Origin of the sequence: Butyrivibrio sp. FC2001, from assembly GCF_000424125.1 — a bacterium.
Classification (GTDB): domain Bacteria; phylum Bacillota; class Clostridia; order Lachnospirales; family Lachnospiraceae; genus Butyrivibrio.
On sequence record NZ_KE384132.1, the window covers coordinates 67,291 to 297,976 of the forward strand.

At 41.3% G+C, this 230,686-nt stretch carries 180 protein-coding genes, 1 pseudogene and 1 riboswitch (2 of these 182 running past the window's edge); of the genes and pseudogenes, 164 read left to right on the forward strand and 17 right to left on the reverse strand.

Annotated features, from left to right (window positions below; genetic code table 11):
- The 27 genes and pseudogenes from G601_RS25185 to G601_RS27365 all read left to right on the forward strand — a co-directional run.
- On the forward strand, positions 1 to 562 hold the 3' portion of the coding sequence (locus G601_RS25185; protein ID WP_026665741.1) for a glycosyltransferase family 2 protein. Its footprint begins 428 nt before the window's first position; 562 of the gene's 990 nt are visible here — the last part of the coding sequence; its start codon lies beyond the left edge, outside the window; the stop codon is at positions 560 to 562.
- A gap of 22 nt (positions 563 to 584) precedes the next feature.
- Positions 585 to 1,553 carry a glycosyltransferase family 2 protein gene (locus G601_RS23380; RefSeq protein ID WP_051205864.1) on the forward strand — a complete coding sequence of 323 codons (969 nt, stop codon included), beginning with the start codon at positions 585 to 587 and terminating at the stop codon, positions 1,551 to 1,553.
- Positions 1,554 to 1,594: 41 nt separating this feature from the next.
- A complete protein-coding gene (locus G601_RS0114075) occupies positions 1,595 to 3,145 on the forward strand; it encodes a lipopolysaccharide biosynthesis protein (protein ID WP_026665742.1) in 1,551 nt (516 codons plus the stop codon).
- Between the two features lies 1 nt (position 3,146).
- Positions 3,147 to 4,139, forward strand: a complete 993-nt coding sequence (locus G601_RS0114080; protein WP_026665743.1) for a glycosyltransferase family 2 protein — start codon at positions 3,147 to 3,149, stop codon at positions 4,137 to 4,139.
- 2 nt (positions 4,140 to 4,141) lie between these two features.
- The gene (locus tag G601_RS25190) at positions 4,142 to 5,092 is read left to right on the forward strand and encodes a glycosyltransferase family 2 protein (protein WP_051205866.1); all 951 of its coding nucleotides are present in this window, start codon (positions 4,142 to 4,144) and stop codon (positions 5,090 to 5,092) included.
- Between the two features lie 8 nt (positions 5,093 to 5,100).
- The gene (locus G601_RS23390) at positions 5,101 to 6,111 is read left to right on the forward strand and encodes a glycosyltransferase family 2 protein (RefSeq protein ID WP_051205867.1); all 1,011 of its coding nucleotides are present in this window, start codon (positions 5,101 to 5,103) and stop codon (positions 6,109 to 6,111) included.
- A gap of 31 nt (positions 6,112 to 6,142) precedes the next feature.
- Positions 6,143 to 7,087, forward strand: coding sequence for a glycosyltransferase family 2 protein (locus tag G601_RS23395; RefSeq protein ID WP_051205869.1), 945 nt, complete (start codon positions 6,143 to 6,145; stop codon positions 7,085 to 7,087).
- 156 nt (positions 7,088 to 7,243) lie between these two features.
- Positions 7,244 to 7,972: a CpsD/CapB family tyrosine-protein kinase gene (locus tag G601_RS0114100; RefSeq protein WP_026665744.1), complete on the forward strand. Its 729-nt coding sequence runs from the start codon at positions 7,244 to 7,246 to the stop codon at positions 7,970 to 7,972.
- 4 nt (positions 7,973 to 7,976) lie between these two features.
- On the forward strand, positions 7,977 to 9,176 hold the full coding sequence (locus G601_RS0114105; RefSeq protein WP_026665745.1) for a hypothetical protein: 1,200 nt from the start codon (positions 7,977 to 7,979) through the stop codon (positions 9,174 to 9,176).
- Entirely contained in the window at positions 9,173 to 9,865 is a 693-nt protein-coding gene (locus G601_RS0114110) for a YveK family protein (RefSeq protein ID WP_026665746.1), read from the forward strand. Before G601_RS0114105 ends, G601_RS0114110 begins: the two co-directional genes overlap by 4 nt.
- Positions 9,855 to 10,829 (forward strand): glycosyltransferase family 2 protein, encoded by a 975-nt coding sequence (locus G601_RS0114115; protein ID WP_026665747.1) that lies wholly within the window; start codon positions 9,855 to 9,857, stop codon positions 10,827 to 10,829. The genes G601_RS0114110 and G601_RS0114115 overlap by 11 nt, the downstream gene beginning before the upstream one ends.
- A gap of 24 nt (positions 10,830 to 10,853) precedes the next feature.
- On the forward strand, positions 10,854 to 12,398 hold the full coding sequence (locus G601_RS0114120; RefSeq protein WP_026665748.1) for a glycoside hydrolase family 5 protein: 1,545 nt from the start codon (positions 10,854 to 10,856) through the stop codon (positions 12,396 to 12,398).
- 8 nt (positions 12,399 to 12,406) lie between these two features.
- A complete protein-coding gene (locus tag G601_RS0114125; protein ID WP_026665749.1) occupies positions 12,407 to 13,618 on the forward strand; it encodes a hypothetical protein in 1,212 nt (403 codons plus the stop codon).
- A complete protein-coding gene (locus G601_RS0114130; RefSeq protein ID WP_026665750.1) occupies positions 13,615 to 15,117 on the forward strand; it encodes a hypothetical protein in 1,503 nt (500 codons plus the stop codon). The genes G601_RS0114125 and G601_RS0114130 overlap by 4 nt, the downstream gene beginning before the upstream one ends.
- Positions 15,118 to 15,145: 28 nt before the next feature.
- Positions 15,146 to 16,252, forward strand: a complete 1,107-nt coding sequence (locus G601_RS0114135; protein ID WP_026665751.1) for a glycoside hydrolase family 5 protein — start codon at positions 15,146 to 15,148, stop codon at positions 16,250 to 16,252.
- A 28-nt stretch (positions 16,253 to 16,280) separates the two neighbouring features.
- Positions 16,281 to 16,709: a lasso peptide biosynthesis B2 protein gene (locus tag G601_RS0114140; protein WP_026665752.1), complete on the forward strand. Its 429-nt coding sequence runs from the start codon at positions 16,281 to 16,283 to the stop codon at positions 16,707 to 16,709.
- Between the two features lie 169 nt (positions 16,710 to 16,878).
- Complete coding sequence (locus G601_RS0114145) at positions 16,879 to 19,062, forward strand: transglutaminase domain-containing protein (protein ID WP_026665753.1); 2,184 nt, start codon at positions 16,879 to 16,881, stop codon at positions 19,060 to 19,062.
- A gap of 93 nt (positions 19,063 to 19,155) precedes the next feature.
- Positions 19,156 to 21,093 carry an asparagine synthase-related protein gene (locus G601_RS0114150; protein WP_026665754.1) on the forward strand — a complete coding sequence of 646 codons (1,938 nt, stop codon included), beginning with the start codon at positions 19,156 to 19,158 and terminating at the stop codon, positions 21,091 to 21,093.
- A gap of 95 nt (positions 21,094 to 21,188) precedes the next feature.
- Positions 21,189 to 21,362: a hypothetical protein gene (locus tag G601_RS26265; protein WP_155834554.1), complete on the forward strand. Its 174-nt coding sequence runs from the start codon at positions 21,189 to 21,191 to the stop codon at positions 21,360 to 21,362.
- Between the two features lie 54 nt (positions 21,363 to 21,416).
- The gene (locus G601_RS0114160) at positions 21,417 to 22,325 is read left to right on the forward strand and encodes a hypothetical protein (protein WP_026665755.1); all 909 of its coding nucleotides are present in this window, start codon (positions 21,417 to 21,419) and stop codon (positions 22,323 to 22,325) included.
- Between the two features lie 117 nt (positions 22,326 to 22,442).
- Entirely contained in the window at positions 22,443 to 23,693 is a 1,251-nt protein-coding gene (locus tag G601_RS0114165; protein ID WP_026665756.1) for a nucleotidyltransferase domain-containing protein, read from the forward strand.
- A gap of 72 nt (positions 23,694 to 23,765) precedes the next feature.
- A complete protein-coding gene (locus G601_RS0114170) occupies positions 23,766 to 24,824 on the forward strand; it encodes an acyltransferase (protein ID WP_026665757.1) in 1,059 nt (352 codons plus the stop codon).
- 1 nt (position 24,825) lies between these two features.
- Positions 24,826 to 25,842: a sugar-transfer associated ATP-grasp domain-containing protein gene (locus tag G601_RS0114175; protein WP_026665758.1), complete on the forward strand. Its 1,017-nt coding sequence runs from the start codon at positions 24,826 to 24,828 to the stop codon at positions 25,840 to 25,842.
- A 146-nt stretch (positions 25,843 to 25,988) separates the two neighbouring features.
- Positions 25,989 to 26,393 carry an IS66 family insertion sequence element accessory protein TnpA gene (gene tnpA, locus G601_RS23400; RefSeq protein WP_051205871.1) on the forward strand — a complete coding sequence of 135 codons (405 nt, stop codon included), beginning with the start codon at positions 25,989 to 25,991 and terminating at the stop codon, positions 26,391 to 26,393.
- Positions 26,390 to 26,734 (forward strand): IS66 family insertion sequence element accessory protein TnpB, encoded by a 345-nt coding sequence (gene tnpB, locus G601_RS0114185; RefSeq protein ID WP_026665759.1) that lies wholly within the window; start codon positions 26,390 to 26,392, stop codon positions 26,732 to 26,734. Before tnpA ends, tnpB begins: the two co-directional genes overlap by 4 nt.
- A gap of 149 nt (positions 26,735 to 26,883) precedes the next feature.
- Positions 26,884 to 28,314 (forward strand): annotated as a pseudogene (gene tnpC / locus G601_RS23405) (IS66 family transposase); the annotation flags it as partial.
- Between the two features lie 33 nt (positions 28,315 to 28,347).
- Positions 28,348 to 28,536 carry a transposase domain-containing protein gene (locus G601_RS27365; protein WP_242834445.1) on the forward strand — a complete coding sequence of 63 codons (189 nt, stop codon included), beginning with the start codon at positions 28,348 to 28,350 and terminating at the stop codon, positions 28,534 to 28,536.
- Between the two features lie 203 nt (positions 28,537 to 28,739).
- Here the strand turns inward: G601_RS27365 and G601_RS0114195 are convergent, their stop codons facing one another.
- The 4 genes from G601_RS0114195 to G601_RS0114210 form a co-directional block, all read right to left on the reverse strand.
- On the reverse strand, positions 28,740 to 30,146 hold the full coding sequence (locus G601_RS0114195; protein WP_207638059.1) for a hypothetical protein: 1,407 nt from the start codon (positions 30,144 to 30,146) through the stop codon (positions 28,740 to 28,742).
- A 142-nt stretch (positions 30,147 to 30,288) separates the two neighbouring features.
- Entirely contained in the window at positions 30,289 to 31,296 is a 1,008-nt protein-coding gene (locus tag G601_RS0114200; RefSeq protein ID WP_026665761.1) for an acyltransferase family protein, read from the reverse strand.
- Between the two features lie 47 nt (positions 31,297 to 31,343).
- Positions 31,344 to 32,309, reverse strand: coding sequence for a glycosyltransferase (locus G601_RS0114205; protein WP_035790803.1), 966 nt, complete (start codon positions 32,307 to 32,309; stop codon positions 31,344 to 31,346).
- Between the two features lie 14 nt (positions 32,310 to 32,323).
- Positions 32,324 to 32,596, reverse strand: coding sequence for a PqqD family protein (locus tag G601_RS0114210; RefSeq protein WP_026493693.1), 273 nt, complete (start codon positions 32,594 to 32,596; stop codon positions 32,324 to 32,326).
- 136 nt (positions 32,597 to 32,732) lie between these two features.
- On the opposite strand from G601_RS0114210, the gene G601_RS0114215 reads away from it, so the two are divergent.
- Together G601_RS0114215 and G601_RS25195 are read left to right on the forward strand one after the other, a co-directional pair.
- Positions 32,733 to 33,977: a nucleotidyltransferase family protein gene (locus tag G601_RS0114215; protein ID WP_026665763.1), complete on the forward strand. Its 1,245-nt coding sequence runs from the start codon at positions 32,733 to 32,735 to the stop codon at positions 33,975 to 33,977.
- A 14-nt stretch (positions 33,978 to 33,991) separates the two neighbouring features.
- Entirely contained in the window at positions 33,992 to 35,005 is a 1,014-nt protein-coding gene (locus G601_RS25195; protein ID WP_026665764.1) for a glycosyltransferase family 2 protein, read from the forward strand.
- On the opposite strand, the gene G601_RS0114225 is transcribed toward G601_RS25195, so the two are convergent.
- Together G601_RS0114225 and G601_RS0114230 are read right to left on the reverse strand one after the other, a co-directional pair.
- A complete protein-coding gene (locus tag G601_RS0114225; protein ID WP_026665765.1) occupies positions 35,002 to 35,811 on the reverse strand; it encodes a sensor histidine kinase in 810 nt (269 codons plus the stop codon). The two genes, G601_RS25195 and G601_RS0114225, sit on opposite strands and share 4 nt — an antisense overlap.
- 14 nt (positions 35,812 to 35,825) lie before the next feature.
- Positions 35,826 to 36,509 (reverse strand): response regulator transcription factor, encoded by a 684-nt coding sequence (locus G601_RS0114230; RefSeq protein WP_026665766.1) that lies wholly within the window; start codon positions 36,507 to 36,509, stop codon positions 35,826 to 35,828.
- A gap of 112 nt (positions 36,510 to 36,621) precedes the next feature.
- Here G601_RS0114230 and G601_RS0114235 point away from each other — a divergent pair, with 112 nt between their 5' ends.
- The 26 genes from G601_RS0114235 to G601_RS25210 all read left to right on the forward strand — a co-directional run bounded on the left by G601_RS0114235 (position 36,622) and on the right by G601_RS25210 (position 78,994).
- The gene (locus G601_RS0114235) at positions 36,622 to 38,313 is read left to right on the forward strand and encodes an ABC transporter ATP-binding protein (RefSeq protein WP_026665767.1); all 1,692 of its coding nucleotides are present in this window, start codon (positions 36,622 to 36,624) and stop codon (positions 38,311 to 38,313) included.
- Positions 38,314 to 38,417: 104 nt separating this feature from the next.
- Complete coding sequence (locus G601_RS0114240) at positions 38,418 to 39,317, forward strand: hypothetical protein (protein ID WP_026665768.1); 900 nt, start codon at positions 38,418 to 38,420, stop codon at positions 39,315 to 39,317.
- Between the two features lie 87 nt (positions 39,318 to 39,404).
- Positions 39,405 to 39,641: a hypothetical protein gene (locus tag G601_RS0114245; protein WP_026493700.1), complete on the forward strand. Its 237-nt coding sequence runs from the start codon at positions 39,405 to 39,407 to the stop codon at positions 39,639 to 39,641.
- Positions 39,642 to 39,705: 64 nt separating this feature from the next.
- On the forward strand, positions 39,706 to 39,975 hold the full coding sequence (locus tag G601_RS0114250) for a PqqD family protein (RefSeq protein ID WP_026493701.1): 270 nt from the start codon (positions 39,706 to 39,708) through the stop codon (positions 39,973 to 39,975).
- Positions 39,972 to 40,439, forward strand: coding sequence for a S24/S26 family peptidase (locus tag G601_RS23415; protein ID WP_051205873.1), 468 nt, complete (start codon positions 39,972 to 39,974; stop codon positions 40,437 to 40,439). Before G601_RS0114250 ends, G601_RS23415 begins: the two co-directional genes overlap by 4 nt.
- 35 nt (positions 40,440 to 40,474) lie before the next feature.
- Positions 40,475 to 40,804: a hypothetical protein gene (locus G601_RS23420; RefSeq protein ID WP_242834428.1), complete on the forward strand. Its 330-nt coding sequence runs from the start codon at positions 40,475 to 40,477 to the stop codon at positions 40,802 to 40,804.
- Complete coding sequence (locus G601_RS27455) at positions 40,800 to 40,937, forward strand: UDP-N-acetylglucosamine transferase subunit ALG14 (RefSeq protein WP_242834446.1); 138 nt, start codon at positions 40,800 to 40,802, stop codon at positions 40,935 to 40,937. Before G601_RS23420 ends, G601_RS27455 begins: the two co-directional genes overlap by 5 nt.
- A complete protein-coding gene (locus G601_RS25200; RefSeq protein ID WP_051205875.1) occupies positions 40,934 to 41,518 on the forward strand; it encodes a glycosyltransferase in 585 nt (194 codons plus the stop codon). The genes G601_RS27455 and G601_RS25200 overlap by 4 nt, the downstream gene beginning before the upstream one ends.
- 97 nt (positions 41,519 to 41,615) lie before the next feature.
- Positions 41,616 to 43,043 (forward strand): sugar transferase, encoded by a 1,428-nt coding sequence (locus G601_RS0114270; protein ID WP_026665769.1) that lies wholly within the window; start codon positions 41,616 to 41,618, stop codon positions 43,041 to 43,043.
- A gap of 19 nt (positions 43,044 to 43,062) precedes the next feature.
- The gene (locus tag G601_RS0114275) at positions 43,063 to 43,758 is read left to right on the forward strand and encodes a polyphosphate polymerase domain-containing protein (protein WP_026493704.1); all 696 of its coding nucleotides are present in this window, start codon (positions 43,063 to 43,065) and stop codon (positions 43,756 to 43,758) included.
- Between the two features lie 19 nt (positions 43,759 to 43,777).
- Entirely contained in the window at positions 43,778 to 44,449 is a 672-nt protein-coding gene (locus G601_RS0114280; protein ID WP_026493705.1) for a DUF4956 domain-containing protein, read from the forward strand.
- 26 nt (positions 44,450 to 44,475) lie between these two features.
- Positions 44,476 to 45,480: a glycosyltransferase family 2 protein gene (locus G601_RS0114285; RefSeq protein ID WP_026665770.1), complete on the forward strand. Its 1,005-nt coding sequence runs from the start codon at positions 44,476 to 44,478 to the stop codon at positions 45,478 to 45,480.
- 38 nt (positions 45,481 to 45,518) lie between these two features.
- On the forward strand, positions 45,519 to 47,762 hold the full coding sequence (locus G601_RS0114290) for a CotH kinase family protein (protein WP_026665771.1): 2,244 nt from the start codon (positions 45,519 to 45,521) through the stop codon (positions 47,760 to 47,762).
- On the forward strand, positions 47,734 to 48,675 hold the full coding sequence (locus tag G601_RS0114295) for a helix-turn-helix domain-containing protein (protein WP_026665772.1): 942 nt from the start codon (positions 47,734 to 47,736) through the stop codon (positions 48,673 to 48,675). Before G601_RS0114290 ends, G601_RS0114295 begins: the two co-directional genes overlap by 29 nt.
- A gap of 250 nt (positions 48,676 to 48,925) precedes the next feature.
- Positions 48,926 to 50,365 (forward strand): ABC transporter substrate-binding protein, encoded by a 1,440-nt coding sequence (locus G601_RS0114300; protein WP_026665773.1) that lies wholly within the window; start codon positions 48,926 to 48,928, stop codon positions 50,363 to 50,365.
- 194 nt (positions 50,366 to 50,559) lie between these two features.
- Positions 50,560 to 51,459 carry a carbohydrate ABC transporter permease gene (locus tag G601_RS0114305; protein ID WP_026493710.1) on the forward strand — a complete coding sequence of 300 codons (900 nt, stop codon included), beginning with the start codon at positions 50,560 to 50,562 and terminating at the stop codon, positions 51,457 to 51,459.
- Positions 51,452 to 52,282, forward strand: a complete 831-nt coding sequence (locus tag G601_RS0114310) for a carbohydrate ABC transporter permease (RefSeq protein ID WP_026493711.1) — start codon at positions 51,452 to 51,454, stop codon at positions 52,280 to 52,282. The genes G601_RS0114305 and G601_RS0114310 overlap by 8 nt, the downstream gene beginning before the upstream one ends.
- Before the next feature lie 144 nt (positions 52,283 to 52,426).
- Positions 52,427 to 55,495, forward strand: a complete 3,069-nt coding sequence (locus G601_RS0114315; RefSeq protein ID WP_026665774.1) for a glycoside hydrolase family 2 TIM barrel-domain containing protein — start codon at positions 52,427 to 52,429, stop codon at positions 55,493 to 55,495.
- Positions 55,496 to 55,618: 123 nt separating this feature from the next.
- On the forward strand, positions 55,619 to 58,453 hold the full coding sequence (locus tag G601_RS23430) for an FAD-dependent oxidoreductase (RefSeq protein WP_155834562.1): 2,835 nt from the start codon (positions 55,619 to 55,621) through the stop codon (positions 58,451 to 58,453).
- Positions 58,454 to 58,658: 205 nt separating this feature from the next.
- On the forward strand, positions 58,659 to 59,402 hold the full coding sequence (locus G601_RS0114325; RefSeq protein WP_026493713.1) for a Stp1/IreP family PP2C-type Ser/Thr phosphatase: 744 nt from the start codon (positions 58,659 to 58,661) through the stop codon (positions 59,400 to 59,402).
- Complete coding sequence (gene pknB, locus G601_RS0114330) at positions 59,399 to 61,405, forward strand: Stk1 family PASTA domain-containing Ser/Thr kinase (RefSeq protein WP_026493714.1); 2,007 nt, start codon at positions 59,399 to 59,401, stop codon at positions 61,403 to 61,405. Before G601_RS0114325 ends, pknB begins: the two co-directional genes overlap by 4 nt.
- A gap of 15 nt (positions 61,406 to 61,420) precedes the next feature.
- A complete protein-coding gene (gene rsgA, locus G601_RS0114335; protein WP_026665775.1) occupies positions 61,421 to 62,323 on the forward strand; it encodes a ribosome small subunit-dependent GTPase A in 903 nt (300 codons plus the stop codon).
- A 502-nt stretch (positions 62,324 to 62,825) separates the two neighbouring features.
- Entirely contained in the window at positions 62,826 to 66,869 is a 4,044-nt protein-coding gene (locus G601_RS26945; RefSeq protein ID WP_242834429.1) for an endo-1,4-beta-xylanase, read from the forward strand.
- Between the two features lie 203 nt (positions 66,870 to 67,072).
- Positions 67,073 to 68,131: a LacI family DNA-binding transcriptional regulator gene (locus G601_RS0114350; RefSeq protein WP_026665776.1), complete on the forward strand. Its 1,059-nt coding sequence runs from the start codon at positions 67,073 to 67,075 to the stop codon at positions 68,129 to 68,131.
- A gap of 163 nt (positions 68,132 to 68,294) precedes the next feature.
- Complete coding sequence (locus G601_RS25205; protein ID WP_051205876.1) at positions 68,295 to 74,099, forward strand: glycoside hydrolase; 5,805 nt, start codon at positions 68,295 to 68,297, stop codon at positions 74,097 to 74,099.
- Between the two features lie 23 nt (positions 74,100 to 74,122).
- Positions 74,123 to 78,994, forward strand: a complete 4,872-nt coding sequence (locus G601_RS25210; protein WP_051205878.1) for a family 43 glycosylhydrolase — start codon at positions 74,123 to 74,125, stop codon at positions 78,992 to 78,994.
- A 47-nt stretch (positions 78,995 to 79,041) separates the two neighbouring features.
- Here G601_RS25210 and G601_RS0114365 read toward each other — a convergent pair whose 3' ends face one another.
- On the reverse strand, positions 79,042 to 79,950 hold the full coding sequence (locus G601_RS0114365) for a LysR family transcriptional regulator (protein ID WP_026665777.1): 909 nt from the start codon (positions 79,948 to 79,950) through the stop codon (positions 79,042 to 79,044).
- A 244-nt stretch (positions 79,951 to 80,194) separates the two neighbouring features.
- Between G601_RS0114365 and G601_RS0114370 the strand changes: the two genes are divergently transcribed.
- The 6 genes from G601_RS0114370 (at position 80,195) to G601_RS23465 (ending at position 87,823) form a co-directional block, all read left to right on the forward strand.
- A complete protein-coding gene (locus G601_RS0114370; protein WP_026493721.1) occupies positions 80,195 to 80,644 on the forward strand; it encodes an Hsp20/alpha crystallin family protein in 450 nt (149 codons plus the stop codon).
- A 219-nt stretch (positions 80,645 to 80,863) separates the two neighbouring features.
- Positions 80,864 to 81,421, forward strand: coding sequence for an ECF-type riboflavin transporter substrate-binding protein (locus G601_RS0114375; protein WP_026665778.1), 558 nt, complete (start codon positions 80,864 to 80,866; stop codon positions 81,419 to 81,421).
- Between the two features lie 7 nt (positions 81,422 to 81,428).
- Positions 81,429 to 83,165, forward strand: a complete 1,737-nt coding sequence (locus G601_RS0114380) for an ABC transporter ATP-binding protein (RefSeq protein WP_026665779.1) — start codon at positions 81,429 to 81,431, stop codon at positions 83,163 to 83,165.
- The gene (locus G601_RS0114385) at positions 83,143 to 83,970 is read left to right on the forward strand and encodes an energy-coupling factor transporter transmembrane component T family protein (RefSeq protein ID WP_026492672.1); all 828 of its coding nucleotides are present in this window, start codon (positions 83,143 to 83,145) and stop codon (positions 83,968 to 83,970) included. The genes G601_RS0114380 and G601_RS0114385 overlap by 23 nt, the downstream gene beginning before the upstream one ends.
- 78 nt (positions 83,971 to 84,048) lie before the next feature.
- A complete protein-coding gene (locus G601_RS25215; protein ID WP_081673540.1) occupies positions 84,049 to 86,559 on the forward strand; it encodes an EAL domain-containing protein in 2,511 nt (836 codons plus the stop codon).
- Positions 86,560 to 86,611: 52 nt separating this feature from the next.
- Positions 86,612 to 87,823: an ion transporter gene (locus G601_RS23465; RefSeq protein WP_026492670.1), complete on the forward strand. Its 1,212-nt coding sequence runs from the start codon at positions 86,612 to 86,614 to the stop codon at positions 87,821 to 87,823.
- A 54-nt stretch (positions 87,824 to 87,877) separates the two neighbouring features.
- On the opposite strand, the gene G601_RS0114400 is transcribed toward G601_RS23465, so the two are convergent.
- Both G601_RS0114400 and G601_RS0114405 read right to left on the reverse strand, forming a co-directional pair.
- A complete protein-coding gene (locus G601_RS0114400; RefSeq protein ID WP_026665780.1) occupies positions 87,878 to 88,570 on the reverse strand; it encodes an anaerobic ribonucleoside-triphosphate reductase activating protein in 693 nt (230 codons plus the stop codon).
- Complete coding sequence (locus G601_RS0114405; RefSeq protein WP_051201036.1) at positions 88,567 to 89,172, reverse strand: ECF transporter S component; 606 nt, start codon at positions 89,170 to 89,172, stop codon at positions 88,567 to 88,569. Before G601_RS0114405 ends, G601_RS0114400 begins: the two co-directional genes overlap by 4 nt.
- 156 nt (positions 89,173 to 89,328) lie before the next feature.
- On the opposite strand from G601_RS0114405, the gene pdxR reads away from it, so the two are divergent.
- Together pdxR and feoB are read left to right on the forward strand one after the other, a co-directional pair.
- A complete protein-coding gene (pdxR, locus tag G601_RS0114410; protein WP_035790808.1) occupies positions 89,329 to 90,480 on the forward strand; it encodes a MocR-like pyridoxine biosynthesis transcription factor PdxR in 1,152 nt (383 codons plus the stop codon).
- A gap of 55 nt (positions 90,481 to 90,535) precedes the next feature.
- Positions 90,536 to 92,875, forward strand: coding sequence for a ferrous iron transport protein B (gene feoB, locus G601_RS0114415; RefSeq protein ID WP_026665782.1), 2,340 nt, complete (start codon positions 90,536 to 90,538; stop codon positions 92,873 to 92,875).
- Between the two features lie 20 nt (positions 92,876 to 92,895).
- On the opposite strand, the gene G601_RS0114420 is transcribed toward feoB, so the two are convergent.
- Positions 92,896 to 93,774: a helix-turn-helix domain-containing protein gene (locus G601_RS0114420; RefSeq protein WP_026665783.1), complete on the reverse strand. Its 879-nt coding sequence runs from the start codon at positions 93,772 to 93,774 to the stop codon at positions 92,896 to 92,898.
- Between the two features lie 159 nt (positions 93,775 to 93,933).
- Between G601_RS0114420 and G601_RS0114425 the strand changes: the two genes are divergently transcribed.
- From G601_RS0114425 to G601_RS0114450, 6 genes are all read left to right on the forward strand, one after another.
- Positions 93,934 to 94,575 carry a bifunctional 4-hydroxy-2-oxoglutarate aldolase/2-dehydro-3-deoxy-phosphogluconate aldolase gene (locus G601_RS0114425; RefSeq protein WP_026665784.1) on the forward strand — a complete coding sequence of 214 codons (642 nt, stop codon included), beginning with the start codon at positions 93,934 to 93,936 and terminating at the stop codon, positions 94,573 to 94,575.
- Positions 94,576 to 94,582: 7 nt separating this feature from the next.
- Complete coding sequence (locus G601_RS0114430) at positions 94,583 to 96,079, forward strand: mannitol dehydrogenase family protein (RefSeq protein ID WP_026665785.1); 1,497 nt, start codon at positions 94,583 to 94,585, stop codon at positions 96,077 to 96,079.
- Complete coding sequence (gene uxaC, locus G601_RS0114435; RefSeq protein ID WP_026665786.1) at positions 96,076 to 97,479, forward strand: glucuronate isomerase; 1,404 nt, start codon at positions 96,076 to 96,078, stop codon at positions 97,477 to 97,479. Before G601_RS0114430 ends, uxaC begins: the two co-directional genes overlap by 4 nt.
- Positions 97,480 to 97,544: 65 nt before the next feature.
- Entirely contained in the window at positions 97,545 to 98,642 is a 1,098-nt protein-coding gene (locus tag G601_RS0114440; RefSeq protein WP_026665787.1) for a sugar kinase, read from the forward strand.
- A gap of 138 nt (positions 98,643 to 98,780) precedes the next feature.
- Positions 98,781 to 99,020, forward strand: a complete 240-nt coding sequence (locus G601_RS0114445) for a hypothetical protein (protein WP_026492660.1) — start codon at positions 98,781 to 98,783, stop codon at positions 99,018 to 99,020.
- Positions 99,021 to 99,059: 39 nt separating this feature from the next.
- Positions 99,060 to 100,337, forward strand: a complete 1,278-nt coding sequence (locus tag G601_RS0114450; protein WP_026665788.1) for an O-acetylhomoserine aminocarboxypropyltransferase/cysteine synthase family protein — start codon at positions 99,060 to 99,062, stop codon at positions 100,335 to 100,337.
- Here G601_RS0114450 and G601_RS0114455 read toward each other — a convergent pair.
- Positions 100,334 to 101,560, reverse strand: a complete 1,227-nt coding sequence (locus tag G601_RS0114455) for a ribonuclease H-like domain-containing protein (protein ID WP_035790810.1) — start codon at positions 101,558 to 101,560, stop codon at positions 100,334 to 100,336. The two genes, G601_RS0114450 and G601_RS0114455, sit on opposite strands and share 4 nt — an antisense overlap.
- Positions 101,561 to 101,828: 268 nt before the next feature.
- On the opposite strand from G601_RS0114455, the gene rsxC reads away from it, so the two are divergent.
- The 13 genes from rsxC to G601_RS0114520 all read left to right on the forward strand — a co-directional run bounded on the left by rsxC (position 101,829) and on the right by G601_RS0114520 (position 115,103).
- Complete coding sequence (gene rsxC / locus G601_RS0114460) at positions 101,829 to 103,145, forward strand: electron transport complex subunit RsxC (RefSeq protein ID WP_026492657.1); 1,317 nt, start codon at positions 101,829 to 101,831, stop codon at positions 103,143 to 103,145.
- A 16-nt stretch (positions 103,146 to 103,161) separates the two neighbouring features.
- Positions 103,162 to 104,112 (forward strand): RnfABCDGE type electron transport complex subunit D, encoded by a 951-nt coding sequence (locus G601_RS0114465; RefSeq protein ID WP_026665790.1) that lies wholly within the window; start codon positions 103,162 to 103,164, stop codon positions 104,110 to 104,112.
- Positions 104,109 to 104,711, forward strand: coding sequence for an RnfABCDGE type electron transport complex subunit G (locus tag G601_RS0114470; protein WP_026665791.1), 603 nt, complete (start codon positions 104,109 to 104,111; stop codon positions 104,709 to 104,711). Before G601_RS0114465 ends, G601_RS0114470 begins: the two co-directional genes overlap by 4 nt.
- Positions 104,712 to 104,723: 12 nt before the next feature.
- Positions 104,724 to 105,602 carry an electron transport complex subunit E gene (locus G601_RS23470; RefSeq protein WP_330368853.1) on the forward strand — a complete coding sequence of 293 codons (879 nt, stop codon included), beginning with the start codon at positions 104,724 to 104,726 and terminating at the stop codon, positions 105,600 to 105,602.
- Complete coding sequence (locus G601_RS0114480; protein ID WP_026492654.1) at positions 105,599 to 106,186, forward strand: RnfABCDGE type electron transport complex subunit A; 588 nt, start codon at positions 105,599 to 105,601, stop codon at positions 106,184 to 106,186. Before G601_RS23470 ends, G601_RS0114480 begins: the two co-directional genes overlap by 4 nt.
- Positions 106,187 to 106,197: 11 nt before the next feature.
- Positions 106,198 to 106,992, forward strand: a complete 795-nt coding sequence (locus G601_RS0114485) for an RnfABCDGE type electron transport complex subunit B (protein ID WP_330368854.1) — start codon at positions 106,198 to 106,200, stop codon at positions 106,990 to 106,992.
- A gap of 102 nt (positions 106,993 to 107,094) precedes the next feature.
- Complete coding sequence (locus G601_RS0114490) at positions 107,095 to 107,862, forward strand: heparan-alpha-glucosaminide N-acetyltransferase (RefSeq protein WP_035790914.1); 768 nt, start codon at positions 107,095 to 107,097, stop codon at positions 107,860 to 107,862.
- A 113-nt stretch (positions 107,863 to 107,975) separates the two neighbouring features.
- Positions 107,976 to 108,458, forward strand: a complete 483-nt coding sequence (locus tag G601_RS0114495) for a hypothetical protein (RefSeq protein WP_026665794.1) — start codon at positions 107,976 to 107,978, stop codon at positions 108,456 to 108,458.
- A 56-nt stretch (positions 108,459 to 108,514) separates the two neighbouring features.
- The gene (gene pyk, locus G601_RS0114500) at positions 108,515 to 109,930 is read left to right on the forward strand and encodes a pyruvate kinase (protein ID WP_026665795.1); all 1,416 of its coding nucleotides are present in this window, start codon (positions 108,515 to 108,517) and stop codon (positions 109,928 to 109,930) included.
- A 33-nt stretch (positions 109,931 to 109,963) separates the two neighbouring features.
- On the forward strand, positions 109,964 to 111,682 hold the full coding sequence (locus G601_RS26950) for an N-acetylmuramoyl-L-alanine amidase family protein (RefSeq protein ID WP_051205879.1): 1,719 nt from the start codon (positions 109,964 to 109,966) through the stop codon (positions 111,680 to 111,682).
- A 216-nt stretch (positions 111,683 to 111,898) separates the two neighbouring features.
- Positions 111,899 to 113,284, forward strand: coding sequence for a condensation domain-containing protein (locus G601_RS0114510; protein ID WP_026665796.1), 1,386 nt, complete (start codon positions 111,899 to 111,901; stop codon positions 113,282 to 113,284).
- Positions 113,285 to 113,345: 61 nt separating this feature from the next.
- Positions 113,346 to 113,582, forward strand: coding sequence for an acyl carrier protein (locus tag G601_RS0114515; protein ID WP_026492648.1), 237 nt, complete (start codon positions 113,346 to 113,348; stop codon positions 113,580 to 113,582).
- A gap of 27 nt (positions 113,583 to 113,609) precedes the next feature.
- On the forward strand, positions 113,610 to 115,103 hold the full coding sequence (locus G601_RS0114520) for an AMP-binding protein (protein ID WP_035790813.1): 1,494 nt from the start codon (positions 113,610 to 113,612) through the stop codon (positions 115,101 to 115,103).
- Between the two features lies 1 nt (position 115,104).
- On the opposite strand, the gene G601_RS0114525 is transcribed toward G601_RS0114520, so the two are convergent.
- On the reverse strand, positions 115,105 to 115,677 hold the full coding sequence (locus G601_RS0114525; protein ID WP_026665798.1) for a TetR/AcrR family transcriptional regulator: 573 nt from the start codon (positions 115,675 to 115,677) through the stop codon (positions 115,105 to 115,107).
- A gap of 82 nt (positions 115,678 to 115,759) precedes the next feature.
- On the opposite strand from G601_RS0114525, the gene G601_RS25225 reads away from it, so the two are divergent.
- The 30 genes from G601_RS25225 (at position 115,760) to G601_RS0114685 (ending at position 153,705) form a co-directional block, all read left to right on the forward strand.
- Positions 115,760 to 116,206, forward strand: a complete 447-nt coding sequence (locus G601_RS25225; RefSeq protein ID WP_051201034.1) for a DUF2752 domain-containing protein — start codon at positions 115,760 to 115,762, stop codon at positions 116,204 to 116,206.
- A gap of 74 nt (positions 116,207 to 116,280) precedes the next feature.
- Positions 116,281 to 117,357, forward strand: a complete 1,077-nt coding sequence (locus tag G601_RS25230) for an alpha/beta hydrolase (protein WP_026665799.1) — start codon at positions 116,281 to 116,283, stop codon at positions 117,355 to 117,357.
- 431 nt (positions 117,358 to 117,788) lie between these two features.
- Complete coding sequence (locus tag G601_RS0114540) at positions 117,789 to 119,645, forward strand: hybrid sensor histidine kinase/response regulator (protein ID WP_207638061.1); 1,857 nt, start codon at positions 117,789 to 117,791, stop codon at positions 119,643 to 119,645.
- The gene (locus tag G601_RS23490) at positions 119,642 to 123,127 is read left to right on the forward strand and encodes a DegV family protein (protein WP_051205881.1); all 3,486 of its coding nucleotides are present in this window, start codon (positions 119,642 to 119,644) and stop codon (positions 123,125 to 123,127) included. Before G601_RS0114540 ends, G601_RS23490 begins: the two co-directional genes overlap by 4 nt.
- Before the next feature lie 16 nt (positions 123,128 to 123,143).
- Positions 123,144 to 123,941: a response regulator gene (locus G601_RS0114550; RefSeq protein ID WP_026492643.1), complete on the forward strand. Its 798-nt coding sequence runs from the start codon at positions 123,144 to 123,146 to the stop codon at positions 123,939 to 123,941.
- Entirely contained in the window at positions 123,938 to 125,083 is a 1,146-nt protein-coding gene (locus G601_RS0114555) for a diguanylate cyclase domain-containing protein (protein WP_026665801.1), read from the forward strand. The genes G601_RS0114550 and G601_RS0114555 overlap by 4 nt, the downstream gene beginning before the upstream one ends.
- A gap of 28 nt (positions 125,084 to 125,111) precedes the next feature.
- A riboswitch (cobalamin riboswitch) is annotated at positions 125,112 to 125,320 on the forward strand.
- Positions 125,321 to 125,491: 171 nt separating this feature from the next.
- Positions 125,492 to 127,195 carry a sirohydrochlorin cobaltochelatase gene (locus tag G601_RS26955; RefSeq protein ID WP_242834430.1) on the forward strand — a complete coding sequence of 568 codons (1,704 nt, stop codon included), beginning with the start codon at positions 125,492 to 125,494 and terminating at the stop codon, positions 127,193 to 127,195.
- A gap of 5 nt (positions 127,196 to 127,200) precedes the next feature.
- Positions 127,201 to 128,724, forward strand: a complete 1,524-nt coding sequence (locus G601_RS23505) for an ABC transporter substrate-binding protein (protein ID WP_051205883.1) — start codon at positions 127,201 to 127,203, stop codon at positions 128,722 to 128,724.
- 10 nt (positions 128,725 to 128,734) lie between these two features.
- Positions 128,735 to 130,204, forward strand: a complete 1,470-nt coding sequence (locus tag G601_RS0114575; RefSeq protein ID WP_026665802.1) for a cobyric acid synthase — start codon at positions 128,735 to 128,737, stop codon at positions 130,202 to 130,204.
- Between the two features lie 5 nt (positions 130,205 to 130,209).
- The gene (locus tag G601_RS0114580) at positions 130,210 to 130,836 is read left to right on the forward strand and encodes a precorrin-8X methylmutase (protein ID WP_026665803.1); all 627 of its coding nucleotides are present in this window, start codon (positions 130,210 to 130,212) and stop codon (positions 130,834 to 130,836) included.
- Between the two features lie 5 nt (positions 130,837 to 130,841).
- Positions 130,842 to 131,984: a cobalt-precorrin-5B (C(1))-methyltransferase CbiD gene (gene cbiD / locus G601_RS0114585; RefSeq protein WP_051205884.1), complete on the forward strand. Its 1,143-nt coding sequence runs from the start codon at positions 130,842 to 130,844 to the stop codon at positions 131,982 to 131,984.
- Between the two features lie 28 nt (positions 131,985 to 132,012).
- Positions 132,013 to 132,771 carry a precorrin-4 C(11)-methyltransferase gene (gene cobM / locus G601_RS0114590; RefSeq protein ID WP_026492638.1) on the forward strand — a complete coding sequence of 253 codons (759 nt, stop codon included), beginning with the start codon at positions 132,013 to 132,015 and terminating at the stop codon, positions 132,769 to 132,771.
- Between the two features lie 36 nt (positions 132,772 to 132,807).
- Positions 132,808 to 133,833, forward strand: coding sequence for a FecCD family ABC transporter permease (locus G601_RS0114595; protein ID WP_026665805.1), 1,026 nt, complete (start codon positions 132,808 to 132,810; stop codon positions 133,831 to 133,833).
- The gene (locus G601_RS23510) at positions 133,820 to 134,881 is read left to right on the forward strand and encodes an ATP-binding cassette domain-containing protein (protein ID WP_051205886.1); all 1,062 of its coding nucleotides are present in this window, start codon (positions 133,820 to 133,822) and stop codon (positions 134,879 to 134,881) included. The genes G601_RS0114595 and G601_RS23510 overlap by 14 nt, the downstream gene beginning before the upstream one ends.
- On the forward strand, positions 134,868 to 135,893 hold the full coding sequence (locus tag G601_RS0114605; protein ID WP_051205888.1) for a cobalt-precorrin 5A hydrolase: 1,026 nt from the start codon (positions 134,868 to 134,870) through the stop codon (positions 135,891 to 135,893). The genes G601_RS23510 and G601_RS0114605 overlap by 14 nt, the downstream gene beginning before the upstream one ends.
- A complete protein-coding gene (gene cobJ / locus G601_RS0114610) occupies positions 135,886 to 136,626 on the forward strand; it encodes a precorrin-3B C(17)-methyltransferase (protein ID WP_026665807.1) in 741 nt (246 codons plus the stop codon). Before G601_RS0114605 ends, cobJ begins: the two co-directional genes overlap by 8 nt.
- On the forward strand, positions 136,616 to 138,628 hold the full coding sequence (gene cobK / locus G601_RS0114615) for a precorrin-6A reductase (RefSeq protein ID WP_026665808.1): 2,013 nt from the start codon (positions 136,616 to 136,618) through the stop codon (positions 138,626 to 138,628). The genes cobJ and cobK overlap by 11 nt, the downstream gene beginning before the upstream one ends.
- Positions 138,629 to 138,674: 46 nt before the next feature.
- On the forward strand, positions 138,675 to 140,063 hold the full coding sequence (locus G601_RS0114620; RefSeq protein ID WP_026665809.1) for a cobyrinate a,c-diamide synthase: 1,389 nt from the start codon (positions 138,675 to 138,677) through the stop codon (positions 140,061 to 140,063).
- Positions 140,064 to 140,070: 7 nt separating this feature from the next.
- Positions 140,071 to 141,156: a nicotinate-nucleotide--dimethylbenzimidazole phosphoribosyltransferase gene (gene cobT / locus G601_RS0114625; RefSeq protein ID WP_026665810.1), complete on the forward strand. Its 1,086-nt coding sequence runs from the start codon at positions 140,071 to 140,073 to the stop codon at positions 141,154 to 141,156.
- Complete coding sequence (locus G601_RS0114630) at positions 141,156 to 141,698, forward strand: bifunctional adenosylcobinamide kinase/adenosylcobinamide-phosphate guanylyltransferase (RefSeq protein ID WP_026665811.1); 543 nt, start codon at positions 141,156 to 141,158, stop codon at positions 141,696 to 141,698. The genes cobT and G601_RS0114630 overlap by 1 nt, the downstream gene beginning before the upstream one ends.
- A complete protein-coding gene (locus tag G601_RS0114635) occupies positions 141,685 to 142,467 on the forward strand; it encodes an adenosylcobinamide-GDP ribazoletransferase (RefSeq protein ID WP_026665812.1) in 783 nt (260 codons plus the stop codon). The genes G601_RS0114630 and G601_RS0114635 overlap by 14 nt, the downstream gene beginning before the upstream one ends.
- A gap of 13 nt (positions 142,468 to 142,480) precedes the next feature.
- Complete coding sequence (gene cbiB, locus G601_RS0114640; protein ID WP_026665813.1) at positions 142,481 to 143,464, forward strand: adenosylcobinamide-phosphate synthase CbiB; 984 nt, start codon at positions 142,481 to 142,483, stop codon at positions 143,462 to 143,464.
- A complete protein-coding gene (locus tag G601_RS0114645; protein ID WP_026665814.1) occupies positions 143,448 to 144,473 on the forward strand; it encodes a pyridoxal phosphate-dependent aminotransferase in 1,026 nt (341 codons plus the stop codon). Before cbiB ends, G601_RS0114645 begins: the two co-directional genes overlap by 17 nt.
- A gap of 367 nt (positions 144,474 to 144,840) precedes the next feature.
- Positions 144,841 to 147,234: an Ig-like domain-containing protein gene (locus G601_RS25235; protein ID WP_026665815.1), complete on the forward strand. Its 2,394-nt coding sequence runs from the start codon at positions 144,841 to 144,843 to the stop codon at positions 147,232 to 147,234.
- A 23-nt stretch (positions 147,235 to 147,257) separates the two neighbouring features.
- A complete protein-coding gene (locus tag G601_RS0114660; RefSeq protein WP_026665816.1) occupies positions 147,258 to 147,575 on the forward strand; it encodes a hypothetical protein in 318 nt (105 codons plus the stop codon).
- Between the two features lie 197 nt (positions 147,576 to 147,772).
- Complete coding sequence (speD, locus tag G601_RS23520) at positions 147,773 to 148,138, forward strand: adenosylmethionine decarboxylase (protein ID WP_035790816.1); 366 nt, start codon at positions 147,773 to 147,775, stop codon at positions 148,136 to 148,138.
- On the forward strand, positions 148,135 to 149,217 hold the full coding sequence (locus G601_RS25240) for a DUF4178 domain-containing protein (protein ID WP_026665817.1): 1,083 nt from the start codon (positions 148,135 to 148,137) through the stop codon (positions 149,215 to 149,217). Before speD ends, G601_RS25240 begins: the two co-directional genes overlap by 4 nt.
- A 31-nt stretch (positions 149,218 to 149,248) precedes the next feature.
- Entirely contained in the window at positions 149,249 to 149,665 is a 417-nt protein-coding gene (locus G601_RS0114675; protein ID WP_026492624.1) for a DUF350 domain-containing protein, read from the forward strand.
- 19 nt (positions 149,666 to 149,684) lie between these two features.
- Positions 149,685 to 151,190, forward strand: coding sequence for a polyamine aminopropyltransferase (locus G601_RS0114680; protein WP_026665818.1), 1,506 nt, complete (start codon positions 149,685 to 149,687; stop codon positions 151,188 to 151,190).
- A 157-nt stretch (positions 151,191 to 151,347) separates the two neighbouring features.
- Positions 151,348 to 153,705, forward strand: coding sequence for an EAL domain-containing protein (locus tag G601_RS0114685; RefSeq protein WP_026665819.1), 2,358 nt, complete (start codon positions 151,348 to 151,350; stop codon positions 153,703 to 153,705).
- 60 nt (positions 153,706 to 153,765) lie between these two features.
- Here the strand turns inward: G601_RS0114685 and G601_RS0114690 are convergent, their stop codons facing one another.
- Entirely contained in the window at positions 153,766 to 155,121 is a 1,356-nt protein-coding gene (locus G601_RS0114690; protein WP_026665820.1) for an MATE family efflux transporter, read from the reverse strand.
- A gap of 393 nt (positions 155,122 to 155,514) precedes the next feature.
- On the opposite strand from G601_RS0114690, the gene pheS reads away from it, so the two are divergent.
- From pheS to G601_RS0114720, 6 genes are all read left to right on the forward strand, one after another.
- On the forward strand, positions 155,515 to 156,534 hold the full coding sequence (gene pheS, locus G601_RS0114695) for a phenylalanine--tRNA ligase subunit alpha (RefSeq protein ID WP_026490539.1): 1,020 nt from the start codon (positions 155,515 to 155,517) through the stop codon (positions 156,532 to 156,534).
- A gap of 46 nt (positions 156,535 to 156,580) precedes the next feature.
- A complete protein-coding gene (gene pheT, locus G601_RS0114700) occupies positions 156,581 to 159,001 on the forward strand; it encodes a phenylalanine--tRNA ligase subunit beta (protein WP_026665821.1) in 2,421 nt (806 codons plus the stop codon).
- 11 nt (positions 159,002 to 159,012) lie between these two features.
- Positions 159,013 to 160,509, forward strand: coding sequence for an aminopeptidase (locus G601_RS0114705; RefSeq protein WP_026665822.1), 1,497 nt, complete (start codon positions 159,013 to 159,015; stop codon positions 160,507 to 160,509).
- 100 nt (positions 160,510 to 160,609) lie between these two features.
- The gene (gene queA / locus G601_RS0114710) at positions 160,610 to 161,689 is read left to right on the forward strand and encodes a tRNA preQ1(34) S-adenosylmethionine ribosyltransferase-isomerase QueA (RefSeq protein ID WP_304412513.1); all 1,080 of its coding nucleotides are present in this window, start codon (positions 160,610 to 160,612) and stop codon (positions 161,687 to 161,689) included.
- Between the two features lie 48 nt (positions 161,690 to 161,737).
- Positions 161,738 to 162,082, forward strand: coding sequence for a PilZ domain-containing protein (locus G601_RS0114715; protein ID WP_026490543.1), 345 nt, complete (start codon positions 161,738 to 161,740; stop codon positions 162,080 to 162,082).
- A gap of 11 nt (positions 162,083 to 162,093) precedes the next feature.
- On the forward strand, positions 162,094 to 163,344 hold the full coding sequence (locus tag G601_RS0114720; protein ID WP_026665824.1) for a nucleotide sugar dehydrogenase: 1,251 nt from the start codon (positions 162,094 to 162,096) through the stop codon (positions 163,342 to 163,344).
- A gap of 56 nt (positions 163,345 to 163,400) precedes the next feature.
- Here G601_RS0114720 and aroA read toward each other — a convergent pair whose 3' ends face one another.
- Together aroA and G601_RS0114730 are read right to left on the reverse strand one after the other, a co-directional pair.
- Positions 163,401 to 164,732 (reverse strand): 3-phosphoshikimate 1-carboxyvinyltransferase, encoded by a 1,332-nt coding sequence (gene aroA / locus G601_RS0114725; RefSeq protein ID WP_026665825.1) that lies wholly within the window; start codon positions 164,730 to 164,732, stop codon positions 163,401 to 163,403.
- 47 nt (positions 164,733 to 164,779) lie between these two features.
- Positions 164,780 to 165,880 carry a prephenate dehydrogenase/arogenate dehydrogenase family protein gene (locus G601_RS0114730; RefSeq protein WP_026665826.1) on the reverse strand — a complete coding sequence of 367 codons (1,101 nt, stop codon included), beginning with the start codon at positions 165,878 to 165,880 and terminating at the stop codon, positions 164,780 to 164,782.
- Positions 165,881 to 166,144: 264 nt separating this feature from the next.
- Here G601_RS0114730 and G601_RS0114735 point away from each other — a divergent pair, with 264 nt between their 5' ends.
- The 17 genes from G601_RS0114735 to abc-f all read left to right on the forward strand — a co-directional run bounded on the left by G601_RS0114735 (position 166,145) and on the right by abc-f (position 193,914).
- Entirely contained in the window at positions 166,145 to 168,235 is a 2,091-nt protein-coding gene (locus G601_RS0114735; RefSeq protein WP_026665827.1) for an elongation factor G, read from the forward strand.
- Positions 168,236 to 168,387: 152 nt separating this feature from the next.
- Positions 168,388 to 170,352 (forward strand): EAL domain-containing protein, encoded by a 1,965-nt coding sequence (locus tag G601_RS0114740; RefSeq protein WP_026665828.1) that lies wholly within the window; start codon positions 168,388 to 168,390, stop codon positions 170,350 to 170,352.
- Positions 170,353 to 170,432: 80 nt separating this feature from the next.
- Positions 170,433 to 172,850, forward strand: coding sequence for a leucine--tRNA ligase (gene leuS / locus G601_RS0114745; RefSeq protein ID WP_026490549.1), 2,418 nt, complete (start codon positions 170,433 to 170,435; stop codon positions 172,848 to 172,850).
- A 267-nt stretch (positions 172,851 to 173,117) separates the two neighbouring features.
- A complete protein-coding gene (locus G601_RS0114750; RefSeq protein WP_026665829.1) occupies positions 173,118 to 174,104 on the forward strand; it encodes an Ig-like domain-containing protein in 987 nt (328 codons plus the stop codon).
- 345 nt (positions 174,105 to 174,449) lie between these two features.
- Complete coding sequence (locus G601_RS25245; RefSeq protein ID WP_051205890.1) at positions 174,450 to 176,162, forward strand: methyl-accepting chemotaxis protein; 1,713 nt, start codon at positions 174,450 to 174,452, stop codon at positions 176,160 to 176,162.
- Positions 176,163 to 176,407: 245 nt separating this feature from the next.
- Positions 176,408 to 177,841, forward strand: a complete 1,434-nt coding sequence (locus G601_RS0114760) for a 2-isopropylmalate synthase (RefSeq protein ID WP_026490551.1) — start codon at positions 176,408 to 176,410, stop codon at positions 177,839 to 177,841.
- 46 nt (positions 177,842 to 177,887) lie between these two features.
- Entirely contained in the window at positions 177,888 to 178,574 is a 687-nt protein-coding gene (locus G601_RS0114765; RefSeq protein ID WP_026665830.1) for a GntR family transcriptional regulator, read from the forward strand.
- Between the two features lie 29 nt (positions 178,575 to 178,603).
- Positions 178,604 to 179,815 carry an NADP-dependent isocitrate dehydrogenase gene (locus G601_RS0114770; RefSeq protein ID WP_026490553.1) on the forward strand — a complete coding sequence of 404 codons (1,212 nt, stop codon included), beginning with the start codon at positions 178,604 to 178,606 and terminating at the stop codon, positions 179,813 to 179,815.
- A complete protein-coding gene (locus tag G601_RS0114775) occupies positions 179,812 to 180,885 on the forward strand; it encodes a hypothetical protein (RefSeq protein WP_026665831.1) in 1,074 nt (357 codons plus the stop codon). Before G601_RS0114770 ends, G601_RS0114775 begins: the two co-directional genes overlap by 4 nt.
- Positions 180,882 to 181,706 (forward strand): hypothetical protein, encoded by an 825-nt coding sequence (locus G601_RS0114780; protein WP_155834555.1) that lies wholly within the window; start codon positions 180,882 to 180,884, stop codon positions 181,704 to 181,706. Before G601_RS0114775 ends, G601_RS0114780 begins: the two co-directional genes overlap by 4 nt.
- On the forward strand, positions 181,691 to 183,148 hold the full coding sequence (locus G601_RS0114785; RefSeq protein ID WP_026665833.1) for an MBOAT family O-acyltransferase: 1,458 nt from the start codon (positions 181,691 to 181,693) through the stop codon (positions 183,146 to 183,148). Before G601_RS0114780 ends, G601_RS0114785 begins: the two co-directional genes overlap by 16 nt.
- Before the next feature lie 47 nt (positions 183,149 to 183,195).
- Positions 183,196 to 184,278, forward strand: coding sequence for a hypothetical protein (locus G601_RS0114790; protein ID WP_026665834.1), 1,083 nt, complete (start codon positions 183,196 to 183,198; stop codon positions 184,276 to 184,278).
- Between the two features lie 107 nt (positions 184,279 to 184,385).
- Positions 184,386 to 186,209 carry a hypothetical protein gene (locus G601_RS0114795; RefSeq protein ID WP_026665835.1) on the forward strand — a complete coding sequence of 608 codons (1,824 nt, stop codon included), beginning with the start codon at positions 184,386 to 184,388 and terminating at the stop codon, positions 186,207 to 186,209.
- 137 nt (positions 186,210 to 186,346) lie between these two features.
- Positions 186,347 to 188,545, forward strand: a complete 2,199-nt coding sequence (locus tag G601_RS0114800) for a glycoside hydrolase family 3 protein (protein ID WP_026665836.1) — start codon at positions 186,347 to 186,349, stop codon at positions 188,543 to 188,545.
- 29 nt (positions 188,546 to 188,574) lie between these two features.
- Positions 188,575 to 189,537, forward strand: coding sequence for a zinc ribbon domain-containing protein (locus G601_RS0114805; protein WP_026665837.1), 963 nt, complete (start codon positions 188,575 to 188,577; stop codon positions 189,535 to 189,537).
- 24 nt (positions 189,538 to 189,561) lie between these two features.
- Positions 189,562 to 191,820 carry a beta-glucosidase BglX gene (gene bglX, locus G601_RS0114810; protein ID WP_026665838.1) on the forward strand — a complete coding sequence of 753 codons (2,259 nt, stop codon included), beginning with the start codon at positions 189,562 to 189,564 and terminating at the stop codon, positions 191,818 to 191,820.
- A 99-nt stretch (positions 191,821 to 191,919) separates the two neighbouring features.
- Positions 191,920 to 193,914 carry a ribosomal protection-like ABC-F family protein gene (abc-f, locus tag G601_RS0114815; protein ID WP_026665839.1) on the forward strand — a complete coding sequence of 665 codons (1,995 nt, stop codon included), beginning with the start codon at positions 191,920 to 191,922 and terminating at the stop codon, positions 193,912 to 193,914.
- 40 nt (positions 193,915 to 193,954) lie between these two features.
- On the opposite strand, the gene G601_RS0114820 is transcribed toward abc-f, so the two are convergent.
- Positions 193,955 to 194,290 carry a hypothetical protein gene (locus tag G601_RS0114820; RefSeq protein ID WP_026490563.1) on the reverse strand — a complete coding sequence of 112 codons (336 nt, stop codon included), beginning with the start codon at positions 194,288 to 194,290 and terminating at the stop codon, positions 193,955 to 193,957.
- A 311-nt stretch (positions 194,291 to 194,601) separates the two neighbouring features.
- Here G601_RS0114820 and G601_RS0114825 point away from each other — a divergent pair, with 311 nt between their 5' ends.
- Genes G601_RS0114825 through alr form a run of 4 tightly spaced genes read left to right on the forward strand, consistent with a single transcriptional unit; the run spans position 194,602 to position 198,804 of the window.
- Positions 194,602 to 195,249, forward strand: a complete 648-nt coding sequence (locus tag G601_RS0114825) for a redox-sensing transcriptional repressor Rex (protein WP_026490564.1) — start codon at positions 194,602 to 194,604, stop codon at positions 195,247 to 195,249.
- A 23-nt stretch (positions 195,250 to 195,272) separates the two neighbouring features.
- Positions 195,273 to 195,962 (forward strand): hypothetical protein, encoded by a 690-nt coding sequence (locus G601_RS23535; RefSeq protein WP_051200441.1) that lies wholly within the window; start codon positions 195,273 to 195,275, stop codon positions 195,960 to 195,962.
- Positions 195,940 to 197,580, forward strand: coding sequence for a bifunctional ADP-dependent NAD(P)H-hydrate dehydratase/NAD(P)H-hydrate epimerase (locus tag G601_RS0114835; protein WP_026665840.1), 1,641 nt, complete (start codon positions 195,940 to 195,942; stop codon positions 197,578 to 197,580). The genes G601_RS23535 and G601_RS0114835 overlap by 23 nt, the downstream gene beginning before the upstream one ends.
- Positions 197,581 to 197,598: 18 nt before the next feature.
- The gene (gene alr / locus G601_RS0114840) at positions 197,599 to 198,804 is read left to right on the forward strand and encodes an alanine racemase (RefSeq protein ID WP_035785216.1); all 1,206 of its coding nucleotides are present in this window, start codon (positions 197,599 to 197,601) and stop codon (positions 198,802 to 198,804) included.
- Between the two features lie 28 nt (positions 198,805 to 198,832).
- Here the strand turns inward: alr and G601_RS0114845 are convergent, their stop codons facing one another.
- Entirely contained in the window at positions 198,833 to 199,789 is a 957-nt protein-coding gene (locus G601_RS0114845) for a J domain-containing protein (protein WP_026665841.1), read from the reverse strand.
- Positions 199,790 to 199,977: 188 nt separating this feature from the next.
- Here G601_RS0114845 and G601_RS23540 point away from each other — a divergent pair, with 188 nt between their 5' ends.
- The 25 genes from G601_RS23540 to G601_RS0114970 form a co-directional block, all read left to right on the forward strand.
- On the forward strand, positions 199,978 to 201,384 hold the full coding sequence (locus G601_RS23540; protein WP_035790819.1) for a hemolysin family protein: 1,407 nt from the start codon (positions 199,978 to 199,980) through the stop codon (positions 201,382 to 201,384).
- 22 nt (positions 201,385 to 201,406) lie between these two features.
- On the forward strand, positions 201,407 to 202,147 hold the full coding sequence (locus G601_RS0114855; RefSeq protein ID WP_026490567.1) for a YebC/PmpR family DNA-binding transcriptional regulator: 741 nt from the start codon (positions 201,407 to 201,409) through the stop codon (positions 202,145 to 202,147).
- A 32-nt stretch (positions 202,148 to 202,179) separates the two neighbouring features.
- Positions 202,180 to 203,802 carry a hypothetical protein gene (locus G601_RS0114860; protein WP_026665842.1) on the forward strand — a complete coding sequence of 541 codons (1,623 nt, stop codon included), beginning with the start codon at positions 202,180 to 202,182 and terminating at the stop codon, positions 203,800 to 203,802.
- A gap of 36 nt (positions 203,803 to 203,838) precedes the next feature.
- Complete coding sequence (locus tag G601_RS0114865) at positions 203,839 to 206,787, forward strand: insulinase family protein (protein WP_026665843.1); 2,949 nt, start codon at positions 203,839 to 203,841, stop codon at positions 206,785 to 206,787.
- On the forward strand, positions 206,765 to 207,850 hold the full coding sequence (gene era, locus G601_RS26960; protein WP_026665844.1) for a GTPase Era: 1,086 nt from the start codon (positions 206,765 to 206,767) through the stop codon (positions 207,848 to 207,850). Before G601_RS0114865 ends, era begins: the two co-directional genes overlap by 23 nt.
- A 59-nt stretch (positions 207,851 to 207,909) precedes the next feature.
- Positions 207,910 to 208,566, forward strand: a complete 657-nt coding sequence (gene recO / locus G601_RS0114875; protein WP_026490571.1) for a DNA repair protein RecO — start codon at positions 207,910 to 207,912, stop codon at positions 208,564 to 208,566.
- Positions 208,567 to 208,650: 84 nt separating this feature from the next.
- The gene (locus G601_RS0114880) at positions 208,651 to 209,265 is read left to right on the forward strand and encodes a hypothetical protein (protein ID WP_026490572.1); all 615 of its coding nucleotides are present in this window, start codon (positions 208,651 to 208,653) and stop codon (positions 209,263 to 209,265) included.
- Between the two features lie 66 nt (positions 209,266 to 209,331).
- Entirely contained in the window at positions 209,332 to 210,741 is a 1,410-nt protein-coding gene (locus tag G601_RS0114885; protein WP_026665845.1) for a glycine--tRNA ligase, read from the forward strand.
- Positions 210,742 to 210,823: 82 nt separating this feature from the next.
- Positions 210,824 to 213,478 carry an alanine--tRNA ligase gene (alaS, locus tag G601_RS0114890; RefSeq protein WP_026490574.1) on the forward strand — a complete coding sequence of 885 codons (2,655 nt, stop codon included), beginning with the start codon at positions 210,824 to 210,826 and terminating at the stop codon, positions 213,476 to 213,478.
- 173 nt (positions 213,479 to 213,651) lie between these two features.
- The gene (gene rpsU, locus G601_RS0114895; RefSeq protein WP_022755619.1) at positions 213,652 to 213,828 is read left to right on the forward strand and encodes a 30S ribosomal protein S21; all 177 of its coding nucleotides are present in this window, start codon (positions 213,652 to 213,654) and stop codon (positions 213,826 to 213,828) included.
- 93 nt (positions 213,829 to 213,921) lie between these two features.
- A complete protein-coding gene (locus G601_RS0114900) occupies positions 213,922 to 214,761 on the forward strand; it encodes a metallophosphoesterase (RefSeq protein ID WP_242830005.1) in 840 nt (279 codons plus the stop codon).
- A 17-nt stretch (positions 214,762 to 214,778) separates the two neighbouring features.
- On the forward strand, positions 214,779 to 215,531 hold the full coding sequence (locus G601_RS0114905; protein ID WP_026490576.1) for a segregation and condensation protein A: 753 nt from the start codon (positions 214,779 to 214,781) through the stop codon (positions 215,529 to 215,531).
- Between the two features lie 7 nt (positions 215,532 to 215,538).
- Entirely contained in the window at positions 215,539 to 216,108 is a 570-nt protein-coding gene (scpB, locus tag G601_RS0114910; protein WP_026490577.1) for an SMC-Scp complex subunit ScpB, read from the forward strand.
- Positions 216,109 to 216,275: 167 nt separating this feature from the next.
- Positions 216,276 to 217,706 carry an acyl-CoA carboxylase subunit beta gene (locus tag G601_RS0114915; RefSeq protein WP_026490578.1) on the forward strand — a complete coding sequence of 477 codons (1,431 nt, stop codon included), beginning with the start codon at positions 216,276 to 216,278 and terminating at the stop codon, positions 217,704 to 217,706.
- 14 nt (positions 217,707 to 217,720) lie between these two features.
- Complete coding sequence (locus G601_RS25250) at positions 217,721 to 218,560, forward strand: OadG family protein (protein WP_051200444.1); 840 nt, start codon at positions 217,721 to 217,723, stop codon at positions 218,558 to 218,560.
- A 32-nt stretch (positions 218,561 to 218,592) separates the two neighbouring features.
- A complete protein-coding gene (locus G601_RS0114925) occupies positions 218,593 to 218,955 on the forward strand; it encodes a biotin/lipoyl-containing protein (protein WP_026665846.1) in 363 nt (120 codons plus the stop codon).
- A gap of 32 nt (positions 218,956 to 218,987) precedes the next feature.
- On the forward strand, positions 218,988 to 220,139 hold the full coding sequence (locus G601_RS0114930; RefSeq protein WP_026490580.1) for a sodium ion-translocating decarboxylase subunit beta: 1,152 nt from the start codon (positions 218,988 to 218,990) through the stop codon (positions 220,137 to 220,139).
- 107 nt (positions 220,140 to 220,246) lie between these two features.
- Complete coding sequence (locus G601_RS0114935; protein WP_026490581.1) at positions 220,247 to 221,647, forward strand: oxaloacetate decarboxylase subunit alpha; 1,401 nt, start codon at positions 220,247 to 220,249, stop codon at positions 221,645 to 221,647.
- A gap of 189 nt (positions 221,648 to 221,836) precedes the next feature.
- Entirely contained in the window at positions 221,837 to 224,005 is a 2,169-nt protein-coding gene (glgX, locus tag G601_RS23550) for a glycogen debranching protein GlgX (RefSeq protein ID WP_051200447.1), read from the forward strand.
- Positions 223,995 to 224,657, forward strand: coding sequence for a hypothetical protein (locus tag G601_RS0114945; RefSeq protein WP_026490582.1), 663 nt, complete (start codon positions 223,995 to 223,997; stop codon positions 224,655 to 224,657). The genes glgX and G601_RS0114945 overlap by 11 nt, the downstream gene beginning before the upstream one ends.
- A 65-nt stretch (positions 224,658 to 224,722) precedes the next feature.
- On the forward strand, positions 224,723 to 225,397 hold the full coding sequence (locus tag G601_RS0114950) for a response regulator transcription factor (RefSeq protein ID WP_026490583.1): 675 nt from the start codon (positions 224,723 to 224,725) through the stop codon (positions 225,395 to 225,397).
- Between the two features lie 126 nt (positions 225,398 to 225,523).
- Entirely contained in the window at positions 225,524 to 226,924 is a 1,401-nt protein-coding gene (locus G601_RS0114955) for a sensor histidine kinase (protein WP_330368856.1), read from the forward strand.
- 19 nt (positions 226,925 to 226,943) lie between these two features.
- Positions 226,944 to 228,002, forward strand: a complete 1,059-nt coding sequence (locus G601_RS0114960; protein WP_026490585.1) for a hypothetical protein — start codon at positions 226,944 to 226,946, stop codon at positions 228,000 to 228,002.
- A gap of 214 nt (positions 228,003 to 228,216) precedes the next feature.
- Entirely contained in the window at positions 228,217 to 228,741 is a 525-nt protein-coding gene (locus tag G601_RS0114965) for an adenine phosphoribosyltransferase (RefSeq protein WP_026490586.1), read from the forward strand.
- 25 nt (positions 228,742 to 228,766) lie between these two features.
- Positions 228,767 to 230,686 carry the 5' portion of a RelA/SpoT family protein gene (locus G601_RS0114970; protein WP_026490587.1) on the forward strand. The gene runs 360 nt beyond the window's last position, so only the first 1,920 of its 2,280 coding nucleotides appear in the window; the start codon lies at positions 228,767 to 228,769; its stop codon lies beyond the right edge, outside the window.

Below are 230,686 nucleotides of genomic sequence, written 5' to 3' on the forward strand. Positions count from 1 at the left end.
AGGAAATGACAGATATAATTTTTTTGTCAAGGTGTTCTTACCATATAGGTGTGGGTTTGAAGTTTGGAATAGAATCTATGATGCGAGCATTATCAAAAATAATAATCTAAGATTTCCAATATTTAAACCGGTAGTAGGAGAAGATTTATGCTTCAATTTCCTATATTTTTTATGTGCTGGGAAAATATATGTGTCTAACGACAGATATTATTACTATGTACATAACGAAGGATCTACTATGGACCTTAATAAAGGGGATATTCAGCTTAACAGGTATAACGAGATTAGTAAGATTGGCTATGAGTTTATTGAGCAGAGAGATTCACTTGGTTATCTGAAAAATAATTATGCATATATAAATATTCTCCTTGCATACCATGAACTAATGCATTATGGATTAAAAGAATCTAAAGAACAACTCAGGTGCATCAAGGACAAAAGCCATTTCAAACGCATGTTAAGAATAAATCCTGGGAGTATTAGAGCAATTATAAAGGCAATCGGAATTGGTAGAGGTATAAAGTATACGCTACTTGGAATGTTTTATAAGACAGCTATGTAGTATTTTTAATGAGGTTTTTTGTATGAAAAAAGATGCACTTATAAGTGTTATTGTACCTATTTACATGGTGCAGGATTATTTGGGTAAATGTGTAAAAAGCATAAGAAATCAGACATACGACAATCTGGAGATCATACTTGTGGATGATGGCTCCAAGGATGATTGTGGCAAAATGTGTGATGAATTTGCCAAGGAGGATGAGAGAATCCGTGTAATTCATAAAGTAAACGGAGGCCTCTCAGATGCCAGAAATGCAGGAATTGAAGTCGCAAAGGGTAAGTACTTTGTCTTTATTGATTCAGATGATTATATTCATCCTCAGATGATAGAGTGCCTGGTGAAACCGGTTGAAGAGGGACAGGCAGATATGAGTGTATGTGAATACACAAATGTCAGAGATGATGATGAACCTGTTATGGATGAGATCAGTGATCCGGAAACAATAATAATAGAGAGTACTGCTGATAAGAGACAGTACTTTTTATGTGAGACCTATGTAAAATTTACCGTGGCCTGGAATAAGCTCTATCCCAGGGAATATTTTGAGAATGTAAGATATCCCAAGGGCAAAATCCATGAGGATGAGTTTACAACATATAAGCTACTTGAGAAAGCAGATAAGGTGGCATATATAACAGCTCCTCTTTATTACTACGTGCAAAGAGGCAGCAGCATAATGGGTGAGGGCTTTAGCAAGAAAAGTCTTGACCGCTTTGAGGCCCTGGATCAGAGAATAAATTATTACATGAAGCAGGGGAACTATGATTGGGCCGAGAAGGTTCATTCAATTTACAGAATGATGTTCATTCATGACGCCAGAAAGGTCAACATGAGTGATGACTTTGATTATTCCGTTTTGGACAGTTCGCTGAAACGTTTTAAGGATACGACACTTAAAAATGTCTTTAAATATCCTATTTCCTTTAAGCATAAGTTGGGATATTTATTTATGGCTATGTTTCCCAAGAAGTATTTGGGAAAGAGAATTTGAAAAAAGTATTTGTTGAGTTTTGATTGAAAGATAGGTTAGAAATGGGAAATAAGAAAAAAATTGCAATAAACATGGTGGCACAGTTCCTCTCATTTATCTTGAGTTTAGGTATTAACTTCTTTCTGGCACCATTTATCACCAAGAGTGTAGGTAAGGAGGTATATGGATTCGTTAATCTGGCTTTCCAGATGACAGGATATATCAGTATTTTCACAACTGCACTGAATGCGATGCTCGGCCGTTACATTACAGTCAGTATAGGTAAAAAGGATTATGAATCAGCCAGGTCATATTTTTCATCTGCAATGATCGCTAATGCAATACTCACGGCAGTCTGCTTTGTTCCGGTTACTGTAGGTATTCTTTACCTTAACAATTGGCTTGATGTACCTGCACAGAATCTATTGGATGTTCAGCTTTTGTGGGCGTTTATATTCTTTGATTTCTTTGCAAGACTTATTGCAAACGGCTATGCGGTATCAACATATGCAGTAAATCGTCTGGATCTTTCCTCCAGAAGAGCAATGGAGTCTTCAATATTAAGAGCAGCTGTTCTTGTTGCTATGTTTGTATTTATGCCTGCAAGAGTATGGTATGTCGGATTCACTAAGGTTATTACCGGTGCATATGTAATAATTACAAATATATATTTTACTAAGAAATTGACGCCAAACTTATATTATGAGAAGAGTTTGGTAAGGATGGCTTCAATAAAGAAACTTGTGAAGACTGGGATATGGAATACAGTCCAACAGATTACTGGGATACTGGTAAATGGTTGTGATACGCTTATTACCAATATATATATAAATGCTGCTTCAATGACACTAATGACATTTGCTAAGACTATACCTAATTACGTAATGTCAATTATTGGTATAGTATGTAGCTCATTTTCTCCTCAGATGACTTTGTTGTATGCAGAAGGGGATATGGACAAATTTGTTAAATATGTAAAAAGTGCAATTAAAGTATGTGGTTTTATTTGCTCTATTCCAATTCTTGGCTTTATTGCATTTGGTACAAAATTCTTTGCATTGTGGCTTCCTGTACTTAGCGGGGGAGAGATTAGAACGATACAGATATTATCAGTCATGATATTGGCCCAGACTGTTTTTGATGTATATATTTATCCGCTTTATACGGTAAGTCAGATTACTACAAAACTTAAGATTCCGGTGTTGGTTTCTTTAGGAATAGGTGTTTGTAACATCATAGGCTCAATATTATTGTGCGTGAATACAGATTTGGGAGTTTATGCTATTCAGATAGTTAGTTCTGTACTATTAACAGCAAGAGTGTTTTTCTTTGCACCTATTTATGCGGCGCACATTCTTGAACAAAAATGGTGGACTTTTTATTTACCGCTATTAAGAGGTGCATTATCTTCTGCGGTGGTTCTTACAGTATTTGGATGTATATCATATTTTGTAACCGTGAATTCCTGGGTAATGCTTGGTGTTGTTGCTGTCATATGTGGTGCAATAGGATATGCAATTAACTACATAATTGTGCTCAATAAGGAAGAAAGAATAATGGTTAAAGATATGGTTATTAAGAGAATTAAGAAAAAGAACAAAAAGGAATCATAAAATGAACGAACTTATTAGCATTATCATTCCTGTGTATAATGCAGAATATTTTTTGGATAGATGTCTGGAGAGCATAGTAAACCAGGAATACAAAAACTTAAGAATAATTCTTGTGGAGGACTGTTCTAAGGATAATTCTCGCAAGGTGTGTGAAAAGTGGACCACAAAGGACAACAGGATTGAACTGGTAGCTCTTGATAAAAATGGCGGTGCTGCAAATGCAAGAAACCAGGGTCTTGAAAGAGTGAATTTTGATGATGGTTTCGTGGCATTCGTAGATGTAGATGATTACCTTCATCCAACATATTTTACATATTTATATGAACTTCTTAAAGAGAACAATGCCGATTTTTCATGGTGTGGGGTTCACAATACCTTTGAAAAGGTAAAGATGGAGTTTGATCCGCTTACGGACCCTGATAATATATACACACTTACAGGAAAAGAGCTCTTACTGAGAGAAGACCTCAGAGTTATGTACCTGATGGTTTGGGGAAAGCTCTTTAAGGGATTTCTTTGGAAGGACATCCGCTTTGATACCAAGTATTCATATTATGAGGATGGCGGAACCACTTTCAAGGTTATCTACAAGGCTGATAAAGTGGTTATCTCACAGAGAAAGCTATATAACTATTATTTCTCAGACAATTCTGCTACTCGTAGTGAGGTGAACACTACAAAATTGTTAGATGGTATTGAGACTGAGCTTGATAAGATAAAGTTCTACGGAGAGCGTAATGAACAGGCTCTTTTGGATATGGCGTATGTGGCATATCTCAACACACTTTTGAAATGCTGCCGTGAGATTGATTCTTCTTTGGGTGATAAAGAATTATATAAGAAGATATTTAAAGACTATAAAGCAAATTACATGAAGGCGGTGAAAAATAAATCACTGCCCACATCACAGAGGGTAAAGTACATAGTTTACCGCTTTGCGCCACATATTCAGCAGTATTATATAAATCTTAAAATGAGGGTTAAGGGGTACTAAAAATGAATCCGAAGATTAGTGTTATTGTTCCTGTATATAAGGTGGAACAATACTTGGAAAAGTGCATAACAAGTATTCTTAATCAGACATTTAAGGATTTTGAACTGCTTTTGATAGATGATGGTTCGCCAGACAGGTGCGGTGCAATATGTGATGAGTTCGCTGCTAAGGATGAGCGAATCAGAGTATTTCACCGTGAGAATCAGGGAATAGCAAGAGTAAGAAGCTTTGGTGTTAGTCAGGTTAAGGGCGAGTATATCTGTTTTGTTGATTCCGATGATTATATATTTGAGAACTATCTGGAGCGCCTTTATACAGCGATAACAACTACGGATGCCAAGATTGCTGTTTGTGGACATATCAATTTCCAGGATGGGGATAGAGAGCCACAGCTTTCTGATTATCCTTCATCAGGTGCTATTGAAGTTAAGAGGAACGCGATAGACGAATATATCGCAGACCTTGAGCATACAGAGCGATATGTCTGTGTATGGGATAAGATATATGAGAGAAATGTCTGGGAAAATGTGGATTTCCCCGCAGATAAGATATATGAAGATATGTATGTCTGGTATAAGCTTCTTGATAATGCTGGAAGCGTGGCTTTTCTTGATGACATATTATATGCGAGAAGACTTAATGATGGCTCAATAACCCATCAGCCCTATTCGCTGGAGCAGTGGTATATGGTTGACTCCAAGATGGAGCAGCTTGAGTACTTTAAAAATCAGGGGAAGCAGAGACTTGTTGAAATATCCTTTGATTCCATAATGCATTTCTTCTGGACCAACATAAATGGGATGAAGGAGAAAGACATTAAGGATGACAATATTATAAACGAGTACAGAAGCCGTATGAAAAAGTATGTGAAGTGCATTAAACCCTCAGATACCTACCCGCTGAAGGACATACTTAAGCAATATTACATTGTGTATTTAAAAAAGATAAGCTAAGGAGCATTATGGCAAGCGTATCAATAATTGTGCCTGTGTATAATCAGGAGAAATATTTGAATAAATGTCTGGATAGTATACTGGAACAGACCTATAGCGATTATGAATGCATCCTGGTAGACGATGGTGCAACGGACAAAAGTCCTCAAATCTGTGATGAATATGCAGGTAAGGATGAGCGAATCAGAGTTATTCATAAGCCTAATGGTGGCCTTACAAGTGCAAGAAAAGCAGGCTTTGACGTTTGTGTTTCAGATTATGTGTGCTTTTTGGACAGCGATGATTATCTTCATCCTGATTTTCTTAAAAGGACAATGGTGACCATAAAAGAGTCTGATGCAGATGTCTGTACCTGTGGCCATTATCAGGATGCAGACGGAACAATTATCACCAATACCTTTAACTTTGAGAATAAGACTATAGAAAAAGAGCTAATTGAGGATGAATATGTTATGCCTATTATTGGCAAGATATATTCTGAAGGCTTTACTAATCTTCCGGGTTATGTCTGGGGAAGAGTATATAAAAGATCATGTTTGTCAGAGCAGTGCTTTGTTTCCGAAAGAGAAGTGTACACGGAAGATGATATTTTTCAGATGTACTTAAGCAAGCAAATTGAGAAAGCGGTATTTATTCCGGATAAGCTTGTATATTACAGAGTTAATTCCGCATCACTTACGCATGCATACAGAAAAAACATGTGGAAAATGTTAAAGAACAGACATTTAAGAGTGCTGGAGTTTTTTAAAGACAGTAGATCATCACAGAAACAGCAAAGATTATGGGCTTCAGGATTCTATGCTATATATGTGACACTAAGAAATGCATATGAGCAGAACGACTACAGGGCATTTAAAGCTGAGATGAAGGAGATGCTAAGTGATGAGCTTTCAAAAGATATCCTCAGCAATCTTCCAGATAATCTCTTAAAGCCCAGACAGAAGATGATGGTGCTCCTCATGAAGCTGCATTCTTATCGTGGGCTATTTACTGCCAAGAAACTTTTGTTTAAAAACTAAGATTAGGAAAATGACTCAGCAGACGACAAATATGGATAAAAAAGTATCGGTTATTGTACCGGTTTATAAAGCAGAAAAATTTATAGATCGCTGCATCAGATCAATAATAGGGCAGACCTATGAGAACCTCGAGATACTACTGGTCGATGATGGCTCTCCTGACAGGAGCGGCGAGATATGTGATTCATACGCACAAAAAGACGAAAGAGTAAAAGTTCTTCATCAGGAAAATATGGGACAGTCTGAGGCCAGGAACAACGCTATTAAAATAGCAACCGGTGACTATTATGTTTTCATGGATGCAGATGATATGGCGCCTGCTTTTATGGTCGCCAATCTGCTTAAGTATTGTGAAAAAGATAGCTCGCAGATCTGTATTGGTGATTTTCGGGTTTTTAAAGATGAGTTTACCTGTGAAGATGCAGAATGTATAAATAATAATGCTCAGGTGTATAAGGGATCAGATATTATCCCGCTAATGCATACTGTTCCCGGAGAAAAATATGTAGTAATGTGGGGAAAAATCTTCAAGGCGGAATTGTTTGAAGGCATAGAGTTCCCTAAGGGCAGAATATGTGAGGATCTGGCTGTACTGTACAAGCTTTATGACAGAGCTGAAAAAGTAGCACTTATAGATCATGTGGTTTACGGATATTACAGAGGAAATGAGGATAGTTCAACCTTTAGCCTCTCTGACAGGTTCTACCGGGATGTATATGTTGCGCTTGATGAAGAGCTTGCGTATGTTGCAGAACATCACCCGGACATGATATGTTACCCTGCAAAGACTTACATGTATTGGCTTTTTGATGAATATAGGAAGCTGTTTAATAAAAAGAGTGATAAGGCACGAAGGAAAGACCTGTTTAATAGGTATTGTCAGATGTATAAAAAAGTTGCGCCTTTAAAAATAGATAAATTTTATCATTTCTTTCGTTATGCACCCGGCGTGTATTGCATGATCAAGAATGGCTGAGTGATGCTTTGGAAACATAGTGTAAGTTTATAACTAATAATGCGGTTTGTTTTTGTAATGTAATGTATGTTAGTATAAATCCTATTGTGGTTATTACATCATGGATAATGATTAAGAGAGTCATACATATATATTTTTTTTAGTAAGGAGATAATAATGAAAGAAAGGCTAGACCTGTACCCGGTAAATAATTCAATTCTTAATGATGCGATAGACAGAATTGTAGTTAAGCTTCATGGTCTTAATAAGAAAAATGGAGCTAAGACATTTCTTTGTACCGGAGCAGGTGCAAATGGTGGAACTACTACAGTCGCACTTAATATTGCTATTTCACTTGCGGAGGCAGGTTGGAAAACAGTATTCCTTGATTGTGATCTAAGAAAAGATCAGAGATTTAAGAGAATCGGAACAGAAGCAAAAACATCACTTACAGGTTTTTTGACGGGTGAGGTTTCAGATTATAATAATATAATTTATAACACCAGCGTTGATAATCTGGATTATGTTTTTTCAGGAGAAAAGAATGAGAATCCTGTAAGGCTTTTATGTAATGCAAAAATGGAGACATTACTTTCAAGGTTAAAGAAAAGTTATGACTTTGTTATTATAGACACTCCGCCAGTAAGTATTACGAACGATGCTGAGATATTGATTCCGGTTGTTGACAAGTATCTGATAGTTGTTTGCATGAATGAGACTACTAAGAAGCAGCTTGTTGATTCCAGAATTCAGCTTGGGGATTATGAGAAGAAATTTGCTGGAATAGTAGCAAATAAGCTTGGCATTATGCAGTATAAAGGTGCTGTTAAGGATTTTGACTATTTCTCCAAGAAGAATTTATTAAAGAAGCAGAATGATGCCATAGAAAGAAAGAAGGGAAAATAAGCAAATGAATAAGCTGTTTAAGAATAAAGTTGCAATGCTGATGCTTTTAGCTTCGATTATTGCTATGACACCATTAGATGCAAATGCAATGCAATCAGTAACTGTTCCCAATATATTCAAGGAAAAGAATGTAAATACAGGGAATTCAAATAATACTTACACTAATCCTGCCGCTAATGTACCTCAGGATGAGACTGCCACGAGTGAGCAGGCAGGACCTGAGACTACTCCTGAAGAGACTGCTGTAGATGCAGAAACTGAGCAGACGGAGGAGACACCGGAGTTTGGTATTCCTCAGCAACAGACTACTTCTGGGCAGATGTATGTTAACGAGCCTCTTGATAATTCAGTTCCGGTTATATATAAGTATGAAGTTGAGGGGGATGGATACATAACCCCTGGCGAAGAGTTTAAACTTAAGTTCATGGTGTATAACCCTGCAGTAGTATCAAAGCTTGGTAATATCAGTGTTGTAGTTACTCAGGATGAAAACTTGGTATATCCCACATATAAGGGAACTAATTCAGTATATTTAGGCTATCTTACGACTTTGTCTTATGCTGAAGGCGAATTAAAGCTTATGGCGTCTAAAGATATATCTGAAGATGAGATAGTGGTAAATCTTACTCTTAAATATTCAGATAATTATGCGAGAGATAATACACAGAAGTTTACAGCCGTACTTCCTGTTTCATCAAGCGGTAAACTCAAGATAGATAATGTTGAGATGCCGACATCTCCTCACGTAGGAGGTAATAATCGTATTAAGGTAGCATACAGCAATAATAGCTTGTCTGTTATAAATGATCTGACTCTTCATCTTGAAGCGGCAGATATGGAAGAACAGACAGTTAATCTTGGAACTATAGGAAGCGGCTCTTCTCTTACATCAGATGTATATGCTGAATTTGCAACTGTTGGAGAGCAGAATGCTAATCTGAAATTCACATATACTGATCAGAGTGGTCAGGAATATGAAACGGATGTGATGAGTTACACGCTGAATGTAGAAGATTATGATGATTCAGATCAGCAGGCTGAGATGGCGTATAATGCCAGACGTAACATTATGAACAGGGTTGTTACAGTGATAGTTCTTATTGGCTGCCTTATGGTACTGGGCGTAAATGGCAAGAAATATCTCAATAAGAAGAATACTGGTAACAAGCGTAAGAGTGTAAATAAAAAGGTGAAAGTAAAATGAAATACACGAAAGTAGTTGGTTTCGAGGATATTAAAGTCAGCTTAATTATGGTATGGAAAAATATTTCCAAGTGCTTTTATGCTGCGTTAGCTTTTTTTGCAATTGGTATTATTCTTACATTGAATCAGGGAATAGATAATACCTATACAGCAACAACTAATCTGTATTGCACAATTAGTGGAGACATGACTGAAGCTTCCAATAATGTTCAGATATTCAGTGCCTACGCATCACTTATAAAAAGCAATAGAGTTGCAGAGCGAGCTGTTTCAATTATGGGCAACACCAATATATCAGCAAGATATGTTCAGAGTATGATTACATACACTCCATCTGCCAATGGGATTAATCTTGAGCTTAGAGCAACATCCACGAACTCCAAGGAAGCTGTAGAAGTTGTGAATGCTGTTGCAAGTGCATTTGTAGAAGAAATGCGAATGATGACAAATTCAGATGCAGTACGTGTTCTCAATGTGGCAACTGATGCATATATGTCAGGTAATGGTGTGACAAGTCTTTGGAAAAGGAGAATCGTACTCTTTGTACTTGGTTTTGCTTTTATGGCAGTGTTTATTTTTACCAAGGAGCTGTTTTCAGATAAGCTTCGCAGCATTGATCAGTGCTTATTAACTGATGATGATATTATTCTTGGAATTATTCCGAAAATAGAAGAACCAAATGAGAAATAAAAAATTATCCATTATTATTCCGGCATATAATGCTGAAACATATATAGAAGAATGTCTTGGTTCCATGACAGATTTTATGGCAGATGATCTTGAGATTCTTGTTATAAACGATGGAAGTAAAGATAAGACGGAAGACATAGTTAATAGGTGTATCCAAAAGGATTCACGGATTATTCTTGTTACCATAGAAAATGGCGGTGTATCAAGAGCAAGAAATACAGGGCTGGAAAAGGCATCTGGAGAATATATATTGTTTTTGGATGCAGATGACTACCTTTTAAAGCCTGCTTTTGAAAAGCTTACAACTATTATAGAAGGCGGTAACTATGATTTTGCTGCTTTTTCTAGAATGATACTTGAAGCGGATGGCAGAACCTGGCTCAATGCATTCCCGCAAATCCAAGAGCAATCAGAGGACAAAGCGGTTATAGACAGTATAATGTATACTGATTCGCTGTTTAATGAATGTTGGGGAAAATTATATCGGAAAACAATAATAGATGAGCATAGCCTTAGATTTCCGGAGGGGGTACCGATAGGCGAGGATCTTATGTTCGTTATGCAGTATTATTCACACTGCCAAAAAGTATATGCTGATAATACTGCATTAGTTGCATACAGGCAGCATGGCGGAAGTGCTATGCGAAAATACTCTATTGAAGACAGAATGAGGCTTACAGAAGATATATATAGTTTTTCAAAAGCCTTTATTCCGGAGGAGCTTAAATTTCAGAATATATTTTATAACTTTAAAATACTAACTAATCTTTGCAGAGAATATTCTAAAGACTGTGCTGATTACAGCGCAATAGCTAAGATTTATTCTTCGAAAATGAAGGAAGAAGTAATTGGAAATCTAAATGGAAGCTTAGTGCCATTATACAGAAAACATGAGTATTTCTTTATGAAGAGAAATATGAAGAAAATATCGGCGTTATATTATCATTTAAAGGCAAGAGCATAAAGTTTTGTGGGGAAGGGATTTTTTATGAAAAAGACATACATTGTAGCAATTATGATGATGGTAATAATAGTTTCATATGTTGTGTCTGATTATATGGTGTCTTTGGGGCATGATAATAATGAATTATCAAGTATTGAGACTGTGCAAGACGAGATAATGGAAGAAAATACTACCACCCCTTCAGATGAAGTTGAAGAAGCGGAAAGTGTTTATGCAGCGCTTGGCAGAGGCTTTAATTTGGGTAATGATCTTGATGTATGCGACTGGACTTATTTTGGATCAAACAATGATGCTGGATTTCAGGCATCTGTAGTTTACAACAGCTATCCTTGGACATCATGGGATGCGTCTTCTTATCCCTATTTCGACAGCAGTGGTAAAGTTACGATTAACTGGGAACTGTCAAAACTTACTTCTAAAGCTGATGCATTTGCAAGTAATTTTGGTATTCAGCTTGTTAACCATAATGAGGCATATCAGGGAACAGAGGTAACATGTACAGTTAAATCCGCTACTCTTTCATATCCTGATGGAACAACAGTAGAACTGGTTTCTAAGAATGGAATGAGCGTTGATCTTGTGGTTAATGATGGTGTTACCGGATATATTTCACTGGATCTTATGAAATATGGTATTAAAACCTCTGATCTTAAGGATGCTTCAATCAGAGTGTCTTTGGAAATATCCAACTATTATAGTGATGTGGCCGGTAAAATTGCTTCACTTGAAAAGTCTTGGGGCAATCCATTGGCTACAGAAGAAATGATAAAGTCGATTAAGGGGGCCGGATTTAAGACGGTAAGAGTTCCTGTTACGTATTTTAACCATTTGGATCATGATGGAAATATTGATGAGGAATTTTTGGACAGAGTAGAAGAGGTCGTTGATTGGGTGCTGAAAAATGATATGTATTGTATCATAGATGTTCATCATGATACGGGAAATGATGGATGGATAAAAGCATCTAAGTCAAACTATGAAATGACTAGTTCTATCATTGCTTCAATTTTTACTCAGATAGCTGAGAGATTTAAGGATAAAGATGAACACCTTATTCTTGAAGGGTTAAATGAAACCGTAAATGATGATAATAAGTGGGGCGGTATTCCCAGGGAAGATCTCGAGATAATGAACGACTGGAACCAGCTTTTTGTAAATGCTGTAAGAGCAACAGGTGGTAAGAATTCTAATAGAATCCTAATTGTCAATACTTATGCTGCTCTTGCCACAGAAGAGTGTCTTAGCGCGTTTAAGCTTCCTTTAGATACTGCAAATGACAGGATACTTGTAGGAATACACTGTTATTTTACGGGCGATAATATGGATTCAGGATTTGGAACAATCCAGGATTATGCTTCTGACTATCACTTTGTTATTGGTGAATGGGCTTTTTGGAAAGGCGCTAATGACAGAGTTGAGAATGTTAGAAGATATTGTGAGCATGCAGATAAGTTTGGTATACCAATTATATGGTGGGACAATGGAAATACTGAGGAAATGGCATTACTAGACAGAAAAACGCTTAGCTGGACTTATCAGGACATAGTTAATGTATTAGTAGGAAAGTAAGATTTTATATGTCTTCATTAAGGGAAAAGATAAATCAAAAAAATATAGATTATGCTGAATCAATTTACAATTTGGCTTTTTTGTGTGGAGTGTTAAAGGCAATGTTCGCATTTAGTGAGCTGATCACGAACAAAGGATTCTTTAATGTGGTATTTAATGTTGCTTTTTTTGCAATAATGACATATAAACTTTTCTTTTTACAAAAATACTCTGTTGCACAAATTATTACACTTATTATAACCGGATTGGCATGTATATATACTGATTTTGCTATTTATCGTTTGGTATATATACCTGCGTTTTTGATGATTGCGGCAACGCAGGGCATAGACTTTAAGAAAAGTATGAAGTTTATGTGGAAGGTTCAAGCGTTTATTCTGGCTATACATGTAATGATTTATCCGATTATGTACAATTTCTTTGGAGACAGAGTCGGAATTACTGTCAGAGGATTTAATGAAGATAATAAAATAAGACATCAGTTTCTCTTTTCACATGCTAACGTTTTTTCAATGTTGTTGCTGTGGACTATCTTCGGATATATCTATGCGAATTTTGAGAAATTGAATAAAAAGCGCATTTTTGCTTGCTGGGGAATAAATGCATTTTTCTACCTTTATACAAACTCCAACTCCGGAATGATTATCTTATCGATTGTTTCAGTCCTGCTAATTATTCGAGATTTGGTTGGCGAGAAATTTAATGTTGTATTATTATTTTTGTCCAAATATTTGTTTATTATTCTTGCTGTATTTTTCAATATAATGATGGTGAGCTATCCCCAACTCACTGGTAATCTTAGGGAAAAATGGAAGGAAATAGACTCTTTCTTTACCGGAAGACTGAAATATGGTGCTTATGTTTATGCTAAGAAAGGATTCACTATAATTGGAAGAAATCTTAACATAAGTTCAAAAATTAAAGAATATTGGGAAGGTTTTTGGATAGAAGGACTACCGGCTGATAATATGTATATGTTTTTTTCAGTTTGGTATGGCTTATTCTTTACTTTCTTAATTGCGTTTTTATTTTGGCGATATTCACAATATGCAACTACCGCTGAAATAATTATCATTATCGCATATTCGCTATATACCATGATGGAATCATATATAGTTTATACTCAATTCTGTTTTGCTCTTTTGCTGGTAATGCGATATGTATGGAAGGATCATACGATAATACTACCAAAAGATAAGGGCAAGAAGGCGGTTGTATGAAGACTAAAAATATATTTGCTGTCTTTGTGATTACAATTTTTTCGCTGATGCTTGTTATATATTATGGTTCATGTAAAACAGGATATTATTCAGATGAAGTGTGGACATATGGTCTTGCAAATAATTTGTCAGGTATTTATCCCAAGGTAGAAACCGGGATAAAATACAGTGGATACGGGCCTTTCAACAGCTTTGTAAAAGCTAAGGATGGGGCAAGGTTTAATATTACTAATGTATGGAAAAATCAAGCAGATGATGTTCATCCGCCATTTTATTATATTCTTATAAATGTTGTTTGCTCGTTGTTTCCGGATACATATAGTAAATGGTATGGTATAGCGGTCAATATATTATGGATGATATTGATCATTCCATTGCTATATAAACTTTCAGATAAAATAACTGCAAGCACTATTGCTTCTACTGGAATAACAATAGCTTATGCCTTTTCTGTAATATTTATGGATACTCTTGTGTTTATCAGGATGTATACACAGCTTACTTTTTTTACAATAGCTATCTCTTATTTGATCAAGCTGTATTGGAATAAAAGATTAGACAAGAAATTTCATGCTTTGCTGTCTATTATTTTAATATTGGGGATGCTGACTCATTACTATTTCCTTATTTTTACATTTTTTGTATGTATATTGTTCGCGATACATTTATATAGACAAAAAAGAAATGATGAATTAAAAAAAGCAGCCTTGGTTACACTCTTTACAAGTATTGGTTATAGCATTATATGGCATCAGTTTTGGATACATCTATTTTTTAGACACCGTGGAAGACAGGCCATTTACCATGCGATTGTTCCCAAAAACATTGTAATGGGACCTCTTATAATGCTGTCTGACTTGAATTATGAAGCATTTGCCGGGGGGATGGGTATCTTTATTATTTTGGGAATTGTTTTAGCAGTAATCAAGAAAAAGAAGCAAGAAATATTCTTTGGATATAATGCCTTTTTATTACTGTCAGCTTTTCTTTATCTATTTGTTGTTGGAACCATAGCTCCATTTATGGATGTTAGATATGTGATGAGTATTGCGTGGATATTTATTATGTCTGCGTATATCATTTTAAGAAAACTGCTCATCCGAATATCGGATAAGAAAGTAATGGAATTTGTTGTGCTTATAGTGTTTATCATGATTAACATATATAACCATAATTTGTATGGGTGGAGAGTTCCAAATGATTATTATTATCCTGAGCAGATGGATGTAATGGCTTCTATGAAGAATTATGATACGGTTGTTTATTTGGATGAAGAATGGAAACCAATAATTTTTTTTGAAGAATTGCAACATGCAAAGAGTTATACCTTCATAGATGATAGTAATGCTGAAAGTGTTTTGAATAGTATGGATGGAGATTATTTTTTGCTTACTTGTGTCGAGGAGGAAGCTGAAGAAAACATAGCTAACAAACTTGACGCGGAATTGAAATATTATCGAGCCGGAAGAGGCTATTATTTTGTGAAAAACAAGAAGTGATAAGTAGAAATAGTGGGAACATAAGTGGATGAAAAGAATAACGAAGACAAAAATTTCATTTATAATAATCGGACTTGTGCTTATGAGCCTGATAACAGGCTTTGCTTCCGGACTAATTAGAATTCATGCCTATAGCAAGACCTCGGATGAAAGTGATTTATTCATAAAAGAGCTTGGAAGTGGCTATAACATAGGTAATTCTCTTGATGCCTGTGATTGGTCTAAGATGTTTACAAATACTAATGGAAATAGCACAGAGACCTCATGGGGGACACCGGCTATATCCGAGGAATTTATTAAAGTATTGGAAGAGCAGGGCTTTGGAACAATCCGTGTTCCTGTAACATATATGAATCATATTGATAAAGACGGTAATATTGATGCGAAGTGGCTTGATCGTGTTGCAGAAGTAGTAGACATGGTGATCGCGCATAATATGTACTGCATTATTGATATTCATCATGACACCGGTAATGATGGTTGGATTCGGGCATCTCGTAAAAGTTATTCAGACGACAAAAATCGGGTAGAAAATTTAATTCATCAGATAGCTGACAGGTTTAAAGATTATGACAATCATCTTATTCTTGAAGGCTTTAACGAGATGGTGGATGAAGACTGTCATTGGGAGAATGCACCTATTTCTTCGCTTGTGGCAATGAATAAGTGGAATCAGCTTTTCGTTGACACTGTCAGGGCTACCGGTGGTGGAAACAGTGACAGATATCTTCTTGTAAATACATATGCAGCCACTGTGAATGCAAAGAATATTTATTTCTTTGATATGCCAAAGGATTCAGCTAAAGACAGAATAATCGTAGGTGTACATAATTACGCAGGTCCTAAGAATCTGAAAAAAAGTTTTAGCATTATAAATAGCCTTAGGAAACGTGGTTATCCTGTAATTATAGGGGAATATGGTAATACTGCTAATGCTGATTATGACAGAGCTGACTTTGTGAAGTCATATATTGAGCAGTGTAAAGAGTATGGCTGCTGTCCTATCTGGTGGGATAACGGGCAGGATCCGGAAAAAAAGGCGGATACCAGCTTTGCGCTTTATAAAAGATCCTCAGGAGAGGCTTATTTCCAGGATATTTTGGATGCTATTACAAATAAAATTGCAGAAGATTAGATAGTGTTTTTGAAGAGTTTATAAAAAAATGATAAATTTTAAGTCTTTTATTTTAGAAAATGGAGAGAAAAAGGTAACACTGAAGGCATATATTTATTCCTTCTATTACAGGTTAATGATAAAGAATATTCCCATGAAAAAGCTCGAACCCAGACTTGGTAAGAGAGGGAAAGAAACAATAGCTGAAGAAAGCATAGAGCATTTAAGAACAGCAAAGCTCTATGCTTTTCATGTTAACCGAATTACAGAGAGGCTTCCCTGGGAGGAAAAGTGTTTTGTAAGGGCCTTGACCTTAAGAAAACTGTTGGGAGAAGTAGGGATTCCTTGCACGATTTATTTAGGGGTACATCTTGTGGATGGCCAAATGAAGGCACATGCGTGGCTTAGATGTGGCCAACTCTATGCTACAGGCGGAAATGGAGAAGGAATGACCGTTGTAGCAAAATTTTCAAACTGAAAAAATAATTTAAAAATCCTAAACTTGATAAAGTGCTTATGAAATAAAAGTTAAAAGAGCTCGAATCATATTGTAATAAAATTTTGTTTTTGTATAATGAAATTATGATTGATAGCAACGGTAACAACGTCAACCATTTTTCTTTGCAAAACAAGGAGGTTATTGCTTTATGCGAGTTCTTTTTTCCTTTAAAACTGTTTCCAAGCGTGTTGTTTCTTTTACATTAGCATTTTTTATTATCATTAGTTCAATTTCATTTGAGTCAAAGGCCAGCAATAATGTTAAGATCATTGAGGCCATTCAGGTTAAAGGGGCAACCTTTAATACCGGAATAATTCCAAATGAGCATTATACAATTGAAATTAGTTTTTCATTAAAAAATCCCCAGAATCAATATGTGAATGTCTATGAAGCAGGCAAAATGGCTATTAGAAATGAGGCATCATTAGGTATTTTTGCAAGATTTGGCATGTATAATGAGAAATTTTACAAGCCGGAAGCTGATTTAGAATATTATGTTTGCCAGAAAGAAAATGTTTTTACTGTAAATAATGATACTGTACGTAAACCGGTTATGAGAAGTCTTAACAATACATCATTAACATTTGGAAATTTTGTAGGCACAGTTAATTACTTCTGTGTAAAGAATGAGAATTCTCAGAGCCTTATGGAACTGTATCCTGCTATTGACGATAGTGGAAAGGCTTGCATGTATGATACCATTAATAAGAAGTATTTATATGGAAAAGGAACAGTAAAGGCGATTGAAGGAGAGAATAAGTATTATAAATATACTGAGACTTCAAATGAAAACTCCGAGCAGAAAAAAGATGAAATTATTGAAGAGACGAAGCCTGAAAAGGAAAATGATCAGAAAGAAGACAATAATACAATAAAAGATAACGAAGGTGAGAAAGAACAGGAAGCTAATGCAAATGATGATAAGGCAGAAGCAAAATTCGTTAAAGTTAAGGCGTTGAAGATAGATAATGGAACATTCAATACTAAAATAAAGATTGACCAGAATAATTCATATGAGATGATCTTTTCAATGAATAATCTTGGAATATATAAGAATATAATAACTTCATCTCCTTATGAATTAAGAAACGAGGCAAAGAGTGGTTTGTTTTTCAGACATGGATGGTACAAAGAAAAAGTATGTGCACCTGAAGTCGATGTTATGGTTGATTATTTGCAGAAAAAAAATGTTGCATATGTAAATGGTGTAAAGAAGCGTACTGCTGTTATGCAGACTGCAGCAGCTACAAAAAATCTTATCTTTGGCGGATTCAAAGGTATTATTGAAGCATTTAAAGTATGGGATCAAAGTGATAAACTTATTGCAGATTACATTCCTGTAATAGATGAGGAAGGAGTTGCCTGCCTTTATGACAATATTAGTGGTAGTTTCTTATATTGCTCAAATAAATGTACAGCGGTTCAGAATGTAAGTCATGCAAATTCCGCTCCTGAAAATACTTCAAGTGCTTCTGAAGAACAGACAAACCAGAACGATCAGAGCAGTCAGGTAGTAAAAGAGGTATCAGTGAACACAAATCTGACAAAAGAAGAAGCTTTTAGAAAAGAAGTAATTACTATGATAGAAAACGGTGATACATCAGTTCACGATATTTCCGGCTATGGATTTAAATCATATAAAGAGGTTTCAGCTATATATAATGATGTAATTAGTAATGAAGAGAGAATAGCATTTAATAGTGCATTTAATATGTACTATAGGCAGAACACTAATAATGGTCGGGTTTGTGAGTTTTGGATATGCATGATGGATAAGGATTATTTATCCAGATATAATAAAATGAAGAAGATAGTGCAGGAAGTAAAAAACACTACTGCTGGAATGACAGATATTCAAAAAATTGTTTATATACATGATTATGTTGCGGACAAAACGGTATACTCATTGAGTAACGACTTTAGCTATACTGCAGCAGGTGCACTTGTTAATGGAAAAGCTATCTGTACAGGATATGCTCGTGCTATGGTGCTTCTTCTGACTGAGTGTGGAATTGAAAGTGATATAGTATCTTGTTCTCAAATGAATCATACATGGACAAAGGTTAAATTGAACGGAAAGTGGTATTTTGTTGACGTTACTTGGGACGATACAGTAAGAACAGCAGAAGCTGATATTTCACATAAGTATCTTCTTAGAAATGACAAGGAATTCAAGACATATGGCTACTATGGATGGGAAGGAACAATATCAACATCCAGTGAGTACTCAAATTGGAAGATTCATGATATTATAGGCAAAATAAATTATAACAATAATAAATGGAGTTATATTGATAAAAATACTAATATGCCTGTTCAGATAACATTCTGATGTTTGAGATTGTATAATATTAGAATATTGTTATAATAGATAAGGTTTGCAAATTATTGTAAACCTTATCTTTTTGATTAAAGGAGAATGACTATGTCAGCAATTTGGGGATACATAGATTTTAATAATGGTGGCAATTTGTTAATAACACAGGAAATAGAGCGCTCATTAAAAGAAGGGTATGAGAAATGTTTGATTGATAAATATGGAGAGTATGTTGCAGATAGCTTTTGTATGGGGTGTGGAATACAATACTTTACTAAAGAAGCTGAGAATGAGGTTTTGCCTATAATAGATGCTGCTAGAGATATATATTTTACAGCAGATGCTATTATTGATAATAGGCAGGAACTATTATCAAAGTTGGGATATGGTGTTGATGACAAAAACATTCCGGATGCCAGAATTATATTTGAGATGTTTGACAGATTCGGAGAGGATTGTCTCAATGATATGCTTGGAATATATACTTTTGTCTATTACGATAAAAGGAATGGTATATGTTATATAGCTAATGATATTATTGGCAACAGAGCTTTACAATATAGTTTTGAAGATGGAAAATTGTTTTTTTCAACCTTGACTCAGCCCATTTGTAAAGCGCAGAAGAAAAGTAAGTCAAATATGCAGTGGTTCGCAGATTTTCTGGGGTTTAATACTTTGGCTTACTGTTTGGATTATGAGAGTACTCCGTATGAAGGTATAAAAAGGCTTTCAGCGGCAATGATTTATAAATTTGATAAGAAAAAGGTAGATAAGAGACGATACTGGTTACCTAAACCATCAACTTTAAAATTAAAAAACGATGAGGAATACAAAAAGCTATTTATTAGAACCTATTCAGAAGCTGTTGACAGGTTGGTAAGAAACGATAAATTAGCTATGCTTTTGAGTGGAGGTCTTGACTCAACTTCGATTGTTTGTATGTTGGCAAATTCTGACAAAGCTAAGAATATTAAGTTGAGGTCGTATACAGCTATCCCGGGAAAAGCATTTACAAAAGAAAATGGAAAATATGGTCTTGCAAATGAATATGGAGAAGTTCTAAGAACTAAAGAATTTCTCAATGCAAGAGGATATGATTTTGAGACTGAATTAATAGACTTAGAAGGAATAAATCCCTGGGAAGAACGAATTGAGGGAGAAGAAATTTTTGAAATGCCCTATAAAAGCATTCTGAATTTGCTATGGATGAGAAAATCTTTAGAACAGTCATATAACTATGGCGCAAGAGTGGTTTTATATGGATCATTTGGAAATTCTACCATTTCATTAGGTGTTGGTGCAAAATATCTATATGATTATCTTGATCGACGTAAATATTTTAGCTTTATCAAGGAATGCTGGCAGGTTGGACGCGCCTCTAATTCTTCATTAAAATCTGTATTTATGATTATGAAGAATCTTATAAAGTCATATCATACACAAGATGTTATTGATGAACCCAATATGGAATGTGTTCCTTTGACAAAAGAAGCTATAGAAAAATATGATATCTATGAACGTATAAAAAAGGAAAAAGAAAAGTTCAATGATTATAAAAAATTTAATGTTATGAAAAGCTTTATGTTTAATGAAAATGCATTCTATAATACTACAGAATTATCAACCAGGAATTCATTAAGAACAGGAGCAGTTTTTCGTGATCCTACAATTGATAAAAGGGTTGTCGAGCTTTGCATGAGCTTGCCAAGTGAATGTTACGGTAAAGGAGATATTCCAAGAAGACTTGTTAGAGAGTATTTAAAAGAATATATGCCACCCAATACTCAAAATTTAGAATATCATGGTGAACAAAGCGCGGATCTTGTGCAAAGATTTATGATTGATGGTGGAAAAAATTTTGATGAATTAAAGGCAGTGATAGAGAATTGTGAAGACAATAATTTTATTGATAAAGAAAAAGCAATTGAAGAAATAGAACGGGTTAGAAATTTGAGGGATGAGGCAATTTCATTTGATATATGTAAGGTATCATATACAGCTATGGCAATAGAGATGATAAAGAAGATTGATAATTATGCAGAATAAGAATCTTACATTTTTGTTAGAATACTTGTAAGAATGGTTACGATGTTATAGTATTTCATTTGTAATTAAAAAATATATTTTTGGAGGAAAAACAAATGAAAAAAGTATGGAATGATGCAACTTTAGAAGCTCTTGATATTACAGCTACAGCTGGTGGTATCTACGATACAGAAGAGCTTGATTCAGAGAAGTGGTTTGATGAAGAGCATAAGCAGTGGTGGGGCTCTTTTGGTAACAACAACTTATCAAAGGCTAAGAAAGAAGACTAATTTATCAACGATTTGGGGTCAGTCCTTAATGGATTGACCCTTTTTTAGAGGATTATGAATAAATATAGTATTTATGGATTAAATATTTTATCAGATTATGAATTTGAAGAAGCTTTTCCGATTGACAATGTGGATGAGGCTGATGTGATAATTCAAGAGGCAGAAAAGGAAGAAAAATTCCGGATTCCTGAACTAGAAGACAGAGAAAAAGGATATTATTATTGCCATGATAGACTGTATAGTTGGATAAAATATCCAAAGTTTGGAGAGTTTGTTATTTTAGAAGGAAAACTTATAAAATATAAGCTTTATGATGGCTATAATCGAATGTATGTTAATGAAATTTTTCTATGCCTTGTAATCCCAATTTTACTTGTTCAAAGGAATCAGATTATGCTACATGGTAGTGGGCTGGTTTATGATGATAAATGTTTTGTGGTATCCGGACGTAGCGGGGCAGGCAAGTCTACAATAACTAATGCATTTATTAAAGCTGGGGCAAAATTTTTGGCAGATGATACAGTAGCACTTACAATAGAGGAAGCAATTTATGCTAATTCAGCTTATCCACAGCAGAAATTGTGCTTTGACCAGATAAGTGAAGATATTAAGAAGGAATGCGAACTTGTTCTTTTACCGGAGGATGATGGTGAACCTAAATATGCTGTTAGAAGTAAAGAAAGATTTTATTTCGGACAAAAGAGATTGGACGCATTTATTGTTCTGAATCCATCAGATAAAGTGGAAGAACCAATTATAGAAGAAGTAAACGGAGCAGAGAAGATTTCTTTATTAATGGATAATTTTTACTCATATGATGCATATAAAGATATGGGATTGCCGGCTGAAATATTCAAAGCTTGTTTATATGCGGTTTCGAAAATTAAAATTTATAGACTTTCAAGACCTAAAAAAGGAATGACAACTGAGAAGCAGTTAGAACTTATAAAAAACGTATTATAAATTATTATTATAAAAAATGGGGTCAGAAAATGTATTTTTATTACATTTTCTGATTTTTTTTTGTGTGCTATTGTAGTAGAATTAAGTTTGTTTTTGGAAAATGTTTGGGGTAATGAGATGAATAATAATTTAGATAATATATTTTTGCTTTGTAGAGAGCGTTTATATGAGAGGGAAATCCATAGTGACACATTTCTTAATTCTGAGATAGACTATGTTGCTGTTAAAGAGATAATGGCTATGAATTCATTATCAGCTTTTTTGTATAAACCATTAAAAGCATATAATGATAATAAGAAAATAATAGATGATGATGAACTAGTTGGATACGGACAATATACGCAGATGGTTATGCTTCATGAAATCAAGAAAAACCATGCAATTCGAATGATATGCAATGAAGCTGAAAGAAGAGGCCTTTATTTTGTGTTTTTTAAAGGGATTCTTATTGCGGATTTGTATCCGCAGTATGCAGAGCGTACAAGTTCGGATAGTGATATTCTTGTTAATGATGTAGAAAAAAATGATGCAGAGCAGCTTTTAAATGATTGCGGATATGTAAAAGATGAAGAAAGCTCCAAGAATCATGTGCAGGTTTATTATAATTCAAAGTTCGATCATACTGTTGAGCTTCATACGAGATTGTGGGAGGATTATGAAGGACCCAGGATTAATGCTTTAAAAAAAATGAAATTGAGCTGTCCTGAGACTAATATAAGGACTACAGCCTGTGGAATAGAAGTTAATACGCTCGGTTATGAGAAGCACCTTGTATTCCAGCTTTTTCATATTATTAAACATTTTAGTCTTAATGGAGTAGGAATCAGGTACCTTATAGATATTGCTTTATTTGTTAATAAGTATTTTGATGAGATAGATTTCGATGTATTCTGGAATCATATGGATGAACTGGGATATACCAAGTTTGTTGAGGCTTTCTTTAGGCTCTGTATTACAGAGCTTAAGATGACAGATAAGGTATTTGCTAATCATAATGCATCCTTCGATTATAGTGTGGAGGATCTTAAAATCGATCTGCTTAAGGTGGGCAATATCAATGACAAGGAGGCTGGATGGCAGATTATGGGGGCTATGGAGGCATATTTTACAGGCGAAGCTGATGTTCCCAGATCAAAGCTTTCAAAGCAGTTAAGTATGATGTTCCCCTCTGCAAAAGCAATGCCTAAAACCTATGAATATGCGAGAAAATACCCGATTCTTTTGCCATTTGCATGGATGCATAGAGATATAAAGTACTTGATAAGGAAGTCTGCGCAGAAGGACGAGATGTATAGTGTAACAGAAAAGATAGAAGTAGCTGAAAAAAGACTTCGGCTTATTGAAGAACTTGGGCTTACAGAAAAATGATTTTATCCCACATTCAAGCAGCGAAATAATTGCTTTGTATGTGGGATATTATTTGAGTTAGGGAATAGTGATATGGGAAAAAGAGTAGTAAATCATAATATTAATTTATTAAAAGTTATTTCATGCATTGCGGTGATCATTCTGCATACTTCTGCAGAGCATTTGTTTGAGGTAGAGTATGGTAGTTATTCAAGCATTGTTATGAACGCCGGACATGGTTTAACACGCTTTGCAGTGACAACATTTTTTTTGATCACGGGGTGTTTGTATTTAGACGAAGAATATCATATCAAGGACTATAAGCGATATTTTGCTAAGATAGGACATTTTGTTTTTCTGTATTTTTTCTATGCTTTGGCTTATAGTGCATGTGCTATGGTTTTCTCCAGGCAAATGGAAGCTAATGTTCTGAGAACTGCATATAAAATAGTAGAGCATGCGCTGACAAGTCCAAAGTATCATTTATGGTATTTGCCTGCATATGTAGGAGTATTGATTGGAATTCCGGTTCTGAAACGTTTTGTAGGATCAGAGAATCAAGATAAAAGAGAAATAATAAGATATGCTATAATTCTTATTTTTATAACCATGTTCATCAATAGCCTGGGTGCATTTAATGACTTGGGTATGAGCAAATTAACAGATATGGTATCAATGTTTCTATCAAAGCCTTTTGCGGGCTGGCTCGGAGTATGTCTTATTGGATTCTATATAAAAAAATATTCTTTAAAAAATTATTTTTTTATTTATATCGCAGGAATCATCTTATTCATATGCTCTATGGTGGCCTCATATAGCTTTTTTGGAAGGATTGAAACAGCCTTTTATGATAATCTGACATTCCAGACCACAGTTTTTGCATGTGTGATATTCGATTATTTTGTTAATCGCTTTCAAATTAAATGCATGGATAGAATAGTGTATTTTATTGATAAATTATCAGAACTGACTTTGGGCATATATTTGATTCATCCATTATTATTAAACGTATTTGGTGCTGTTGGATTTGATTCTATGATGTGTAATAGCTTAATTGCTATTCCTGTAGTATCTTTGGTGGCATTTGGTCTTTCGGTTATTGTTGTGGCAATTATAAAGAAGATTCCGTTTGTTGGGAAATTGGTGGTTTGATATGAGGTGGCGCAAGAATTATACAAAATTTAAATTACAGCAGATAAAATGGGGGATAGATAACCAGATAAAGGGTTATAAGAAAAAGGCTGATGAGTCCGAAGAATGTAGATACTCTACCTTTGGAAAAACGGATTTTCTTCTATCTTATCTGTTATATGGAGCTGAATCTGAGGACTATTTTAGCTTTCAATTTTATAAGGTGAAGAATCCTTTCTTAAGGAATCATCATGTTAGCAGAATAAGACTTAATTTTCTGAAGAGTAAGGCAAATACAGATGAGGCAGTCAAGTTCTTTAATTCTAAGGTTTCCTTTAACGAGTATTATAAAGATTTCCTTGGTAGGAAATGGTGTAATCCTCTAGAGATGACTGAAGATGAATTTGTTGGCAGGATGAAGTCTGATACTAACGATATTTTTGTTAAGGTTCTGGATGGCTTTGGGGGAAGAGGAGACTATAAAGCAAAAGCAGATGAGAATTCATTAAAAGAAGTATATAAGAATATTACGGAGAGCAAAGCAAAATATATAGTTGAGGAATACTTCTATCAGGATGGATTTTTCCATGATGTTAATCCGTCATCTCTGAATACGATAAGGGTAACTACTGCAAAAAACAAAAGGGGTATACAGGTATTTTTTGCTTATTTCAGAGCTGGCGGCGCCGGATCTCAGGTAGATAATCTGCACTCCGGAGGAGTCAGCTATCCTATAGATATTACTAACGGGCAGTTATGTATGGGACATACTTATAAAACGAGTAATATTGAATATCATCCTTCTACCAATACTAAGGTTGCAGGTTATGTTATTCCGAACTGGGATGAGATAATTAAGTTTGCCAAAAAACTCCATGGGATGGCTCCTGAAGGTGCTAACCTAATTGGATGGGATTTCTGTGTTAATAAGGACAAAATTATCGTGATAGAGGGTAATGCAGGTCCGGGATTTCCGCAGGAAATAAACTTTAAACAGAATACCTGGAAGAAGGTAAGAAAATATCTTGATGAGTTATAGTTATAAAGTAAGCGCTAAATATTTAGGCGGATAGCGATCATCACTAGACAAGTTCATAATGGATTTAGCAATGAACATTTTACTACGATGACGAATTGAACATCATCGTACATCGTACATTTCACTACGATGAGAAAGGAAATCATATGTCGAATCCAAGGAACAAGCCAAAATCTGATGCTGAATGGTACGATCTTATCATGGATTGCCGCAAGTGTGGTCTTTCTGACGCCCAATGGTGTAAAGCCCATGATATTGCTACCAGCACCTTTAGTTACGCTATCAAACGTCTTCGTGAGAAATCCTATGGGATTCCAGAACGCATAGACGATGATATACATGACCTTACCCTGCCAAAGCAGGATGTGGTCAAAGTGGACATCGTTCCCGATGTCCAGTCACCTGTGGAATACATTCCTGAGGTGGCACCGCACATTGACAATTCACATATGATAGAGATCGAAATAGGTCGTGCTAAGATATCACTTTGTAACGGAGCGAATCCGGAGCTTGTATCAAAGACCATTATGGCTTTGAGGAGGTTCGCATGATCGGCGATATAACAGCTGCGGATGAGATTTACATTGTCTGCGGCTATACCGACATGAGGAAGTCCATAGATGGTCTGTGTGCAATAGTAGAGGATAAACTCCACATGGATCCAAGAAACCGTGCTCTGTATCTTTTCTGCGGAAGAAGATCCGACAGGTTCAAGATGCTCCTCTGGGAGCCGGATGGCTTTATTCTGTTCTACAAAAGGTTATCAGCAGAGCAGGGACGGTATCGCTGGCCCAGAAACAAGGACGAAGTACGCAACCTTACCTGGCGTGAGTTTGACTGGCTTCTCTCAGGTATCGATATAGAGCAGCCTAAGGCCATCAGGGCGTCTTAAGGAATTTATGCCAGATTTTGTGCATGTTTACCCAAAGCCCCTTTAATGGATTAATACAGAACCGTTCTTTCCGCCTTTTTGTCACTTTGCCGATATTAATTGCCAGCAGCATCTGATAAAATCTATATGTCAGAGACAGGAGGCAGCAAGTGGCTAAGGATTCAAGAGACCAGCAGCTTATCGAGCTGAAGGACACGATCAAAGAACTGAATAGCACGATCAGGAATCTCAATGCACTTATCGACGCTGCCAACAAGCGTGAGGAGGAGCATGTCCAGAAGGAACAGGCACTCCAGGAACAGATCGAGTATCTCACCAAAAAACTCTTTGGAAAATCCAGCGAGAAAAGGCATGACGATTTCGAAGGACAGATGAGTCTCTTCAACGAAGCCGAGGCTGAAAAGACAGCCCATGACCCGGAAGAGGAAGAATTCGTCACAGTCGAGAAGCATACCCGTAAGAAAAAGTCATCCTTTAAGGATAAGTTTGCAGGCTTTCCGGTACAGAAGGTATATCTTGATGTGCCGGAAGACAAACGTATCTGTGATGAGTGTGGAACGCCTCTTGAAAAGATCGATGAGGAGTATGTCCGCAGGGAAATCGAGATAATAAAGCCTTCTGTCAAGATCATCGAATACTACAGCATCAACTATGGATGTCCAAAGTGCAAGAAAGAAGCTGAACATCCTTTTATCCTGAAAGGGAGCGTTGAACACCCTCATCTGCTTCACGGAATGGCATCAGCCGGAACACTCGCATGGGTAATGTATCAGAAGTATGCAAACTCTATGCCCCTGTACCGGCAGGAACGTGATTTCAAGAGCCTCTTTGGTATAGAGATATGCAGAGGAACCCTTGCAAACTGGATAATAGATAATTCCGAAGAGTTCTTCACCCCACTCTGTGACTACATGAAGCGCAAGCTTATATCAGGAAGATACGCCATGGCGGATGAAACTCCCGTACAGGTTCTTAAAGAACCCGGCCGCAGACCTGAATCCAAGTCCTACATGTGGGTTTTTAGATTCGGGGAGTTCGATGAACAGCAGATAGTGCTGTTTCACTATTCCGAGACCAGGGCGGGTGATAATGCCAAAGACTTCCTGGACGGGTTCCACGGATACCTGATGACTGACGGGTACAGCGGATACAACAAACTTAAGGACTGTACCAGAACGTCCTGCTGGGCACACATCAGAAGGTATCTGATAGATGCGATCCCTAATGGAAAGCAGTACGACCATACGCAGCCTGCAGTACAGGGACTGGTCTATGTCGATAAGCTCTTTGCCATGGAGAAAAAGATCCATGAGAAAAAGGGCGTTACTTTTGATGCAGTCAGGAAATACCGCGTTGAAAAAGAGGCTCCTGTGCTTGAAGGATTCTGGAAGTGGCTTGATGCGCAACACGCAGCCAAAGGAACCAGAATGTATAAAGCACTCACTTATACCCAGAACAGAAGGCCATTCCTCGATACATATCTCTAAGACGGCGGTTGCAGTTTCAATAACAACACAAGCGAAAGAAGCTGCAAAGCTTTTGTCATCGGACGTAAGAACTTCCTTTTTGCTGATACGCCTGACGGAGCCACTGCAAGTGCACTTGTTTACTCGCTGGTTGAAACAGCCAAAGCAAATGGTGCTGATGTTTATTACTACCTCAAATATCTGCTCACAAAGACTCCGACGAATCTGATCAGCGATGAAGAACTTGAAAAACTGTGTCCATGGGATCCTGAATGTAAGGACGCTTTGGAACAGCTCCATCATGCAGATCAGAAAGCAATCTTCGATGCGATGTGATCTAAATCATATGTGAATTGTCAAGGTGCTCCAGTCTCACAAGAGGCTGGGGTATATTTTATGGGCAAAAGCCCTTGTACCTAAAGTTGGTTTGTGGCGGTCATGCGCTACCGCCTGAAAATTTAGTGCTTACGTTATAAAAGGATAAAAAACCACATTGAGGAAGTTATCTCAATGTGGTTATTTATAATGTTTATTGCGGGTTATCTATATTCTATGTTGTATTTTTGATTCATTTGGAGATCTGGGTTTATCGTAATGGGAAAGGTATGATCTATAATATTCAATTCAAATAGAGAGTTACAAATTCGTTCCCCTATGTAATTTGAATGAGGCCAATTATCATTTTTTTCGCTTTGTGTTACTGTCAGGGTCATACTGGTTGCCTCACTCTGTATGTTGCTAATTATTTGATTCATGATATCGTTATCTACTTGTTTTGCGCTTGATGGATTTATGTTATACATTATAGATTCTTTGAATGTTTTATCTTTTGAATAAGTTAAACTTATTAATGCTAAACAAAACAAAAGCAGAATATAAACTGATTTATTGAAATACTCAATAATAATGGCCAAACTGATCAAAGAAATAATAAATGAATAAAATACAATACCATACAAAACACCAATTCTTTTAATGTATGAAGTACCAGTCTTTGCGCATAACAATATAATAAATAAAGAATCGGCAATGGCACATAATGCACAAATGATAAGAGTTTTGTTAATTTGTGAATCCTTTTCTTTTAAATTATTTTTTGAATATAATAAAAGTGCACCAATAATCGATAAAAGAATGATTAATCCTGTAGGAACATTTAATATGTGAAAGTTGCTTGTAAATGTTGAAATGGATTCGGATAGATTAAATGTAGTTCCTACATCATGAGCACGAGAACCAGTACCTTCTAATAAAACCAATAGACTCCAAAAAAGAAAAATGACTATTGAGTACCACTTTGAATGAATATAATTAGTTGGACTTGTTTTTGCTTTTAAAGTACGAATGAAACCATAAACAAATTCAAGAGATATTATTATAATGGATATACCGGTTGAAAATAGATTTGAAAAAATACTGAAATACCCTAATACCATCAAAAGGCAAAGTTCAACTTTTGATGATTTGATTTTGAAATTATGGCGAATAAGATACATTATTAATATGCAGTTTAAGATATTTGGGACAGTATAGTTATAAACGTAATTAGGGTCAATTTCATAAAACATAAATCGATTGTTTGTGTTTTCTACTTTGAAAATAGAGAAATGAAAAATGATAAACAATGATGTTAATAGAAAAAGAGCAGCAAAGGAGATGTTTGGGAAAAGATATTTTATTAATTTATAGAATTCATAAAAATATAAAAGGACAAAAATAGATAGTACAACGCCATAGACAATAGATATACTATAAATAAAATCTTTTGTTGCAGGATATACGAAGTGAGTGGATATTCTTGCCATTATGGGCTGAATCACTTCAGGAAATACTTTTCCTGGGTTATATTCGTTAGGTGAAGGAATGGGTTTGCGCAGATGACCAATGTATGTCCAATCATCTGCGGCGTAAATAATTAAAGGATGAATTTTAGTAAAGAATATCACGAGAAAAATAAATGTGATAAGGAAGAAAAAGAATACGGCTTTTTCTTTAATTTGGTTTTGCTAAACATATGGTGCCTCCTAAATAATGTTACTTCTGCAACTGTATAAGATACAGGATTCATTATTTTTATAAATTGTTCGTTTATTTTTTTAAGAAAAGAAAACGTATCCGGTTATTACATGTAAGATCAATGATTTTTTCATAAACAATAGCAAGAATAAGAGCTACTATCAATACAACGATCGGAGCAATCCATAAATAATAATTGCTTTCAAGGTTCAAGGATTTTGCTATCTTTTCAACTATACTTATGATAAATGGATGTAATATATATATCATTAGTGAGTATCGCTCTCCAATAACATTAAATGGTTTTAAGTAAATATTGGGATGGGATAATGCCAATATAAAAAGACTTATAGACCATAATGTGATAGCTATTTGAAGAAATGGAATTGGTTCGCTAAGTGCTGTTATTGTAAAAATAATAATAGCAAAAAAGGACATACATGCAGTGGCGATAATAATACTGTTATGTATTGTTTGTGTCACGTCTTTATCCTTCAGATAAATTCCAATAAGAAAATATGGTAACGCAGTAAACCAAATATTATTATAATAGTCCCATCCAAGATCCGTAGTGTGAATATAATATTTTGCTATTAATAAAAGAGGAATCAGTAAGTAAATATATCTCCATCTTGGAATCTTGTATATAATCCAAAAAAATATGTATGAGAGAAGAAGTGCATACAAAAACCAATATGGACTACGACCACCAAAGATATCAGTGTTTTGTATCAAAATAAATTTTATAAGATTATTAAATGTAAAATGGCGAGAGATAAAATCTGGAATGCTAAGTTTTCCGTTTCCAAAATGCGAAATTATGATATTCCAAATGCAATATATTATGGATATAACAAAACATAGTTTAAACATTCTATGAATTTTTTTGATAAGTGATTTATTTGTATTTTCGACAGAGTTTTTGCATAAGAAGTAGCCGGAAATCATGAAGAAAACAGGAACTGCGTAACCGCCAAGAGAAATAATGAGTTTTCCGAACATATCAGGAAAACATATATGCATGAAAACTACAAAGAAACATCCTGTCCCTTTAAGTGCATTTAAACAATCGTATTTCATACTAGAAATTCAACTCCCAAAATTATGATTCTCTGAATATCATATAATTATAAATAATGAAGAAGCATTCCTGCAATTGAATAAGTTACAGGATTCATCATTTTCATAAACGTCGCATTTTTACCATTATAAGCTTTGAGGTACTTTCCGTTTTTCCAATTTGGGAAAGTGGTAACAAGCTTGTCCCAATTGGCTGCAAGAGCCTTCTTTCTATCATACTTATCATCAATGTGCGCCATTCTCTTAAGTGAACTGCACAGAAGAATTCTGGTGTAGAGAAATTCAAGAGCATCTTTGTACTCTTCAAGAAATCCCTTTTCCTGATAAAATGTATAAATGTCATCAAGTATCTGAAGAATTTGCATGGTTCTAAGTGTCTGATGATTATTGATTGATGTTGAACGCTGCACATAATGAACAAATGGCTGTTCCACATAGCAGATCTTGTTTATAAAGGGCACAAGCTTGCAGTAGAAGTTAACGTCCTCATAAATAAGTCCCTTGGGGAACTGCACGCCTGTTGAGAGCAGCCATTCTGTTTTGTAGATCTTATTCCATACTACAGAGCGACCATTCATTATCATTTCTTTTTTATCTGTGATATGCTCACCAATCTCAGTATCTTCGCTATTATCAAAGGTATGATGAAGATTACATTCAACGATATCGGCAGATTCTTTAATAGCCTCGTTATACATAACTTCATACATATCGGCATCAACGTAATCGTCAGAGTCAATAAAACCTACATATTCACCTTTTATATGTGAAAATGCATAATTTCTGGCATCAGAAAGACCACCGTTTTCTTTGTTGAGAATAACGATGCGGCTGTCCTTTTCTGCGTATTGCTGAAGTATTGATAGTGAACCATCTGTAGAACCATCATTAACAGCAAGAATCTCGATATTCTTAAGGGTCTGGCCGGTAAGAGTATCGAGACATTTTGCTAAGTACTTTTCCACGTTATAGATTGGTACGATTATGCTGATTTTTGGACTGTTTGAACTCAAAATATATCCCCTGTTTAAGAAAGAGTGATGAACTTTGCATCCTCAAGCTGTTTTAAAAATTTCTCAATGCCGGCAAGACATGTGGCTTCGTCGACCTCATACATTTCAAGCATCTTATTAAGAATCTCGCCAACAGTTGTCTCTGTCTGTATATTATCCCAAATGTCTACGGCAGTACCACGAAGCATGAAGTATTTTCCTGTTTCAAAGTCGATCATGACCTTGTCCCCTGCCATATCTGTGACATCAATGTGTTTGATTAATGTTACTTTAGTTCCCTTATCCATAAAATATTACTCCGTTAAAAATGTAATTGTTGTTTTTTCAGCCGTAATTATATATTATGTAATCTGTCTCAAAAATAATGACATAATACATCTGTGTATTTTATCACAAATTGCTAAAACTAAAAAGATATTAATTATGAACGAAAAAGAAAAACTAATCTATCAATTTATAGAACTTCAAGAGATGGCAGCCGGATGCGGTCCCAAGGAAACGGTTTTTGACAATCCTAATTGGGATATGCTCATCTGGCTTAGCAAGAGAAACAAGTGCGGACTACTGTTTAATAATGTTGTCAATAAAAATCCTGTGGTATTTCATATAGATGATGAGGCTCTGGATAAGTGGAATTCTGACTCGAAAAAGGAGTTTGTTGAGGCTTACAACATGTTTAATGAGTTTAAACGTGTTATGGCAGCCTTTGATGAGAATAACATAGACGTGGTTATACTTAAGGGATATGTTATTGCAGCTTTGTATCCAAGTATTTTTCAGAGATACAGTAGTGATCTTGATATTAAACTGGAACCTGAGGATAAGATGAAGGTGAGAAAAGTTCTCACAAGAGACCTTGGATTTGTATGGGATGAGGCTGACAGCAAAGAAAATGTTGATATTTACTACAACAATGACCTTAAGATAGAGGCTCATTATACCCTTTGGGAGGATTACGAAGGAGAGAATATCGAGATTCTTAAGGCTGAGAGGATGGATGATCCTGCTACGCTGATTGACGTGGATGTTGCAGAAGGGGTAAAGGTTAAGGCACTGGGGATCACAGAGCATCTCATTCTGCAGATGTTTCACATAGTAAAGCACTATATCCTTGAGGGAATAGAGAGCAGATATTTTTGCGATATTGCTTATTTTGTAAATAAGTATCAGGATGAGATAGATTACAACAGATTCTGGACTGCTTTTGAAAAAATGCATTTTGATGAGTTTTGTGTGATATATTTTACAGAGTGTATAAAGCATTTCGGAATGACTGATAAAGCTTTGGCTGGAAGGAAGCAGCAATTACCAGAAGATGAATTGGCTTTTTTGAATGATATCATATTCCTTGGCAAGAGGGATATTAATGATACTGCGGATTACAGCCTTTTGGGAATATTGTCTCCCTATGTTAATGGAGGTAAGAAATCTGCAGAAAGTAGGAAGGGAAGGGCATTACAGGCGCTTTTTCCCTCAGTGAAGGATATCGATAAGAAATATTCTTATTGCAAAAAGTATCCGATACTCCTTCCGATAGCATGGGTACACAGAGCCTTTAGGACAATTTTCTTTAAGCTGACTAAGGGCGGTAAGGTTTACGGTGCAGGGCGAAAGCTTAAGGAGTCTGAGTACAGAATTCAGATGATGAAAAATGCAGGAATAAAGTAATTAAGGATAGCAACATGAAACTGGTTTCGGTCGTAGTACCTGCTTACAACTGCATATTGTCTATAGATCGTTGCATAAATTCACTGCTGGCACAGACCTACGAAAACATTGAGATCATTATAGTTGATGATGAATCAACTGATGGCACATGTGATAAGTGTCTTGCATTTGCCAAAGATAATTCCAGGATTAAATTCCATTCTGTTAAACACTGTGGTGTTTCTCAGGTGAGGAATGAAGGCCTTACGTATGCATCGGGTGACTATATTATGTTTGCTGATGCAGACGATTATGTTAAGGACAGCTTTGTTGCAAAAATGGTTGCTGCGATTGAGGCGGATCCTGATTGTGACATGGCTATTTGCAGTTATAACAGGGTGGTTTATGGTGGCTTATATCCCATAAGATCCCTGACTGATGCCGGAATCATTACAAAGGAAGAGTATCTAATAAATACTCTTAAGGATCCGGGACATCATTATTTTGGGGTTCTTTGGAATAAGATTTTTAAAAGAAATATTATATGCGAAATGGAACTGTCCTTTAAAAAGGACATTACTCTCGGGGAGGATTTTGTTTTCTCCCTTAACTATCTTGAGAGAACAGGCAAAATCAACATCATAGACGACAGGCTGTATTTTTACTGCTATCAGAAAAATGATACTCTGTCCAGGATAATTCACAAGTCGTTGCAGGACTGCGAATGTGAGATGGATAACCGCGATAAGATATTCGAAAACTATATCGAGGCTATGGAGAAGGCAGGCCTGTATGACAGGATGAAAAAGAGGATATATCACTATTGGGTAGTGTTCCTCGTACGTCAAAGATATTCCCTCAGAACGGAATACAAGTGGGACAGAGAAGATAAGCGTCTGTGGAAAAAAGAAATACATCAGAATTCAAACATAAAGTCAGCACTTTGCATCTATTCAAGAAAAGAGGTACAAATGGAATATGTTGCCTTTGCAGGAGTTCAGACTGCCAAAAATGTTATGAAAAAGGTTATAAAAAAGGTAAGGGCTTAGCAAATGGGAAGCGTTATGGTGAAGGTAGTGCCATGGTCGCTTCCTGTTTTTGAAGTACATTCAATATAACCGCCCGAAAGCTCGATTATCATTTTGCAGATGGAAAGGCCGAGACCGGCTCCCTGCATACTTCCGGGATTTCTTGAGCTGTCAGACATAAAAGTCCTTTCGAAGATTCTTGGAAGATTCTCTTTCTCAATGCCTTCGCCGTTGTCACTTACTGAGATGATGACATGCTTCTCATCAACGGAAAGCCTGGCACCGAGAGTGATTCTGCCATTTCCGAAGGTGTGTCTCCAGGCATTTTCAAAAAGGTTATCTAATGCACGATTCATGTAATTCGTGTCTATTTCTATATTCCACGCAAATTCCAGTGGAACATCCAGTATTAACTGCATATTTTCATAACGGGGATTTAATTCCGTCATGAAGAAAAAGTCCTCAAGATAGTTGCCACAGGGGACAACAGAGGGTTTTAACAGATTATCGCTGGTGCTTAGCTTGGTGAGAACAAAGATCTCGTTTATCATATATTCCAAAGAGAGCGCCTTGGAGTTTATAAGGGTATAGAGCTCCGAGCGCTTTTTGTTATCTATATCATCTGAGCTCTGAAGATATTCTATTGCGCTTCTGATAGCAGCGATAGGAGATCTGAGATCATGTGATATATTTGAAAAAAACTCATTTTGTTCGGTGATAAGTCCACTTAGCTTATTGTTTGATTCGTATAGTGCTTTGGACAGATCCTCAACAGACAAAAAGGGTTCATTATAGGTTTGTTTTTTATTCTTTGTATTTTCAGACATTTTCTTTTCCTGCTTTATTTTGGAATTACAAATTTATAGCCTTTGCCATAGGAGGTTTCAAGGCAGTTTTCAAGACCGTTGTAGCCCTCAAGTTTTTTTCTTAAACGGCTCGCCATGACCATGATGGAGCGGCGGTCGCTTTCCTGATAGACACCCCAAATATGCAATCCGATTTTTTCAAATGAGATCACTTCTCCGGGAGAAGACACAAGCATGAAAAGTAGCTCATATTCACGGTTTGAGAGGGCTATCTCTGACTCATCATTGTAGAATACCTTGTGATCAAGCGGCTTGATTTGAAGCGGTGGATATGATATTGTATTTGCTGTTTTAGTATGAGTTTTTTTTCTTATCTGGAGTTTGATTCTGGCGGAGAGCTCCTTCAGACTATAGGGCTTTACCATGTAATCATCAGCTCCTGATAACAGACCGTCTACGCGGTCATCCTCAGAACCACGACCTGACAGAAGGATTATTGGTGCAGATGTCATTTTTTTCAATATGGGAACAGCGGTCAGACCGTCAGTTCCTGGCATCATGATATCAAGAAGGATACAGTCAGGCTTATGTGTGGATAGTGCTGAGATGGCATCGTCAGCGGTGTAGAATATATCAACCTGATAACCTTCACTGGTCAGATAATCACTGTTTATTTTTATTACATCTTTGTCATCGTCAATGAGCATTATGCTGTACATTAAAAAACTCCTTAGGTTAAAAAATCATGTTGGAATATCTCCTTCATACTAATAAATTATTATAGCTCAAAAATGATAGTTGATGATACCTATGTTTTGAAAAGGGGAAGTTATGAAGTTAAAAAAGTATTACAAAAAATATAAAGAAGATAAGGCCAGGGGGAAGGATTATTTTAAATGGCTTTATAAATATACCAGACCATATATGTGGAAGATTGGGATTTTGATGTTAGTGAGTATTTCTATGACCTATGTATCCATTGAATACGCTATTGCATCTCAGAAGCTTATTGATATGGCTGGTGGAGGTAAGATTACAGCCTCTGCAATAGCTGTATTTGTGACGCTTATGTTAGTGAATATGATTGTGAGCATGATAGTGGATATGTTTACGACCATGATGAATGAGAAGTACACATTCGGAATACGTAAACAAGTATTTGATAAGTTGCTATTTTCAGAATGGCTAGGAACACAGCACTTTCATACCGGAGATATGATGACCAGAATGACATCTGATGCAGGAAATGTTGCAAACGGTATGGTCAATGTTGTTCCTGAAATTATTGTGCTTATAATTCAGCTTATAGCTGTGTTTTTTACACTTTATGTTAATTCACCTTTTTTGGCTATTTTTGCTCTGTTTCTTACACCAGGTGGTGTGATTCTTGCTTTTATCATTGGTAGAAAATTAAAGCGGCTCCAAATCAAGGTTCAGGAATCAGAAACGGCATACAGATCATTTATTCAGGAGAGTCTTGCAAACATTCTTGTGGTAAAGGCGTTTTCCAATGAAGATATTTTTTCGGATAAGCTTGTTGGACTTAGGGAGAATAGATTTTTTTGGGTATGGAAAAAAACGAAGTTGTCTATCGGATCTAATGTTGTTCTGAATGGAACATTTCAACTTGGATATATGATAGCTTTTGTTTATGCGGCTGGACAGATTGCAAGAGGTGAAATAACGTTTGGTACAATGACGCTTTTTCTTACGTTGTTTGGAAGAGTACAGGCACCTATAGCAGCTTTGGCGCGGCAACTTCCTGGAGTGGTTTCGATTTTTGCTGCAGCCGGACGTATCATGGATATTCAGGACATTCCGCTTGAGAACAGATTAGAGTCTGTTGAGATGAAGGGGGCTGTAGGAGTTGAAGTTTCTGATGTTTCCTTTGCCTACGCTAAGGAAGAGATACTTCATGATGTATCCTTTGATATCAAGCCTGGAGAATTTGTTGCAATCATTGGTAAGTCAGGTATTGGTAAGACAACGCTTATTCGTGTGCTCATGAACTTTATAAATGCAAAGAAAGGTACGATTGAGTACTTTGATGAACATGGCACAAGAACCGAGGCAAGCGCTTCCGTGCGTGAATTTGTGTCCTATGTGCCTCAGGGAAATACTCTGTTTTCCGGAACTATTAGGGATAATGTCCTCATGGGTAAGCTTGACGCCACCGAGGAAGAAATGTGGGAAGCATTGGATATGGCTGTATGCCGCGAATTTATAGAAAAGCTTCCTGATGGAATTGATACTGTAATCGGGGAGAAAGGTGTTGGTATTTCAGAAGGCCAGGCTCAGAGAATTGCTCTTGCCAGAGCCCTCATCAGAAAATCCCCCTTTGTTATCCTTGATGAAGCCACATCTGCCCTTGATGAGCAGACTGAGTTTGAACTCCTGCAGAGACTTGGAGAGCTTTCACCTAAGCCCACATGTCTTCTCATAACTCACAGAACCAGTGTCCTTAAGTACTGCTCCAGAGAGCTTATGATCGATAACGGATATGTGACTATGCAGGATCTGTAAAAAGTTGATGTAATTTAATGTCAGTGCAGATAATCAGGATATGAAACTGATTGTTTGCACTGTGTTTTTGTAAAAGATTTTTAATAAAAAGGAGAAAGCTGTCAGTGGAAGTAACCAAGTATAAGATTGCTGATTTCGTAATAGAATTAAGGGGCGATTCTATCTATATGGATGAAAGCTTTGATCTGTTTTTGTGTAACAATTCTGAAAAAACAGACATGATTATTAATATAGAAGAAAAACGTCCATTTTTTCCAGAATATTTATGGAATAAGGGAACTAAAATTGGAATTTTTCATGTGTATAAGAAAAAAGATTCAATTATTCAATTTTTTCCCTATCAGACACATAAAGGTGTAAAGCTTGTAGAGTTAAAAAATGATTTCCATGAGGTTACGTATTACCTCTGCGATAAGATGGATAGCCCTTTCGTCAAGAGTATCGGACATGATGTTTATGTTGAAAGCATGCAGGGAGTTATTTTTAATCTTTTCAGAGAGACATTTTTTAACATGATTCTGTTCGAGAACGCTATGTCAATTCATTCTGCAAGTGTTATTGATGAGGATAAGGCGGTCGTTTTCTCGGCCTCCTCCGGAACAGGGAAAAGTACTCAGGCGAATATGTGGAACAGGGTTCTGGGCTGTGAGGTTCTGGATGGCGATGTTACAGTGTGCCGAGAAATAGACAATAAGCTCTATGTCTACGGATTACCCTGGTGTGGCAGTTCGGGCCAGTTTGTGAACAAAAAGGTTGAACTTGGCGCTATCGTGTTCTTGAAGCAGGCAAAGGAAAATAACGCAAGAATACCATCGCTAAAAGAAAAAATTGGCTACGTTTTTTCGTCAACCTTTAGTGAGACCTGGGATGAAGAGATGGCAAACAGGCGAGCTAAAATAACTGAAAATATAATTAAAAAGGCAAAAATTATTGAATATTCATGCAACATGGATGAAAGTGCAGTTGCCATTTTGAAAGAATTCTTAAGAAATTCTGAATATTAACTATTGCCTTGAAAGTTTATTTCATTTTTGCTATATTCTTTTACTGAAGTTTATAAAAAATTAATATTTATTTTTAGGAGTGGAATGATGAAAAAAAGTTATGTTAAACCGGTTCTTAACTCATCAATGGAGGGAACTCTGGAGGGAGTATACGCTTACGGTCAGGCAGGTTGCTTTGGCTTTGGTTGGAAACCTTGCAATCCTAGACCTTGTCAGCCTGAGAAGAGGTGCTCAAACAATGGTTCTGAAACACCTCAGTCTCGAAACAAAGGCATTTCTATAAGCATTGAACTTATTATTGGCTGGTTTTGCGGCCGCCGCTAATTTTTGATTAGTTTTGTGGCGTTGGTAATACGCCTTCGCCACAATTTTTTAAAGGTAACACACGATGAAGTACAACAATGAGTTTTCAGTTTGTGAGGTTGCCGGGCAGTCGTTTCTTGTCCCTACGGGGTCCAAGGTTATGGATGTGGACAAGATGACAGATCTCAACGAAACAGCGTTATTTATCATCAATACTCTCAAGGGGAGAGAGATGACTAAGGAGGAACTCCTGGACAAGATGCTTGATGAATACGATGTTGACAGAGAAACTGCTGAGGCCGATCTTACAGAGTTTATAACAATGGCTGAAAAGCTTGGGGTTATTCAGTCATGATGGAACAGTCCGGGGATCGCGAGAAGATGATACCTACTGATGCATGGATTCCGATTTATCTGGAACGACTTGCAATGGGGCAGAAGGTCAAGATAGGACCTTTTGGATTTAGTATGTATCCTCTGTTAGTGGGGAATCGCGATAGTCTGATTCTTACAAAGATTGACAGACCTCTTAAGCGCGGAGACATATGTCTCTACAGGCGTGACGATGCAATATATGTTACGCATACAATTCATCATATTGATGATTCGGGGATTTATTTTTTAGGTGAGAGCCAACAGGAGATAGAGGGACCGCTCAGGGGAGAGCAAGTACTCGCTGTGGCAGAGAGTTTCATTAGAAACGGACGTGAATATTCTTGTAATTGGGGAATATACAGATTTTTTCACGAACTATGGTTGCTGATGCGACCTTTTAGGATAAAACTTATAAGGATTTATAGGTTTGTCAGAGGTGTATGAATTAAAATAGTTGGATGAATTTTGGGGAGGCTATTTTGAAAAAAGTTTTGATGGTAGCGTCTTCCGGGGGACATATGGAAGAACTCACGAGATTAAAGAAAGTCATTTCTAAGTATGATTGCTGCTGGGTAACTGAAAAAAATGATTTTCAGACCTATGGTAAGGAACATGAAGTTAATTACTACGTAATGCAGATTAACAGAAGAGAACTTTTATTTCCGATAAAACTATTGATTCTGTTTGTAAAGGCATTTATTATCGTTTTGAGAGAAAAGCCTGACTGTGTTATTTCTACCGGAGCACTTATATCTTATCCTTTTTGCAGGATAGCCAAGTGGATGGGCAAAAAAAGTAATATTTATTGAGTCATTCGCAAGAGTAAATGAGTTATCGCTAACCGGCAGATTATTATACAATCATGTAAACCGTTTTATAGTTCAGTGGCCAGAGCTGTCAAGGGAATATGACAAGGCAGTAGTTGGAGGCGGTATATTTTGATTTTTGTTTCGGTTGGTACGCAGAAATTTCAAATGGACAGACTTATGAAACAGGTTGAGATTCTTGCTGCCAAAATGCTGGATAAGAAGTTTGTTGTTCAATATGGTAATTCAACTTTTGTCCCAAAGAATTGTGAATGCCATCAATTCATGGACAGGGAACTTTTTTCCAAATGTATTGATGAGAGTGAGCTACTTATCTTACATGGTGGGGTTGGAACTATAATGCAAGGGCTTAAGCACAATAAGCCGATTATTGTTGTTCCAAGGTTAAAGGAATTTCACGAACATGTTGATGATCATCAGATGGAGGCGGCATGGGCACTTAAGCATTTCAGATGTGTGCTCATTTGCATGAATGTCGAATATCTTGAGTATATGATAGGACATGCCAGTGATTATCACTTTCAAAAGTTTATTGAGCCTCAGCATAAGGTAGAGGAGCTTGTAATGGAATGTATTGAAGAAGATACAGTTCCGGTAAAGCACACATGGCCATTGCCAAAGAGAATTAGGAATTTCTTTTCACTTGGTCCTAAGAACTTAAGCGACAAAGAAATTGATAATCATAAAGGAATTTAACGCAGCGTCTTTTAAGATAAATGACTATCTTTGTAGTTTTAAGGAATGGTCTGATAGATCTTGAGACGCTGTTGTAGCGTTTAAAAAGAGGAGTATTATGAATCAGAAACAGAAGGGAATACAGACCTACGGTCTGTGGCTGCTTGATATAGCTTGTATATCGGTTACTTATCAGATAGCTACATGGGTGCGTTTCTCAAATAGGAATGACTGGGGAAGTAAGCATCTGCACTATGCTACACTCGTCATTTTTATATTGATCAGTACTCTCTACAGTTTCTTCAGAGACTGGAATGGGAACTTTATGCAGAGAGGCTATCGCAAGGAATTCTTTGCAGTAGCTAAGTACATTGCCGTAATGTTTGTGACTTCACTGACCTTTGCTTTCTTTTTGCAGTGGTCATATATTCTGTCCAGAACAGTAATATTTAACTTTGCATGGATGAGCTTTTTGCTTACTTATGCAGTACACATTGCTTATAGAAAGTTTCTGCTTAAGATTTATAATAACGGAACCTATGCTTCTCAGGTTGTTATAATTGCGGAGAAACATCAGATGAAGGGCATTATTGAGAATCTTCAGAGTCAGATGTGGAGTATGGATTACAACATCGTTGGCGCGGCATATGCTGATGTTAAGGATATCGATGCTGATGCTGAACCTGAGATGATCTGTGGAGTACCTGTTTTTGCAGGATATAAGAACCTCACAGAGAAAATGGTTACGCTTACTTTTGATGAAGTATTTATATGTGCTCCTAACCTTCCAAGGGATTACATTAAGCCTATGGTCGAGGGCTTTAAGGAAATGGGTGTTACAACCCACTACAGTCTTGATATTCCTGAGTTTGGCGCATCTGGCAATACCGGTAAGTTCTGTAACCATAATGTAATTACCTACAGTGGTCCTGATTACAGCTATAAGAAGATGTTCATAAAGCGTGCAATTGATATCTGCGGTGCAATAGTAGGGCTTATTCTGACAGCAATTATTACTGTTTTCGTTGCACCTGCAATATGGCTTGAGGATCATGGCCCTGTGTTCTTCTCACAGATCAGAATCGGTAAAAACGGTAGAAGATTTAAAATCTACAAATTCCGTTCCATGTATATGGATGCTGAGGAGAGACTTAAGGACCTTCAGGTTAATAACGAGATGAAGGGACTTATGTTCAAGATGGAGAATGATCCCAGAGTTACAAAGGTGGGTAAATTCATCAGAAAGACAAGTCTTGATGAATTCCCTCAGTTCTGGAACATCCTTAAGGGCGATATGAGCCTTGTGGGAACAAGACCTCCGACGGAGAAGGAATTTGAGCAGTACAATGAGTACTACAGGCGTCGTATCAGCATGACTCCCGGTCTTACAGGTATGTGGCAGGTGAGCGGACGAAGCGATATAGATGACTTTGACGAGGTTGTTAAGCTTGATCTTGAAGCTATTGATAACTGGAGCCTTGCTCTTGATTTTAAGATTTTGCTAATGACTATTGGCGCTGTATTTGCATCTAAGGGAGCTAAGTAACAGTTACCGGGGATTACCAATGAAAGATGATATACAGATAGTAAAAAGGCATGAGCATAAGTATTACATCAATTATGCAGAATACTATTATCTGAAGCAGTTATTGCAAACGATAATGGAACCTGATTTATATGCCAAAGAAAATGGGGAATACTACATAAGAAGTCTATATTTTGATTCTGTCGATAATACTGACTATTACACAAAATTGGCTGGTATTGAGAATAGAAAAAAAGTTAGATTACGAATTTATGATTTAGATACCGATAAGGTGAAGCTGGAAGTCAAAAATCGATTTAATACATCTATGAGTAAGGAATCTCTGACAATCAGTAGAGATGAAGCGTTAAAAATGATCGGCACAGATGCGTCTTTTTTAGATAAATATAGTGAAAAGCCTGCTATAAGAGTAAAGAACTATATGATTAATCATCTTTATTCGCCAAAAGTTATAGTAGATTATGAAAGGGAGGCTTTTGTCGATAACGGACTTGGTGTAAGAGTGACCTTTGATAAAAACATTCGCTGTGCATATTCTGACAATATGTTTGATAAAACACTTGGGCTCATTCCTGTTTTCAGAGATCCGGTTATGATTCTGGAAATCAAATTTAATAGGGTGTTACCTGATTATATTAGGGATGTTATATGTACAGGGAGAGCTCTTAATTCTTCAATAAGCAAATATTGTATGGCAAGAGGACTTGTTGGCTGAGAAAGAGACAAAATAATTTATGAATAAGAGAGAACTTTTATATTATCTGCTTGAGAATAATACAAATATTTCGATAGAAGAGATTGTCATTGGACTATGTATATCTGTATTTTTGGCTTTTTTTATTCACTTTGTGTATAGGAAAACATATACAGGCGTTTTGTATAGCAAAAATTTCAATGTTACATTATTACTTGTTACAGTTATAACAACGATGGTAATGATGATTATTGGTAGTAATCTGGCACTGTCACTTGGTATGGTCGGTGCGCTTTCAATTATCAGATTCAGGACTGCAGTAAAGGACGCAAAGGACAGTGCTTTCATTTTCTGGTCAATAGCTGTTGGTATCGCTTGCGGTTCTGGGATATATTCTATTGCTTTCCTGGGGAGTATTATAATTGCAATCATACTGTTTTTTATGAGCAAGGGAGTTATGGATGATACAACCTACCTTGTGATAATACATGCTTTGGCGCAAGCGGATGAAGAAAAGATTTCTGATATTGTGGAAAAGCATTGTGCCAAAGTGAATCTAAAAATGAAAAATACAAATACTTCTGCTGTTGACTTAACATATGAAGTATCCTTTAAAAAGGGAAAAGAAAAAAATATTACAAATGATATTATGGCTATTGGTGGAATAAATGCTATAAATATTGTTACTTATAATGGAGAAGTAGCAGGCTGATTAGTCATTGAAACTGAGGGGATTTGGTGAAGGATAATCTAATTTCGGTAATACTTACCGTTTATAACAGAGAAAAATGCTTAAATCGATGCATTGATAGTGTACTATCACAAAAAGATGTAAACCTTGAACTTGTCATAATTGATGATGGAAGTAGTGATAGTTCTCCGCAAATATGTGACAGATATGCAGCGACGAATGAAAATGTCAGAGTTATTCATAAAAAGAATGAAGGAATCAGTATAGCAAGAAATATGGGTCTTGATAATGCAAAAGGTGACTATATTTTTTTTATAGATGATGATGACTTTCTTCCCGAAGATGCACTTTATACCTTGTTGTCTTTGGCACAAAAACATGACACTGACTTGGTAATAGGGAATTATGCGGAATATAATGATGATATCAGTTTAAAACGAATCATAGAAATCCCTGAGAAATATAGTAATAAAATGATCTCTAATCGTGAAGCATGTGAATTTCTTCAACTGATTTATGAAACATATATTATTATCGTTAATTGGGCAAAATTATATAAAAAGAATGTATGGGATGGAATAAGATTTCCGGATGAAGTTATAAAAAGTGAAGATCAATTTGTTTTTCCTAAAATAATGGAACGATGTGAGAAAATTTATGTGACTGATAAGGTGGTTTACAATCAGGTAATGTCAGAGCATAGTATTACAAGGAGCAGTTATGATAGGCGATTTCTTTATCATCCTGAAGGGAATGCTGAGATTTTAAAATATTTACTGCAAAAAAAGTACTATGATTTGGCTCTGTTCAATTTTAGGGATGGAGCAAACAAATTGATGCGCTGCAATGATGTATTGGCGGATGAAGAGTGTGTGAATGAGATTCAAAGGTTGTATATGATATATCATGACTTTGCAGTATATTTATTACCGTATGCAAAATATCAAGATAAGTTCAGATTACAATTATTTATAAAGAGTTTTGGTTTTTATGCATCAGCTAGAAACATAAAGAAAAAATTGAAGTTTAAAAAGAATCGGGAGAGCAATTGAAACACCATTTTTTTTATAAAATATTAGCAGTATTATTTATGATACTGTTAATCTTTTTTTTGATTTTATGTATTGAAACGGAATATAAGAACGTAAAAAAATATGATGGAAATGATACGGAAGATACTCTGCTCATTAATGAAATAATGTATACCAATTTGGGGTTACAAAAGGATGCAGATGGCGATAGTAGTGGATGGATGGAAATATACAACTATGGACAGAAATCCGTAAATCTTTATGGTAAATGTCTTTACATCGGTGAAGATGGAATGACAAAATGGAAATTTCCGAATTATAAACTTGGGGCTGGAGAATATCTTATTGTTTGGACATCTGGGAAAGATAAAGTTACATCGAATGGAGAATTGCATTCTAATTTCCTGATAGATGCTAATGATAAAATATCTCTTTATGATGATTGTAATAATTTAATTGATGAATGGGATACTGACTTTAATGTACCGATTGGGTTATCTGTTGGGCGGCTTGCAAGAGACCCGCAGAAATTGGCGGTTTTTTCGAAGAGTTCACCAGGAGCTGCTAACAGGGCAAGAACAATCTACTCTATTTCTAAAATGGATGCTTCTCTGGAAGCTCCATCTTTTTCGCATGAATCAGGCATATATAATGACAAATTTGAACTAAGTCTTTATGCAGATGACTATGATTCAGTAATACTCTATACGTTAGACGGATCAGAACCTACTGAAAATTCATATATATATAAGGCTCCTATTGTTATCAAAGAAAGAAGTGATGAGCCTAATAAGTTGAGCGATGTCATTACTACAAATGACTATATAATGAAGTATAAGTGGGAAAACACATATAATTATAAATGCACCGTTGTAAGAGCCAGGACGATGAAAAATGGCGCACTATCTGATGAAATTGTAACCAAATCTTATTTTATTTCACCACAAACAACTTTTAATATAGTCTCACTTTCAGTAAATCAGGAGGATATGTTTGGCGATAAGTATGGAATATATGTTCCGGGAAATACTTATCAGTTATGGAAAAAGTATAATAAAGGTGTAACCAGTGACTTTTCTTCTCCCGCAAATTATTATGGCAATAAGAAAATAAAGGGATATGTTCAAATATTTGATAAAGACGGTGATATCTGCGCTGACGATGATGTAAAGGTTAAAGTAACAGGTGCAGCTTCGAGAAGTAATGCTGCAAAAAGTCTTAAGCTTATATCCGATGAAGATGGATTTGAGGGAGATATTTTTGAGGTATTGCCTATTTCTGATTTTTATAAAGGTGCAGATAAATGCGACGCTGTTACTTTAAGGGCAAGCGGTTCCGATTTTAATAAAACTATGTTTTGCGATTCTCTTGCTATATCAATTATTGCTGGAGAGATGAATGCGTCGTTTTTGGCTTCTCAACCCTCTGTACTTTTTATCAATGGAGAATATTGGGGGATACATAATATCAGAGAAGTTTGTGATGCGAATTATTTTTACAGACATTATGGGATAATAAGTGAAAATTTAAAGCTGATAGAGCTAAACAATGGTGCTGTTGGTGAGAAACGAGTAGAAGCAGGAACAGAAGAGGATATCAATGAATACTATGATCTGGTTGATTATGTTATAAAAAATGATCTGACAGATGAAGATTGTTATAAATATGTCAGCTCTAAGGTAGATATTGATAATCTGATAGATTATTGCATTTGTCAGATATATTTTGGTAATTATGATTGGCCGGGGAATAATTATCGTATTTGGAGAGCGGATCAATCTGACTCGGAATATGGTGATAATAAGTGGAGATTTGTATTATACGACTTAGATAGAGCTTTTTCGTATGCTGACTTTAATTCTATTGAATATGTTTTTAACGAGAACTATGGTGAAGAGATTTTAAATGGTATCTCACATTATCACGATGAAAATCGTGAATTATTCTACAGCCTTATAAAAAACAAAAGCTTCGAAGAGAAATTCTTTAACAGACTCGAAGCGTGTCTTGATACAACGTTTTCCTCTGAAAATGTCGTATCACAGATTGAAACCATGAGGGCGTTATATGCACCTGAAATGGAAGCACATTTTTCCAGATGGCATATTACTGATGGATGGTTAACAAAATTACGTAATATGATAAAATATAACTATTCTTACAATTACACATACACTTATGAAAACTGGGAAAAAAATGTTGAAGATATGAAGGCCTTTGCCAGGAAAAGGCCTGAGATGCTTAAGGAATATATAAAGCAGTACAGAGAACAACATGGGAAGAAAAAAGAGACCGACAATTGAATTTAGATTTTATGAGATTCCTCAGGGCCAGAGCTGTCTGGCTCTTCTTGGTGAGAAATGGATCAGGATATATGGGGAAGGGGAGAATTCCCTGCACTTCCATAATCTTTTTGAGGTTGGATATTGCAGATATGGCAATGGCGAAATAGTTCTGGATGAGAGAATCTGCCAGTATGAGACAAATATGTTCTCGCTTATCCCACCTAATTATCCTCACACCACTACAAGTAAGGAAGAGAATTTCTGGGAGTATTTCTTTTTTGATCCGGAAATAGTAGTTCAGCAGATTTATCCTGACAACACTCCAAAGCAGCGTGAAGCCATCCAGATTATAAATAAAAGGGCGGATCTTCTGTATGCTGATGAGGATCAGGAGATGGCTGAATTAATAAAGCGTATCATGGAGGAAATGAGGGATAAGAGGTCTTATTACAAAGAGACTACGCAGAATCTGATAAAGGCCCTGGTGTTCCTTATGATGAGAAAACATAAGCCCATGGACGCAGAAAAGCCTGTTATAACCGAGATGGAGAGTAGTGGCGACATGATGACCATTAAGCCTGCCATTGAGTACATCGAGGAGAAATACGCTGAAGAGATAAGGGCGCTTGATCTTGCCAATGCCTGCAATATGAGTGAAACACACTTTAGGCGCACCTTTGCTGAGATAATCAATATGGCTCCCATGGATTACCTCAATCTGGTCAGGGTACAAAAGGCCTGCGATACTATGAAGAAGACAGATCACTCTATGGAAATTGTTGCGGTGGAATGTGGTTTCGGCAATGTGTCGACTTTTAATAGGAATTTTAAAAAATACCTGGGCACTTCGCCATATCAGTGGAAGAAAAATAAGGATAATTATGCCAATAAGCTCCTTGACTACAATATTCACGCCTTAAAGGGCTGGTAAGGCTTAAATAAGCCAACTTAATCATTTAAGTTTATTAATATTCTGTTCAAAATTTATTCATAATTGGTCGATAATGCACATTTTAGTCTTTAAAATGTGCATTATTTTTTATGGTCATTGGTATAATATACATAGATTTGATTCGAAAAGAGATTATTTCAGTCAAAATGCCTAAAACTCATCTGACATAATCTTAAGAAATGAATCAGGTACGAATAATAATTTATTTTCATTAGGGAGGACATTAATAATGAAAAGAAAAGCATTATCAATGGTACTTGCATCTGCTATGACACTTTCAATGATCGCAGGCTGCGGCGGAAGCGGAGCAGATACAGCTACTACAACAAACGAGACAACAGAAGCTACAGAGACAACTGAGACAACTGAGACAACAGAGAGCACAGATGCTGCTGAGACAACAGAGGAGTCTACAGATGCAGCTGCTGAGGAGACAGAGGCACCTACAGCTGATGTTTCTTCTGAGGGTGAGCATGAGCTTTCAGTTTATGCTTGGGATAAGAACTTCAACATCCCTGCACTTGAGGCTGCTGAGAAGGCTTATCAGACAGTTGATCCTGACTTCAAGCTCAACATCATCGAGCAGTCAGCTTCATCAGACGTTGAGAACGCTGTAACACTTGCAGCTAACTCTGGCGATTACTCACAGCTCCCTGACATCGTTCTTTTCCAGGATCACTACATTCAGAACTACGTTACAAACTATCCGGATGCATGGATCGATCTTGAGGATGCAGGTATTGACTGGAGCAACCTCGGTGCTGAGAAGATTTCTTACTCAACAATCGATGGCAAGCACTACGGCGCACCTGTAGACAACGGCACATCAATCTTCGCATATCGTACAGATATCCTTGAGGAGTGTGGCTACACAATTGACGATGTAACAGGAATCACATGGGACAGATGGCTTGAGATCGGCCGTGAAGTTAAGGAGAAGACAGGTAAATATCTTCTTTCCATGGACCACAACGGAGACGATCTTCCTTACATGATGATGCAGGCTGAAGGCCTTTCACAGTGGAAAGATGGACAGCCTTACTTCGTAGGCAATGAAGACCTTAAGAAGATCCTTCAGGTTATCATCACAGGCGCACAGGACGGCGTTATCTACCTTTGCAATGACTGGTCAGAGTACACAGATACTTCAATCATTGGCGATCAGGTAGCAGGCGTATTCAACGGTAACTGGATTATTCCTACAATGGAGCAGAACGCTGAGGCAAGTGGAAAGTGGCAGATCACAACTATTCCTACACTTTCCGGTAAAGAGGGTTACGCAGCAAACGGTGGTTCTTCACTTTACATCACAGCTAACTGCACAAAGCCTGAGCTTGCTAAGAGCTTCCTCGCTTACACATTCGGCGGTGGAGACGGCGCTATTGCTACATATGATGACGCTCTTCGTAACGGTGGTGTTATCGGAACTTGCATCTCAGCTTCTAAGTCTGATGTATATCAGGAAGGCGTAGACTTCTTCAACGGTCAGTCAATCTATGCTGACATCGTTGCAATGGGTGCTAACGTTCCTGTAGTAGAGCAGAGTGATTATCACTACAACGCTCGTACATACATCCAGGCAGCTATCACAAACGTAATCAACGGATCTGACCTCGACACAGAGCTTCAGAACGCTGAGGATCAGGTTAAGTTTGAGATGGGACAGTGATAACTTGGCGAGGTTCTTTCGAGCCTAGTTAGAATTGTTGTTCTGGCGAGCGATAGCGAGAGCAGAACTACCTTATGATATTGGGATTTTTAAATTAGGGTTATTAGAGAAGGATTTTTATACGGGGAATCGGCTTCCGGTTCCCCGTATTCTTAAAAATGAAGTAAACGAAAGTTTTTTAGAGGAGAACAAAAATGGAAAAGAAAAAGAAAATGAGCCTCTTAGCTAAACAGAGAGCAGCCGGTTGGCTCTTCCTTGTTCTTGCATCCGCGATGATCATAGTGATGAGTTTCTACCCTATGGTACAGGCACTTATAACTTCTTTTAAGACAGGAACGGGTAAGAACTTTAAATGGGCTGATCCATGGAACTACAACTATATAAGAATGTTCCAGGACAAAATGTTCATGAAATCTGTAGGAAACACATTCCTGTATCTGATTATTCAGGTACCGATCATGCTTATACTTGCGATCCTTTTAGCACAGCTTCTTAACAATAAGGATCTTAAGTTCCGCGGACTTTTCCGTACATGTGTATTCCTTCCTTGTGCAGTATCTCTTGTATCATACGCACTTATTTTCAGATCTATATTTGCTACACAGGGTCTTGTAAATATTATTCTTACAAACCTTGGTATCATTCATGAAAACATTAACTGGCTGGGCCAGACCAATACGGCGAGATTCGTAATCATCATAGCGCTGATATGGCGCTGGACAGGATACAACATGGTATTCTATCTTGCCGGACTACAAAATATCGAATATTCAGTGTATGAGGCAGCAAAGATCGACGGAGCTAATGCATGGAAAACATTCTGGTACATGACAGTTCCGCTTCTTAAGCCGGTAATTATCATGACATTCATCATGTCAATCAACGGTACATTGCAGCTCTTCGATGAGTCAGTCAACCTCACAAACGGTGGACCTGCAAATACCACAATTACAATGTCTCATTACATTTACAATAACTCATTTGGACAGGGTGTTGCTAACTTCGGTTATGCATCCGCAATGTCATTCTTCGTACTTATACTTGTTGCTATCTTAGCTGCAATCAATTTGAAAGTAGGTGATACACGTGACTGAGAAAAAGAATAGAAGCGCGATTCAGCGAAGACTGATTCCTACATACATATTTTTGATAATTGTATCAATCTTTTCCGTGTTCCCTCTGTTTTGGATGGTTACAGCGGCTACAAACCCCAGTGTTGAGGTATCAAGAGGTAAGATATGGTTCGGTAACTATATCGCTACTAACTTCAACAACCTGGTGAAGAGTTCAAACCTTTGGGAATCCTTTGGTAACTCAATGCTTTATGCAACAGTACAGACACTTTTATGTATTTTTATCTGCTCACTTGCAGGATATGGTTTTGAGCTTTATCATGACAAGGCTAAGGATATTCTCTTTGCAATACTCCTTATGGCTATGATGATCCCCGGAGTTGCTACAATGATTCCGTTGTTCACCATGATGAGTAAGTTCAAGCTCCTTAATACAGTATGGGGCTTCGCACTTCCGGCAATCTCCACACCGTTTATGATCATGATGTTCAGACAGAATTCCAGAAACTTCCCTGTGGATATCATGGAAGCTGCAAGAATTGACGGCCTTTCAGAGTTTGCTATTTTCTTCCGCATGTATATGCCGGTTATGAAGTCAACTTATGCAGCAGCAGCTGTTATTACCTTCATGAATTCATGGAATGCATATCTGTGGCCCAGAGTAGTAATGACAGATAACAGAGCTCAGACAATGCCTATGCTTATAGCTAACCTTGCAGGAGGTTATACAATTGATTACGGTATGCTTATGATGGGTGTATTGTTCTGTTCACTTCCTACAATGATAGTATTCTTTGTTCTGCAGAAGCAATTCACAGAAGGTATTACAGGATCAGTTAAGTAAAACCTTTATGGCGCAGAAGAGAGTTATCTTTTCTGCGCTAATTTTAGGTTAATCACTTGGCGAGGTGTTATCGAGCCTAGTGAGTAAGCTAGCCATATCGAGCGTAGCGAGATATAGCTTCAATTTTATTGTAGAGGTCATTTTATGAAAGAGTTTAACTATGAAATAGTAAAAAATCCCGAGATTTTCATGGAAAACAGGCTTCCGGCACATTCTGATCATGTGGCTTTTAAGTCAATGGCGGAGCTTATGACGGGGGAGACAAGCTATAGGCTTAGCCTTGATGGAATCTGGCATTTTCATTATGCGAAAAATGTAAATGCTGCTCCTTTGAACTTCTGGGAAAAGGAATATGATACCTCCACCTGGGACAGGATAAATGTTCCTGCTCATATTCAGATGGAAGGCTATGATAAGCCGCAGTATGTAAATATACAGTATCCGTGGGATGGATCAGAGGATTTAAGACCGGGAGAGATTCCGGAGAGATTCAACCCGGTAGCTGATTATGTGAAGCTTTTCACGCTTCCTAAGGATTTTAAAGGGGAGAAAATCTATATATCCTTCCAGGGAGTTGAGAGCGGATTTGCGCTCTGGCTCAATGGGAAATACATAGGCTACAGTGAAGACAGCTTTGATCCTGCTGAGTTTGACCTCACAGATGCACTTGTAAAGGGTGAGAATAAGCTTGCTGTAAGAGTGTTTAAGTGGACCTCAAGCAGCTGGTGTGAGGATCAGGACTTCTTCAGATTCTCCGGAATTTTCAGAAGTGTATATCTTCTTGCAGTGCCAAAGGTACATGTATCTGATATCAGGATTGAGACAGGACTGACTGATGACTACAAGTCAGCACATCTTGAGATCAGTGCAGCTACTTCAGGAAGCGGTATGATGGGATTAAAGCTCCTGTACAAGGGAGAGAAGGTATTAGAGGGCAAGATTCCGCTGTCAGCATCCGGCAAGACAACAGGAAGCTGTAACTTTGAGAAAATATATCTTTGGAGTGCAGAGGAGCCTAATCTTTACGAGCTTTATCTGACAATAACTGATGCCAGAGGCGCTGTTTACGAGGTTATCCGCCAGTATGTGGGACTTCGCAGATTCGAGATGAAAGACGGCATCATGCACCTCAATGGCAAGCGAATTGTATTCAAGGGTGTAAACCGTCACGAGTTCAGCCATGCAAACGGCCGTGTACCCAGCAGGGAAGAGGTTATTCAGGATATTGTGACCATGAAGAGGCACAATATAAATGCCATCAGAACAAGTCATTATCCCGATGACAGCACACTTTATGAGCTCTGCGACATATATGGTTTATACATGATTGCTGAGAATAATCTTGAGACTCACGGAACCTGGGAGCCCTTCGAGAGAGGAATTGAGACCGAGGACTTCGTGCTTCCCAAGGATAAGGAAGAATGGCAGCCCATGCTTCTTGACAGGATAGATTCCTGCTACCACAGAAACAAGAATCATCCTTCAATCCTTATCTGGTCAGTTGGTAATGAGGCCTTTGGCGGAACTGTTCCCTATGCTATGAGTAAACGCTTTAAAGAGCACGACAGCACAAGACTTGTTCACTATGAGGGACTTTTCCACGACAGAAGATACAATGATACTTCCGATATGGAAAGCCAGATGTATCCTTCAGTTGAGATGATAAAGGAGCACCTTAAGAAGGATAAAAAGAAGCCTTTTATCTGCTGCGAATACACACATGCAATGGGTAATTCATGCGGCGGAATGCATCTTTATACTGATCTTACGGATACTGAGCCCAGATATCAGGGCGGATTTATCTGGGATTACATTGACCAGAGTATCCTGAAAAAGGACAGATACGGCAAGTATTTCGAAGCCTATGGCGGAGATTTCGGAGACAGACCTACTGACTATAACTTTAGCGGAAACGGTATAGCTTACGGCGACAGAACACCTTCTCCCAAGATGCAGGAGGTTAAGTTCAATTACCAGAATATTTCTGTTGTATTTGAAAAGAGCAAGTTCAAGGTTATTAATAAAAACTTGTTTGTTAATACAGATTCCTTTGATGCTACGGTTACACTTTTAGCTAACGGAATAGAAATATGTGAGACAAAGATGGATATCGCGGTTAAGCCGCTGTCCAATAAGTCCTTCAATATTCCTAAGGTGATAACAGAAGCCATGATGGAATATGAGAGTGGTTACAATCTCACATCAGGTACACTTGAATTTGTGCTTACTGTATCCTTCAGCTTAAAGGAGAACACTCTCTGGGCAAAGAGCGGCTACGAGGTTGCCTTTGGACAGACTGTTCTTAAAAAGATATCTAAGGCTTACAAGTGCAGCAGCAAGCTTAGGGTTGTACATGGAAAAAATAATATCGGCGTTCATGGTGACGAATTCTCTGCATTGTTCTCAGTTATGGGTGCGGGACTTTGCTCATACGTGTATGCCGGAAGAGAGATGATCGAGAAGGCACCTGCTCCCAACTTCTGGAGAGCGCCTAACGATAATGACAACGGAAGCATGATGCAGCAGAGATATGCTCAGTGGAAGATTGCAAGTATGTATCCTTCTATCAAGGGTAAGCCTGATCATGACATGGTATTCCCTGAGGTTACAGAAGGAAAGGATACTGTAAAGATTAAATATACTTATTATCTTCCTACTACGCCGGAGTCAGAATGCACAGTGACATACGAAGTATTTGGTGATGGAACTATCAGAACCGATATGAATTATATAGCTGTGAAGGGACTTCCTGATATGCCTGAGTTTGGTATGTTATTTAAGCTTAATGCTGACTATGACAACCTTACCTGGTATGGACTTGGGGCGGAAGAAACCTACGAAGACAGAAAGCGCGGTGGAAAGATTGGAATTTATTCCAATAAGGTTGCTGATAATATGGCAAAATACCTTGTTCCTCAGGAATGCGGTAATAAATGCGATGTAAGATGGGCTAAGGTTACTAATCTTAGAGGACGAGGAATGAAGTTCTTCGGTGATAATATTTGCTTTAGTGCACTGCCGTTCACACCCCATGAGGTTGAGAATGCGATGCACGATTACGAACTACCTAATGTTCACTACACAGTTGTAAGAGTGGCTATGCAGCAGATGGGTATAGCAGGTGACGACAGCTGGGGAGCAAGACCTCATCCGGAATACAGACTTCCGGAGGGAAAGAATTTGAGCTTTACATTCTGGTTTAAAGGCATATGATTAGCAGACATAAACCCCTCTTTTTAGAGAGGTTTATGTTTATTAATTCAGAAAAAAATAATAGAAAAGTTTGGAGTATTTTTTATGAGAATGAACATGAAAGACTGGAAAATCGGCGATCCGATGATCAATGAAAATGATTATTGGCAGGATCCGAATTATGTTGCAGAGGATCCCGAAAAAGAAAAGCTGATACTTAAGCTTGCGACGATGATTACAGACAGATACGCAAAGAAGATAAGGAGAAAGATCAATAACAGAGATCCTGAGTACTGGATGCTTGATATGATCCTTACAAAGGAGCAGGCAAGATTCCTTACAAAATTCAAAAAGACAAGAGTGCCCTACAGCATCGAAGAGCTTGCTAAGATGAACAACATGAGCGTTGAAGAGGCCAAAGTAATTGTAGATAAGCTCGTATGGATGGGCGTTCTTGAGATGAACCGCGCAAAGACTCCTGACAGACATAAGCAGTATGAGCTGCCGATTTACGTGCCCGGTTCTGCTGAGTTTATGATGATGCAGGATAAGCTTACGGATGAGTTTCCGCAGCTTGCAACCTTTTTTAACCTTATGACACAGCTTCCGCTTGGCGGAATAACTCAGATGGTTCCTCCCGGAGGAGCAGGAGTTGGAATGCATGTCATTCCCGTTGAGAAGGCTATCAGCATTGAAAATCAGTCAGTGCCTGTTGAGCATCTGTCTCGTTGGATTGATATGTATGACAAATTTGGCGTATCAGAGTGTTCATGCAGAAAGCAGCAGACAATGAGAGGCGAGGGTTCAGGTGAGATCCGTGGTGAGTACTGCATTGGAATGGGCGATATGGCTGAGTACATGGACAGCCGCGGAATCGGTCATTATATAACAAAAGAGGAAGTGTATGAGATTCTGGAGAGAGCAGAGCGTCATGGCTATGTTCACCAGATCACCAACATAGACGGCGAGGGTAAAATTGTAGCTATCTGTAACTGCGCTCCCGGTGTATGTAATGCGCTTCGTACATCACAGCTCTATAACACACCTAATCTTTCAGCTTCAGCCTATAGAGCACATGTAGATAAGAGTAAGTGCGTAGCCTGCGGAAAATGCGTTGAGGTATGTCCTGCAGGTGCTGCCAAGCTAGGACAGAAGCTTTGCAGGAAGGACGGCACAGAGGTTCAGTATCCCAAGGTTGAGCTTCCCGATGCAAAGAGATGGGGACCTGATAAGTGGAACTACAACTTCCGTGATGATAACAAGATAAACTGCTATGAGACGGGTACTGCACCCTGTAAGACTGCCTGCCCCGTACACCTTTCAGTTCAGGGCTATATTAAAATGGCTGCTGAGGGCAGATACGAGGATGCTCTAAAGCTCATAAAGCAGGATAATCCACTTCCCATGATCTGTGGTGCTGTATGTAACAGACGCTGTGAGGACGCATGTACAAGAGGAACAATTGATGAGCCTCTTGCAATTGACGAGATCAAAAAATTCATTGCATCTCTTGATCTTAGCAAGGATAAAAGATACGTACCTCTTTGCGAAAAGCATGATGGAGGAATGTGGTCCGATAAGTATAAGGTTGCTATCATAGGTGGTGGTCCTTCAGGACTTTCTGCTGCATACTTCCTTAGAAGAGACGGCTATCCTGTAACAATATTTGAGAAGGAAAATCGCCCCGGCGGAATGCTCATGAATGGTATTCCCAGCTACAGACTTGAAAAGAATATCATCGAGGCTGAAATTGATGTCATGAAGCAGATGGGCATTGAGTTTAAGTGCGGTGTTGAAGTAGGAAAAGACGTAACTATAGAAGAACTCAGAAAGCAGGGCTACAGAGCATTTTTCCTTGCAATCGGATGTCAGGGCGGACGCTATGCAGGTGTGCCCGGTGAAAATGCTGAAGGAGTCCGGACAGGTGTGGACTTCCTTAGAAAGGTGAACCTTGACCGCAATGAGAAGGTTAATGGCGATACAGTAGTAGTCGGCGGCGGAAATGTTGCTATCGACGTTGCAAGAAGTGCTGTAAGAGCCGGCTCCTCCAAGGTTACCATGCTTTGTCTTGAGAGCGAAAAGGAGATGCCTGCTGCGAAGGATGAAGTTGCAGAAGCAAAGGAAGAAGGCATCGAAGTATTAAACGGATGGGGACCGAAGGAAATCCTCACTGAGAATGGCAGGGTTACTGGAATAGTATTCAAGAAGTGTACCTCAGTAAAGGATGCCGATGGCAGATTTAATCCCAAGTATGATGAGAAGGATACCATCACTATCAAGTGTGAGAACGTCCTTTTATCAATTGGTCAGTCAATCGTTTGGGGAGACCTTCTTAAGGGAACAAAGGTTGAGCTTCGTCCTAACGGAGGCGTAATTGCTGATCCTCTTACACTTCAGACTGCAGAGCCCGATATCTTTGCAGGCGGAGATGTTTTCACAGGTCCCAGATTCGCTATAGATGCAATTGCCGGTGGACGTGAGGCAGCTGTTTCAATAAACAGATATGTTCATCCCGGAAACAGACTCGATCTTGCAAGAGACAGAAGAGAGTTTATTGAACTGGACAAGGATGATATAAGGATTGAGAGCTTTGACAATGCACCTCGTCAGATTCCTGGCAAAAAGGCAGGCATAGCAAAGGATACATTTGAGGACTTAAGACTTACACTTACTGAGGAGCAGGTTAAGAAGGAGGCGAACAGATGCCTTGGCTGCGGCGCAACAACCGTTGATGAGCACAAGTGTATCGGCTGCGGACTTTGCACAACCAAGTGTGAGTTTGACGCCATCCATCTTAGCAGGGATATTCCTGAAGCGAGTGTCATGGTACGCGCAGAGGACAAGTTTAAGAAGGTAGGTCCTTATGCTGTAAAGCGTGCAGGTAAGATACTGATTAAGAAGGTGTCGGGAAAGAAGTCATCCGACAAGAAAAAATCCGGTAAAAAGGCATCCGGTAAGAAGACATCCGGAAAGAAGTAATCTGATTAATTGAATGAATGGGACAAAGTGTGTCAGAATCTGGACTGGTGGTTTTATAAACACCGGGCAGAGGACGATATACTTTGTCCCTAAATTATTGTCAAAGCGCCTATTTTGTGGTATATTTTTATATTGGCAAAGGTTCATTATGAACGATATAATGAGCATCTATAAGCCAAAAATAATTTATTGATCGGAGACATCCTTGCTTAAGACATTTTCCATTACTGACGTTGGTCAGAAAAGAAAACTGAATCAGGATTATGTATTTTCCTCCGAAAGACGAATTGGTAATTTGTCTAACGTATTCATTGTGGCTGACGGAATGGGCGGACACAATGCAGGGGATTATGCTTCTAAATTCACCGTTAATACCATGGTGGAGGAAATCGAGAGATCCTTCGAGCAGAATCCGGTGAGAATACTTGAGAATGCAATTAAGATTGCGAATCAGAAACTGCGTGCCAAGGCTGCAGAGGATGAACACCTCTACGGTATGGGTACGACTGTTGTTGCTGCAACAGTTATGGGACGCTACCTTCAGGTTGCGAATGTTGGAGACAGCAGACTTTATGTCATTGGTGATGACATAAGGCAGATTACTCGTGATCATTCACTTGTTCAGGAGATGGTACGCGCAGGCGGCCTTGATCCTGAGGAAGCCCGTACGCATAAAGAGAAGAATATCATTACTCGTGCGATCGGCGCTGATGATACTGTTGATGTTGATTTCTTTAACGTTGAGCTCGAAAAGGGGGACATCGTGCTCATGTGTTCCGACGGCCTTACCAATATGCTGGAGGATCAGGAAATCCGCATGATTGTCAGTGGACAGAGAGATATTATAGAGAAGGCACAGAAGTTAGTGGATATGGCAAACCAGCATGGCGGTAAGGACAATATCGCTGTTATCCTGATTGAGCCTTTTGCTGACGGAGGAGCTGAATGATTAAGATAGGAATGATGATCGGAGACCGATACGAGATCCTTGAAAAAATAGGAACCGGCGGTATGTCTGATGTTTACAGGGCAAAAGATCATAAGTTAAATAGACCCGTTGCTGTAAAAGTCCTAAAACAGGAATTTTCAGAGAATGATAACTTTGTCTCTAAATTCCGTGTCGAGGCCCAGGCTGCCGCAGGACTTATGCATCCCAATATCGTCAATGTTTATGACGTTGGTGATGAGAACGGTATCCATTACATTGTAATGGAGCTTGTGGACGGTATTACCCTTAAGAGATATATAGAAAAGAAATCAAGGCTTTCGGTGAAGGAGGCAGTAAGTATTGCAATCCAGGTTGCAATGGGACTTGAAGCTGCTCACAATAACCACATTATTCACCGAGACATAAAGCCTCAAAATATAATTATTTCCAAGGAAGGTAAGGTAAAGGTTACAGACTTCGGTATTGCCAAGGCTGCCACCAGTAATACCATCACCTCCAATGTTATGGGATCTGTTCATTACACATCCCCTGAGCAGGCAAGAGGCGGCTATTCAGACGCCAAGAGTGATGTATATTCACTTGGTATCACTCTGTTTGAGATGCTCACAGGAAGACTTCCCTTTAACGGAGATACTACAGTCGCAATAGCTATTAAGCATATACAGGAGGATTTACCTTCTCCTGCAGAGTTTAGCGATGAGATTCCGATAAGTGTTGAGAAGATAGTAATGAAGTGCTGTCAGAAGAGTCCTGACAGAAGATATCAGAGCGCAGCTGAGCTCATAACAGACCTTAAGAGATCACTCATAACACCTGATGAGGATTTTGTTAATCTCGTTGATCCTGATGAAGAGGGTGCTACCAGAGTTGCGACCGAAGAGGAAGCAAAGAGCATCGGCGGCATGAGCGAAACAGAGCGGATGAGACTTAATGAAGAGAGCATCCGTGAGTACGAGAATCAGAAGAGACGTGAGAAGGAATATATCAGACGCCATGATGATAACTACGAGGATGATGAGGATGATTATGCTCCCCATTCATTCGGAGACAGTAACCGTATTGAGAGACTGACTGTTGCTCTTGCTATTATAGGTGCGGTTCTTGTCGGAATCATAGTTATTATCCTTGTGGGGAGATCCCTTGGAATCCTTGGCGGTTCTACAGAGGAGGAGATTTTCTCTGAGGCTTCAGGAGATGTTTCTTCTTTTGAAAATGGAATACAGATTCCAAATGTTACAGGCCTCTCATATGTTGAAGCTGTAACAGCACTTAAGGATAAGAACTTTAAATTTGAAAAGATAGAAGATGATGAGAGCACTCTTGCCAAGAATACAGTAGTTTCACAGACTCCTGAGGCTAATACCTACGCAGAGAGCGGATCAACAGTTACGATTGTTGTAAGTACAGGTAAGGGAGCTGAAGCACAGGCTCAGACATCTGCCGAGGCTTCTACAGAGGCCAGCAGCGCAGAAGCTTCTACTGCAGAGGCTGATAATAAGGTTGCAGTACCTAATCTTGTAGGTATTTCTATCGAAGAGGCTATAGCAGCACTTTCAGAGGCAGGCCTCGTTCAGGGACAGGTCGTTGATGTTAATAGTGACACCTATGGTGTAGATGTTGTAACAGCTCAGAGCCAGCCTGTTGGAACAATGGTTGAGCCCGGAACTGCCATCAATCTTGAAAAGTCTATAGGACCTGCAAGTATAACCTACAGCTTTTCAGGAGACATAGCTGCTCCCACAGAGGGACAGAACTATACAGACGGAGTATCCGTTCACGTTTCATTTGTTACCGCTGATGGCACATCACTTCTTGATACCACAACAGCTTCTTTCCCGATTACAGGAGTTGTTCGTACCGGACTTACATCAGCAACAGGAGTAATAACATTTACTTATACAGCTACAAGCCCTGCAACTACTGATGAGTATGGTAACATTATCGGAGGTACTTCCGAGGAATATACAGTTACAAGAGCTGTTACTTTTAATCAGGGAAATTAGTTTTTTGGAGTGTCTATGAAGGGAAGGATTGTTAAAGGAATCGCCGGATTTTACTATGTGAACATCGGTAGTGAAAAGGTTTATGAATGTAAAGCCAAGGGCATTTTCCGAAAAGACAATATAAAGCCTCTTGTAGGTGATGATGTAGATATTGAAATAATTGATGATGACGCCGGAACAGGCAATATCACAAAGATATTGCCTCGGCGTAATGAGCTTATAAGACCGCCGGTCGCTAATGTCGATCAGGCGGTTATTCTGTTTGCAATTGTTAAGCCGGATCCCAACTACAACGTGCTTGATAAATTCCTGATACAGATGAGAAGAAACGGGCTTCCGGTCATCATATGCTTCAACAAGCAGGATATAGCATCGGAGGAAGAGCAGCAGGAGCTTATGGATGCCTATGAAAAATGCGGATATGAGGTTATTTTCATAAGCGTTCACGAGGGTGTTGGAATTGACAGGCTCTGTGAGAAGCTAAAGGGTAAGACCTCTGTTGTGGCCGGACCAAGCGGAGTTGGTAAGTCATCGCTTCTTAATAAGCTTCATCCTGAGGCTGCAATGGAGACAGGTGAGCTCAGTCGTAAGATTTCGAGAGGCCGCAATACCACCAGACATTCAGAGATGTTTTATATTTCAGCTCTTTCTGATGAAAATGAGGCTACCTACCTATTCGATACACCGGGCTTTACATCTCTTGCGCTAAAAGATATTACAGCGGAGGAATTGCCGCTTTATTACCCCGAATTTGAACCGTATGAGCCCTCCTGCAGGTTTGGTGGCTGCAGCCATATTGCAGAGCCGGATTGCGGCGTTAAGGCTGCTCTGGATGCAGGAGAGATATCTAAGGTGCGTTATGACAACTATAAGATCATCTATCAGGAGCTAAAAAACATGAAACCGGTATACAGATAACTGGTTTTTGAAAATAATTTGAAAAAATATTTGAAAACATATTGACAATTATTACATAAATGTTACAATTGTTTATGTTGTATATGAATAAACAACTTATACAACAATATCATTATTCCAAACTTTTTTATTATATTTTTCAAAAATCGGTGTGATAGCCCCCAAGTCTGTCGCATCGGTTTTTGAATGTAGAAAAATATATTCTCATGGCCGCTAAGTGCCTGCTTTCCCCATATAAATCTTAATAAAACATTAATATTTGAAACGGAAAACACATAAAATAGTCAAACATGCACATAAAGACTGGGAGCGAGGTCATGGAAACTAAAAATGTGCACAAAGAAATTACAGTAAAAACGCAATATATGGCTATTTGCCTGCAATATGTGATAAGTATAAAGATTTTTTTGTTGCTAGAATGAGTTAGCTCGAATGCGAAAAAGCGTGTAAATACGGGATTGCACGCGGGAGAAAAAGTTTTGAAAAAAGGAAAGGGGAAGCAATGAAAAGACATTTAACGTTTTTATTGTCTCTTATGATGGTTGGGGAGCTTGTCATAGGAAACGGAACAAATTCGTTAGCTGCCAGTGTGGTAAATGGTTCCTACGTTAAGGGTGATAATGAGAACAACCCTGTAGTAACTCAGAACTACGGCGCAGATCCAGGAGTTATGGTGTATAACGATGAGGTTTTCATCTATGCAACCAATGACTCTCAGGAGCTTGCAGGTAACAACGAAAACACTTATGCGAAGATTGACACATTGAATTGTTATTCTTCCAAGGATCTGGTTAACTGGACAGATCACGGCAGCTTCAAGATCGCAGGAAGCGGCGGAGCAGCAAAGTGGGCCAGGAATTCATGGGCACCTTGTATTACAAGTAAGAAGATAAACGGTAAGGATAAATTCTTCCTTTATTTTGCAAATAACGGAAGCGGAATCGGCGTTCTTACAGCAGATTCACCGACAGGACCATGGAAGGATCCTATCGGAAAGGCACTTATCACAGGTGCTACACCCGGATGCAGTGGAGTAACATGGATGTTTGATCCTGCAGTTCTTGTGGATTCTGATGGAACAGGATACCTCTACTTCGGTGGCGGAATACCTAACAATCAGTTCGAGCATCCCAAGACAGCAAGAGTTATCAAGCTTGGCGCTGACATGACAAGCGTTTCAGGCTCAGCAGCTACAATTGATGCACCTTATCTCTTCGAGGACTCAGGCATCAATAAGATCGGTAATAAGTATTACTATTCATATTGCTCTAACTGGAACTGCAAGAATGGATTCAATAATGCAGCAATTGAGTATATGACAAGTAACAGTCCTATGGGACCTTTTACCTATCAGGGCGAAGTTATGAAGAATCCCGGTATCTTCTTTAACGGCTCAACAGGTAATAACCATCACCAGATTTTCGAATTTGGCGGAAACTACTACCTTGCTTATCACACAAGATCAGTTGAATCCAAGCTTATAGGTAAGAGCCTTGGCTACAGAACAACTCAGATTGATAAGCTTACAGTTTCAAATGGTAAGATCAGTTCACTTACACCTTCAATGACAGGTGTTTCACAGACTTCATATGTTGATCCTTATTCTGCTGTTCAGGCTGAGACAATGTTTACTCAGAGCGGAATCGGCGTTTCAGGTAACGGCGACGGAACAGCATGGGTTGACAGTATCTCTAACGGCGACTACACAAAGGTTAAGGGAGTTAATTTCTCCAAGGGACTTAGCTCCATAACAGTAAGCGTTAACAGCAGAGGTACAGGTACTATCCAGGTAAGAGACGGAAGTCCCAGCGGAAGTCTCCTTGGAACAATCAATCTTTCTAACACAAACAACAAGAATACAGAGTTTACCGGCACTATGAAAAATGTATCCGGTATAAAGAACATCTGCTTTGTATTTAACGGAAGCTTTGAGTTTGATTACTGGAAGGCTGCAGGCACAGGTGAGACAGCAGGCGGCGGAAACCAGGGCGGAAATGAAGGCCAGGGTCAGGATAATAATCAGGGTCAGAACCAGGACAGCCAGACTAACAACAGCAAGTTCGAGTGTGAGAACATGACCAAGAGCGGTCAGTACACAGGTACTATTACAAGTCCTTTCAACGGCGTTGCTCTTTATGCTAACAAGGACACTGTAAGCTTTGACCAGTACTTTGCTTATGGTACTCACAACTTTACACTTCGCGGATGCTCCAACAACAGCAACATGGCTAAGGTAGAGCTTAAGATTGGCGGAGAGTCCAAGGGAACCTTCTACTACGGCGATGAGTATCCTGCTGAGTACACTATCGAGAACGTAAGCCATGCAACTGGTGCTACAACTGTTGAGCTTACAGTTACATCCGATGACGGAACATGGGATGCATATCTTGATTACCTTTCATGGGATAACGGTTCAGGTTCATCCTCTGATAACCAGGGTGGCAACCAGTCCGGTAACCAGGGTGGCAACCAGGGTCAGGGCGGACAGGCTCTTAATCCTTCCGACTTAACTCTCCTTAATACCTATGGTCAGACCTTCGGATATTCAGGAACCTGCATCAACCTTTATCAGCTTAGAGATGCAAACACTCTTGATCTTATCAAGAAGAACTACAACAGTATTACACTTGAAAATGAGATGAAGCCCGACGCACTTCTTGGTGGCTCAGCTAAGCTCATTTCAGTAAGCGAAGCAAAGAACCGTGGATACTATATCCCGGACAATTATAAGGAATCAACAGTTCCTCAGATCAACTTCAATACAGTTGATGAAGTAATGAAGATCTGCTACAACAACGGTCTTAGAATGAGAGCTCATACACTGGTATGGCATTCACAGACTCCTTCATGGTTCTTCAGAAACGGATATGCAGGAAATGGTGGCTTTGTAAATCAGAGCACAATGGATGCACGTCTTGAGATGTACGTAAAGACAGTTATGAACCATGTATACCTTAGCGAGTACGGCAGTGTAGTTTATGCATGGGATATTGCAAACGAGATCCTTCATGCAAGTAACTCCGGCTGGGAAGCTGTATACGGCAACAATAAGGTAAATGCTCCCTATGTTAAGAAGGCATTTACATACGCTTATCAGACACTTGATTACTTTAAGCTTACAGATTCAGTTTCACTTTTCTACAACGATTACAACACATACATGGAGGTTAATGATGTAATCAAGCTTGTGAACTATATCAATTCTGACCAGAAGATTTGCTCAGGTGTGGGAATGCAGTCTCACCTTGGAACAAATTATCCTTCTGTTGATTACTACACAACTGCACTTAAGTCATTCCTGAATGCAGGCTTTGAAGTTCAGATCACAGAGATGGATATCACAAACAGCGGAGATAATGATCTTTCAAATTATGCTTATAATCTGTACAAGAACATTAACTCACTTAAGAAGAATGGTGGGAAGATCACAAGTATTACATGGTGGGGACTTTCAGATCAGGTAACATGGATAAATAATGCTAAGCCGTTACTTTTCAGCACACCTACATCCAAGAAGCCCGCTTATGACAAGGTAATCCAGGCTTACACAGAGACCTTTGGAACACCTACATCAGGCTATACACCTCAGCCTCTTCCGACACCTACACCTTCAGATGATCCTCAGAACGAAGAACCTCAGGAGGATCCTCAGACAGAAGAGCCTGAGAACGCAGGTGATACACATGATGCAGCTTACATCGCTGATGGCTGGTATTACCTCAAGAATACACTTTCACAGAAGTACCTTACTGTAGAAGGCAACAATGCAGATGGATGGGTAAATGTATACATCAGCACAGGAACAGGCGTAGACGGACAGAAGTGGTATGTAACCAATACTGATGACGGATTTATCACACTTACAAGTAAGCTCGGAAGCGTAATGCTCGACGTTGCCAACGGTGAGGACGAGGATGGAGCAAACATCGGTATCTACCAGGGCTACGGCGGAGATGCTCAGAAGTTTGTAGTTAGAAAAACAGACAAGGATGGCATTTACACAATTGCTACCAAGGCTTCAAACGGTACAAAGAATGTAGATGTATACGAGCATAAGACAGCTGATGGCACAAACGTATGCCAGTGGACATACTATGGTAATCCTAACCAGCAGTGGCAGTTTGAGAAGATCGAAGGTGAGCAGGGTGGAAGTCAGCAGCCCGCTGAAGATCCTCAGAGCACAGAGCCTGAGCAGCCTACAGAAGATCCTCAGCCTGAAACTCCTGCAGAGGACCCTCAGCCTGAGACACCTGCTTCAGATGGCCTTGCACTTGATTACTCAATCAATAGCTGGGGAAGTGGATATCAGGTAAGTTTCAAGATTTCCAACAACACTGGAGCTGATGTGAACACATGGACACTTAAGCTCAAGAAGAGTGATATCAACATTGGATCAAGCTGGAACGTAAATGTTACAGAGGACGGCGAGTACTATGTGATCACTCCTGTTGATTGGAACGGATATATCGCTGACGGTCAGAGCGTTGAGTTCGGCGTTCTTGGTGATGGTTCAATCGGCGATACAATCGGATATTCTTTTAACTAAAAATTTTTAAAGAACATGTCTGCGCAGAGGAACACTTTCTTCTGCGCAGTTTTTATTTTATTCTTTCACTGCGATTATTTCCGGAAACTGTAACTGATAGAATTTTATCCGTGACTGCATAAGGTAAAAGTGGTAAAATTTAGTAAAAATGTTACCGACATTGATCGAATAGTTTTTATTTGTGAGATTTGAAAAGGAAAAATATGTCTACTTTAAAAGAAATTGCAAATGAATGTGGCTTTTCAGTGGCAACAATCTCAAGAGTACTGAACAGGGATGAGACCCTGAATGTTCCTCAGAGCACCCGTGAGATTATTTTTGATACTGCGGAGAAGCTGAATTATAAGACAAAGTTTGAGAGAAAGCAGGGAAGCCTTCCTGTTGATGAGCTTCTTGATGTTAACAGACCGGTTCTGTCAGCCAAGAGGATAGGTATTATCGAGATGCACAGCACAACGGAGCTCCTTGATGATACATATTATCTTTATCTTAAGAGCAATGTGGAGAGAGTATGCCTTGAAAAGGGCATCGAGACCACAATGCTTCAGTTTGACAGCGAAGAAGAGTGCTACAGGATGGTTGGGAACAGCATCGATGGAATAATAGCAATTGGACCTTTTTCCAGACGACGGGTTGAGGCCATGGAGAGACTTACTTCAAGAATCGTATTCCTTGATTCAGCTCCGGATGCAATAAAATACTGCTCTGTTCAGCCTAACTATGAGACAGGAGTGGTACAGGGAATAGATTATCTTCTGGAGATGGGGCATAAGAAAATTGCCTTCGTAGGCCCTGTTGAAACCCGCAATTCAAAGGGGGATAAGGCTCCTGAGATGAGACGCAGGATTTTCAAGGATATGGCAAAAATCCATAAGGATGATCTTGAGCCTGTCTATATTGAGACTGACTCCACAGGAAGTAATGCAATTGAGAAGATTACGGAGTTTATTTCCGGTAATGATAAAAAGAATCTTCCGACTGCGTATTTTGCTTTTAATGAGACCACTGCCATCAATGTTATGAGAGGGCTTCAGAGTGCCGGCTTGTCTATACCTGATGACGCCAGTGTTCTTGGCTTTAACGACACGATCATAGCGACCTACACACAGCCTCAGCTGTCTGGTATTCATATTTACATAGATGAGATGGCGAAGGTTGCGGTTAATACCATGACACAGCTTTTCTTTGATGAAAATATGTTGCCTATAAGGGTACTTGTGCCCACAGGTCTTTCAAAGAGAGATAGTGTTAAAAAGATATAATTTGTCCATACGAAAAAGTACATAAATAATTAAGTAAATTTTCAGTAAAAACACCCCATTGTTAGTAAGTAAAAAATACAATAAAATTTTACTTACACTCATAAATATTTTCAAAAATTAGGGTTTGATTATTCAATAATTCATTTAGGGAGGATGGATATTTATGAAGAGAAGGGGTTTCTGTAAACGGGGAACTTGTGCGCTTCTATCCGCATCAGTTTCTGCAGTGACGCTGCTTGGTGGGCTGCCTTTTGAAGGAACAGCTATCACAACCAGAGCAGCTGAGTCTAAAGTCGATAAGACTGTCAAGATCAATACCAAAGATTTTTCAACCTTTAATGACACAGATGGTGACGGGCTTGGAGAGTTCCAGGGATTTGGAACTTCTCTTTGCTGGTGGGCTAATCGTATCGGTTACAGCGATGAGCTTACGCAGCAGGCTGCCACATATTTCTTCGATGAAAATGAAGGCCTTGGTCTTACCATCGGACGCTACAATGTGGGCGGCGGCGACAACACCTATGAGCTCCATGACAATGGCAAAAAGGTGGAGGTTCCGAGGAATAAGAAAGCAATAATAATGACCGCTGACAGAGCGGTAACTCCATACACCGGTTCAAATATGAACTGCAGCGAGATGGGAAAATTCGGCAATGCCAGATATCTTAAGGCAGATGCTGACTTTGGATTTGCAGCGGGAGATAAGGTTGGCAAATTAAATACTATCGGATGGATAAACGAACTTGATGATGTACCCGGAAGCGGTGGAAATCTTGTTTTCAATATGGATGCAGCTGCAACAGATGAGTACACGGTAAAAATGATATTTACACTTTCCGGTGAGAATAGCAGAGGCGTCGGACTTAAGGTTGACAGAGCTGCTGTCAGCACAGAGAGCGTAGAGGTTACTCCTGATATAAACGAAGCTGCAGCAGAGGACGCTGATGTGGCAGTTGTTACTCTTGGTGAGGAAGCTGACATAGCTACAGAGGATGCTATTACAGATGGCAACGCAGAGCCTGCAGATGTTACAACTCCGGAGGATAATAACGAACTTCAGGATGGCGATACTCCTGCAGTAGAAGATGAACAGCCCTCTCAGGAAGAAACTGAAACAGAGAATGAGCCTGAGGCTAATGAGGATGAGCAGGAAGCTCCCTCTGAAGCAGGGGTAGAGCCCGCTAAAAAAGCGTCGGCTCCTTCTTCAAGCGAGACTGTAACAGAGAAATATGAAGTTAGCGGCGCTGAAGTAAACAGCGACATTATCGCTGAAACAACAAACGATAAGCTCTACAGAGTTACATTTAAGAACGTAAAGCTCACTGAGGGCAGAAACGTACTTACAATCGGTGGCGTACACGACTGGACACTGGATTTTGTTAAGCTTCTTGTTGTGAAAAACGGTGACGAGGGAGTACTTCCCGAGGGTGCTGATGAATATACAGAAGACATTGATTATTCAAATGTTCCGAACACACCCTTTGCTCATCCGGCACACATCGTAAGATCCGATTCAGCAGTTCCTGGCTATTGCGTAGATGTAACTAAGATTACTGATGATACAGATCTTTCAGCCTTCGACAGATACGATACAAGCTGCGGTTTTGCATGGAACTATGACTGGGATGCAGATAAAAATCAGGTAAATGTTCTTGAGGCTGCCATAGCCAAGGCAGGCACTGATAACTTTATAGCTGAGGCATTTTCAAATTCACCTCCGTACTTCATGACAGTAAGCGGATGCTCCTCAGGAAACAACAGTGCAAGCAAGGATAACCTCAGAGAGGATTCTGTTGAAGCCTTTGCTACATACATGGCTGATGTGGTTGAACACTGGTACAAGGAAGGCATCATCTTCCAGAGTGCAACACCTATGAACGAGCCATACACAGATTACTGGGCAGCAAACAGCGATAAGCAGGAGGGCTGCCACTTTGATATTGGCGAGTCCCAGTCAAGAATCATCACAGCCTTTGCTAAGAAGCTCCAGGAAAAAGGGCTTGCAGATGTAATTCTTTCAGCATCAGATGAAACAAGCATCGATACAGCTATTACATCCTACAAGGCTCTTTCAGACGAGGCAAAGAATTATGTAACAAGAATTGATACCCACACCTACAGTGGAAGTAACCGCAAGGGTCTTAGAAAGCTTGCTGAAGAGAGTGGCGAGAACCTCTGGATGAGTGAAGTTGATGGCGCATTTACCGTGGCAGGCGCAGGAGAGATGTCAAGCGCACTCGGCTTTTCAGAAAGACTTATCACAGACTTGAACGGCCTTATGCCTTCAGCCTGGATAATCTGGGATATCATCGATACTCATATTTCAGATAAGGAAGACATTGCTGCAAATGAGACAGCATCAAAGTATAATGAAGCTTATAACAAGTATGACAATTCAGACAGCCTTGAGGAGTGGCTTAGCAATAACAACGAGAAGGAAGGCAAGAGCCTCTGGGGAGTTGCAATTGCAGATCACAGCAACCAGAAGGTAGTTCTTACAAAGAAGTACTATTCCTTCGGCCAGTACTCAAGATATATAAGACCCGGCTACACACTTATGGGTTCAGGAAATGACACAGTTGCAGCGTATGATCCTAAGGGAAGAAAGCTTGTAATCGTGGCAACAAATAAGAGCCGGAATGATGAGACATGGAAGTTTAACCTTGCAGGCTTCGTATCAACAGGCTCAGATGTAACAGCAATCAGAACAAGCGGTTCACTTGAAAACGGCGAGAACTGGGCAGATGTTTCAGATGCTGCAGATATCGTTGTGAATACTTCTGAAAAGTATATGACATCAACTGTAAAGGGTGATTCAATCACAACCTACATTATTGATCATGTTGTTTTCGATAAGGATATGGATGAAACAACACCTGATGCTAAGACCTTCACAGAGGACGAGATCGCAGCAAATGATTACATGCTTTATCTTGTAGACTGCGGAACAACAGATAATACAAGAGTTCCCTCAGGCTACAAGGCTGGTCTCTATCAGTCAGTTACAGACAAGGAGTATGGCGCTGATGAGGAGACAGGTCTTAAGTGGGGATATGCTGCTGACAATGAAAACAGCATGATGATCCAGACAGGTAATACAAACGGATCAATCACTGATACCTGCTATTACATGTCAGATAAGATCAATTTCGTAAAGGGTGTTTCAGGCTTTGCATATACCTTCGACCTTCCTGAGAGAAGCAGCAACGAGTATGAAGTATCAGTTGGCTTCAAGGTTCCTTCAGGATGGGGCTCCAAGAAGGTTGATATTGAGCTCGAAGGAAAGAACGTAGCAAAGCAGCTCAGCATAAGTGATAAATCAACTACTGAAAAAAACTACGACGTAACAGTTACTGATAATGAACTCAATCTTTTTGTACATAATCCTGAGGCAGGAAGCAGAGGTGAGGATCCTATCCTTAGCTACATCATAGTAAAGGCAAAGCGCTCCAAGGAGAGCTTTAAGACAACCTATACAAGCTTTACCGGAGTTGCCGGCGAACCTATCTACGACAATAACGGAGAGATGGTACAGGCTCACGGCGGACAGGTTCAGAAGTTTACTGTAAACGGTGAGACAAAGTATTACTGGTACGGCGAAGATAAGACCTACAACATGGATCCTGTGACAGGAGTACATGCTTATTCATCAACTGACCTTTATAACTGGACAGATGAGGGAGTTGTATTTAAGGCAATCCCTGTTTCTGAAAAGGATTATAGGAAGTTTACAAGTGCAGATTACACAGCAGATCTCAGCATTTTTGATACAGATGAGTACTTCAGCAGTCTCTATGGAGATTACAAGGGTGCACCTGCTGATGACACAAATGAGTACTCAAGTAAGTTCGAGGAAATCTACTGGAATATAGCAGATGACCGCACAGTTATGGAGAGACCTAAGGTCCTTTATAACGAAAAGACAGGAAAATATGTAATGTGGTGGCACTGTGACGGATTCATGCCTTCAACAAGAAATGGCGGAGACAGCTCACAGTACGGCAAGGCTATGGTAGGTATCGCAACTTCTGACAGCCCTGCAGGCCCCTTCAAATTTATAACAACAAGAAAGCTTTTAAGCGCTGATGATGCAGACCTTGGCTGGGATAAGGTTAAGGGCTCATCAAGAGATATGAACCTTTTCAAGGATGATAACGGAAAAGCTTATGTGATCTACTCATCAGACGGTAATGCAAACATGTATATAGCTGAGCTTGATGATACCTATACAGGCCTTGCAGCTGATACAGAAGGCGCAAAGTACGGTGAGAACTACAACATGATCTCTAAAAACATGAGAGAAGCGCCTGCAATGTTTAAGTATGAGGGAAGATATTATCTCATCACCTCAGGCTGCACAGGCTGGTCACCTAACCAGGCAAGCTATGCAGTGACAACTGATCTCATGAGTAAATGGACTGTTATGGGTGATCCCTGCACAGAGGATACCTCCAAAACAACCTATGATACACAGAGCACCTGCGTAATACCTGTTGATCCTGAAGCCGGAAAATTCATCTATATGGGGGACCGCTGGTTTGAGGATAGACTTAAGGATTCAAGATATGTATGGCTTCCTATTGAGTTTGGTTCTGAAGGAAAAATCGCTATAGGTAAATATTCCGATTGGAAGCTTGAAATGCTTGATGATATGGGAGGCTTTACCTTTAAGACTGACCTTCCTGAAAAGGCTTCATCAGTAGAGGATCTCAATAAGCTTCTTCCTTCTGAAATAAGTATTGTTAAAAAGAACGGAGGTGAAAGCACTGTTTCCGTAACCTGGAATACAGATAACGTTAAGGAAGCCGGAGAGTTTACAGTTGTTGGAACTACAGATAACGGTAAGAAGATAACCTATCAGGTAAGCATCATTCCTTCAAAGCTTGTATACTTCTTCGACTGCGCAGGCACAGAGGATGGTACTAAAGCAGACTTCTTTGAGCTTGCAAAGAGTGAGCCCGGAAATAAGCTTCGTAACAGCGTAGCAGATCAGGCTTATTCAGAAGAAAACAAGGCAGGCTATACAGGAACACTCATCGCTGATGACAGTGAGAAGGCTATAAATGATATCGGTATAAAGAATTCCGGAAACGGTGTGTTTGAGCATGGCTACTGGGCAGGAACAAATAAGAATATTGATTATTCATTTGAGCTTGAGGAAGGTGAATACACAGTTCTTACCGGTTATCAGGAGTGGTGGAACACTTCCAGAAGAACAAGAATTCGTGTAACTGATGAAGCGGGTGAGCTTGCAACAAAGGACTTCACACTTGCATCCAATGACAGCACCAGAGTAGAGAGTCTTTCATTTACAGTTACCAAGAAGGGTACAGTAACTGTAAGCATCAGCAAGAAGGCAAGCGCTGATCCTGTTCTTTCATTCATAGGTATCGTTAAGAATTCTGAAGATGTGATTGAGAATCCTTCAGATAATAAGGAAGATGAACCTAAAGTCGAAGAGCCAAATGAAAATGAGAATAAAGACCCTCAGACAGTTTCGGATGAAAAGGAAAACAGTAAGGTAGAGCCTTCAGCAGAGGATAAGGTAAATGCGCAGCCTGCAAAGGATGAAGGCTTAAGCGGAACACTCGAAAAGGTTACAAAGGGTAAGAAAAAGGGAGCTTACAGACTGAAGCTTTCTGATGGTTCCTATGCTAAGGGTTTTGTGAACAACAATGGCAAGAGATACTACTTTGGCAAGAAGGGTTATTCAAAGAAGGGCTTCCACAAAGTAAAGGGAGCAAAATATTACACCAATAAGAAGGGACTTGTAGCTACCGGATTCAAGAAGATTAAAGGAAATAAGTATTATTTCCATGAAAACGGAAAAATGGCAAAGGGAATCACCCAGATTGGTGATGACGTTTACTACTTCGGAAAAGACGGTGTCATGAGAACCGGAAAAATTAAGATCAAAGGAACTACTTATAACTTTGGTAAATCCGGAAAACTTAAGGAAGTACGCTAATCCTAGTAGGGAAGGAGAAGGTTATGTGGAAAGGTAAAAACAGATGGCTTGCTGTAGCTCTATCAGCAGCCATGACAGTTACGGCAGTACCTGTAGGGGGAATTCAGGTACATGCTGAAAATGATTCAGACACAGTTTTAAATACTCCTATTGAGGCAGCAGATGATTCTGCTGTCTCTAATGGAGATAGTAACGATAATGACAGCGAAGATATTGAAGAAGGTGATAAGCCTGACAGTAATGTGGAATCTGTAAAAACAGATAATGGCACAGAAAGTGATAATACTGAAGCTACCCAGGATAACGACAAGGCTGAGAAAAATGAGGAAGGAGAGGATGCTGCTCCCGAGGAAGAAGACCCCGGAGTTCCGGAAATAAGTGACAGCAATCTTGTTCTTCATTTTACCTTTGACAGCGATGAAAAGGGCTTTACCGGAAGAGGTGCTAAGGCTACATCTAACAGTGGATACCAGCTTGTTGACAACGGAGAAAATGAAGGTGTTGGCAAAAAAGCATTGAAGCTTGTTGAAGGCCAGTGGCTGGATGTAAAGAGCATTGATGGGGAGAAGAATGTTCTCTCAGGGCTTGAGACAGTAACAATAAACTTCTTTAGTAATGCACTTAAAGAAGGAACGAGCTGGGCATTTTTTGCAGCTCCAAATACAAATCAGCAGGCATGGCAGAGTGAAAAATATCTTGGAATAACAGATCCTCTGGAAAATAAGACTATATCTGTTGAAAGATATTACAGCAACAATCAGGGAAGACCTGCAGCTGCTTCAACCTCTAAGGTATCCGGAATGAAGATGGTGACTGTTGTAGCTGATAAAAACAGTACATCACTTTATATCGACGGAAAGCTTAAGAGCTGCGTTGATTCAACGGTTTCTCTTAAGGATATCTTTGGCGGCGACGACGGCATTCTTCAGATAGGTAAGGCAAACTGGGGCAGTGGAGAATACTCCCAGATGATCATGGATGATCTTGCTGTTTTCAACAGAGTTCTTTCTGAAAAGGAAATTACAGCTCTCTATGAAAGCAAGGATGTTGAGGCTGTAGAGTATAAAGAAAATGCTGAGACAGAAGAGGAAAAAGAGCCTGTAAAGGATCTTGGAATAAGAGTTACGGGAGTTGAAGCAAATTACAGCGAGAGCCTTGAAGTAACTCCCGGTGAGGATTATTCATTCGTTGAGAATACAGGAGCCAAGCTTACATTTAACAATGGCGACTCCAAGGAAGATGCAGTTATTGCCTGGTTTGACAAGGATGGAAACAGAGTAATAAATGCAAAGGATTTATCTGTTGGCACACATGAGCTTACAGGAAAGCTTACATACTTTGGAAGTCCTGTGGCAGAGCAGAAGGCTGATCCCTATGTTGTTTACAATGATGCAGATGGATATTATTACATGACATCTTCATGGCCTGCTTATGGCGATGAGAATCATGGCTACGACAGGGTTGCACTCAGAAGAAGTAAGACTCTTGCAGGTCTGGCTGAAGCAGAGGATGTAACTGTATGGAATGCGCATGAAAACGGAGAGCTGCAGTATCACATCTGGGCACCTGAGCTTCATAAGATTGGCAGTGACTGGTATGTATATTTTGCAGGAAGCTGCGATGGAAATAAGTGGAGCATCAGACCTTACGTACTTCACTGCACAGATTCCAATGATCTTCTTAATCCTGAAAAGTGGGAAGAGAAGGGAAGATTTGTAAACAAGGACGGAAATGAAAAGGGTGCCTTTGACGCATTTACACTTGATATGACAATGTTCACTTCAGGTGCTAAGAGCTACGTTATCTGGGCATATAAAAGCGGCGCGTCTGTTCTTAAGATGGCAGAGCTTAATACAGAGGAGCCCTGGAAGCTTGCATCAGATCCTGTCACTATTTCCGAGCCTATGTACTCTTGGGAGATGAATGGCAGTGAAAAAATAAACGAAGGCTCTGCGGTTCTTAAAAAGGATGGAAAGATTTATGTAGCATTTTCAGGTTCTACAACAGGCCCTGAGTATTGCATGGGACTTCTTACAGCAGATGAGAATTCTGATCTGATGGATCCTGATAGCTGGAAAAAGAGCAAATATGCAGCACTTAAAACTGAGGACCTTGTAGGTCAGTATGGACCCGGACATAACAGCTTTACTGTTGATAAGGACGGAAACATCATTGTTGTTTATCATGCGCGAGACGAAAAGTGCTACAAGGAACAGTGCGAGTGGCATGACAAGGATCCTCTCTATGATCCCTGCAGAAATGCACACATGGCTATCCTTAGGTTTGATGAAGACGGAAGACCTGTATTTACAAGTACTGAAGAGGTTGAGATGGAGGAGCTGTCTGATGAGCAGAAGACCTTTAAGATGACAGTTACGGTAGGCTCATCCAAGGATGCACTTGAGGCAGATGCAACGGCAATCACAATTCCCAATGCTGACGATATCAGAGGAAACATAACACTTCCTGACAAGGGTGAGAATGGATCAGAAATCACATGGAAATCTTCTGCACCTCAGATTGTATCCGATGAGGATAACGGAAACTTTAAGAAGGGTGTTGTAAACAGAACAGATAAGGATGAGAAAGTAACACTTACAGCAACTCTTACAATTGGATCAGAGACTGTAGAAAGAGACATCGAGCTTACAGTAAAGGCTAAGGCTGCAGAAAAGAACCTTACCCACTATCTGTTTGCATATTTCACAGGTGAAAACACAGCTAACGGAGAGCAGATATACTTTGCAGACAGTGAGGACGGTCTTAACTGGTCAGCACTTAACGTAGGTGATCCTGTAATCAAATCAACATTAGGTGAAAAGGGTCTTCGTGATCCCTTCATTATAAGATCACCTGAGGGTGATAAGTTCTATCTTATAGCTACAGACCTTAAGATCAACAATGGACGCGGCTGGGGACTTGCTCAGACTGATGGTTCCAAGAGTATCATGGTTTGGGAGTCTACAGACCTGGTGAACTGGGGCGAGCAGCGTATGGTAAAGGTTGCGGACGATGCAGCCGGCTGCACCTGGGCTCCGGAAGCTTTCTATGATGATGAGACAGGTGAATACATAGTATTCTGGGCATCAATGATAGATAACTATCATAAGGTATGGTATGCAACCACAAGAGATTTCTATACCTTCTCAGAACCTAAGGTATGGATTCACTTAAAGAATAAAAACGGTGAAAATATCAGTGTTATCGACACATCTGTAATAGCTGTGGATAATGCAGACGGAACAAAGACCTATTATCGTATCTCAAAAGATGAAGCTGGTTCACATGCTGCAGTAGCAGAGGGTGATCCTGATAGCGGTAAGTTTGAAATTCTGGAAACTGCATCATCACTTACAGGTGAGTGGACACGTATTCCTTCAAGCTTCCTCAACGAGAATCAGTGGGTTGAAGGCGGAACAATTTTCAAGTTCAACAATGAAAACAAGTGGTGCATGCTCCTTGATAACTTTAGCGGCGGTGGATATTATCCCTGCCTGACCACAGATATTGGAAGCGGAAACTTCAAGAGACTTGAGTCAGGAGAGTACTCATTCCCGTCCACAATGAGACACGGAACAGTAATCGGAATAACCGATGAAGAGTATAAGGCCATTGAGAAAAAATGGGCTTATGATGACAGCGACATAACCTATCCCACATCTCTTGCAGAAGCTGCAATCGCTCATTTTACATTCGATGATGAGGAAACAGGCTTTGCAGGAAACGGTGCAGTAGCAACTCCCGGTGAGAGCGGATATGATGTGGCTGATCGAGATGGCAATAAGGCAATTAAGCTCGATAGAAAATCAAAGCAGTACCTTACTCTTACAAACGAGGATGGCTCTTCACTTCTTTCAGGGCTTGATGAACTGACTGTAAACTACTGGAGTAATACTGAGGTTAAAAATGAAACCCAGTGGCTGTTCTATGCAGCAGGAAGCTCAGATACTCCGCAGAATAACAACGAGCATTACCTTGGAATCATTGATCCTTTAACAAATGATAAGCTCCTTCATGTTGAGAGATACGACAATCATGGTTCAAGAAGTACCAACAATGCTGCAGATATCACCAGATACAGCAACAAGTGGAAGATGGTAACAGTTGTATTCATGAAGGATATGACCAAGCTCTATGTAAACGGCAAGCTTGTAAGCGCAGTTAACAGTGATGTTGTTATTTCAGATATCCTTGGTGAAAACGGAATTACTCAGATAGGTAAAGCTAACTGGGGAGGCGGTGAATACACAACAGCCATGATAGATGAGTACAGCATTTTTGACAGACCCATTAACAGTGCAGAGGTTATGAAGCTCTACAATGGAGAAGTCGATTTTGATAAGACTCCAGCTAATACCGACCCCGAGCCTCAGCCTGAACCTGCTCCTCAGCCCGGAGATACACCGGAAGAAAAGCCTGAGGAGGAGTCTAACGTTAAACCTGAGGATAAGCCCGCAAACCAGGAGACTCAGCCTGAAAGCAAGCCTGAGACTGTTTCAGCAGATGATAAGTCAGAACAGACAACTGTAAAGGAAGATTCAACAGTTGTAACCGGTAAGGTTAGCAAGATCAAAAAGGGCAAGAACAAAGGTAAGTATAAGCTTGTTCTTGATGATGGAAGTACAGTTAAGGGACTTGTTAAGTTAAATGGAAAGCTCTACTACTTCAACAGCAAGGGCATTGCCAAGAAGGGCTTCCACAAGGTTGATGGTAAGAAATACTATACCAATGCCAAGGGAAAGGTCCTCACAGGTCTTAAGATGATCAAAGGAAAGCTTTTCTATTTTGATAAGTCAGGAGTAATGCAGACAGGAAAGGTTAAGATCGGAAAGCTTGTTTATCACTTTGGTAAGAACGGAAAGCTTAAGAAGATCAGCTTGGGAAAAAAGAAATAATCTATACAAAAATACCCTGCAGCTTTATTAAAGGCTGCAGGGCTTTTTTAATCATTCTCAGAAATAAAACTCTCTAATTTTTCGACAAACATCTGACCCATTTCACTTAAGGATACTCCCTTTCTTGTGATGTAACCAAAGGTAAGGGTTTCGTCCTCTTTTAGCTTGATATGCGTAAGATCAGAGGAATTAAGGCTGTCGCCAAGCATCGCTGCACCGACAGCATAGCCGTTAAGACCAAGCATAAGCTCTATGGAAGTAGCACGTTCGTTGGTGCTTATAACCTTTTTGTAATCATAGGTTGCAAGAGCTTCCTCTCTGTAATAGAAGGAGGTATTATCACCCTGGTCAAAAACCATGCAGGGATAGTCCTGCAGATCCTCAAGGGAAAGCTCCTCCCTGTCAGCAAGAGGGTGGTCCTTTCTTAAATAGACGTAGGTGTTTCTGGTGAAAAGCTCATGGAATTCAAGGGAAGCATCTGCGAATATCTTTTTAAAGGTATTCTTATTGAAATCACTAAGGGCAATAACACCAATTTCACTCTTTAAGGTCTTTACGTCTTCAATAACTTCGCTTGTCTGAGTTTCCTTGATTGAAAACTGATATTCATCATAATCATATTCCTTTACGGTATCGATAAAGGCATTAACTGCGATGGTGTAGTGCTGCATTGAAACTGAAAAGGTGGGCTTTACGCTTCCCTTATTAAGATATTTTTCTTCCACCTTTGCAAACTGCTCAACAGCATTCCTTGCGTAAGCTATAAATGATGCACCGGCTGAGGTTGTAACAACACCATTGTGTACTCGTTCAAAAATCTGGATTCCGAGCTCCTTTTCCAAATCTCGCACTGCACTGGAAAGACCGGGCTGAGATACGTATAGTATGTCAGCGGCCTTTCTTATGGAACACTCCTCGTCGATTGCTATAACATATTTAAGTTGTAATATTGTCATGGTTTGATACCTCATTATTTTATTTACCTACTAATATACCATATAAATAGTATATTAGTTTCATGTTTTCTGACATGAGGGAAATTTTTATAAAATAATTAGCACTCACTTGACAAGAGTGCTAACAAGTGTTATAACAGTTATAGAACAAGGGAACAGAAATAAAGGGAGCAATAATAATTGTAAAGTCTCCGGTTCCGATGCTCGAAGAAAATAAAAGTCATATATATAGGAGGTAATTATTATGTTGATGCCTAGTATTTTTGATGAGAAGTTATTTGATAACTGGTTTGATTTCCCGATGTTTAACGACTTCGATAACACCGAGAGGAAGCTCTACGGAAGACATCCTGAGAGACTGATGAAGACTGATGTTCATGAGTCTGAGGATCACTATGAAGTTGACATAGATCTTCCGGGATTTAAGAAGGAAGAGATTACCCTTGAGCTTGATAACGGATACCTTACAGTAGGCGCTGCTAAGGGCCTTGATAAGGATGAGACAGACAGTAAGGGTAAGCTCATCAGACAGGAGCGCTACAGCGGATCAATGCAGAGAAGCTTCTATGTAGGTGAGAATCTTACAGAAGAAGATATCAAGGCAAGCTTCAAGGATGGCGTACTTAGTCTCAATGTTCCTAAGAAGGAGCAGGCTAAGGTTCCTGAGAAGAAGATGATAATGATAGAAGGCTGATTAGAAGTAAGAAGCAGATAGTCAAGATAATTCCACCTAAAAACTCTTAAATATGTTGCTTTAAACGGCTCGGTGCAAAGATTACACCGGGCCGTTTCTTTGCTGTAGCTATAAGAAAGACTTTTAGCTATATACCAATAATTCGTATATTAAGGTAATAAAAAATAATGTATAATAATTAAGTTGAATAAAATGTTTTTTTAAGCGAGGAGGATATGTATGAAGAAAAAGTTTGGCATTAGGGAAGTTGTAGCAGTGGGCATAGGAACCGCTCTTTTTGTGGCTCTTACGTCTGTTCAGGTTCCGCTGGTTGTTATCCCTAATACGGATCTTCAGCCCAGAATGGCTGTTATGGCTTTCTTTGCTACGGTTTTTGGACCTATAGTTGGGGGAATTATAGGGTTACTTGGACATGCGCTCGGAGATGCTATCTTTTGGGGCTCTGTATGGTGGAGCTGGGTTATCCCGGATGGAATTGTAGGTGCGATCATCGGTATATTTGCTAAGCAGTATGCTGTTAAGGATGGTGGCTTTACAAAAAAGAGCTCTATATCTATTTTTAACGGTGTTCAGATTGCTGCAAATGCAATTGCATGGATTGCTGTTGCACCTGCACTTGATATTTTGATCTATGCTGAACCTGTAAATAAAGTCTTCACACAGGGTGCGTTTGCTTTCCTTGGAAATATAATCATTATCGGTATCCTTGGAACTCTTATTATTGCCGGCTATTCCAAGATTGCAGAGAAATCAAATAATCTGTCAGTGGAGGAATAATCATTAAGTGAGAGAGCCTATAATTGAGTTTAAGGATTTTTCATTTAAATACAGATCTCAGAAGGAGCCAACTCTTAAGAATATTAACCTGAAGATTTATCCCGGTGAAAAGATCCTGATCGCAGGACGGTCAGGCTGCGGAAAATCTACGCTGGCTCACTGCCTGAATGCACTGATCCCGGGATCCATCCAGGGTGATATCAGCGGTAATCTCCGAGTTTGCGGTAACGATCCCGGCAAGCTCGGAGTTTTTGGAATGTCCAAAATCGTAGGAACTGTGCTTCAGGATACGGATGGTCAGTTTATAGCTCTCACTGTTGCTGAGGATTTGGCGTTTGCCCTTGAAAATGAGAACACACCTCAGGACGAACTTTTTGAAAAGGTAGGAGATGTGGCTAAAAAGCTTGATATTTCCGATCTTTTAGAGTGTGCTCCGGGTGAACTCTCCGGAGGCCAGAAGCAGAGAGTATCTCTCGGTGGAGTAATGGTCTGCGATGTCAAAATTCTTCTTTTTGACGAGCCCTTGGCAAATCTGGATCCTGCCACCGGAAAGAGAACCATAGAGCTTATGGATGATCTGTGTAAAAACGACGACATGACCGTTGTGATAGTGGAGCACAGAATAGAGGATGTTCTTCACAGAGATATCGACAGAGTAGTTGTTCTTAGTGAAGGTGAGATTGTAGCGGACATGACTCCCGATGAGCTTTTGTGCTCTGACGTTCTTTCGACCCACGGTATACGTGAGCCTCTCTATATTACTGCGCTTAAGGCTGCGGGGGCTGACATTACCCCGGATACTCATCCGCAACATATAGAATCGATGCTAATCGATCCCTATAAAGAAAATGTAATACAATGGTTTCATAAGACAGAGAGACAAAAGAGCGAAACCTGCGATGATACGATCTTAGAAATTGAGAACCTCTGCTTTAGCTATGACGGAATTAACAAGACGGTAGACAATGCCAGCTTCAAGGTAAAACGCGGTGAGCTCTTTGCTCTTGTGGGTAAAAACGGTGCAGGAAAATCCACCCTGTCATCACTTATCTGCGGTTTTAATAAACCAAACACCGGCAGGATTTTACTTGAAGGAGCGGATATAGCAGAACTTTCCATAAAGGAGAGAGGCGAGAGAATAGGCTATGTAATGCAGAACCCAAATCAGATGATCAGTAAGACCATGATATCTGAGGAGGTAGGGCTTGGACTTTTTGTAAAGGGAGTTCCCCAGGATGAAATAACAAGGAGAGTCAATGAGACCCTTAAGATATGTGGTCTGTATCCCTATAGAAACTGGCCGATATCAGCCCTTTCCTTTGGCCAGAAAAAGAGGGTGACCATTGCGTCAATTCTTGTCATGAAGCCGGAGATCCTTATTCTTGATGAGCCTACGGCAGGTCAGGACTATGCCCATTACACGGATATCATGGAATTTATTCTGAAGATTAAAAAGGCTCTCGGAATAACTATCATGATGATAACCCACGATATGCACCTTATGCTTGAATACACAGACAGATGCATAGCTATGGCTGATGGTCAGTTGATAATGGATGCCAAGCCCTTTGACGTACTTACAGATGAGGCAATCTGTGACAGGGCGTATCTTAAAAAAACGTCCCTGTATGAGCTCTCATTAAAATGCGGTATAGATGACCCTTCTGAATTCACGGCAAGATTTATCGATGATGAGAGGCGAAGAAGGAAGGAGGCGTGTGATGAACAGAATGATATCCTATGAAAACAAGGATACTCCTATTCATAAGCTCAGCGGCTTTACAAAGCTGGTGTTCTTCCTCCTCTGGTGTATTACAAGTGCCATAACCTTCGATACCAGAGTACTTGTTGTGATGATCATTATGGGCGCTATGATATACATCATATCCGGCACAAAATGGGAGCAGGTTTCCGGAGTATTTGCCATTATCATGTTTTTTATGGTGCTTAACATTCTGGGGATTTTCTTTTTCTCGCCCTATGAGGGCTGCAAGATATACGGAAGCCGTACGGACCTTTTGCATCTGTTTGGTAATTACACCATAACCTCAGAGCAGCTGTTTTATGAATTTAATGTACTTATTAAGTATTTTACGGTGATTCCGTCCATATTTATTTTTCTTACGACTACTGATCCAAGTGAGCTTGCTGCATCACTAAACAGGATAGGAATCCCATACACTGCTGCTTATTCTCTGGAGATAACACTTCGCTATATTCCGGATGTCCAGGATGAATTCAGAAGGATAAAGAACGCTCAGGAGGCCAGAGGAATAGAGATGAGCTCCAAGGGGAGCCTGTTATACAGGATAAAGAACACGGCAGTGATAATATTCCCGCTTCTTTTTTCATCAATGGACCGAATAGAGGTGGTAAGTAATGCCATGGAGCTTAGAGGCTTTGGGAAAAAGAAGAAGAGAAGCTGGTATTCACAAAAGAAGCTGACCGCGATGGACTTTGCAACCCTTGCATTTATTATCCTTTTTAGTATAGGTTCATTAGTGCTTACCTTTGCTGATGGAAGCAGATTTTATAATCCTTTTATATGATTATAAGGCTTAATTAATAATGCACCGACATATATAGTGTTAGAATAATTTTATACTATATATGGTCGGTGATTTTTTATGGCAAAACGGTCAATACTACAAAAAGTACGAATAGTATTTATAGCGCTTAGCGTATTATGTCTGATAGTTGCCATATTGTTTCTTAGACAGTTTGTAACTACAGATGATACCAGCTCGATGACTGGACCTGTTTACAAGGGAAAGGTCCAGTATCGGGTTCTTTTGATTGCTTCTTATAATTCCCAGTATTATACGTTTACACCTCAGATTGAGGGACTAAGAGAAAGTTTTGATCCAAACGGCATCGATCTTGATGTCGTGTGTATGGATGCCAAAAAACACAGCTCCGCAAAGGATATAGAGATATTCCATGATTTCTTTGTCCAGAGAGTTAATCTGGATAAGGATTATGACGGAGTAATGCTTGCAGATGATGAGGCGGTTAAATTCGCCATGCAATATAAGGATGAACTGTTTTCAGATATTCCGATCGTATTCTACGGAGTCAATAATCTGACAACTGCTCAGATGGCGGTAGAACGCTATGGAATGAACGGATATTACGAAAATGATTATCTTATTGATACCATAAAGCTTGCCATGAAGCTTATGCCTGATCGTAAGAAGTATTATGGAATACATGACAATTCTCCGGCAGGAATTGCGGATATGGTTCAATTTAACAGGCTAAAGCGGAATAGTACAAATGACTATGAGTTCCATGAGATAAACGTTGCAGACATGCAATTTGAAAAGTTTGAAAAGAAACTGCAGGAGATTCCTAAGGATGCAGTTGTGATTTACATGACCTGCTTTACAGACAGGGATAACAATGTTCATTCAACCAATGAGATGACAAATATTATCGTCAGTAACACTAATGTTCCTGTTTTAAGAAACTATCTAAGTGGGAATATTGACGGTATTCTCGCTAGCTTTGGACTTGATTTTACTTTTCTGTGCAAGACGGCGGCAAATGATATGATCAATCTACTTAATGGAAAGCCCATTGGACATGAAAAGCTTATTGTTGATTCTAATAATAATAATGCCGAGTTTGACTATAGTCTTTTGAATAAATACGGAATAGACGAAAAGGATCTTCCTGAGAATGCGGTTATTTTCAATAAGCCGCTGACCTTCATTGACATGTACGGGAACATTTTCCCTACAATGGGTATGATTTTCCTGTCAATGGTATTCCTTCTTGGGGCTGTATACATAACGGTGCTGTTAGGTAAACTGTCTAATCAGGAGCTCATGGAATCAAAGACAGAGCTTGAAAAATCTCAGGAGAAATTAAGGTATCAGGCAGAGCATGATGATTTCCTGGATATTTTGAACAGGCGAACTGCAGTTGACTATCTGCGCGATAATCTGACGATTAAGAATGTCTATTCAATACTTATGATAGATATTGATAACTTCAAGGATGTCAATGAAACCTATGGTCATCAGATAGCGGATGAGATACTTAAGTATCTGTCCGTTACGCTTGAACGCATATCCGCGCAAAGAGACTGGATGATAGCAAGATACGGCGGAGATGAATTCCTTATCATGGTTCCCAAGGAACAGCTTGAGGAGGATTCTGCCACTATCAATGAAATACTTGAGCTCTTCAGAACGCCCATACCTGTAGGAGATGAGACTATAATCATGTCCTGTAGTGTAGGTATTTCCGTATCTGACGGTGCGACTCTGCCGGATCAGCATATTATCAATTCCGAGATAGCCATGTATGAGGCTAAGCTTCGCGGAAGGAACAAGGCCTTTAAGTATTCGGATGAGATAAAGAAGAAGGTTCGCGAAGAGAATAAGATTAAGGCTAAGATTCTTGAGGCCTTTGATAATGACGGCTTCTTTATGCTGTACCAGCCTCAGATTGATGTTAAGACCAAGGAGGTTACAGGCTTCGAAGCTCTTGTAAGAATGAAAGCCGAGGGTCTTTATCCCAATGTATTTATTCCTATAATTGAATCAAGCGGATGGATAGGAAGACTTGGAAGGGTTACCACAGAGCTTGTTATAAAGCAGCTGGCAGCCTGGAGAGATATGGGCTATACGCTTAAGCCTGTTTCCATTAACTATTCAAGTAATCAGCTTGGTGATACAGGATATGTAGACTTTGTTAAGGAGCTGCTTTCGCGTTATAATATTTCAGGAGAGTACGTTGAGATAGAGATAACGGAAGGACTGTTCCTGGAGAGAACAGAGCAGGCAGAGAGACTGTTTACCCAGTTTAAGGAGCTTGGAATTAAGCTACTTATGGATGACTTCGGAACAGGATATTCCTCACTCGGTTATCTGACGTACATTCCTGTGGATTTCGTCAAGGTAGATAAATCCTTCGTGGACAGCTATCTTGTTGATGGAAAAGAAGCATTCATGCAGGACGTAATCAGACTTGTGCATGACATAGATAAGCAGGTTATCATAGAAGGCGTAGAGGAAAAATGGCAGTTTGAAAAGCTGAGGACCTACGGCGCCGATAAGATACAGGGCTATTATTTCAGCAAGCCTGTTAAGCCTGAGGAAGCGATAGTATTTGATGCCAGTGATAAATAATGGGGATTTACTGGTTTGAGAAATATTGAAAAATTTTGTAGGGGACAATGTTGTGGAAAATAGTAAAAGCTTTGAAGAGTTTAGAAAGAAACTTTTCAGAATAGTATCCGTAGGATATCTGGGGGATTTACCGAGTATAGCTTATGACGTGATTGGAACAGCAGCTCTGATACTTAATCTGGCAGCTGCGTTCCTTTCCACGTTTGCGGAACTGAACGCCTCTTATGGAGCGCTTTTTAGCGAGATTGAGAGATGGACAGTTCTTTTCTTTGCAATCGATTACTTCCTTCGTGCCTTTTGCGCGAAGTGTCTTTTTCCAAATAAATCTGAAATGGAAGCGATCATAGCATATATCTTTTCGCTTTCGGCGATCATTGATCTTCTGAGTTTTATACCATATTATCTTCCCTTTGTATTCCCGACAGGGGCAGCAGCCTTCAGAATGTTCAGGGTTGCAAGGATATTCAGACTTTTCAGGATTAACGCCTACTATGACTCTCTTAACGTAATTACTGAGGTTATTAAAAATAAGGCCCAGCAGCTCTTATCTTCGGTATTTATCATTGCCGTAATGATGCTTGCGTCAAGTCTTTGTATGTATTCACTTGAGCATGACGCACAGCCTGAGGTGTTTAAAAATGCCTTCTCGGGAATATGGTGGTCGGCATCGACACTTCTTACTGTTGGCTACGGAGATATTTATCCGGTTACTGTTTTAGGAAAAGCTTTAGGAATTTTGATCGCATTTTTAGGCGTAGGAATCGTCGCTATCCCTACTGGTATTATTTCCGCAGGATTCGTTGAACAGTACACGAAGCTTAAGCGGATGGGAGATTACGCAAAGTCCATAGACATGCATTTTATAAAGGTTATTCTGAGCACCAGGGATAAGTGGGTTGATAAAAAGATAAGGGATATCGATATTCCTCACGGAGCCCTTATTGCGATGATACAAAGGCGAGGAGAGGTCATCATTCCCAACGGGAATATCGTGCTTGAAGCTGGAGATAAGGTTGTTATAGGTGCCCAGGCTATACAGAATGACACTCCTTTGAATCTGAAGGAGGTAACCCTTGGAGATACGCACCCGTGGGTTGATCATTTTATTAAGGATCTTGATTTTCCAAGGCAGACACAGCTCTTATCTATTAAGAGAGGCTCAAGGACAGTTATCCCTAAGGGCGGGGTGAAGCTTCAGAGAGGCGACACCATAGTAGTTATTTCAAAGGTCCACCTCCCCGATGAGGATGAGATTACAGTATAAAAATAGCAGGCATTCACTTAATGAAAAGTGTTTGCCTGCTGTTTGCTTTTAAGGTTATTCAACACCGCGAAGGGCAGCAGCCGGTACATATTTTTGAACGGTCTTAAGAAAAAGCTGCATATCTTCCTTAGATGGAGATGTGAGAGTTTTGTCAGGAACAGTATCCCTGTCTGTAAACTGCTGAAGGTAATATGCTTTTGCACCCTCGATCCATTTACCTATTTCCTCAAAATCAGAAACGTTGTGATGCTCGTGGATCACGGTGGTTCTGAATTCGTAGTCTATTCCTGAGTTCATTATGAGGTCTATTGATTCCTTGATGGTATTTACATCTACTGTCGGAAGTCCGCTTGTAAGTGGATACTTTGCCGGCGAGTTTTTTATATCCATGGCAATATAGTCGATCAGGTTTTCGGATAAAAGGCTTTTTACCACATGCGGGTGATTGCCGTTTGTATCAAGCTTAACAAGGTAGCCCATGCCCTTAATCTCTGATATGAGAGAGGGGAGCTCCGTGTAGATGCAGGGCTCGCCGCCTGTTACGACTACTCCGTCGAGAAGCCCTTTTCGCTTTTGTAAAAATGAAAAGAGCTCCTTATCATCCATGATTGGAGCCATACTACCGTCTACAATTTCAAAATTATGACAATATGAACAGCGAAAATCGCAACCGCCTAAAAAGACGGTTGCGGCAACTTTTGACGGATAGTCCAATAATGTCATTTTTTGTAAGCCATGTATTTTCATGATGCCTGATTAAGCTCTTTCTTTGTTACGTCCGGAAAAAGGTTTGCCTTGTAAAGTGCCGGACGAAGTGCGTTATAAAGTACAACTGCAAGAAGTGAATTGATCACTGCATTTATTATTGTAGCATAAGTTGTAACTGCAACAAGAGCACCGATTGCTGCTTCAGCTTTTTCTGCATTGGGAGTAAGGATTGTGTACCATACATATTTAAGTGAGGGCTCGAATACGCAATTAAATGCAAGTCCTGCAATAGCAGCGATTATGGACCATTTTAAAATATAGGTCTTCTTGTGATCCTCAGATATCTTAGCAATCTTGTGTGCTACGAGACCAACAACGAGACCGATTACAAGCTTGCAGATAAAGGTTCTGGGAGCGGAGGCAGCGTAGCCGGAGATGATATCAGCAAGGGATAAGCCGATGGCTCCGGCAAGTCCGCCGTACAGTCCTCCTAACAATAAAGCGCCGAGTACTACAAATGCATTTCCGAGGTGAACCTTAGTACCTGAGGCATTTATAGCGGGAAATACAGCATAGCCTACATAGCAAAGCGCAGCCATGAGACCTGCGTATGATATTTTTGTGATCTGATCGTTTTTCATAATGTCCTCCATCCTTCGTTAACTTTTTCATTATTTTCCGTTGACTAATTTGTTTAAGATAATATATCATCAAACTGGTATCATTAAAAATATCAGATTTGTTTTTTTTTATATAACCAGAATAAAAATTGATAATTGTTCGAAAAGGTAGACGCTATGGAGAAGGTAAAAAGATACCTGAAGGTGTACGAACAGGTAAGGGAAGATATCATAAACGGAAGATATACTGTAGGAACGAAGCTCCCTTCAAAAAGAGTTATGGCTGAGGCAATGGGCGTCAGCGTCATAACAATAGAGCATGCTTACGAGCTTCTTGCTGAGGAGGGGTACATAAGTCCCAGGGAGAAAAGCGGCTACTTCGTAAGCTTCGATGATAAGGAAATTTACACCGGAGTAAACAGTAAGTCTGTAATACATGCTGGAAATAGAAATAATAGTGCTGTAAGAGCAGATAAAAAGCCGGTTGGCAGCTTTTCTAAAGTAAATGCTACAGATGAAATAAAGTCTTCTTCACTTAGCGTTCCCAAATTTTCATATTCTATATATGCAAAAACCGTAAGAAGGGTGCTAAGTGAGTACGATTCATATATAATGAACAAGTCGCCCAAAAACGGAACCGAGGAGCTGCGGAACGCCATCACCGGTTATCTTGGAAGATCAAGGCGCCTTGTGGTGTCGCCGGATCAGATAATTGTGGGCGCCGGAGCTGAGTATCTTTACGGGCTTATCGTGCAGACCTTCGGGCGGGATATTGTCTACGGCGTAGAGAGCCCTTCATATCAGAAGATTGCCAAGGTTTATACCGCAGGTGGTGCTGACATCCATATGCTAAAGCTGGGAAACGATGGTATTGAAAGTGAAGAGCTTTGGAATGCGAACGTTAAGCTACTTCATATAACACCCTACAGAAGCTTTCCAAGTGGAGTAACAGCTTCTGCTGCAAAAAAGAGAGAGTATCTTAAGTGGAGCAGAAAAAACGATGCTTATATAGTTGAGGATGATTTTGAATCTGAATTTACTCCCAGCAGAAAACCGGAGGAGACCATCTTTTCACTGGACGAGGAAGGCAGAGTAATGTATGTAAATACCTTTACAAGAACCATTGGAAGCTATGTGAGAGCTGCTTATATGGTGCTTCCGACGAACCTTCTTTCATTTTTTGAAGAGAAGACAGGCTTTTACGAGTGCCCTGTGCCAACGCTGGATCAGCTTGTTATAGCATCACTTCTAAACAGCGGCGATTTTGAAAGACATATAAATAAGGTCAGAAGAAATAACAGAAAAAAAGAAATTGAGAATAATTCTTGATTTGGGCTTATAATAAAAGGGGGATAATGATAACACTTAAGGAAGGCAACGATATATGAATCTAAAAGAATTGTCACTTGGACATTCAGCAGTAATAACAAAGGTAGGCGGGGAAGGTGCTCTAAGACAGCACTTTCTTGATATGGGAGTTATCCCGGGAGCTGAGATAACGGTAGTTAAGTACGCTCCTTTAGGGGACCCGATAGAGCTTCAGATACATGGCTATGAGCTGACTCTCAGATTGTCAGAGGCCGAGAAAATTGAAGTAAAAGAGATAGAAGAGAGACAAAATAAGCACGAGAGAATTACTCAGATAGACAGCTCTGAGCACCCGGGACTTGGTGAGGATGGCAGATATCACAATCCTACAGAGGGTGAAAAGCTCCCTGAAAATACAATTCTTACCTTTGCTCTTGTGGGAAATCAGAACTGTGGTAAGACAACACTTTTTAATAAACTGACAGGCGCCAATCAGCATGTGGGAAATTTCCCCGGAGTTACGGTGGACAGGAAGGATGGTCCAATCATAGATTATCCGTGGACGCTGGTGACAGACCTTCCGGGAATTTACTCCATGTCCCCTTACAGCAGTGAGGAGATTGTATCCAGGAATTTTGTAATAGAGGATAAGCCAAAAGCGATCATCAATATTGTTGATGCAATGAATATAGAACGAAACCTCTATCTTACGATGCAGCTTCTTGAGATGAACATTCCCATGGTTATTGCGCTTAACATGATGGATGAGGTGCGCGGGAATAATGGTTCCATCGATATCAATAAGATGGAAGCACTGCTGGGAGTTCCGGTAGTTCCGATTTCAGCGGCGAAAAATGAAGGCGTAGCAGAGCTTGTCCGTCACGCAATTCATATAGCAAGCTATCAGGAAAAGCCTATTCCGCAGGATTTTTGCCAGAAGACAGATCATGGCGGAGCAATCCACAGAGCAATTCATGCTGTTGAATCTATAATTGAGGATCACGCTGAAAGAGCTGATATACCCCTTAGATTTGCAACCACTAAGCTCATAGAGGGTGACAAACTTATCGCGGAAAAGCTTGGACTTGATGATAACGAAACAAAAACAATAGAGCATACCATTCTTCAGATGGAGAACGAGGGCGGAATGGACAGAAGTGCTGCCATCGCCGACATGCGCTATGACTTTATAGAGAGAGTCTGTGAACAGACTGTTGTTAAGCCCACGGAGAGTAAGGAGCGAATCAGATCAGAGAAAATTGATAAGGTTCTTACAGGAAAGTGGACTGCGATACCCTTCTTCATAATTATAATGGGTATCACCTTTATACTTACCTTTAATGTAATAGGACCGTTTTTCCAGGATATTCTGGCAGCAGGAATTGATATGTTAAAGGAAGCTGTGGATGGCTGGATGGTGAAGGAAGGCGTCAACATTGCCATACGGGAACTGATTATAAAGGGTGTTTTTGAAGGTGTCGGAAGTGTTGTAAGCTTCCTTCCCATAGTGGTAACCCTGTTCTTTTTCCTGTCGATCATGGAGGATAGCGGATATATCGCAAGAGTTGCGTTCTTTATGGATAAGCTTCTCAGAAGAATCGGACTATCGGGAAGAAGTATTGTGCCGCTGCTTATCGGCTTTGGCTGTACGGTACCTGCCGTAATGTCCACGAGAACTCTTCCTTCAAGACGAGACAGGAGAATGACAATTCTGCTCACACCCTTCATGAGCTGTACCGCGAAGGTTCCGATCTATGCCTTCTTCGTGAATGCATTTTTTCCGAGGCGCGGCGGACTTATTATGACAGGTCTGTATATTCTTGGAATTGTTGTTGGAATACTTGTGGCACTGGTTTATAAAAACACCTTCTTTAAGGGCGAGGCGGTTCCCTTCGTAATGGAGCTTCCAAATTACAGAATGCCCGGCTTTAAGAATGTTACACAGCTCCTTTGGGAAAAGGCGAAGGACTTCCTTACAAAGGCCTTCAGTATCATCTTCCTTGCTACCATTTGTGTATGGTTTTTGCAGAGCTTTGACATGCACCTTAACTTTATAAGTGATTCTTCCACCAGCATCATGGCAACAATATCAGGACTTCTCGTTCCTATATTTGTGCCCCTTGGACTTGGAGACTGGAGAGTAGTAACCTCACTTATAAGCGGCTTTATCGCAAAGGAGAGCGTTGTATCAACCATGGAGATTCTCTTTGCGGACGGCATTGAGAGCGCTCTTACAACAGTGACTGCTGCAACCCTGCTTGTATTTTCGCTCCTGTATACACCCTGCGTTGCAGCCATTGCCTCCATCAAGAGAGAGCTTGGAGCAAAATATGCGATCTGCGTTGTTTTGTGGCAGTGCGGTGTTGCATGGATAGTAGCGCTCGCTGTGAGATTTATCATGATCGCTTTAGGATAAATAATCTCAAAATGTGATAGTTATTTATTTCGCATAATCTCGTCTTTGTACTGCTTGGGAGATTTACCATACTCCTTAACAAAGGCACGATAAAAAACAGAATAATCGGAAAATCCGTAGCCTGAAGAAACTGCGGAGATATCCTGACCACTTAAAATAGCGTCGAGGCACATGCCAAGGCGCTTTTTTATAATGTATTTGTGGAGCGGTAGACCATTGGTCTTGGTAAAAAGGTGAGAGATATGGTACTTGCTAACATGGAATTTTTCCGAGAGCTCATCCAGGGAGAGATCCTCATCTATGTGTGTCTCGATATAGAGGATGATGCTGTGATACAGGGATTCGCTGTCGCTGTCATTCTGCGTGGGATTCTCTGATTCGTATACAGCCCTGTTTAGTGACAGCATGAAGTCGCTGACGGAGATGAGGATTTTCGCATCCCTTCCGAAGCGCTCGGAGTTTATTTCATCTATTAAGGAGAACACCTTTCCCTGCAGAGAGTTGAAGGCGATCTCTGTAAATTTGTGCATGAAAAATGTACCGGATTTCTTTGCTCTGTCAGCAAGAAAGCGGTAATCCTCAGATATACTTCCAAGAGTACCAAGAAAATCCTCGGTTACCCAGAAGACGAATCTCCTATAGGGGGATTCTCCGTTTGTAAGAGTGGCGTAGTGAGGCACTCCCGGAGGGATAACAATCATGGTTCCCGGAACCGGAACGAAGGTATTTTTATCTATATGCATTTTGATATCGCCCCCAAGGAAAAAGTAAAACTCATAGTAGTCATGAGTGTGGGACTTTACGTTGGGAAGGCTTCTGTCGCTGTAGTAGTAGATCTCGAAATCTCGCGACAGCATATATTGTCTTGTACTAAACTCAGTTTTTAAATTCTTTTTCATGGGCTAAAACTAACATACTATAGCAAAAAATGCAATGCATAAGGCAATCGTTACAATGGGAAAAAACAGCCCGAAACAGTAGTATTATTCACGGAATATAACATTCGCTGCAGATTTGTACTGCGGATAAAAATATAGAAGAGGAGATTTAAAAAAGGTATGTACGAAGAAATCAAAGAAAAGCTTGGAAAAATCAGTATTATTCCGGTTGTAGTTTTAGAGGATGCAAAGGATGCAAAGCCTCTTGGAGATGCTCTTATGAAGGGCGGTCTTCCGGCTGCTGAGGTTACCTTCAGAACTGATGCTGCTGAGGAGGCTATAAAGATTATGTCAAAGGAGTTCCCTGACATGCTGGTAGGCGCTGGAACAGTTCTTACCTGCGAGCAGGCTGACAGAGCTGTAGCAGCAGGCGCAAAGTTTATCGTTGCTCCCGGCTTTAATCCCACAGTAGTTAAGCACTGCATCGAGAAGGGATATCCCGTAGCACCCGGTGTTCAGACACCTTCAGAGATGGAGCAGGCGATGGAGCTTGGTCTTGATTTTGTTAAGTTCTTCCCTGCAGAGCCTGCAGGCGGACTTTCCATGATCAAGGCAGTTGCAGCACCCTACACAAATCTTACATTCATGCCCACAGGCGGTATCAATAAGGATAATGTAAGAGACTACCTTGGCTTTAAGAAAATAGTTGCCTGCGGCGGCACATGGATGGTTAAAAATGATGTCATCAAGTCCGGAGATTTTGCAAAGATTGAGGAGATGACAAGAGAAGCTGCAGAGATAGTAAAAGAGATTAGAGGTTAAAACTATGCTGAAATTAACTAACGAAGGAATTCAGGACAGAGCATCCTGGGAGAACAAAGGCTATAAGCTTCCCCAGTACGACAGGGAGAAGATGATCGAGGAGACAAAAAAGAACCCTGCATGGATTCATTTTGGAGCAGGCAATATTTTCAGAGCTTTTCAGGCAAATGTATGTGAGGAGCTTCTTAATAAAGGAGTTATAAGCACAGGTCTTATCGTTGCAGAGGGCTACGACTACGAAATAATCGAGAAGTACAACAGACCTTCAGATAACCTCAGCATTCTTGCTACACTTAAGGCTGATGGCACAGTTGAGAAGAAGGTTATCGGTTCAATCGCTGAGTCCTGCATTCTTGATGAGGACAATGAGAAGGAAATTGAGAGACTTAAGGAAATCTTCAGAGCACCTTCGCTTCAGATTGTAAGCTTTACGATCACAGAGAAGGGCTATAAGACCAGAAGCTACATGAACAAGGTGGTAGGCCTTCTTCTCGAGAGATATAACGCAGGCAAGCTCCCTGTTTCCGTAGTAAGCATGGATAACTGCTCACACAACGGAGATAAGCTTAAGGAAGCTGTAACAGAGATCGCAGCAGAGTGGATTTCTGAAGGTAAGTGCGACAAGGGATTTCTTGATTATATAAATGATGAATCAAAGATGGCCTTTCCGCTTACAATGATCGACAAGATAACACCCCGTCCGGATGATACTGTAAAGCAGATGGTAGTAGCTGATGGCGTTGAAAACGCTGAGCCTATCATTACTTCTAAGAATACCTACGTTGCAAACTTTGTAAACGCAGAGGAGACAGAGTACCTTGTGCTGGAGGATAAGTTTCCCAACGGCAGAGCGCCTTATGAAAAGGGCGGCTTCATTTTCACAGACAGAGAGACTGTTGATAAAACTGAGAGAATGAAGGTTTGCACCTGCCTCAATCCGCTTCATACCTGCCTTGCAATATTCGGATGCCTCCTTGGCTACACAACTATTCATGATGAAATGGATGACGAGGACTTAAAGAGAATCGTTACTACACTTGGAAAAGATGAGGGAATGAAGGTTGTTACAGATCCTAAGGTTCTTTCACCTGAGGAGTTCCTTGATGCAGTCCTCACAAAGAGACTTCCTAATCCATTCATGCCTGATACACCGCAGAGAATCGCCTGCGATACATCACAAAAGCTCCCTATCCGCTTTGGAGAGACTATAAAGGCCTACAGAAAGGACGCTAAGCTCAGCACAGATGATCTTAACGTAATTCCTGCAGTGATCGCCGGTTACCTTAGATATCTTCAGGGAACAGACGATGAAGGCAATGCCTTCGAGCAGAGTCCCGATCCGCTTCTTGATGAGCTTAAGGCACTTTCACCCGAAGAGGTTCTTAAGAGAACTGACGTATTCGGAGTGGACCTCTACGAGGATAACCTTGCAGACAGAGCACTTGTAATCTTCGAGAGAATGCAGGGCAAAGGAAATGTAAGAAGGGAACTTGAAAAGCTATGAAAAAATTCATGGATGAGAACTTTTTACTAAATAACGAAACTGCAATTTCACTTTTTAATAATGCAGCAAAGGATGAGCCTATTATAGATTTCCATAATCATTTAAATCCGAAGGAAATCTATGAGGATCAGTGCTTTGACAACATCGCGGATGTGTGGCTTTCAGGTGATCACTACAAGTGGAGAGCCATGAGAGCAAACGGAATCCCGGAGAGACTTGTAACCGGTGACGGAGAGCCCTTTGACAAGTTTATGGCCTGGGCAGATACAGTTCAGAATCTTATCGGGAACCCTCTTTATCACTGGACTCACATGGAGCTTCAAAGATACTTTGGAATAGATAAGCCCTTAAATCCTGAAACTGCCAAGGAAATCTGGGACAGCTGTAATGAGAAGCTTAGAACCCGCGAGTACTCAGTAAGAAATCTTCTCAGAATGCAGAAGGTCAGCGTTCTCTGCACAACGGATGATCCGGCAGATGACCTTATGTGGCATAAGAAGATAAAGGAGGACGGCTTTGAAATAAAGGTCCTTCCTTCCTTTAGACCGGAGAGAGCAATCGGTATTGAAAAGGCAGACTTTGCAGATTATATGAAAAAGCTCGCTGAGGCTTCAGAGACCGAAATCTGTGACGTGACTTCACTTCTTGAAGCACTGGATAAGAGACTTTCATATTTTGATGAGGTTGGCTGCAGAGTTTCTGATCATAGTCTTGAGAGCTGCTTCTATGTAAAGACAAGCCTTGAAGAGGTAGATGGGCTTTTTAAAGCCAAGCTTGGCGGAAAACAGCTCACTGAAGAAGAGTGCGGTAAGTTCAAAGGTTATATGCTCACAGAGCTTGCTAAAAAGTATCATAAACGCAACATGGTTATGCAGCTCCATATCGGCGCACTTAGAAGTAACTCAAAGAGAATGTTTGAGAAAATAGGACCTGACACCGGCTTTGATTCACTTAATGACTTTGATTATGCTCCTCAGCTATCAGCTCTTCTCAATGAGATCGATTACACGGATGAGATGCCAAGAACAATTCTGTATTGCCTTAATCCCAAGGATACAGAGATGCTTGCAGCTATGGCCGGTAACTTCAACAGCAACGACGAGAGCATAAAGGGCAAGGTTCAGCTTGGCGCAGCATGGTGGTTCTGTGATCACAAGAACGGCATGGAGAGACAGATCGATTCCATGGCGGACGTATCACTTATTTCAACTTCAGTGGGAATGCTTACCGATTCCAGAAGCTTTTTATCATTCCCAAGACACGAGCTCTACAGAAGAATTCTTTGTAATAAGGTAGGAGCATGGGTTGAAAACGGCGAATATCCCGCTGATAATAAATATCTGGAAGAGATGGTAAGAGGAATCTGCGGAAGAAACGCAGTTAAATACTTTGGATTTTAAAAGCCTTCTCCCTAAGGGAGAAGGTGCCCCGTAGGGGCGGATGAGGGTATTAAAGGAGGATGAACATGAATTTAAATATAAAAGATAAGAATGATTGCAAATATGACGCTGTATCACTGGGTGAGGTTATGCTCCGTTTTGATCCCGGTGAAGGAAGAATCCGCACAGCAAGAGAGTTTAAAGTTTGGGAAGGCGGCGGAGAGTACAACGTTATCCGCGGCCTCAGAAGATGCTTTGGCATGACAACAGGCGTAATTACAGCCTTTGCTGATAATGAAGTAGGACACCTTGTAGAGGATTTCATTCTTCAGGGCGGTGTTGATACATCTATGATCTACTGGAAAAAGACAGACGGAATTGGTCGTGAATGCAGAAACGGTCTTAACTTTGTTGAGAGAGGCTTTGGAATAAGAGGCGCTCTTTCCTGCTCAGACAGAGCAAACACAGCTATTTCACAGGCTACTGATAAGGATTTTGATTTTGACAAGATCTTCGGTGAGATGGGCGTGAGATGGTTCCACACAGGCGGAATCTATGCAGCACTTTCCGAGCAGTCCGCTGAGACAGTTATCAAGGCTATTAAAACTGCTAAAAAGTACGGAACAATCGTATCCTACGACCTCAACTACAGAGCTTCCATGTGGTCTGCAATCGGCGGCCAGAAGAAGGCTCAGGAGGTTAACAAGGAGATCGCAAAGTACGTTGACGTAATGATCGGTAACGAGGAAGATTTCACCGCATGCCTTGGCTTTGAGATTGAAGGTAACGATGCAAATCTTAAGGAGCTTAATCTTGACGGCTACAAGAAGATGATTGATGAAGCTGCAAAGGTTTATCCTAACTTCAAGGTTGTTGCAACAACCCTTAGAACCGTTAAGACAGCTACAGTAAATGACTGGTCAGCTCTTTGCTGGGCAGATGGCCAGATCTACAAGGCTAAGGATTACAAGGGACTTGAGATTCTTGACCGTGTTGGAGGCGGAGACTCCTTCGCTTCAGGTCTTGTTTACGGACTTATGACAACCGGTGATCCCGAAAAGGCTGTTAACTACGGAACTGCTCACGGAGCACTTGCCATGACAACTCCCGGTGATACTACAATGGCTACTGTTTCCGAGGTCGAAGCTATCATGGGAGGCGCCGGAGCCAGAGTTAAGCGCTAAAGTTACAAGTTTAATGGTATTTTAATACTCTTTTAATGGTACTTGATTCGCACCGATTATAGAATAAAGTTGTAAAGCTGTGTGCAAAAAACACTTGAAGGAGTAAGTGTTCTGGGCTAATAATATAGAGGTGATGCCATGCTGGACAAGTTTATTCTTATCGGGGCGACGACCCTGACATTAAGCGGAATTGTCGGTGCCATTCTTATAATTTCATGGCCGGATAAACCGGTAGATGGAACCTTTAAAGAAGTGATTAAGGGATTACATTTGAAATGGAAGATTCCGCTTTTGATAGAGATTTTACTTATTCTGGCATCGATTGTTTTATGCATTTTATCACTGGTATTTTGGATAAAAGGCGGTAAAACCTTGTGACACTTTGAGGAGTAATAGTATGAGAGGAGTATTATTATAATGAGTAATTACAAGATTAATACCAAGTGCGTTCAGGGAGGGTACAGACCCGGTAACGGTGAACCCAGACAGATTCCCATTGTTCAGTCGACTACATTCAAATACGATACAAGTAGTGACATGGGAAAGCTTTTTGACCTGGAGGCTTCAGGATATTTCTATACCAGACTTCAGAATCCCACTAACGATTATGTAGCTGCAAAGATAGCTGAACTCGAGGGAGGAACAGCAGCAATGCTTACATCTTCCGGACAGGCAGCCAATTTTTTTGCGCTTTTTAATATCTGCGAAGCAGGTGACCATATAGTTTCATCTGCTTCAATCTATGGTGGTACTTTTAATCTCTTGGCTGTAACTATGGCTAAGATGGGAATCACAACAACCTTTGTTGCACCTGGCTGCTCAGAGGAAGAGCTGAACGCTGCATTTAAAGAGAATACCAAGGCAGTATTCGGTGAGACCATCGCTAACCCTGCACTTACAGTTCTTGATATCGAGAAATTTGCAAAGGCTGCTCACGAGCACGGTGTACCGCTTATCGTTGATAACACATTCCCTACACCTGTTAACTGCAGACCTATAGAGTGGGGCGCTGATATCGTTACACATTCCACAACCAAATACATGGACGGTCATGGCGCTGCAGTAGGCGGAGCTATCGTTGATTCAGGTAACTTTGACTGGATGGCTCACGCTGACAAGTTCCCGGGACTTACACAGCCCGATGAATCCTATCACGGAATCGTCTATGCAGAAAAATTCGGAAAAGAGGGTGCATTCATTACAAAGGCAACCTCACAGCTTATGAGAGACTTGGGAAGCATTCAGTCTCCTCAGAACGCTTTCTATTTAAATCTCGGACTTGAGTCACTTCACGTTCGCATGCCCCGTCATGTTGAAAATGGTACAGCTGTGGCCAAGTTCCTTGAAAAGCATCCCAAGGTAGTTAAGGTTAATTACCCCGGATTAAAGAGCAATGCTTACTATGATACAGCTATGAAATACATGGGTAATGGTGGATGCGGAGTAGTATCCTTCGAAATAGAGGGCGGAAGAAAAGCCGCTGAAGAATTTATGGGCAGGTTAAAGCTCTGCGCAATTGAGACTCACGTTGCAGATGCACGTACATGCTGCCTGAACCCTGCAACCTCAACACACCGTCAGATGACTGATGAGCAGCTTGAAGCAGCTGGAATCCCTGCAGGACTTATAAGAATATCCTGTGGTCTTGAGGATAAGGAAGATCTTATAGCAGATATTGAGCAGGCTCTCCTTTAAGCCCGCTCAATTATATGACCTAACACGTGTACAGCATATAAGCTCATCGCAGCACGGCTCTGCTTAAGCTTATCTGTCAGTTCGAAATACAGAGTCTTATCACTATACTCTTTTTTGAAGACAGGAGTGAAAACGGAGTCCCACTGCACAAGGTACTGCCCGGGCTTTCTGGTATAGCAGGTAGCGGCGGTAGCCTGAACCCTGTGAGTCTTATCAACAAACTGTGCTACGGATTTATGAAGAGCCTGATCCTCTGAAGGAAGATAGTAATAATCCTTATAGTTGTTATAAAAATACTTGAGTTCAGCTTCGTAAAGCGGAATCCTTATGGTTGCGGAATCGCCTTCAGCCTTAAAGAAGCATCCGTCTGCTGAACCACCAATTGAAGAGGGAAGAACATCGGGAAGGGATACTTTCATAAGTATCTCTTCTTTTTGTTTGCCATCGATATCGTTATAATAATTGGCCTGAACCTTCATGGCGCGGATAGGCAGATCGATAACTGCATCGGGATTCTCATTATCTGAGCCCTCGTCAATAGAGAAGCCTGTGCGAACCTCAGGGTACACAGGTGAATCTGTTTTGAAAATGATGACCTTCTGCTGAAGGATCATCCTGAAAAAGTCATGATAATAAAGTGCGGGGAGAAGAGCGAACATTCCGCGCACATCATCTGCATTGTGAAGGAGAAGAACTTCGTATTTTTCTTCATCGGGATAGATCAGGAAATCCTTGTATACCTTAATGAGCTCGCCGCCGGAGTAGATATCCTTGCGGTCGATGCCAAGAAACAGCTCCACGGTTTTCTGCTTGCAGTCAGGGATTCCAAGGAGATTTTTATATGGTGCAATACGCTTGTATATATCAATTGATTCCAGCTTATCCAGAACGTTTTCAATATGGAATCTGTCACACTTAAACTGAATGAAGGGTATATCAAATCTGTTTCCGTTAAAATGCATCAGAACCTTATAATCCTTTGCAAATAAGATGAAGGCTCTGACAATATCCTCCTCATCACCACGTCTGTCAGCAAAAAACTGCTTCAGATTCCAGGTGCCGTTTTTATAATAGGCGCAGCCTATGAGGTATATGGTGCTGTTTTTAGGAGAGAGCCCTGTGGTCTCGATATCAAGGAATAATATGTCTTCAGGGCTGCCGGAAATTCTATCGATAGGATAGCCTTCTGTTGTGCAATTTATAATTTCATCTATTATTTTCATGGTGAAAATCCCCGCAAAATTAACAAAAATTTTTTGTAATCTCCAAACATTTTTATTGTAGCACATAAATAGTGAAAATAAATGAGGATTTTTCTTATAAAATCTGACTATTACATGAGAATTGTAGTATAATAATTGCAGTGATTTTATTCGTTTAGAATCATTATTCTTTGTTGGGGGGAAATTCTTATAATTAAATTCCATCTTTGAATAATCAGATTCTGACAAAAATATTGCCTCTAGGGCAGAAAAAAAGGAAGGGTAGGAAATGGCTAAATTAACTTTTGTGGGGGGAGTTCATCCTTATGAAGGTAAAGAGCTTTCTAAGGATAAGCCCATCAAAGAAGTCCTGCCGAAGGGCGATCTCGTCTATCCGGTATCCCAGCATATCGGAGCACCTGCTAAGCCTATAGTAGAAAAGGGCGATCATGTGCTTGTCGGACAGAAGATTGCCGAAGCGGGAGGCTTCGTCTCAGCACCAATCTATGCAACGGTATCCGGAACAGTTAAGGGGATTGAAAAGAGAAGACTCGCAAATGGCGGCATGTGCGACTGCATAATTGTCGAAAATGACGGTCTTTACGAGGAAGGCGAAATGCTTCCGACCAAACCCCTGGAGGAGCTTACAACTCAGGAAAAGATCGATCTCATTAGAGAGGCCGGAGTTGTCGGAATGGGTGGAGCCGGTTTCCCTACCGCTGTCAAATTATCTCCTAAGGAACCTGAGAAAATTGAATATGTTATCGCAAACTGCTCAGAGTGTGAGCCTTATCTTACCAGCGACTATCGCCGTATGGTTGAGGAACCTGAGCTCCTTCTTAGTGGTCTTAGAATTGCGGTTTCATTATTCCCCAATGCACGAGGAATTCTTGCAATAGAGGATAACAAGCCTGATTGTATTGCCAAGTTCCGCGAGCTCACAAAGGATGATGATAAGATCATGGTCAAGGCCCTTCAGACTAAATATCCTGAAGGCGCTGAGAGAATGCTTATTTATGCCTGCACTAAAAGAGAGATCAATTCTTCAATGCTTCCTGCAGATGCAGGCTGCATAGTTGATAACGTGGATACACTGTGTGCGGTATCAAGAGCTGTCACTGAGGGACGTCCCCTCATGGAGAGAATAGTTACTATCACAGGTGATGCGGTAGCTGATCCCCGTAACTATAAGGTAAGGATAGGAACAAACTACAGAGAACTTCTTGAGGATGCCGGTGGATTCGTTAAGGCCCCTGCCAAGATCATCTCAGGTGGACCTATGATGGGATTTGCCCTGTTTGATCTTGATGTTCCTACTACCAAGACTGCTTCAGCTCTTACATGTCTTACCGAGGATGCGGTATCTGCCATAGAGCCCAGTGCCTGCATCAACTGCGCAAAGTGCGTTGAGGTTTGTCCTGAGAGACTTATTCCTAAGAATCTTGCGGATGACGTTGAGAACGGACAGGAAGAGAAGTTCCTTGCAGAATATGGTATGGAGTGCTGCGAATGTGGTTGCTGCAGCTATATTTGTCCTGCAAGAAGACAGCTTACCCAGCTCATAAAGGGCATGCGTAAGATACAACTTGGAAAGAGGAAGAAGTAATAGAAAGGAAAAGACAATGAGCGATATGATGAAAGTTTCGTCAAATCCGCATGTTCGGTCCAGTGTGACAACCTCAAACATTATGATGTGGGTAGTCATCGCACTTCTTCCGGCTGCTGGATTTGGAATTTATAACTTCGGAATAGATGCACTGATAATACTTTTACTGTCTGTATTCTCAACTGTAGCTACCGAATTCTGCTATGAAAAGATACTTGATAAAAAGATAACCATAGGTGATTTTTCAGCGGTTGTCACAGGACTGCTTCTCGGAATGAACCTTCCCTGCACAGCTCCCTGGTGGCTTCCCATCATCGGCGGTATATTTGCAATTCTTGTTGTAAAGATGCTTTTTGGAGGTCTTGGACAGAACTTCATGAACCCGGCACTTGGTGCAAGATGCTTTTTGCTTATATCCTTCCCGGCACTTATGACCAACTTTGTTACCGATACATACACATCTGCAACTCCTCTGGCTGCTCTTAAGGCAGGAGAAGAGGTTTCAGTTATCGATATGATAATCGGTAAGATCCCCGGAACAATCGGTGAGACTTCAATGATCGCCATCGTGATCGGTGCTTGTATACTGATCATGCTTGGAATCATCGATCTTAAGATCCCCGGAACATATATTGTTTCCTTCGTGATCTTCATAATCCTCTTTGGAGGACATGGCCTTAACGGTGCATACATTTCTGCACAGCTTGCAGGTGGCGGACTTATGCTTGGTGCTTTCTTTATGGCAACGGATTATGTCACGAGTCCTATCACCACGAAGGGTAAATATATTTACGGTGTTTTCCTTGGAGTTCTGACCGGTATTTTCCGTGTGTTTGGTGTGTCCGCAGAGGGTGTATCCTATGCGATCATAATCGGCAATCTTATCGTTCCGCTTATTGAGAAGTACACAATCCCGAGAGCGTTCGGTATCAGACCCGTAGAAAAGAAGGAGGAGAAGAAAGCATGACAGATGTAAAAACAATGCTGAAAAATGCACTCATCCTTTTCATTATCACTCTTGTAGCAGGTGTCTCCCTTGGATTTGTTTATCAGGTTACAAAGGAGCCCATTGCCTACCAGGAGGAGCTTGCTCAGATCAAGGCTAATCAGGCAGTATTCCCTGATGCAGCCGATTTCGAAGATGTAGAGCTTGACGCTGACAAGGCTGCTTCAGTTCTTAGCGGAGCAGACTACAGCAAGATCGAGATCAACAGTGTTAAAAAGGCAGTTGACGGATCCGGCAACGGACTTGGATATGTTGTTCAGGTTACCAGCGGTGGATACGGAGACAAGATAGTATTTACAGTTGGTATTACAAACGATTCACAGGTCAACGGAATTTCTCTTATTTCCATTAACGAGACTCCCGGACTTGGAATGAATGCAGAGAAGGTTCTGGTGCCTCAGTTTGCAGGAAAACCGGCTGCTCAGTTTTCAGTAACTAAAAATGCTGCTTCCTCTGACAGTGAGATAGAGGCTATTTCCGGCGCTACCATCACTTCAAAAGCAGTTACTTTTGGCGTTAATGCGGCTGTAGCTTATTTCCAGGCTGCGCTTAACGGTTAAGGAGGTGTTCAGATGAGTGAAGAGAATAAAGGAGCTTTAGGCTTCAAACAGGACACCCCTATGGAGCGTTTCCTGAATGGACTTATAGTAGAGAACCCGACACTGGTTCTTATGATCGGTATGTGTCCTACACTGGCGGTTACAACCTCTGCTATTAACGGTGTCACAATGGGACTTGCAACAACCTTCGTTCTGGCACTTAGTAATGCGGTTATTTCACTTCTCAGAAAAGTGATTCCGGATACAGTTCGTATCCCTGCATTTATTGTAGTTATCGCATCCTTCGTCACATTGGTTCAGCTTGTTATGCAGGCTTATGTACCTGTTATGTATCAGGCACTTGGCGTTTATATTCCGCTTATAGTTGTTAACTGTATCATCTTCGGAAGAGCCGAGGCTTATGCATCCAAGCATGAAATTGTTCCTTCCTTCTTTGATGGAATAGGAATGGGACTTGGCTTTACCTGCGCGATTACTGTCATCGGACTTTTCCGTGAGCTTATCGGCGGCGGCACAATGTTTGATGTTCAGGTATTCGGAGAGGGGTCGGTTGTTCCCGGACCGGTTGGTTACTTCTTTAGCCAGTATCAGCCTATTCGTATTTTCATTCAGCAGGCCGGTGCGTTTATCGTACTTGCAGTTCTGATAGCAATTATGAATCAGGTTAAGTTCAATATGGAAAAGAAGGGCAAGGATACTTCCAAGTTCGGTGTTGGCGGATGCTGCAGCGACATTGAGATCAAGGATCCCAAGAAGGTTAAGGAAGAGCTTCTTGCAAAGGAAAGAGCAGAGAAGGCACAGATCGGCGTAAAGCAGGAGCAGGTTAAGCCTTCAGATATCAAAGTTCCTGAGAAAGAGCCGGTTAAAGTAGGAGAGGAGGATAAGAAATGACAGATACAATAGTAGGACTTTTGTCCATCATGATTACAGCCTCTCTTGTAAATAACGTAGTCCTTAGTCAGTTCCTTGGACTGTGTCCCTTCCTTGGAGTTTCAAGAAAGACAGAGACGGCTTTCGGAATGGGTATGGCGTGCGTATTCGTTATATCCCTTGCATCACTTGTTACGAATGCAATTTACAAGTTTATACTTTCACCACTTGATTTATCATTCCTTCAGACCATCGTCTTCATCATGGTCATTGCGATGCTGGTTCAGTTCGTAGAGATGTTCTTAAAGAAGTTTGTTGTATCACTTTATCAGTCACTGGGTGTTTATCTTCCACTCATCACAACAAACTGCGCAGTTCTCGGTGTTGCACTCAACAACGTAACTGATGGCTACAGCCTTTTACAGAGCACGATCTGCGGCTTTGCTACTGCAGTAGGTTTTACGATCGCAATAGTAATTCTTGCCGGAATCCGTGAGAAGATTCAGTTTAACGACATTCCCAAGCCCTTCAAGGGAATGCCCACTGTACTTCTTGCTTCAGCACTTATGGCAATTGCATTTACAGGATTTTCTGCATTAAGATAAAGGAGACAATTATGATTAGTGGTGTACTCATTGCTACGGCAGTAGTAGCCGGTGTCGGTATTCTTATAGGAATAATCCTTGGTGTTGCCGACATGAAGCTGCACGTAGATGTAGATGAGAAAGAACAGGCTATTTTAGAAGCACTTCCCGGTAATAACTGCGGTGGATGCGGATTCCCGGGATGCTCAGGATGTGCTGCCGCCATTGCAAAGGGCGAGGCTCCGGTTTCACAGTGTCCGGTAGGCGGACCGCCTGTAGCTGCTGTAATATCAGGTATTATGGGAGTTGACGCAGGTGATGCAAAGCGTATGGTTGCATACGTTCACTGCGGCGGTGACTGTGAGAAGGCAACACAGAGATATGAATACTACGGCGCTGACGACTGTCGCGTTATCAATCAGGTGCCTGGTTCAGGCCCCAAGACCTGTACCTTCGGCTGCCTCGGCGGCGGAACCTGTGTAAGTGTATGTCAGTTTGATGCAATTCATATTGTTAACGGTATTGCAGTAGTTGATAAGGAAGCATGTAAGGCATGCGGACAGTGCGTAAACATCTGTCCACGCCATCTGATCGATCTTATTCCTTACGACGCTACAGAGTCCGTTCGCTGTAAGTCTAACGATGCCGGACAGGCTGTTAACAAGTACTGTAAGGTTGGCTGTATCGCATGCCACATCTGCGAGAAGAACTGTCCTGCAGGTGCTATCACAGTAGAGAACAATGTAGCAACAATAGATCAGGAAAAGTGCACGCACTGCGGCTTATGCGCAGAGAAGTGTCCGAAGAAGGCAATCGAAGTATTGTAAGATTTTAGCCCCGAGTTTTCTCGGGGCTTTTTTTATGTGAATATGATAAACTATCAGTAGTGTGTTTTAAAATTATGAGGAGAGGTGAAAAAAGTGGAGAATATGGAGAACATTGAAAATAAGAAGCTTCGCTTAGAAACTATTGATGTTATCAGGGGAATTACGATCATCAGCATGATACTTTATCATTTTTGCTGGGATTTAAAATATTTAAAGGGCTTTAATATGCCCTGGTACGACACCCTTGGTTCGTACATATGGCAACAGAGTATCTGCTGGTGCTTTATATTTGTAGCGGGCTTTTGCGTTCATTTGGCCAGAAACCCCATTAGGAACGGAGCGATTGTACTTCTTTGCGGTGTGATAATAACTGCAGTAACTGAGCTCCTTATCCCGGATGCTGTTGTGTATTATGGAGTCCTGACTTTTCTTGGATCAGCCATGATACTTGTGGGCCTACTTAAGAAGATACCGTTAAAGCTTGATGCCTTCTGGGGCTTTATAATAAGTATACTTTTGTTCTGCATTACAAAGCCCATAAACAGCAGAATGCTCAATCTCTTTGTCACAAAGATAAATCTTCCCGATTCGCTCTATGTGACAAACGGGTACTATGGAGTTGGCAATTCAATTCTGACATATCTTGGTTTTATGCAGGATGAGTTTTATTCCACAGATTATTTTTCGCTGATGCCGTGGATATTCCTGTTTTTGGCGGGCTTTTACGGATATGGTGTTGTGAAGAGGCGCTTTGATAACGGACTTTTTCATATAAACATCAAGCCCCTTGCATTTATAGGAAGACATTCTCTTCTTATATATATGCTGCATCAGCCTGTGCTGTATGGGATTTCAATGCTTATAAAGTAATAAAAAGCTGAAACTATGAGAATTTAGTACAGTATGGTTTTTTACGGAAACTTTTTATGGTACAATCATTAGCTGTACGCATTTACAGAAATATTTATTACCGGAGGGAACGTATGAAGAAAAATGTCAATTTTGGGGTTGTTATTGCAGCAGTATTTATCACCGTTTTTGCAGTGTTACTTGCGCTGTTTATCTATATGCTTAATACATCGAACAAGCTCAGGGAATTCAAGGTTGATATGTTTGTTCTTTGTAATGAAGCGGATCTTTGCGTAAGGGACAGTGATGAGGGCAAAATCAGAATAGACAGTGATAATCTTATCGCTTTGAATTCCATTATTTATGGTACAAGAGGCTACTTTACATTAGGTACTCCCAAGACAAGCGAAGAGATTACTCTTGATTTTGACCATCAGGATGATAAATGGAATATGACTATTGCCAGAGCCGGTGAGAACAGACTTATGATCGACCTTGAGGGACCCAGGAAATATAAGGTTTATATCAAGGACAATAAGAAGTTCGAAGAGATCAAGAAATGTGTTTCAAAAGATGGCTATCATACTGCAAATAAGCTTATAGGAAGTAAACAGTAACAACCATAGTGTGGATTTTTTCACACTCAAATTTCAAAGTAAAGAGGAGATTTTTAATGAGAAAAACAAAAATCGTTTGTACAATTGGTCCTGCAAGTGAATCAGAGGAGATGATCGCAGCCCTTTGCAAGGCTGGAATGAACGTTGCCAGACTCAACTTTTCACACGGAGACCATGAAGAGCAGCTCGCCAGGATTAAGAGAATCAAGAAGATAAGAAAAGAGCTTGGACTTCCCATCGCTATCCTTCTTGATACAAAGGGACCTGAGTATCGTATCGGTACCTTTAAGAACGGTAAGGTTAATCTTGAAGCCGGAAAGAAGTTCACCTTTACTACAGAGGATATAAAGGGTGACGACACAATCGTATCAGTAAGCTACAAGAATCTTGCCAAGGAGCTCTACAAGGGCGACAGAATCCTTTTGAACAACGCTCTTTTAGAGTTCAAAGTAACAAGTACAGACGGCACCAGAATCGAGACTGAGATAGTAACAGGCGGTGAGCTTTCTGATAAGAAGAGCATGAGCTTTCCTGGAAAGCACATCAAGCAGGTTTACCTCTCAGAGCAGGATAAGTCTGATATTCTTTTCGGTGTTGAGAATGATGTTGATTTCATTGCATGCTCCTTTGTATCAGTTAAGCAGGATCTCGTTGATGTTCACGAGTTCCTTAAGGCTCATAACGGCAATGATAAGGTTCAGCTTATTGCGAAGATTGAGAACCAGTCAGGTTATGAAAATATTGAAGATATCTGCACAGAGTGTGACGGTATTATGGTTGCCCGTGGTGACATGGGTGTAGAGGTTCCCTTCGAGCAGCTTCCTGCTATCCAGAAGGATCTTATCACCAAGTGCCGTATGCTTGGTAAGCGTGTAATCACTGCAACAGAGATGCTTGAGTCCATGATCCACAATCCGAGACCTACAAGAGCTGAGACTTCAGACGTAGCAAACGCTGTATATGACGGAACAAGTGCTATCATGCTTTCAGGTGAGACTGCTGCAGGCGCATATCCTGTACAGGCTGTTGAGACAATGGCTAAGATCGCAGAGACTACTGAGCAGAACATTCACTACAACAAGCGCTTCTACAACTATGACTTCATTATAAAAAATGACGTGGATGCTATATCACACGCTACCTGTGGAATGGCTATCGACCTTGATGCTAAGGCAATCGTAGCCTGCACACTTTCAGGCCGTACAGCAAGAATGGTTTCAAGATTCCGTTCACCTGTAGATATCATCGGTCTTACTACCAATGAGAAGACTTGGAGATGGCTCTCACTTTCATGGGCAGTTACTCCCAAGATGTGTGATGTATTCCCATCTACAGACGTTCTGTTCTACAGCGCCAAGAAGGTAGCAATCGAAACCTTTGATCTCAAGGAAGGTGATAAGATTGTTATAACAGGTGGTGTTACAAACGGTGAGTCAGGTAATACAAACCTTATCAAGATCGAGGATGTTTAATACATTCATAAATTTATCAGGGGGGACTATTTTATGAAAAAGAAATTGCTTGCAGGTCTGCTTCTTAGCACGGCACTTGTTTTTAGCGCCTGCGGAAGTAAGGTTCCGGGTGAGACAGTGACAGAACCTGCTGCAGAGGAAGCTGACAAGGACTGGACAGAAGAAGTTAAGGCAGATGAGAGTACAGAAGAAACCGCTGACACTTCTGCAGAAGCTGAGCCTGAAACCGAAGAAAACCAGGATACAGAAGAAATTCAGGAAGCAGAGCCTGAAGAAACTACTGAAGCTGAAGAGAATACCGCTGATGATCCTGCTGGGGACATAGAGAAATCACCTATGGCTTTATGGGCATACGAGGGATATGTGGACGAATGCCGTGAATACTATTGGGTATCAGATTTTGTGGATCAGGATTATGACGGCGATGGTACAACTGACAGGGTAAACAGGACTTATCATGAGGAAGACCAGAAGGCTGATTATGTTATCGAGTTTGGAAACGGTAATAAGCTTGAGATCGACGGTGTTTGGGAGACAGGCTTTCCGCATATTCAGATGGACGACTTAAATGGGGATGGAGAGAAGGATTTATTATTTACTCTTTCCTATGATACCAGTACTGATCCCCTTGCATTTGGCAATATGCTCATATATGAATATGACAGCGCTGCTAAAAGCTATAATCAGGCACAGCTCCCCTTTGATAAGTCAGAGGATGAAGAGGTCGGTGGATGCGCACTTTTAGTGGACTTCGAGGCTCCTACTGATAATGGTGATATAGCTTTTCAGGTTAAGAAGACCGGCTACTCTGGCACCGTACAGGCAGGCTCTGACTATGTATCTTCCTTCTGGACTAATGATGCAGCCAGTGAGAATCGAAACGTATATGAAGCCTCAATCGAGGATCATAATGGCCAGAAAGCTGTGCATTGTAATATGGAGCTTCTTCATAAGCTTGGTGCGGTAATAAACTTTTATCTGGTTTATGAAAACGGAGAGTATGTCATAAAGGATATGGGAAGTGACGATGAGCTCATTCAGGGTGAAATGAAGGATATGTCTGCTACAGACCCTGTTACAGACCCGGTTGCTCCGGCTGCTTCTTCTGAGACACCTAAGACCGGTGGTCATGTTGTTGTAATAGACCCCGGACACCAGGCCAAAGGAATGTCTGAAAAGGAGCCCAACGGTCCTGGTTCTTCCGAGATGAAGGCTAAGGTAACCAGCGGAACATCAGGTAAGACCTCAGGACTTGCTGAATATCAGTTGACACTTACAATAGGCCTTAAGCTTCGCGATGAGCTCCAGAACAGAGGCTACACGGTAATAATGACAAGGGAAACCCATGATGTCAGCTTAAGTAATGTAGACCGTGCTCAGATCGCCAATAATGCAGGAGCAGAGGCCTTTATCAGAATTCATGCTAACGGAGCTGATGATACCTCGGTTAATGGTGCCATGACACTATGCCAGACACCATCTAATCCTTACAATGCAGCATTCTATCCCCAGTCTAGAAAGCTTTCTGACTGTGTGCTTGATGCCTATGTGGCAGCTACAGGCTTTAAGAAGCGCTCTGTATGGGAGACAGATACCATGACAGGAATCAACTGGGCAAACGTACCTTCAACCATCATTGAGATGGGCTATATGTCCAATCCTACAGATGATGCCAATATGGCAAATGAAGCTATGCAACAGCAGATGGTAATCGGAATTGCCAATGGTATAGATAATTACTTTGCTCAGTAAGGCTATTTAAATACAAACTACGGAAAAACAGATTGACCGTGATATATCGAACAGTTTTTATAAATGTGTTCGATATGTCTCGGTCAATTTTTGTTTATGTGTTCATTAAGCCGTAAAGCCTATGGAATGAGGGAACTAATTATGATACCTTCGTTGTTGTTAAGAGGAACCACTTACATGAGGGGAAACTAATAAGGATTCCTAGAGGAGGAGATTATGAAAAAGACCTATCCGCTTACGGCAGCCCAGAACATGCATTACAGATGGATAAAGGAGTACGGCACTCAGCAGGTGTCAGGCCTCAGTATAGTTGCTGCACTTAAAGCAGAGCTCGACTTCGGACTTCTGAAAAAATGCATTGAACTGGAAATGGAAAGATATGGCTGCATGAGAGTCCGCTTTACAAAGGCAGATAAGGATGGAAATGTTCAGCAGTATCTTGTGGAAAAGGATCACAGAGATATTCCCATAAAGGACTTAACGGGAATGAGCATGAAGGAAGCAGATGACCTTATGCAGAGCTGGGCATATCAGACCTTTGATGGAGATGACATCCCGATGTGCGACGTGTATATGATGAAGCTTCCTGAAGGCTACAGGGGATTTTTCATACACATGGATCACAGACTTATTGATTCCTGCGGAGTTGTGGTGATGACAAACGACATCATGTCGCTCTATACACATTACAAATTCGGAGCAGCCTATCCGGCAGACCTTGCTGACTTTGAGACTGTGCTTGAATCTGACCTGAAAAAAGCAGGTAATGAGAAGCGATTCCTAAAGGATAAAAAGTTCTGGGATGATCAGCTTGATGCCTATGGCGAACCCTTATATTCAGATATTCAGGGGCCTTCTGTTTTAAATGATTCCCGAAAAAAGCATAAGAATAAAAAGCTAAGGAGTGCAGACATCGAGCGAAAGGAACTTTTCGTAGCAGTAAAGGACTATAAGCTTGAGGCTGAGCCCACAAAGAGACTCATCGATTTTTGCATGAACCATGGAATATCGATGACAAATCTGCTTCTTCTTGGAATAAGGACCTACCTGTCCAAGCAGAACGATGGTCAGGAGGACATCTCCATTCAGAACTTTATATCAAGAAGGTCCACGAAGGACGAGTGGACATCAGGTGGAAGCAGAACGATCATGTTCCCCTGCAGAACCGTTATAAGCGGGGATACAGATTTTATGTCAGCGGTCTATGAAATTCAGAACGTGCAGAACAGAATATATATGCACAGCAATTACGATCCGGCACTTATCTATGAGGAAATAAAAAAGCGCTACAACACGCCGGAGGATACGACCTATGAAAGCTGCTACCTGACCTACCAGCCAATGCCGGTAAAGATGGACAACCCTTTCCTTAAGAATATTCCAATGCATGCCAAGTGGTTTGCAAACGGAGCAGCTACAAAGAAGATGTACCTCACGGTGTCCCACACGGAGGATGGAGGCATGAACTTTTCATACCATTATCAGACAGTGCAGCTTACCGAGAAGGATGTGGAGCTTATGAACTATTACCTCATGAGGATTCTCTTTAGAGGAATTGAGCAGCCTGACATGACAGTGGGCGAGATAATGGAAGCCGTATAAAGCATATTTTTAATACATATATTCAGAACCAGTAAAAGACAAATTTGAGGAGGAGATATTTATGAGTAGAGAAATGAAATTCAAAGAAATCATCGCACAGTACTGTGAGGTAGCACCTAAGGATATGAAGGATGCACTCAGATTCCGTGAGGACCTGGGCTTTAGCTCCCTTGACTTCATGTCATTTCTTGGAGAGCTTGAGGATGAGTTTGACGTAGAGCTTGAGCAGGAAAAGGTGGTTCAGATTCACACTATCGGGGAAGCGATGGATCTTCTTAATGATGTAGAAGTTGCGTAAATATATACGCACCGGGAGGAGGAGTTTATGAATAATATCAGAGCTATTTGGGATGAGTCAGTTAAGAATTATAAAGATATACCCGCTGTGAGGTGGCTTGTAAAAAAGGACATCCACGAAAAGACCTATGGCGAACTTGATGGCAAAATAAAGAGCATAAGAGCTTACCTTGAAAAGGAGGGCTTTAGAGGAGCACATGTAGCTTTAATAGGAAAAAGCTCACCTGAGTGGGTTGAAGCATATCTTGGAATTGTAACAGGCGTCAATATCGCAGTTCCTCTCGATGCAGGTCTTCCCGATGAGGAGCTTGTAGAGCTTATCCAGAGATCAGATTCAGAGGCACTTTTTCTTGGTAAGGAGAGAATAACCCTGATGGAGAAGGTGCAAAAGGACTGTCCCAAGGTAAAGAAGATATGGCTTCTTACAGAGGAGGAATTCGCAGCCTTTACCGAGGATAAGGTCAATGTACCGGGGGCTGCGGGATACGAGATTGCAACAATTATCTACACTTCAGGAACAACCGGAAAGAGTAAGGGCGTAATGCTTACCCAGGAAAACCTTGCCGACAACGTGAAGTATGTTGAATATGATGGCAAAGTTGGCGGAGTCACCTTAAGCGTTCTTCCGATACATCACGCTTATTGCCTTGTAATGGACTGGCTTAAGACTTTATCCCTTGGAACAACTATATGTATAAATGATTCATTCATGCATATGGTAAGGAATATGGGAATCTTCAAGCCCGAGGTCATGCTTATGGTTCCGCTTATGATAGAGACTATCTATAAGAGAGTTTCCATGCTTGATAAAGAAGCTGTAAAGGCTGCTCTTGGTGGCAACCTTAGGACCATTTTTACAGGTGGAGCTCATCTTGATCCCTTCTATATCGAGAAGTTTTCAGAATATGGAGTGGAGATTCTTGAGGGCTATGGAATGAGCGAATGCTCACCGGTAATAACCACCAATACAATAAAAGATCATAAGCCCGGCTCTATCGGAAAGCCCCTTGCAAATGTGGAGATATCTTTTGAAAATGGAGAGATTCTTGTCCGCGGAAGCTCAGTCATGAAGGGCTATTACAAGATGCCGGCTGAGACAGATGAAGCAATTAAGGATGGCTGGCTTCATACCGGAGATAAGGGATACCTTGATGAGGATGGATATCTTTTCATAAACGGAAGAGTAAAGAACCTTATCATAATGTCCAATGGTGAAAATGTATCACCTGAGGAGATTGAGAATAAGCTGGCACTTAATCCTCTTATTGCAGAGGTTATTGTAACAGGTGAGAACAATGGCCTTACAGCCAGAATTTTCCCTGAGGCAGAGGTTGTAGATAAAAAAGGACTTGATACCAATGAGCTTTATGCTGAGCTTCAGCTGTTCATTGATGAGTACAACAGCGGACAGCCCACCTACAGACATATCACATCTATAGTGATAAGGAGCACACCTTTTATCAGGAATTCTACAGGTAAAATAAAAAGGCAGGACGCTCTCAAGGAGAATCCTGCTGCATAATTTAAATCATGAATGGAAGTATTCCGTTTAAGAAAATGGTAGTTAATATATCAGCTATGTTCTCAGCCGGGGATTCAAAGTCCTCGGCTGTCCATTTGTGAAGGACACCAAGGGTGCTGCCGATGATACCGGCGATGAGATAGGAGTACTTCTCTCTCGAAACATTGCCATTTCTTTTTACATCGGAAACCTGTGTTACATACTGGTGGAACATTGTCATGGCCTTTTCAAAAAATCCGTCGCCTCTTGCGCTCTCTAAGAGACTTGCAAGGAACGGATTTTTCTTTGTGTAATTACAAATGGCAAGGAAATATGATTTGCATAGCTCCCTGTCGTTCGCGGGATGGAAGCTCTCCATCATATGGAAAATATCATCTATAGTTTTGTCCTCTGCAGCTGTAAAGAGTGCAGGGATATTTTCGTAGTGATTATAAAAGGTGCTTCTTACGATTCCCGCCTTTTTTATAACATCGGAAACCGTGATCCTTTCAAAATCCTTTTCCTTTATCAAAAGAAAAAAGGCATCTATTATTGCTTCTTCAGCAGTGCTGTAACGTTCATCAAGCTCGTTCATACCAATCCCCTCGAAATTTGCTTTTTCGGCTATTTTATCATAAATTCTATTAGAAAGGAAAATGCGTTTACTTAAATTCACTATGGAAAGCATAAGAACAGATAACGATATTCAGAAAAAAAGAAAAATAAAGGCGGCCCTGACAGAAACAGCAATCATCGCAGGCATACTGGTGGTAAACTCTGTGGTTTACGCTCTGACCGGTTTCGGCATTCCATGCATATTCAGACTTGCCACAGGATTAAAGTGTCCCGGATGCGGTCTTACCCATGCGTACCTGGCACTTTTTAAAGGGAATATCCATGGTGCTATGGATTACAACATATTGTCGGTTACCCTGATGCCGGTCTTGGGACTGTTTTTATTATATAAAGGGATAGTTCTGATAAGAACAGGGAGCACACGGATGAAAAGGTGGGAAAATATATTTCTGATCATCTGTGCTGTTATTATTGTCATATTTTTTGTTTGCAGAAATATACCGGAGCTGATAAATCATCCGTTATTTAGGTTAATCATTTCAAAATGAGAACTTGTTCGCAATAATCAGGTAGAGATTGAATTAAGTAGACATCATAATTATTACTCAGGAGGAACTATGGTATGAAGAAAAAAATAATATGGGGAATGATTATGCTAATGGGAGCACTTGCTGCCTGTGGAAAGGCAGATACAAAAACTGAAGAAAAGATTGAAGTTACAGTAGAGGAAGAGAAGCCGGAAGGCGACAATGCCTATGCTGAGGCAATAGCAGAAGAGACATCGGTTTCCGAGGAAGCTACAGAAAGTGAAGAAGCTTCATCTGAGGAGAGAGTGCCTACAGCTGAAATTGGCGATCACGTCCTTCCTAAATACACCAATCTTAGAACTGACGAGGCAGGAACTATAGAGCATATATCCTACACCGGTCATGACTATGCAGGTGACGGAAGTGAGATCACAAAGGAAGCTAATGTATACCTTCCGCCTAACTATGATCCTGAGAAGAAATACAATGTGATGATTCTTCTTCACGGTATCGGTGGTAATGAGGATGAGTGGGGGCTTACAAAGACCACCTCAAGAGTAAAGGCTATCATGGATAACCTCACATATTATGGAGACATAGAGCCCTTCATAGTGGTTACACCTAACGGAAGAGCCGGTGCTGAAAACAATAAGGACACAAGTAAGATTGACTCCTTCTATAAATTCGGAGAAGAGCTCAGAAACGACCTTATCCCTTACATGGATTCACACTATAGTACCTACGGCGAGTACAGCGAGGACGGCTACGACCTCAGCGCTGCAAGAGCCCACAGAGCAATCGCAGGCTTATCAATGGGAGGAATGCAGACCATAAACATTGGCCTTGATGAGTGCAATGACATGTTCGGATACTTCGGAGCATTCTCCGCTGCACCTACAAGTAATGCAGCCACCAAGACAGCAAGCATTATGGAGAACTGCGAATATCCCATCTATTATTTCTATAATATATGCGGGCTTCAGGACAGAATAGCTTACCAGTCCTCATCAGCAGCTGCAAAGAACCTCCCCGCCCTCTGCGACAAATTCAAGGACGGCGAGAACTTCATGTGGCAGGAGATGGACGGAGGCCACGACTTCCACATCTGGTACCAGGGCTTCTACAACTTCGCTCAGATTGCCTTTAAACATGATGACGAGAACGTACAATAAAAAAATATATCTACCCCTCCACAGAGGAGCGTGATGGAATAATAAATATTAAAGTCGGTGCGAAATAATATTTCATTTTGCACCGGCTAATTTTATACTTTTTATTCATGGAATGTTTATGGAAATTTAAGTCCATGAATAAAAATACGTATATATAAACATGATAAAATACATATGTTAGGTGAAGGATGCGGTGGAATGTCATGATCGTTTGAGGGGATGTAGAGGTGAATGATAATACAGGCCGGAATCTGAAATCACATAATGTTGTAATTGTCATTATTACCATTGCGTGCATCGGGGCTATTATAGAATGTGTAAACCTGAGATGGGAATTTTGGGTTGCACCTTTAATTTTATGCGGCGTTATCGCAGTTTGGGCCATTCATATAAGTCAGTATCGTGACATCAGATTCAGAGAAAATTTCTATATGATTTTTTCGATGATGGTGGCGTTTTTTCATGGTGTTCATTTAACCAGCTTTTTCGATGTCTTTATTATATCTTCACTACTTCTTGTTACCGCGACACTCTTAAAGAGAAAAATCTTTTTACATCTAAATCTGGCAGAATTCTATCTGATCATGATAATACAGACCGTGGTCTCGGCATTAAATAACTATATCGAATTTGATTCCCTTGTAATTTCCAGAATAATATTGCATTGCGTAGCCGAAGTGTGCTTGTATAAGGCTTTACTTAATCTCCTTGAGGAGCATCAAAAGATAGAGACCGAGCTTGATGCAAAGCAGCGTGATGAGGAGATGAGCAGCGCCACAATGGAGGATTTCCTTGTGAACATCTCACATGAGCTGAGGACACCTGTAAATGTCATAACGGGAATGTCTGAGCTTATCTTAAAAAACAGGTTCAGTGAGGATATTGTCTCCATAAGAAATGCAGGAATCCGTCTTTCACATCAGATAGAAGACATCCAGGATTACAGTGAGATACAAAGAGGCGATGCGATCATTGTTGAGGAAAAGTACAGCATCATATCCCTTGTCAATAATATAGTTGCCGGCATCAATATTATGGGTATAAAGAAGGGGATTGAGCTTATCATTGATCTTGATCCCAACCTTCCGACGCTTCTTAAGGGTGATGGCGCAAGACTGAATAAGATCATCACTCAGCTTCTTGATAATGCCATCAAATACACAAAGTCAGGTGGAGTATGCCTTAAGATAACCGGAAAGAGAAAGGATTATGGAATAAATCTCATAATCGAAGTTACGGATACCGGTGTCGGGATGAAACGAGCTGACATAGAAAAGGTTTCAAAGGGCGGATATCAGGCTAATAAGAAAAGAAACAGAAGTACCGGAGGTATCGGTCTTGGACTATCCATAGTTTATGGCTTTGTCAGACTGATGAATGGCTTTGTTTCTATAGAGAGTGAAAAGAAGAAGGGGACTACTGTGCGCATCAGCGTTGTACAGGGAGTCCTTGATGCTTCGCCATGCCTTAAGGTGAAAGCCAGAAACTTCGTAAATATCGCTTACCATGTTAATCCTGAGAATTTTAATAACTTAAAGGTCAGGGCTTTTTATAATGAGATGGCCATCAATATGGCATCCGGATTAAGGGTTAATCTGTATGCTACGCCCAGTCTGGCAGAGCTTAAGAAAATTCTCGAAAGAGGAGATATTACACATATCCTTATGGGGTATGAGGAGTATAAATGCGCACCGAAATTCTTTGATGATATAGCAAAGGGAGACATTAAGGTTGCAGTATTTTCAGACAGAGGAGTCAATTTATCAAAGGGAACCTATGTAATAAGCATGCCAAAGCCCATCTATGCCTATCCGGTTGTAAGAATACTTAACAATGATGAGCTGGGATACCTGCCCGGTAAGGCCGGAATGAGACCTGAGCTTGATGGTGTTAAGACCCTTATTGTCGATGATGAACCCATGAACCTTGTTGTGGCATCAGGACTGTTTAAGGATTACAACATGATAACTGATACCGCTGAGAGCGGACAGGAGGCTATTTCAAAATACGAGCGGGAAGATTATGATGTGATTTTCCTTGATCATATGATGCCTGAAATGGATGGTGTCGAAGCCATGAAGAAGCTAAAGCTTATAGCAGAAAGAAAGGGTAAACGGCTTTGTACTATAGCCCTTACGGCAAATGCAATAAGCGGCGCAAAGGAGATGTTTATAAGAGAGGGCTTCGATGGATTTATCAGTAAGCCTATTAAAATAATAGAATTTGAAAGTGTAATGAATCGCGCTCTTGCCGATGGCAGGATAAGTCGTAACGGAGGTGCGAAATGATACGCAGATTATTGAGAAAAATAATCGCGATGATCAAAGATCCCTCCAGAGACTTCAGGGAGCGCATATTCATTTTGCTGACTTTGGTCATCTCACCGGTAATTATACTGGCGCTGGCAGGCGACATTTATTTTGGTGAAAACATTATAGAAATCGGAGCACTGATTTTCTCTGTTATTATGGTTCCGATAATGACCTTTATTTCCGTCAAGAGAGATAAGGTTAATCAGGTTGCAAAGATAGTGGTGCTTGGACTTGTTTTTGTGCTGCTACCGATTCTGTTCTTCTGTGGAGGCGGAATTGAGGGCGGTGGCATCCTCTGGGTTATATTTGCATATTTGTATATAGGACTTGTACTTTCCGGAAAATGGAAGCCTGTGATCCTTGTAATCTTAACTGTCGAAGGAGTTCTGTTCTATGCAATGGGATATTTTTATCCTGAGACAGTATATCAGCATACTCACAAAATGTTTTATGTGGATTCGATGCTTTCCATTATTATGGTGGGCGTGATCATCACATTGACGGTGTGGTTCGAAGAGGAACTCTATAAGGAAGAGAACAAGAGAGCTAAGGAAGAGAACAAAAAGATCGAGGAGCTCATCAACAATCAGAACAGCTTCTTCTCAAGTATGAGCCATGAGATCAGAACTCCTATAAACACAATCCTTGGATTAAATGAGATCATTTTAAGACAGGAAGACGCATCGGATGAAATACTGAAGGACTCACAGCACATTCAGGGTGCGGGACGTATGCTCCTTACACTTGTAAATGATATCCTTGATATTTCCAAGATGGAAGCAGGGGAAATGGATATCGTTCCTGTTAACTACAATATGGAAAACATGGTTTCTGATATTGTAAATATCATGTGGCTAAGAGCAGAGGAAAAGGGCCTTGAGTTTAACGTTGAGGTGGATCCCACCATCCCGGTAGAGCTCTTTGGTGATGAGACGAGAATTAAGCAGATTCTCATAAATCTTCTTAATAATGCGGTCAAGTACACTGACGAAGGCGCTGTAACACTGCATATTGAAAAGGGTGAAATAAACGGCGATTATGTACTTCTTCTGTTTTCCATAATTGACACAGGTATTGGAATTAAGCAGGATGCAATTCCATATCTTTTTGATGCCTTCAAAAGAGTTGATGAGGAGAGAAATGCAGGAATCGAGGGAACAGGTCTTGGTCTTGCGATCGTAAAGCGCCTTGTTGATCTTATGAACGGCAAGATAACTGTCAGTAGTGTGTACACGGAAGGCTCTACATTTATCGTTACATTAAGGCAGAAGGTTGCAAGACATGACAGCATAGGTGAGATAGACATTCGGAACTTTGGCTTTAAGAGACCGGATAAAAAGTATATGCCAAGCTTCACTGCTCCTGATGCAAGAATCCTTATCGTAGATGACAATGAGATGAACCTTGAAGTGGAAAGGAAGCTCATTGCCGATACCATGATGACGATTGATACAGTCACCAGCGGAGATGAAGCCCTCTCCATGACCTTAAGTGAGAAGTATGACATTATTTTCCTTGATCACCTAATGCCTGACATGGATGGAATAGAATGTCTTCAGTATATAAGGAAGCAGGCCGGAGGACTTAACAATCAGGTACCTGCGATAGCACTTACTGCCAATGCGGGAAGTGATGTAAGAGAGCTTTATAACAAGAGTGGATTTGACGGCTACCTCCTTAAGCCTATATCAGGCAATCAGTTGGAGGAGATGCTTTTAGAGCACCTGCCTGAGCTTAAGGTAAAGCGGACAGTTACGGATAATAATACTAAGGTCAGAATGAATTCTGCAAGAGGGTACAGCAAGAAGATTTCCGTCATAGTTGCCACAAGCAGCATGTGCGATCTTCCCCAGAGTACCCTTAGGAATTGCCAGATTGATATTATACCCTTCAATATTATTGCTGATGGTAAGACATATTCTGACCGTATTGAGGCCAGCACGGATGAAGTAATAAATTATATGAAGCAGGGTGTATCCTTTGAATCCATGCCGCCTTCAGTGGAGGATTTTGAGCGTTTCTTCGGAAAAGAAATCAAGAAGGCTCACGAAGTTATTTATTTGTCACTTCCTCCTGCTATCAGTAAGGAATATGAAAATGCCCTTGAGGCAGCAAAGGAATATGGCAACGTTAAGGTATTTGATTCCGGTTACAATTCCGGAGCAATGGGTATGCTGACACTTATTGCCTACAAGCTGTCCATGCAGGGCGCCAGCACAGAACGAATACTGGAGGAGTTAGAAGAAGCCAAGCAGAGAACAAGATGCAGCTTTATCACAGGTGATGCGGAGCTGTTGATGAAGCGTGGTTCCATAGGAAAATGGATATATGGCTTTATAAGTACCTTTGGATTCAGACCAAGTATCAATGTGAAAAACGGAAGCATTTATATCGGCAGAATGTATGTAGGTGATTATCTGAAATGCTATGAGGAATATATCGAAAACACACTTCCTAAGAGGATAAGGCCTGACCTTGATGTGATAATAGTTGAATATATTGAGCTTACTGAGGAAGGACGCACCAGAATAAAGGAGGCTATCAGGAAAAGATTTTCTTTCGAGCATATTCTTATGCAGAAGGTGTCAGCGGTGGTATCCCTTAACTGTGGAATGGGAGCTGTTGGCCTGTCCTTCATGATGAAGGGAGATAATTCCTATGAGCTTAGTAAGCTGTTATGTGAAGATGAAGCAGAGGATAACGAGGAAGCTGAGAATCTGGTTCAATATGCCATAGAAGAAAATGAATCATCAGAGACTGAAGAAGAAAATGATGAGTCAAAAGATGCGGAAGATACGGAAGAAACCACGACTATTGAAGCCAAAAGCAGTGATGATAAGAAGTGGTATGAAAAGCTTCCGGGAATTGACAGTGCGATAGCTCTTGATTACTCGGGATCCGAGGAGGCACTTTTATCAATAATTGAGATATTCTATGAATCAATAGATAAAAAGGCAGATGAGATAGAAGCTCTTTATAACAGCGGCGATTATAAGAATTATACGATAAAGGTCCATGCCCTGAAGAGCTCAGCAAGACTAATTGGAGCAACAGAGCTTGGAGAGCATGCAGAAGCCCTGGAGATGGCAGGAAAAGCTAACAACCTTGAGTTTATAAAGGAGAATACTGCTAAAACCCTTGATGAACTCAGGAATTACAAGAAAGTATTTGGACCGCTTTTTAATAATGAGAATGAAAAGGGTGAAGAGACCGTAGAGAACGATGAGAAGGAAAATGCACCTGGGGTAAAAGAAAAGTTCGACAGCAATCTTCTTGTAAGTGTTTATGAGGGAATACTGGAAGGCGCAGATAACTGTGATGAGAATATGATCGCAGAAATACTGGATGAAATTGCTGATTATGATCTGCCAGACGAGGATATGGAAATCCTCAAAAAGGTTAAGGAACATCTGGATAAAAAGGAATTTAATGAAATCAGAAACCTGATAGATAATTGACACAGGGGGTAAGCAAATGAGCAGGGTCGTACTTATTTCAAACCACTTCAGTGTGGTTGTCAGATCGATAGAGAAAAGTCTCACAGAGCAGCATTTTAATGTGACCTTACTGGAGATTGATATGGAACAGATCATGGCCTTTATGGAGAAGGCTGATATTTTCCTGATATATCTTCAGAATACAATTCTTGATGAAGAGAAAAAGGTTAAGGATCTCTTCAAGCTTTGTGATGCGGTAAGGGATCATAACAGGAGACTTATTCTTATTGGTGCAGACAGAGATAGGGATATGTTTATTCAAAGTGTACCTGCATTCCATGACTGTACCTGGATGGGAAGACCTGTGGATATGGAGGCTCTGACCGATGAGATCAAGGGTGAGATAGAACGACTTGCAGATGAAAACGCCCATTACAGCATTCTCATAATAGACGATGACCCGGTTTACGCGAGAATGGTAAGAGAGTGGCTAAGGTTTAATTATACTGTCAGCACAGTTGAGGACGGTACCCAGGGAATAACATATATATCAAGGCGAAGGGTGGATCTCATACTTCTTGACTACGATATGCCGGTGGTTGATGGCCCTACCATTTTGGAGATGCTAAAGTCATTCCCTGCAACCTCACAGATTCCGGTTATGTTCCTTACAGGCAAGGGTGACAGGGAGAGCATTAAGCGTGTTGTTTCGCTAAAGCCAGAAGGCTATATCCTGAAAACAGTAACCAAGCAGGAGCTGCTAAAAACGTTAAACGAATTCTTTGAGAAGGTTCCAAAGAGTTTTGAGATTACGGATGGTGATGCTAAAGCATGAAAAAAGCACTGACGCTAAATAAAAATCTCATAGGGATATGCGGCTATCTGATGGCTGTTGTCGCTCTTTATGCACTTCTTCTAAAGGATAGGATAAACATTGGAAGTTACATCATGTTAAGAACGCTTCTGATGTCTGTTTTAATAGTAAATTTTATTATCTGGTGGAAGAAGGATTATAAGGCGAAGGAGAGAGACCGCTTTATTAATCGTGCAATTCAGTACGCTGTAGCTTCTAATTCTCCTGAGGAAAACATAAATTCCATGATAAGGTTCCTGGGAAAAGAGCTTAGTGCCATGCGTATTTTTATCTTTGAGGATCAGAAAAACGGCAAATACAGAGGAACCTACGAATGGTTTGACGAGGAGCTTGAAGCAACCTCCCTTGAGCTTATGTATGTTCCCTATGATGGTTTTATAGATAAAATTCTGGAGGCCTTCGAGGATAATAATAACCGTCTGATCATTGGAAGTGCGGAGTCCTGTAAGACGTCTATTCCGTCACTTTACGACTTTATAAAGACCAATGATATAGATAATGTGGTGCTGGGCCCCTTGGAATTTAGGGGGACTACATTCGGAGTATGCGGAGTAACGGATGTTCCGAAGAACCAGCTTGAAGATGTTGCAGAGATCATAAGGCTGATATCATACTTTATTGCCCAGCTCATCATGCAGCGTGAGGAGCAAAAGCGCAGCTTTTTCTATAGCTATAACGATACGCTTACAGGTGCCTATAACAATATCGCTTATAAAAAATATGTTGAAAAGGATTTCGACAAAGGGCAGCCCTTCGGATTTCTTCGCTGTGACTTAATAGGCCTTATGGAGATAAATGTATCCCAGGGTTATGAAGTAGGCGACATGATAGTTATCATTCTAGCTAAGGCACTTATGGAGGTATTTGGAGAGAATAACGTATACCGTATGAACGGAACGGAGTTTGTTGCATTTGGATTTGAGACAGATGAGGTGTTCTTTAATACAGACGTTGAGAGAGTAAAGAAGCTGATCTCTGAAAAGGGCATAAATGTTGCGTTTGCACCTGTCTATTGCATGTATGGAACCTCGGATATGAGCATAGTTGTTAAAAGAGCTGAGAACCTCATGCATGAAAACTTTGAGAAAATGATGATGAAATGAAATCATCGTTGTGATATTATTAACAGAACAATTGCATAAAGCGTAAGGTGTCTGCAGGCGTATATGCTATGTATGTCGTGCAGGTGAAAAGGGAAGCAGGTGAGAATCCTGCACGATCTCGTCACCGTGTTTCGAGAGCCGGTTTCAAATACCACTGGAGTAATCCGGGAAGGTGAAGCTGGCGCTGCAAGTGCTGAATCGATCAGCCGGGAGACCTGCCTTTCGCTGTACATGGATTATCCGGGCTACGAGGAATTAGCCGTACGAATACTTTGGGGCAAATATTTTTTGTTTGCCTTAATTGCGTGCGTATTTTTTGACCTCTGCCTTCTGGTGGAGGTTTTCTATTTTTCTTTAATTTCCTGATTATCCATCGATGCAAAAAAAGCAAAAGGAGAGAGGCATATTATGAAAAGAAAAACTATTGCACTGATCATGACCACTGTACTCGCAATTTCTTTGATGAGTGGCTGCGGTCAGAAGGCAGCACCTGCAGAGGAGAATCAGACTGCTACAGAAACAGTAACAGAGGATACTGCTGAAGCACAGACTGAGGAATCTGTAGAGGAGAAGGCCGAGGAGCCTGCAGAGGAAGAAAAGTCTGAAGAAAATACAGATGCCACTGTAGAGGAGAGTACAAAGGCAGCCGAAGAGGGAGCCCTTGAGGATGGTGAGTACAGCGCAAAATTCACAACTGACAGCAGCATGTTCCATATTAATGAAGCTTATGCTGACAGAGGAACACTTACAGTTAAAGATGGTGAGATGACAATTCACATCACACTTCCTTCCAAGAATATCGTTAATCTTTTCCCCGGAACAGCTGAGGATGCGCAGAAGGACGGAGCAGTTCTTCTTGAGCCCACAACTGATCAGGTTAAATATGAGGATGGAACAGAGGAAGAGGTATATGGCTTTGATGTACCTGTTCCAGCAATCGATGAGCCCTTCCAGCTTGCACTTATCGGAACAAAGGGTAAGTGGTATGACCATGAGGTAACAGTATCTGACGTACAGACTGGCGAAGCAGGGGAAGGTGATGACGACATGGCGGCAGCAAAAAAGGTGGCAGATCTGATAGACTCCATTTATGTACAGACATGGACAGAGGAGACAGATTCACTTTGTGAGGAAGCAAAGAAAGCCTGGGATGAGCTTACAGATGCTCAGAAGGAGCTTGTAGAAGGTGAAGATGCAGATCCTGATTACTTTGGTAATGACACAGGAGATGCTTCCAAGGATGATCCGTTAAATGCAGATGATATCGGTGAAAACGAGCTTCTCGTTGTAAGCTTTGGTACATCCTTTAACGACAGCAGGGCAGAGGACATCGGAGGAATCGAGAAGGCACTTGCGGCAGCTTATCCTGACTGGTCTGTAAGAAGAGCATTCACAGCTCAGATCATTATCAACCATGTATATGCAAGAGATGGTGAGAAAATCGATAACGTTGATCAGGCCCTTCAGAGAGCTGTAGATAACGGTGTAAAGAATCTTGTAGTTCAGCCTACACACCTTATGCACGGTGCTGAGTACGACGAGCTTGTAGAAGCTCTTGATAAGTACAGCGATAAGTTTGAGTCAGTAAAAATCGCAGAGCCTCTTCTTGGAGAAGTTGGTAAGGATGCAACTATCATCAACGAGGACAAGGAAAAGGTTGCAAAGGCTATTACAAACGCAGCTGTTAAGGAAGCAGGCTTCGACAGTATAGAAGCTGCTGATGAGGATGGAACAGCCTTCGTATTTATGGGACACGGAACATCACACACAGCTAACGTAACATACTCCCAGATGCAGACACAGATGGAGAAGCTTGGACATAAGAATGTTTTCATCGGAACAGTTGAAGGTCTTCCGGAGGAGACAGCTCTTGATGCAGTGATCGAAACTGTTAAGGCTGCAGGCTATAAGAAGGTCATTCTTCGTCCTCTTATGGTTGTTGCAGGTGACCATGCTAACAACGATATGGCTGGTGATGATGAGGACAGCTGGAAGAGTGGCTTTGAAAAGGACGGTTCATTCGAAAGTGTCGAGTGCCAGATAGCAGGACTTGGCGGAATTTCCGAGGTTCAGGAAGTATACGTTTCACATACAGGTGATGTGATCAAATAAAATTTATGAATAATATAAAAAGAAGAATAGAAATAGTATGGATTGCTTTTCTAACACTTCTTTTCACCTTAAGTCTGACAGGATGCGGTAATATTTCCGATGGGGAGTATACCGCATCTGTGTCACTTATGGGAGGAAGCGGAAAAGCATATATAGAAAGTCCCTGCAAGGTAACGGTTAAGAATAAAAGGGCAGAGGCGGATATCGTATGGAGCAGTCCCAACTACGATTATATGATTGTTGGAGATGAAACCTATTATCCGGTTAATTCTGAGGGCAATTCGGAGTTTATAATTCCGATTGAGCTTGATAAGGATATGGCAGTTCAGGCTGATACTACAGCCATGAGCCAGCCACATTTAATAGATTATCAGCTTAGATTTACTCTTATCACAGCTGATGGTAATGACAAAGAAAACAGCGCAGAGCAGGAAGCAGATGAAACGGCATCTATGTCAGATGATGGTCAGCAGTATGACGTTCGGGAAAAGCTTGAAATAGAAGGCTTAAGCTACGTTTCAACTGATGAAAATGAATATGCGGAATGCTTTGCAATACATAGATATAGCGATGGATATGCAGTTATAGCTGTGGATGATGGAAGAAATTATCTGGTGGTACCTGAAGGTAAGAGTGCTCCTGAAGGAGACGATTTTATAATCCTTCAAAAGCCTCTTGATAAAATCTACTGCGCAGCCTCAGGGGTTATGTGTCAGTTTGACACCCTTGGAGAAACGGGCAAGGTTATACTTTCAGGAATAGAAAAGGATAAGTGGTACGTGGACTCAGCCAGGAAGGCTATGGAGGAAGGTACCATGGAATACGGAGGAAAATACAGTGCTCCGGACTATGAAAAGATAATAATGAAGGAAGTTGATCTTGCTATAGAGAACACCATGATCCTTCACACACCTAAGGTTATTGATAAGCTTGGTGAGTTGTCCATTCCTGTTTTTATTGACAGATGCAGCTATGAAAGGGATCCTCTTGGACGTCTTGAATGGATCAGGATTTACGGACTATTAACAGATAAAGAAGCTGAAGCAAAAAGCTCCTTTGAAAGTCAGACAGAGCTTGTAAAAAAGCTTGATGACATAGATGCATCAGAAAAAACGGTTGTTGTGTTCTCCATAAAATCCAATCATATGGTAAGCACCAAAAAGAGAAGTGACTACTTCTCAAAGATGATTGAAATCGCAGGTGGAAAATATCTTGGCCCGGACATGGAGGATGATGAGAAGGCAACCTCCCAGGTGACTATCAGTATGGAGAGCTTTTACAGATACGCTTCAGAGGCAGACATCATTATTTATAATTCCACAATAGAAGAAGCTCCCGAGTCTCTTGAATCTCTTATGAGTACGGATACTACCTTCAGTGATTTCAAGGCCTTTAAAAGCGGAGAGGTATATTACACTGATAAAGCTCTTTATCAGTTTGCAAACGAGACAGGAACAATTATAGATAACCTCGGGGACATTATCTCCGGTGAAAAAGAGGATACGGAGTTTTTCCATAAACTGAGGTAAGGGGAGAAAATTGGCAAAAAATCTAATGATACAGGGCACCATGTCAGGTGCTGGAAAGAGCATATTGACTGCAGGAATTCTGAGAGTATTAAAGCAGGATGGCTACAGGGTAGCTCCCTTTAAATCCCAGAACATGGCCCTTAATTCCTATGTGACAAGAGATGGGAAGGAGATGGGAAGAGCCCAGGTGGTACAGGCCTATGCTTCAGGAATGGAACCCTCCGCAGACATGAATCCCATCTTATTAAAGCCCATGGGAGATACCACTTCCCAGGTCATAGTAAATGGACTTCCGATTGGAAATATGAGAGCTGCTGATTATTTCAAGATGAAGAAGCAGCTTATCCCTGACATAAAAGCTGCTTACGAAAGACTGTCCGATAAATCAGACATCATTGTTATTGAAGGAGCAGGAAGTCCTGTTGAAATCAACCTGAGGGAAAACGACATTGTGAATATGGGACTTGCAGAAATTCTGGATGCTCCCGTTCTTATTGCAGGTAATATTGATCCCGGCGGCGTCTTTGCGCAGCTTCTTGGCACGGTAAATCTGTTGTCAAATAGTGAGAGGGAAAGAGTAAAAGGACTAATTATCAATAAGTTCAGGGGCGACGTTTCACTGCTTACTCCGGGACTTGATATGTTCGCCAAATACTGTGACATTCCCTTTGCCGGAATTGTGCCCTTCGTTCCACTTGATATAGATGAGGAGGACAGCGTTTCAGAGAGACTTGATAATAAGCTTACAAAAAGTGATAGTGAGGTCTTGATAAAAATAGCTGTTGTTAGGCTTCCGTTTATTAGTAATTATTCGGATTTTTCAGTTTTAGAAAGGGTAGACGGAGTAAGTCTTCATTATGCAAAGACCGCAGTCGAGCTTAAAGATGCTGACCTTATAATGCTTCCGGGAACAAAGAACACCCTAAAGGATCTTGAATGGCTAAAGGAAAGCGGAATTCGTGAAGTGATATTGGACAGAGCAAAGAGTGGAACTCCTGTAGTTGGAATCTGCGGCGGCTTCCAGATGCTGGGAGAAAAAATAGATGACAGCGATAATCTTGAAGGTGGCGGAAGCTGTAATGGGCTTGGACTTCTTCCGGTTTCAACTGTCTTTGGACATGAAAAAATGCTCAGACAGACCACGGGAATAATCGAAGGTGTATCAGGAGATTTTGCGGTAATAAACGGAGCAGAGGTAAGCGGCTACGAGATTCACATGGGAATCAGCAATAAGGGTGAAATGAGTTTTCCTCTTGTGGCAAACGGAAATGTACTTGGCACTTATCTTCATGGCATTTTTGATTCAGCAGATTTTTGCAAAAGGATACTCGATGTCACCTGTAAAAAGAAGGGAATTGCTAATCCTGAATTTGTAATTGAGGACGCAGGAAGTCACCAGGAAAAGGAACTTGATAAGCTTGCTGATGTGCTTAGACAGAGCCTTGAATTTGAACTTATTTACAGAGCTATAGGAATTTAACTTTTATGGAAATAAAACACATACTTCCTTCTGATATAGAGAAGGAGAGCTTTAGGATAATTAAAGAAGAGCTTTCGGAGATGGAAAAGAGCTTTCCCGAAATTCTTGAGCCAACCATTATAAGGGTGATACATACCACAGCTGATTTTGAATATGCGGATACAATGACTTTTTCTAAGGACGCTGTCACAAAGGCCAAGGATGCCATAAGAAGAGGTGCCCATATTGTAACGGACACAAATATGGCGCTGCAGGGGATAAGTAAAAAGACGCTGGGTAAATATGGCGGAGAGGTTCACTGCTTCATGGCTGATGAAGAGGTCGCAAAGGAAGCAAAGGAAAGACAGGTGACAAGAGCCTACGTCAGCATGGAAAAGGCGAGAGAGATAGATGCGCCAATTATCTATGCCATAGGTAATGCACCGACTGCACTTATTAAGCTTAGAGAAATGATAGATGAGGGCTATAGACCGGAGCTTATAATAGGCGTTCCGGTAGGCTTTGTTAATGTGGTTGAAGCTAAGGAACTGATTCTTGAAACAGATATCCCTTACATAATTAACAGGGGCAGGAAAGGCGGAAGCGGAGTTGCGGCTGCGATATGCAATTCGATTCTGTATAACATGGATTAGGTATTATGCCGGATGAGATGACAGTATTAAAAAACAAAAAAGAGCTAAGGTGCGGATATACAACAGGGAGCTGTGCAGCGGTTACCGCAAAGGCAGCTCTTATAATGCTGATATCCGGAGAGGACATTTTTAATGCCAGCATTGTTACGCCAAAGGGACCTGTTTATAACGCAGAGATACTTGATATTACAAGGACGGATGACTCTGTAAGCTGCGCAGTTATTAAGGATGGCGGAGATGATCCTGACATAACAAGTGGCAGTAAAGTGTTTGCTACGGTTCGATTTCTGGATGATCAGGGAATCACCATAAAGGGTGGCGAAGGCGTCGGAGTTATAACAAAGCCCGGACTTGATCAGCCCATAGGAGAAGCTGCAATTAACTCTGTCCCAAGGAAAATGATAAGGGAAAATCTCGAAGATGTCCTTGAAAAATATGGAAGAACGAATCAGGGAGTTGAGGTTACTATAAGCGTTCCTAATGGTAAGGCTCTTGCGGAGAAGACCTTTAATCCAAAGCTTGGCATAGTTGGCGGAATATCAATTCTTGGAACCACAGGAATAGTTGAGCCAATGAGTGATGCGGCTATTCTTGATACCATAAGAACTGAAGTTAGAGTAAAGCGCGCTGAAGATAAGAAAGTGCTTTTGGTAGCACCCGGGAACTACGGCCTTACATTTTTGAAGCAGAGATATGGTATCGATGAAAATGATGCGGTGCTATGCTCTAACTTTGTATATGACACGGTGCAAATTGCCTGCGATGAGGGCTTTTCCAAAATGCTCTTTGTTGGACATATAGGAAAGCTTGTCAAGGTCGCAGGAAAAATAAAGAATACCCACTCCATGTACGGCGACCACAGAATGGAAATCCTTTCCGGAATAGTATCGGAGGTTCAGGAGGATACAGGAAGCAGCGATATAAAGGAAAAGGTTCTTAGCTGCGTAATGACAGATGAAGCCGTGAACATAATAAATGAAGCAGGTCTTGGGGATAAGGTATTTCACAGGATGGTATCGAAAATAAAGGAAGCCATGGAAGAGTTTTCAGGCGGGAAAATAGAAACGGAAACAATAGTTTTTTCAAATGAATATACAGAGCTTGTAAGAACAGAAAATGCACAGCTGTTTTTGGAAATGACTAAATAGGTATTAAACATAGATGAGAGGACACGGAATGGTTCATTTTGTAGGCGCAGGACCGGGAGCTACGGACCTAATAACTATACGTGGGAAGAAGCTGATAGAGGAGGCTGACGTAATTATTTATGCAGGCTCACTTGTTAATCCCGAGCTTCTTCAATATGCAAAAGAGAATGCGGAGATTCATGACAGCGCCAGGCTTACGCTGGAAGAGGTTATAGAGATAATAAAAACAGCACGTAAGGAAAACAAGGATGTTGTGAGACTTCACACCGGTGATCCGTCAATCTACGGAGCAATAAGGGAGCAGATGGATATCCTTGATGAAGAAAAGATAACCTATGATGTAACTCCGGGCGTCAGCTCCTTTTGCGGAGCTGCGGCTGCACTTAATATGGAATACACACTCCCCGGAATCAGCCAGAGCGTAATTATTACCAGAATGGATGGAAGAACACCGGTGCCTGAAAAGGAATCTGTTGAAGCACTTTCATCCCACGGAGCAACCATGGTATTTTTCCTCTCCGCAGGTGACCTTGAGAGACTTTCAAACAGACTCCAAAATGCAGGAATGGCTGCGGATACACCCTGTGCGATCGTATATAAAGCTACATGGGATGATGAGAAAAAATATGTATGCACGCTGGAGAGCCTTGCAAAGACAGCCGCTGATAACGGCATAAACAAGACGGCGCTCATTATCGTTGGTAAGACTGTGGCACAGTCAGGCTATGAAAAATCAAGACTTTACGCGGCAGATTTTTCTACAGGCTATAGAGAGAAAAAGCTTTGATGAAAGCTTATAAAAACAGATTAGGAAACAAAGCTTATGCATGATAACCATAAAAAGAGAACTGTAATAGTTTTCATATTGCTGATCATTCTGGTGATCGCGGGGCTTTTGATTAACATCTGCATCGGCAGTACAAGCATCAGCTTAAGTGATGTGATTAAGTCGGTTTTTAAAGGAAATGCAGATGCCAAGACCGCCAATATCATCATGAATATCAGAATTCCAAGAACGGTCATGACACTTTTCCTTGGTGGAGCGTTGGCTGTATCAGGCTTCCTTCTTCAGACATATTTTGCCAATCCCATAGCGGGACCATATATTCTGGGAATTTCCTCGGGAGCAAAGATGGCAGTTGCGGTGACACTTATTTTTATAGTGGGAAGTACAGGCTATTCCTCCGGACTTATGCTTATCGTATCAGCGTTCGTGGGAGCGCTGATATCAACCGGATTCATTATACTGATATCATCTAAGATTAAAAACATGGCAGCTCTTCTTGCAGCCGGAATAATGGTGGGATATATATGCAGCGCCATCACGGATTTTCTGATAGCCTTTGCGGATGATTCGGATATTGTGAATCTCCATGGCTGGTCTCAGGGAAGCTTTTCCGGAGCCAACATGAACGGAGTAAGGTATTCGGTGGTCGTTGTAGTAATAGCGCTTGTATTATCGATGATGCTAAGTAAGAGTCTTGATGCTCTGAGGCTTGGTGAGACCTACGCGAAAAGTGTAGGAGTAAATGTAAAGGTGTGCAGGATCTGCATAATACTTTTATCAAGTCTGCTTGCAGCCTGTGTTACTGCCTTTGCAGGACCGGTATCCTTTATAGGAATAGCTGTTCCGTTCCTTATGAGGCAGTCATTAAAATCATCAAAGCCTATTATTCTTATTCCGGCATCCTTCCTCGCAGGCTCTGTATTTTGTATGTTCAGTGACCTTTTGGCGAGGGTGATGTTTGCTCCCATGGAGCTTAATATTTCAGCGGTGACATCACTGTTTGGTGCACCGATAGTAATTTTCATGATCATCAGGAGAAATAAAAACCATGGAGCTTCTTAAAGTCATAGCAGGCTATGGGAAAAATATAATAATAAACGGCGCTGAGGCTAAGATCCAAAAGGGTGAGATCATTTCTCTTATAGGTCCAAACGGCGGCGGAAAATCAACGCTTCTTAAGACCATCTCAGGTCAGCTCCGTATTCTTGGAGGAACAGTTCACATCGGAGAGGATGACATTAAAAGCATTTCACTTAAGGATTTGTCTGAGAGACTTTCCATCGTGACAACGGAGAGGGTTAAGCCGGAGCTGATGAGCTGCTTTGATGTCGTAATGTCAGGAAGACTTCCCTATACAGGAAGCTTTGGCTCCTTTTCAGAGGCTGACTATGAAGCAGGAAATAGAGCTTCGACTTTAATGAAAATAGATAAGCTAAAGGAAAAGCCCTTCGAAGCACTTAGCGATGGACAAAAGCAGAGAACTCTCATAGCGAGAGCGATATGCCAGGAGCCTTGGTACCTTATTATGGATGAGCCTACATCCTATCTTGATATCAGGTACAGGATGGAGCTTCTGGAGGTTTTGAAGGAGCTTTCGGATAAGGGCATAACAATAATAATGTCACTTCATGAGCTTGATCTTGCGCTGGAGATATCATCAAGAGTTCTCCTTATAGACGGCGAGGGTAAGGTGATCGTTGAGAGTCCGCAGGACGTTCTCGAAAAGGGAATGATTAAGGACCTGTATCGCCTTACAGATGATATGTACGAGAAGGTAAAGGCTCAGCTGCAGTACAGTCTGAAAGGGGCAGAAAAGGCTTCGGACGAAAATATTGGGAAAGCTTCAGATAAGCCTTCGGAGAATGTACGTCACTCATCATATTTTCTTAATAAGGAGTGTGAGTACTATCCCTGTCATAACCTTCCGGAGGAGTGCTTTAGCTGCATGTTCTGTTATTGTCCGCTTTACGATATGAAGGACTGTGGTGGCGAATATACCTACACGGAAAAGGGAGCCAAGAACTGTAAAAATTGTACCTTCCCTCATGACAGGAACAACTACGGCAAGGTGATAAAAAAGCTAAAGGAAAAGATGTATGGAGACCGCTGAATTTAAAAACTACAAATTCATATGCTATACCGATGCCGGCTGTGAGCTCATGAAAAGGACAGTGGCAGCCCTTTGCGAAAATGAAGATGTTAATGAAAATGTCATAGTAAGTAAGGTAAATGACCTTAAAGATTGGACCGCTTCCAATTTTCAAAAGGGGAATACTCTGGTATTTATTGGTGCCATGGGAATAGCAGTAAGGGCAATAGCGCCTTTCGTTAAGGACAAGACCACTGATCCTGCGGTGATCGTTATTGATGAAAAGGGGCATTATGTTATTCCTGTTTTATCGGGGCACATCGGAGGCGGCGTTGAGTATTCAAAGCGCCTTGCCGAGATTGTCAGCGGAGAGGCTGTAATTACTACCGCCACTGATGTTGAAGGGCTCTTTGCAGTAGATGTTTTTACGAAGGACCATGATATGGTCATATCCGACATGAAGAAGGCAAAGGAGTTTTCAGCAGGACTTTTGAGAAATAAAACCGCCACATATTATGTGGATGAATATTTTGAAGAATATTTAAAGCTTGCGACAATTCCGGCTGAACTTAGAAAGGTACATTGCATTGGTGATAACCCCGATATGATAATTACGCCTGCGAAGACTACAGGAAAAATATTGCAGCTGATTCCAAAATGCCTTGTTGTCGGCATGGGCTGCAAAAAGGGAACAGATGCAGATAAGCTGTGTGAATTTTGCAAAGAATACCTGGAGGAAGCAGGTTTTGATATACGCTCTGTGAAGGCAGTTACTTCCATAGATATCAAGGAAAAGGAGCTGGGACTAATTGAGCTTTCAAAGAGATTAAATGCAGAGTTTGTGACTTTCTCTGCCGAAAAGCTTATGGAACAGGAGGGGGATTTTTCATCCTCTGATTTCGTAAAAAACATCACCGGAGCTGACAATATCTGTGAACGCTCCGTAATGGCTTATGGCAGCGAAAAGCTCCTTATAAAGAAAAGGTCGCAGGATGGAATGACCTTAGCTGTGGGGATAAAAAGATATGTGTAATGGAAAGATTTATATAGTCGGAATTGGGCCCGGGAAAATGGAGGGCATGACAAAAGCTGCTTTTATGGCTCTTGAGGAAAGTCAGTATATAGCAGGCTACACCGTGTACTGCGACCTTGTAAGAGACTATTTAAAGGATAAGGAATACATCGAAACACCCATGACCGGGGAGGAAAAGAGAGTAACTCTTGCCTTCGAAAAGGCTGCGGAAGGAAAAACTGTTTCAATTATCTGCAGCGGAGATGCAGGAGTATATGGCATGGCAGGCCTTGCCTGTGCCAAGGCTCCCTACTATGAAGGCGTTGAGATAAAGGTGATCCCCGGAGTTACAGCGGCTTTAAGCGGAGCAGCGCTTCTCGGAGCACCGCTTATTCATGACTTTTGCGTAATAAGCTTGAGCGATCGCCTTACCCCAATGGAGATAATAGAAAAGAGACTTCGCCTGGCTGCACAGGCTGATATGGCGATAGCAATCTATAACCCTGAGAGTAAATCAAGAAGCGGGTACCTTGCTCATGCCTGCGAAATCTTAGAGGAAGTAATTGAACCTGCGAGAGTATGCGGAATTGCAAGGAATATAGGACGCGAAGGAGAAGAGTGTGAGATCACAACGCTCGAAAAACTAAAGACCATAGATGCAGACATGTTTTCTACGGTTTTTATAGGTAATTCTTCTACAAAAAATATTGGCGGATTTATGGTTACGGCAAGAGGATATAAGAGTGAAAAGTAAGGTCTTGATATTTGGCGGAACAACTGAAGGAAGAGAACTGGCAGAGCTTTTAGACAGAGCTATGATACCTCATGCGGTAAGCGTTGCTACTGAGTATGGCGAGGAGATAGAGGAAAACGCAGGAGAAAAAAATCTCTTTGTCGGAAGACGTAATGCGTCAGAAATGGCAGATATCATGCGTGATGGAGGTTTTGGCATTGTTGTGGATGCAACCCATCCCTTTGCTACAGGGGCATCGGAGGAAATACGAAAAGCTTCCAAAGAGGCAGGCGTTAAATATCTTAGACTTTCAAGAGATACAGCATCAGGCTCTGAATATGGAGAAGATGTATTTGGTGTTTTAGATCTTGATGAAGCAGCAGGAAAGCTTATGGAAATCGGAGGCTCAGTACTTGTTCTTACAGGCAGTAAGGAGCTTAAGAACCTCACGTCAAAGCTTGGCAGTAATATCAATATCTATGCAAGAGTTCTGCCCAATGAGGACAGTCTTCAAAAATGCAAAGAGGCAGGACTTTCTGGGAGACAGATAATTGCTATGCAGGGGCCCTTTTCAAAGCAGATGAATATTGCGCTCATAGAGGAGACAGGCGTGGATGCCATTCTGACTAAGGAGAGCGGACAGAAAGGCGGTTTTGCAGAAAAGCTCCAGGCAGCAAAGGAATGCGGGATAAAGACCATAGTGATAAGAAATCCCGAGAGTGTTTCAGAAAACAGTGACGGAAAAAGCATGTCTGAAATAATCAGGGAGATAGAAAAAGAGACAGGTGCCCTGGTACGAACAATTACTGTTGCGGGAATGGGACCGGGAGATGAAAAACTGTTCACGGTAGACATCAGAAGAGCCATTCAAGGCGCAGATATTATTTTCGGAGCAGCCACTGTTACTGCTGCATTTAGAGAACTGACAGGAACAAAAACACCCACAAAAGATATATACAGAGGGGAAGAGATTCTTGAATTTCTGGATGAGCATACTGAGTATATGAGACCCCTTGTAATCTACTCAGGTGACATCAGCTTATGCAGCGGAGCCATTAAGGCTACCGAGGTTTTTGAGAAGGCGGGCTACAGGGTAGAACGTATACCCGGGATATCATCGGTTACTCTTTTTGCTGAGAGACTCCGCATAGATCTACAGAATTGCAGCATCCTAAGTGCTCATGGAAAGGATGCCAATGTCACAGGGCATGCCATGAAAAACGAAAGGCTTATCGCTCTTACGTCAGGCTATAAGCATGCTTTGGAGATTGCAGATAAGCTTCCTGAAAACATGAAGGTAGTTCTTGGATACGAGCTTGGCAGTAAGGATGAAGAGCTGATAGTTGTTAGAGATTATGACGAGCAGAAAGATACTCAATCAGAGAAAAATGCCGGCGTTGTGAAGGACTACACCGGAAGGTGCCTGTTATACATTGAGAATCCGGAGGCTTATACAAATTCTGTTTATCCTGCCATTGGTGATAATGAATTCATAAGAGGGAAGGTCCCTATGACCAAGGAGGAAATACGATCCTTCTCGATCAGAAAGCTTGGTCTCACCGTAGAATCGATTCTCTACGATATAGGTGCAGGAACGGGCTCAGTCTCAATTGAAGCTGCTCTGGTTCATCCTGATATAAAGGTGTATTCCATCGAGAAAAAGCCTGAGGCCATAGAGCTTCTTAATAAAAACCGAAGGAAATTCCATGCGGATAATATGGAGATAATAGAGGGCACAGCACCTGATGCGATGGATGGACTTCCCGCGCCAACGCATGCTTTTATAGGTGGAAGCAGCGGCAATATGAAGGAGATTATAGAAAAGGTCAGGGCTTTAAATGAGGAGGCAAAGATAGTTATTAACTGCCTTACACCCCAGACCTTGTCGGAGGTTATGGATATAGTAGCTACCTACGAAAATATTACTCCTGAGATAACACAGATTAGTGCCACAAGGTTTAAAAAGGCAGGAAGCTACGATCTTCCTGATGCCCAGAACCCTGTATATATAATTTCTTTTTGAGTATTTGATGATTTAAAACCAATAACATTTTTATCGGAGAAAAACATTGAACAGTAACAAACAAGTGCCGGGAATACTTATAGCGGCTCCCGGAAGTGGAAGCGGCAAGACACTTATTACCTGCGCACTTTTACAAATATTAAAAAGACATGGATACAGGCCGGCATCCTTTAAATGCGGACCTGATTATATAGACCCCATGTTTCATAAGAAAGTGCTGGACCTTCCTTCAAGAAATCTTGATGTCTATCTGGCAGGGGAAAGAGGAATCATATCCTGCCTTGAAAAAGGAATGAAGGATTCTGATATCGCTGTGATAGAAGGCGTGATGGGATTTTTTGATGGGATAAGTGCTGCTTCTACCAACGGTTCCTCTTATGACATCGCAGGGATCACAGGCATTCCTGCCATACTTGTTGTTAACGCAAGAGGCATGAGTAAATCCATTATTCCGCTTATAAAGGGTTTTGTGGATTACGGTGATGGTAAGCGGATTAAGGGCGTTATCCTTAATAACATCTCCGCCATGCTGGCAGAGAAGATCAGGGATGATATCTATGAGGAAACAGGTGTCCCTGTAATTGGACACCTTCCTGTAATGAAGGATGTGGCATTTGAGAGCAGACACCTGGGACTCGTTATGCCAAATGAGATAGCAGATGTCCTTGATAAGATAGAGCGGGTAGCTGATGAGCTTGAAAAAAGCCTTGATATTATGCAGCTCCTTGATATGGCAAAGTGCAACCTGAGCATAGATAAAGACAGTGCTGACAATGATCAGAGTGATGATTTACTAGAAAAAATAGAGTTGTTTAGGCAAACGCATGAGCCTGTCCGGGTTGGTGTTGCAATGGATGAAGCCTTCTGTTTTTACTACGAGGATAACCTTGATCTGTTAAGAGAGCTTGGGGCTGAGATTGTTCCCTTTTCACCAATACATGATGAGAGAATACCTGATGTTTCAAAGCTGATACTTGGAGGCGGATACCCTGAGCTTTATGCTAAGGAATTATCGGAAAATGTCTCTATGCTTGAGAGTATCAGAAACGTAGCAAATAATGGAATGCCGATTTTGGCAGAGTGCGGAGGGTTCCTCTATCTGCAAAAGAAAATGGCAGACGCTGGCGGTGAGAGCTATGATATGGCTGGCATTTTTCAAGGCGAGGCTCACATGACAACATCTCTTAAGCACTTCGGATACGTGGGAGTAACTGCAGAAAAAGATAATCCATATCTAAATTCAGGCGAGACCATAAGGGGACATGAATTCCACTATTACGACACAAGTGACAACGGAGATATATGTGCTATTAAAAAGCCTGTGGGTGACAGGCACTGGCAGGGCTACAGATTAAATGAGAATGTATTTGGCGGCTTCGCGCACCTCTATTATCCGTCATGCCCTGAATTTATATTTAGATTTCTGGAGAGATAAATACCAAATGACCATTACCAAAAAGGAAGACATTTTTCAAATAAAAATAGATAAACCTGTTGAAAAGGCAGCCTTAAGTGCAAAGGCAGCTTTTAACAGTATAGCTAAGCCTCTTGACGGACTTGGTGACTTTGAGGAGCTTATCTGTGACATAGCAAAGGTGCAGGGAACAGAGGACATAAACATAAGTAAACGCGCCGCCATCATCATGTGTGCGGATAACGGAATCGTTGAGGAGGGAGTTTCCCAGAGCGGAAAGGAGATTACACTTTCAGTTGCAAGGGCGCTGTCAAATGGGATCAGCTCAGCCTGCACACTTGCAGGATCTGCCGGAGTGGATGTCATACCTGTTGATATAGGAATAGATACAGATGAAAAGCTAGAGGGCGTAAGGAACTATAAGATTGCTAATGGAACTAAGAATTTTCTTAAAGAGCCTGCCATGTCCGAGGAGGAGCTGTGCAGAGCAATTGAAACCGGCATAACTCTTACAAAGGAATTATCAGAGCAAGGCTATAAGCTTCTTGTTACAGGAGAGATGGGAATTGGTAACACCACAACCTCAACTGCGGTTATTGCAGCCGCATTAGATATAGACAGTGATGAGATAACAGGAAGAGGAGCGGGAATAGATGACAATGGACTATCCCGTAAAAAAGAGGTCATAAAAAAGAGCCTTGAGAAATACCGCTTCGATGAAATAAGTGACGAAAAGGAAAGAGCCTTTAAGATACTGCAGAGTGTTGGCGGCCTTGATATAGCGGGAATGACAGGTATTGTTATAGGCGGAGCCATGTATCATGTGAGCATAGTTCTTGACGGGCTTATAAGCTCCACCGCTGCAGTTATCGCAGACATGCTTGTTCCTGGAGTAAGAGATTACCTTATTGCATCACATGCAGGAAGAGAAAAGGGAAATCTCATGGCACTTGATAAGCTGGGACTTAAGCCATATATGAACGGCAGCATGGCACTTGGTGAAGGAACGGGAGCGATAATGCTTTTTCCTTTGATCGATACAGTCTGCGATTTTTATAAAAAAGCAGCGAGATTTGAAGACTACAACATGGAAGAATATAAGAGGTATTCCTGATGATAGTGCTAATACTTGGAACGCCTGACAGCGGGAAATCCCTAAAGGCGGAGAGCCTTATTACAGAGATGTCTGAGGGCGGCGAAATACTATATGTCGCAACGATGATACCCTACGGGAAAGAGGGTGAGGAGCGCATCGCCCGCCACAGGAAAATGAGAGAAGGCAAGGGCTTTATAACTATAGAATGCCCTACAGAAGTAGACAGACTTATAGATGACATAGACAGTCTTGAAGAGAAAAATATTCTTCTTGAATGTATGTCTAATCTTGTGGGAAATGAGATGCATTCTGAATCAAATAACGATTTGTCACAGGAAGAACTATCGGACAGGATAATTACAGAGACTATGATGCTTGGTGAAAAAAGCAAGAATCTTGTTATCGTATCCAACAGTTTTCCTGAGGATGATCCTCTTTACGATGAGGATACAAGACGATATGTGAAGCTTGTAAATAAGGTGAATGTTTTATTAAAGGAAAAGTCAGATAAGACAATAGAGCTGACTGATGGAGAGTGGATAATAAGTGGGAATCTTTAAAAGTATAATAATTGCATTTTCATTATATTCAAGAATTCCGATGCCGGTTTTTACCTGGCAGGAAAAAGATATGAAGCATGCCATAAGCGCACTTCCGCTTATAGGAGCTGTTATCGGTGGTCTTTCCTATGGAGTGTTCAGGCTTTCTATGGCCTTTGATATTCCGGTGTTTTGCCTTACCTTGTTTCTCTCTGTATTGCCACTTATAGTGACAGGTGGCTTTCACATGGACGGCTTTATGGATGTGCAGGATGCAAAGAACTCATATCAGGATAAAGAGAAAAAGCTTGAGATCATGAAGGATCCTCACATAGGAGCCTTTGCCGTAATAAGTGTTTCTATCTTTGGGATGATCTGGCTCTCGTTTTTTTACCTGCTGTTATCAAAATCACTTGAAAAGGGAGATTATAAATATCTGTTTATTTATATGGCTTCATTTTTCTTTGTAAGAGCAATTTGCGGACTTACAAGTATCATTTTTGATAAGGCAAAAAAGTTTGGAATGTTAAACACAGAGACTAACAGCACGGGCAGCGTTGATAAAGTAATTCTTTTACTAGAAGCGCTTTGCGGAATAGGGAGCTTCTTATATTTTGATATCAAGGCAGGAATAGTATGCGCTACAGCACTTGCGCTTTTTACTGTTTTTTATAAGCACATGTGCAACAAGGAGTTTGGCGGAGTAACCGGAGATACTGCAGGGTACTTTGTGTGTATGGGCGAAGGCATAATAGTGATATGCCTGGCTGTTCTTAGCATAATTTTTTAAAGGCGAAGGAAATATGAAATACCATTTAATGGCTTTTGCAATAGGCTTTCTGATGGATCAGATAATTGGAGATCCTATGAATTTTCCACATCCCATAAGGCTTATCGGGAACCTGATCCATTTTCTCGATGAAAAGCTTCTGGGGGATGTTAAGGATAAAAAGCGAAACGAAAAATCAGAGTTTTTAAAAGGAATACTACTTTGTATAGTAGTTATCACTGCTGTGATCCTGGTGACGGGCACTATCATGTTTGCATCATATAAGCTTCATCCATATCTGGGAGTTGCCATAGAGACGATTCTTACCTGCTACATACTTGCAGCTAAGAGCCTCAGGGATGAGAGCATGAAGGTATATGATGCCCTTGAAAATAAGACCATAGAAGACGCCAGATATGCGGTATCCATGATAGTCGGACGAGATACGGCGGTGTTGGATGAAAAGGGAATAACCAAGGCAGCGGTTGAGACTGTTGCGGAGAACACCTCGGATGGAGTGATTGCACCGCTCATCTATACATTTATAGGCGGACCGGTTCTGGGCTTTGCCTACAAGGCTGTAAATACCATGGATTCCATGGTGGGCTATCACAATGACAGATATGAGCATTTTGGCACAGCTGCAGCAAGACTCGATGACGTCGTCAATTTCCTTCCTGCAAGAATAAGTGGGCTTCTGATGATTCTGGCTGCTTTTATAAGCGGTCCGGAATACAGCGGAAAAGGCGCTTACAGAATTTTCAAAAGAGACAGGTTCAACCATAAGAGCCCCAATTCCGCACAGACTGAGGCTGCCTGCGCAGGAGCGCTATCCATCAGGCTTGCGGGAGATGCCAGGTACTTTGGCAAAATTGTGAAAAAGCCATTTATAGGCGATGATGTCAGACCAGTTGAAACAAAAGATATTAAACGTGCGTGCAGACTTATGTTTAATACTGAGTATCTTTGCATGGCAATATTATTATTACTTGGAGTGATCTATGTTACATGGCGGTGAGATATACGGACAAAAAATAGCATACGACTTCTCAGTGAATCTTAATCCTTTTCCGTGTCCTGAGCAGGTAAAGAGGGCAGTTATTTATGCTGCTGAAAAAATAGACCTGTACCCTGATATTCAGCAGACTGCGTTTAGAAAAGCGGTTGCTGCATCTGAAGGCTGTGACCTTAGCTATGAAAATATCATAGGAGGTAATGGTGCGTCGGAGCTTCTCGTATCGGCTCTTAGATACATAAATCCGAAGAGAGCTTTAATGCCCGTTCCGTCTTTTTACGGATACAGACATGCGCTTAATATGCTTGATAGATGTGTTACGGAGACTTACTTATTATCAGAGCAAAATGATTATGCATTGGATGAAGGCTTTATAAAAAAAATAACTGATGACATCGACGCAGTAATTATCGCAAATCCAAACAACCCAACTGGCAGATGCATAGATGAAAAGCTTCTTGACGCCATTATAAAAAAGTGTGTAAGTACAAATACGTTTCTTGTAATAGATGAGTGCTTCTTAAAGCTCTCATGTGGCAACAGCGCAAAAAAATACATAGGCTGTGTTCCTAAGCTTATTGTAATAGATGCGTATACAAAGCTATTCTCGATTCCGGGTGTCCGTGTTGGTTATGCCATCGCTGATGAGAAGGATATAACAGGTATAAGAAGATATTTACCTGAATGGAATCTGTCTGTCTTTGCAGAGAAGGCCGGTATCATCTGTGCGCAGATTTTAATGGATGATTCATACGTGGAGAAATCCCTTGAGATGATACGAAAAGGAAGAGAACAGTTATGTAATGGATTTAATGCTCTTGATATGAAGGTGTATAAATCCTATACTAATTTCATATTGATTAAATCAAGTAGAAATCTTCAGGATGTTCTTTTGAAACATGGTATTCTTATCCGCGATTGCAGTAATTTTGAAGGATTATCAAAAGGCTACTACCGCGTTGCAGTTAAGGATGAAGAGAATAATCAGCGACTTTTAGATGCATGTAAATAAAAATTAAGGAGGGGGACATGGCTAAAGAAGTTGAGAGTGAATTCAGGTTATTACCTGAGGAGGCAGTAATTTTAAGAAATGACAAGGTTGGAACAGGATCATCAATTCTTCCTGCGGCGCTTCTATTTCCGGTATAGAGGACGAAGTGGTGGTATGTCCGTTCTGCGGAACAAGCAATAAGATGAGAGCTTGCTAAAATCTATAACAATCTATTTTAGCTCGGTATAATGCCGTCTGAAAGGAGGAGAATATCTTTCCTTTAGGCGGCTTTTTATATGAAAAGTCTATAAAAAATGCGGAGAAATCAACACTTTATGTAAATAAGTATTGTAAAATTAAAGTTGATTCTTATGAGGAGGGTCCTGCTATGAAAACAATTAAACCAAATGGGAAATTGATTTTTAATGCAATATTCTTATTCGTATTTTTTATACTTCTTGTATCAACTATGAGGTTATCCGTAAAGGCGGTAAGTAATTATCCTCTTGTAGTTGCAGGTACGGTTGTTACCGATGAGAATAATAATGATATTCCGGGAGAACCGTCTTGGGGAACCAAGGAGGGAAAGGCATCTTTTGTGCCTGCTTCAGATGGTCAGAGTGGAACGCTCACCCTGAATAATTTTAAGTATACTACAGCGAACAATAGCTCAAACAACTACGCAATAAAGTATACAGGAATGGGGACACTGACTATTGTTTTGGTTGGAAATAACAAGATTGAGTTGGCATCGGTGAATGCATATACTTATGGAATATGCCACAAAAATGAATCTGGAAATAATGTCGTTATTACAAGTGATAGCTATAACAACAGTCTTGAGATAACAAAAACAGGATATAATGGTACAGCTATTGGCGATGAAGGGGATAGTAACGATAGTGGTACACTTACAATTACCGGAAAATCAAAGCTTAAGATTACCGGTATTATTGATGTTATAAAGAATAATCAGGATATAGTGATCAATGATGGCGCGCAGATTGAAGTAACTGCTCAAGGCTTCGGAGTAACTGAGGGAAGTGCTATATCCAGTTGCGGCAAAATAACTATCGGTGGGAATGCTAAGATTATCGCAAATGCCTTTGGGAATAGTATTGAAGCATCCGCTATAATTATAGAGGGGAATAGTCATGTTAAAGCAGCCAGCAAGAATGGTACATGTATTGCTGCTTCACACAATATTATTATCAGAGGAAAAGCCAATGTGATTGCTTGTGGCACTGATCCAGATGAATTACAGAGTGGGTTACATGCAGATGGCAATGTTTCTATTTGTGGGGATGCGAATGTTTCATCTTCTGGTGGGCTTTTAGGTATTGCAGCCGGCACAATCACTATAGACGACAATGCAATAGTAAATGCTACAGGAGAGATATTTGCTACGGCAACATCATCCGGAGATTTTACAATTAAAGGAAATTCCAGGCTAATAGCAAAAGGGAATTGGGTAGGTATAATGCTAATTAACGGAGGTAAAATCCTGATTGACGAAAACTGTAAAGTCCTTGTTTCAGGTGGTGAATATTATGCTATTTCAGGAGATGTGAAAAATACTATTTCCGGTGTCGGCTGGACTGACGAAGCAGGTACAACAGGAAAGGCGATTATTCCGGTTGTATCAATTGAAAGAGAAATAGATGAATTTAAGAGGGTACAATTTCCTGCACAAATCGATGAAGATATAAGTGCTAACATAGAAAAAGGGCCGGGCACTCCTGACATTGAAATTGAAGGTATCACACCTGAAATGATCTGGAGCATAGCAAATGCTGAAGAGCGAAAAATGATTACTCTTGGTGTGAAAACGGTACTTACTCTTAGAGTCAATAATGCTGATTCCTCAATTTCTGCTTCAGAAAAACAGAGTATAGAAGCTGCTATGAAAAAGGCTAATCCCAATGCGATTGTGGGAATGTTCCTTGATCTGAGTCTGGTGCTTAGAATAGGGGATACGTATCAAAGAGAGATCACCTCTTTGAATGGAAGAAAAATAATTATTAAAATAAAGGTTCCGGAAAAGTTCAATGCGCCTTCCGGAAAAAAGCGTACCTTCTACATTATTGTCGATCATAATGGACAGGTTGGCATAGTAAAAGCCACAACAGAAATGTCTATACCTTTCGAGGCTGGACAGTTTTCAACGTATGCACTTGCATACTCTGACGAAGCTGTAGAAGCTGTGACAGAAGGCTTCAATACATCTATTAAGGTTGTTCAGAAAGACGGAAAGCTAAAAATCAGCTGGGATAAAGTCGATGGCGTATCCAAAGTTGAGGTTTTCCTTACGTATTGTGGGAATAAGTTCTCATCAAAAGCAACTAAGAAAACCTCAGGAACAAAGGTAACAATTAAGAAGCTCAATGGAAAAGCCCTGGATTTTAAGAAGAATTTTAAGCTTTATCTCGCAGCATACGATAGCAATGGCAGGAGAATCGGTAAGTCCTTACATGGTCATTTTGTTGGAAAGGATAACGAGAAGTACACTAATCCTAAATCAATAAAGCTTGGAGCAAAGAGTATATCTATTGCAAAGGGCCAGAGCTATAAGGTAAAGGCTTCTGTTAAACTTGAGGATAAGGGCAAAAAGCAGCTCTCAAATAACCATGCTCCCAAGCTTAGATATAGATCAACAAACTCCGCTGTGGCGGCAGTCGATAAGAAGGGTAACATAACCGGAATTGCTGCCGGAAGCTGCGATGTCTATGTTTATGCTAAAAATGGAATTGCGAAGAAAATAACCGTTACGGTTACTGAATAAAAAACTAATGGATGGGATTTTGTATGGAACAAAAAAGAATTGAAGGGCTATGGGACTGTGTATTCTGTAGCACTAAGGGTATTCGTGCGCGTTTTGACACCTGCCCTAATTGTGGTAAGCCAAGAGGAATAGATACCTTATTCTATTTACCTGATGATATTGAGTCTGCAGAGCTTACTAAAGAGGAAGCTGCAAAGACAACGAATGAGCCGGATTGGCTTTGTGAATATTGCGATCACTATAACAGATCTGATGTAGCTGTGTGTCAAAAATGTGGTGCTCCAAGAACTGGCGCTAAGAAAAACTACGGAACTCTGCATCATCTTACGGGGAAGTTTTAAATAGTGTTTTTGGGGATTATTTGTTAGTATTAAAGAACTATGTTTTTTAATCTAAGAAAAATAACAAAAGATAACAGAAGATAAAAAACAATAACAGATAATAACAAAAGATAACAGAAGATAAAAAATAATAACAGATAATAACAAAAGATAAAAAATAGTAGATCCTATATCGAATGATAGGAAAGGAGTTTTAAATGGCTAAGCAGCTGGTGGCAGATCTTTATGGCTGCGGAGAGATTATAGATGATCCCAAGCGAATCGTGGAGGCCGCGCATACGGCTATCGAATATGTAGGGGCTAGTATCGTGGAGGAATGTGTTCACGAATTTGAGCCCATAGGAGTTACCTATTTTGCTGTTATAACTACCTCACATTTTTCAGTGCATACATGGCCGGAGTATGGCTATGCTGCCATAGATATCTTTTCATGCTCAGATACTGTGGTGGATGGAATTGCTGAGAAGCTTAAGGAATTGTTTGAGGCAAAGCAGGTTAAAGTAAAGGTTATTGAAAGGGATATAAGTGCAGGCGGTATAGAGCCTGAGGGAATAGAGAAATGAACATAAGAGTTGGATCCAAACTACAGATTAGTAATCTGGAAGCCCATGTCATCGGAGAGGTTACATACAAAAATACTGAGGATGGCAATAAGAGGTGGACAGAATACAGATTAAAAACAAAGCATGGAGAGCGATGGCTTTCAATCGATGATGTGTATAAAGAGTATACACTATCATGGCCGGAGAATGGAGTTCGCGGAAGAGTAGGCCCTGAGTGGCACGAGGTGGATAAGGGCCATCAGGTTGTAGTTCACGCATCAGGAGATGTGGATGTTGAGAGCGGAGATGAAGCTGACTTCGTTGAGTTTGAGGACGCATCCGAAGATAATACACTCTCTGTGGAAATATGGGATGACGGAACAGAGTATTCCAAGGGAGTATACCTTGATAAGAGTGACATCAGGGTTGTTGGCTATGAAAAGCCAAAGGTGAATTTAGTAAGCGGTGACAAATTTGGTCTTTATATGATGGTAGCTTTCATTGTCTTTGGAATTTTTGCCAGTCTTATTGATTATATTCCGGCACCTGTGAAGCAGATCAGTAAGTATATAAAATCCAATACCAATTATGCTTATGTAACCTCGATAACCGGCAATCAGGATCAAAAGGCGGATGTTTACGAATATAAAGTTAGTGGTGTTACGACGGACACCATCGCAAAGGACATCATAGATGGTGTAGAGGGAGAGACCGAATCCGTTACGCAGCAGGATGACATACTTAATCACAGCATTGCTATAGTCACCAAAAAGGAATACTGCCTGCTGTATCATCCCGATGATGATACCAACAGGGTTTACGTTCAGATATCACCCAGAAAGTACAACTATACATCTGACAATTCGCCCTATAGGAGCTCTGATTCGACCACACACTGGTACAGGAGTCATTACTATAACTCCAGCTATGCTAAGGACAGTACAAGCTATAAGAGAACGCCCTCTGCCTACAGCACCTATAGTGGCGATACCATTCACAATATAGGCAATGGCTATTTTGACAGCTATTCATCTTCGGTAAGGCAGCGAAGCATCAATGCCAGACGATCTTCAGGCGGCGGCATGGGCGGCGGTAAATAAGAAAGAAAATAAATCTTGGAGGATTAAAAATATGGTAGCACTTGAAACATTTGTATATCTCGCAATAGGACTTGCAGTAATGATCATAGGTCATTTCATCATAGACCTTTTGATTCCTGTTGATTTTCCTAGGGAAATCCATGAAGGCAACAAGGCAGTAGGCTGGGTATCAGCAGGCATTTATGCAGGCCTTGGATTCATTATTCGTTCAGCGATCATTTCCTTTGATATTTCAGAGTCGCAGGATCTTATGAGCGGTGCCATAAGCACAGGAATGTTTGCAGGCATCGGCGTGGCAGCATTACTTATCGGTTACTTCGTTGTTGATCTTGTAAACAGAAAGTTCAACTTTGGAGTAGAGCTTAAAGAAAAAAATGAAGCAGCCGGCATCATGATCTTTGGTATCTTTATGGGCGTTGCTTTCATCGTGAGCGGCGTAATTCAGTAATCTTAGGAAGGCGTTTTTAATGAGTAGCAAGTATAGACTTCTGATGCTGACAACCCTGATAATATCAGGGTGTTCGATGTGCTACGAGCTTATTATCAGCGCAGTTAGTTCTTACCTTTTGGGAAACAGTACGCTTCAGTACTCGGTGACAATCGGCCTTTACATGGCGTCACTGGGAATCGGCTCGTACATTTCCAAATATTTTTCAAAGAATCTGTTTAACATATTTGTATCCATTGAGCTTGGAATCGGAGTTATCGGCGGAATCAGTTCCCTGGTGCTTTTCCTTGCAAACATTTACATATCAAACTATGCACTTGTCATGTATATGGAGATCATCATAATCGGAGCCTTTGCCGGCGCTGAGATTCCGATCATGACAAGGATCATCGAGCAGGATGAAAACAACCTTAAGGTTACGCTTTCTTCGATTTTCAGTTTTGACTACATCGGCGGACTTATTGGCTCGATCGCATTTCCGCTTATTCTTTTACCGAAGCTTGGATATTTCGCAACATCCTTTCTTTGCGGCTTTTTAAATATTCTTGCGGCCTTCCTCATCATGTGGAAGTTCGGTGAGAGGGTAGACAGGATAAAGGTGTTCAGGACCATGGCAGTTGTGCTTGCGGGACTAATGCTTGTAGGAATGGTGATGGCTGATAATATTTCAGAGTCCATCGAGGGGGGACTTTACAGAGACAGGGTGATTCTCATCGAGCAGACCCAGTACCAGAAGATAGTAATGACTAAGCACAAGGATGATGTCAGACTTTATATTGATGGAAACTGCCAGTTTTCAACCGAGGACGAATACCGTTACCACGAGGGACTGGTTCATATTCCGATGAACGAGACTAAGAGCAGGGAAAACATACTGATACTTGGTGGCGGCGATGGTCTTGCTGTGAGAGAGGTTTTAAAATATCCTGAGGTCAAAAGGATAGACCTTGTCGATCTTGATTCCGAGATGATAAGGATCTGCAGTACCAACGAGAATATCACCTCTATCAACGGCGGTAGTCTTTTATCTGAAAAGCTGAATATTTTCAATATGGATGCCTATAAGTATCTTGAGACCTGCCAGGATAAATATGATGTCATAATCGTGGACCTTCCGGATCCCAATACTGAGGTGTTAAATAAGCTCTATTCAAATGTGTTTTACAGGATGTGTGGCGGCTGCCTTAACGATACGGGAGTTCTTGTGGTTCAGTCCACAAGCCCCTATTATGCGACTAAGGCATTCTGGTGCATAAACAAGACCATTGAGAGCGAGGGTTTTAATGTAAAGGCTTATCATATGCAGGTTCCGGCCTTTGGAGACTGGGGATTTAATATGGCCAGCAGAGGTGTGCTTTCGGAGGAGATATCCTTTGATGTGGATACGAGATACCTTACTGCTGATAATGTATCTGCATTTTTCAAGTTTGGAAAAGACGAAATTGATCAGGACGTGGAGATAAATCATCTTACTAAACCTGTTTTAATGGAATACTATAATAAAGCTGAGGAGCTGTGGAACTAATAGGATATGTTTCACAGCTTTTAGTTTATAAAACTCTAATAATTTGGAGTGTCTTTTTTAATAGTTATTTACATTTTATGGTTTTATAATATAAAGAGGACATTCATGTGAAAGAAAGTTGCAGGCTGTGAAATTTGTTTCTTGAGGGCGGTTGACTATGGTACTATACCTTACCAGCAGTTTCATTCCACATCAGGAACTGGGCTCGTATGAAAAATTAGAGCCCTTAGATAGCTACGGCTTTTTTGAGGATCTTAGAAAAGAATGGCCGGGACCTGCTAACTTTCTTTATGTTCCATGTAATCCCAAAGCGACTGAAGAAAATGAGCATCAGATGAAGCGGGTTCTGGATGCCTTTGAATTTTCAAAGCTTCCGATTAAGGACACAAAGGTTCTGGATGAGAAGTCATCTGCAAAGGCTTGTGTAGATTGGGCAGATGTTATATATCTTGCAGGTGGACATGCGCCTACTCAGCTCAATTTTATGAAGCGTGTTGGCTTAAAGAGTGCTATTTTCGATTTTGGTGGAATTGTTATAGGACTCAGTTCCGGTGCTGCCAACGCTGCCTATTATGTTTATCATATGCCTGAGCGTGAAGGCGAAGCAATGGATCCGAACTTTATCAGATTTACTGATGGTCTCGATCTTACTAATATTCAGATTATTCCCCATAAGGATTATATACAGACTTTGAAGGTTGATGGTCTTAGTCTTGTTGATGACATAATTATTCCCGACAGCTTTGGATGTAAATTCTATTTTATTTCCGATGAGAGCTATTTTAAGGCAAAAGATGGAAGAACCATTTTCAAAGGCAAGGGTGAAATAATAGAGGATGGACTTGTTACACCATTAAAACAAGGCGCAATAGTGCCTTTTATGGGGTATGTGGAGCAGCCTGTCATTAAAACTCTGTTTTCAGAGGGCTATGACATGGTATTCTGCGTTGAAAAGAATGACAAGCGGTGCGAGGTCTATTATCTTAATGATGACCTGAGAAATCTTTTCGTGCAGACACATCTGGAATATAACGAAATATGTGAAAAGCTTGCCCTGACAGTTGTTCCGGAAGAACGGGCATCTTATCTTGATCAGATAAGGCTTCCTGTCATAAAAAGAGAAATGAATAAGAGGGGAGATTACGTTAGAACTATCCATGTTGATACTCCTCTTGGTCGAAGGGCAAAAAACATAAGAGTTAAGGAAGTTCCCGGATATCCTGACTGGTATATGGTCATCTATATAGATATTACTACTATACTGGACCATGACTGGATGACTGATGAGTATGCAAGAACAGGCTTTTTGGATAGGGCTAATGTGTTCCTGGATGAGCTTACAGCTGACGATCATTACTCCCTTGTATACGCCAATGTAAAGGAATTTAAAGCGGTAAATGAGCTGTTTGGCAACCAAAAGGGTGATATGGTTATTTTCCAGACAAGGGATGCTCTTAGGAAGCACCTTAAGCCTATGCTCATGGGAAGACTTGAGAGCGACCATTTTGCCGTAATAACAGATGATGAGAACCTTAATGAAAAGAATTTAAAAATTATGTGCCGACAGGTTTTCAAAGGGGAATCTATGGAGTATACCTTTGAAATTCACTGTGGCATATACCAGATAAATAATCCGACTATTGATATCATGCAGATTATTGCCGGAGCAAAGCTTGCAGAAAAGAGTCTTAGAATCAGCAAAAGAAATATGCTTTTTGCATACTATGATGATTCTATGAAGGAAAACTATGTGAAGCAGCGTTTCCTTCTGTCTGACTTTGAGAGAGCTTTGGCAGACAATGAATTTGAACCCTATTATCAGCCGATAGTAAATGCTAAGACAGGAAAGATAGTAAGTGCCGAGATGCTTATAAGATGGCGTCACAGAGATCTTGGTATGGTATCGCCTGCTGATTTCATTCCGATCATCGAGTCTGAGGGCAAGACATCACTGCTTGATAAATTTATGGTCGAGAGGGGAATCGATTTTATAGAGAAGTGCTTTACACTTGGGAAGAGAGCTGTTCCATGCGCAATAAATCTCTCCAGGGTTGATTTCTATGACACGGCATTTATCGAGAGTCTCTTCGAGTACATAAAGCGTATTGAGCCTGCCATGGTAAGGTTCGAGGTAACAGAGTCTGCTTATGCCGACCTTGAGAGCAAGGCTTTGGAATATCTTGACAAGATGAAGAAGCATGGAATAAATATCCTTCTTGATGACTATGGTAGCGGTATGAGTTCACTGTCCATGCTGGAAACCTTTGACTTTGACATCATCAAGCTTGATATCGGTTTTGTCAGGAAAATAGGAATCAACAAGAAGTCAGAATCAATAATTATCTCCACGATCAAGCTCGCCCACGCAATAGGAGCGAAGGTTACGGCTGAAGGTGTGGAGACTGAAAAGCAGCTGAAGTTCCTGCAGGATGCAGACTGCGATTATATACAGGGATATTATTTCTACAAACCACTGCCGGAGGTATCCTTTGAGAATCTGCTGGACTCCCTGTAAGCTTTAATAATGTAAGTAAGGACATGAGAAAGGCTGTCGCATTAAGCGGCAGCCTTGTTTTTAGTATTCATCTCTTGTTATATTGCGGAGCCATTTTTTGCTCTTGTAGTGACCGATAACCCAAGGCCATTTTACAAATTCGTCGGTGCAGAGAAGGAAGTAAACCCACATGGGCGGCAGCTTTAGAAGTGCAGCGGCTATAAATCCCAGTGGAACAGCGTAGCACCACATATCGATGGTGTCACAGATAAAGCCCCAGCGGCTGTCACCACCTGCTCTGAATACTCCTGCGATAAGAGTTGTATTAACAGCAGCACCCATTACGTAATAGGTGTTTATGAAAAGCATGGTTTTTAAATAGTCTTTTCCGAGCGGTGTAAGATTTGCAAAGCTAAGAAATATCGGCATAAGAAGGAAGATTATAAGACCTCCTATTGCACCGAATAACACTGTCATTTTCATAAGTGTCTTGGACGCTTCGTCCGCATCCTCGAGACGGTTTTCACCGATTATCTGACCAAGAAGGATTCCACCTGCGCTGGCAACGCCAAAGCAAAGGATCGTTCCGAAATTCCTTGCAAGGGAAGTGAAGGAATAAGCAGCAACCACGTCGCTTCCGAGGAACTGTCCGATGATTACGGAGTACATGGAAAATGCCAGGCCCCAGGATACATCGTTTAGCATGGCAGGAAGTGCCATTTTGAAAAAGTCCTTGAGAAGCAGATCATTTTTAATAAACATGTAGGAGAGCTTGAGCTTTGCATTTTTACTTCTGATGGAGACAATGATACATAAGATAAGCTCTATAACTCTTGATATTGAGGTTGCAAGAGCAACACCTGCGGCACCAAGCTGCGGTGCTCCGAAAAGTCCGAAAATGAACACTGCGTTAAGCAGTATATTAAGCGAAAAGGCTATGGTGTTCAGTACTGTTGAGATAGTGACTCTTCCTATACTTCTGAGGGTAGAAAGGTATATCTCGATAACACCCCAGCAGATATAAGCGACGCTGATGTTCCTGAGGTATGAGGCTCCGATGGTGATGAGCTCCGGGTCAGGAGTGAACACGCGCATCATATATCTTGGGAAGAACATGGCACATGTACCAAATGCAAATGCGGCCAGAAGTGAAAATCTAAGAGCGATGCCTTCTATAACATCTATGGCCTTCATGTCGCCTTTTCCATAGTACTGGGAGCAGAGCATGGTAACTCCGGTACCAAGACCATAGAAAATCATAAACAGAACGCTGGCATACTGGGCAGCAAGAGAAACTGCTGATATATGGCTTTGTCCCACATAGTTGAGCATAACCACGTCAGCTGAGTTTACTGCGACGCTTAACAGATTTTGAAGTACGATCGGGATTGTTAATTTTAATATTTGTGAACGATAATTTTTCTTGTTGCGATTCATGATGCCATCCTATCTGAAATTGTTGTGTACGATTAATAATATTAACACAACTAAATAGTATAATGACAGACGGGACATGATATTTTCCTACCATAAATTTATGGGGTTCACCTTGACTTTTTATTTGCTCGTAGTTAAACTAATGGGCAGAGCGTTGATGATGTGGGGCGTGTCCCCGGGATGTTCTGTTTTCCATAATAGAGAGACAGGTCACTGGCTGGAAGCCTGTCTGGTAAAGACAGTTCGGAAATTTCGCATCGGAGCTACAATTTAAGATTAAAATGAGTGTCTGTCATGTATTTATGGCAGGAATCAGGGTGGTACCGCGGATTTTATTCGTCCCTTACATCTTTAACGATGTAAGGGATTTTATTTTTTTAGGAGGTAAACATGATCAAAGAGCAGTTAGAAAAAATCAGGGAAAGCGCGCTTAAGCAGATCGAAGAGACAGAAAGTCTTGATAAGCTTAATGATGTTCGCGTAACTATCCTTGGTAAAAAGGGAGAACTTACAAGTATCCTTAAGAGCATGAAGGATGTGGCACCTGAGGACAGACCCAAGGTTGGCCAGATGGTAAATGAAGTAAGAGAGGAAATCGAAAAGAACCTCGAGTTTACAAAGAAGAAGATGGAGGCTGCTGTCCGCGAGGCTAAGCTTGCCAGCGAGACTATCGACGTTACACTTCCCGCAAAGAAGAATAACGTAGGTCACCGTCATCCCAATACCATCACTCTTGAGGACGTTGAGAATGTCTTCATCGGAATGGGTTATGAGGTTGCTGAGGGTCCTGAGGTTGAGAAGGACTATTACAACTTTGAGGCACTTAATATCCCTGCAGATCACCCTGCAAAGGATGAGCAGGATACTTTCTATATTTCAGGAGATCTTCTTCTTCGTACACAGACATCTTCAACTCAGGTTCATGAGATGGAGAAGGGTAAGCTTCCTATTAAGATGATCGCTCCCGGTCGTGTTTTCAGAGCAGATGAAGTTGATGCTACACACAGCCCCAGCTTCCACCAGATCGAGGGTCTTGTTATCGATAAGGACATCACCTTTGCTGATCTTAAGGGAACTCTTGCTGAGTTTGCCAAGGAGATCTTCGGTGAGGACGTTAAGGTTAAATTCAGACCTCATCACTTCCCATTCACAGAGCCTTCTGCTGAGATGGACGTAAGCTGCTTTAAGTGCGGTGGTAAGGGATGCCGTTTCTGTAAGGGCGAAGGATGGATTGAGATCCTTGGCTGCGGTATGGTTCACCCTCACGTTCTTGAGATGAGTGGAATCGATCCTAACGAGTACACCGGCTTTGCATTCGGTCTCGGTCTTGAGAGAATTGCAGTGCTTAAATATGAGATTGATGACATGCGTCTCCTGTACGAGAACGACATACGATTCTTAGAGCAGTTCTAAAAGTAATCACTTAGCGAGGTTATTACATAAAAAGGAGATTAGAAATATGGATGCTAATTTAAATTGGCTTAAAGTATACGTACCGGACTTGAATGCAAGTGATCAGGAAATCCTTGATGCACTTACACTTTCCGGAACAAAGGGCGAAGGATTCCATCGCCTTGATAAAAATTTAGAGAAAATTGTTGTAGGTCAGATCGACAAGATCGAGCCTCATCCGGACGCTGACAAACTGGTTATCTGCCAGGTTAACATCGGCTCTGAAATGATTCAGATCGTTACCGGTGCAAAGAACATGAAGGAAGGCGATAAGGTTCCTGTTGTTCTTGATGGCGGAAGAGTTGCAGGCGGACATGACGGCAGCCCGAATCCTGAGGAAGGAATCAAAATCAAGGCCGGCAAGCTTCGCGGTGTTCCCAGTGCAGGTATGATGTGCTCTATTGAGGAGCTTGGTTCATCAAAGGATTTCTATCCGGATGCTCCCGAGGACGGACTTTATATTCTTCCTGAGGACACAGAGGTTGGAGCTGATGCAGTAGAGGTGCTCGGTCTTCACGATACAGTATTCGAATTTGAAGTAACAAGTAACCGCGTAGACTGCTACAGCATTCTTGGTATTGCAAGAGAAACAGCAGCTACCTTCAAGCTTCCCTTCAAGGCTCCTGAGGTTAAGGTTGAGGAGACTTCTGAGAAGGCTTCAGATTATATTTCAGTTGAGATCAAGGATGCAGATCTTTGCTCACGCTACTGCGCAAGAGTCTGCACAGATATACAGGTTGGTCCTTCACCCGAGTGGATGCAGAGAAGACTTGCAGCTAACGGTGTTAGACCTATCAACAACATCGTTGATATCACTAACTATGTAATGCTAGAGTATGGTCAGCCCATGCATGCATTCGACCTTTCAACAATCGCTGGCAACAAGATTGTTGTTAAGAGAGCACAGGACGGCGAGAAGTTTGTAACTCTTGACGGTCAGGAGAGAAATCTCGACAGCGAAGTTATCATGATCTGTGATGGCGAAAAGGAAGTAGCTATCGGTGGTATCATGGGTGGTGAGAACTCAATGATCACAGAGGGTGCCAAGACAGTTCTCTTCGAGGCTGCTACCTTCAATGGTCCCAACATCCGTAAGAGTGCTAAGAGAATCGGTCTTCGTACTGATGCTTCAGGCTTCTTTGAAAAGGGCCTTGATCCTAACAACGCTGAGGATGCTATCAATCGTGCATGTCAGCTTGTTAACGAGCTTGGCTGTGGTAAGGTAACATCAGGAATCGTTGAGGCAAAATCACCTATCAAGCCTCTTAACAGAATTAAGTTTGAGCCCGAGAGAATCAACAAGCTTCTTGGTACAGATATCGACAGACAGACTATGCTTGATATCTTTGCAAGAGAAGATCTCGTTTATGATGAGGCTTCAAACGAGATCATCATTCCCAGCTTCAGACAGGACCTTGTAGGCTTCTGTGACATCGCTGAGGAGGTTGCAAGATTCTATGGCTATGACAAGATTCCTTCTACACTTCCTAAGAATGCACCTACAACAGGTAAGCTTACATTCAAGATGACTGTTGAGAAGACAGCTCGTGAGGTTGCACAGTTCTGCGGCTTCTCACAGGCTTACGGCTATTCCTTCGAGAGCCCCAAGGTATTTGATAAGCTTCTTTTACCTGAGGATGCTCCTGAGAGAAATGCAATTACAATTTCAAACCCTCTTGGTGAGGACTTCTCAATTATGAGAACAATCCCGCTTAACGTTATCCTTACAAGCCTTGCAACTAACTTCAAGCGCAGAAACAAGGATGTTAAGCTTTACGAGATAGCTAATATCTACATCGCTAAGGAGCTTCCTCTTAAGGAACTTCCCGATGAGAGAGCACAGTTTGTTCTTGGTTTCTACGGTGATGGCGACTTCTTCACAATGAAGGGTGCTGTTGAGGAGTTCCTTGGACAGATCGGTATGGCTGACGAGCTTGAGTATGATGCTAAGGCAGGTAAGCCTTTCCTTCATCCCGGACGTCAGGCACTTATCAGCTTCAAGGGAGAGACAATCGGTTATCTTGGTGAGGTTCATCCTGAAGTACTTGATAACTATGGAATCGGTTCAAGAGCTTATGTTGCAGTTCTTGATCTTCCTGCAATCGTTCCTCACGCAAGCTACAACCGTGTTTACACAGGAATCGCTAAGTTCCCTGCTGTAACAAGAGACATCAGTATGGTAGTTCCTACAGATGTAACAGCTGGCAACATCGAGAAGATGATCAGACAGCGCGGTGGTAAGAAGCTTGAGAAGCTTGAACTTTTCGATATTTATGAGGGATCTCAGATTGAGAAGGGCTTCAAGTCCATGGCTTATTCACTTGCATTCAGAGACAAGGAGAAGACCCTTGCAGATGATGAGATCAATGCAGCTATGAAGAAGATATTGAATGGTCTTGAGAGCCTGAATATTAAGCTTAGAAGCTAAGGAGATATATCATGAAAAGAACTAATGTATGGACAAAATACACTGCAAAGCAGTTAAAAGAATTAGAGTCATTTACTGACAACTATAAGACATTCCTTGATAACGCAAAGACAGAGCGTGAAGCGATTGACACAATCGTAAACGAGATCGAGGAAAAGGGCTACAGAGAGCTCAACACTCTCATCGGCAAGAACACAAAGCTTAAGAAGGGCGACAAGGTTTACAGCGTTTGGATGAACAAGTCTATTGTTATGTTCCATATCGGTTCCGAGCCCTTTGAGAACGGTATGAACATCCTTGGTGCTCATATCGATTCTCCCAGAATGGATGTTAAGCAGAATCCCCTTTATGAGGATACAAACATTGCTTACCTTGATACTCACTACTATGGTGGTATCAAGAAATATCTGTATGTTACTATTCCGCTTTCAATTCACGGCGTAGTTGTGAAGAAGGACGGCACAACAGTACAGCTTAATGTAGGTGAGGATGAGGATGATCCGGTATTCTTCATAAGTGATCTTCTTATTCATCTTTCAGCTGATCTTATGGGCAAGAAGGCCTCCAATGTAGTTGAGGGTGAGGCTCTTGATCTTGTTGTTGGAAGCAGACCCTTCGTTATCGAGAGCGATGATAAGAAGAAGGCTGATAAGAAGAACAGCAAGCTCACAGATGGTCAGCAGTACGCTGTATCCTATGAGAAGGAAGTTAAGGAGGAGAGCGGCAAGGTAAGCGACGCTGTTAAGCGTGGTATCCTTGGAATCCTCTATGATCTTTACGGTATCGAGGAGGAGGACTTCCTTTCAGCAGAGCTCGAGATCGTTCCTGCAGGAAAGGCAAGAGACGCAGGCTTTGACCGTTCAATGATCCTTGCTTATGGTCAGGACGACAGAGTATGTGCATATCCTTCAATGGAGGCACTTCTTGATGTTAAGAACCTTAAGAGAACAGGCTGCTGCATCCTTGTTGACAAAGAAGAGATCGGTAGCGTAGGCGCTACAGGTATGCAGAGTAAGTTCTTTGAGAACGCTGTTGCAGAGATTATGAATCTCTGTGGTGAGTACAGTGAGCTTAAGCTCAGAAGATGCCTTGCAAATTCCTGCATGCTTTCATCTGATGTTAACGCTGCATTCGATCCGCTTTACGCAGGTCAGTTTGAGAAGAAGAATGCATCACTTCTTGGCTATGGCCCTGTATTTAGTAAGTTTACAGGCAGCCGCGGAAAGTCAGGCTCCAATGATGCTAACGCTGAGTACATCGCTCATCTTAGAAGCATCTTCGAAGAGGATGATGTGGAATTCCAGATGGCTGAGCTTGGTAAGGTAGACGTAGGTGGTGGCGGAACAATCGCTTACATCCTTGCACTTTACGGAATGAATGTTATTGATAGCGGCGTAGCAGTTCTTAACATGCACGCACCTTATGAAGCTACTTCCAAGGCTGATGTCTATGAGGCATACAGAGGCTATAAGACATTCCTGAACAAGGCTAGTCTTACGAATATGTAAAGTGAGATAGCAAATCTTTGATTTGCGTGATCGAACTTTGTTCTGGCGAGGGCTTTAGCCCGAGAGCAGAATTTCCTTATGAATTTTTAGGAGAAAAATATTGAGTATTACAAATTCAGGTGCTGCGGACCCTAATCTGGGTCTTCGCACCAGCGATTATTATTTTGATCTTCCCGAGGAACTTATCGCTCAGGACCCGCTTCCTGCCCGCGATGATGCAAAGCTTCTTGTAATGAATAAGAATACGGGTAAGATTACCCATAAGATTTTTCATGATATCATCGACTATCTTAAGCCCGGTGACTGCCTCGTGTTAAATGATACAAAGGTTATCCCTGCACGTCTTCTTGGAACCAAGAAGGATACAGGCGCTGCAGTTGAGATACTTCTTCTCAAGAGAAGAGAGAATGATATTTGGGAGACACTTGTTAAGCCCGGGAAGAAGCTTCGCCCCGGCGCAGAGGTTATCTTCGGAGAAGGACTTCTTAATGCTAAGATCCTTGATATTGTTGAAGAGGGTAACAGACTTGTTCAGTTTTCCTACGAAGGAATCTTTGAGGAGGTGCTTGATAAGCTTGGAGAGATGCCGCTTCCGCCTTATATCACACATAAACTTCAGGACAAGAATATGTACCAGACAGTTTATGCAAAGTATGAGGGATCAGCAGCTGCGCCCACAGCAGGTCTTCACTTTACTCAGGAGCTTTTAAAGAAAATCCAGGACAAGGGAATTGATCTTGCGTATGTAACACTCCATGTGGGACTTGGAACCTTCAGACCTGTTAAGGTTACTAACGTTCTTGAGCATCATATGCACACAGAGTGGTATCAGGTTAATAAAGAAGCTGCGGATAAGATAAATAAGGCAAAGGAGAGCGGACATCGTGTTATCTGTGTTGGAACTACCAGCTGCAGAACAATCGAAAGTGCTGCCGATGAAAACGGACATATTGAGCCCTGTGCAGATAATACATCCATTTTCATTTATCCGGGCTATAAATTTAAGGTCACAGACTGCCTTATTACAAATTTTCATCTTCCGGAATCAACACTTGTTATGCTGGTTTCAGCGCTTGCAGGCAGAGAAAATGTGCTTAACGCATACAATGAAGCTATCGAAAAACGTTACAGATTCTTTAGCTTTGGCGATGCATGTTTCTTTACGGATGATGAGATTTAAGATATAATTATTTTCTAAATCGAACATTATTTATCTGAGGGGGAAATTATGGAAGAGAGAAGAAAATACAAAAGGCTTGACCTTGATGGTGAGCTCATCATGAAACCTATTTGCTCTACTTCAGAGCCGGAGGCAGTTGCTATTTCAGTTATAAACTGTTCCCGTGCAGGAATGGGATTTCAGTCAGACTTACAGCTTACCATGGGGGATAACTATGAATGTAACCTCACCATTTGGACTAAAGAGGTTCTTCATGTATTCATTAAAATCGTTCGAGGAACTGCCCTTGAGGATAGCTATGAATATGGTGCTATTTTCATCGGAATGCCTGAATATGACAGACAGAGAATCTCTGTTTATGAGACTGTTCAGGATACACTCGAGGAAATGTAAAGGATTATATCATGCGCGAATTTAAAGACTTACAGATTGCGGTTGCAGGTGCCGGCTATGTCGGACTTTCAATCGCTACTTTACTGTCACAGAAGCATAAGGTGACAGTTGTAGACATTATTCCTGAGAAGGTTGAGATGCTTAATAAGCGTATTTCACCCATCCAGGATGACTACATTGAGAAATATTTTGCAGAAAAAGAGCTTGATCTTACTGCAACAACAGACGGAGAGTCTGCTTATAAGGATGCTGATTTCGTAGTTATCGCAGCTCCTACTAATTATGACAGTAAGAAGAACTACTTTGATACCAGTGCTGTTGAGGCTGTAATTGACCTTGTTAAGAAGGTTAATCCTAACGCCTACATGGTAATCAAGAGTACTATTCCCGTTGGTTACACCAGAAAAGTAAGAGAGAAGATGGGAACAGATAAGGTGCTCTTTAGCCCTGAGTTCCTTAGAGAGTCTAAGGCTCTCTATGATAACCTCTATCCCAGCCGTATTATCGTGGGAATGGATGAGAATGACGCTGAGCTTAAAAAGGCTGCTGATACCTTCGCAGAGCTTTTGAAGGAAGGAGCACTTAAGGAAAACGTAGATGTTCTTTTCATGGGCTTCACAGAGGCTGAAGCAGTTAAGCTTTTTGCAAATACATATCTGGCACTCAGAGTATCATACTTCAACGAGCTTGATACCTATGCTGAGATGAAGAACCTCAACACTGATCAGATCATCAAGGGCGTATGCCTCGATCCCAGAGTTGGTGATTTCTATAATAACCCTTCCTTTGGTTACGGCGGATACTGCCTGCCTAAGGATACTAAGCAGCTTCTTGCTAACTATTCTGATGTTCCGGAGAACCTTATCGAGGCTATCGTTGAGTCCAACAGAACACGTAAGGATTTCATAGCTGACAGAGTTCTTGATATCGCAGGTGCTTACGGTAACAGTGAGTCCTATGATGCTAAGAAGGAACACGAGGTTATAATCGGTGTTTACAGACTTACAATGAAGAGTAATTCAGATAACTTCCGTCAGAGCAGTATTCAGGGTGTTATGAAGAGAATCAAGGCTAAGGGTGCAACCGTAATTATTTACGAGCCTTCACTTGAAAACGGAACCACATTCTTCGGAAGCCACGTGGTTAATGACCTTGATGAGTTTAAAAAGAAGAGTGCAGCGATCATCGCTAACAGATACGATTCCTGCCTCGATGATGTAGCAGATAAGGTTTATTCAAGAGATATATTCAGAAGAGACTAATCTATACATTTAAGACAAAAAATAAGAGCCATGCGATTTGATCGCATGGCTATGTTTTATTTTGTGAGATTTTTAAGATCCTTAAAGAAGTCCGGATAAGATATTCCAACGCACTTATCATCAAGAATTCTTGTTGAACCTTCGGCAGCAAGAGCAGCAACTGCAAAGCTCATTGCTATTCTGTGATCGTTGTTGCAATCGATATCGGTAGCATGAAGTGGCTTACCGCCATGAATTATCATTCCGTCATCTGTGGGCTCTATATCAGCGCCCATGGCCTTCAGGTTATTGCATACGGTATCGATTCTGTTTGATTCCTTTACCTTAAGCTCCGCTGCATCCTTGATTATAGTGGTGCAATCAGCTGTTGCGGCAACTACAGCAAAGATGGGAAGCTCGTCGATCATGGTCGGGATAAGCTTTCCTGATACCTCGAAGCGTCCGTTTTCATTACCGTGAAGCTCTGAGTATCTTACGTGAAGATCAGCTCTTGGCTCAATTGATTCATCTACGTTTTCAAGCTGGATATCAGCGCCCATCTGAGTGAGGATGCTGAGAATTCCGGATCTTGTCTTGTTGATTCCAACATTGTGAATGATGATGTCAGAGCCGGGAACAAGGAGTGCAGCTGCGATGAAATATGCTGCTGAAGAAATATCCCCGGGCACATTTACCTTGATTCCACGAAGAGGGAGTCCCGGATGCAGGATAGCGGAGGAGCCACCTTTAACATCAACCTCGTCATGGATATCAGCACCGAATGCACGAAGCATTATCTCTGTATGGTTTCTGCTAAGCGCGGGCTCATAAACTACAGTATCTGTTTCTGCATAAAGGCCTGCGAGAATAACACAGGATTTAACCTGAGCAGAAGCAACAGGGCTGTGATAGGATATGCCGCGAAGTCTCTTGCCACCTTTGATCATAAGAGGAGCACAGTCATTGCCAAGAGCAGAGCTGATATCAGCACCCATCTGTGTAAGGGGCTTGATGATTCTGTTCATCGGACGTTTTTCAATTGAGCTGTCACCTGTGATCATGGAATCGAAGGGCTGCGCAGCCAGAATTCCAGATAATAAGCGGGTTGTGGTTCCGCTGTTGCCGGTATAAAGAGTAGAAGACGGAGCATGGAGACCGTGAAGTCCTTTACCGTGTACGGTTATGGTAGGAACACCGTTCATGGGTCTCTGGGAATGCTCAATAAGGATACCGAGCTGTTTAAAACATTCAATTGTGGAGAGACAGTCTCCACTTTTTAAGAAACCTGTTATCTCTGTGGCTCCTTCAGAAATAGCACCGAACATGATGCTTCTGTGAGAAATTGATTTGTCCCCCGGAACAAATACATTGCCGGTTAAAGGCTTTGTGCTTTTTTCAATACTGATCATGGTTGGTTCCCTCTTTTTTCAAGTAAAAGTTAGTGTGTCAAAGGGTATCAGTCAACTGACGGATATCCGTGAGTTTCTAATAATTTTAATGCTTTTTCCATGGCTTTGTCATCATGAAATTCTATACTTAATGTACCGTGTTCGAATTCTCTGTTATGGACAATGCCGATATTCTTGATGTTGATTCCGTTGACGGAAAGAAGAGTGGCAACTGATGCGATGTTACCGGGCTCATCTGCGATATCAACACGGATAACATAGGTCTTCTGGATAGGACCGCGTCTAAGGTCATTGAAGGAATCTCTGTATTCCCTTGCGGATGAGAAGAAATCCATAAGACCGTTGCCGTCAACATCATCTATAACTGCCTTCATCTCATTTAAATAGCTGATGTACTTATCAAGCAGTACGGATATGTTCTTGTGATTTGTAAGACATATCTGCTGAAGCATAACAGGTGAAGATGATGAAATTCTGGTGATATCCTTAAAGCCACCTGCGGCGATCATTTTCATAAGACCGTCCTCTGAGTCGCTGTCATGAACAAGATTAACAAGGCATCCGCTTATAACGTGAGGAACATGGCTTACTGCAGCTGTTATGAAGTCGTGCTGCTCATAGGGGATAATAAGCGGTGTAGCGCCCATCATCTCAACCAGCTCCCTGTAGTTTTCAATTCGTTCGTCGGTTGTCTTTTCTGTTTTTGTAAGAATATAAAAAGCGTTCTCTAAGATAGAAGCTTTAGAGTTTATGTAACCGATTCTCTCGGTACCTGCCATGGGATGGCCGCCGATAAACTGCTCCTCAAGTCCAAGCTCCTTAACATGCTCATGGATGCTTGTCTTAACAGAGCCGATATCAGTAAGTGTTGTCTTAGGATTGAGATAAGGCTTTATAAGAGAAAGATTATCATTATTTCTTTCAATCGGTGCGCACAGAAAAATGTAGTCGCACTCTGAAAATCTCTCATCAACCTTCTCACAGGCTTCGTCAACGATTCCATCCTCTTTAGCCTTGAGTGATGTTTCGGGATGGGGTGTATATGAAATAATGCGGATCTTAGGATTCTTGGCTTTCAGGGCTCTGGCCATAGAACCGCCGATAAGACCAAGACCTATAAAACCACAGGTTAGATTATCTGTATTCATGAAAAACTCCTTGGAAAGTACATATTTAGTAGTATAAAAAAGCCTTGAACAGTTTACACTATAACACGTTAAAGTGCGAAAATCAATCGATTTGATTTTACAACATCTATTAATTGGATGTTTTTTACCCAATTGTGCAAATTTGACCGAATTACTTGTATTGTATGCACAATTTTAGTAAAATATATCCATAGGGTTAGGGGGAATCTAAAAAATACTTCAATATTTTTTCCCAACATAATTTAAGACTTGGAGGAGCAAGATATGAAAGTTTACACAAGTGACAAAATACGCAACGTCGTACTCTTAGGTCATGGTGGAGCCGGCAAGACTTCCCTGGCGGAAGCAATGGCTTACCTCTCCGGAATTACTTCCCGAATGGGTAAAGTATCTGATGGAAATACCGTCAGTGACTTTGATAAAGAGGAACAGAAGCGTCAGTTTTCAATCAGCACTACCAACATTGCAATGGAGTGGGATGGACACAAGATAAACGTTCTTGATTCACCCGGATTCTTTGATTTCGTTGGCGAAGTACAGGAAGCAATGAGCGTTGCTGATGCAGCGATCATCGTAGTTTCCGGTAAGGCCGGTGTTGAAGTCGGAACAGAGAGAGCATGGGATCTTTGCGAAAAGTATGGTATCCCTCGTATGTTCTTCGTTTCAGATATGGATATCGATGATGCATCCTACAGACAGGTAGTTCAGGACCTTACAGATAAATATGGAAAGAAGATAGCACCCTTCAATCTTCCTATTCGTGAGAATGAGAAGTTTGTTGGTTACGTAAATGTTATTCAGGAAAAGGGCTTCCGTTGGGAAGGCAAGGACGCAGTTGAGTGCGAGGTTCCTGATTACAACAAGGAATATCTGAGTCAGTATCGTGATGCTCTCATGGAAGCAGTTGCTGAGACCAGTGAAGAGTTCATGGACAGATACTTCAGCGGAGAGACCTTCTCAGAGCAGGAGATCAGATCTGCACTCAGAAACAACGTATGTGACGGTTCAATCGTTCCTATTGAGATGGGATCAAGTATTCTTGCACAGGGTGTTTACACACTGCTTGATGATATCATTAAGTACATGCCTGCACCTGAAAATCGCAAGATGGCCGGCATCAACATGAAGACCAATGAGATTTTCGAAGCTAACTTCGATTTCTCCAAGCCGAAGACAGCTTTTGTATTTAAGACAATGATGGATCCTTTCATTGGAAAGTATTCAATGATCAAGGTTCGTTCAGGTGTTATCAAGACTGATGACGTTATGTACGATTCCAATAAGGATACAGAAGTTAAGATCGGTAAGATCTATGTAATGCAGGGCAACAAGACTATTGAAGTTCCCGAGCTTCACGCAGGTGATTTTGGTGCCCTTCAGAAGCTTGATATCTCTACAGGTGATACACTTTCAACAAAGGCTAATCCTGTACAGTATGCTAAGATGGATATTTCCGAGCCTTACACATACATGAGATATAAGGCACAGAACAAGGCTGATATCGATAAGATTGCTCAGTCACTTGCCAAGCTTTCAGCTGAGGATGCAACTCTTAAGGTTGTAAACGATGCAGAGAATCATCAGTCACTTATCTATGGTATGGGTGATATGCACCTTGAGATCGCTGTAAGTAAGCTCCTTAACGAGTACAAGGTTGGTATTGATCTCGATAAGCCGAAGGTAGCTTTCAGAGAGACAATCCGCAAGAACTCAGATGTAGAGTACAAGTATAAGAAGCAGACCGGTGGTCACGGACAGTATGGACACGTTAAGATGCGTTTCGAGCCTTCAGGCGACGATACAAAGGCTTATATCTTTGATCAGGTTGTAGTAGGTGGTGCTGTTCCGAAGAACTACTTCCCGGCAGTTGAGAAGGGTATTGCTGAGGCTTCTCAGAGAGGACCTCTTGCAGCTTATCCAGTTGTCGGTGTAAAGGCTACACTTTATGATGGATCCTATCACCCGGTTGACTCTTCAGAAATGGCATTCAAGGTTGCAGCAAGCAACGCCTTCAAGAAGGGCTTCATGGAAGCTACACCTGTTCTTTTAGAGCCCATCGCTACACTTAAGGTTACTGTTCCGGATGCATTCACCGGTGACGTAATGGGTGACCTTAACAAGAGAAGAGGCCGCGTACTTGGAATGAATCCTACCGGCGATGGCAAGCAGGTTATCGAGGCTGATATCCCGATGATGGAACTCTATGGATATTGCACAACCTTAAGATCCATGACAGGTGGCGCAGGAGACTATGAATATAGTTTCGCTCGCTACGAGCAGGCTCCTTCAGATATTCAGCAGAAGGAAGTTGCAGCAAGAGCTGAAAAGGTTAAGGAAAACAGCATAGAAGATTAAGCTGTAATAAAATGACTATAAAAGAGCTGACATTTCAATTTACGAAATGTCAGCTCTTTATTATTTTTTTATAGTTTTTTAAAAGCGTGCTTATATCTATATGATACGATAAATCTGATGATGCATAAGTATGCTTTTTGTGAGGAATTGATATGCCACAATTTGGAATGCATATGGGGTTAAGATATGACATAATCGGAGAATATGCCAGCCTTATTTTTGCTGTGCTTCTTTTGATTTTTATATCTCTGACCAAGCCAAAAAAGTCAAAATCCTTCAAGTTCCTTGTTTTGGGAACTGTTGTGTCTGTATTTGCGACTGCAACTCAGATAATGATAGTAGAAGTCGCAAGTAATGTTGAAACCTATTATGATAGAAATTCATTTACGGCATTACTTGTACTTTTTCTGGTTTTATATCTTTTTATTCTTATCCTCATATTCAATTATGTGAATCTCTTAAGTGAGAAAAGATTGAAGAAAAAATCTGTAATAGTAATGCTCTATGTTCTCGTTGCAACTATATACTTTGCAGGTGTGATTTATCAGGTTGCAATGAAGAATCTGTATTTTGTCAGAACTGATGGTATAGATATATATCATTTTACAAGATTTTACTGTGTTGCAGGTATTGTTTGTGTGCTTATCTGCACTTTTGCATGTTTCTTGAGAAGGCGTTATGTTTCAAGAATTGTTATAAGAGCAGCACTCATATTATTACCTGTAGAACTTGTATTTCTTGTGGCTCAGATAATTGCCAGACACTCAATTTTCACAGGTGCGACTTACGTAATGCCGCTGGTTATTCTCTATCAGCTTTTCCATTCAAATCCCTATGATGAAGAGACCGGATGTCAGAATCTGGGCGCTCTTGAAAGTAAGTTTTTGACAAATACAAGAAGGGGGAGGATTTTCTACCTGGCATATATTGATTTCCCCCAGATCACGGATAGTTCCTTTACACCTGACTATGCTGGTCTTACTGTGGAGATGGCAAGAGTCTGCAGGGAAATTGAGAGAATATCTAATAAGATTTTCCTCTATAGGGTAAACTTTGGAACCTTTGTATCTGTTATTGAGACAAAGGAGCGCTCTGATGCCGAGAATTATGCGGAACATATAAGAGATATTCTGGATAATTTCTATGAAAGAACAGAGGAGCATATTCACTATTTCCTTGGTGTTTGCGGAGATAGCAGAAGGTTTGCTGCAGTTGGTAATAAATGGTCACAGCTCTTCATGTGGTACATGAGAGAACAGAAGCTCAAGGATGGAGAAAATGTGTATTACTTCGCCAATGGCAGAGACTTCAGAGAGTTTGATGAAGTGTTTAAGATCGAGCAGGCGCTTATGGATATCAGGGTTAAGATGGATCCCGAGGATGAACGTATTCTTTGCTATGCCCAGCCTATCTACAGTGTAGAGAAGGATGAGTTCAGGTCAGCAGAGGCACTGATGAGACTTACAATAGATGGAAAGATGATTCCTCCGGATGCATTTATCCAGATCGCAGAGAAGAACAACTGTATCCATGCTCTAACCGTTATAATGATGCACAAGGTCTGCAAGGCTCTGGAAAAGCTCTCAGAGGAGTATGATTTTGATGCAGTGACGATAAACTGTTCAACTGCAGATTTTACTGATAAGACCTTCTATAAGGAAATTATGGACATAATCCACAGCTACAAGGTTGATCAGAAGATGATAAGACTTGAGCTTACAGAGTCCATGATGGCGGACAACTATGAAGCTGTTAAGCACAATATGGATATGCTTAACAATGAAGGTATACAGCTTTATATGGATGATTTCGGAACAGGCTATTCAAATCTCGAGAGAGTTGTTGATGTTCCGGTTCAGACCATTAAGTTCGATAAATCACTTCTCTATAAATCTATTCAGGACGACCGCGTAGACGATATCATTACCTATATGATCGATTTTTTCAAGAAAAATGGCTTTGTTACTCTGGTTGAGGGTGTCGAGGATGAGACCCAGAAGAAATTCAGTATCGACAGAGGATTCGATTATATTCAGGGCTATCATTACGCAAAGCCTGCGCCCATTGAGAGTCTGGGCAAATATTTTACCAAAAAAAGGATGACTTCCATAACATAGAACTGAGGTACCTCGCTTGAATATGGCACTTTAATATGATAAAATTCTTAACTATATTCTAAAAAAACGAGGTATCTCAAATGTCAGAGTTATATAATCACAAAGAAGTTGAAGAAAAATGGCAAAAGATTTGGGATGATGAGAATGCATTTGCAGCAAGCAATGATTACTCTAAGCCCAAGTACTATGCACTTGTTGAGTTCCCTTATCCTTCAGGTCAGGGACTTCATGTAGGTCATCCGCGTCCGTATACAGCGCTGGATATCGTTGCACGTAAGCGCAGAATGCAGGGCTATAACGTTCTTTATCCCATGGGCTGGGATGCTTTCGGACTTCCTACCGAGAACTATGCGATCAAGAATCACATTCATCCTAAGATCGTAACAGCTAACAACGTTAAGAAGTTCAAGAGCCAGCTTCATTCTTTGGGTTATTCCTTTGACTGGAACAGAGAAATTAATACAACTGATCCAGATTACTACAAGTGGACTCAGTGGATATTCTTAAAGCTCTTCAAGGCCGGACTTGCTTATAAGAAGGAAATGCCTATTAACTGGTGTACTTCATGTAAGGTTGGTCTTGCAAACGAGGAGGTTGTTAACGGCGTTTGTGAGCGTTGCGGTTCTGAGGTTGTCCGCAAGGTTAAGAGTGAGTGGATGCTCAAGATCACAGAGTATGCTGATAAGCTTATCGATGGTCTTGACGGTGTTGATTATATTGAGAGAGTCAAGGTTTCTCAGAAGAACTGGATCGGACGTTCAACAGGTGCAGAGGTAGACTTTGCAATCAAGGATACAGAGGATCACCTTACAGTTTATACAACACGTTGCGATACACTTTTCGGTGCAACATATATGGTTGTATCTCCTGAGCATCCTTACCTTGATAAGTATCAGGACAGAATCAATAACTGGGACGCAGTTATCGAATACAGAGAGGCAGCTGCCAAGAAGTCAGACTTCGAGCGTTCAGAGCTTGCCAAGGATAAGACAGGTGTTGAGATTGATGGTCTTAAGGCTATCAACCCTGTTAACGGAAAAGAGATCCCGATCTGGGTTTCAGATTACGTACTTATGAGCTATGGTACAGGTGCTATTATGGCGGTTCCTGCCCATGATGACAGAGACTGGGAGTTTGCTAAGAAGTTTGATCTTCCTATCATCCAGGTTGTTGCCAAGGATGGTGAAGAGGTTGATGTTAATGCTGCTGCATTTACAGATGTTGCTACAGGCGTACTTATTAATTCAGACTTCATCAATGGCCTTTCAGTAGCAGATGCTAAGGAAAAGATGATCTCCTTCCTTGAAGAGAAGAAGATTGGTCATGCACAGGTTAACTACAAGCTTCGTGACTGGGTATTTTCACGTCAGAGATATTGGGGAGAGCCTATCCCAATCGTTGAATGTGAGAAGTGCGGATTTGTTCCGATCGATGAGTCAGAGCTTCCGCTGCTCCTTCCTGAGGTAGACAGCTACGAGCCTACAGATAACGGTGAATCACCTCTTGCAGCTATGACAGACTGGGTTAACACAACATGCCCTTGCTGTGGTGGACCTGCAAAGAGAGAGACAGATACTATGCCTCAGTGGGCAGGATCTTCATGGTACTTCCTCAGATATACAGATCCTACCAACAAGGATGCACTTGCCAGCAAGGAAGCACTTAAATACTGGCTTCCCGTTGACTGGTACAACGGAGGAATGGAGCATACAACACTTCACCTTCTGTACTCAAGATTCTGGCACAAGTTCCTCTATGATCAGGGCGTAGTACCTACAACTGAGCCTTATCAGAAGAGAACAAGCCACGGAATGATCCTTGGTGAGAACGGCGAGAAGATGAGTAAGTCCCGTGGTAACGTTGTTAATCCTGATGATATCGTAGAGGATTACGGTGCTGATACACTTCGTACCTATGAGATGTTCATCGGTGCGTTCGACCTTGCTGCTTCATGGTCTGAGGACGGCGTTAAGGGCTGTCGCAGATTCCTTGAGAGAGTATGGAAGCTACAGGATATTCTTGTTGACGGAGATGAGTACTCAGATGATCTTAAGGGTGAGATGCACAGAACCATTAAGAAGGTTTCAAGCGACTTTGAGAACCTTAAGTACAACACAGCTATTGCAGCTATGATGTCACTTATCAATGATTTCTATAAGAAGAATGCAGTAAACAAGGCTGAGTATAAGACACTTATCACAATGCTTAACCCTGTTGCTCCTCACATCACAGAGGAGATCTGGCAGAGAATCGGTGGTGAGGGAAGACTTTACCAGCAGACATGGCCTGAGTATGATGAGGCACTTACTGTAGAGAACACAATAGAGATCGCTGTTCAGGTTAACGGTAAGGTTCGTGCAACCATCTCAATTGGCAAGGATGATGCTAAGGATGATGTACTTGCTAAGGCTAAGGAAGCTATTGCAGGCAAATTTGATGGCAATATTATCAAAGAGATCTATGTTCCCGGCAAGATCGTGAACATTGTTATGAAGTAATATCAGCTGTCCTATAAAAGATACAATTTCAAAACCGCTACATGCTCGATATGAACATGTAGCGGTTTTTGTTATGAATTGCACATTATTAAAGGAGTTTAAATTTTTTTATGCGTTTATAAATTTACTCTTAAATAGTTGGATATTGTGAGATTATTTGGGCTTTGATTGTTAGAATATATCATAGATACGTTGTTTTGATGCATGTTTTTTCATGCAGTGCGAGCTTATGAGGGGAATATTATGAGGAAACAAAACCGACGGAACATGTTTACCAGCTTAATTATGATCATTTGTCTTTCGCTTACGGTATTTTTTAATACGGCTATAGCTACAAGGGCAGAGGGCGAAACAACGCCAGGGGGTCAGACAGAACCAGGGGCTGGAAACGGATCTGAGGTTGTGACCGTACCGGATACGGAGGCTGTGACTGTTGATGCAAATGAACCCCAGGGAGTTACTCTGGATATAACAACAAGGGATATTTCACCCGGAGAGTCATTTACACTTACACCGACACTTACACCGACCACAGCTACTACAACCTATACCTGGAATAGCAGTCAGAGCTCTTATGCGACTGTTGACAGTAATGGTCTTGTAAAGGGCGTGGCAATTGGAAGCACTGATATAACCGTTACTACAGCCAACGGAAAAACTGCATCCTGTCATGTGAATGTAAGGCAGAAGAATTATACCCAGCTCCTGTTTGAGGATGATGAGATTAAGATAAAGCCTGACGAAATTGAAACGATCACCGGAGAGGTATATCCCACCGATGCAATAAATACAGAGATAATCTGGGAGAGCACCAATACTGAGATCGCTACTGTAGAAAGAGACAGCAAAAAGTATAGAAAAGCTTATGTCCATGGACTTAAGGTCGGAAAATGCCGTGTTATTGCAAAGAATAAGGATGGACAGGAGATCGGCTCCATAAAAGTAAGAGTTGGCAGCCCCACAGGCCTTGAAAAGATGAAGAATGTCAAGGCGTCAAAGGTTACCATCTCAGAGCTTAAGCGAGGCAAGGGACAATTTAAGGTAAAGTATGCGAAGATCACTGATGCCAGTGGATATCAGATAAAGTACAGGAAGAGTGGCAAGTGGATAATCGTAGAGACTACAAAGAGATCCTTTACGGCAAAGAAGCTTCCCAAAGGCACCTACAAGGTTAAGGTAAGAGCATTCAGGAAGTATGAAGGAAAGAAATACTATGGCCATTTTTCAAAATCGCAAAAAATAAAGGTGAAATAGTACCGGTAAGGTTTGAATTATTTACCGGCACTGGTTCTCCATCTGACTCTTGCACCTATATGTGAGGTTTCGTAGTCACCTATACCATCAATAGGATGCAGATGCAGGGATAGATGCAGCCATTGCGGCAGGAATGCACAGCGTGGCAATAGGGGCTGCAGCAAAGAGCAACAGGGCTGAGACAAATATCAATTCTGTGGCGGATATACTGACTGTTTGCTAAAAAATTTTACAAAATTTATAAATATAAAATTTTTGAAAAATCGTTAATATATTACTGCATTATTCACATAATTTGCTAAAATTAAGTGTAGGTAGGTTTTCTTTTATGATAGGGGGCAAATTATGAGTATAAAGAATCTTGTGAGCGTAGATGAGAAGCGAATTCATAATCTCAGCGTTCAGGAAAAATTCAACTCCACCTTCAAGCAGATCATTACGATGTTCTGCATCGCTGTTGCAATTCTGGCAATTACAATTGTTTCAGCGCTGTTTTCTATTCGTACGATATACAAAAAGTATTATACGATGAATACGATTCAGGCTGAGATAAGAATTGATATTCAGGCTTTGGCTAAGTCATTCCTGTGGGCACTTTCGTCACCAGATGAGGGTATCAGGCAGGAACAGCTTGATAAAGCAATGGGTAAGTTTGAGGAGTTCGATGAAAACCTCAGTAAGCTTGCCAAGGTTATGGATGACAGTTCATCCATAAATAAGGTATCTTCGGATCTTAAGGCTGTTGAAGCGAACGGAGTTACCCTCGGTAATATGTTTAATGATGGATCTACCTCCGAGGAGATATTCTTCTACTTCAACGATACGTTATATCCTTCACTTGATGTGGCAGTTCAGGATTTCAAGAGTGTATCAAGCGCTTCTACAGAATCTGCAGAAAAGGCATATAAGAATGCACTTATTCTCGGAATCGTAATGAGCTCGATCACTTTGATCATAGTTATCCTTGTACTTCTTTACATCATCGATGTTAAGAAAAAACTCTCAAAGGCTATCCTTATTCCTGTTGAAGAAATTTCCAAGGCAGCTGACGAGATGTCAAAAGGAAACCTTCATATCGAAATTGATTATGAATCAGAGGATGAGCTTGGAAGACTCGCCAAGGATCTTAGTGAATCCACAGGTGTAACAGAGCAGATTGTTTCAGATATCAGAGAGACTCTTAAGCTCGTTGCGGACGGCGATTTTTCACAGGGAACACTTCATCCCGAATTGTATAAAGCAGATTTTGCTCCTATCAGCGAAGCTTTAGATAATATCACAGATTCGTTGTCAGATACCCTGGCTCATGTAAGAGAATCCTCCAACCATGTATCTGAGGGCGCAAGCGGAATGAGCAGAGGCGCCACAGACCTTGCAGAGGGTGCAACGGATCAGGCTGCTGCGGTTGAGGAGCTTACAGCTTCTGTTAACACAGTTACAGAGCAGACCAAGACCATGGCCGAGACAGCTGAGAGATCACGTCAGATGGCCGGCAAGGTTCGCGATGATGCAGATGCCAGTGCGAGAAAGATGCATCTTGTTACAGATGCTATGGTCAGAATCACAGAGGCTTCAAACGAGATCGAGCAGGTAACAAATACAATCGAATCCATTGCCAAGCAGACACAGCTCCTTGCACTTAATGCTTCAATCGAGGCAGCAAGAGCAGGTGAATCAGGAAAAGGCTTTGCGGTTGTTGCTGATGAGATCAGTACACTTGCAAGCCAGAGTACAGAGGCTGCTAAGAATACTCACCAGCTTATCCAGGATACAATGGAAGAGATTAGAAACGGTAATGATGTTGTGGCTGAGACCACAGAAGCACTTCAGCAGATGCAGGCATCAGTTGAAGAGATTACCGGTATGATCGCTGACACCGGAGAGATGGCACAGCAGCAGGCAGCCAGCATGGAAGAGATCAACGAAGGTATCGATCAGATATCTACTGTTGTGCAGAGTAATTCTGAGACAGCTCAGGAATCCAGCAATGTATCACAGTCGCTGACAGCACAGTCTGAGGATCTTACAAGATTGATTAACCAGTTCAAACTCAGATGACTTAGCGAGGTTTTTTCGAGCTTAGTCAGCTGAAGTTGTTCTGGCGAGCGGAGCGAGAGCAGAACTTCCCGTTTGATTTGAAGAATAAAAAGATGGCAGATGAGCATATTGTTCATCTGCCATCTTTTTATTGATTTTTTATCACTTTATCACATTAAAGCGTTGACATGTTTCGTATCATTGTATACAATAATACAAAGATTTTATATAATAGCAAAACAAACAGTTTTAAGGGAGGAACCAAAATGCAGGACGAGACATTCCAGAACAGACCGGTGACGATGAATGAACATAACAATCTGTTACAAATTGAGGAACATATGTATATTCTTGACGATGTACAAAAACCCAATGTTTTCAGAAATATGTTCCCATATGATGAGGTTCCGAAGATTCCATTTAATGATAGAATTGTTCCTCACAACATGCCTAAGGACATCTGGATCACAGATACAACCTTCAGAGACGGACAGCAGTCCAGAGCACCTTACTCAACAGAGCAGATAGTTCACATTTACGATAAGATGCATGAGCTTGGCGGACCGAACGGAATGATCCGTGCCAGTGAGTTCTTTTTATATAGCAAAAAGGACAGAGATGCTGTTTATAAATGTATGGAGAGAGGCTATGAATTCCCTGAGGTTACAAGCTGGATCCGCGCAAGCAAGGAGGATTTTAAGCTTGTTAAGGAAATCGGCATGAAGGAGACCGGTATCCTTGTAAGCTGCTCAGACTATCATATTTTCTTAAAGCTTAAGATGACAAGAAAACAGGCTCTTGAGCACTATCTTAGTGTTATTCGCGACTGCCTTGAGGAGGGTATTGCTTGCAGATGCCACCTTGAGGACATCACAAGAGCTGATATATATGGCTTTGTAGTTCCCTTCTGTGTTGAGCTCATGAAGCTCAGAGAGGAGTATGGAATACCGATCAAGGTTCGTGCCTGCGATACCATGGGATATGGTGTAAACTTCTCAGGTGCGGTTATTCCCAGAAGTGTTCAGGGTATCATTTATGCGCTTAATACTAACGCAGGTGTTCCCAGTGAGCTTATAGAGTGGCATGGACACAACGACTTCTATAAGGCAGTCAGCAACTCAACAACTGCATGGCTCTATGGCTGCTCAGGTGTTAACGCATCACTGTTTGGTATCGGTGAGAGAACAGGTAATACACCTCTTGAAGCAATGATATTTGAGTATGCTCAGCTTAAGGGTACTCTGAACGGAATGAATACACAGGTTATTACAGAGCTTGCTCAGTACTACGAGAAGGAGCTTGGATATCACATCCCGCCGCAGACACCCTTTGTTGGTAAGAATTTCAATGTGACAAGAGCAGGTATCCACGCAGACGGACTTCTTAAAAATGAGGAGATCTATAACATTTTTGATACGGATAAGTTCCTTGGAAGACCCCCTGTAAGTGCTGTATCAAACACTTCAGGACTTGCAGGTATAGCTCACTGGATCAATGTTCACTATCACTTAAAGGGTGATGAGGCTATCGGAAAAGACTCAAAGCTTGTGCTTGTTCTTAAGGAATGGGTAGATGAGGAATATGCTAACGGACGTGTAACTGTTATGTATGACGAGGAGCTTACCAAAAAAATCGCTGAGGTTTCAAAGCTCATTGGAATTGAAGTGACAGACGGAGCTATAAAAGAACTTTCCAAATGATAATCTTTTTTAGAAGGAATCCATAAGAGGGAAGACAATAGAAGATATGGAAAAGAAAGACTTAAAAACGGAAGTTACAGATAAATACTCACTTCGGGGAAGAGTATTTAACAGAATACGTGAAGACATCCTGAACGGAAAATATGCAGATCACGAGGAACTTAAAGAGGTTGCCATAGGTGCAGAGCTTGGCGTCAGCAGAACACCTGTAAGAGAAGCACTAAGGCAGCTTGAGCTGGAGGGCCTTGTCCAGATTATTCCTAATAAGGGAGCTTATGTCGTTGGCATAAGTGCCAAGGATATCAGGGATATTTATATGATAAGATCCAAGCTCGAGGGACTCTGTGCAAGGTGGGCCTGTGAAAATATAACCCATGAGCAGATGGAGGACCTTGAGGAAATCGTTTATCTGGCAGATTTTCATGAAAAGAAGGGACACTTCGATCAGCTGGCAGAGCTTGATAACAGGTTCCATACAACATTATATGAATCCTGCGATTCCAAGATGTTAGAGCACCTGCTCAAGGACTATCACCAGTATGTATGGCAGATAAGACAGAAGACCCTGGCCGGAAAACGCGGTAAGGACTGCAATGATGAGCACAGGCAGATCATGGAGGCAATCCGTGACAAGGATGCTGACAGGGCTGAGAAAATTGCCAATAGGCATATGCGTAGTGCTTATGATAATATGGTAAATAACGGATTGTTGGAAATGTTTGAAAAAGCTTAATATAAATTTACTTAAAGAGAGGAGACGCTATGTCAAAAGTACAGATGACCACCCCTATTGTTGAGATGGACGGAGATGAGATGACCAGGATTCTCTGGAAGATGATCAAGGAAGAGCTCATTGAGCCCTATATTGATCTTAAGAGTGAGTATTATGACCTTGGACTCAAATACCGTGATGAGACTGATGACAGGGTTACAATAGACAGTGCCGTTGCAACTAAGAAGTACGGCGTAGCTGTTAAGTGTGCAACGATCACACCTAACGCAGCAAGAGTTGAGGAGTACGACCTAAAGAAAATGTGGAAGAGCCCTAACGGCACTATCCGTGCAATGCTCGATGGAACAGTTTTCAGAGCTCCCATCCTTGTTAAGGGAATCGAGCCCAACGTTAAGACCTGGGAGAAGCCTATTACATTAGCACGTCACGCTTATGGTGATGTTTATAAAAATGTTGAGATCGCAGTTCCCGGAGCAGGAAAGGCTGAGCTCGTATTTACAGGCGCTGACGGAAAAGAGATCAGACAGACCATTCAGGAGTTTGACGGACCCGGAATCATCCAGGGTATTCACAATAAGGACGCTTCAATCAAGAGCTTTGCAAAGGCATGCTTTGAATATGCTCTTTCAACAAAGCAGGATCTCTGGTTTGCTACAAAGGACACTATCAGCAAGACCTATGATGCTAGATTCCGTGAGATATTTGATGAGACCTTCGAGAGGGACTACAAGCTTAAGTTTGATGCAGCAGGAATCGAGTATTTCTATACACTTATCGATGATGCTGTTGCCCGCGTAATGAAGTCTAAGGGCGGATTCATCTGGGCCTGCAAGAACTACGATGGAGACGTAATGAGTGATATGGTTTCATCAGCCTGCGGTTCACTTGCAATGATGACATCAGTACTTGTTTCTCCTGAGGGAATCTACGAGTACGAGGCTGCACACGGAACAGTTCAGCGTCATTACTACAAATACCTTAAGGGTGAGGAGACATCCACAAACCCTGTAGCTACAATTTTCGCATGGACAGGTGCTATGAGAAAGCGCGGAGAGCTTGATGGAATCCAGGGTCTTATCGATTGGGCTGACAACATGGAAAAGGCTACACTTTCTACCATCGAGGGCGGTCAGATGACAGGTGACCTTCTTCTTATCACAAGCAATCCTAACGCTAAGAAGCTTAACTCTGAGCAGTTTATCAAGGCTATCAGAGAAACTTATGAGGATATGTGTAAATGAAATGTTTAATGGCTTTGCTTTTGACCATAACTTGTCTTTTCAGTTCTGTTCAGGTTCCCTCAGGGGTGATTGCTGACAGACCAAACGGAGGAATCAGGCAGGGGCTTGCTATGTACAGCCAGCCTGAGGATTCCATAGACGTGGTTATGCTTGGGTCAAGTCATGTAAACTACGGTATAAATACCGCAAAGATGTGGGAAGACTACGGAATCTCAGCTTATGATTATTCATCTGCCGAGCAGGCGATATGGATTTCATATTACTACCTTAAGGAGGTATGCAAGTACCAGAGCCCTAAGGTAGTAGTGCTGGATTTCTTTGCTCCTGCTGCATTTTTAGATGGCTATGCCGACAAATATTATTACCTGAAGGAAGCTCTTTATGGATTTAAGTTTTCCATGAACAAGCTCCAAATGATCGAGACAGCCATCGATGGTAATGAAGATCTGAGGAAGGAATTTATTCCTTCCTATTTTTGCTGTGAGGAGGGTAGTGATGAGGCCAGCCTTTCTGCAGACTGGAATAAGGACTACAGTTCATTTAAAGGCTACACGCCGTCATTTAAATCAGCGTCCATAGAGACACCGTCTCCAAACACCACTGATGTGAAAGCTCCATCTGAAAAATCCCAAAAGTATTTAAAGAAAATAATAGACTTTACTAACGAGCGGGGCATACAGCTCTATATCACCATTGTTCCCTACAAGCTTAATGTAGGTCAGCAGGAGGGCGTAACCCAGGAGGAAGACCTTAGATATAACTGGCTTGAAAATTACCTCTCAGAGCTAAAAAACGAGGGTATAGATAATGTCTACTTTGACTATACCTTTAAACACATATCAGACCTTGGAATCGACTATGAAGGCGGAAGTCATTTTGCTGACGGAAGCTCTCATTTAAACTATTACGGAAGCACTCAGTTTGCTAAATACCTCTCTGAGGATTTGAGGCAAAGATATGGTGAGGAGCTTCTGCCTGACCACAGAGGTGATGAGAAATATTCATCATGGGATGTTAACGTAGAGGAACTAAAGGCTGAAGTTGCAGGCGAAGGATGGGAATGGAAATGAGAAGAAAAAGCAATAAAAAACTAAAGCTCTTTCTTTCTGTGATCGCAGGCCTTGTGCTTGTTTTACTGATCTTTATTGTGTGGCTTCTGGTGTTTAGAAAGAATGAAGAGGAAGAAGTGACTCCGGATATCACCGAGGCGATTCCTGTGGAGACTCCTGTTGAAATTAATCCTGATGAGATAATAGCAAGTGCTGGATATAATCAGGGGATTCTGGAGAGAGCTGCCGCATATAAGGATTCCTGTGCAGGTGCTTTTTCTGATATATCGGATGACCTTGCAAGGTTCTCACTTGTTGATGTCAATGAAGACAGAATTCCTGAGCTTATAATGCATGATGTTATCGGAAAATCTGCCTATTACTGCACCTATGTAAATGGCGGGATTTCTGAGCCTGTGCTTATTTACGAGGCGGCTGATGTGGGCGAGGATACCTATAACCCTGGCACCTATGCTGCGCTTTATCCGAACCATAATATTTATGTCAGATATGAGTTTTCTGATGACAGAAACAGGATAGAGAGCCATTTTTTCAGTATAGATGATGCGACAGGTCAGCCTGGTGAGCTTGGAATGCTGGTTGTTAATAAAGGGGATGATAGCTTCTCCTACGAGGATGGAAATGGCAATTCTGTCTCTGAGGAGGACTATCTTAAGGCCTTTAACCAGTATATGGGTGATGACCTTTTTAAGCGCTTTTTTGATAGGGATATGATGATAGCTGATGGGGAATATGATTTCAGATCAGAATATCTGTGGGGAGATTCGGCGGGCACCCAGATGACATACAGTGAGTTGGAGGAAAGATGCACTTTCAAATAACAACCTTTTGCTTTTTGTTTTTGACCTTTCTTTTGTTTCATATAGCACCGGGCAAAATTCGTAGATACATTCTTCTGGCTGCCAGTGTGTTCTTCATTTACTGGCAGGGGAAGGTGCTTGGAATTATTGCCCTGGCGATCATCTCTTTATTCACATTTATTTGCGGACTTCTTGTTTCTTTTTTTCAGAAAAATAAGAATATGGCAGCGGAAAAATCTGCAGCAGCCTGTGGAATCATCATACTTGCTGCTGTTTTGTTTGGGTGGAAATACTTAAGCTTTGGAGCATCTCTCATAGGTGCATCAGTGCCTGAGAGGGTAACCCGGCTTGGAATGCCAATCGGTCTTTCGTTTTATATATTCCAGGCAATAAGCTATATCGCCGATGTGAAGCTGCAGAAAATAGTTCCTGAAAAGAATCCAATTAGCTTTGCTCTTTACATGATGTGGTTTCCCAAATGGATGAGCGGACCTATCGAGAGAGCGGGAGATTTCATAGAGAACCTTGAAAAGAGTGAAAGAACAAAGCTATTTGATTTTGAAAGATTTATAAGAGTCCTGTCATTTCTTATCTGGGGACTTTTCATGAAGCTAGTTATCGCAGACAGGGTTGGAATCGTCGTTGATACGGTATTTGAACAAAAGGAAATGTATGGAAGCCTGGTGCTTATCCTGACGTCACTTTTATATACGATTCAGATTTACTGCGATTTTGCGGGATACACAAATATTGTGATTGGCATTTCACTGATGTTTGGCATAGAGCTTACGCAGAATTTCAGGACACCGTATTTTACTGAAAATATCGTCAAGTTCTGGCGTGGCTGGCATATTTCCCTCAGTAATTTCTTCAGGGATTACATCTATATTCCTCTTGGAGGAAACCGCAAGGGAAGTGCAAGAAAGGCTCTTAATATCCTTATTGTTTTCCTTGTGTGCGGAATGTGGCACGGCGCAGGGGTTACCTTCATTATCTGGGGGCTTATCCATGGCATCATGAACATCATCACAAACAGCTTATCAAAGAGTAAAGCTGCGTTTCTTGTTAAGGGAATGGTCGGAAGAGTAATCAGCTTTTGCATAGTTTCCTTTGCCTGGATTTTCTTTAGGGCAGATACCCTTACTGATGCCTTCGGATTTATAAAGGGTATGCTTCCGTTTATGAATGCGGAGGGCTTAAGGGCAGGTCTTCAGATTGAGGATAAGCTGATGCTTGGACTTAGCCCCATAGAGTGGTGGATTGCAGGTTTGTCGATTGCACTTCTTACCCTTATGGATGGAGTGTCCTACAGGAAAAAGCTTATTCCGCCTGAGCTTATTTCTTCCAAGTGGGGAGATTTTTCAAGAGGCCTGATGTTTGCATTTCTTGCCCTTGTAATTCTTGTCTTTGGAAGATACGGAGCAGGTGAGGAGATCAGAAGCTTTGTATATGCGCAGTTCTGATAGAGCATAAGAATTAGTGATAAATACCCGTTTGAGGATATGAATTTATGAAAAGAATTATCGCTACCGCACTTAGCATTATTGTGTTTGTAAGTGCGCTCTGGGTTTTTAATAACATATTGCAGACTAAGACAGAGGCCGGTGTCATGCAGATGCGAGCTCTGTACGATCAGCCAAAGGACACGATTGATGTTGTAATGCTTGGCTCCAGCCATGTTCACTGCGGCATAAATACAGCAAAGCTCTTTAGTGATTATGGAATTGCAGGGTATGACCTGTCGTCTGCAGAGCAGTCCCTCTGGGTGTCCTACCATTATCTTAAGGAGATATGTAAATATCAAAAGCCAAAGGTTGTGGTTCTTGATTTTTTCAGCGCTGCAGCCTTTCAGGAGGATTACAAATTCCACTATTATTTCCTTGGAGACAGCTTATACGGAATGAAGTTTTCTGCTAATAAGCTTCAGCTTATGAATGCCTGCTTTGATAATAAGGAGGAGCTGTGGAATAAGTATTTTCCCTCATTCTGGGGCTATCACGACAGATATAACGATCTGGAGGAGAAAGACTTTGAGGCGGCCTTTGGAAATGACCTTAGTGCGTACAAGGGATATGTTCCCCATTTTCATAATGAGTCCATGCCTGATCCTGTCATTGAGACTGATGAGTGCAAGCCACCTCTTGAAAAATCCGTTAAGTATCTTGATAAAATCGTTGAATATACGAAGAAGAACAACATTCAGCTTTATATAACAATGGTTCCCTATGCGCTAAATGTGGAACAGCAGCAGGGGCTAAAGCAGGAGGAAACAGCACGTTATAACTGGCTTGAGAATTATGTAAAAGAGCTTAACGAGTCGGGGGATGACCATGTGTGCTTTGATTATGTGTTTAAGCATCTCGAAGAAATTGGCCTTGATTATACCGGTGGTTCTGATATATCCGATGGCAGCTCACATCTTAATTACAACGGCAGTAATAAATACACGGATTACCTTGGAAAAACCTTGAAAAACCTGTATGGGAGCGAGGTGATTCCTGATCACAGAGGGGATACTGCTTATGACTCATACCTTCGCCACGGCGAGATAATTGCTGAGAAAGTTGAAAATGATAGTAATAATCAGCAATAATTGATAAGTTGAAACCTTAGAATTTAACATGATTTACTTGTTGGTTTGTTAAAAATTTGCTAAAATCTAAGGCGTTTGTATGAATTTATTATAGAGGAGAAAATGAAATGAGTGATGTCAAATTTGATCCTGTTACAGGAAAGCCGATTACAAACCAGGATAACGGCGGTTTTAAATTCGATCCTATAACAGGGCAACCCCTTAACCAGCAGGCTCCCTCAGAGGGACCTAAATTCGATCCGCTGACAGGCAAGCCTATCAGCCAGGCTACTCCTGAAGGACCCAAATTCGATCCGTTTACAGGAAAGCCTCTTTCACAGTCAGGTGCACCTAACAATCTTGGACAGCAGAATCCTTATGGCGCATCAAACACCTATGGTAATCAGAATACCTATGGTGCTCAGAACACATACGGAGCACAGAATTCATTTGGGGCTCAGAATGATAATGCTTCTTTGGGCTATGATCCCACTGCAATTGAAAAGGAGCAGAGTGCTCAGAACAAGAAGGTAGCGTTCATCGTACTTATCGTTATTATTGTTGCATTTATCGGACTTGGTATTTTCGGCGTAGTTAAGGCTACTCAGTTTATCAAGGACAGCGCAGCTAATATAGAGAAGCAGGAGGCACCTGAGGAGCTTCCTGAAAAAGAAACTGTTGTAGAAACTCCCGTTGAGGAGCCTGTTCAGGAGGAGCCCGTTCAGGAGCAGCCCACAGAGGAACCTGTTCAGGAGCAGCCTGCAGAACAGCCCGCAGAAGAGCCCGTTCAGGAGCAGCCTGCAGAACAGCCCGCAGAGGAGCCTGTTCAGGAGCAGCCTACAGATGCAGTTAACAGCCAGGCACCTTCAGTAAATACAGATGACCTCTTCGCATTTGCTATCGGCAGCTACAATTACCAGATTCCCATGAAGGTCAGCGTACTTCTTGATGATGGCTGGGAATTTGATACAAATACTGATGCTACTACAATGCTTGGTGCAGGCAACACAGATTATTACTATCTTATTTGCCCCGTTGGTGAAAAGAGCAGCATCTCTGTAGATGTTAAGAACTTCAGCATGGACGCTCAGCAGGCTAAGGACTGCTACGTTACAGGTATCACTTTATATGACAATGATGTTAAGAAGCTTGGTACTGATATCACAATTAAGTCAGGTTCTATCAAGATCGGTTCAAGCACAGAGCAGGATGTTAAGGATATCTGCGGTGAGCCCGATGACATTTACGATTCATCAATAAGCCATGTTTACACATATTACAAGGATCACAATGATGACAATTATGAGAAGAAGGTAAGTGTTTCATTCGAGGATGGCATTTGCGATTACATCAGCTTCCGTAATGAGACAGAGCCCGATGACTTAGAGCAGGCAGAGATCAGTGCAGATGCACCTGATTACCTCAATCTCTATACAGCTCCTACAACACTTGGTTCAGATCCCTTCTCCGGTAACTTCCAGGTTGACGGTCAGATTTATAACCTTCCTGTTCCGCTCAGAGTTATGGAGGAGAACGGCTGGGATTATGATGTTGAGGATGAGTATGCAGTTGGTGCCGGCGAAGGCTATGTAATCACAATACATAAGGGTGACCTTTACATCACAGCAACAGTATTCAACTACAACGAGAAGGCTACATACCTTAAGAATACAATTGTTACAAGCGTAAATTCCTACGCCGATGGTCACTTCGGTAACAACATGGAGTTCCCTGCAGGTCTTAAGGCTGGTATGTCTGAGGCAGATCTTCTTAAGTGGCTCAACAAGAACGGCATTAAGAACTACGAGTACTCAACAACAACTGAGATCTATAAGATTCCTTTCGATCAGAGCAGTGACGCAGCTTATTCAGCTAACCGTTACTACATCTACATCGAGGATGGTGTCGTTGATTCAATCGACATTACTAACTATGGATGGCTCAGAGAGTAATCAATAATAAATATAAAGCGTAAGCTGATAAAACGGCAGAAAATCTTAGGGTTTTCTGCTGTTTTTTATTACTATATTTTGCCTGTATATGCTAAAATTAGTGCATTGGGTTCAATGTATTTTGGAGGTAGAAAGGTATGGCAGATATTAGGGTTGTTGAGAATAAAAACGGTCCATCCCTTGGAGTTTGTACAGCTCCCGTTATTGAAAAGGATGGGCTTTTTTTCAAGGATTTGGAGAGGACAGGTGAGCTTGTCCCCTATGAGGACTGGAGGCTTACTCCGGAGGAGAGAGCTAAGGATCTGGCTTCAAGACTAAGCGTTGAAGAGATGGCAGGTCTTATGATGTACAGTGCTCATCAGGTAGTTCCAGCTGAAAGCGGTGCATGGTTTGGCGCTACCTACAGAGGTGGTAAGAGCTTTGAGGAGAGTGGCGCTGAAGACTATGAACTGACAGATCAGCAAAAGAAATTCCTCACTGAGGATCATGTCAGATATGTTCTTGCAATGATGCTAAAAAATGGAGAGGTAGCAGCAAAGTGGAACAATGAAATGCAGGCTCTCTGCGAGGAAATGCCCCATGGTATTCCTGTTAATACAAGCTCTGATCCGAGGCACGGAGCAGGAAGCGCTGCTGCAGAATTTAAAACAGAGGCGAAGGGAACAAGTAAGTGGCCCCTTGGACTTGGACTTGCAGCTACTTTTTCTCCCGAGCTTGTAAATAAATTTGCAAAGGTTGCAGCAAAGGAGTACAGAGCACTTGGAATAACAACTGAGCTTGGTCCGCAGATTGATCTTGGCACAGAGCCCAGATGGATGAGAGTTGCTGATACCTATGGTCAGAGCAGTAAGCTCGCGACTGATTATGCAAAGGCATATTGTGAAGGCCTGCAGAATGATGAGAAATGCGGCGATAGCTGGGGAAGAGACAGCGTAGCAGCAATGGTCAAGCACTGGCCCGGTGGCGGTCCCTGCGAAGCAGGAAGAGATGCCCATTATGCATTCGGAAAATATGCTGTTTATCCGGGAGACAATTTTGAAGAGCATTTAAAGCCCTTCCTTGAGGGTGCATTTAAGCTCGACGGAACAGAGCAGGCTTCAGCTGTAATGCCGTATTATACTGTGAGCTGGGGAGTTGATCCTTCAGGCAAAAATGTTGGAAACAGCTATAGTAAATACATTATTGGCGATCTTTTAAGAGATAAATATGGCTATAAGGGAATCGTTTGTACTGACTGGGGAATCACACAGGATCCTTCAGATAAGATTGATTCCTTTGGCTCAAGATGCTATGGAACTGAAAAGCTTTCTGAAGCTGAGAGGCACCTTACCATAATAGAAAACGGTGTTGACCAGTTCGGCGGAAATAATGATATTAAGCCTATCTTAGAGGCTTATCGCATTGGCTGTGAGCGCCACGGCGAAGAGGCTATGAGAAAAAGATTTGAGGAGAGCGCTGTAAGGCTTCTTCTTAACAGCTTTAGATGCGGCCTTTTCGAGAATCCTTATCTTGATGCGGAAAACAGTGGCAAGGTTCTTGGCTGTGATGAATTCATGAAGGAAGGCTTTGACGCTCAGCTCCGTAGTATCGTTATGGTAAAAAATAACGGCGTACTTCCTGTATCCGGAAAGAAAAAGGTTTATATTCCCGGACGTCATATAGATGCACATAAGGGCTTTATGAGAAACATGGTTGAGGCCATTGATCTACCGGGAGCTAAGCCTGAAGATGTGGCAGCTTTTTATGAAGTGACGGATGACCCCAAGGATGCTGATATGGCTATATGCTTCATTGAGAGCCCCGTAAGTGACGGCTATATAGAGGAAACAGGCTACAGACCTGTAACACTTCAGTACAGGAATTATGTAGCTGAGGATGCAAGAGAGGTAAGCATTGCAGGCGGAGACTTCAGAGAGGATTCTGATAACAGAAGCTACAAGGGAAAAGCGAACAGAGCTGCCAATGAAAGCGACTTAGATCTTGTTATAAAGGCAAGGGAGCAGATGGGAGATAAGCCTGTTATTGTTTCTATCAGGATGAACAACCCCTGCATCGTGGCAGAGTTTGAAAAATATGCGGATGCAATTCTTGTTAACTTCGGTGTTGAAACAGCAGCTGTTCTTAGCATAGTAAGCGGTAAGGCTGAGCCATCAGGAATGCTTCCCGTGCAGCTTCCTAAGGACATGAGCACTATTGAGAAGCACTCGGAGGATGTGCCTTTTGATTATGAGCCATATACAGATTCAGAAGGAAATAAGTATGACTTCGGATTTGGTCTTAACTGGAAGGGCGCTATAAGAGACGATAGATGGGATAAATACGTGGGGAACAGATAAGGTTTTTTATATAGTGGAGGAATGAAGAAATGTTTTGTACAAATTGTGGGGCAGAGGTTCAGGGAGGACAGGTTTACTGTCCGACCTGTGGTAAACAGGTCACGATGGCCAAGGCAAAGAGCCAGGTAAGTTCTCAGAGTTCATATAATTACCAGAGCACATACAGCTCACAGAATCCATATAACTCTCAGAGATCTAATATGACATCTTATTATACTAAGAAAAAGTCTAATAAGGGCGCAGCACTGGTTGTGACATTTCTGGTTGTTGCCGTTCTTGGAGTTGTGGTATATGGTACAGTTTCTATCATGGGAGCTCTGCACGAGGTTTCTGTAGCGAAAAACAGTCAAAGCACTATCGGCTATTCTGCAGATGTTGATACATATACTGATCCTGTGATTCCGAATGAACCTGCAGCAGAGAATACTGTGAAGGTCGGCAACGAGGATGATCCCTTTGCAGGCTATGAGAATCTCAATTTCACCGAGTATACCTTTGCTAAATATGCAAACGATGGCGAAGCTGATTATGTAGTACCCATCGGAACCGTAAATGCAAATACAGTTATCTACAAGGGAATTACTGCCGGAGAATATGCTGATTTCGTTGATGGCTGGGTGCTTGAAAAGGGAAGAACCTTAAATCGACAGCTTTATTATGACCTGCTTTCGATTTATCTTCTTGATCCTTCACTTTATAAGGATGATCAGTCCTTTGCTACATCGATGATCTATGCGTCAACTGTTTCAAATCAGTTCCATGACATGGCAGTTGAGCTTAAGGCAGTGCGTATCCCCAATGATAATCGCAATTTGTACGCCTACAAGATAAGCGCATACGGAAATGATGATGTCTGGGTTTCCGATGCTGCTAACAAAAAGTTTTATTTTAACAATGGAAAAACAGAGTACAATTCCACAATGTATGACGAGGCGACCTTCGGATTATGGTATATGGCTGTGAAGGAGTACTTTGGAATTACAGTAGACTAATCTATATTACGCTGGAGGAAGATTATGAAAAAAGAAGATTTACTTGCATTACTAAACGACATGACGACTGAAGAGAAAATTATGCAGCTTGTACAGCTACCGGGTTCTGCGTTTGAATCTGATTTTGCTGTAACAGGTATTGCTGATGAGGCTTCCTTCGACAAGCTTAAGAAAATGGCAGGAAGCGTACTTGGCATAAGAGGCGCTGAGAAGGTTAAGGCTATTCAGGATGAGTATATGGCAGGTCAGCCACATCACATTCCGCTTTTGTTTATGCTTGATGTTATCCATGGACATGATACTGTTTTCCCCTGCCCTCTTGGACAGGGTGCGACCTTTGAACCTGAGGTATCAAGGAAGGGCGCTGAGATTCAGGCAAAGGAAGCTGCTGCAGATGGTATTCAGGTTACCTTTTCTCCCATGGTTGATCTTGTAAGAGATGCCAGATGGGGACGAGTAGTGGAGTCCACAGGTGAAGATCCGTATCTTAACGGCGAGATGTCCTCTGCTATGGTTCGTGGCTATCAGGGAGATAATATTGCTGATAAGGAGCATGTTGCTGCATGTGTTAAGCACTTTGCAGGCTATGGTGCTTCTGAGGCAGGAAGAGATTACAACAACGTTGAGCTCTCAGAATACGCTTTAAGAGATCAGTATCTTAAGGGCTATGATAAGGCAGTAGGTGCAGGCGCAAGGCTTGTAATGACCTCCTTCAATACACTGAACGGAATTCCCTCATCAGGTAACAAGTGGCTCATGAGAGACATTCTAAGAAAAGAAATGAATTTTGACGGAGTCCTTATTTCAGACTGGGGCGCAATTGGAGAGATGGTACCCTGGGGCTTTGCAAAGGATTTAAAGGAAGCTGCTAAGCTTGCAATTGAAGCAGGTGTCGACATCGACATGTGTACAGAGAGTTATGCTGCTAATCTTGAGGAGCTTATCGCTTCAGGAAAGGTTGATGGCAAGCTCCTTGATGAAGCGGTTTTACGAGTTCTTAATCTTAAAAATGATCTTGGACTTTTCGAGGATCCCTATCACGGTGCATCTAAGGAGAGATACGAGGAGATCACTTTCTCAGATGATAGCAGAAAGGTTGCGAGGGACGCTGTAAGAAAATCTCTTGTTCTTTTGGAAAACAGAGAAGAGGCACTTCCTCTTAAGGACAAAAAGATCGCACTTATCGGACCCTATGCGTCAGAGAAGAATCTTCACAGCTCCTGGGCACTTTCACTTGACCCTGAAAAGACAGTGACAATCATGGAAGCTGCAGGAGAAAGTAAGGATGTAAGTCTTTTCCTTGGCATGAATCAGGGAGGGGGCCTTGGTGTTCTTAAGGATACAATCGTACGTGTCGCTAAGGGCAGTACAATTCTTGATAACGACACTACTCTTGGAGTGAGTGAATACCACAGCGACAGCTTTTATGATGATAATGAAAGGCTTCTTGATGAAGCAAAAACGGTTGCTGAATGGGCTGATACGGTTGTGCTTTGCCTCGGTGAGGACATCGGACAGTCAGGTGAATCCACAAGCCGCGCGGATATCATGCTTCCCGATGTTCAGATGGAGCTCTTCTATGAGATGAGAAAAATAGCAAAGAAGCTTGTAACTCTTATCTTCACAGGAAGACCTCTTGAGCTTGAGCATATTCCGGAGCTTTCAGATGCGCTTATGATCTGCTGGCGTCCCGGAACAGAGGGCGGACATGGAATATGGGATGTCCTTACAGGTGAGTTTTCACCTTCAGGTAAGCTTCCCATGAGCTTCCCTTATATAGTTGGACAGGAGCCTATTTACTATAACTGCTTCAGGACAGGAAGACCTAAGCCGGAGGTTGGACCTTCAAACTTCACAACAAGATATCTGGACTGCCCCAATGAGGCGAGATATCCCTTTGGATATGGACTTACCTACACAAGCTTTGACATCTCTAAGGTAGAGCTTGATAAGAATAAATTGAGTAAGGGTGCTTCATCAGATAAGATAACAGCTAGTGTAAAGGTGACAAATACAGGCGTTGCAGCTGCAACTCAGACGGTTCAGCTTTATATTAGAGATCTTGCAGGTAGCAGAGTCCGTCCCGTAAAGGAGCTTAAGGGCTTTGAGAAGGTAAGACTTCTTCCCGGTGAATCCAGGGAAGTCAGCTTTGATATCACAGAGGAGATGCTCAGATTCTGGACTATTGAAAATAAGTTTGATAGCGAAGAGGGAGATTTCAGAGTATTTGTCGGATTTGATTCTGTAACCGACAACGCAGCTGATTTTACTCTTGAAGCATAAAACTTAGGGCTTTTATTTGCTCAATGTATTTTTTCATGATAATCTAATGTGTGTTTAGGCGTTGGTGCTTAGGCACACATTTTATTTGGAGAACTTTTTATGATTTTAAATTGTCATGACTTATCAAAATCATTTGATGGTAAGGATATATTAAAAGGCGTATCTTTTCACATAGAGGACAATGAGAAGGCTGCTATCGTAGGAATTAACGGAGCAGGTAAAACGACCCTTATAAGGCTGCTTATTGGCGAGCTTACACCGGATACAGGAACGGTTACCCTTTCAAGAGACACGACAGTTGGATATCTTGCCCAGAACCAGAACATAGACAGCGCTCACAGCATTTACGAAGAGCTTCGTGAGATGAAGAGAGACGTTATAGAGCTTGAAAAAGAGATAAGAAGCGCAGAGGCTCAGATGGATGTTCTCAGGGGCGAGGAGCTGGACAGACTTATGGAGCGCTATGCCCAGATGAACCATGAGTTTCAGCTTAAGAACGGCTACGCCTGGGAGAGTGAAGTAATAGGCGTTGCAAAGGGTCTTGGCTTTTCAGAGGAGGAATTCGATAAGAGGATTTCAACTCTTTCCGGTGGTCAGAAGACCAGAGTTGCTCTTGGTAAGCTCCTTCTGCAGAGCCCTGATCTTATTATCCTTGATGAGCCTACGAACCACCTTGATATGAATTCCATAAAGTGGCTTGAGGGCTACCTTATGAACTACAAGGGAGCTGTGCTTATAGTTTCCCATGATAGATATTTTCTGGACAGAATAGCTCAGAAGGTTATTGAGATAGATCAGACAAGCGCTGATGTTTATATCGGTAATTACACTGCTTATGCAAAAAAACGTGAGCAGATAAGAGCAGCCAAGCTAAAGGCATATCTTAACCAGCAGGCAGAGATAAAGCATCAGGAAGAGGTAATTGAAAAGCTCAGGCAGTTTAATCGCGAAAAGAGCATCAAGCGTGCCGAGAGCAGAGAGAAGATGCTCGATAAGATAGAACGACTTGAAAAGCCCACTGAGACAAGGGATGATATGAGAATTACTCTCACTCCCTCATGTGTCAGCGGAAATGATGTAATGCATGTTGATTCCATCTCCAAGTCCTTTGCCAATGAAAAGCTCTTTGAGAACATTAGCTTTGATATCAAGCGCGGTGAGAAGGTTGCTATTATCGGTGATAACGGAACCGGTAAGACCACCATGCTGAAGATAATAAACGGAATGGAGAGTCTTGATGACGGAGAGATCACTCTTGGCGTTAAGGTTCACATAGGCTACTACGATCAGGAGCATCAGGTGCTTCATGATGAGAAGACTCTGTTTGAGGAGCTATCAGATGCCTATCCATCCATGAATAATACCGAGATCCGTAATACCCTGGCAGCATTTCTTTTTACAGGGGATGATGTATTTAAGAGGATTGGCGATCTTTCAGGTGGTGAGAAGGGAAGAGTTTCTCTTGCTAAGCTTATGCTTTCGGATGCTAATTTCCTTATCCTTGATGAGCCTACAAACCACCTTGATATCACCAGCAAGGAAATCCTTGAGGATGCCCTTTCAGGCTACGAGGGAACAGTACTTTATGTAAGCCATGACCGTTATTTTATAAATAAGACTGCCACAAGAATTCTTGATCTTAAACACGGCAGAATGATTAATTATTTAGGTAATTACGATTACTACATGGAGCACTGTGAGGAGCAGACCGCAAGAGTTCTTGCTGAGAGCGGAAATGCATCATCCTTTGGAAGAGGCATTGGAATGGACAGCACCTCAGCTGCAACCGGCAGCTCTTTTGGTAAGCTTGCAGGAAACAGCAACGCTTCTTCTGACAATTCAGGCTCAGGCGCAGCAGACTGGAAGGCTCAAAAGGAAGAGGCTGCGAAGAAGAGAAAGCAGGAAGCTGCACTTAAAAAATGTGAAGAAGAGATAGCGAAGCTCGAGGAAAGAAATGAGAGGATAAACGAAGAGCTCTCTGATCCTGATGTTGCAACTGATCTTGCAAAGGTGAGAAAGCTATCTGATGAGCTTACGGCAAATGAAGAAAGATTAAGCACTCTCTATGATGAGTGGGCAGAATTATCAGAATAAAAAAATGCTCCGGGAAACCGGAGCATTTCTGTTATTCACGTTAAGCAAAGGCGTCAAATGAGCTTCCACTCTGACCATAGGAGTAGCCTGTCATATCGCGGCCATATCCAACTGTCGTATTTCCGAATTTGGAAGCAATGTTGTTGTACTGCTGACTAACCTTTAAGGCTTCATCCTTGCCATCAGTACTAGCGACTTCACCGATCTTTACCTCCTGGGCATTTGGATATACCACAGGCGGGACGGTTGCCACGTCGCCTACAGCCTTATGTTTGTCATAAACATCTGAAACAGGAGCCTGATTGGATAAGCTCAGGTTCATAGGCTTGGTCTGGTAGATATCGTATCCGTTAATTCCTCCGATTGACATTCCCATAATATAACCCTCACAACTTCAAAAAAGGACACACGAAGTTATTTATTATTATAAATTCCAATTCGAAACAAAGCATAAACTTACTATTAAAGAAAACCTAAATATGCACTTTTTCGAAACAAATTTTCACCGAAAAATGCCGAATATGAAAGGATTTTTCACGTTTATTAAATTTATGGGAAATGATGTTGTATAGGCAATTTCACACATTGACTAAATTTTAACAGATAGTATAATTAAATATAACCGAATTTTCAGTGCTAATTAATGAAAAACATAATATATTCGGTGAAGTTAAGTTTGGAGGAAACATGACAAGAAAAGATATTTCCCAGGCGGTTATCAGCCGCCTGCCACGATATTTCAGATACCTTGGAGAGCTTAAGGACCGGGGCATTACACGTATATCGTCTCAGGAATTAAGCGATATTATGAAGGTTACTGCTTCACAGATAAGGCAGGACTTTAATAACTTTGGCGGATTTGGTCAGCAGGGTTACGGATATAATGTGGAGTATCTGTATGATGAGATTGGTAAGATTTTAGGCCTTGGAAAAGAGCATACTCTTATTATTATAGGAGCAGGGCATCTTGGACAGGCGCTTTCGGGCTACAACAATTTTTTTAACAGGGGATTTATTTTTAAAGGCGCGTTTGATTTAAATCCTGAGCTTCACGGTAAGAAGATCAGGGATATTGAGATCAGACCAGTAGAGGAGATTGAAAAGTTTGTTAGGGACAACAAAATTGAGATAGCAGTTCTTACGATTCCAAAGGATCAGGCTGTCCCTATGGCGGATAAGCTTGTGAAATGCGGAATAAAGGCAATATGGAATTTTGCGCATGTGGATCTTGAACTGCCGGATTATGTGCAGGTAGAAAATGTACATCTTTCAGATTCGCTGATGAAGCTTACCTACAGCGTAGAGAGATACGAAAAATCGCATAATCTGAAGTAGTATAACCATATGAGGGAGCCGATATGGCGAAGGACAGTAGCACTTATTCCGATGCACTCGTTGGAAAGGATGTCCCAGTTCTTTTCAAGGACCAAAAATGGCAGGATCTTTTCGTGCTGAGCCCTAAGACTGCAAGAATTAAGCAGCTTGAGGCGGAGCTTATTAAGCTTGTGGCGACGCAGGAAAAGACCAGAGAAAAGATCAAGGATATCAAGAGGCTTAAGAAAAAGCTTCTTGGTGAAATCGTTGTACTTAGGGATGATGCGGATAAGAATCCCAAGCAGCGTAAGAAGATAGAGGCTGAGATTGATGATCACACCCGTCTTATCAAGGAATGTAATGAGAAGATAGAGGAGTGTGAGGACAATATGCTCGGTCTCCCGAGGGAAATCTATCAGGCTAATTTTAAGCTTATGATTGAAACCATGAATCTTTTCTATAAGAAGATGCATGACAACACCGTAGAAATAGATGCCATTGATGAGTGGGTATCTCAGGTCAGAGTCAAGCTTAAGAAGAATGTCATCAGATTGCAGGAAAAGGAGATAGAGAACTTTAACGTCTATTCTTACATGCATAACATTTTCGGTCCCGAGGTCATAGACCTTTTTGATCTTAAGTATGATCCCGATAAGCGACATCCAGTATTAAAAGCCGGTATGAAAGAACAAGATGGGATAATCGTAGAAGATGAAAAATTTACCGATAGTTGACAAGAATTCAAAATATGTTGTAAGCGCTGCCGAAATGAAAAGGTGCGATCAGACCACGATCGACCACTTTGGAATTCCACAGGATGTACTGATGGAGAGGGCGGCGCTTTCTATATGCAAATATGTAAAGAAGGCTCTTTTGCCATCCGGCAGAGTCCTTATTTTTGCGGGAAGCGGTAATAACGGTGGAGACGGAATTGCGGCCGCAAGAATCCTTCACCAGGAGGGAATTCAGGTTACGCTTATTCTGGTTAATCACAGCCTTCATGAAAAGGCGTCTGCCTCCAAAAGGTCTACAGCCTGCAGCGCTCAGCTAAAGATAGCGCTTACCTATGGCGTCAATGTGATCGACTTTGCTGCCAGCACAATAAATGCTGAGATAAAAAAGAGCGACGTAATTGTAGATGCAATGCTTGGAATAGGCTGCAAGAGGAATCTCGAAGGCGACTATCTGTCAGCGGTTTGCGAGATAAATTATGCAAGAGAGGACTTTGATGATAAGGTGCCTCATGTGATTGCTGCAGATATACCTACCGGAATTAATTCCGATACGGGACAGGTTCAGGGACATGCCATTTGTGCGGATGAGACAGTGACCTTTGGATTTCTTAAAATGGGCTGCGCTTTTTATCCCGGAGCTGCTCACTCAGGTGAAATCCATATCGTCAATGTAGGTATTACGGAAGCAGGATTCCTTGAGGATATGCCACTGTTTAAATACATTGATATTATTGATAATAACAAGGCATCAGGACTTCTTCTTCCGCCCAGGAATCCCGCAGGAAACAAGGGATCCTTTGGTAAGGTGCTAGTAGCTGCAGGAAGCAGAAAGATAAGCGGAGCCTGCATTATGGCTGCCGAGAGCTGCCTTAGAAGCGGCGCCGGAATGGTGAGGGTGTTTACCGAAAAGACTAATCTGTCTGCGATTCAGACGCTTTTACCGGAGGCTATGACCGATATTTATTCTGAAGAAGCCTTTGAAGGCCTTGATGATAATGAGCTTGAAGAGGATAAAGAGACACTTCTGAAAGCCCTTAGCTGGTCTGATGCTGTTGTATGCGGACCTGGCATAGGAAAGGGCAGCTCAGGCAGAGAGATACTTAAGCTTATCCTTAAAAATGCAGGCAATACACTTATCCTTGATGCTGATGCGCTTAATATAATTGCTGAGGATAACGAGATCAGAAGGCTTGTGTGTGATTATGAGGCTGATATTATAATGACACCTCATCTTGCCGAGTTTTCGAGACTTATAGGTAAAAACATACATGACAGCCGGAACTGTTTAATAGATGAAGCCATAAAACTTGCAAAAGAATTTCATGCGAGTATTATATGTAAAGACGCAAGAAGTGTTATTACCGACGGAGAAAGGAATTTTATCAATCTGAGCGGCAATGACGGAATGGCCACCGCAGGAAGCGGTGATGTGCTTGCAGGACTCCTTGGAGCCCTTGTGCTTTCAGGCTTTTCAAGCGCTATTGAGGCAGCTGTAACAGGAGCATTTCTTCACGGCTTAGCCGGTGATATGGCTGCTATTAAGCACGGCAGACAGGGAATGACCGCAAGAGATATATCCGGAAGCTTGCGTGATATTTTTTCCGGAAAAACTATTTAAAAAAGAGGCAATATTGTGATGCTGGACGAGTTTTCAAGAGTTTATGCAAAAATAGATCTGGATGCACTTTCTCAGAATGTTGAGAATATGTACAATTCACTTCCAAGAAACACTAAGATGTTGGCAGTTGTTAAGGCTGACGGCTACGGTTTTGGAGCAGTACCGATTTCCAGAATGCTTCAGAATAATGCTTATATATGGGGATTTGCTACTGCAACTGCAGAGGAGGCCTTCGAGCTTCGTGAGAATGGAATAAGTAAGCCTATAGTAGTTTTGGGCTATACCTTCCCTTATGCCTACGAGAGAATGCTCAGAGAAAACATAAGGCCTACTGTTTTCAGATATGATATGTTAAAGCACCTCTCGGAGCGTGTTAAAAAGAGAAGAGCTCAGGGCGGAAATGAAATATTCCATGTCCATGTAGCTGTTGACTGCGGAATGAGCAGAATCGGTGTAAGAACAGATGCCGATGGAGAGAACTTTATAAAAACAGCACTTGCAACAGAGGGTATTGAGGTTGAAGGTCTTTTTACACACTTCGCAAGGGCAGATGAGGCTGATCTTACAAATGCCCATTCCAGGTTTAAGGAATTTGAGGAATTCGTAAGAAAGGTTGAAGCTGATAATGATTTCAAGATCCCGATCGTTCACTGTGCTAACAGCGCAAGCATAATCGATATGCCTGAAGCACACATGGATATGGTAAGATGCGGCGTTACCATGTATGGCATGTGGCCCTCAGAGGAGGTCAGCAGGAATAAGATCGAGATAAAGCCTGTAATGTCTATGTACAGCCATATATCCTTTATAAAGGATATTCCTGAGAATACATCTGTCAGCTACGGCGGAACCTTCGTTTCCGACAGAAGAATGAGAGTAGCGACAATTCCTGTAGGCTATGGTGATGGCTATCCCAGAAGCCTTTCAGGTGGAAGAGGATATGTCCTCGTTCATGGCGTAAAGGCGAGAATCCTTGGCAGGGTATGCATGGATCAGTTCATGGTGGATGTGTCCGGAATACCTAATGCGAAGGAGGGCGATGAGGTTATTCTTATCGGACAGGCACAGGCGGTCTATGGAGATTCCGAGCCTGAAAAGATTACGATAGAGGAGCTTGGAGATTTGAGCGGTAGATTCAACTATGAGTTTACCTGCGATATAAATCACCGCGTGCCAAGATTGTACTCCATGGATGGTAAGATTCTTAAAGCCTTCGAGGTATAAAAATATGACGGCTATAGCTGAAGGATTATCAGCTTAGCCGTCTTTTTATTTCATTGTATTGCATGTTTATTTCCTGAAGGGCAGCTGTATCGCCGTCCATGTTATCGGGGTGATAGAGCTTAACCAGGGTCTTGTATTTTTTTGTGGCAGACTCTAAGGTGGTACAGCCTGCAAAGAAATTGAAGGCAGATATATCAGAGGATGTGTGACCGGGCTTTTCATGATGATGATCTCTGCGACTGTGCCTGTCCTCTATGCGATCGTCATAGTATTCATCGAAATCATCGTCTTCCTCATCTTCATAATAATCTTCATCGGGATAATACTCGTCTTCGTCGTATTCTTCCTCGGGGTAATACTCCTCCTCGTCGTCATAATCCTCGTCATCATAATCTTCATCTTCGTCATCAGGATCTTCCGCATAGAACTCTTCAAGAGGACTTCTTTTTTCGGTTTTTCCAAAGGTGTCATTTTCAAATTCATCACGATGTCGGCGTAGCCATCTGTTATAGCTTCGTTCGTTCATTCGTCTGCCCATCTCGGGGAAGAGCATCCGGCACCTGGATGAGATGATGTCAAAGGGCGATTTTCCTGATATCACACATCTTATAAAGTACAGGACGAGATCCACCAGTAGTGTAATGACAAAGACCCTGCCTACATATACAAAGGTTCCGACACCTACAAAAACCAAAAATAGCGGGATTGCAAGGATTAGCATTATAATAAAAAGCAGGAAATACATCAGAGTTCCACTGTACCCTGATAAAATCGATAAATAGCCCCGTAAGGTACTTACTATAACATCCTTTACTTCAGTGGAATCTATTTGTATAGGAAGAAGCGATGAAATAATATTCTCGCCTGCGATGACTTCTATGGTGAGGAAGCAGAAAAAGAAGCTGTAAACCACGGCAGTTACAGGAAGCAGCGCCAGGAACAGGCGAAGCAGCCTGAATAACTGACGCAGGAAAAACAGTATCATATCAAATATGCATTTAAATATCCAAATTAGTCCTCTTATGAGGAATTCAAAAAACACCGAAATCATGTATTCATTTTAACTTAACGAAAAAACGATGACAAGTACGGTTTCTTGACGGTATCCATGCAAAATGCTATATTTTATGTTGACGCTTTTTGCGATTTTTACGGTAAAGGAGATGGATATAAATGGACGATGGTGGGCCTACTGCCACTGCATTTTTATTGATATTTGTTATTGTCATTCTCATTGATATGCTATGCTATGGATTTGGAGCTGCAATTGAGAATCTTAAGCCGGATGATCTAAAGCTCGGAACTGACAAGGATGATGATAATCAGTCACCTCTTCAGCAAAGAGAGAGAAAGACAGCTGAGAAGCTTGAGGAGATACTTGAATTTCCCGGGCGCTACATAAATACCATTCAGCTTCTGACACTTCTTATCAATATGTTGCTAGGTGTCATCTATATCAGAGCCTTGAGCGGTTTCACATATAAGCTTATAAGCGGCTTTATAAAGAACACTTTTCTTGTCCAGACTATTTCTTATATTCTGGCAGTATTGATACTTATGTATATAGTACTTACTATAGGAGTTCTTATACCGAGGAAGCTCGGTGCGAGATACCCTGAAAAGTGGGCATACTTCGGAGTCGGTGCCATTACTCTTATCATTAAATTCTTTAGTCCTTTTACGGCACTTATAAGACTCACAGCCATAGGGATTCTGAGGATATTCGGTTTTCACTGGGATGCTGACGAGAATGACGTCACCGAGGAAGAGATAAAATCAATGGTATCTGAAGGCCAGGAGCAGGGTGTGCTTCAGGATTCGGAAGCGGATATGATATCCAACATTTTCGAATTTTCAGATAAGCAGGCGCAGGATATAATGACCAACAGAAAGGCCATGGTTTGTATCGACGGAAATACTACGCTCAAGGAAGCTGTAGATTTCATGCTTGATATGAACAACAGCCGTTTCCCGGTTTATCTTGATAATATCGATCATATAATTGGTATACTTCACATAAGGGATGCAATGAAGAAGCTCTCCGAGCATACGGATGATGATACACCTCTTAGAAAAACAAGAGGACTCTTAAGATCCCCCAGGAATGTACCGGAGACAAGAAATATCGATAGCCTTTTTCATGATATGCAAAAGTCCAAAACTCAGATGGTTATTGTCATAGACGAGTACGGACAGACCGCCGGCCTGGTGTCCATGGAGGACATTATTGAAGAGATTGTTGGCAATATCATGGATGAGTATGATGAGGATCAGGACTACATCGAGGCCACATCAAATAAGGATGAGTTTATTATAGAGGGCAAAACGCCCCTTGAAGATTTGGAAAAAAAGTTTGGAATTGAGTTTGAGGATGCTAATTTTGAGACAGTAAACGGACTGCTTATTTCCAAGCTGGACAGAATACCCGAGGAGGGTGAAGACTTTACAGCTGAGATTGAAGGCTATTCCTTCAAGATACTCTCAGTGAAGAACCACATGATCCAAAGCGTACTGGTAAAGCGACTTGATACAAACAAGCCGGAAACTACCGGAGACGATCAGGAAAATAAAGATAATTAAATGTTTTTTTTAGGAGGATAAAATGTCAGGACATTCAAAATTTGCCAACATCAAGCATAAGAAGGAGAAGAACGATGCTGCAAAGGGTAAGATTTTCACAGTAATCGGACGTGAGATCGCAGTTGCAGTTAAAGAGGGTGGCCCTGATCCGGCTAACAACTTCAAGCTTGCTCAGGTTATCGCAAAGGCTAAGGCTAACAACATGCCTAACGACACTATCGAGCGTGGTATCAAGAAGGCTGCAGGTGCTGACGGTAACGTTGATTACCAGACACTTACTTATGAAGGATATGGCCCCGGCGGTACAGCTATCATTGTTGATACACTTACAGATAACATCAACCGTACAGCTGCTAATGTAAGAGCTGCTTTCTCCAAGGGTAACGGTAACATCGGTACTCAGGGCTGCGTATCTTACATGTTTGACAGAAAGGGTCAGATCCTTATCGATAAGGAAGAGTGCTCTATGGGTGCTGATGACCTTATGATGCTTGTACTTGATGCAGGCGCTGATGATTTCAACGAGGAAGAGGACAGCTTTGAGATCCTTACAGCTCCCGATGCATTCCAGGGCGTTGTTGAGGCTCTTGATAAGGAGAAGATCGCAACAGCATCAGCTGAGATCACAATGATCCCTCAGAACTATGTTGAGGTTACTGATGAGAACAATGTAAAGTGCATTCAGAGAATCCTTGATATCCTTGATGAGGATGATGACGTTCAGGCTGTATATCACAACTGGGATGACAGCGCAGCTGAGTAATTAATTACTAATAAAAATGGGGAGGCCTTGAGATGAAACTTAGGAAGACATGGATTGGTATTTGTGTCTGGGTGATTTATTTAGTGGGAATGATATTTGCCATAGGAGTTACCGGTTTTGTCTCGGGGCTTTTTCTATCTTATGACAGATATATAGTAGCAGGCGGTTCTCTTGCGATTTGCGTGGTAGCCGCTGTTATTATATGTCTTATCGGTAATAAGATCGGTGAAAAACTAAATGAGAACGAGAAAATAAAGGAATGGAAAAAGCCTGTATGGCTGGAAATTTTGGTTCCTGTTATTATCGCTGTGGTGGCATTTTTTGCATTTAGCCATTCATCACTTCTTGTAAGTGAGTTCTCAGGCAATTTGACGATTTATGACAATGCAACTGTTGCGATGTCAGGTGAGACACCACAGTATGCAACAGCTGCAGAAGCGGGATATGCAAGTGTTCTCAGGGTTATTATGAGCTTTCTTGGGAATTCTCTTAATGTTGCCTTTTCCATAAATCTTGCACTCAGAATTATAATGGTTCTGCTTTTGTATATTGCAGTCAGAATCAGTATCGGAATGCTCCCTGCAATGGTTTTTGGCTTTGTGACAGCTTTTGTTCCATCCTTTGGATACTCACTTCGCACAATTGACAGCGCTCAGCTTATTTTTACAGCACTGGCTTTTGAAACGCTTCTTGTTGTGCTGTATGTAAAAGGCTTTGAGCACAGAGTTGGTACCAGATGGTTTTACAAGGTGTTCAGTATTTTACTTGGCGGATTTATGGGACTTATGATCTACCTTGATGCTGCAGCAGCTGTACCTGTAGTATTTTTACTTTCCGCCTGGGCACTTGCTGATATTTACGGCGAGACCTTTGACGTATGCATAAATGAGATATTGCTTCTCCTGTCAGGAGTTGCCGCATTTATCGGCATGCTTATATGGGAGGGCGGCACAGGAAGTGTACCGGATACATATTACCGCTGGACCTGGAGATTCTACGGATATAACAACAGCCCCTGGCTGATTATGGTTAAGAATTCTCTTCCTAATACATATTTTGCATTTGCTATACTTGGACTTGCATTTATTCCTGCAATTTTGTATTTAACAAAGGAAAGATGCGAGAAGATTACACCATGGCTGATTTATTCAGTCCTTATGATCCTGGTTTCTGTATTCCTTGGAGAGACCGTAGCTAACAGCGAAGTAATGATAATTGCTGCATTTGTTATTCTTATCAGCTGCGGCTTTGCATGCTTTGCCTATGTTGAAGGTGCAGATGATATCATCGAGATTGATGAGCCTGAAGAAGAAAAGACAGAAGAGCCTGAACAGGAAGAAAAGAAGGAAGAGAAAGAAGAAAAGCTTCGCTTTGTTCCTGAGGGTATGGTACTTCCCCTTGGAGATGAGGATGAGGAAGACCTTGTTCCTAATTTCAATATGAACAGACCCGAGATGGCTGATATAGGAGTATTATCCGTAGGCAAGAAGACAGCTGACACAGTTGCAGAAGCTGCTGCGGCAGAGCCTTCAGAGCCCGAAACAGAAGAGCCTGAAACAAAAGAGCCTGTAGAGGATAAAGCTCCTGAAAAAACTAATGAAGAAAAAGACGATTTCGATATCACTCTTAAACCGGGTGATGATTTCGATATCTAAAAATATAAAGATAATTTTTGAAAGGGATTACTGTTAATGAGAGTTGAAGAGCTTAGTACCTATGAAGTATTAGAGCACAGAAGAATAGAGGATCTGAACTCAGACAGCTATATAGTTCGTCATAAAAAGACAGGTGCTAAGGTTGCACTTTTATCTAATGATGATGAAAATAAGGTTTTTTACATCGGTTTCAGAACTCCGCCCAAGGATTCTACGGGTGTAGCTCACATTATTGAGCATACCGTACTTTGCGGCTCTAAGGAGTTCCCTATAAAGGATCCCTTTGTTGAGCTTGTAAAGGGTTCCCTCAATACATTCCTTAATGCCATGACATATCCGGATAAGACTGTTTATCCTGTGGCAAGCTGTAATGATGCGGATTTCCAGAACTTAATGCATGTATATCTTGATGCTGTATTTTATCCCAATATTTATCAGACCAAGAAGATATTTATGCAGGAGGGATGGCACTATGAGATGGACGACCTCGATGATGAGTTAAAGATCAACGGTGTTGTTTACAACGAGATGAAGGGTGCATTTTCCTCAGCTGATGAGGTTGTTTCAAGAGAGATAAGAAAATCTCTTTTCCCTGATACCACCTACGGAATTGAGTCAGGCGGAGATCCTGAAGAAATCTATAACCTGACCTATGAGGATTATCTCGATTTTCATAGAAAGTATTATCATCCTTCAAACAGCTATATCTACCTGTACGGAAATATGGATATGGCTGAAAAGCTTCAGTATATCGATGAGAACTATCTCTCAAAATATGACACTCTGGCTATAGATTCAGAGATAAAGCTTCAGAAGGCTTTTGATGTACGAAAGGAAGTTACTGGTCAGTATCCTATCCTTAACGAGGAATCAGAGAGAGATAATACATATCTCTCCCTTAACTATGCAGTAGGAAGCAGCCTTGATCCTAAGTTCTATGTTGCTTTTGACATTCTTGACTATGCACTTTGCTCAGCTCCCGGAGCGCCTGTTAAGAAGGCTCTTATTGATAAGGGAATTGGCAGCGAAGTATTCAGCGACTACGACAACGGCATTATTCAGCCTGTTTTCTCTATTGTTGCCAAGAATGCCAATCCTGAGCAGAGAGAAGAATTTGTAAGTACTATTGAAGAAGTACTTAAGGAGCAGGTAGCTAAGGGAATAGATAAAAAGGCCCTCCTTGCAGGTATTAACGCAGATGAATTCAAATACCGTGAGGCTGATTTTGGAAGATTCCCCAAGGGACTTCTCTATGGACTTCAGGTATTCGACAGCTGGCTCTACGATGAGTCCAAGCCCTGGATCAACATTGAAGCAAATGAGACCTTTGCTGCTCTTAAGAAAGAGGTTGAGACAGGCTATTTTGAAAAGCTTATAGAAAAATACCTGCTTCAGAACACTCACAGCACTCTGCTTGTAATGGAGCCCAAGAAGGGACTTACTGAGGAGAAGGAAGAGGAGCTTAAAAAGAAATTACAGACTCTTCGTGACAGTATGTCTAAGGATGAGCTCGAGACAATTGTAAAGGAAACAGCAGAGCTCAAGGCATATCAGGAGGAGCCTGACAGGCCTGAGGATCTTGCCAAGATTCCGCTTCTTACAATCGATGACATAAAGAAAGAGGCAGAGCAGTTTATAAATGAAGTCAGAACGTGCGGCGACAGAAAGATTCTTTTCCATAATGTATTTACAAACGGAATCGGTTATCTGAACTTTGTATTTGATATGAAAAATGTTCCGGACAGACTTCTTCCGTATGCACCCATGCTGAAGACCCTGCTTGGACTTATGGATACCGAGAACTACACATATACTGATCTGTACAATGAGATCAACCTTCAGACAGGTGGAATAAATGCTGCTATAAGCACATATACAGATTCTAATGATACAAGTAAGTTCGTAACAACCTTTGAGATATCAGCTAAGGTTCTTTATCCTCAGCTTGAAAAGGCCTTCGAGCTTGTAAGCGAGATTATTTTAAGAACAAAGTTTGAGGATAAAAAGAGAATCCTTGAGATTCTCGATGAATCCTGCAGCAGAGCAAGATCTGAGCTGGCCGGAGCAGGCCACCACAGTGCGGCTTTAAGAGCTCTTTCCTATGTATCAAAGTCAGCTAAGATATCCGATATGGTTTCTGGTATCGGTGGCTACAGACTTGTTGAGGAAGTTCGTGAGAAGATCACAGATGACATAAACGCTGCTGATGACATTATTGATAAAATGACAGAGCTCTGCAGAATAATTTTCCGTCCGGAGAATCTTCTTGTAGACTATACAGCTTCTGAGAAGGAGTATCCCGGTCTCGAGGATAAGGTAGTTAAGTTCGCCGATACTCTTCACACAGAGGAAATCTCAGTTAAGGGATTTGAAATCAAGTGTGAGAAGAAGAACGAGGGCTTCCAGACAGCGGGACAGGTTCAGTATGTTTGCCGCGCAGGTAATTTTGCATCAAAGGGACTTAAATACGATGGTTCCTTAAGAGTACTCAGAGTTATGCTTGGCTATGATTATCTCTGGAAAAATATCAGAGTTCTGGGCGGTGCCTATGGCTGCATGAGCGGCTTTGCCAAGAACGGTGACTCATATTTTGTAACCTACAGAGACCCTCACCTTTCAAGAAGTATTGATGTTTTCAAGGAAGCATCTGGTTATCTTAAGAACTTTGAGGCTGATGACCGTACGATCACACAGTTTGTAATAGGAGCTATAAGTGATATCGATACTCCCAAGACACCTTCTGCGAAGGGAGCCTATGGACTTACAGCCTACCTCTGCAAGGCTGATATGAAGAACATTCAGAACGACAGGGATACACTTCTTGCTACAGATCAGAATAAGATAAGAAGCCTTGCCGCATATGTTGATGCCTTCATGGAGGACGAGTGCCTTTGCGTTGTAGGTGACGGCAACAAGCTTATGCAGAATAAGGATTTATTTGGAAAAGTGGAGCAGCTTATTTATGCAGGAAAATCAGAACAATAATTTAAGTATGAAATGCGGCTATGTTACGCTCATCGGAAGACCTAATGTGGGAAAATCCACGCTGATGAATCATCTTATAGGTCAGAAGATAGCTATAACATCCCATAAGCCCCAGACAACCCGCGGAAGGATACAGACTGTTTATACGGATGATCGCGGACAGATTGTATTCCTTGATACTCCCGGTATTCATGAGTCCAAGAATAAGCTTGGTGAATACATGGTAAAGGTTGCTACCAAGACCATGGAAGAAGTTGACCTGATCTTATGGCTTGTTGAGCCCAGCACCTTTATCGGCGCCGGTGAGCACATGATCATAGATCAGCTAAGAGAATGCGGTAAGCAGGTTATTCTTGTAATAAATAAGATTGATACTGTTTCAGGAGAAGGTTTAAAAAGCTTCATTGATGCCTATAAAAAAGAGATGGAGTATGCGGATATCGTGACTGTATCTGCTTTAAAGAGCGATAATCTTGATGAGCTTATGCAGAGAATATTCGACAGACTTCCCTACGGAGATCCTTTTTATGATGATGAAACTCTTACAGACCAGTCCGAGAGGGATATTGTAGGAGAGATCATCCGTGAAAAGGCGCTTAGACTTTTATCCGACGAAGTACCTCATGGTATTGCTGTAACTGTAGAGACCATGAAAACAAGAAGGGCTGTAGCGCCTGCCAAAAAGAAGAAATCCAAGCATGTTCACCCACCAAAGAAAAATGCCAATGTTGCTGCAAAAAACGTTCAGGGCTCGGGTGATGCTCCTGATCTTGAGGCCATGCTTGCAGCTCTTAAGGGCGGAGCAAAGGATGCAGCGGATGTGTCTGATGAGACTGAGATCATGGATATTGAAGCTTCTATCATCTGTGAGCGTGATTCACATAAGGGAATCATTATCGGTAAAGGTGGAGCCATGCTTAAAAAGATTGGTTCACAGGCAAGAGTTGATATAGAAAAGCTTGTGGGCTGCAAGGTTAATCTTCAGCTTTTTGTAAAGGTCAGAAAGGACTGGAGAAATGACACAGTCCAAATGAAGAATTTTGGATATAAGAATACTAAATAAGCCCTCACAGGCTTGGAGGGCTGCCGGAGCTTTCCGGCAGATGAGGTTTGATACATTAAATGGTTGAGTTTACCACTGTTAACGGAATGATCATAAAGAGGGCACCTGTAGGAGACTACGATTTTGTGGTGACTATCCTTACATCCGAACGTGGTAAGATCACAGCCTTTGCTAAGGGGTCACGACGTCCGGGGAATCATCTTGCGGGTGTTGTAGAGCCCTTTTGCTTTGGGGAATTCAGGCTCTATGAAGGAAGAACTTCATATACAATACAGGAAGCCAGGATTTCCAATTATTTTGAGCATTTCAGAAATGATTTTAACGGCTCTATGTATGGGATGCTTTTCCTTGAGATAGCAGATTACTATACCAGGGAAAACAATGATGAGAGACAGGTTTTAAAGCTTCTGTATCAGTCACTTAGGGCATTGGAGTCCGATAGCTTTGATAACAGACTGGTAAGATGCGTATTTGAAATAAAAAGCCTTGTCATAAACGGCGAGTTTCCGGGGATACCTACAGACAGGACTTACGAGAATTCGACCGCCTATACTCTGGAGTTTATAAGAAGCTCTACTATTGAAAAGCTGTATACCTTTGCAGTTACTAAAGAGGTGCTTAATGAGCTCGATCACATCTGTGATATCTACAGGAAAAGGTTCATTGACAGAAGCCTTAACAGCTATGAAATGGTTAAGATGATTGAAGATAATTGAAAAAGCTGAAAAGGCGTTATATAATCATACAAGTGTGCATAGTTTTAGTACACTAAAGTGTATAAATATAAGAGGACTATTCTAGTGAAAAAAGAGTTTATGAAAAGCAGTGTGGCAGTAATATCTGTAATCATGACACTTTCCGTTTTGTCAGGTTGCGGTGCAGGGGGAAACACTTCAAAGCTTACTACTTCGTCTATTGAGATAAACAAGGACGGATCTGTAGTTAGTACAATTATTGATGACTTTGCAGAGAGCTATTACAATCTGGATGAGCTGAAGGAGATGACTGAGAACGAGGTAAATTCCTTCATAGTTTCAAAGGGTGAGGGTGCTGCGGAGCTTAAGAGCGTAGACCTGAATGATGGTAAGGTCAAGCTTGTCATCAAATTTTCCGATGTTGATAATTATGCGGATTTTAACAGCGAATATCTTGCCTACGAGACTGTAACCGATGCAGTGCTCTCAGGTCAGCTTGATGTGAATACTCTTGTCGATAAGGACGGAATAGCAATAGATCCTGATAAGGCAGCGGTTTTAAGCGATCAGCACGTGATCATAACCAAATCTGCCAATATAATCGCAGCACCCTATAAGGTGAAATATTTTGCAGGAAAAGCCAAGGCGTATAATAAATACATGGCTGATATGTCAGATAATGTTGATGGCGAAATAGCCTGCGTGGTTCTTGAAAAGTAAAAAATGAGCATTTAGCTCTGAATTATATATATAAATAGAGCATTTTGCTCGGAAAGAGGTTTTGGAATGAAAGCAAATGAAAAAACAATGGACAAAATAGTTGCACTTGCCAAGGGCAGAGGATTCATCTATCCCGGCAGTGAGATTTATGGCGGTCTTGCCAATACATGGGACTACGGTAACCTTGGTGTTGAGTTTAAAAACAACGTAAAGAAGGCATGGTGGCAGAAGTTCGTACAGGAGAATCCTTACAACGTAGGTGTTGACTGCGCTATCCTTATGAACCCTCAGACATGGGTTGCATCAGGTCACCTTGGCGGATTTTCAGATCCTCTTATGGATTGTAAAGAGTGCCACGAGAGATTCAGAGCTGATAAGATCATTGAGGATTTTGCAGCTGATAATGGCATTAAGCTTGAGACATCTGTTGATGGATGGTCACACGAGGAGATGGAGAACTTCATCAAGGAGCACAGCGTTCCCTGCCCGTCTTGTGGTAAGCACAATTTCACAAGCATCAGAGAGTTCAACCTTATGTTCAAGACCTTCCAGGGTGTAACAGAGGATGCAAAGGACACAGTTTATCTTCGTCCTGAGACAGCACAGGGTATTTTCGTAAACTTCAAGAACGTTCAGCGTACATCACGTAAGAAGGTTCCTTTTGGTATCTGCCAGATTGGTAAGAGCTTCCGTAACGAGATCACACCCGGTAACTTCACATTCCGTACAAGAGAGTTCGAGCAGATGGAGCTTGAGTTCTTCTGCAAGCCCGGAACACAGACAGAGTGGTTTGAGTACTGGAGAAAGACATGCTATGATTGGCTTCTTTCACTTGGTATCAAGGAAGAGAACTTAAGACTTCGTGACCATGATCCGGAAGAGCTTTCATTCTACAGTGATCACACTACAGATATCGAGTATGCATTCCCCTTCACAGATTGGGGTGAGCTTTGGGGTATTGCTTCCAGAACTGATTATGACCTTACAAGACACCAGGAGACATCCGGTGAGCCTATGGATTACTTCGATGATGAAGCTAAGGAGAAGTACATTCCTTACGTTGTTGAGCCTTCACTTGGTGCAGACCGTGTGACACTTGCATTCCTTTGCGAGGCTTATGACGAGGAGAATCTTGGAACAGAAGAGGCGCCTGATATGCGTACAGTTCTTCATTTCCATCCTGCACTTGCTCCTGTTAAGATTGGTATCCTTCCTCTTTCAAAGAAGCTTAACGAGGGTGCAGAGAAGATCTATGCTCAGCTTTCAAAGAAGTACAACTGTGAGTTCGACGACAGAGGTAATATTGGTAAGAGATACAGAAGACAGGATGAGATCGGTACTCCTTTCTGCATCACTTATGACTTTGATTCAGAGACAGACGGAAAGGTAACTGTAAGATTCCGTGACAGCATGGAGCAGGAGAGAGTCGCTATCGATGAACTCGAGGCATTCTTCTCAGATAAATTCGACTTCTAAAACAAAAGAAATATAAATCCCTGCCTTCTTCCCCGGGAAGAAGGTGCCATAGGGCGGATGAGGGTTACAAAGGAGTATAAAGATGAAACAATTTACAGCTAACGAACTGCGCAAGGCTTGGAAGCAGTTTTATATAGAGCGTGGACATGTAGACTGTGGCGCTGTATCACTTGTATCCGACGGATCAACAGGTGTTATGTTCAACGTTGCAGGAATGCAGCCTCTTATGCCTTATCTTCTTGGTAAGAAGCATCCTCTCGGAACAAGACTTTGCAACGTTCAGGGATGTGTTCGTACCAATGATATCGATTCTGTAGGTGATAAGAGCCACGGTACATTCTTCGAGATGATGGGAAGCTGGTCACTTGGGGACTACTTCAAAAAAGAGCGTTGCCAGTGGAGCTTTGAGCTTCTTACACAGCTTTTTGGCTTTGATGCTGATCACCTTGCTGCAACTGTTTTTGCAGGTGATGAGAATGCACCCAGAGATGAAGAGGGCGCTAAATATCGTATTGAGTCAGGTTTTAAGCCTGAGAATATATTCTATCTTCCTGCTGAGGATAACTGGTGGGGACTTGAATATGGTCCCTGTGGTCCTGACAGTGAGATGTTCTACGTAAAGGATGTTCCGGATTGCGGTCCTGACTGTGGCCCCGGATGTCACTGCGGAAAATATACTGAGATTGGTAATGACGTATTCATGCAGTATGAGAAGCACCATGACGGCCACCTCACACCTCTTTCTCAGAAGAACGTTGATACAGGTTGGGGACTTGAGCGCATTCTTGCTTTCCTTAACGGCGTGGATGATGTTTACAAGATCGATCTTCACGCTCCTGTAATCGCTTATATCGAAAAAGAGAGCGGAATTAAGTATGAGGCAGATGAGAAGACTACAAGATCAATGAGAATTCTTGCTGACCATACCCGTACTTCTATCATGCTTATCGGAGATGAGGCTAAGCTTCTTCCTTCAAATACAGGTGCAGGATATATCCTCAGAAGACTTATCCGCCGTGCTGTAAGACATGCAAGAACTCTTGGTCTTAACAAGGAGCAGATCCTTGGCGTAGCTAAGATTTATATTGATGAGTATAAAGAGAGCTATGAGCATCTTAACAAGAATCAGAAGTTCGTTCTTACTGAGCTTGAGAGAGAGATCACCCGTTTCGAGTCAACTCTTGAGAATGGTATGAAGGAGTTCAAGAAGATACTTGATCAGACCTCTGCTAATGGCAAGAAGGAGATCACAGGAAAGGATGCATTCTTCCTTTATGATACATTTGGATTCCCTGTAGAGCTCACAGTTGAGCTTGCTCAGGAGGAAGGCTTTACTGTTGATGAGAAGGGCTTTGCTGCTTCCATGGAAGAGCAGAAGCAGAAGGCTAGAGATAATCAGAACTTCTCTGCAAAGCTTTCAACAGGCGTAGGTGTATTCGACGAGCTTGATGAGTCTGTAACTACTGAATTCCTTGGTTATGAAGCTCTTGAGTGTGAGGGCACAGTTGTTGCTATGGCAGGAGCTGAGGCACTTGCTGATGAGCTTACAGAAGGCCAGGAAGGAACAATCATCACAGATAAGACTACATTTTATGGCACAATGGGTGGTCAGGTAGGCGATATCGGTGAGATCCTTGGAGCAAACGGCGCTAAGTTTGTTGTTTCAGAGGCTATCAAGGTAGCAGGCGGAAGAACAGCTCACGTTGGTAAGGTTGTAAGCGGAAGCTTCAAGACTTCAGATAAGGTATCTCTTAATGTTGATACTGAGAATCGTGCTAAGACCTGTCGTAACCACTCAGCTACTCACCTTCTTCAGAAGGCACTTCAGGAGGTTCTCGGTGATGGCGTAGAGCAGGCCGGTTCTTATCAGGATCCTGACAAGACAAGATTCGACTTCAGCTATCATCAGGCTATGACCGCTGATGAGATTCAGAAGGTTGAAGAGATTGTTAATACAAAGATCTTAGAGGCACTTCCTGTTGATACAAAGGTTATGTCTATTGAAGAAGCAAAGAAGACAGGAGCTATGGCTCTGTTCGGTGAGAAGTATGGCGAGACAGTAAGAGTTGTAAACATGGGCGACTTCTCAATCGAGCTTTGTGGTGGTACTCATGTAGCAAATACAAGCCACATCGGTCTTTTCAAGATCCTTTCCGAGAGCGGTGTTGCTGCAGGTGTTCGTCGTATCGAGGCACTTACAGGAAACAACGCAAGAGCATATTACAAGAATGTAGAGGCTAATCTTGGAGAGGCTGCAAAGACTCTCAAGACAAATCCTGCAGATATTACAGCTCAGATCAGGAAGCTCCAGGAGGAGCTCAAGGCTCTCAAGAGTGAGAACGAGTCACTTAAGAGCAAGGAAGCACAGGCTGCACTTGGTGACGTTATGGACAGCGTTATCGACGTTAAGGGCGTTAAGCTTATCGCTCAGAGCGTAAAGGGCGTTGATATGAACGGGCTTAGAGATCTTGGTGATCAGCTCAAGGCTAAGCTCGGTGAAGGTGTAGTTGTTCTTGTATCTGAGAATGATGGCAAGGTTAATCTTATGGCTATGGCAACTGACGGAGCTATCGCTTCCGGTGCACACGCTGGTAACCTTGTAAAAGCTATTGCCGGAAAAGTTGGCGGTGGCGGTGGCGGACGTCCTAACATGGCTCAGGCCGGTGGTAAGAATCCCGCAGGAATTCCGGATGCTATCGCTGAAGCAAAGGTAGCGCTTGAAACGCAAATTAAATAATTTATTGTCGATATATAAATTATTTTAAAAAATTTATAAAACCCTTTATTTTTGTGCTTGACGGTTTTAAAAATTATGGTATAATCTATAGATGTTATGTGGATAATTTCAAAGCATAGCAAATAACCCAATCAGCCGTAAGGAAGGGTCTGAAGGGAGGGTAAGAGTAGAGAATGTCAACAGTTATTGTAAAAGAAAACGAAACTTTAGACAGCGCACTGCGTCGCTTCAAGAGAAGCTGTGCCAAGGCTGGCATCCAGCAGGAGATTCGTAAAAGAGAACATTACGAGAAGCCAAGCGTAAAGCGTAAGAAAAAGTCTGAAGCAGCTAGAAAACGTAAATATAATTAATAAAAACAAGTCCTTGGTTTTTATAAATCAAGGACTATTTTTATACTTTCATTAGGAAACAATATGCATATTTTTATATTAGTGCTTGTTATTGTGGCAATCATTTTAATAGCGATGGTGATCCGCCATGACATGACGCACTTTGTTATCAGGAATTATGAGATTCATTCTGATAAATTAAAAAAAGATGCTGTATTTTGTCTTTTGTCCGATTTACATGAGAATCTGTTCGGAGAAGGCAATATAGATCTGATGAATGCCATTGATGAGATTTCTCCGGATGCAATTCTTATAGCCGGAGATATGCTTACGGCTTATGATGAGCTTGGTGGCAGCCGCTACGATGAGATAGCTGAATTTGTCAAAAGGCTTTGCGCCAAATATCCAGTTTATGCTGCTAACGGCAACCATGAGACTAAGATGGATGTCCTGGGTGGTTACAGGAAAGAGGCGTATGAAAGTTACGAGAAAAAAATAAGGGAAGCCGGATGTGTTCTTTTGAGAAATCAGGGGACATATCTCGAGGATCTCAATATGGAGATCCATGGGCTTGAGCTTGATCCGCGTTTTTTCAGGAAAGTGGTTAGATTTTCAATGCCGGAAGGCCATATCGAGGAATCCTTCGGTGTGCCCTGCAAGGAACGCTTTCAGCTTTTGATAGCTCATAATCCTATTTATTTTGACAGATATAAGTTATGGGGAGCTGACCTTACGGTATCAGGTCATGTTCATGGGGGGATAATAAGACTTCCTCTTTTGGGCGGAGTTATTTCACCCGCTCTTGTTCCATTTCCTAAATATGATGGTGGCCTTTTTGAGATGGGAGATTCCAAGATGATCCTTAGCAGAGGGTTGTCCACTCATTCAATAAGAGTTCGTTTCAATAATCCGGGTGAACTCTGTGTAATAAGACTTATTGCAGATAAGAAATAAACTCAAGAGGAAAAATAATGGCACTTGAAGTAAAATTGCAGGTTTTTGAGGGACCTCTTGACCTGCTGCTTCATCTTATAGATAAAAATAAAATTGATATTTATGATATTCCTATAGCCATGATAACCGAGCAGTATATGGAATATATCCGGGCCATGAAAAAGGACGATATGGAAGTAACCAGTGAGTTTCTTGTAATGGCGGCTACTCTTGTAGATATTAAGTGTAAGATGCTTCTTCCCAAAGAGGTTAATGAAGAAGGTGAAGAAGAGGATCCCAGAGCTGAGCTTGTTGAAAAGCTCCTGGAATACAAGATGTATAAATTCATGGCAGATGAGCTTCGCGAGCGTCAGATGAATGCGGATACTCACATGTACAGGAAAAAGAATATTCCTGATGAGGTCATGTCCTATGAGGAGCCTATAGATTACGATACACTTTTGGGAGATGCCAATCTTGCAAAGCTCAATGAGATTTTCCAGGCTTTACTTAGAAGGCAGGAGGACAAGGTCGATCCTATCAGAAGTAAGTTTGGTAAGATCGAGAAGGAGTCTGTAGACCTGGATCAGAAGACTCTTTATGTAAAGGCTTACATTCGTGAGCACAAGAGCTTTAGCTTCAAGCAGCTTCTTGAGAAGCAGGGAAGCAAGGTTGAGATCATTGTCACCTTCCTGGTTATTCTGGAGGCGATGAAGGTCGGAGATATACAAATAGAACAGGATGAGACGTTTGGAGATATTACGATTACTTCCAACGTAGCAGCAGAGTGAGGGAGAAATGACTAAAGAAGAAGGAGCAGCAGCTATTGAAGCAATCCTCTTTACAATGGGGGATTCCGTAACAGTTGCGGCATTATGTAATGCGCTTGATCAGGACCTTAAGGATGTTCGTGCGCAGATAAAATATCTTAAGGAAAAATATGAGAAGGCTGACAGCGGAATAGGCCTTATTGAGCTTGAGGATTCCATACAGCTTTGTACCAAGAGTGAGATGTATGAATATCTTATAAAGGTAGCAAAGACACCTAAGAAAATTACTCTTACGGATGCACTTATGGAAACGCTGTCTATCATAGCCTACAAGCAGCCTATCACACGTCTTGACGTTGAGAGGATCAGAGGCGTTAACAGCGACCATGCAGTTAACAGACTTGTTGAGTTTAACCTCGTGCAGGAGCTTGGAAGACTTGATGCCCCCGGAAGACCGCTGCTTTTTGGAACTACAGAGCAGTTCCTCAGAAGCTTTGGCGTTAAGTCCCTTGAGGAGCTTCCTTCCCTTGATGCAGTAAGGGTTGAAGAATTTAAGCAAGAGGCTGAACAAGAGATAAATGTTAAGCTAGATATCTGATTTTTGACTTTGAAGAGCGATATTTTTTCACTCTAATAAAAAATGTATAAAAAGCGCAGAAAATAAGGACATGGACTATTCTCCATGTCTTTTTTTTGTGATATACTATATTCTGACTTAAGTTGTGGTTTTATACACTTAACATAATAAATTACGGAGGTGAAGAAATGAGTAGTTCTTCTCAGGCAAGTCAGAGAATTGTTTCTCTGCTTGATGAAAACAGTTTCGTTGAAATCGGCGCTCAGGTAAAAGCAAGAAGCACAGATTTCAATCTGAAGCAGACAGAGACACCCTCTGATGGTGTAGTAACCGGCTATGGCGTTATTGGCGGCAGACTCGTTTACGTCTATGCACAGGATGCATCCGTTCTCGGTGGCTCTGTAGGTGAGATGCATGCTAAGAAAATAGCAGGTCTCTATGATATGGCTCTTAAGATGGGTGCACCGGTAATCGGTCTTATCGACTCAGCCGGACTTCGTCTTCAGGAGGCAACTGATGCACTTAATGCATTCGGCGAAATCTATCGCAAGCAGGTTAGTGCTTCAGGGGTAGTTCCGCAGATCACTGCAATACTTGGTTCTTGTGGTGGTGGTCTTGCACTTTTCCCGACAATGACAGATTTTACATTTATGGAAGAAAAGAGTGGTAAGCTCTTTGTTAATTCTCCCAACGTACTCGAGGGTAACAGCGTGGAGAAGTGTGACACTTCATCTGCTGCATGGCAGAGTGGTGAGGCTGGCAACGTAGATGTTGTAGCTGATGAGATGACGCTTTACGCTCAGATTAGAGAACTCGTTTCAATGCTTCCTTCTAATAATGAAGACACAGAGAACTTTGATGAGTGTGCAGACGATCTTAATCGTGCATGCGAGAACCTTGATGGTTGTATGGCTGATCCTGCTCTTATGCTCAGACAGATTTCAGATAACGGAATCTTCTTTGAGACAAAGCGTGATTACGCAAAAGAAATGGTAACAGGCTTTATTAAGCTTAACGGAGCTACAGTTGGTGTTATCGCTAACAGAAGCGCTGTTTATGATGAAAAGGGTGAAGTAGCTGAGAAGTTCGATAACGTACTTACTGCTCATGCTTGCAATAAGGCAGCTGATATGGTTGACTTCTGCGATGCATTTGAGATTCCTGTACTTTCACTTACAAACGTTGCAGGCTTTGGTGCTACAAAGTGCGATGAGAGACATGTAGCTAAGAGTGCTGCTAAGCTTGTAGCTGCATTATCAGGAGCAACAGTTCCGAAGGTTAATGTAGTAACAGGTAAGGCTTATGGTAGTGCATATGTAATTATGAACTCCAAGGCTATCGGTGCAGATATGACATTTGCATGGCCTGATGCTGAGATCGGCACAATGAATGCAGATCATGCTGCAAAGATCATCGCTGACGGTAAGGATGCCGCAGCAGTAGCAGAGACAGCAGCTGCTTACGAAAAACTCCAGAACAATGTAGAAAGTGCTGCAGCTAGAGGATATGTTGATACAATCATCAACGCTGCTGACACCAGAAAATATGTAATAGGAGCTTTTGAAATGCTTTACTCTAAGCGCGAGGAGCGCCCTGTGAGGAAGCACACAACAGTATAAGGAGGAGCCTGACAGTGAAGCATAAGATTTTTGCTTTAGGTGTTACGCTGATCTGCATGCTGGGTCTTACAGCTTGTGGCAATAGTACACAGTACAACACTGTTGCCGGAAGTAGATACGATGAGACTTATTTCACAAAGGATTATCTTGTAAGTGTTGCCCAGACACTTGAGGATGAGTACTTTGAGAACATGTACTTACAGGGAATAACACCTGACAATTTTAAAGAAAAACTGGAAGACAGCTTTGATGAGTCTATGCTGGATGTTTTTGCGGCAGGCTATAGAAACTGGTACGATGCAATCGATGAGCTCGGCTTTAGCAGCAAAGAGACAATTGCGAATGATATCAGTGTAACTCATCTTGATGAATTCAAATACTATATCAACAAGGATGGCGAACTCATGGTTGATGCAATCATCGAGGGAACAGGGGATAATTCTCACACAGCTATTCTTGAGTATAGTCTTGACAGAAAAGGAATGCCGACTCTCATCTCAGTCAATGTAAATCATTCACTTGCTGAGAAGCTTAAGAGTGCAGGACTTAATACTCTTCTTGGTATGGGTATGGCGTTTACGGTTCTTATCATCATAGCTTTGGTAATCTCATTATTCCCGCTCATCAATAAGATGACTGAGAAGAAGCCTGAGACTTCACAGGAGATTACGCAGAAGTCAATGGAAACCGTAACATCACAGATAGCTGATAAGGAAGAACTTTCTGAGGATGCTGAGCTTGTAGCCGTTATAGCTGCTGCAATTGCCGCATATGAAGGAAGCGCCGGCACCGACGGATTTGTTGTTAGATCTGTACGTAAAGTCGGTAAAGCAAGTAATTGGAAAAGAGCTTAATAATCAGAGCTTATTTTAGGAGGACATAGATAATGAAAAATTATACAATTACCGTTAACGGAAACGTATATGATGTAACAGTAGAAGAGGGTGCAGGAAGCGGAGCACCTGTAGCAGCAGCTCCCGTAGCAGCTCCCAAGGCTCCTGCAGCACCTGCTAAGAAGACAAGCGCAGGCGCAGGTGGTGTTAAGGTAACTGCCGGTGCAGCAGGTAAGGTTCTTAAGATTGAGGCTAGTGTTGGCCAGTCAGTTAAGAAGGGTGACGCAGTAGTAGTTATGGAATCCATGAAGATGGAGATTCCTATGGTTGCTCCTCAGGATGGAACAATTGCAAGTATCGACGTTGCAGTAGGCGATCAGGTTGAAGCCGGCGGCGTTGTAGCAACAATGAACTAATATTTCGGAGAGACTCACACGGAGGTCGTTAAATGGATTACATTGTAAACACATTATCGAATCTCTGGCAGCAAACTGCATTTACAACAATGACACCTGGAAACTATATCATGGTTGTAGTTGCACTGATATTTATGTATCTTGCAATCGCCAAAGATTTCGAACCACTTCTTTTGGTGCCTATCTCCTTCGGTATGTTGCTGGTAAATATCTATCCGGATATTATGCTTTCTATCGAGAAATCATCGAATGGCGTAGGCGGCCTTTTATACTATTTCTACCTGCTTGATGAGTGGGCAATCATGCCTTCACTTATCTTCATGGGTGTAGGTGCGATGACGGACTTCGGTCCCCTGATCGCTAACCCCAAGAGTTTCCTTATGGGAGCAGCTGCTCAGTTTGGTATCTTTTCAGCTTACTTCATGGCTATTGCTATGGGCTTTAATGATCAGCAGGCTGCAGCTATTTCAATCATCGGAGGAGCAGATGGTCCTACATCTATCTTCCTTGCAACAAAGCTTAATCAGACAACAATTTTAGGACCCATTGCCGTGGCTGCTTATTCGTACATGTCACTTGTGCCGATCATTCAGCCTCCGGTTATGAAGCTCTTAACAACTGATAAGGAGAGAAAAATCCGCATGCAGCAGCTTAGACCTGTTTCAAAGCTGGAGAAGATTCTTTTCCCTATCATTGTTACAATTGTTGTAAGTATGATTCTTCCTACGACAGCACCTCTTATCGGTATGCTGATGCTTGGTAACCTGTTCCGTGAAAGTGGCGTTGTTCGTCAGCTTCAGGAGACAGCTTCCAATGCACTTATGTACATCGTAGTTATCATGCTTGGTACATCTGTAGGTGCAACAACAAGTGCTGAGGCGTTCCTTAATATCACAACTATTAAGATCGTTGCACTCGGACTTATTGCATTCGTTATTGGTACTGCGGCAGGAACACTGTTCGGTAAGCTCATGTGTGTTATCACTGGTGGTAAGGTTAATCCTCTTATCGGATCAGCCGGAGTTTCAGCTGTTCCTATGGCTGCCAGAGTATCACAGAAGGTCGGAGCTGAGTATGATCCCAGTAACTTCCTTTTGATGCATGCTATGGGACCTAACGTTGCCGGTGTTGTTGGAACCGCAGTCGTTGCCGGAACCTTTATGGCGGTATTCGGAGTGTTCTAAAGTGAGATAGAAAATCTATGATTTTCGTGATCGAACTCTGTTCCGGCGAAAGCTGAAAGCTTGAGAGCGGAACTTCCTTATGAAAATATTGAAAAGGAGATATTACTATGGCAAAGCCAGTAAAGATTACAGAGACAGTTCTGCGTGATGCACATCAGTCACTTATTGCCACCAGAATGCCTACAGAAAAAATGCTTCCCATTATCCCTACAATGGATAAGATTGGCTATAACTCAGTTGAGTGCTGGGGAGGCGCTACATTCGATGCTTCCATGAGATTCCTTAAAGAGGATCCGTGGGAGAGACTTCGTAAGCTCAGAGCCGGTTTCAAGAATACAAAGCTTCAGATGCTCCTTCGTGGTCAGAATATCCTTGGTTACAAGCACTATCCTGATGACGTAGTTGAGTACTTTGTTCAGAAATCAATCGCTAATGGTATTGATATCATTCGTATTTTCGACTGTCTGAATGACCTTCGTAACCTTGAGACATCAGTTAAGGCTACAAAGAAAGAGGGCGGACATGCTCAGATCGCTCTTGCTTATACACTTGGTGATGCTTATACAGAAGAGTACTGGATGAACATCGCAAAAGAGATCGAGTCTATGGGTGCAGATTCAATCTGTATCAAGGATATGGCAGGACTTCTTCTTCCCTACGAGGCAGAGAAGCTTGTTAAGGCTCTTAAGAGTGCTACATCACTTCCTATCGATCTTCATACACACTACACCTCAGGTGTTGCAAGTATGACATACATGAAGGCTGCAGAGGCAGGCGTTGACATCATCGACTGCGCTATTTCACCCTTCGCTCTTGGTACATCACAGCCTGCTACAGAGGTTATGGTTGAGGCCTTCAAGGGTCAGGAATTCGACACAGGTCTTGATCAGAAGCTTCTTGCTGAGGTTGCTGACTACTTCAGACCTTACAGAGAAGAGTGCCTTGCAAGTGGACTTATGGATGCTAAGGTTCTTGGTGTTAACATCAAGACTCTTATGTATCAGGTTCCCGGCGGTATGCTTTCCAACATGGTTAGCCAGCTTAAAGAGCAGAATGCAAGCGACAAGTACAACACAGTGCTTGAGGAGATCCCTCAGGTTCGTAAGGACTTCGGTGAGCCTCCGCTTGTTACACCTTCTTCACAGATCGTTGGTACTCAGGCCGTTATGAACGTGCTTATGGGTGAGAGATATAAGGTTGCTACAGACCAGACCAAGGATCTTCTTGCAGGTGAGTATGGTAAGACAATTAAGCCCTTCAATCCTGAAGTTCAGAAGAAGATCATCGGCGACAGAGAAGTTATCACATGCAGACCTGCAGATAAGCTTGCTCCCGGACTTCCTAAGTTCGAAGAGGATGTTAAGCAGTGGAAGCAGCAGGATGAGGACGTTCTGTCCTATGCACTGTTCCCTCAGGTTGCTACAGATTTCTTCAAATATCGTCTTGCTCAGCAGGATAAGGTTGACCTTACAGCTGCTGACACCAAGAACGGAGCGTATCCGGCATAATCCGAGTCGATTACCGGATAAAAATACAAAGAACAGGTTCCATTACGGAATCTGTTCTTTTTTTTGGTGTCAAAATATACTTTAAATTGTTAATTTGTGATACAATTAGAGTAGTATATTTATGGCGTTTTGATATTTTGAATTCTACGAAGGGTGAGAGGAAAGAGGATTCGCCTCTAACGATTGCATATGACAGAGTTTGGAAGAGCAAGACCTAAAGAAAATGATTATTATACATCCGGTAAGGATAACAGAAAGTCTGAAGAGAACAGACAGATACTTGCTGCGGATGTCATCAATGGCTTCAGGGTTCGCCCCGGCTACTATGACATCAACGGTGCGACTGTGCTTCCTGACGGTGTCAATTTTACCGTATATTCTAACGGAGCAACTAAGGTTACACTCCTTCTGTATCATAGAGGTGAGGAGAGACCTTATGTTTCGCTTACTTTTCCTGAAAATTACCGAATCGGAAAAGTTCATTCCATGATCGTATTCGGTCTCTTAATCGAAAATCTTGAATATGCCTACCGTATTGATGGACCTTGGGATGAAGAAAAGGGACTTTTATTTGATTATAACCACATACTTCTCGACCCCTATGCAAAGGCTGTTGCGGGCCAGAGAGTTTGGGGGCAGACCATAAAATTTGAGGAAGCTTACAGAGCAAGAGTTGTAAGAAACGATTTTGACTGGGGAGATGTGACCTGGTTAAAAACTCCCATGAGTGACTCTATCATTTATGAGATGCATGTTCGCGGCTTTACCATGGATGAATCCTCAGGAATTAAATGCAGAGGATCCTTTGCCGGAATAATGGAGAAGGTCGATTACCTTAAAAGACTTGGAGTAACTGCGTTAGAGCTGATGCCAATATTCGAGTTTGATGAGACCAGAGATAAGAGAGTGGTCAACGGAAGAACTCTTCTTGATTATTGGGGATATAACACAGTTAGCTTTTTTGCGCCTAATACCAGCTACGCTTCGACTGAGGAGTATAACAGAGAAGGTATTGAGCTTAAGGAGATGATAAAGCTCCTTAAGGAAAACGGAATAGAGGTTATTCTCGACGTTGTATTTAACCATACAGCTGAGGGTAATAAGAATGGACCGTTCATATCCTTTAAGGGATTTGATAACAATATTTATTACATGCTTACACCGGATGGAGATTACTACAACTTCAGTGGCTGTGGTAATACTCTTAACTGTAATCATCCCATGGTTCAGCAGATGATAGTTGAGTGTCTGCACTACTGGGTAGAGGAATATAAGGTTGACGGTTTCAGATTCGACCTTGCAAGTATCCTTGGAAGAGACCAGAATGGTGCGCCTATGGATTCGCCGCCACTTTTACAGAGACTTGCCTTTGACCCCATCCTTGGTGATGTAAAGCTTATAGCAGAAGCCTGGGATGCAGGCGGAATGTATCAGGTTGGTTCCTTCCCTTCATGGGGAAGATGGGCTGAGTGGAACGGAAGATACAGAGACAGTATAAGGTCCTTCCTTAAGGGCGATTATTGGGCTGCGCCTGAAGCAGTAAGCCGTATCACCGGTTCCATGGATATGTATGGCCACAATTATGCAGGCTATGACTCATCTGTTAACTTTATAACCTGTCACGATGGCTTTACTCTGTATGATATGTTTGCCTACAACGAAAAGCATAATGAAGCCAACGGCTGGAATAATACAGATGGCGCCAATGATAACAGAAGCTGGAACTGCGGTCATGAGGGTGAGACAGATAACGAAGAAGTAAATGATCTTCGTTTTAAAATGATGCGCAATGCCATTACTGTTCTTATGTGCAGCAGAGGAACACCCATGATCCTTGCAGGTGATGAGTTTGGCAATACCCAGTTTGGTAATAACAACGCCTATTGTCAGGACAATGAGGTTTCCTGGCTTAACTGGAATCTTTACAGCAAAAACAGGCAGTACTTTGACTTCTACAGGGATATGATTCAGTTTAGAAGAAAGCATCCCTGCATACGTAAGGACTTAAAGCCTGCTATGTCAGGTCTTCCGCATATTTCCGTATTTACGGATCATCCTTACAATACTCATATTTCGGACAGCACCAAGGTTATAAGCATCATGTTCGCTGGATACATCAGGAAAAAGGGGCATGATGACGTTGTTTTGATGTCCGTGAATGTTTTCTGGGAGGATATACAGATAACTCTCCCGGAGCCTCCGGAGGGCTCATACTGGACGCTGGTCGTAGATACTGCAGCTGAGGATAAGAGGTATTTTAACAACCGTCCTAAGCCGCTGACTGTTCCCAACTGGAGACTTAAATCCAGAAGCGTTAGTGTATTTATAGCAGCGTATGGAGAAGGCTATGGCAGATGACAATGAGAAAAAGAGCACCGAGGAAGAGAATAAAGAAGTAGCTGATGCTGCGCCTCCTAAGGAGGAAGAGAATCTTGTTGTGGAAGGATATGAGTTTTTGTCGAAGGAGGATGTGAAAAAGGCAGAATCCGATAAACAAAAGATCGATATTCTTGGACAGAAAATCCACTCCACAAGGATTGTGGACTTAGAGGCTGTTTATGAAAAGGCTATAACCAATAAGATTTTTTCCACGCCGGTGGGCTGGCATTATCTCGCAAAGCTTCGCGACAAACTCATAGCGGCAGGAGTTAATGAGGAAGATCTGATACCGATTCCTGTAAATACCAAGTTTACCAGGGTTGATTTAAAGGATGAATATCATCCGAGGCAATATATAACGCCCCTTCCTCAAAAAAAGAAAAAGGATGTAAAAGCGACATTCGTAGTACTGATTGCCATGAACCTCATACTTGTGGGACTGGTAATTGCCATGTTCGTGGTGGTCTGGAAAAGCGATAATGACAATATCATAAATTATAAGCAGAATGTCACCAACAGATACGCTGAGTGGGAGGAATCCTTAAAAGAGCGTGAAAAGGCAGTAAGAATCAAGGAAAGAGAGCTTAAGATTCAGGACGATACTGAATACGGCAGTGAAATCGAAGAATAAAAAAGCCTTTTGTATACAAAATGAACACAATTTAAGAATATACTTGTGTTTGGGAGAGTAAAACAATGGAAAAATTGAAAATTTTAGTAGTTGATGATGAATCAAGAATGAGAAAGCTCGTAAGAGACTTCCTTGTAAAAAGCGGCTTTGATGTAATTGAGGCTGAGGATGGACAGAAGGCAGTTGATATCTTTTTTGAGGAAAAGGATATTGCTCTGATAATCCTTGATGTAATGATGCCTAAGATGGATGGCTGGCAGGTCTGCAGAGAGATAAGGGCATATTCAAAGGTGCCGATCATCATGCTTACAGCCAAGACTGAGGAGAGAGACGAGCTTCAGGGCTTTGAGCTTGGAGTTGATGAATATATCGGAAAGCCCTTTAGTCCCAAGATACTTGTAGCAAGAGTTGAAGCTATTTTGAGAAGAACCACACAGGGAGCAAGCGATGATATTGTTGAGGCAGGCGGAATTGTTATTAACAAGGCTGCTCACAATGTCACTATCGATGGCAAGGAGATAGAGCTTTCCTTTAAGGAATTTGAGCTTCTTACCTTCTTTATTGAAAATAAGGGACTTGCTCTTTCAAGAGAGAAGATCCTCAACAACGTCTGGAATTATGACTATTTTGGTGACGCCAGAACAATCGATACCCATGTTAAAAAGCTCCGCGGCAAGATGGGCGAAAAGGGCGACCTTATAAAAACAATATGGGGCATGGGCTACAAGTTTGAACCCTGATAGGAATTTATGTCGAATAACAGTGAAAAAAAGGTAAGGCTATCCTTACGTACAGAGTTAAACATACTGTTTCTGTTTGTCATGGTTGGAATGATATTATTCCTGGTCATAATTAATCAGTTCTTTTTGGAACGTGTTTACTTATCACACCAGCTTGATGTGGTAAAGCAGGCTTACAGAAGCATTGATGAAGTGTCCACAGATGGAAGCTTTTCAACTGATGAATATGATATAGAGCTTCAGAGTATCTGCGATACCTACGGAATTGAGCTTATTGTACTTGATGCCGATTCGCAGATGATAAAGTCGTCCTCCAGTGATGCCGACTACATGGCACATATTCTGTGGGACAATCTTGTGGGCGACAGCCTTTTGGGTGGAACTGAAGGCGTAAAGAGAATAATTGAAAAAAGTAATGACTATACGATTCAGATAGAGACTGATAAGCGCCTTAATACTGAGTATCTGGAGATTTGGGGCGTTATTGAATCCGGTTACATTGTAATGGTTCGAAGTGCACTTGCAGGAATCAGGGAGAGCGTTGGCATTTCAAACAAATTCATGCTTTATGCAGGTCTTGCTGCAATTGTCATTGGTTCAATCAGTATTCTGTACCTTAGCGACAGAATCACGAAGCCTATTCTTCAGCTTTCAAAGATTTCCGAAGAGATGAAAAACCTTAACTTCGAAGCGAAGTATCAGGCTGACAGCAAGCGGAAGAACACTAATGAAATTGATATCCTGGGTGAAAACATAAATGAACTGTCTGAAACCCTGGAGCTTACAATTAAAGAGCTGAAAACAGCCAATAACGAACTGAAGCAGGATATTGCACATAAAGAAGAAATTGATGAGATGCGTCGCGAGTTTTTATCTAATGTATCCCATGAGCTGAAAACTCCTATAGCGCTGATCCAGGGATATGCAGAGGGCCTCGAGGAGGGAATCAGTGATGATCCCGAGAGTATGGCTTTCTATTGTGATGTAATCAGAGATGAAGCATCCAAGATGGATACGCTTGTTAAGAAGCTTCTTACTCTTAATCAGCTCGAATTCGGTAATGATGTTGCGCAGATGGAGCGCTTTGACATCACTGAAACTATAAAGAATTACGTAAAATCTGCCGATATATTAACGAAGCAGAAAAACGCTAAGGTGCAAATGGATGATTATCCTCCGATCTATGTATGGGCGGATGAATTCAAGACAGAAGAAGTTCTTATGAACTATTACAGTAATGCACTTAATCACCTTAGTGGTGACTGCGTTGTGGAGATAAAGCTCAAGACCTATGATGATAAGGTCAGAGTATCAGTATTTAATACCGGAGAGCCGATTCCTGAAGAAAGCATAGGCCATATCTGGGAGAAGTTTTACAAGGTTGATAAGGCAAGGACCAGAGAATATGGCGGAAGTGGCGTTGGACTTTCAATTGTAAAGGCTATTATGGAATCCATGCATCAGGGCTATGGTGTTAATAACTACGATAATGGTGTGGAATTTTGGTTTGAGCTGGAAACAAGATAAAACCTTTTCGGAGGCGTTTATGGTTAAACGTGTTTTAAAGGCTTTAATTACATGCTTTGCTGTGGGGCTTTTACTGACAGGCTGTGGTTCTCAGATTCCTGAAATGACAGAGGATGAGTACAACCAGACTGTTCAGTATATGGTGAGTCTTCTTATGAAGCACTCCAATAACGGAGTTGAGAAGCTGTCATCTTTAAGCTCACTTGAGCTTCAGAGACAGTTGGAGCGAGATGACAGAAATGCTAAAAAGGCTGCCCGTGATAAACAGCTTGAAATTGCTATTGCCAACATGCCTGATAATAACGGAGATGGTGATGGAACAGAAGAGACAGATAACACAGGTGAAGATACTCAGGTTCAGGATACAACGGATACTACAGATGTAGCACAGGCAGAACCTGATAACACTGATGAGAACAATACAGATCAGACTGATTTTACCGAATTCGTAGACGACACTACTGAGAAGACAGAAATAAAGGATGATATTGAGAATCTTTTAGATCAATATGAGGATGACCTGAATGAAGGTATCCAGAATGCAGGATTAGATTTCCCTGAGACTGATGAAAAGCAGGATAATTCTGATACTCCTACAGAATCCATTCCGCCCGCTATGGTAACAGATGAGGGTGGAAGCCCTGCCACTGAGGCAGATAAGGTTGTGGATGGCATGAGACAGGAGCTTTCCAAGGGAATGTTCCTTACATATTCAGGCTACAGTGTTGCTGCAACCTATCCTGACAACGATGATATTTTCGTAATAAACGCAACTGCAGGTAAAAAGCTTCTTATCCTCAATTTCAGGCTTGCAAATACTAGTGGCATGGACGTTACTGTTGATATGGTAAAGGCAAATCCTCATTTTCAGATTATTTTAAACGGCGTTAATGTGGGATATACCAATGTAACAATGCTTGATAATGACCTCAGTTCCTTTGCGGGAACAATAACCTCAGGTCAGAAAAAGAGCATGGTTCTTATAAAGCAGATGGATGCTGCTAAGCTTAAAAACGTCGAAACGCTTGGACTTATCGGGGATCTTGGCGGAGAGACAATAGAATTCAACCTGGAATAAATGCATTTTGAATAGCGTATTATTAGCCCTCTTTACTGAACAAATCGGCAAAGAGGGCTTTGCATATTCGAAATTTACTATGGTTTCTATTAAATATGTATAAATTTTTTCGTTTTTCTGCAAATTTCGTGATATACTAATTTAGTTATAAAGAACATATTTAACTATTTGGAACAGAGTAGTTATAATCATTTTCAATAAACGAGGTAAATGTATGAAACAGTTAGACGATTATGTAAGAACAATACCAGATTTTCCGGAACCCGGCATTATGTTCCGCGATATTTCAACAGTACTTGCAGATCCTGACGGACTTCAGCTTGCTATAAATGAGATGCAGGACCTTGTAAAGGACGTTGATTTCGACGTAATAGTTGGTGCTGAATCAAGAGGCTTTATTTTTGGTACATGTATTGCTTATAACCTTAAGAAGGGGCTTGTTATGACTCGTAAAAAGGGTAAGCTTCCCTGCGAGACCATTTCTGAGGATTATGACCTTGAGTATGGCAAGGCTACACTTGAGATGCACAAGGATTCGATCAAGCCCGGCCAGAAGGTTCTTATCGTAGATGACCTTATTGCTACAGGCGGAACTGTACAGGCTATGATCAAGATGATCGAGAGACTTGGCGGTGAGGTTGCAGGTGTTCTTGTACTTATGGAGCTCAAGGGACTTCACGGCAGAGAAGCGCTTGGAAAATACAAGCTTTTCTCAGCTCTTGCATATGACGGAAAATAAATTACTAAATTAACGGAGTACACGCATGGGTCAGACAGAATTTGATGATGGAAAAATTGAATCAATCGATGAATTTCAGTCTCCCGAAGCTCTTTACGAAGGGCTTATTACCCGTGTCCGCAAATATCACCCTTCAGATGATATTACTTTGATTGAGAAGGCTTATCAGGCTGCAGCCGAGGCTCATAAGGAGCAGAGGCGTAAGTCGGGTGAGCCTTATATTATTCATCCTCTCTGTGTTTCAATCATCCTTGCTGATCTGGAATTGGATAAGGAGACGATTGCAGCGGGACTTCTTCACGATGTCGTTGAGGATACCATCTATACCAAGAAACAGGTAGAGGAACAGTTCGGTGCTGATGTTGCACTTCTTGTTGACGGAGTTACCAAGCTGCAGGGACTGGAGCTTTCCGGGGACTATGCGACCAAGACTCCTGACCAGATGGAGATGCAGGCTCAGAACCTTCGTAAGATGTTCCTTGCTATGGCTAAGGATATTCGAGTTATTCTGATCAAGCTTGCGGACAGACTGCATAATATGCGAACACTTAAGCATATGCCGCCGGAGAAGCAGCAGAGGATTGCTCAGGAGACCCTTGATATTTACAGTCCTATAGCAGGAAGACTTGGTATCAGTAAAATTAAGATTGAGCTTGATGATCTCTCACTTAAATACCTTGAACCTGATATTTACTATGATCTCGTTAAGAGAGTTGCTCAGAGAAAGGTTGAGAGAGAAAAATACGTTGAGGAGATATGCGCAGAGGTAAGAGAGCATATCAGCACAGCCGGAATACACGGCGATGTAAACGGACGAGTTAAGCATTTCTTTAGTATCTATAAGAAGATGCACAATCAGGGTAAGACCCTGGATCAGCTCTATGATTTATTCGCGGTCAGAATAATAGTAGATTCTGTTAAGGACTGCTATGCAGCTCTTGGTGTAATCCATGAGATGTATAAGCCTATTCCCGGCAGATTTAAAGACTATATTGCTATGCCCAAGCCCAATATGTATCAGTCACTTCATACCACACTGATTGGTGCTTCGGGTCAGCCCTTCGAGATACAGATCAGAACCTATGACATGCACCGTGCAGCTGAATACGGTATCGCAGCTCACTGGAAGTATAAAGAGGCTTCCGATGGTAAGCATGTTGAGGGACAGGAAGAAGAGAAGCTTATCTGGCTCAGACAGATCCTTGAATGGCAACAGGATATGTCGGATAACCAGGAGTTCATGAATCTTCTTAAGAGCGACCTTAACCTGTTCTCAGAGGATGTATACTGCTTTACTCCTAACGGAGAAGTTAAGAACCTGCCTGCGGGCTCTACACCTATCGATTTTGCCTACAGTATTCACAGCGCAGTAGGTAACAAGATGATCGGAGCCAAGGTAAACGGCAAGCTTGTTCCCATCGATTACAGAATTCAGAACGGTGACAGAATTGAAATCCTTACCAGCCAGAATTCCAAGGGACCCAGCCGTGACTGGCTCAGTATTGTAGGAAGTACATCCACCAAGAATAAGATCAACCAGTGGTTCAGGAATGAGTTCAAGGAAGAGAATATCAGCAAGGGTAAGGAAGCTCTAGTTGAATATTGTAAGTCCAAGGGCATAGATATCTATAATGTCATGAAGCCTGAGTACCAGAATCTAATAGTCAGAAAATACGGCTTCCACAGCTGGGATGCTGTTCTTGCAGCTGTAGGTCATGGTGGTCTTAAAGAGGGACAGGTTGTAAATAAGATTCTTGAGCTTTACGACAAGGATCACAAGCAGAATATGACTGATGAGGAGGTTCTTGCTGCAGTTGCGGAATCTAATGTAACTCCTCGTATCAGCAGTAGCGGAAGTGCAATTATCGTTAAGGGTATTCACGATGTTGCAGTCAGATTTTCAAAGTGCTGTAACCCTGTACCCGGCGATCCAATAGTTGGATTT

Bases quoted from the DNA above. Each gene is read 5' to 3' on its own strand.
- G601_RS23380 (WP_051205864.1), top strand. From the start codon at position 585: ATGAAAAAAGATGCACTTATAAGTGTTATTGTACCTATTTACATGGTG.
- G601_RS0114075 (WP_026665742.1), top strand. From the start codon at position 1,595: ATGGGAAATAAGAAAAAAATTGCAATAAACATGGTGGCACAGTTCCTC.
- G601_RS0114080 (WP_026665743.1), top strand. From the start codon at position 3,147: ATGAACGAACTTATTAGCATTATCATTCCTGTGTATAATGCAGAATAT.
- G601_RS25190 (WP_051205866.1), top strand. From the start codon at position 4,142: ATGAATCCGAAGATTAGTGTTATTGTTCCTGTATATAAGGTGGAACAA.
- G601_RS23390 (WP_051205867.1), top strand. From the start codon at position 5,101: ATGGCAAGCGTATCAATAATTGTGCCTGTGTATAATCAGGAGAAATAT.
- G601_RS23395 (WP_051205869.1), top strand. From the start codon at position 6,143: ATGGATAAAAAAGTATCGGTTATTGTACCGGTTTATAAAGCAGAAAAA.
- G601_RS0114100 (WP_026665744.1), top strand. From the start codon at position 7,244: ATGAAAGAAAGGCTAGACCTGTACCCGGTAAATAATTCAATTCTTAAT.
- G601_RS0114105 (WP_026665745.1), top strand. From the start codon at position 7,977: ATGAATAAGCTGTTTAAGAATAAAGTTGCAATGCTGATGCTTTTAGCT.
- G601_RS0114110 (WP_026665746.1), top strand. From the start codon at position 9,173: ATGAAATACACGAAAGTAGTTGGTTTCGAGGATATTAAAGTCAGCTTA.
- G601_RS0114115 (WP_026665747.1), top strand. From the start codon at position 9,855: ATGAGAAATAAAAAATTATCCATTATTATTCCGGCATATAATGCTGAA.
- G601_RS0114120 (WP_026665748.1), top strand. From the start codon at position 10,854: ATGAAAAAGACATACATTGTAGCAATTATGATGATGGTAATAATAGTT.
- G601_RS0114125 (WP_026665749.1), top strand. From the start codon at position 12,407: ATGTCTTCATTAAGGGAAAAGATAAATCAAAAAAATATAGATTATGCT.
- G601_RS0114130 (WP_026665750.1), top strand. From the start codon at position 13,615: ATGAAGACTAAAAATATATTTGCTGTCTTTGTGATTACAATTTTTTCG.
- G601_RS0114135 (WP_026665751.1), top strand. From the start codon at position 15,146: ATGAAAAGAATAACGAAGACAAAAATTTCATTTATAATAATCGGACTT.
- G601_RS0114140 (WP_026665752.1), top strand. From the start codon at position 16,281: ATGATAAATTTTAAGTCTTTTATTTTAGAAAATGGAGAGAAAAAGGTA.
- G601_RS0114145 (WP_026665753.1), top strand. From the start codon at position 16,879: ATGCGAGTTCTTTTTTCCTTTAAAACTGTTTCCAAGCGTGTTGTTTCT.
- G601_RS0114150 (WP_026665754.1), top strand. From the start codon at position 19,156: ATGTCAGCAATTTGGGGATACATAGATTTTAATAATGGTGGCAATTTG.
- G601_RS26265 (WP_155834554.1), top strand. From the start codon at position 21,189: ATGAAAAAAGTATGGAATGATGCAACTTTAGAAGCTCTTGATATTACA.
- G601_RS0114160 (WP_026665755.1), top strand. From the start codon at position 21,417: ATGAATAAATATAGTATTTATGGATTAAATATTTTATCAGATTATGAA.
- G601_RS0114165 (WP_026665756.1), top strand. From the start codon at position 22,443: ATGAATAATAATTTAGATAATATATTTTTGCTTTGTAGAGAGCGTTTA.
- G601_RS0114170 (WP_026665757.1), top strand. From the start codon at position 23,766: ATGGGAAAAAGAGTAGTAAATCATAATATTAATTTATTAAAAGTTATT.
- G601_RS0114175 (WP_026665758.1), top strand. From the start codon at position 24,826: ATGAGGTGGCGCAAGAATTATACAAAATTTAAATTACAGCAGATAAAA.
- tnpA (WP_051205871.1), top strand. From the start codon at position 25,989: ATGTCGAATCCAAGGAACAAGCCAAAATCTGATGCTGAATGGTACGAT.
- tnpB (WP_026665759.1), top strand. From the start codon at position 26,390: ATGATCGGCGATATAACAGCTGCGGATGAGATTTACATTGTCTGCGGC.
- G601_RS0114200 (WP_026665761.1), bottom strand. From the start codon at position 31,296: ATGAAATACGATTGTTTAAATGCACTTAAAGGGACAGGATGTTTCTTT.
- G601_RS0114210 (WP_026493693.1), bottom strand. From the start codon at position 32,596: ATGGATAAGGGAACTAAAGTAACATTAATCAAACACATTGATGTCACA.
- G601_RS0114215 (WP_026665763.1), top strand. From the start codon at position 32,733: ATGAACGAAAAAGAAAAACTAATCTATCAATTTATAGAACTTCAAGAG.
- G601_RS25195 (WP_026665764.1), top strand. From the start codon at position 33,992: ATGAAACTGGTTTCGGTCGTAGTACCTGCTTACAACTGCATATTGTCT.
- G601_RS0114225 (WP_026665765.1), bottom strand. From the start codon at position 35,811: ATGTCTGAAAATACAAAGAATAAAAAACAAACCTATAATGAACCCTTT.
- G601_RS0114230 (WP_026665766.1), bottom strand. From the start codon at position 36,509: ATGTACAGCATAATGCTCATTGACGATGACAAAGATGTAATAAAAATA.
- G601_RS0114235 (WP_026665767.1), top strand. From the start codon at position 36,622: ATGAAGTTAAAAAAGTATTACAAAAAATATAAAGAAGATAAGGCCAGG.
- G601_RS0114245 (WP_026493700.1), top strand. From the start codon at position 39,405: ATGAAAAAAAGTTATGTTAAACCGGTTCTTAACTCATCAATGGAGGGA.
- G601_RS0114250 (WP_026493701.1), top strand. From the start codon at position 39,706: ATGAAGTACAACAATGAGTTTTCAGTTTGTGAGGTTGCCGGGCAGTCG.
- G601_RS23415 (WP_051205873.1), top strand. From the start codon at position 39,972: ATGATGGAACAGTCCGGGGATCGCGAGAAGATGATACCTACTGATGCA.
- G601_RS0114270 (WP_026665769.1), top strand. From the start codon at position 41,616: ATGAATCAGAAACAGAAGGGAATACAGACCTACGGTCTGTGGCTGCTT.
- G601_RS0114275 (WP_026493704.1), top strand. From the start codon at position 43,063: ATGAAAGATGATATACAGATAGTAAAAAGGCATGAGCATAAGTATTAC.
- G601_RS0114280 (WP_026493705.1), top strand. From the start codon at position 43,778: ATGAATAAGAGAGAACTTTTATATTATCTGCTTGAGAATAATACAAAT.
- G601_RS0114290 (WP_026665771.1), top strand. From the start codon at position 45,519: ATGATACTGTTAATCTTTTTTTTGATTTTATGTATTGAAACGGAATAT.
- G601_RS0114295 (WP_026665772.1), top strand. From the start codon at position 47,734: ATGGGAAGAAAAAAGAGACCGACAATTGAATTTAGATTTTATGAGATT.
- G601_RS0114300 (WP_026665773.1), top strand. From the start codon at position 48,926: ATGAAAAGAAAAGCATTATCAATGGTACTTGCATCTGCTATGACACTT.
- G601_RS0114305 (WP_026493710.1), top strand. From the start codon at position 50,560: ATGGAAAAGAAAAAGAAAATGAGCCTCTTAGCTAAACAGAGAGCAGCC.
- G601_RS0114315 (WP_026665774.1), top strand. From the start codon at position 52,427: ATGAAAGAGTTTAACTATGAAATAGTAAAAAATCCCGAGATTTTCATG.
- G601_RS23430 (WP_155834562.1), top strand. From the start codon at position 55,619: ATGATCAATGAAAATGATTATTGGCAGGATCCGAATTATGTTGCAGAG.
- pknB (WP_026493714.1), top strand. From the start codon at position 59,399: ATGATTAAGATAGGAATGATGATCGGAGACCGATACGAGATCCTTGAA.
- rsgA (WP_026665775.1), top strand. From the start codon at position 61,421: ATGAAGGGAAGGATTGTTAAAGGAATCGCCGGATTTTACTATGTGAAC.
- G601_RS26945 (WP_242834429.1), top strand. From the start codon at position 62,826: ATGAAAAGACATTTAACGTTTTTATTGTCTCTTATGATGGTTGGGGAG.
- G601_RS0114350 (WP_026665776.1), top strand. From the start codon at position 67,073: ATGTCTACTTTAAAAGAAATTGCAAATGAATGTGGCTTTTCAGTGGCA.
- G601_RS25205 (WP_051205876.1), top strand. From the start codon at position 68,295: ATGAAGAGAAGGGGTTTCTGTAAACGGGGAACTTGTGCGCTTCTATCC.
- G601_RS25210 (WP_051205878.1), top strand. From the start codon at position 74,123: ATGTGGAAAGGTAAAAACAGATGGCTTGCTGTAGCTCTATCAGCAGCC.
- G601_RS0114365 (WP_026665777.1), bottom strand. From the start codon at position 79,950: ATGACAATATTACAACTTAAATATGTTATAGCAATCGACGAGGAGTGT.
- G601_RS0114370 (WP_026493721.1), top strand. From the start codon at position 80,195: ATGTTGATGCCTAGTATTTTTGATGAGAAGTTATTTGATAACTGGTTT.
- G601_RS0114375 (WP_026665778.1), top strand. From the start codon at position 80,864: ATGAAGAAAAAGTTTGGCATTAGGGAAGTTGTAGCAGTGGGCATAGGA.
- G601_RS0114385 (WP_026492672.1), top strand. From the start codon at position 83,143: ATGAACAGAATGATATCCTATGAAAACAAGGATACTCCTATTCATAAG.
- G601_RS25215 (WP_081673540.1), top strand. From the start codon at position 84,049: ATGGCAAAACGGTCAATACTACAAAAAGTACGAATAGTATTTATAGCG.
- G601_RS0114400 (WP_026665780.1), bottom strand. From the start codon at position 88,570: ATGAAAATACATGGCTTACAAAAAATGACATTATTGGACTATCCGTCA.
- G601_RS0114405 (WP_051201036.1), bottom strand. From the start codon at position 89,172: ATGAAAAACGATCAGATCACAAAAATATCATACGCAGGTCTCATGGCT.
- pdxR (WP_035790808.1), top strand. From the start codon at position 89,329: ATGGAGAAGGTAAAAAGATACCTGAAGGTGTACGAACAGGTAAGGGAA.
- feoB (WP_026665782.1), top strand. From the start codon at position 90,536: ATGAATCTAAAAGAATTGTCACTTGGACATTCAGCAGTAATAACAAAG.
- G601_RS0114420 (WP_026665783.1), bottom strand. From the start codon at position 93,774: ATGAAAAAGAATTTAAAAACTGAGTTTAGTACAAGACAATATATGCTG.
- G601_RS0114425 (WP_026665784.1), top strand. From the start codon at position 93,934: ATGTACGAAGAAATCAAAGAAAAGCTTGGAAAAATCAGTATTATTCCG.
- uxaC (WP_026665786.1), top strand. From the start codon at position 96,076: ATGAAAAAATTCATGGATGAGAACTTTTTACTAAATAACGAAACTGCA.
- G601_RS0114440 (WP_026665787.1), top strand. From the start codon at position 97,545: ATGAATTTAAATATAAAAGATAAGAATGATTGCAAATATGACGCTGTA.
- G601_RS0114445 (WP_026492660.1), top strand. From the start codon at position 98,781: ATGCTGGACAAGTTTATTCTTATCGGGGCGACGACCCTGACATTAAGC.
- G601_RS0114450 (WP_026665788.1), top strand. From the start codon at position 99,060: ATGAGTAATTACAAGATTAATACCAAGTGCGTTCAGGGAGGGTACAGA.
- G601_RS0114455 (WP_035790810.1), bottom strand. From the start codon at position 101,560: ATGAAAATAATAGATGAAATTATAAATTGCACAACAGAAGGCTATCCT.
- rsxC (WP_026492657.1), top strand. From the start codon at position 101,829: ATGGCTAAATTAACTTTTGTGGGGGGAGTTCATCCTTATGAAGGTAAA.
- G601_RS0114465 (WP_026665790.1), top strand. From the start codon at position 103,162: ATGAGCGATATGATGAAAGTTTCGTCAAATCCGCATGTTCGGTCCAGT.
- G601_RS0114470 (WP_026665791.1), top strand. From the start codon at position 104,109: ATGACAGATGTAAAAACAATGCTGAAAAATGCACTCATCCTTTTCATT.
- G601_RS23470 (WP_330368853.1), top strand. From the start codon at position 104,724: ATGAGTGAAGAGAATAAAGGAGCTTTAGGCTTCAAACAGGACACCCCT.
- G601_RS0114480 (WP_026492654.1), top strand. From the start codon at position 105,599: ATGACAGATACAATAGTAGGACTTTTGTCCATCATGATTACAGCCTCT.
- G601_RS0114485 (WP_330368854.1), top strand. From the start codon at position 106,198: ATGATTAGTGGTGTACTCATTGCTACGGCAGTAGTAGCCGGTGTCGGT.
- G601_RS0114490 (WP_035790914.1), top strand. From the start codon at position 107,095: ATGGAGAACATTGAAAATAAGAAGCTTCGCTTAGAAACTATTGATGTT.
- G601_RS0114495 (WP_026665794.1), top strand. From the start codon at position 107,976: ATGAAGAAAAATGTCAATTTTGGGGTTGTTATTGCAGCAGTATTTATC.
- pyk (WP_026665795.1), top strand. From the start codon at position 108,515: ATGAGAAAAACAAAAATCGTTTGTACAATTGGTCCTGCAAGTGAATCA.
- G601_RS26950 (WP_051205879.1), top strand. From the start codon at position 109,964: ATGAAAAAGAAATTGCTTGCAGGTCTGCTTCTTAGCACGGCACTTGTT.
- G601_RS0114510 (WP_026665796.1), top strand. From the start codon at position 111,899: ATGAAAAAGACCTATCCGCTTACGGCAGCCCAGAACATGCATTACAGA.
- G601_RS0114515 (WP_026492648.1), top strand. From the start codon at position 113,346: ATGAGTAGAGAAATGAAATTCAAAGAAATCATCGCACAGTACTGTGAG.
- G601_RS0114520 (WP_035790813.1), top strand. From the start codon at position 113,610: ATGAATAATATCAGAGCTATTTGGGATGAGTCAGTTAAGAATTATAAA.
- G601_RS0114525 (WP_026665798.1), bottom strand. From the start codon at position 115,677: ATGAACGAGCTTGATGAACGTTACAGCACTGCTGAAGAAGCAATAATA.
- G601_RS25225 (WP_051201034.1), top strand. From the start codon at position 115,760: ATGGAAAGCATAAGAACAGATAACGATATTCAGAAAAAAAGAAAAATA.
- G601_RS25230 (WP_026665799.1), top strand. From the start codon at position 116,281: ATGAAGAAAAAAATAATATGGGGAATGATTATGCTAATGGGAGCACTT.
- G601_RS0114540 (WP_207638061.1), top strand. From the start codon at position 117,789: ATGATTTTTTCGATGATGGTGGCGTTTTTTCATGGTGTTCATTTAACC.
- G601_RS23490 (WP_051205881.1), top strand. From the start codon at position 119,642: ATGATACGCAGATTATTGAGAAAAATAATCGCGATGATCAAAGATCCC.
- G601_RS0114550 (WP_026492643.1), top strand. From the start codon at position 123,144: ATGAGCAGGGTCGTACTTATTTCAAACCACTTCAGTGTGGTTGTCAGA.
- G601_RS0114555 (WP_026665801.1), top strand. From the start codon at position 123,938: ATGAAAAAAGCACTGACGCTAAATAAAAATCTCATAGGGATATGCGGC.
- G601_RS26955 (WP_242834430.1), top strand. From the start codon at position 125,492: ATGAAAAGAAAAACTATTGCACTGATCATGACCACTGTACTCGCAATT.
- G601_RS23505 (WP_051205883.1), top strand. From the start codon at position 127,201: ATGAATAATATAAAAAGAAGAATAGAAATAGTATGGATTGCTTTTCTA.
- G601_RS0114580 (WP_026665803.1), top strand. From the start codon at position 130,210: ATGGAAATAAAACACATACTTCCTTCTGATATAGAGAAGGAGAGCTTT.
- cbiD (WP_051205884.1), top strand. From the start codon at position 130,842: ATGCCGGATGAGATGACAGTATTAAAAAACAAAAAAGAGCTAAGGTGC.
- cobM (WP_026492638.1), top strand. From the start codon at position 132,013: ATGGTTCATTTTGTAGGCGCAGGACCGGGAGCTACGGACCTAATAACT.
- G601_RS0114595 (WP_026665805.1), top strand. From the start codon at position 132,808: ATGCATGATAACCATAAAAAGAGAACTGTAATAGTTTTCATATTGCTG.
- G601_RS23510 (WP_051205886.1), top strand. From the start codon at position 133,820: ATGGAGCTTCTTAAAGTCATAGCAGGCTATGGGAAAAATATAATAATA.
- G601_RS0114605 (WP_051205888.1), top strand. From the start codon at position 134,868: ATGGAGACCGCTGAATTTAAAAACTACAAATTCATATGCTATACCGAT.
- cobJ (WP_026665807.1), top strand. From the start codon at position 135,886: ATGTGTAATGGAAAGATTTATATAGTCGGAATTGGGCCCGGGAAAATG.
- cobT (WP_026665810.1), top strand. From the start codon at position 140,071: ATGACCATTACCAAAAAGGAAGACATTTTTCAAATAAAAATAGATAAA.
- G601_RS0114630 (WP_026665811.1), top strand. From the start codon at position 141,156: ATGATAGTGCTAATACTTGGAACGCCTGACAGCGGGAAATCCCTAAAG.
- cbiB (WP_026665813.1), top strand. From the start codon at position 142,481: ATGAAATACCATTTAATGGCTTTTGCAATAGGCTTTCTGATGGATCAG.
- G601_RS0114645 (WP_026665814.1), top strand. From the start codon at position 143,448: ATGTTACATGGCGGTGAGATATACGGACAAAAAATAGCATACGACTTC.
- G601_RS25235 (WP_026665815.1), top strand. From the start codon at position 144,841: ATGAAAACAATTAAACCAAATGGGAAATTGATTTTTAATGCAATATTC.
- G601_RS0114660 (WP_026665816.1), top strand. From the start codon at position 147,258: ATGGAACAAAAAAGAATTGAAGGGCTATGGGACTGTGTATTCTGTAGC.
- speD (WP_035790816.1), top strand. From the start codon at position 147,773: ATGGCTAAGCAGCTGGTGGCAGATCTTTATGGCTGCGGAGAGATTATA.
- G601_RS25240 (WP_026665817.1), top strand. From the start codon at position 148,135: ATGAACATAAGAGTTGGATCCAAACTACAGATTAGTAATCTGGAAGCC.
- G601_RS0114675 (WP_026492624.1), top strand. From the start codon at position 149,249: ATGGTAGCACTTGAAACATTTGTATATCTCGCAATAGGACTTGCAGTA.
- G601_RS0114680 (WP_026665818.1), top strand. From the start codon at position 149,685: ATGAGTAGCAAGTATAGACTTCTGATGCTGACAACCCTGATAATATCA.
- G601_RS0114685 (WP_026665819.1), top strand. From the start codon at position 151,348: ATGGTACTATACCTTACCAGCAGTTTCATTCCACATCAGGAACTGGGC.
- G601_RS0114690 (WP_026665820.1), bottom strand. From the start codon at position 155,121: ATGAATCGCAACAAGAAAAATTATCGTTCACAAATATTAAAATTAACA.
- pheT (WP_026665821.1), top strand. From the start codon at position 156,581: ATGGATGCTAATTTAAATTGGCTTAAAGTATACGTACCGGACTTGAAT.
- G601_RS0114705 (WP_026665822.1), top strand. From the start codon at position 159,013: ATGAAAAGAACTAATGTATGGACAAAATACACTGCAAAGCAGTTAAAA.
- G601_RS0114715 (WP_026490543.1), top strand. From the start codon at position 161,738: ATGGAAGAGAGAAGAAAATACAAAAGGCTTGACCTTGATGGTGAGCTC.
- G601_RS0114720 (WP_026665824.1), top strand. From the start codon at position 162,094: ATGCGCGAATTTAAAGACTTACAGATTGCGGTTGCAGGTGCCGGCTAT.
- aroA (WP_026665825.1), bottom strand. From the start codon at position 164,732: ATGATCAGTATTGAAAAAAGCACAAAGCCTTTAACCGGCAATGTATTT.
- G601_RS0114730 (WP_026665826.1), bottom strand. From the start codon at position 165,880: ATGAATACAGATAATCTAACCTGTGGTTTTATAGGTCTTGGTCTTATC.
- G601_RS0114735 (WP_026665827.1), top strand. From the start codon at position 166,145: ATGAAAGTTTACACAAGTGACAAAATACGCAACGTCGTACTCTTAGGT.
- G601_RS0114740 (WP_026665828.1), top strand. From the start codon at position 168,388: ATGCCACAATTTGGAATGCATATGGGGTTAAGATATGACATAATCGGA.
- leuS (WP_026490549.1), top strand. From the start codon at position 170,433: ATGTCAGAGTTATATAATCACAAAGAAGTTGAAGAAAAATGGCAAAAG.
- G601_RS0114750 (WP_026665829.1), top strand. From the start codon at position 173,118: ATGTTTACCAGCTTAATTATGATCATTTGTCTTTCGCTTACGGTATTT.
- G601_RS25245 (WP_051205890.1), top strand. From the start codon at position 174,450: ATGAGTATAAAGAATCTTGTGAGCGTAGATGAGAAGCGAATTCATAAT.
- G601_RS0114760 (WP_026490551.1), top strand. From the start codon at position 176,408: ATGCAGGACGAGACATTCCAGAACAGACCGGTGACGATGAATGAACAT.
- G601_RS0114765 (WP_026665830.1), top strand. From the start codon at position 177,888: ATGGAAAAGAAAGACTTAAAAACGGAAGTTACAGATAAATACTCACTT.
- G601_RS0114770 (WP_026490553.1), top strand. From the start codon at position 178,604: ATGTCAAAAGTACAGATGACCACCCCTATTGTTGAGATGGACGGAGAT.
- G601_RS0114775 (WP_026665831.1), top strand. From the start codon at position 179,812: ATGAAATGTTTAATGGCTTTGCTTTTGACCATAACTTGTCTTTTCAGT.
- G601_RS0114780 (WP_155834555.1), top strand. From the start codon at position 180,882: ATGAGAAGAAAAAGCAATAAAAAACTAAAGCTCTTTCTTTCTGTGATC.
- G601_RS0114785 (WP_026665833.1), top strand. From the start codon at position 181,691: ATGCACTTTCAAATAACAACCTTTTGCTTTTTGTTTTTGACCTTTCTT.
- G601_RS0114790 (WP_026665834.1), top strand. From the start codon at position 183,196: ATGAAAAGAATTATCGCTACCGCACTTAGCATTATTGTGTTTGTAAGT.
- G601_RS0114795 (WP_026665835.1), top strand. From the start codon at position 184,386: ATGAGTGATGTCAAATTTGATCCTGTTACAGGAAAGCCGATTACAAAC.
- G601_RS0114800 (WP_026665836.1), top strand. From the start codon at position 186,347: ATGGCAGATATTAGGGTTGTTGAGAATAAAAACGGTCCATCCCTTGGA.
- G601_RS0114805 (WP_026665837.1), top strand. From the start codon at position 188,575: ATGTTTTGTACAAATTGTGGGGCAGAGGTTCAGGGAGGACAGGTTTAC.
- bglX (WP_026665838.1), top strand. From the start codon at position 189,562: ATGAAAAAAGAAGATTTACTTGCATTACTAAACGACATGACGACTGAA.
- abc-f (WP_026665839.1), top strand. From the start codon at position 191,920: ATGATTTTAAATTGTCATGACTTATCAAAATCATTTGATGGTAAGGAT.
- G601_RS0114820 (WP_026490563.1), bottom strand. From the start codon at position 194,290: ATGGGAATGTCAATCGGAGGAATTAACGGATACGATATCTACCAGACC.
- G601_RS0114825 (WP_026490564.1), top strand. From the start codon at position 194,602: ATGACAAGAAAAGATATTTCCCAGGCGGTTATCAGCCGCCTGCCACGA.
- G601_RS23535 (WP_051200441.1), top strand. From the start codon at position 195,273: ATGGCGAAGGACAGTAGCACTTATTCCGATGCACTCGTTGGAAAGGAT.
- G601_RS0114835 (WP_026665840.1), top strand. From the start codon at position 195,940: ATGAAAAATTTACCGATAGTTGACAAGAATTCAAAATATGTTGTAAGC.
- alr (WP_035785216.1), top strand. From the start codon at position 197,599: ATGCTGGACGAGTTTTCAAGAGTTTATGCAAAAATAGATCTGGATGCA.
- G601_RS0114845 (WP_026665841.1), bottom strand. From the start codon at position 199,789: ATGATACTGTTTTTCCTGCGTCAGTTATTCAGGCTGCTTCGCCTGTTC.
- G601_RS23540 (WP_035790819.1), top strand. From the start codon at position 199,978: ATGGACGATGGTGGGCCTACTGCCACTGCATTTTTATTGATATTTGTT.
- G601_RS0114855 (WP_026490567.1), top strand. From the start codon at position 201,407: ATGTCAGGACATTCAAAATTTGCCAACATCAAGCATAAGAAGGAGAAG.
- G601_RS0114860 (WP_026665842.1), top strand. From the start codon at position 202,180: ATGAAACTTAGGAAGACATGGATTGGTATTTGTGTCTGGGTGATTTAT.
- G601_RS0114865 (WP_026665843.1), top strand. From the start codon at position 203,839: ATGAGAGTTGAAGAGCTTAGTACCTATGAAGTATTAGAGCACAGAAGA.
- era (WP_026665844.1), top strand. From the start codon at position 206,765: ATGCAGGAAAATCAGAACAATAATTTAAGTATGAAATGCGGCTATGTT.
- recO (WP_026490571.1), top strand. From the start codon at position 207,910: ATGGTTGAGTTTACCACTGTTAACGGAATGATCATAAAGAGGGCACCT.
- G601_RS0114885 (WP_026665845.1), top strand. From the start codon at position 209,332: ATGAAAGCAAATGAAAAAACAATGGACAAAATAGTTGCACTTGCCAAG.
- alaS (WP_026490574.1), top strand. From the start codon at position 210,824: ATGAAACAATTTACAGCTAACGAACTGCGCAAGGCTTGGAAGCAGTTT.
- rpsU (WP_022755619.1), top strand. From the start codon at position 213,652: ATGTCAACAGTTATTGTAAAAGAAAACGAAACTTTAGACAGCGCACTG.
- G601_RS0114905 (WP_026490576.1), top strand. From the start codon at position 214,779: ATGGCACTTGAAGTAAAATTGCAGGTTTTTGAGGGACCTCTTGACCTG.
- scpB (WP_026490577.1), top strand. From the start codon at position 215,539: ATGACTAAAGAAGAAGGAGCAGCAGCTATTGAAGCAATCCTCTTTACA.
- G601_RS0114915 (WP_026490578.1), top strand. From the start codon at position 216,276: ATGAGTAGTTCTTCTCAGGCAAGTCAGAGAATTGTTTCTCTGCTTGAT.
- G601_RS0114925 (WP_026665846.1), top strand. From the start codon at position 218,593: ATGAAAAATTATACAATTACCGTTAACGGAAACGTATATGATGTAACA.
- G601_RS0114930 (WP_026490580.1), top strand. From the start codon at position 218,988: ATGGATTACATTGTAAACACATTATCGAATCTCTGGCAGCAAACTGCA.
- G601_RS0114935 (WP_026490581.1), top strand. From the start codon at position 220,247: ATGGCAAAGCCAGTAAAGATTACAGAGACAGTTCTGCGTGATGCACAT.
- glgX (WP_051200447.1), top strand. From the start codon at position 221,837: ATGACAGAGTTTGGAAGAGCAAGACCTAAAGAAAATGATTATTATACA.
- G601_RS0114945 (WP_026490582.1), top strand. From the start codon at position 223,995: ATGGCAGATGACAATGAGAAAAAGAGCACCGAGGAAGAGAATAAAGAA.
- G601_RS0114950 (WP_026490583.1), top strand. From the start codon at position 224,723: ATGGAAAAATTGAAAATTTTAGTAGTTGATGATGAATCAAGAATGAGA.
- G601_RS0114960 (WP_026490585.1), top strand. From the start codon at position 226,944: ATGGTTAAACGTGTTTTAAAGGCTTTAATTACATGCTTTGCTGTGGGG.
- G601_RS0114965 (WP_026490586.1), top strand. From the start codon at position 228,217: ATGAAACAGTTAGACGATTATGTAAGAACAATACCAGATTTTCCGGAA.